General features: G+C 51.5%; 222 protein-coding genes, 2 pseudogenes and 2 riboswitches (1 of these 226 only partly in view). Of the genes and pseudogenes, 168 read left to right on the top strand and 56 right to left on the bottom strand.

Translation table 11 applies throughout. The annotated features are described in order from the left end of the window. Nucleotides 1-286: 286 nt before the first annotated feature. Complete coding sequence (locus tag VE23_RS13180; protein ID WP_049868234.1) at nucleotides 287-1108, top strand: alpha/beta hydrolase; 822 nt, start codon at nucleotides 287-289, stop codon at nucleotides 1106-1108. Nucleotides 1109-1111: 3 nt separating this feature from the next. Here VE23_RS13180 and VE23_RS13175 read toward each other — a convergent pair whose 3' ends face one another. The 3 genes from VE23_RS13175 to VE23_RS13165 are packed head-to-tail and all read right to left on the bottom strand — an operon-like array spanning nucleotide 1112 to nucleotide 4907. Further along, nucleotides 1112-2278, bottom strand: coding sequence for a Ger(x)C family spore germination protein (locus VE23_RS13175; RefSeq protein ID WP_049868233.1), 1167 nt, complete (start codon nucleotides 2276-2278; stop codon nucleotides 1112-1114). Next, nucleotides 2275-3789: a spore germination protein gene (locus tag VE23_RS13170; protein ID WP_049868232.1), complete on the bottom strand. Its 1515-nt coding sequence runs from the start codon at nucleotides 3787-3789 to the stop codon at nucleotides 2275-2277. Before VE23_RS13170 ends, VE23_RS13175 begins: the two co-directional genes overlap by 4 nt. Next, entirely contained in the window at nucleotides 3786-4907 is a 1122-nt protein-coding gene (locus tag VE23_RS13165; protein WP_049868231.1) for a GerAB/ArcD/ProY family transporter, read from the bottom strand. The genes VE23_RS13170 and VE23_RS13165 overlap by 4 nt, the downstream gene beginning before the upstream one ends. Nucleotides 4908-5091: 184 nt before the next feature. Between VE23_RS13165 and VE23_RS13160 the strand changes: the two genes are divergently transcribed. The 3 genes from VE23_RS13160 to VE23_RS13150 all read left to right on the top strand — a co-directional run bounded on the left by VE23_RS13160 (nucleotide 5092) and on the right by VE23_RS13150 (nucleotide 8140). Then, on the top strand, nucleotides 5092-6207 hold the full coding sequence (locus tag VE23_RS13160; RefSeq protein WP_049868230.1) for a DUF3048 domain-containing protein: 1116 nt from the start codon (nucleotides 5092-5094) through the stop codon (nucleotides 6205-6207). Nucleotides 6208-6504: 297 nt separating this feature from the next. Then, a complete protein-coding gene (locus VE23_RS13155) occupies nucleotides 6505-7113 on the top strand; it encodes a DUF47 domain-containing protein (protein ID WP_048748988.1) in 609 nt (202 codons plus the stop codon). Between the two features lie 25 nt (nucleotides 7114-7138). Then, nucleotides 7139-8140, top strand: coding sequence for an inorganic phosphate transporter (locus VE23_RS13150; protein ID WP_049868229.1), 1002 nt, complete (start codon nucleotides 7139-7141; stop codon nucleotides 8138-8140). 93 nt (nucleotides 8141-8233) lie between these two features. On the opposite strand, the gene VE23_RS13145 is transcribed toward VE23_RS13150, so the two are convergent. Next, nucleotides 8234-8821 carry a hypothetical protein gene (locus tag VE23_RS13145; RefSeq protein WP_021881924.1) on the bottom strand — a complete coding sequence of 196 codons (588 nt, stop codon included), beginning with the start codon at nucleotides 8819-8821 and terminating at the stop codon, nucleotides 8234-8236. Nucleotides 8822-9429: 608 nt separating this feature from the next. Here VE23_RS13145 and VE23_RS13135 point away from each other — a divergent pair. From VE23_RS13135 to VE23_RS13040, 21 genes are all read left to right on the top strand, one after another. Then, complete coding sequence (locus VE23_RS13135) at nucleotides 9430-9720, top strand: YerC/YecD family TrpR-related protein (RefSeq protein WP_021881922.1); 291 nt, start codon at nucleotides 9430-9432, stop codon at nucleotides 9718-9720. Nucleotides 9721-9773: 53 nt separating this feature from the next. Next, nucleotides 9774-10607, top strand: coding sequence for a sirohydrochlorin chelatase (locus VE23_RS13130; protein WP_232316926.1), 834 nt, complete (start codon nucleotides 9774-9776; stop codon nucleotides 10605-10607). A gap of 3 nt (nucleotides 10608-10610) precedes the next feature. Continuing rightward, nucleotides 10611-11528 (top strand): diacylglycerol kinase, encoded by a 918-nt coding sequence (locus tag VE23_RS13125; RefSeq protein ID WP_049868227.1) that lies wholly within the window; start codon nucleotides 10611-10613, stop codon nucleotides 11526-11528. A gap of 473 nt (nucleotides 11529-12001) precedes the next feature. Then, nucleotides 12002-13489 carry a 23S rRNA (uracil(1939)-C(5))-methyltransferase RlmD gene (gene rlmD / locus VE23_RS13120; protein WP_049868226.1) on the top strand — a complete coding sequence of 496 codons (1488 nt, stop codon included), beginning with the start codon at nucleotides 12002-12004 and terminating at the stop codon, nucleotides 13487-13489. Between the two features lie 364 nt (nucleotides 13490-13853). Continuing rightward, entirely contained in the window at nucleotides 13854-14414 is a 561-nt protein-coding gene (locus tag VE23_RS13115) for a cupin domain-containing protein (RefSeq protein ID WP_029198517.1), read from the top strand. A gap of 228 nt (nucleotides 14415-14642) precedes the next feature. After that, a complete protein-coding gene (locus VE23_RS13110; RefSeq protein WP_049868225.1) occupies nucleotides 14643-15470 on the top strand; it encodes a ParA family protein in 828 nt (275 codons plus the stop codon). Beyond that, nucleotides 15418-16353 (top strand): ParB/RepB/Spo0J family partition protein, encoded by a 936-nt coding sequence (locus VE23_RS13105; RefSeq protein WP_438861825.1) that lies wholly within the window; start codon nucleotides 15418-15420, stop codon nucleotides 16351-16353. Before VE23_RS13110 ends, VE23_RS13105 begins: the two co-directional genes overlap by 53 nt. A gap of 89 nt (nucleotides 16354-16442) precedes the next feature. Next, nucleotides 16443-16676 carry a hypothetical protein gene (locus VE23_RS27035; RefSeq protein WP_198156165.1) on the top strand — a complete coding sequence of 78 codons (234 nt, stop codon included), beginning with the start codon at nucleotides 16443-16445 and terminating at the stop codon, nucleotides 16674-16676. Next, the gene (locus VE23_RS13100; protein ID WP_069202474.1) at nucleotides 16642-17250 is read left to right on the top strand and encodes a hypothetical protein; all 609 of its coding nucleotides are present in this window, start codon (nucleotides 16642-16644) and stop codon (nucleotides 17248-17250) included. The genes VE23_RS27035 and VE23_RS13100 overlap by 35 nt, the downstream gene beginning before the upstream one ends. 46 nt (nucleotides 17251-17296) lie before the next feature. Then, on the top strand, nucleotides 17297-18403 hold the full coding sequence (locus VE23_RS13095; protein ID WP_049868224.1) for an SAF domain-containing protein: 1107 nt from the start codon (nucleotides 17297-17299) through the stop codon (nucleotides 18401-18403). A gap of 11 nt (nucleotides 18404-18414) precedes the next feature. Next, the gene (locus VE23_RS13090) at nucleotides 18415-19149 is read left to right on the top strand and encodes a hypothetical protein (protein WP_049868223.1); all 735 of its coding nucleotides are present in this window, start codon (nucleotides 18415-18417) and stop codon (nucleotides 19147-19149) included. A gap of 4 nt (nucleotides 19150-19153) precedes the next feature. Further along, on the top strand, nucleotides 19154-19999 hold the full coding sequence (locus tag VE23_RS13085) for a hypothetical protein (RefSeq protein WP_049868222.1): 846 nt from the start codon (nucleotides 19154-19156) through the stop codon (nucleotides 19997-19999). Then, on the top strand, nucleotides 19996-21864 hold the full coding sequence (locus VE23_RS13080; protein ID WP_049868221.1) for an ATPase, T2SS/T4P/T4SS family: 1869 nt from the start codon (nucleotides 19996-19998) through the stop codon (nucleotides 21862-21864). Before VE23_RS13085 ends, VE23_RS13080 begins: the two co-directional genes overlap by 4 nt. Further along, complete coding sequence (locus VE23_RS13075; protein ID WP_049868220.1) at nucleotides 21854-23923, top strand: hypothetical protein; 2070 nt, start codon at nucleotides 21854-21856, stop codon at nucleotides 23921-23923. Before VE23_RS13080 ends, VE23_RS13075 begins: the two co-directional genes overlap by 11 nt. A gap of 76 nt (nucleotides 23924-23999) precedes the next feature. Then, complete coding sequence (locus VE23_RS13070; protein WP_029198508.1) at nucleotides 24000-24479, top strand: hypothetical protein; 480 nt, start codon at nucleotides 24000-24002, stop codon at nucleotides 24477-24479. A gap of 91 nt (nucleotides 24480-24570) precedes the next feature. Then, nucleotides 24571-24960: a hypothetical protein gene (locus tag VE23_RS13065; RefSeq protein WP_049868219.1), complete on the top strand. Its 390-nt coding sequence runs from the start codon at nucleotides 24571-24573 to the stop codon at nucleotides 24958-24960. Nucleotides 24961-24970: 10 nt separating this feature from the next. Continuing rightward, entirely contained in the window at nucleotides 24971-25519 is a 549-nt protein-coding gene (locus VE23_RS13060; protein ID WP_049868218.1) for a hypothetical protein, read from the top strand. Then, nucleotides 25506-26489, top strand: a complete 984-nt coding sequence (locus VE23_RS13055; protein WP_049868217.1) for a hypothetical protein — start codon at nucleotides 25506-25508, stop codon at nucleotides 26487-26489. The genes VE23_RS13060 and VE23_RS13055 overlap by 14 nt, the downstream gene beginning before the upstream one ends. A 117-nt stretch (nucleotides 26490-26606) precedes the next feature. Then, a complete protein-coding gene (locus tag VE23_RS13050; RefSeq protein WP_049868216.1) occupies nucleotides 26607-27719 on the top strand; it encodes a copper amine oxidase N-terminal domain-containing protein in 1113 nt (370 codons plus the stop codon). Beyond that, a complete protein-coding gene (locus VE23_RS13045) occupies nucleotides 27720-31544 on the top strand; it encodes a DUF5704 domain-containing protein (RefSeq protein ID WP_232316925.1) in 3825 nt (1274 codons plus the stop codon). It begins immediately after the preceding gene. Between the two features lie 39 nt (nucleotides 31545-31583). Continuing rightward, nucleotides 31584-32024: a hypothetical protein gene (locus VE23_RS13040; RefSeq protein WP_049868215.1), complete on the top strand. Its 441-nt coding sequence runs from the start codon at nucleotides 31584-31586 to the stop codon at nucleotides 32022-32024. 133 nt (nucleotides 32025-32157) lie between these two features. Here the strand turns inward: VE23_RS13040 and VE23_RS27365 are convergent, their stop codons facing one another. Then, the gene (locus VE23_RS27365; RefSeq protein WP_049868214.1) at nucleotides 32158-32601 is read right to left on the bottom strand and encodes a hypothetical protein; all 444 of its coding nucleotides are present in this window, start codon (nucleotides 32599-32601) and stop codon (nucleotides 32158-32160) included. A gap of 45 nt (nucleotides 32602-32646) precedes the next feature. Next, the gene (locus tag VE23_RS27360) at nucleotides 32647-32883 is read right to left on the bottom strand and encodes a hypothetical protein (RefSeq protein WP_232316923.1); all 237 of its coding nucleotides are present in this window, start codon (nucleotides 32881-32883) and stop codon (nucleotides 32647-32649) included. 199 nt (nucleotides 32884-33082) lie between these two features. Between VE23_RS27360 and VE23_RS27355 the strand changes: the two genes are divergently transcribed. From VE23_RS27355 to VE23_RS12975, 11 genes are all read left to right on the top strand, one after another. Beyond that, nucleotides 33083-33523 (top strand): TnpV protein, encoded by a 441-nt coding sequence (locus VE23_RS27355; RefSeq protein ID WP_332310170.1) that lies wholly within the window; start codon nucleotides 33083-33085, stop codon nucleotides 33521-33523. A 68-nt stretch (nucleotides 33524-33591) separates the two neighbouring features. Beyond that, nucleotides 33592-39615 carry a DEAD/DEAH box helicase family protein gene (locus VE23_RS27745; protein WP_332310187.1) on the top strand — a complete coding sequence of 2008 codons (6024 nt, stop codon included), beginning with the start codon at nucleotides 33592-33594 and terminating at the stop codon, nucleotides 39613-39615. Nucleotides 39616-39695: 80 nt separating this feature from the next. Continuing rightward, nucleotides 39696-39983, top strand: a complete 288-nt coding sequence (locus VE23_RS13010; protein ID WP_049868209.1) for a hypothetical protein — start codon at nucleotides 39696-39698, stop codon at nucleotides 39981-39983. Nucleotides 39984-40084: 101 nt separating this feature from the next. After that, nucleotides 40085-41032: a DUF3991 and TOPRIM domain-containing protein gene (locus VE23_RS13005; RefSeq protein WP_029198835.1), complete on the top strand. Its 948-nt coding sequence runs from the start codon at nucleotides 40085-40087 to the stop codon at nucleotides 41030-41032. 83 nt (nucleotides 41033-41115) lie between these two features. Next, a complete protein-coding gene (locus VE23_RS26505) occupies nucleotides 41116-41262 on the top strand; it encodes a hypothetical protein (protein WP_154669660.1) in 147 nt (48 codons plus the stop codon). 91 nt (nucleotides 41263-41353) lie between these two features. Further along, entirely contained in the window at nucleotides 41354-42217 is an 864-nt protein-coding gene (locus VE23_RS13000) for a ParB/RepB/Spo0J family partition protein (RefSeq protein ID WP_049868208.1), read from the top strand. 471 nt (nucleotides 42218-42688) lie between these two features. Next, the gene (locus VE23_RS12995) at nucleotides 42689-43762 is read left to right on the top strand and encodes an endospore germination permease (RefSeq protein WP_049868207.1); all 1074 of its coding nucleotides are present in this window, start codon (nucleotides 42689-42691) and stop codon (nucleotides 43760-43762) included. Nucleotides 43763-43764: 2 nt separating this feature from the next. Continuing rightward, nucleotides 43765-45291 carry a spore germination protein gene (locus tag VE23_RS12990; RefSeq protein WP_084781451.1) on the top strand — a complete coding sequence of 509 codons (1527 nt, stop codon included), beginning with the start codon at nucleotides 43765-43767 and terminating at the stop codon, nucleotides 45289-45291. Next, nucleotides 45288-46424: a Ger(x)C family spore germination protein gene (locus VE23_RS12985; protein WP_029198831.1), complete on the top strand. Its 1137-nt coding sequence runs from the start codon at nucleotides 45288-45290 to the stop codon at nucleotides 46422-46424. Before VE23_RS12990 ends, VE23_RS12985 begins: the two co-directional genes overlap by 4 nt. A gap of 180 nt (nucleotides 46425-46604) precedes the next feature. Further along, entirely contained in the window at nucleotides 46605-48173 is a 1569-nt protein-coding gene (locus VE23_RS12980) for a helicase C-terminal domain-containing protein (RefSeq protein ID WP_049869728.1), read from the top strand. A gap of 297 nt (nucleotides 48174-48470) precedes the next feature. After that, entirely contained in the window at nucleotides 48471-48749 is a 279-nt protein-coding gene (locus VE23_RS12975) for a hypothetical protein (RefSeq protein WP_029198903.1), read from the top strand. A 141-nt stretch (nucleotides 48750-48890) separates the two neighbouring features. Here VE23_RS12975 and VE23_RS12970 read toward each other — a convergent pair whose 3' ends face one another. Then, nucleotides 48891-49142: a helix-turn-helix domain-containing protein gene (locus VE23_RS12970; protein WP_049868206.1), complete on the bottom strand. Its 252-nt coding sequence runs from the start codon at nucleotides 49140-49142 to the stop codon at nucleotides 48891-48893. Nucleotides 49143-49288: 146 nt separating this feature from the next. Then, nucleotides 49289-49374: riboswitch (cyclic di-GMP riboswitch) on the top strand. 60 nt (nucleotides 49375-49434) lie between these two features. Here VE23_RS12970 and VE23_RS12965 point away from each other — a divergent pair. The 16 genes from VE23_RS12965 to VE23_RS12890 all read left to right on the top strand — a co-directional run bounded on the left by VE23_RS12965 (nucleotide 49435) and on the right by VE23_RS12890 (nucleotide 62045). Further along, entirely contained in the window at nucleotides 49435-49791 is a 357-nt protein-coding gene (locus VE23_RS12965) for a response regulator (RefSeq protein ID WP_049868205.1), read from the top strand. Nucleotides 49792-49821: 30 nt separating this feature from the next. Beyond that, entirely contained in the window at nucleotides 49822-51204 is a 1383-nt protein-coding gene (locus VE23_RS12960) for a DUF342 domain-containing protein (RefSeq protein WP_049868204.1), read from the top strand. Between the two features lie 21 nt (nucleotides 51205-51225). After that, nucleotides 51226-51681, top strand: coding sequence for a hypothetical protein (locus VE23_RS12955; protein ID WP_049868203.1), 456 nt, complete (start codon nucleotides 51226-51228; stop codon nucleotides 51679-51681). Nucleotides 51682-51689: 8 nt separating this feature from the next. After that, nucleotides 51690-52736: an HD-GYP domain-containing protein gene (locus tag VE23_RS12950; protein ID WP_232316918.1), complete on the top strand. Its 1047-nt coding sequence runs from the start codon at nucleotides 51690-51692 to the stop codon at nucleotides 52734-52736. A gap of 216 nt (nucleotides 52737-52952) precedes the next feature. Next, a complete protein-coding gene (locus VE23_RS12945) occupies nucleotides 52953-53240 on the top strand; it encodes a hypothetical protein (protein ID WP_049868202.1) in 288 nt (95 codons plus the stop codon). Nucleotides 53241-53260: 20 nt separating this feature from the next. After that, nucleotides 53261-54211: a DUF3991 and TOPRIM domain-containing protein gene (locus VE23_RS12940; protein WP_049868201.1), complete on the top strand. Its 951-nt coding sequence runs from the start codon at nucleotides 53261-53263 to the stop codon at nucleotides 54209-54211. 160 nt (nucleotides 54212-54371) lie between these two features. Continuing rightward, nucleotides 54372-54662 carry a type II toxin-antitoxin system Phd/YefM family antitoxin gene (locus tag VE23_RS12935; RefSeq protein WP_049868200.1) on the top strand — a complete coding sequence of 97 codons (291 nt, stop codon included), beginning with the start codon at nucleotides 54372-54374 and terminating at the stop codon, nucleotides 54660-54662. Beyond that, nucleotides 54640-54957: a type II toxin-antitoxin system RelE/ParE family toxin gene (locus VE23_RS12930; protein WP_049868199.1), complete on the top strand. Its 318-nt coding sequence runs from the start codon at nucleotides 54640-54642 to the stop codon at nucleotides 54955-54957. The genes VE23_RS12935 and VE23_RS12930 overlap by 23 nt, the downstream gene beginning before the upstream one ends. 278 nt (nucleotides 54958-55235) lie before the next feature. Continuing rightward, entirely contained in the window at nucleotides 55236-55619 is a 384-nt protein-coding gene (locus tag VE23_RS12925) for a plasmid mobilization protein (protein WP_232316916.1), read from the top strand. 14 nt (nucleotides 55620-55633) lie between these two features. Continuing rightward, nucleotides 55634-57025, top strand: coding sequence for a relaxase/mobilization nuclease domain-containing protein (locus tag VE23_RS12920; RefSeq protein ID WP_049868198.1), 1392 nt, complete (start codon nucleotides 55634-55636; stop codon nucleotides 57023-57025). Beyond that, nucleotides 56967-57929 carry a PcfB family protein gene (locus VE23_RS12915; RefSeq protein ID WP_049868197.1) on the top strand — a complete coding sequence of 321 codons (963 nt, stop codon included), beginning with the start codon at nucleotides 56967-56969 and terminating at the stop codon, nucleotides 57927-57929. Before VE23_RS12920 ends, VE23_RS12915 begins: the two co-directional genes overlap by 59 nt. Further along, nucleotides 57926-58840, top strand: a complete 915-nt coding sequence (locus VE23_RS12910; RefSeq protein WP_049868196.1) for a hypothetical protein — start codon at nucleotides 57926-57928, stop codon at nucleotides 58838-58840. The genes VE23_RS12915 and VE23_RS12910 overlap by 4 nt, the downstream gene beginning before the upstream one ends. Nucleotides 58841-58886: 46 nt before the next feature. Continuing rightward, the gene (locus VE23_RS12905) at nucleotides 58887-59078 is read left to right on the top strand and encodes a hypothetical protein (RefSeq protein WP_021877380.1); all 192 of its coding nucleotides are present in this window, start codon (nucleotides 58887-58889) and stop codon (nucleotides 59076-59078) included. Further along, entirely contained in the window at nucleotides 59065-60834 is a 1770-nt protein-coding gene (locus VE23_RS12900; RefSeq protein ID WP_049868195.1) for a VirD4-like conjugal transfer protein, CD1115 family, read from the top strand. The genes VE23_RS12905 and VE23_RS12900 overlap by 14 nt, the downstream gene beginning before the upstream one ends. Before the next feature lie 11 nt (nucleotides 60835-60845). Beyond that, complete coding sequence (locus VE23_RS12895; RefSeq protein ID WP_256715116.1) at nucleotides 60846-61139, top strand: glutamyl-tRNA amidotransferase; 294 nt, start codon at nucleotides 60846-60848, stop codon at nucleotides 61137-61139. Nucleotides 61140-61205: 66 nt separating this feature from the next. Continuing rightward, the gene (locus tag VE23_RS12890) at nucleotides 61206-62045 is read left to right on the top strand and encodes a hypothetical protein (RefSeq protein WP_049868194.1); all 840 of its coding nucleotides are present in this window, start codon (nucleotides 61206-61208) and stop codon (nucleotides 62043-62045) included. A 21-nt stretch (nucleotides 62046-62066) separates the two neighbouring features. Here VE23_RS12890 and VE23_RS12885 read toward each other — a convergent pair whose 3' ends face one another. Further along, on the bottom strand, nucleotides 62067-62402 hold the full coding sequence (locus tag VE23_RS12885) for a helix-turn-helix domain-containing protein (RefSeq protein WP_036684668.1): 336 nt from the start codon (nucleotides 62400-62402) through the stop codon (nucleotides 62067-62069). Between the two features lie 164 nt (nucleotides 62403-62566). On the opposite strand from VE23_RS12885, the gene VE23_RS12880 reads away from it, so the two are divergent. The 8 genes from VE23_RS12880 to VE23_RS12845 all read left to right on the top strand — a co-directional run bounded on the left by VE23_RS12880 (nucleotide 62567) and on the right by VE23_RS12845 (nucleotide 69916). After that, nucleotides 62567-62752, top strand: a complete 186-nt coding sequence (locus VE23_RS12880) for a hypothetical protein (RefSeq protein WP_021877385.1) — start codon at nucleotides 62567-62569, stop codon at nucleotides 62750-62752. A gap of 24 nt (nucleotides 62753-62776) precedes the next feature. Then, nucleotides 62777-63106, top strand: a complete 330-nt coding sequence (locus VE23_RS25465) for a hypothetical protein (protein ID WP_021877386.1) — start codon at nucleotides 62777-62779, stop codon at nucleotides 63104-63106. A gap of 24 nt (nucleotides 63107-63130) precedes the next feature. Continuing rightward, entirely contained in the window at nucleotides 63131-63496 is a 366-nt protein-coding gene (locus VE23_RS12870; protein WP_049868193.1) for a PrgI family protein, read from the top strand. Next, on the top strand, nucleotides 63489-65822 hold the full coding sequence (locus VE23_RS12865) for a VirB4-like conjugal transfer ATPase, CD1110 family (protein WP_049868192.1): 2334 nt from the start codon (nucleotides 63489-63491) through the stop codon (nucleotides 65820-65822). The genes VE23_RS12870 and VE23_RS12865 overlap by 8 nt, the downstream gene beginning before the upstream one ends. 375 nt (nucleotides 65823-66197) lie before the next feature. After that, a complete protein-coding gene (locus VE23_RS12860; RefSeq protein WP_049868191.1) occupies nucleotides 66198-66713 on the top strand; it encodes a C40 family peptidase in 516 nt (171 codons plus the stop codon). Nucleotides 66714-66979: 266 nt separating this feature from the next. Further along, nucleotides 66980-67927 (top strand): prolipoprotein diacylglyceryl transferase, encoded by a 948-nt coding sequence (gene lgt, locus VE23_RS12855; protein WP_049868190.1) that lies wholly within the window; start codon nucleotides 66980-66982, stop codon nucleotides 67925-67927. Between the two features lie 221 nt (nucleotides 67928-68148). Then, a complete protein-coding gene (locus VE23_RS12850; RefSeq protein ID WP_049868189.1) occupies nucleotides 68149-68835 on the top strand; it encodes a response regulator transcription factor in 687 nt (228 codons plus the stop codon). Further along, a complete protein-coding gene (locus tag VE23_RS12845; RefSeq protein WP_049868188.1) occupies nucleotides 68822-69916 on the top strand; it encodes a sensor histidine kinase in 1095 nt (364 codons plus the stop codon). The genes VE23_RS12850 and VE23_RS12845 overlap by 14 nt, the downstream gene beginning before the upstream one ends. Before the next feature lie 42 nt (nucleotides 69917-69958). Here the strand turns inward: VE23_RS12845 and VE23_RS12840 are convergent, their stop codons facing one another. Beyond that, entirely contained in the window at nucleotides 69959-71392 is a 1434-nt protein-coding gene (locus VE23_RS12840) for a bifunctional metallophosphatase/5'-nucleotidase (protein ID WP_049868187.1), read from the bottom strand. Between the two features lie 136 nt (nucleotides 71393-71528). On the opposite strand from VE23_RS12840, the gene VE23_RS12835 reads away from it, so the two are divergent. Continuing rightward, the gene (locus VE23_RS12835) at nucleotides 71529-71765 is read left to right on the top strand and encodes a hypothetical protein (protein ID WP_049868186.1); all 237 of its coding nucleotides are present in this window, start codon (nucleotides 71529-71531) and stop codon (nucleotides 71763-71765) included. A gap of 18 nt (nucleotides 71766-71783) precedes the next feature. Here VE23_RS12835 and VE23_RS12830 read toward each other — a convergent pair whose 3' ends face one another. Continuing rightward, a complete protein-coding gene (locus tag VE23_RS12830; protein ID WP_232316914.1) occupies nucleotides 71784-72545 on the bottom strand; it encodes a C40 family peptidase in 762 nt (253 codons plus the stop codon). A gap of 177 nt (nucleotides 72546-72722) precedes the next feature. Here VE23_RS12830 and VE23_RS12825 point away from each other — a divergent pair, with 177 nt between their 5' ends. The 16 genes from VE23_RS12825 (at nucleotide 72723) to VE23_RS12755 (ending at nucleotide 82234) form a co-directional block, all read left to right on the top strand. Further along, nucleotides 72723-73403 (top strand): hypothetical protein, encoded by a 681-nt coding sequence (locus tag VE23_RS12825; RefSeq protein WP_049868185.1) that lies wholly within the window; start codon nucleotides 72723-72725, stop codon nucleotides 73401-73403. After that, nucleotides 73396-74118, top strand: coding sequence for a cytochrome c biogenesis CcdA family protein (locus tag VE23_RS12820; RefSeq protein WP_049868184.1), 723 nt, complete (start codon nucleotides 73396-73398; stop codon nucleotides 74116-74118). Before VE23_RS12825 ends, VE23_RS12820 begins: the two co-directional genes overlap by 8 nt. Nucleotides 74119-74136: 18 nt before the next feature. After that, nucleotides 74137-74694, top strand: coding sequence for a TlpA disulfide reductase family protein (locus VE23_RS12815; RefSeq protein ID WP_049868183.1), 558 nt, complete (start codon nucleotides 74137-74139; stop codon nucleotides 74692-74694). A gap of 19 nt (nucleotides 74695-74713) precedes the next feature. Continuing rightward, entirely contained in the window at nucleotides 74714-75373 is a 660-nt protein-coding gene (locus tag VE23_RS12810; RefSeq protein ID WP_049868182.1) for a hypothetical protein, read from the top strand. A 155-nt stretch (nucleotides 75374-75528) separates the two neighbouring features. Further along, nucleotides 75529-76110, top strand: a complete 582-nt coding sequence (locus VE23_RS12805) for a sulfurtransferase TusA family protein (protein WP_084781446.1) — start codon at nucleotides 75529-75531, stop codon at nucleotides 76108-76110. 25 nt (nucleotides 76111-76135) lie between these two features. Continuing rightward, nucleotides 76136-76531, top strand: coding sequence for a DsrE/DsrF/DrsH-like family protein (locus VE23_RS12800; protein WP_049868181.1), 396 nt, complete (start codon nucleotides 76136-76138; stop codon nucleotides 76529-76531). 49 nt (nucleotides 76532-76580) lie between these two features. Then, entirely contained in the window at nucleotides 76581-77702 is a 1122-nt protein-coding gene (locus VE23_RS12795) for an MBL fold metallo-hydrolase (protein ID WP_049869724.1), read from the top strand. A 14-nt stretch (nucleotides 77703-77716) separates the two neighbouring features. Next, on the top strand, nucleotides 77717-77944 hold the full coding sequence (locus VE23_RS12790; protein WP_084781444.1) for a sulfurtransferase TusA family protein: 228 nt from the start codon (nucleotides 77717-77719) through the stop codon (nucleotides 77942-77944). A 297-nt stretch (nucleotides 77945-78241) separates the two neighbouring features. After that, a complete protein-coding gene (locus tag VE23_RS12785) occupies nucleotides 78242-79033 on the top strand; it encodes a sulfite exporter TauE/SafE family protein (RefSeq protein ID WP_049868180.1) in 792 nt (263 codons plus the stop codon). Between the two features lie 124 nt (nucleotides 79034-79157). Beyond that, nucleotides 79158-79634 (top strand): DsrE/DsrF/DrsH-like family protein, encoded by a 477-nt coding sequence (locus tag VE23_RS12780; protein ID WP_372490924.1) that lies wholly within the window; start codon nucleotides 79158-79160, stop codon nucleotides 79632-79634. A gap of 69 nt (nucleotides 79635-79703) precedes the next feature. Then, nucleotides 79704-79970, top strand: coding sequence for a metal-sensitive transcriptional regulator (locus tag VE23_RS12775; protein ID WP_049868178.1), 267 nt, complete (start codon nucleotides 79704-79706; stop codon nucleotides 79968-79970). Between the two features lie 33 nt (nucleotides 79971-80003). Next, entirely contained in the window at nucleotides 80004-80315 is a 312-nt protein-coding gene (locus VE23_RS12770) for a rhodanese-like domain-containing protein (RefSeq protein ID WP_049868177.1), read from the top strand. An 80-nt stretch (nucleotides 80316-80395) separates the two neighbouring features. After that, nucleotides 80396-80812, top strand: a complete 417-nt coding sequence (locus VE23_RS25880; RefSeq protein ID WP_084781442.1) for a rhodanese-like domain-containing protein — start codon at nucleotides 80396-80398, stop codon at nucleotides 80810-80812. After that, nucleotides 80781-81179, top strand: a complete 399-nt coding sequence (locus VE23_RS12765) for a rhodanese-like domain-containing protein (RefSeq protein WP_310735628.1) — start codon at nucleotides 80781-80783, stop codon at nucleotides 81177-81179. Before VE23_RS25880 ends, VE23_RS12765 begins: the two co-directional genes overlap by 32 nt. 75 nt (nucleotides 81180-81254) lie before the next feature. Continuing rightward, nucleotides 81255-81830, top strand: a complete 576-nt coding sequence (locus VE23_RS12760; protein WP_049868175.1) for a class I SAM-dependent methyltransferase — start codon at nucleotides 81255-81257, stop codon at nucleotides 81828-81830. 20 nt (nucleotides 81831-81850) lie between these two features. Further along, nucleotides 81851-82234 carry a DUF302 domain-containing protein gene (locus VE23_RS12755; RefSeq protein WP_049868174.1) on the top strand — a complete coding sequence of 128 codons (384 nt, stop codon included), beginning with the start codon at nucleotides 81851-81853 and terminating at the stop codon, nucleotides 82232-82234. An 867-nt stretch (nucleotides 82235-83101) separates the two neighbouring features. Here the strand turns inward: VE23_RS12755 and VE23_RS12750 are convergent. The 4 genes from VE23_RS12750 to VE23_RS25875 all read right to left on the bottom strand — a co-directional run bounded on the left by VE23_RS12750 (nucleotide 83102) and on the right by VE23_RS25875 (nucleotide 87459). Continuing rightward, nucleotides 83102-84118 (bottom strand): cytochrome d ubiquinol oxidase subunit II, encoded by a 1017-nt coding sequence (locus VE23_RS12750; protein ID WP_049868173.1) that lies wholly within the window; start codon nucleotides 84116-84118, stop codon nucleotides 83102-83104. Between the two features lie 12 nt (nucleotides 84119-84130). Continuing rightward, a complete protein-coding gene (locus tag VE23_RS12745; protein WP_049868171.1) occupies nucleotides 84131-85459 on the bottom strand; it encodes a cytochrome ubiquinol oxidase subunit I in 1329 nt (442 codons plus the stop codon). A gap of 163 nt (nucleotides 85460-85622) precedes the next feature. Next, the gene (locus VE23_RS12740; protein ID WP_049868169.1) at nucleotides 85623-86240 is read right to left on the bottom strand and encodes a carbonic anhydrase; all 618 of its coding nucleotides are present in this window, start codon (nucleotides 86238-86240) and stop codon (nucleotides 85623-85625) included. A 208-nt stretch (nucleotides 86241-86448) separates the two neighbouring features. Then, a complete protein-coding gene (locus VE23_RS25875) occupies nucleotides 86449-87459 on the bottom strand; it encodes a ketoacyl-ACP synthase III (protein WP_084781437.1) in 1011 nt (336 codons plus the stop codon). Between the two features lie 853 nt (nucleotides 87460-88312). Here VE23_RS25875 and VE23_RS12730 point away from each other — a divergent pair. From VE23_RS12730 to VE23_RS12715, 4 genes are all read left to right on the top strand, one after another. Beyond that, on the top strand, nucleotides 88313-88642 hold the full coding sequence (locus VE23_RS12730; RefSeq protein WP_036684721.1) for an ArsR/SmtB family transcription factor: 330 nt from the start codon (nucleotides 88313-88315) through the stop codon (nucleotides 88640-88642). Nucleotides 88643-88817: 175 nt separating this feature from the next. Further along, nucleotides 88818-90578, top strand: coding sequence for a SulP family inorganic anion transporter (locus VE23_RS12725; RefSeq protein ID WP_049868166.1), 1761 nt, complete (start codon nucleotides 88818-88820; stop codon nucleotides 90576-90578). Between the two features lie 48 nt (nucleotides 90579-90626). Then, entirely contained in the window at nucleotides 90627-90950 is a 324-nt protein-coding gene (locus tag VE23_RS12720) for an ArsR/SmtB family transcription factor (RefSeq protein WP_049868165.1), read from the top strand. A gap of 30 nt (nucleotides 90951-90980) precedes the next feature. Then, entirely contained in the window at nucleotides 90981-91196 is a 216-nt protein-coding gene (locus VE23_RS12715; protein WP_049868164.1) for a hypothetical protein, read from the top strand. Between the two features lie 1297 nt (nucleotides 91197-92493). On the opposite strand, the gene VE23_RS12710 is transcribed toward VE23_RS12715, so the two are convergent. Next, nucleotides 92494-93831 carry an MFS transporter gene (locus VE23_RS12710; protein ID WP_049868163.1) on the bottom strand — a complete coding sequence of 446 codons (1338 nt, stop codon included), beginning with the start codon at nucleotides 93829-93831 and terminating at the stop codon, nucleotides 92494-92496. Nucleotides 93832-94032: 201 nt separating this feature from the next. Between VE23_RS12710 and VE23_RS12705 the strand changes: the two genes are divergently transcribed. After that, nucleotides 94033-95679, top strand: a complete 1647-nt coding sequence (locus VE23_RS12705) for an IS1634 family transposase (protein ID WP_049868125.1) — start codon at nucleotides 94033-94035, stop codon at nucleotides 95677-95679. A 142-nt stretch (nucleotides 95680-95821) separates the two neighbouring features. On the opposite strand, the gene VE23_RS12700 is transcribed toward VE23_RS12705, so the two are convergent. Continuing rightward, complete coding sequence (locus VE23_RS12700; RefSeq protein ID WP_049868162.1) at nucleotides 95822-96241, bottom strand: universal stress protein; 420 nt, start codon at nucleotides 96239-96241, stop codon at nucleotides 95822-95824. A gap of 18 nt (nucleotides 96242-96259) precedes the next feature. Beyond that, nucleotides 96260-97726: a SulP family inorganic anion transporter gene (locus VE23_RS12695; RefSeq protein ID WP_084781436.1), complete on the bottom strand. Its 1467-nt coding sequence runs from the start codon at nucleotides 97724-97726 to the stop codon at nucleotides 96260-96262. A 169-nt stretch (nucleotides 97727-97895) separates the two neighbouring features. Here VE23_RS12695 and VE23_RS12690 point away from each other — a divergent pair, with 169 nt between their 5' ends. Further along, nucleotides 97896-98438 carry a recombinase family protein gene (locus VE23_RS12690; RefSeq protein WP_049868160.1) on the top strand — a complete coding sequence of 181 codons (543 nt, stop codon included), beginning with the start codon at nucleotides 97896-97898 and terminating at the stop codon, nucleotides 98436-98438. A gap of 201 nt (nucleotides 98439-98639) precedes the next feature. On the opposite strand, the gene VE23_RS25870 is transcribed toward VE23_RS12690, so the two are convergent. Then, a complete protein-coding gene (locus VE23_RS25870; RefSeq protein ID WP_084781435.1) occupies nucleotides 98640-99179 on the bottom strand; it encodes a cupin domain-containing protein in 540 nt (179 codons plus the stop codon). A 494-nt stretch (nucleotides 99180-99673) separates the two neighbouring features. On the opposite strand from VE23_RS25870, the pseudogene merR1 reads away from it, so the two are divergent. The 8 genes and pseudogenes from merR1 (at nucleotide 99674) to VE23_RS12655 (ending at nucleotide 104325) form a co-directional block, all read left to right on the top strand. Continuing rightward, nucleotides 99674-100070: pseudogene (gene merR1 / locus VE23_RS12685) on the top strand (mercury resistance transcriptional regulator MerR1). 24 nt (nucleotides 100071-100094) lie between these two features. After that, entirely contained in the window at nucleotides 100095-100547 is a 453-nt protein-coding gene (locus VE23_RS27030) for a putative iron-sulfur cluster-binding metallochaperone (protein WP_084781433.1), read from the top strand. A gap of 195 nt (nucleotides 100548-100742) precedes the next feature. Then, a complete protein-coding gene (locus VE23_RS12680; protein ID WP_049868159.1) occupies nucleotides 100743-101174 on the top strand; it encodes an arsenate reductase ArsC in 432 nt (143 codons plus the stop codon). Between the two features lie 14 nt (nucleotides 101175-101188). Then, entirely contained in the window at nucleotides 101189-101512 is a 324-nt protein-coding gene (locus tag VE23_RS12675) for an ArsR/SmtB family transcription factor (protein WP_049868158.1), read from the top strand. 17 nt (nucleotides 101513-101529) lie between these two features. After that, the gene (locus VE23_RS12670; RefSeq protein WP_084781432.1) at nucleotides 101530-102942 is read left to right on the top strand and encodes an arsenic transporter; all 1413 of its coding nucleotides are present in this window, start codon (nucleotides 101530-101532) and stop codon (nucleotides 102940-102942) included. A gap of 29 nt (nucleotides 102943-102971) precedes the next feature. After that, on the top strand, nucleotides 102972-103397 hold the full coding sequence (arsC, locus tag VE23_RS12665) for an arsenate reductase (thioredoxin) (protein WP_049868157.1): 426 nt from the start codon (nucleotides 102972-102974) through the stop codon (nucleotides 103395-103397). Nucleotides 103398-103407: 10 nt separating this feature from the next. Then, entirely contained in the window at nucleotides 103408-103878 is a 471-nt protein-coding gene (locus VE23_RS12660; RefSeq protein WP_049869721.1) for an ArsI/CadI family heavy metal resistance metalloenzyme, read from the top strand. A 3-nt stretch (nucleotides 103879-103881) separates the two neighbouring features. Further along, the gene (locus tag VE23_RS12655; RefSeq protein ID WP_049868156.1) at nucleotides 103882-104325 is read left to right on the top strand and encodes a protein-tyrosine phosphatase family protein; all 444 of its coding nucleotides are present in this window, start codon (nucleotides 103882-103884) and stop codon (nucleotides 104323-104325) included. 486 nt (nucleotides 104326-104811) lie between these two features. On the opposite strand, the gene VE23_RS12650 is transcribed toward VE23_RS12655, so the two are convergent. Genes VE23_RS12650 through VE23_RS26500 form a run of 3 tightly spaced genes read right to left on the bottom strand, consistent with a single transcriptional unit; the run spans nucleotide 104812 to nucleotide 105803 of the window. Further along, nucleotides 104812-105195 carry a DoxX family protein gene (locus VE23_RS12650; protein WP_049868155.1) on the bottom strand — a complete coding sequence of 128 codons (384 nt, stop codon included), beginning with the start codon at nucleotides 105193-105195 and terminating at the stop codon, nucleotides 104812-104814. 8 nt (nucleotides 105196-105203) lie between these two features. Further along, the gene (locus VE23_RS12645) at nucleotides 105204-105545 is read right to left on the bottom strand and encodes a hypothetical protein (RefSeq protein ID WP_232316912.1); all 342 of its coding nucleotides are present in this window, start codon (nucleotides 105543-105545) and stop codon (nucleotides 105204-105206) included. 15 nt (nucleotides 105546-105560) lie between these two features. Then, nucleotides 105561-105803, bottom strand: a complete 243-nt coding sequence (locus VE23_RS26500; protein WP_157053953.1) for a hypothetical protein — start codon at nucleotides 105801-105803, stop codon at nucleotides 105561-105563. 74 nt (nucleotides 105804-105877) lie between these two features. On the opposite strand from VE23_RS26500, the gene VE23_RS12640 reads away from it, so the two are divergent. From VE23_RS12640 to VE23_RS12620, 5 genes are all read left to right on the top strand, one after another. After that, nucleotides 105878-106273, top strand: coding sequence for a MerR family transcriptional regulator (locus tag VE23_RS12640; RefSeq protein ID WP_049869719.1), 396 nt, complete (start codon nucleotides 105878-105880; stop codon nucleotides 106271-106273). Between the two features lie 18 nt (nucleotides 106274-106291). After that, nucleotides 106292-107281 (top strand): arsenic resistance protein, encoded by a 990-nt coding sequence (locus tag VE23_RS12635; protein WP_049868154.1) that lies wholly within the window; start codon nucleotides 106292-106294, stop codon nucleotides 107279-107281. Nucleotides 107282-107775: 494 nt separating this feature from the next. Then, entirely contained in the window at nucleotides 107776-108225 is a 450-nt protein-coding gene (locus VE23_RS12630; protein WP_049868153.1) for a MarR family winged helix-turn-helix transcriptional regulator, read from the top strand. 52 nt (nucleotides 108226-108277) lie between these two features. Next, entirely contained in the window at nucleotides 108278-109333 is a 1056-nt protein-coding gene (locus tag VE23_RS12625) for a flavin-containing monooxygenase (RefSeq protein WP_049868151.1), read from the top strand. Nucleotides 109334-109581: 248 nt separating this feature from the next. Continuing rightward, complete coding sequence (locus tag VE23_RS12620; RefSeq protein ID WP_049868150.1) at nucleotides 109582-110382, top strand: arsenite methyltransferase; 801 nt, start codon at nucleotides 109582-109584, stop codon at nucleotides 110380-110382. A 70-nt stretch (nucleotides 110383-110452) separates the two neighbouring features. Here the strand turns inward: VE23_RS12620 and VE23_RS25860 are convergent, their stop codons facing one another. The 7 genes from VE23_RS25860 to VE23_RS12595 form a co-directional block, all read right to left on the bottom strand. Continuing rightward, a complete protein-coding gene (locus VE23_RS25860) occupies nucleotides 110453-111001 on the bottom strand; it encodes a cupin domain-containing protein (RefSeq protein WP_084781430.1) in 549 nt (182 codons plus the stop codon). Between the two features lie 350 nt (nucleotides 111002-111351). Beyond that, nucleotides 111352-111540: a YgaP family membrane protein gene (locus VE23_RS25855; RefSeq protein ID WP_084781429.1), complete on the bottom strand. Its 189-nt coding sequence runs from the start codon at nucleotides 111538-111540 to the stop codon at nucleotides 111352-111354. Between the two features lie 565 nt (nucleotides 111541-112105). Beyond that, nucleotides 112106-113317 carry a chromate transporter gene (locus VE23_RS12615; RefSeq protein WP_049868149.1) on the bottom strand — a complete coding sequence of 404 codons (1212 nt, stop codon included), beginning with the start codon at nucleotides 113315-113317 and terminating at the stop codon, nucleotides 112106-112108. A 6-nt stretch (nucleotides 113318-113323) separates the two neighbouring features. After that, complete coding sequence (locus tag VE23_RS12610; protein WP_084781712.1) at nucleotides 113324-113716, bottom strand: protein-tyrosine phosphatase family protein; 393 nt, start codon at nucleotides 113714-113716, stop codon at nucleotides 113324-113326. A 104-nt stretch (nucleotides 113717-113820) separates the two neighbouring features. Further along, entirely contained in the window at nucleotides 113821-114600 is a 780-nt protein-coding gene (locus VE23_RS12605) for an ABC transporter permease (protein ID WP_049868147.1), read from the bottom strand. Next, the gene (locus tag VE23_RS12600) at nucleotides 114597-115241 is read right to left on the bottom strand and encodes an ABC transporter ATP-binding protein (protein ID WP_049868146.1); all 645 of its coding nucleotides are present in this window, start codon (nucleotides 115239-115241) and stop codon (nucleotides 114597-114599) included. Before VE23_RS12600 ends, VE23_RS12605 begins: the two co-directional genes overlap by 4 nt. 27 nt (nucleotides 115242-115268) lie before the next feature. After that, a complete protein-coding gene (locus VE23_RS12595) occupies nucleotides 115269-115577 on the bottom strand; it encodes a PadR family transcriptional regulator (protein WP_049868145.1) in 309 nt (102 codons plus the stop codon). 187 nt (nucleotides 115578-115764) lie between these two features. Here VE23_RS12595 and VE23_RS12590 point away from each other — a divergent pair, with 187 nt between their 5' ends. Continuing rightward, a complete protein-coding gene (locus VE23_RS12590) occupies nucleotides 115765-116412 on the top strand; it encodes a hemerythrin domain-containing protein (RefSeq protein WP_049868144.1) in 648 nt (215 codons plus the stop codon). Nucleotides 116413-116418: 6 nt separating this feature from the next. On the opposite strand, the gene VE23_RS12585 is transcribed toward VE23_RS12590, so the two are convergent. Continuing rightward, nucleotides 116419-117102 carry a histidine phosphatase family protein gene (locus tag VE23_RS12585; protein ID WP_084781428.1) on the bottom strand — a complete coding sequence of 228 codons (684 nt, stop codon included), beginning with the start codon at nucleotides 117100-117102 and terminating at the stop codon, nucleotides 116419-116421. Between the two features lie 684 nt (nucleotides 117103-117786). Next, nucleotides 117787-117872: riboswitch (cyclic di-GMP riboswitch) on the top strand. 85 nt (nucleotides 117873-117957) lie between these two features. Between VE23_RS12585 and VE23_RS12580 the strand changes: the two genes are divergently transcribed. The 15 genes from VE23_RS12580 to VE23_RS27020 all read left to right on the top strand — a co-directional run bounded on the left by VE23_RS12580 (nucleotide 117958) and on the right by VE23_RS27020 (nucleotide 134722). Then, nucleotides 117958-118662: a response regulator gene (locus tag VE23_RS12580; protein WP_049868143.1), complete on the top strand. Its 705-nt coding sequence runs from the start codon at nucleotides 117958-117960 to the stop codon at nucleotides 118660-118662. A 444-nt stretch (nucleotides 118663-119106) separates the two neighbouring features. Continuing rightward, on the top strand, nucleotides 119107-119568 hold the full coding sequence (locus tag VE23_RS12575; protein ID WP_021877427.1) for a hypothetical protein: 462 nt from the start codon (nucleotides 119107-119109) through the stop codon (nucleotides 119566-119568). Between the two features lie 1013 nt (nucleotides 119569-120581). After that, nucleotides 120582-121001, top strand: a complete 420-nt coding sequence (locus tag VE23_RS12565) for an RNA polymerase sigma factor (RefSeq protein ID WP_049868141.1) — start codon at nucleotides 120582-120584, stop codon at nucleotides 120999-121001. Nucleotides 121002-121120: 119 nt separating this feature from the next. Beyond that, on the top strand, nucleotides 121121-121528 hold the full coding sequence (locus tag VE23_RS25850) for a DUF6075 family protein (RefSeq protein WP_021877429.1): 408 nt from the start codon (nucleotides 121121-121123) through the stop codon (nucleotides 121526-121528). Nucleotides 121529-121556: 28 nt separating this feature from the next. Continuing rightward, nucleotides 121557-123572: a C40 family peptidase gene (locus tag VE23_RS27025; RefSeq protein WP_198156164.1), complete on the top strand. Its 2016-nt coding sequence runs from the start codon at nucleotides 121557-121559 to the stop codon at nucleotides 123570-123572. Nucleotides 123573-123874: 302 nt separating this feature from the next. Continuing rightward, complete coding sequence (locus VE23_RS25840) at nucleotides 123875-124087, top strand: helix-turn-helix domain-containing protein (RefSeq protein WP_084781426.1); 213 nt, start codon at nucleotides 123875-123877, stop codon at nucleotides 124085-124087. A 31-nt stretch (nucleotides 124088-124118) separates the two neighbouring features. Further along, nucleotides 124119-125756: a site-specific DNA-methyltransferase gene (locus tag VE23_RS12555; RefSeq protein WP_049868139.1), complete on the top strand. Its 1638-nt coding sequence runs from the start codon at nucleotides 124119-124121 to the stop codon at nucleotides 125754-125756. 3 nt (nucleotides 125757-125759) lie between these two features. Beyond that, nucleotides 125760-127979, top strand: a complete 2220-nt coding sequence (locus tag VE23_RS12550) for a DEAD/DEAH box helicase family protein (RefSeq protein WP_049868138.1) — start codon at nucleotides 125760-125762, stop codon at nucleotides 127977-127979. 12 nt (nucleotides 127980-127991) lie between these two features. Then, nucleotides 127992-128681 (top strand): hypothetical protein, encoded by a 690-nt coding sequence (locus VE23_RS12545; protein ID WP_049868137.1) that lies wholly within the window; start codon nucleotides 127992-127994, stop codon nucleotides 128679-128681. Further along, nucleotides 128678-130465: a DEAD/DEAH box helicase gene (locus VE23_RS12540; RefSeq protein ID WP_232316905.1), complete on the top strand. Its 1788-nt coding sequence runs from the start codon at nucleotides 128678-128680 to the stop codon at nucleotides 130463-130465. The genes VE23_RS12545 and VE23_RS12540 overlap by 4 nt, the downstream gene beginning before the upstream one ends. A 77-nt stretch (nucleotides 130466-130542) precedes the next feature. Beyond that, nucleotides 130543-132021 (top strand): IS5 family transposase, encoded by a 1479-nt coding sequence (locus VE23_RS12535; protein WP_049868136.1) that lies wholly within the window; start codon nucleotides 130543-130545, stop codon nucleotides 132019-132021. A gap of 58 nt (nucleotides 132022-132079) precedes the next feature. Beyond that, the gene (locus VE23_RS12530; protein ID WP_049868135.1) at nucleotides 132080-132640 is read left to right on the top strand and encodes a hypothetical protein; all 561 of its coding nucleotides are present in this window, start codon (nucleotides 132080-132082) and stop codon (nucleotides 132638-132640) included. A gap of 66 nt (nucleotides 132641-132706) precedes the next feature. Then, on the top strand, nucleotides 132707-132970 hold the full coding sequence (locus tag VE23_RS27845; RefSeq protein WP_411830466.1) for a DUF6946 family protein: 264 nt from the start codon (nucleotides 132707-132709) through the stop codon (nucleotides 132968-132970). 53 nt (nucleotides 132971-133023) lie between these two features. After that, nucleotides 133024-133869: a restriction endonuclease gene (locus VE23_RS12525; protein WP_049868134.1), complete on the top strand. Its 846-nt coding sequence runs from the start codon at nucleotides 133024-133026 to the stop codon at nucleotides 133867-133869. 475 nt (nucleotides 133870-134344) lie between these two features. Further along, the gene (locus VE23_RS27020; RefSeq protein WP_198156163.1) at nucleotides 134345-134722 is read left to right on the top strand and encodes a GIY-YIG nuclease family protein; all 378 of its coding nucleotides are present in this window, start codon (nucleotides 134345-134347) and stop codon (nucleotides 134720-134722) included. A 72-nt stretch (nucleotides 134723-134794) separates the two neighbouring features. Here VE23_RS27020 and VE23_RS12510 read toward each other — a convergent pair whose 3' ends face one another. Continuing rightward, nucleotides 134795-135514 (bottom strand): hypothetical protein, encoded by a 720-nt coding sequence (locus VE23_RS12510; protein WP_232316903.1) that lies wholly within the window; start codon nucleotides 135512-135514, stop codon nucleotides 134795-134797. Between the two features lie 513 nt (nucleotides 135515-136027). Between VE23_RS12510 and istA the strand changes: the two genes are divergently transcribed. From istA to VE23_RS27840, 3 genes are read left to right on the top strand one after another with little or no spacing between them, the layout of a single operon-like run. Next, entirely contained in the window at nucleotides 136028-137251 is a 1224-nt protein-coding gene (istA, locus tag VE23_RS12505) for an IS21 family transposase (protein ID WP_049867149.1), read from the top strand. Beyond that, nucleotides 137251-138066, top strand: coding sequence for an IS21-like element helper ATPase IstB (gene istB / locus VE23_RS12500; RefSeq protein ID WP_049867150.1), 816 nt, complete (start codon nucleotides 137251-137253; stop codon nucleotides 138064-138066). Before istA ends, istB begins: the two co-directional genes overlap by 1 nt. Then, the gene (locus VE23_RS27840) at nucleotides 138053-138181 is read left to right on the top strand and encodes a DUF5348 domain-containing protein (protein ID WP_442950536.1); all 129 of its coding nucleotides are present in this window, start codon (nucleotides 138053-138055) and stop codon (nucleotides 138179-138181) included. The genes istB and VE23_RS27840 overlap by 14 nt, the downstream gene beginning before the upstream one ends. 558 nt (nucleotides 138182-138739) lie before the next feature. Here VE23_RS27840 and VE23_RS26495 read toward each other — a convergent pair. Beyond that, on the bottom strand, nucleotides 138740-139114 hold the full coding sequence (locus VE23_RS26495; RefSeq protein WP_157053951.1) for a hypothetical protein: 375 nt from the start codon (nucleotides 139112-139114) through the stop codon (nucleotides 138740-138742). Between the two features lie 51 nt (nucleotides 139115-139165). On the opposite strand from VE23_RS26495, the gene VE23_RS12495 reads away from it, so the two are divergent. Both VE23_RS12495 and VE23_RS12490 read left to right on the top strand, forming a co-directional pair. Then, nucleotides 139166-139312: an SHOCT domain-containing protein gene (locus VE23_RS12495; RefSeq protein ID WP_049868130.1), complete on the top strand. Its 147-nt coding sequence runs from the start codon at nucleotides 139166-139168 to the stop codon at nucleotides 139310-139312. 70 nt (nucleotides 139313-139382) lie between these two features. After that, entirely contained in the window at nucleotides 139383-141131 is a 1749-nt protein-coding gene (locus VE23_RS12490; RefSeq protein WP_049868129.1) for a recombinase family protein, read from the top strand. A gap of 1539 nt (nucleotides 141132-142670) precedes the next feature. Here VE23_RS12490 and VE23_RS12485 read toward each other — a convergent pair. After that, nucleotides 142671-142925, bottom strand: a complete 255-nt coding sequence (locus tag VE23_RS12485; RefSeq protein ID WP_049868128.1) for a hypothetical protein — start codon at nucleotides 142923-142925, stop codon at nucleotides 142671-142673. Between the two features lie 309 nt (nucleotides 142926-143234). Between VE23_RS12485 and VE23_RS26490 the strand changes: the two genes are divergently transcribed. From VE23_RS26490 to VE23_RS12430, 12 genes and pseudogenes are all read left to right on the top strand, one after another. Next, nucleotides 143235-143417 carry a hypothetical protein gene (locus VE23_RS26490; protein ID WP_157053950.1) on the top strand — a complete coding sequence of 61 codons (183 nt, stop codon included), beginning with the start codon at nucleotides 143235-143237 and terminating at the stop codon, nucleotides 143415-143417. Nucleotides 143418-143679: 262 nt separating this feature from the next. Next, nucleotides 143680-144399 carry a hypothetical protein gene (locus tag VE23_RS12480; RefSeq protein WP_049868127.1) on the top strand — a complete coding sequence of 240 codons (720 nt, stop codon included), beginning with the start codon at nucleotides 143680-143682 and terminating at the stop codon, nucleotides 144397-144399. 106 nt (nucleotides 144400-144505) lie between these two features. Further along, nucleotides 144506-144865, top strand: a complete 360-nt coding sequence (locus tag VE23_RS12475) for a hypothetical protein (protein ID WP_049868126.1) — start codon at nucleotides 144506-144508, stop codon at nucleotides 144863-144865. A gap of 185 nt (nucleotides 144866-145050) precedes the next feature. Then, entirely contained in the window at nucleotides 145051-146697 is a 1647-nt protein-coding gene (locus tag VE23_RS12470; protein WP_049868125.1) for an IS1634 family transposase, read from the top strand. Between the two features lie 128 nt (nucleotides 146698-146825). Further along, nucleotides 146826-147482, top strand: coding sequence for a hypothetical protein (locus VE23_RS12465; RefSeq protein ID WP_049868124.1), 657 nt, complete (start codon nucleotides 146826-146828; stop codon nucleotides 147480-147482). Nucleotides 147483-148111: 629 nt separating this feature from the next. After that, a complete protein-coding gene (locus tag VE23_RS12460; RefSeq protein ID WP_157053949.1) occupies nucleotides 148112-148417 on the top strand; it encodes a hypothetical protein in 306 nt (101 codons plus the stop codon). A gap of 901 nt (nucleotides 148418-149318) precedes the next feature. Next, a pseudogene (locus tag VE23_RS12455) lies at nucleotides 149319-150275 on the top strand (IS30 family transposase). 145 nt (nucleotides 150276-150420) lie between these two features. Then, nucleotides 150421-156432, top strand: coding sequence for a DUF3320 domain-containing protein (locus tag VE23_RS12450; RefSeq protein WP_049868122.1), 6012 nt, complete (start codon nucleotides 150421-150423; stop codon nucleotides 156430-156432). Between the two features lie 266 nt (nucleotides 156433-156698). Continuing rightward, nucleotides 156699-156893, top strand: coding sequence for a hypothetical protein (locus VE23_RS12445; RefSeq protein ID WP_232316901.1), 195 nt, complete (start codon nucleotides 156699-156701; stop codon nucleotides 156891-156893). A gap of 16 nt (nucleotides 156894-156909) precedes the next feature. Then, nucleotides 156910-157146 carry a hypothetical protein gene (locus VE23_RS12440; RefSeq protein WP_049868119.1) on the top strand — a complete coding sequence of 79 codons (237 nt, stop codon included), beginning with the start codon at nucleotides 156910-156912 and terminating at the stop codon, nucleotides 157144-157146. 1350 nt (nucleotides 157147-158496) lie between these two features. Further along, complete coding sequence (locus tag VE23_RS12435; protein ID WP_049868117.1) at nucleotides 158497-159486, top strand: tRNA dihydrouridine synthase; 990 nt, start codon at nucleotides 158497-158499, stop codon at nucleotides 159484-159486. A gap of 176 nt (nucleotides 159487-159662) precedes the next feature. Then, nucleotides 159663-160232 (top strand): SF0329 family protein, encoded by a 570-nt coding sequence (locus VE23_RS12430; RefSeq protein ID WP_049868116.1) that lies wholly within the window; start codon nucleotides 159663-159665, stop codon nucleotides 160230-160232. A 300-nt stretch (nucleotides 160233-160532) separates the two neighbouring features. Here VE23_RS12430 and VE23_RS12425 read toward each other — a convergent pair whose 3' ends face one another. Next, nucleotides 160533-161288, bottom strand: a complete 756-nt coding sequence (locus tag VE23_RS12425; protein ID WP_049868115.1) for an SDR family NAD(P)-dependent oxidoreductase — start codon at nucleotides 161286-161288, stop codon at nucleotides 160533-160535. A gap of 231 nt (nucleotides 161289-161519) precedes the next feature. On the opposite strand from VE23_RS12425, the gene VE23_RS25835 reads away from it, so the two are divergent. The 7 genes from VE23_RS25835 to VE23_RS26485 all read left to right on the top strand — a co-directional run bounded on the left by VE23_RS25835 (nucleotide 161520) and on the right by VE23_RS26485 (nucleotide 166992). Then, on the top strand, nucleotides 161520-162407 hold the full coding sequence (locus VE23_RS25835) for an AraC family transcriptional regulator (RefSeq protein ID WP_084781424.1): 888 nt from the start codon (nucleotides 161520-161522) through the stop codon (nucleotides 162405-162407). Nucleotides 162408-162736: 329 nt separating this feature from the next. Next, entirely contained in the window at nucleotides 162737-163201 is a 465-nt protein-coding gene (locus VE23_RS12420; RefSeq protein WP_048746640.1) for an ASCH domain-containing protein, read from the top strand. 13 nt (nucleotides 163202-163214) lie between these two features. Continuing rightward, the gene (locus VE23_RS12415) at nucleotides 163215-164246 is read left to right on the top strand and encodes an NADH:flavin oxidoreductase/NADH oxidase (protein WP_084781422.1); all 1032 of its coding nucleotides are present in this window, start codon (nucleotides 163215-163217) and stop codon (nucleotides 164244-164246) included. A 24-nt stretch (nucleotides 164247-164270) separates the two neighbouring features. Next, complete coding sequence (locus VE23_RS12410; protein WP_049868114.1) at nucleotides 164271-164987, top strand: SDR family oxidoreductase; 717 nt, start codon at nucleotides 164271-164273, stop codon at nucleotides 164985-164987. Between the two features lie 350 nt (nucleotides 164988-165337). Next, a complete protein-coding gene (locus tag VE23_RS12405) occupies nucleotides 165338-165754 on the top strand; it encodes an Rrf2 family transcriptional regulator (RefSeq protein ID WP_048746644.1) in 417 nt (138 codons plus the stop codon). A 102-nt stretch (nucleotides 165755-165856) separates the two neighbouring features. Further along, nucleotides 165857-166720, top strand: a complete 864-nt coding sequence (locus tag VE23_RS12400) for an SDR family oxidoreductase (protein WP_049868113.1) — start codon at nucleotides 165857-165859, stop codon at nucleotides 166718-166720. Between the two features lie 74 nt (nucleotides 166721-166794). Next, a complete protein-coding gene (locus tag VE23_RS26485) occupies nucleotides 166795-166992 on the top strand; it encodes a hypothetical protein (protein WP_127508804.1) in 198 nt (65 codons plus the stop codon). Nucleotides 166993-167282: 290 nt separating this feature from the next. Here the strand turns inward: VE23_RS26485 and VE23_RS12395 are convergent, their stop codons facing one another. Continuing rightward, entirely contained in the window at nucleotides 167283-168026 is a 744-nt protein-coding gene (locus tag VE23_RS12395) for a hypothetical protein (RefSeq protein ID WP_157053948.1), read from the bottom strand. 427 nt (nucleotides 168027-168453) lie between these two features. On the opposite strand from VE23_RS12395, the gene VE23_RS12390 reads away from it, so the two are divergent. The 3 genes from VE23_RS12390 (at nucleotide 168454) to VE23_RS12380 (ending at nucleotide 176355) form a co-directional block, all read left to right on the top strand. Then, entirely contained in the window at nucleotides 168454-171585 is a 3132-nt protein-coding gene (locus VE23_RS12390) for a hybrid sensor histidine kinase/response regulator (RefSeq protein WP_049868111.1), read from the top strand. Next, a complete protein-coding gene (locus VE23_RS12385; protein WP_049868110.1) occupies nucleotides 171557-172669 on the top strand; it encodes a response regulator in 1113 nt (370 codons plus the stop codon). The genes VE23_RS12390 and VE23_RS12385 overlap by 29 nt, the downstream gene beginning before the upstream one ends. Nucleotides 172670-172818: 149 nt before the next feature. Beyond that, the gene (locus VE23_RS12380) at nucleotides 172819-176355 is read left to right on the top strand and encodes an S-layer homology domain-containing protein (RefSeq protein ID WP_049868109.1); all 3537 of its coding nucleotides are present in this window, start codon (nucleotides 172819-172821) and stop codon (nucleotides 176353-176355) included. Nucleotides 176356-176419: 64 nt separating this feature from the next. On the opposite strand, the gene VE23_RS12375 is transcribed toward VE23_RS12380, so the two are convergent. After that, entirely contained in the window at nucleotides 176420-177517 is a 1098-nt protein-coding gene (locus tag VE23_RS12375) for a PdaC/SigV domain-containing protein (RefSeq protein ID WP_049868108.1), read from the bottom strand. A gap of 136 nt (nucleotides 177518-177653) precedes the next feature. On the opposite strand from VE23_RS12375, the gene VE23_RS12370 reads away from it, so the two are divergent. Continuing rightward, complete coding sequence (locus tag VE23_RS12370) at nucleotides 177654-178001, top strand: hypothetical protein (protein ID WP_021878009.1); 348 nt, start codon at nucleotides 177654-177656, stop codon at nucleotides 177999-178001. A 178-nt stretch (nucleotides 178002-178179) separates the two neighbouring features. Here VE23_RS12370 and VE23_RS12365 read toward each other — a convergent pair whose 3' ends face one another. Both VE23_RS12365 and VE23_RS12360 read right to left on the bottom strand, forming a co-directional pair. Then, nucleotides 178180-179781 (bottom strand): alpha/beta hydrolase, encoded by a 1602-nt coding sequence (locus VE23_RS12365; RefSeq protein ID WP_049869716.1) that lies wholly within the window; start codon nucleotides 179779-179781, stop codon nucleotides 178180-178182. 164 nt (nucleotides 179782-179945) lie between these two features. Next, on the bottom strand, nucleotides 179946-180566 hold the full coding sequence (locus VE23_RS12360) for a TetR/AcrR family transcriptional regulator (protein WP_049868106.1): 621 nt from the start codon (nucleotides 180564-180566) through the stop codon (nucleotides 179946-179948). A gap of 252 nt (nucleotides 180567-180818) precedes the next feature. On the opposite strand from VE23_RS12360, the gene VE23_RS12355 reads away from it, so the two are divergent. Together VE23_RS12355 and VE23_RS12350 are read left to right on the top strand one after the other, a co-directional pair. Continuing rightward, the gene (locus VE23_RS12355; RefSeq protein WP_049868104.1) at nucleotides 180819-181700 is read left to right on the top strand and encodes a GNAT family N-acetyltransferase; all 882 of its coding nucleotides are present in this window, start codon (nucleotides 180819-180821) and stop codon (nucleotides 181698-181700) included. Nucleotides 181701-181861: 161 nt separating this feature from the next. After that, nucleotides 181862-182758 (top strand): SDR family oxidoreductase, encoded by an 897-nt coding sequence (locus VE23_RS12350; RefSeq protein ID WP_049868102.1) that lies wholly within the window; start codon nucleotides 181862-181864, stop codon nucleotides 182756-182758. 69 nt (nucleotides 182759-182827) lie between these two features. Here the strand turns inward: VE23_RS12350 and VE23_RS12345 are convergent, their stop codons facing one another. From VE23_RS12345 to VE23_RS12335, 3 genes are all read right to left on the bottom strand, one after another. Continuing rightward, on the bottom strand, nucleotides 182828-183820 hold the full coding sequence (locus tag VE23_RS12345) for an LLM class flavin-dependent oxidoreductase (protein WP_049868101.1): 993 nt from the start codon (nucleotides 183818-183820) through the stop codon (nucleotides 182828-182830). A gap of 43 nt (nucleotides 183821-183863) precedes the next feature. Then, entirely contained in the window at nucleotides 183864-184337 is a 474-nt protein-coding gene (locus VE23_RS12340; protein ID WP_049869715.1) for an RrF2 family transcriptional regulator, read from the bottom strand. A 208-nt stretch (nucleotides 184338-184545) separates the two neighbouring features. Next, a complete protein-coding gene (locus tag VE23_RS12335; RefSeq protein WP_049868100.1) occupies nucleotides 184546-185463 on the bottom strand; it encodes an AraC family transcriptional regulator in 918 nt (305 codons plus the stop codon). A 205-nt stretch (nucleotides 185464-185668) separates the two neighbouring features. Here VE23_RS12335 and VE23_RS12330 point away from each other — a divergent pair, with 205 nt between their 5' ends. The 3 genes from VE23_RS12330 (at nucleotide 185669) to VE23_RS12320 (ending at nucleotide 189496) form a co-directional block, all read left to right on the top strand. Continuing rightward, nucleotides 185669-187438 carry a glycoside hydrolase family 35 protein gene (locus tag VE23_RS12330; protein ID WP_049868099.1) on the top strand — a complete coding sequence of 590 codons (1770 nt, stop codon included), beginning with the start codon at nucleotides 185669-185671 and terminating at the stop codon, nucleotides 187436-187438. Nucleotides 187439-187615: 177 nt separating this feature from the next. Continuing rightward, nucleotides 187616-188572: a metallophosphoesterase family protein gene (locus tag VE23_RS12325; protein WP_049868097.1), complete on the top strand. Its 957-nt coding sequence runs from the start codon at nucleotides 187616-187618 to the stop codon at nucleotides 188570-188572. Between the two features lie 255 nt (nucleotides 188573-188827). After that, nucleotides 188828-189496 carry a hypothetical protein gene (locus VE23_RS12320; RefSeq protein WP_049868096.1) on the top strand — a complete coding sequence of 223 codons (669 nt, stop codon included), beginning with the start codon at nucleotides 188828-188830 and terminating at the stop codon, nucleotides 189494-189496. 67 nt (nucleotides 189497-189563) lie between these two features. Here the strand turns inward: VE23_RS12320 and VE23_RS27650 are convergent, their stop codons facing one another. After that, nucleotides 189564-189698 carry a hypothetical protein gene (locus tag VE23_RS27650; protein WP_021881241.1) on the bottom strand — a complete coding sequence of 45 codons (135 nt, stop codon included), beginning with the start codon at nucleotides 189696-189698 and terminating at the stop codon, nucleotides 189564-189566. 204 nt (nucleotides 189699-189902) lie between these two features. On the opposite strand from VE23_RS27650, the gene VE23_RS12310 reads away from it, so the two are divergent. From VE23_RS12310 to VE23_RS12295, 4 genes are all read left to right on the top strand, one after another. Continuing rightward, entirely contained in the window at nucleotides 189903-190934 is a 1032-nt protein-coding gene (locus VE23_RS12310) for a zinc-dependent alcohol dehydrogenase (protein ID WP_049868094.1), read from the top strand. Nucleotides 190935-191134: 200 nt separating this feature from the next. After that, the gene (locus VE23_RS12305; RefSeq protein WP_021882082.1) at nucleotides 191135-191479 is read left to right on the top strand and encodes a YojF family protein; all 345 of its coding nucleotides are present in this window, start codon (nucleotides 191135-191137) and stop codon (nucleotides 191477-191479) included. Nucleotides 191480-191505: 26 nt separating this feature from the next. Continuing rightward, nucleotides 191506-192156 (top strand): bacillithiol biosynthesis deacetylase BshB2, encoded by a 651-nt coding sequence (gene bshB2 / locus VE23_RS12300; protein WP_049869714.1) that lies wholly within the window; start codon nucleotides 191506-191508, stop codon nucleotides 192154-192156. Between the two features lie 128 nt (nucleotides 192157-192284). Beyond that, nucleotides 192285-192935 (top strand): hypothetical protein, encoded by a 651-nt coding sequence (locus tag VE23_RS12295; RefSeq protein ID WP_021882084.1) that lies wholly within the window; start codon nucleotides 192285-192287, stop codon nucleotides 192933-192935. Nucleotides 192936-193010: 75 nt separating this feature from the next. On the opposite strand, the gene VE23_RS12290 is transcribed toward VE23_RS12295, so the two are convergent. Beyond that, the gene (locus VE23_RS12290) at nucleotides 193011-193841 is read right to left on the bottom strand and encodes a sugar phosphate isomerase/epimerase family protein (RefSeq protein WP_049868093.1); all 831 of its coding nucleotides are present in this window, start codon (nucleotides 193839-193841) and stop codon (nucleotides 193011-193013) included. Between the two features lie 248 nt (nucleotides 193842-194089). Between VE23_RS12290 and VE23_RS12285 the strand changes: the two genes are divergently transcribed. From VE23_RS12285 to VE23_RS12245, 10 genes are all read left to right on the top strand, one after another. Continuing rightward, the gene (locus tag VE23_RS12285; RefSeq protein ID WP_049869713.1) at nucleotides 194090-195151 is read left to right on the top strand and encodes a LacI family DNA-binding transcriptional regulator; all 1062 of its coding nucleotides are present in this window, start codon (nucleotides 194090-194092) and stop codon (nucleotides 195149-195151) included. A 69-nt stretch (nucleotides 195152-195220) separates the two neighbouring features. After that, nucleotides 195221-195670 carry a VOC family protein gene (locus tag VE23_RS12280; RefSeq protein ID WP_049868092.1) on the top strand — a complete coding sequence of 150 codons (450 nt, stop codon included), beginning with the start codon at nucleotides 195221-195223 and terminating at the stop codon, nucleotides 195668-195670. A gap of 132 nt (nucleotides 195671-195802) precedes the next feature. Continuing rightward, nucleotides 195803-196501 (top strand): SDR family NAD(P)-dependent oxidoreductase, encoded by a 699-nt coding sequence (locus VE23_RS12275; protein WP_049868091.1) that lies wholly within the window; start codon nucleotides 195803-195805, stop codon nucleotides 196499-196501. A gap of 33 nt (nucleotides 196502-196534) precedes the next feature. Further along, nucleotides 196535-197419 (top strand): TolB family protein, encoded by an 885-nt coding sequence (locus VE23_RS12270; RefSeq protein WP_049868090.1) that lies wholly within the window; start codon nucleotides 196535-196537, stop codon nucleotides 197417-197419. A 274-nt stretch (nucleotides 197420-197693) separates the two neighbouring features. Beyond that, nucleotides 197694-198359: a YhbD family protein gene (locus tag VE23_RS12265; RefSeq protein WP_048748802.1), complete on the top strand. Its 666-nt coding sequence runs from the start codon at nucleotides 197694-197696 to the stop codon at nucleotides 198357-198359. Continuing rightward, a complete protein-coding gene (locus VE23_RS12260) occupies nucleotides 198343-199014 on the top strand; it encodes a polymer-forming cytoskeletal protein (RefSeq protein WP_048748801.1) in 672 nt (223 codons plus the stop codon). The genes VE23_RS12265 and VE23_RS12260 overlap by 17 nt, the downstream gene beginning before the upstream one ends. Nucleotides 199015-199035: 21 nt before the next feature. After that, nucleotides 199036-199770 carry a hypothetical protein gene (locus VE23_RS12255; RefSeq protein ID WP_048748799.1) on the top strand — a complete coding sequence of 245 codons (735 nt, stop codon included), beginning with the start codon at nucleotides 199036-199038 and terminating at the stop codon, nucleotides 199768-199770. Between the two features lie 353 nt (nucleotides 199771-200123). Next, nucleotides 200124-200585 carry a hypothetical protein gene (locus VE23_RS25830; protein WP_084781420.1) on the top strand — a complete coding sequence of 154 codons (462 nt, stop codon included), beginning with the start codon at nucleotides 200124-200126 and terminating at the stop codon, nucleotides 200583-200585. A gap of 150 nt (nucleotides 200586-200735) precedes the next feature. After that, the gene (locus tag VE23_RS12250) at nucleotides 200736-201968 is read left to right on the top strand and encodes an acyltransferase family protein (protein WP_049868089.1); all 1233 of its coding nucleotides are present in this window, start codon (nucleotides 200736-200738) and stop codon (nucleotides 201966-201968) included. A 96-nt stretch (nucleotides 201969-202064) separates the two neighbouring features. Then, nucleotides 202065-202886: an arylamine N-acetyltransferase family protein gene (locus VE23_RS12245; RefSeq protein ID WP_332310169.1), complete on the top strand. Its 822-nt coding sequence runs from the start codon at nucleotides 202065-202067 to the stop codon at nucleotides 202884-202886. Nucleotides 202887-203579: 693 nt separating this feature from the next. Here the strand turns inward: VE23_RS12245 and VE23_RS12240 are convergent. The 5 genes from VE23_RS12240 to VE23_RS12220 all read right to left on the bottom strand — a co-directional run bounded on the left by VE23_RS12240 (nucleotide 203580) and on the right by VE23_RS12220 (nucleotide 209321). Beyond that, nucleotides 203580-204221: an HAD family hydrolase gene (locus VE23_RS12240; protein WP_049868088.1), complete on the bottom strand. Its 642-nt coding sequence runs from the start codon at nucleotides 204219-204221 to the stop codon at nucleotides 203580-203582. Between the two features lie 152 nt (nucleotides 204222-204373). Continuing rightward, nucleotides 204374-204706: a chaperone CsaA gene (gene csaA, locus VE23_RS12235; protein WP_049868087.1), complete on the bottom strand. Its 333-nt coding sequence runs from the start codon at nucleotides 204704-204706 to the stop codon at nucleotides 204374-204376. Between the two features lie 88 nt (nucleotides 204707-204794). After that, entirely contained in the window at nucleotides 204795-205346 is a 552-nt protein-coding gene (locus VE23_RS12230) for a GNAT family N-acetyltransferase (protein ID WP_374725883.1), read from the bottom strand. A gap of 437 nt (nucleotides 205347-205783) precedes the next feature. After that, complete coding sequence (locus VE23_RS12225) at nucleotides 205784-207421, bottom strand: response regulator (RefSeq protein WP_049868086.1); 1638 nt, start codon at nucleotides 207419-207421, stop codon at nucleotides 205784-205786. After that, on the bottom strand, nucleotides 207396-209321 hold the full coding sequence (locus VE23_RS12220) for a sensor histidine kinase (protein WP_049868085.1): 1926 nt from the start codon (nucleotides 209319-209321) through the stop codon (nucleotides 207396-207398). The genes VE23_RS12225 and VE23_RS12220 overlap by 26 nt, the downstream gene beginning before the upstream one ends. 216 nt (nucleotides 209322-209537) lie before the next feature. Here VE23_RS12220 and VE23_RS12215 point away from each other — a divergent pair, with 216 nt between their 5' ends. From VE23_RS12215 to VE23_RS12205, 3 genes are all read left to right on the top strand, one after another. Continuing rightward, nucleotides 209538-210479: an ABC transporter permease gene (locus VE23_RS12215; RefSeq protein WP_048746705.1), complete on the top strand. Its 942-nt coding sequence runs from the start codon at nucleotides 209538-209540 to the stop codon at nucleotides 210477-210479. Next, nucleotides 210479-211441 (top strand): carbohydrate ABC transporter permease, encoded by a 963-nt coding sequence (locus VE23_RS12210; RefSeq protein WP_232313054.1) that lies wholly within the window; start codon nucleotides 210479-210481, stop codon nucleotides 211439-211441. Before VE23_RS12215 ends, VE23_RS12210 begins: the two co-directional genes overlap by 1 nt. Nucleotides 211442-212430: 989 nt before the next feature. Continuing rightward, a complete protein-coding gene (locus VE23_RS12205) occupies nucleotides 212431-213927 on the top strand; it encodes an ABC transporter substrate-binding protein (protein WP_048746707.1) in 1497 nt (498 codons plus the stop codon). A gap of 572 nt (nucleotides 213928-214499) precedes the next feature. Here the strand turns inward: VE23_RS12205 and VE23_RS12200 are convergent. The 7 genes from VE23_RS12200 to VE23_RS12170 all read right to left on the bottom strand — a co-directional run bounded on the left by VE23_RS12200 (nucleotide 214500) and on the right by VE23_RS12170 (nucleotide 221299). After that, the gene (locus VE23_RS12200) at nucleotides 214500-214988 is read right to left on the bottom strand and encodes a hypothetical protein (RefSeq protein WP_049868084.1); all 489 of its coding nucleotides are present in this window, start codon (nucleotides 214986-214988) and stop codon (nucleotides 214500-214502) included. 81 nt (nucleotides 214989-215069) lie between these two features. Then, complete coding sequence (locus VE23_RS12195) at nucleotides 215070-216407, bottom strand: MATE family efflux transporter (protein WP_049868083.1); 1338 nt, start codon at nucleotides 216405-216407, stop codon at nucleotides 215070-215072. Then, the gene (locus tag VE23_RS12190; RefSeq protein ID WP_232316889.1) at nucleotides 216404-217189 is read right to left on the bottom strand and encodes an ABC transporter ATP-binding protein; all 786 of its coding nucleotides are present in this window, start codon (nucleotides 217187-217189) and stop codon (nucleotides 216404-216406) included. Before VE23_RS12190 ends, VE23_RS12195 begins: the two co-directional genes overlap by 4 nt. After that, complete coding sequence (locus VE23_RS12185) at nucleotides 217173-218003, bottom strand: ATP-binding cassette domain-containing protein (RefSeq protein WP_049868082.1); 831 nt, start codon at nucleotides 218001-218003, stop codon at nucleotides 217173-217175. The genes VE23_RS12190 and VE23_RS12185 overlap by 17 nt, the downstream gene beginning before the upstream one ends. Continuing rightward, the gene (gene nikC, locus VE23_RS12180; protein WP_049868081.1) at nucleotides 218003-218818 is read right to left on the bottom strand and encodes a nickel transporter permease; all 816 of its coding nucleotides are present in this window, start codon (nucleotides 218816-218818) and stop codon (nucleotides 218003-218005) included. Before nikC ends, VE23_RS12185 begins: the two co-directional genes overlap by 1 nt. Next, entirely contained in the window at nucleotides 218815-219759 is a 945-nt protein-coding gene (nikB, locus tag VE23_RS12175) for a nickel ABC transporter permease (RefSeq protein ID WP_049868079.1), read from the bottom strand. Before nikB ends, nikC begins: the two co-directional genes overlap by 4 nt. Nucleotide 219760: 1 nt before the next feature. Then, nucleotides 219761-221299 (bottom strand): ABC transporter substrate-binding protein, encoded by a 1539-nt coding sequence (locus tag VE23_RS12170; protein ID WP_049868078.1) that lies wholly within the window; start codon nucleotides 221297-221299, stop codon nucleotides 219761-219763. A 277-nt stretch (nucleotides 221300-221576) separates the two neighbouring features. Between VE23_RS12170 and VE23_RS12165 the strand changes: the two genes are divergently transcribed. Then, entirely contained in the window at nucleotides 221577-222905 is a 1329-nt protein-coding gene (locus VE23_RS12165; RefSeq protein WP_069202468.1) for a discoidin domain-containing protein, read from the top strand. 96 nt (nucleotides 222906-223001) lie between these two features. After that, entirely contained in the window at nucleotides 223002-223340 is a 339-nt protein-coding gene (locus VE23_RS12160; RefSeq protein WP_048747231.1) for a hypothetical protein, read from the top strand. Nucleotides 223341-223935: 595 nt separating this feature from the next. Here VE23_RS12160 and VE23_RS12155 read toward each other — a convergent pair. Together VE23_RS12155 and VE23_RS12150 are read right to left on the bottom strand one after the other, a co-directional pair. Beyond that, nucleotides 223936-225084: a DUF4179 domain-containing protein gene (locus VE23_RS12155; RefSeq protein ID WP_049868077.1), complete on the bottom strand. Its 1149-nt coding sequence runs from the start codon at nucleotides 225082-225084 to the stop codon at nucleotides 223936-223938. Next, the gene (locus VE23_RS12150) at nucleotides 225081-225605 is read right to left on the bottom strand and encodes an RNA polymerase sigma factor (RefSeq protein WP_048747229.1); all 525 of its coding nucleotides are present in this window, start codon (nucleotides 225603-225605) and stop codon (nucleotides 225081-225083) included. The genes VE23_RS12155 and VE23_RS12150 overlap by 4 nt, the downstream gene beginning before the upstream one ends. 260 nt (nucleotides 225606-225865) lie before the next feature. Here VE23_RS12150 and VE23_RS12145 point away from each other — a divergent pair, with 260 nt between their 5' ends. The 4 genes from VE23_RS12145 to VE23_RS12130 form a co-directional block, all read left to right on the top strand. Continuing rightward, a complete protein-coding gene (locus tag VE23_RS12145) occupies nucleotides 225866-227473 on the top strand; it encodes a phospholipase D-like domain-containing protein (protein WP_049868076.1) in 1608 nt (535 codons plus the stop codon). A gap of 166 nt (nucleotides 227474-227639) precedes the next feature. Beyond that, the gene (locus tag VE23_RS12140; protein WP_048747226.1) at nucleotides 227640-228248 is read left to right on the top strand and encodes a DUF2087 domain-containing protein; all 609 of its coding nucleotides are present in this window, start codon (nucleotides 227640-227642) and stop codon (nucleotides 228246-228248) included. 152 nt (nucleotides 228249-228400) lie between these two features. Next, nucleotides 228401-230029, top strand: coding sequence for a spore germination protein (locus VE23_RS12135; RefSeq protein WP_069202467.1), 1629 nt, complete (start codon nucleotides 228401-228403; stop codon nucleotides 230027-230029). After that, nucleotides 230022-230686, top strand: the 5' portion of a protein-coding gene (locus VE23_RS12130; RefSeq protein ID WP_048747224.1) for a GerAB/ArcD/ProY family transporter. It continues 427 nt past the right edge of the window; the window shows 665 of its 1092 coding nt (coding positions 1-665); it begins with the start codon at nucleotides 230022-230024; its stop codon lies off the right edge, out of view. The genes VE23_RS12135 and VE23_RS12130 overlap by 8 nt, the downstream gene beginning before the upstream one ends.

Here is a 230686-nt window from a genome sequence, read left to right as displayed (position 1 = left end):
TCCGGCCAGGAATACGGTCAGCCAATGGCGTTCGACCCAATCGATAAGCTGTTCCATGCGGATTCTCTCCTGTCTCAAGAGTAGTCTGTCTGTGCCTCCATCTAGCGTTGCACCGGATGGGCCGTTCCATTCGGAACGGCTTTTTCTATTGTCATTCGGCCGCCGGCCTCCTTCCATTGACAGACGGTCGAGAGAGATGATAAGCTGATTTCAGTTAATACTCACTAATTCGGTCGGAATTATGAGGATGAAATAATCGGACCCCGATAGAGAGGATGAAGCGCAGATGGAAAAACAGCTGACTTTGCGTCATGACGGACTGGAGCTGACAGCTACCTTGCACTACCCTGCCGGAGGAGGAGCGGAGCGGGAGGAGCGCAAGCCCGCCGTCCTGATCTGCCACGGCTTCGTCGGCAGCCGGATCGGCGTCGACCGGCTGTTCGTCAAGACGGCCCGCCGGCTTGCGGCGCAGGGCTCCTATGTGCTGCGCTTCGACTACGGCGGCTGCGGGGAGAGCGGCGGCAGCTACGGCTCGCTCGGCTTCGATTCCATGGTGGAGCAGACGCGCGCCGCGCTCGATTACATCCTATCGATGGACTGCGTCGATCCGCAGCGGATCACCCTGCTCGGCCACAGCCTCGGCGGAGCGGTCGCCCTGCATACCGCCGTCAAGGACAAAAGGGTAACGAGGCTGGTCATGTGGTCCTCCGTCGGCTATCCGTTCAACGACATCGTCCGCATCGTCGGCCGGAGCGGCTACGACGAAGCCGTGCTCAAGGGGGCTACGGATTATGCGGGCTACACGCTCGAGCCGGTGTTCTTCGACTCGCTGCAGCAGCATCAGCCGTTCCAGGCGGCGCCCCGCTTCGGCGGCGACGTGCTGCTCGTGCACGGCACGAGCGACGATGTCATTCCGGCCGACTACAGCTTCCTGTACCAGAAGGTTTTCTGGACCCGCGGCGACGGGCTGTGCGACAAGGAGATCATTTTCCAGGCGGACCATACCTACTCGACCCGCGCCCATCAGGAGGAAGCGATCCGGCTGACGGCCGACTGGCTGGAGAAGCTGGAGGGCCGCCGGCAGGAATGGCAGCACTGGAGCATCTGAGCTTCAAAGCGGCTTGTATTTCCCCGATGTCTGCAAATCCACGGCGACCTCCACATCGAAAGAATCCATCTTCAATATGAATTCCTTGCCATCCCGGGTCAGCTGCCTCCAGCTCCCGGGATGTTTGCGGTAGAGGATCTCCTCCAGGCCGAAAGGATCGGCTCCGATCGTCAGCGAGTTCCGGTACGCAGCCTCGATCTGCTGCTTGATCTGCATGGAAGCATGCTTCTCCATCTCCGCCATCGGTACGGGCTTCATCATCGTCTGCTGAATGCCCTTGAGGCGGACGCGGGCGTGGAACCGAGGCCGGCCCTGCGCGTCCAGCTTGAGGGTAATCTTGACCTTGGGGGCTTTCATATGAGCCGTTCCGAGCTCGATGGAATCCTTTTTTATCAGGAGCAGCTTGTTCTTCGTCTTGGGATTCATCCACGGCCAGCCCTCCAGCTGGTGCTCGGTCAGAACGCCGGCGAATTTCCCTCCGCGGTAGAAGCCGGCGCCGGCGAATTTCATTTTGGGCTTCGGCTTCTCCATCAGCTTCCAGCTCTTCGTGTCCAGAGAGAGCTCCGGCACGTAGGCCGTAAGAGCCGGATGGTTCACTTCCCGCAGGAAGCGGAACAGGTACAGCGGCTCGACCATCGACTGCTGCCTGTAGCTTTCCTCCGGCGTATGCAGCAGCGTCGTCGTATCGGACAGGTTGAAGAAGCCTTTGGCGGTGAATATATTTTCCAGCGGTTCATCCGTGCCGTAGATCCAGATATTGAACCGCACCTCCGGATGGGCTCCAATAATTTCCCGATAATCATAGCGGGTCATATGCGCCTCCGCTTTCCTGGAGAGGAGCAGCGCCGATACATGGGTGAAGCTCATCCGCATCTGGGACGAATCGTACATCTGATTGAACGCTATGTTGATGTCCTTCGCCCTGCCTTTGCCGGTCCAGATCGGGGTCTCGCTCTCCGAGCCCGGCGCGCTCTCCCGCTTGGATTCGTTGCTGAAGTCCAGCATCTGCACATAGACGGTGTAGTCCTTGCTTTCCTCGTCGTAATCGATGCCGACGGCTTTGATGAACATCAGGTTGGCGGACACCTCGCTCTTGAAGCAGCCGGCGGTCAGGACAAGCAGCAGGACCGGCGCGAGGCGGACGGCCGCGATGAGGTTGGAGCGGTTCATTTGAGCGGGTCCTGGACGTCCAGATAGCCCGGCCGTTCAGGCTTGCGCCGGAACGGGACGATGAACAGCCCGTTCAGCAGGTCCTTGGGACGCATCGGGGACAGCGGCGCCAGGAAGGGCACGCCGAACGACTCCAGGCGGGCCAGGTAGACCGCGACGCTGATTACCGCCAGCATGAAGCCGAAGATGCCGAGCATGAAGGAGCAGAAATAGCAGTAGAAGCGAATCAGCGTCACCGCTCCGGAGAGGCTCTGGTTGACCAGCGTAGAGCCTGCGACGAACGTCATGGCGGCGATGACGATCATGACCGGGGAGACGAGGCCGGAGCGGACGGCGGCATCGCCGATGATGAGGCCGCCGACGACGGTCAGCGTCTGCCCGATCGCGCCGGGCAGACGCACGCCGGCTTCGCGGAAGATTTCGATCAGCAGCAGGGCAAGAATCATCTCCTGCTCCACATTGAGCGGAAGGCCGCGTCTGGCGTTCAAGATCGTCGCCAGCAGGCTGAATGGGATCTGGTCCACATGGAACAGCGCCAGGGCGACGTACAATCCCGGCAGGAAAGCCGAAATGAACAGGCAGAGATACCGCAGCAGCCGGGTGAAGTTGACGTACATATAGTTGGATTGGAGATCCTCGGCCGCCTTCATCAGGAGAAACAGATTGGCAGGGGCGACGATGGCCGTCGGATTGCCCTCCAGCATGATGATCACCCGTCCGTTCATGAGGCATTGCACGGCAAAGTCGGGCCGGCCGGTGTATGTGGTCAGCGGCACGAGCGTCCACGACTTCCCGACGAGCAGATCCTGCAGCTGCCGCGTCGAGGCGACGTCGTCGACCTTCAGCTCCTGCAGCTTGCGGCGGATGCCGTCGACCAGCGCCGGGTTGGCGATGGAGCTTTCGTAGAGGAGGGCCACCTTGCTCCGGGAGCGGTCGCCGATCCAGAGATGCTCGCATTTCAGCGCCGGGCAGCGGAGACGGAAGCGGATGAGCGAGGTGTTGACGTCGATCTGCTCGACGAAGCCGTCCTTGGGACCGCGGACCGACACTTCCGTCGCCGCCTCGGAAGGGGTCCGTCCAGGGACGCTGCCCGCAAGCGCGGACCAAGCCCGCCGGGAGACGGGATCGAGGAGAACGGCCTCCGCCTGGAAAAGGACGCTGTTCAGCCGGGTCTGCCAGCTGCTCCCCGGCTTGCCGGGGTCTTCAACATGCTGGAGCGGCCTCCAGCCGTCCGGCATCTCTTCCTGCCCGTCTCCGGCTGCGGCCTGCAGCCGCTGCGGCAAGCCGGCTCTGGCTTGCGGGAGGACGCAGTTCTGCAGCCGGACGTCGGCCATGGAGCTGCAGTAGAGCAGCAGCAGCTGCGGCGGTCCGTCATCCGTGAGGGCTTCCGCTTCCGGCGCGGAATAGCCATCGGGATGAGGAAAGCGCAGCACGGCTACATCGTCGTTTCCGGCATACCATTCCTTGAGGCGGGCATACGTCGGGAACGCTTCTCGCTGTTCCCCGCTCATGATTCGGCCGCCTCCTTTTCCTTGCCGCCTTTGTTGCCGCTGCCCGTCCAGCCGAGAACAGCGGCTAGAAACGAGACGATCAGCACGCCGCCTGCAAGGAAGAAGGGATACTGGACGGAGGTCATGTACCGGATCACCGCCATGTCCGGAATCGGCGCGACAGCGATCGTCAGGACGGAGACGGATACCGCCAGCATGGCCCAGCCTCGGCCCTTGAGAGTGCCGAAGCCCAGGAGCCGGACCATGAGATAGAATTCCAGCGAAATGCGGGCGAAGCCGCTGGAAATCCGCTGCACGATGGCGAACAGATCGATGTGCTCGATCGTTTTCCCCAGCGAGACGACGCGCCAGATCTCCAGCACCGGGTTGCGCAGGCGGATCGCCTCTACCGGGCCGAAAACGGTGATGGCGGAGATGATCGGGATAAGCGACAGCCAGGCCAGGAAGAGCGCGCTGAAGGCGAAGTGATGCCAGCGGAACGTTCCCTTGACCTCCTGCTGCATGCAGATCAGCGTCCAGATCTCCATCATGGAGACGAGCGCCAGGCCGGCTCCGCTGAGCATGGGAGCATATCCGTGCTGCAACACGGGGAACAGCTGGCGGTAATCCTGGTTCGGCCGGTTCAGCATGAGCAGCAGCGCGTCCAGCACGATCGCGATCGGGATCAGGATGACGCTGGTGAGTCCGATGGCGCGCAAGCCGCTCATCGCCGACAGGGCGCAGAGCAGAACCATGGAGCCGGCGATCAGAATGAGGGGCATGTCGGCCATGTAGCTGCGCACGGCGATATGGCCGGTTTCCCACATCGTCGTGGAAGCCTGCAGGAACAGCGCCAGAACGGCCAGAAGCCGGAAGGCCCAGGAGAGAAAGGAGCCCAGCGTCTGCTGCAGCCAGGCTTCCAGAGAGCGCCCGTCGAGGCGCTTCACGACGTACCAGGCGCCTGTCGCCCAGAGGAGCCCGGCGGGAACCGCGGCGAGCACGGACAGCCAGGCATCGTTCTGCGCCAGGCTGAGGATATAGGGGGGAGCGATGATGTTGGCGACGGCTCCGCTGCTGAGCAGGGCGAGAGAGAGGCTTGTCCAGATGCCGATGGTTCGAATATGCGAGCCGGTATTCATGAATCTCACCCGCTTTCCTGTCCGAATTGGCATCCCTTCCGGGATGGGGATCATGATCGCAATTGGTAGTATGATCCACCTCTTCCTTCCCTATCCGCAGGCGGTCCGGGGAGACAAGCGGCGGCAAGTATGCTTAAATGGACATAACTGCCAACTACCGATGATGGAGGGGAACGATCTGGACATGGATTTGAATGTGCGGAGGGCGGGCACCCGGCCCCGCCACGGGCGCGTCAAGGCGGCGGCAGCGCTGCTGCTGGCCGCCGGCCTGCTGCTGGGCGGATGCGGCTCTCCCGCTTCGGTGCAGCCGACGTCGGCGCCGACGTCGGCTCCTGCTCCGGAGAGCCCGTCGCCGGAGCCGAGCCCTTCGGCTCCGCCGGAGCCGGCCGGGCCGGGCGCGCCGCTGACGGGACTGCCGCTGGCGGACGGAGCCGCCCTGACGGAACGGCCGTACGCGGTCATGGTCAACAACTTCTCCGCCGCTCGCCCCCAGAGCGGGCTGACCCATGCCGACATGCTGTGGGAGGTGCTCGCCGAGGGCGGCATCACGAGGCTGATCGCCGTCTTCCAAAGCGATGCCGGCTACAAGGGAGCCGTCGGCCCGGTCCGCAGCATCCGCCCGTACCTGATCGAGATCGGGGAGTCGTTCCATGGCGTCCTCACCCATGCGGGCGCGAGCACGGATGCCTACGACATCCTGCAGCATCAGGGCAAGCCGTATCTCGACGAGATATCCAATGCGGGCGGCTACTACTGGCGGGGCAAGACGCGCAAGGCACCGCACAACCTGTACACCGATCTGGAGAAGATCACGAAGATCGCCGGCCGCAAGGGCTATCTGAAGTCGGCGGGAGGGCCTTCCTACACCTTCTCCTCGAGCCCTGCGGTCGATGCGGCCTCTCCTGCGGCCACCTTCGTGGAGCTGAAGTTCCAGCTGCAGAATTACAAGGTTTCCTATGAGTACGATGCCGGCTCGGCAACGTACAAGCGCTTCATCGACGGCAAGCCGCATGAGGACAGGGAGACCAAGGAGCAGCTCTCCGCCGCCAATCTCGTCGTCATCGGCGCCAAGCACCGGGCGTACGACGATTACGGCCGGCTGGAGGTCGGCCTGAAGGACGGCGGGCCGGCGCTGCTCATCCAGCGCGGCCAAGTCATGGAGGCGCAGTGGAAGCGCGGCGCGGACGGCTCGTTCCGCCTCGAGAAGGACGGGCGGGAGCTGAGCTTCGTGCCGGGCAAGACGTTCTGGCATGTCATGCCGCTGGATCCTTCGCTTGAGGGCCATGTCAGCTACAGCTAGCTTCATTCGATCTTCATCGTCCGGGAGAGAGCATCCTGTCATCGGACCTGCCGAACGCCGGAGCGGATTTCCCCGCCCGGCGTTTTCGTTCTTCCTTTTTCGGCATAGGAGCGGAAGAAAGGGGAAGACTGGGAACAAGCGAAAAAGGTCGAACGTTGTCGAAAAAACGACAATTTCGTGTCCGGCGGCCCGTTTTCGTTTACAAATTCTTTACAAGATGCGGAGCAACTGTGATAAGATTAGTTCGGCCCAAATTGGGCAGGCAGCATCATTTTCCTGAAAGCAAAGGGGACGAACATGGCCAAGAAGAATATTTTCTTCAAGACGCTGGAAGAGATGGCGGACACAATTGTCGAATGCGTGGAGTATTTCGCCCGCGGTGTCGAGGATTTGACGAATGTCGGCGAGTTTGCCAAGGTGATGAAAGATTACGAGAGCCAGTGCGACCGCTATACACATACGATCATTACGGAGCTGAACAAGACGTTCATTACGCCGATCGAGCGCGAGGACATCATGGCGCTGACGACGGCTCTCGACGATGTCGTCGACGAGATCGAGGCTTGCTCCTCCCGCTTCGAGATGTACCAGGTTACCGACCATGACGAATACATCCGCCTGTTCGCAGACAATCTGGTCCGCAACTCGCATCAAGTCAAGAAAGCGATCTACCTGCTGTCCCAGAAAAAGCTGCTTGCCATCCGCGAGCCGAATATCGCCATCAACGAGCTGGAAAATCAGGCCGACGATCTGCTGCGCGTCTGCATCAAGGCGCTGTTCGCCAACGTCAAGGACCCGATCGAGCTCATCAAGCGCAAGGAACTGTATGAAATGCTGGAGCAGACGACCGATTACTTCGAGGACGTCGCCAACACGCTTGAAACCATCATCATGCGTAACAGCTAATAGGATAGGGGACTAACCGCAGCCCATGGATACTACATTTGTCGTCATGATAGCGGTGGTGTTTCTGGCGTTGGCATTCGATTTCATCAACGGATTCCACGACACGGCCAACGCCATCGCCACCTCAGTCTCGACCCGGGCGCTCAAGCCGCGCGTAGCCATCATCATGGCCGCCGTCATGAACTTCGTCGGCGCGCTCAGCTTCACCGGCGTCGCCAAGACGATCGGCGGCAGCGTCGCCGACCCGGCCAAGCTCGCCCACGGCGAGCAGATCGTCATCGCGGCGCTGCTCGGCGCCATCATCTGGAACCTCGTCACCTGGTGGTTCGGCATCCCGTCGTCCTCCTCCCATGCGCTGATCGGCGGCCTGGCCGGCGCAGTCATCGCGGCGGACGGCTTCGGAGCCATCAACGCAGGCGGCTTCACAAACATCATCAAGGGCCTGATCTTTTCTCCGTTCATCGCCTTTGCGATCGGCTTCACGCTCATGTGGATCCTGAAGCTGATCTTCGCCAACGGCAACCCGCATCAGCTCAACAAGGGCTTCCGCACGGGCCAGATCATTACGGCTGCATTCCAGTCGTATACGCACGGCACCAACGACGCGCAGAAGGCGATGGGCATCATCACCTTCGCGCTCGTGGCCGCAGGCATCCAGGACCACCTGGAGGTTCCGCTGTGGGTCAAGCTGTCCGCAGCGACGGCGATGGCGCTCGGCACGTCGGTCGGCGGCTGGAAGATCATCAAGACGATGGGCACCAAGATCTTCAAGATCGAGCCGATCAACGGCTTCGCGGCCGATCTCGGCTCTGCCGCCGTCATCTTCACCGCGACGCTGATCCACTTCCCGGTCAGCACGACGCATGTCATCACGTCGTCCCTGCTCGGCGTCGGCAGCGCCAAGCGCTTCGCCAACGTCAAGTGGAGCATGGCGGGACGCATCGTCATTTCGTGGATCATCACGATTCCGATCGCGATGGGCCTGTCCGCCGTCATATACAAGATCATCGAATGGATCTTCCTGTAGGCGCATTGGACGGCTCCTCTTCATCCTGCAAGGCAAGCAGCCCGTCCGGACCGCTTCAAGCGGCCGGGCGGGCTGTCTTTTGCCCTGAACAAGTTATTCATCAAACTTCTGTCTGCGCCCTTTCCGACGCCGGCGGCTGCGGCTGCGCGGGCCTTTGGCGTAACCGCCCTTGCCTTTGCGGGAGCCGGACGGACGGCGTTTCTTGTTCCTCCTTCTTTTTTTCGATGGTTTCCAGTCGTCGTCGTCCAGGTTCACCAGCTTGGATTTGTCCGAGCCCTTCTTGCCGAACGATCCCATCATGACCTTCACCAGCGGAGCCATCTGCTGGACGCTGCCGATGATCTTCTGGGCTTTGGTCATCGTGCCGAGAATGCCGTCGAGGCCGCCGATCCGGTCTACGAAGCCTTTGAGATCCGACAGCTTGTCGAGCGAGAACAGGCTGCTCTTCTTCTCGACTGCGGGAGCGGCCGCTTCCAGCGTGGCCAGCGGTCCGATCGACGTCGCGGGACCGGACGGCATCGCGGAAGGGAACGAGGACGGCATCGGAGCGAAAAGCGAATGCTGGGGCATATGCTGAAAAGGGAACGAATCGCCGAGGCCTGGGAAAATGCCTCCCTGAGAAGGCGGTCCGGAAGCAGGTGTGTTGCGCTGGCCGGATGGAGGGTAAGAATTCGGGTTCACTTGCAATCACATCCTTGGTATGAGGCGGATTTATTCCGCTTTTGTTACAGTGTATGGAATAGGCGGGCGTAAGGTATGGACGATAGCCCGGTTTTTGCCGAAAAACCCATGGGGGGATGCCTGCAGGAAATTCCCACGGGAAAGGAGAGCTTCTGGTCCTGCGGCATCGAGATGCTCAGGAACAAAACGGGGATTCATTGGCTGGTGCGGGCAGGTTCCGTTGGGACCGCATCTCCAGACTCATTGGAAGGGACTCTTTGCCTTCTCCCGATGACAGCGGCGGCCAGCCGGAAGCATCGGCCGTAATCGAGCGTTACGTTGGAATTGAGCTGCGAACGGAATGTGCCGCGGCGCAGCGCCGTTATGGAGGGCGTGAAAGCAGCCGTTAGGCAGCGTTTAGGCAGCATAAGACAAGGCTTGCCGAGGGAGGGCTCCGCCGCGGAATAAGAGCTGTTTCGACGATTTATTCCGATAGCGTTTTCATTTTTCTATTGTCCTCTAAAGCGTGAACACGGTGACTGGTTGTTTTCTTCGCCGTATCCCTTTAGAATGAAAGGTAGCGACACTAGCCAGAAAGTCAGCGATACTCTTACCGAGGTGAAGGATTAATGCAGCTAAAGAAGCTGAACGATAAAGCAATCGACCAATTATTCGAAGCGGTACTCACGCTCAAGAGCGTGGAAGAATGTTATGTGTTTTTTGACGACCTGTGCACAGTCAACGAAGTCCAGTCTCTCTCGCAGCGCCTGGAAGTCGCTCGCATGCTGGGCAAGGGAAGCACGTATAACCAGATTGAAGCCGAGACGGGAGCGAGCACGGCGACGATCTCGCGCGTCAAGCGCTGCCTGAACTACGGCAATGACGGGTACAAGATGACCCTCGACCGCCTGAACCGCTAATGAGCTCCGCAGGCCGTCATATTCCGCTTGGCAGTCCGGAGGGGGAGCGGTCCTTGCAAGCATCGGCGACGCCATCATCCTCTTTTCCTTCCCCGATTGTCCGTCCCGGCATTCTTGTCATCAGCCACGGCTCCCGCGACGGGGGCTGGGTGGCGCTCGTGGACGAAGCCGTCGAGGCGGCAGCGATACGACTTCAGCAACCGGCCGGCCCTGTGCCGGTCGTTTCGTCGTTTCTGGAGATCGTGGAAGGGCGCCTGATCCAGGACGGGGTCGACGAGCTGCTGGAACGCGGCGTCACGGATATTTTCGTGCTGCCGCTGTTCGTTTCGTCGGGAGCGACGCATGTCGACGACATCATGCAGGCGTTCGGCCAGCCGCCGGCGGGGCTTAGGGAGGGCGAGCTCGAGGTGTTTCATGTCGGCGGCGCCCGCATCCATCCCGGCCGGCCGATCGACGACGAGCCGGAGATTGCGGAGCTGCTGCTCGCGAACATCCGGGAGCTCTCGCGCGATCCGGCGAGCGAGGCGCTGCTGCTGATCGGCCACGGCTCGCGCGAGCCCGTGTTCCACGGCCGCTGGCGCGAAGGGATGACCCGGATGGCGGAGCGGATCCGGGCTGCGGGCGGCTTCGCCCGCGCGGAGACGGCGATGCTGCTGCCGGATCAGGCGGCGTGCAAGCTGTCGGCGATGCGGCGCAAGCGGCCGGACGAGCGCGTCATCGTCGTTCCGCTTTTTCTTAGCCAAGGATATTTCACAACCTCGGTGATTCCCGGACGCCTGAGTGAGTTAGAATATGAATATAATGGTCGGGGGATGCTCCCGGATGAAGCGGTCGTCCGCTGGATGCAGCGGCAGATGCTGCAGTGGCTGGAACAAGCAGGAGGATGAAGCATGAGCAAGACGTACAAGAGAGCCCGTCTGATCTACAATCCGACTTCCGGGCGCGAAGAGATGAAGAAAAGGCTGGGCGATATCCTCACCATGCTGGAGCGCGGGGGCATCGAGACGAGCACCCACGCCACGGCGGGGGAGGGCGACGCCTCCATCGCAGCTGCCGACGCGGCTGACCGCGGCTTCGACATGATCATCGCCGCCGGCGGAGACGGCACGCTCTACGAGGTCATCAACGGCCTCGGGGAGAAGGAGAACCGCCCGCCGCTCGGCATCCTGCCGGTCGGCACGACCAACGACTTCGCCCGGGCGCTCGGCATCCCGCGCAACCTGGAATATGCGTGCGAGCTCATTACACGCCAATATACCCGTCCCATCGACGTCGGCCGCGCGGGCAAGAAGTACTTCATCAATATCGCCGGCGGCGGCTCCATGACGGAGCTCACCTACGAGGTGCCGAGCAAGCTCAAGACGCTGATCGGGCAGCTGGCCTATTATATGAAGGGCCTGGAGAAGATGACGCGCCTGCGCGCCACCGAGGTGTTCATCCAGGCGGAGGGCATCCCGGACATCCATGAGGAGATCATGCTGTTCCTCATCTGCAACAGCAACTCGGTCGGCGGCTTCGAGAAGCTGGCTCCCGACGCGAGGCTGGACGACGGCCTGTTCGAGGTCGTCGTGCTCAAGAAATGCAACCTGGCGGAGTTCATCCGCATCGTCACGCTCGCCCTGCGCGGCGAGCATTTCAACGACCCGCATCTGATCCACTTCAAGACGCCTCGCATGCAGATCACGACGCCGGACTATGTCCAGCTCAATCTCGACGGCGAGTACGGCGGCACGCTGCCCTGCATGTTCACGATGCTTCCTTCGCATTTGAATATCTTTGTGGATCAGGATGGGAAGGCGAGCTACTAGGTAGTTGTGGACGCTGAAGATCAAATGCAGCCTCCGAAGCCGGAAGGTCGTTCGAGAATCCGGAAGGTCATTCGAAATGCCGGAAGGTCGTTCCGATCGCTGTTGAAGCCCGGGTTTCTGGATTTGATTCCCACCTTGCACTTCGGTGGCCGATGTCGCGACAAGTCAATGAAAAGAGCGCCAGACATCATGATGTCTGGCGCTCTTTGTCTTCCTGCTGCTTTGCTTTCAGCAGGTTCAGGATGAGGATCACCGCTTCGGCTCGCCAGTAGACCGACCATCGGGAACGCTCTATGGTTAACATCCCTCTAAAAAGGGCTTGGAGACTTCTGCCACGGAGCGAAAGAGGCGGAAATATGGTATTCTTGACAGACGGACAAGGCCGCGAGCGGAATCGTTCGTTCCGCGACATAAGAGGCATCAAGCCTCTTACTGAGCTTTTAGACTATGAAGAGAACGGATGAAACGAAGAGATGAAACCAGCTTTGCCATTCGGCAAAAACGATACGGTCACGCTCGATATCATCGGGCTGACGCATGAAGGCGAAGGGGTCGGCCGAGTGGACGGCTTTACTCTATTCGTCCAGGGAGCGCTGCCGGGCGAGAAAGTCACCGCCAAGGTGCTCAAGACCAAGAAGACCTATGGATATGCCAAGCAGCTGGAGCTGCTCCAGGCAAGCCCGGACCGGGTCGAGGCTCCGTGCCCGATCTACAAGCAGTGCGGCGGCTGCCAGCTGCAGCATATGAGCTACGAAGGACAGCTGGCCTGGAAAAGGCAGCATGTCATCGACAGCCTGGAGCGCATCGGCAAGCTGACCGTGGCCGGCAGCTCGCGGGCAGTTGAAGGCCGCGAGACCGCTCAGTCCGGCGCTGCTGCGGCCTCCGAAGAGCATGGCTCGCGCATAGGCGTGGTCGTCCATCCGACGATCGGGATGGACGAGCCATGGCGCTACCGCAACAAGGCGCAGGTCCCCATCGGCATGGCGATGGCGGACCTGGACGGAGGCGCGGCCGGCAGCCTGATCGGCGGCTTCTACGCCCGCGGCTCGCACCGCATCGTCGACATGGACGCGTGCTTGATCCAGCACGAGAATAATGACGACGCGGTGCGGCAGGTCAAAGCCATCGGCAACCGCGTCGGCATCTCCGCGTACGACGAAGCCACAGGGCGCGGCATCCTCCGCCATGTCGTCGTCCGGACCGGATTCGTCACCGGCGAGATGATGGTCGTACTCGTCACGAATGGCCCGCGCATTCCGCGCCTGGAGGACTGGATCCAGGGCATTCGCGAAGCTCTGCCCGCAGTGACGAGCATCGTGCAGAACATCAACAAGCGGCAGACCAACGTCATCTTCGGCGACGAGACGCGCACCCTTTGGGGCAGCGATGTCATCTACGACGAGCTCGACGGGATCCGCTTCGCCATCTCTGCACGTTCGTTCTATCAGGTCAATCCGGCACAGACGCTCCGGCTCTACCAGTCCGCCGTCGATTATGCCGGCTTGACCGGCAGCGAGAATGTCATCGACGCCTATTGCGGCATCGGGACGATCTCGCTGTTCCTGGCCCGCCGCGCGGGACATGTGTACGGCGTCGAGATCGTGCCGGAGGCGATCGAGGACGCCAAGCGGAACGCTTCATTAAATGGCATTGAAAATGCATCGTTTGAAGCGGGAGCTGCCGAGGTCGTCATTCCGCGCTGGCGCTCGGAAGGCATCAAGCCGGACGTCATCGTCGTCGATCCGCCTCGCAAAGGTTGCGACGAGCAGCTGCTGGATACGATTCTGGAGATGAAGCCGGAGCGGGTTGTATATGTGTCGTGCAATCCTGCAACACTCGCGAGGGATTTGCAGGTGCTGGAGGCCGGAGGATACCGGACGGTGGAGGTTCAGCCGGTGGATATGTTCCCGCATACGGTGCATGTGGAGTGCGTAATAGGAATACAACGAATCGATACGTAGAAATCCTTTGTTTTCAACATTTTGCGCGATTTATGACTTTTACGAAGGACGGCAGTGACTTCAAAAATAAGGTAATTAAGGACAAAATCGAGGTTTCCGTCGTTTTGGACTTGGATTTGGACGTCGTATGCGTAGATATGTTGAATTCATCAGGTTAAGTTCATTAAAGTAGTCGACCCAAGATGTCATTGGGTTACTTATTGAGAGCCACTTGTTAAAAAACTAACCATGTTGTTAATGGTATATTCAGTTGGGGATTAAGCTAACCAGATTTAGCCCATTATTGAACATTTGTATTCCTTTTTAATAGGCAACCGCATAGGATAAAAGGTAAATAATGAATCATGAGAAGAGAGGAATGAATATGCACCTTAATACATGCTCTCACAATCCATGGCATAATCCTTTGCATAACAAGTGGAATAACAATTATTGGGGCTATAATTGGAACCCACAATATTACAACTGGCACAATAGCAACCGTTATCCTTTATACGGAAACTCTAAATTAATGGATTATGGATCACAACCTTTTGTAGTGAATATTGACCAAGCTGCTAAACAAAACAATACTTACCGCACCGCTTTATGGACAGGGAAACACTTTCAAGTGACTCTGATGAGCATTAATGTTGGAGATGACATTGGTTTAGAAGTCCATCCGACTACTGATCAATTCATACGTATTGAAGAAGGTCAGGGACTTGTTCAAATGGGTGATAGCAAAGATAAATTAGATTTTCAGGAAATGGCCTATGATGACTATGCCATCATGATACCGGCTGGAAAATGGCACAATTTAACCAATACAGGAAATACACCACTTAAAATTTACGTAATCTATGCGCCGCCTGAGCATCCATATGGTACAGTTCATGAGACGAAAGCAATTGCCATGTCTACTAAAGAAAACCAACATTACTAATGAATCGGGTGAAAAATCTCATTCGACTAACACTGTGGCTCTAACTAATTAACCGAATGACTCCGCATTACCGAACACTAAAGCTAGCTACCTATAATATATGAATTTGAATATTCAAGAGGACGCCTTTTCATCGGCGTTCTCTTTTTATATAGATACTATTTAAAAAGCCGGTTGCCCTGAAAAATTCAGCGCAACCGGCTTTTTGCGTGAAAGGAGAAGTGTCGGATGTCCAAGGTGATCGCCCTCGCCAATCAGAAAGGCGGCGTGGGAAAAACCACTACGGCGGTCAATCTGGGAATCGGTTTGGCTGCCGATGGGAAAAAGGTCTTGCTGGTCGATGCGGACGCACAAGGCAACCTGACGGATTCGTTAGGGTTCCACGAACCGGATAGTCTGTCGGTATCCTTAGCCACGTTGCTGGTGAAAACGATGCAGGAAGAACCTTGCGAGGCGCGAGAAGGTATTTTGCATCACCACGAAGGCGTTGACCTGATGCCGGGTAACATCGAACTGTCCGCTGTCGAGGTATCGCTTGTCAACACGATGAGCAGAGAAACAATTTTGCGTTCTTACATCGATTCAGTTAAAGCCGACTACGATTACGTACTGATCGATTGCATGCCGAGTTTAGGCATGTTAACTATCAATGCGCTGGCGGCTGCGGACAGCGTTATTATCCCCGTACAGGCGCATTATTTGCCGGCCAAGGGAATGACTCAACTTTTGCAGACGATCGCCCGAGTACGAAGGCAGATCAATCCAAAGTTGGTTTTGGACGGTGTACTGCTCACGATGGTAGACAGCCGGACGAAATTTGCCAAAGACATTTCGTTCATTCTTCGGCGCGACTATGGCGATAAGCTGCTCGTGTTCAACATTGAAATTCCGCTATCCATACGCGCGGCGGAAACGAGCGCCAAAGGAAAAAGCATTTATGATCATGACCCGGCTGGGAAAGCTGCGGAGGCTTATGCCGCCTTTACGAAGGAGGTGCAAGGCATTGGCATCGAAAGACGACATGCGCGCCAGCATCAAGCTGACCACAGTCGCTGATTTATTCTCCACCGAGGAGAGCCGCGCTGACGAGCAGCGGGAAAAGGTGATGGACATACCTTTGTCGGAAATCAGCGATTTTCCCGGCCATCCGTTTAAGGTGAGGGCGGATGAAGCGATGCTGGAAATGGCGGACAGCGTAAAGCAATACGGCGTCCTTGTTCCCGGCTTGGTTCGTCCTAAGGCGGGCGGCGGCTATGAAATGGTAGCCGGGCATCGGCGGAAAAAAGCGAGCGAACTGGCGGGCAGGGAAACAATTCCTTGTATCGTTCGCGAAATGGATGACGATCAGGCAACCATCATTATGGTGGACAGCAACCTGCAACGGGAAAATATTTCGCCAAGCGAGAAAGCATTCGCCTATAAGATGAAGCTGGAGGCGATGAATCGGCAAGGACAACGAACCGACTTAACTTCCCGACAAGTTGTCGGGAAGTTAGAAAGTGCTGATGTTATTGGTCGAGATGTAGGAGAAAGTGGCAGACAAATCCAGCGCTATATCCGCCTTACGGAACTAACCACGTCCATTCTTGAAATGGTGGACGATAAACAAATCGCCTTCAATCCGGCCGTAGAGCTTTCTTACTTGGCCGAAGAAGAACAGCAAGCCCTGTACGAAACGATGCAGTCTGAGGACTGTACCCCCTCGTTGGCGCAGGCGCAGCGCATGAAAAAGTTGAGCCAGGACGGGCGGCTTAATGTGGATGTCATCTTCTCAATTCTCACGGAGGAAAAGCCGAACCAGAAAGAAAAGATCGCCATTCAGCGCGAGCGGATCGACCGCTTCTTTCCGAGGGAGTTTACCGAAAAGCAGAAGGAAGATCTGATCGTGCAACTACTGGAAAGCTGGTATAAAAAGCGGCAGCGGGAGCAGGAACGTTAATTTGTAGCCGAATCATCCCATCCTGTTCGCTAGCACTCTCCCTATGAAGGAGAGCTTTTTTTATGCCCATATTGGGGAGGCGATACGCGATGTATTTCACAAAAGGGAGGCGTCGTCAATATGAGCGCCTGATGCAAGAAAAGCCGGGCTTCGACCATAACAGACTTTTGGAGGATGAAAACAAGGAGCCGCGCAAGCGAGGAAAAGAATCTCGTGAAGCCGGTCAATCAAAACGGAGCCGGAGAACGAAGGATAAGCCGGCAAATACCAGAGGAAAGGGGACTGACAATGGAAGAAATGAAGCGAATGGTGGACAACTATGAAGTCTATCAGGCCATCTCCATCGGCAAGGTGGAAGTGCTGCTCGGCATTGATGAAACCAACGTCGACAGCCCCTACATGGTATGTTATTGCACCCGAAACAATTCTCTGGGTGTCGAGCAATTCTACGCAACTGCGGTTGGCACGGATTATATTGGGGCCATGAATGATTTTGTTTCTCGAGTGCAGTGGGAACTGGACGATCTTAAAGAAGAACGGGCGAGTGCCGAGATACCCTTGTCTCCTATTACACAAGCACAATGTCAGCCGATTCGAGAAGATATGCGCATTGATAACCAAGTCGTCGTCATCCGACCGGAGCGGTTGCGTCCCGAATATCGCACAGCTGTTAACCAACTTGTGTTGGCGAAAAGCGGTTTTGGTACCTCCGCCTACTCCCGGGGTCGAGCGGTCTTCACGTTGAATTTGTATACCGGAGAGGAGGCTCGCTGGAATCGGGAGGATTTTATGGGGCTTATGAAACCGGAGCATATGCCCGTATGGGCGCAAGAAAAGCTGGGGCAGTTTCAGGCCGAAACCCAGCAAATGTCGAAGCGCCGTGACGAGGCCCGGTAAAACATTCGATAGCATTTTAATCCAAAAGAGAAAGGAGACGTGAGCGATGTCATGGACTTATAGGCACCGTAAGATGCTTATTATCGCTGCAATCGCCATAAGCGTAGGTTTACTTGTAGCAGCGGCCATTTATTCACTGATCCGACAATCGGAACAGCAACAAAATCAGCAACAAATGAAGGAACAATATGAAAGGCAAATTGAGGAACTAAAAACAATAGAGGAACAATCGCGCAGAAGCGTCTGGACCGTGGCACGAACCATTCCGGCCGGCGGCACCGTTAAGGCGGATGATCTCAAGGCGGTCCAGATGTCTGTGAGTCTGGTACCGCAAGGTATGATTACCGATCAGAAAGCGGTCATTGGCAAAAGCGCCAAAATCGAATTGCAGCCAGGGACGCCGCTGATGCTGTCCATGCTGTACGAAAGCGCACCGATCCCAAAGGATTTGCGGGTACAGGAGTTTCATGTGATTCAGCTTCCCTCCAATTTGCAAAAGGGACAGTTCATTGACGTGCGAATCAATTTCCCGACCGGCGAGGATTTTGTCCTACTGGCAAAAAAGAAGGCGCGGGAATTGTCCGGCGCCGTCATCTGGTTGGAAATGAACGAGCGGGATATTTTGCAAACTTCGAGCGCGATTATCGACGCCTACTTGCAAGGCGCGCGGCTGTATGCTCTCCCCTATATCGAGCCGGGCTTGCAAGAAGCAGCGGTGGTCAATTATCCCGCCAACCCGAAGGTGCTCGACTTGATGGCGCATGATCCGAACCTGCTCGAAAAAGCAACAACCGAGCTTGCCCGCCAGCTTCGCCTGACACTCGACGATAATCTCAAGGCGATGAGCGAGTCGGACAAACTGCGCGTAACCAGCGGCAGCGTAACGGTTCAGCAGCAACTGCAAAACGAACGAATTGTCACGAGTCAAGGCAACGCCATGCAGGAAACGACACCAATGCCGCAACCTTCAGGTACAACGGCCACGGTCGATCGCGAACCGTCAGCCGCTCAGCAGATGCCCTCTTCTTCCGTTCCGACAACGACGAATGAAAATCGGCCGGAAGCGTCCGCGGAACCAGCGCCATCAGCGCCAACTTCGCCGTCGGGGGAGCCGCCTAGCACGGATAAATTGGAGCACATTTTTAACCAGTGAAGGAGGCCATCATGAAAAAAGTCGTGTTTTTCGGCGCACCGGACAAAAGCCACCTGCTCCTCGTGCTGGGCAAGCTGCTCACGGCGCTGGAGCGAAAAGTGCTGATTGTGGATTCCACCTTTGCCCAATCAATGCAAGGCTATTTGCCACAATTGGAATTCGGCTGTTCGCTGCGGGAGTTTGAAGGCATCGACGTGGCGACCGGGCTTATTACATCAGCGCAACTGGAGCGTTCTCTCCTTGAGGCTGAAGGCGAAGCGGCATACGATGTCATGCTGCTCGACACTGATCACACCGAATTTGTGAAAGGACGAGAGTTGCCGGGCTATGACAAGCGGGTTTGGTGCAGCAATTTCAATCGGATGGGCATGCAAACAAATGCGAATCTGATGCAGCGGCTGTGCCTTCATGAAGCGGAGGGCCAGCCGCTCACATTTTACAAACTAAACGCTCCCACCCTGCCGACCGCCATACCCGAGTCATATATCGATTCAGTGCTGCCGCAGCAGGCTGTTCGCTGGGAGGACACCGTGTTCCGCTTTCCGCTTGACGAACGGGATATGTCGGTCGAACTGGACAATCAGCATCATGGCCGCATTGACATCAGGCGGCTGTCTGGGGCGTATCGCCGGACCGTGCTCGACATGCTGCAACAGTTATTTGATTGTGACTCTAAAGCGGCTCGGCGGGGATGGGCGCGCTCCCGAAAGGCGTGCGTGTCCGGTAATTTTTGCGAAAGGAGATGAAGCAATGGGTTTTACCGTGGTGTTTTGGAGTCCGATTTCGGGACAGGCCGGTACGACGAGCAACCTGATCGCCGCCGCCACGCTGCTCGGACTCGAATATTCCTCGCGTCTCTTGCTGCTTGGGCATTTACAAAGTGAATACGCTGCCGTCGAACGCAGTTTTTACCCAAGGCGGTCTTGGATGAGCAAAGCGGACGCCTCATCTGATGCGGGCATCGACGCGCTGCTCAGGCTACTTAAAAACCGCAAGCTCGAACCGAACATGCTGCGGGATTATACGCTGCCGCTGCTCGCCGAGCGACTTGACATTCTTCCGGGGTCAAAAAAGCCGGACGTAGCGTTTGTTTCATCCGAGCAGGACTGGCTTTCGCCGCCCTTGGAACTGACAAGGCGCGCTTACGATTTGGTATTGCTGGACGGCGGAAGCGGAAACGTATCGGCGTGGACACAGGTGCTGCTGCGTCAGGCCGATTTATTGGTCGTCTGTCTGCCGCAAAACTTACTCAAATTGGAACAAGTTTTCCCGACGCTGGAAGCACAGCTTCTATCCAACCGGAAACTGTTGCTCGTATTTGGGCAATATGACCCCCGTTCGGCTTCGACCGTCAAGAACGTCATGCGCCAGTTCCATCGGCGGGAGCATGCGTATCCGATTGTCCATAATGCGGGCTGGCTCGATTCCACCCAACAAGGAGACGTTGTTCGCTTTTTATTTCGCAACCGGCAGGTGCCGCGCGATCACGAAAACAGCCTCTTTATACATCAATTGCGGTCATTGGCGCAAGCGATCGTCCAGTGTACCGGATTAAGCAAGCCTCTTTTCGGCGGGAAGGAGGACGATGGCCGATGATGTTCGTGCTGAACGGATTGCTTATCGTGGGCATTCTCATCGCGATCGGCGTCCTGCTCTATTTGCGCATGAGCCGCCGCCTGCCGGAGCAGCCGGAAATGCCGATTTATACGCTAGAAGCAATGACCGCGTTTGTGAAAGAGACGCTACACGAGATGACGAGCAGCAGCCTGATCGATTACGGCTTGTCGGAAGAAGAATATCGCCGCCGCAAAAACAAGCGCGCGGAACTGAAAAAAGCGCTGCGAGGCTGCACCTCCGGAGATTTGCGTGACAAGGCGTATGTGAAACAGGTCATTACGGATTTGCTTGAACAGCGCTACAACCTGGACGACGGGAACCTGAACCGGCTTCTGCCGTTTGACGACCCGCAGATGCTCACGCCGCAAGATCAGTTTGACATCTTACTCTATCTATATAAAAAACAACATCGGTTGAGGGCGCTGGACAAGCTAATCCAAACATACGAGATGGATCGCCCCAAACGGAGCATGGAAGACGAAGAAATCGAATCATACCGGATTACCGCAGACGAAATCCGCGACATTTTCAAGCTGGAAGTACGGAAACTGTCTGCCGAGGACAAAACGCAGATCGTCGTGCAGCGGATATATCAGCAATACAAAGGGTTTAGCGTCATCGACGAAATCCGCGACATGAAAATCGACGGCGTATCGGGTGGCGTGTCCGGCATCCCTCCCTCGATGTGGGAAGGCGAGTGGAGTGTGGAGGAAGAAGCGCAGCTTCGCGAGGTGCCGAGGTCGCATGACAGCGTGTGGCTGTTCTATAAAGGGAAGTCCATTCATTTGAGCTTCCTGTCCTTCGGCTCGGAACAGGAACTAAGGCGCGTGTGCCAGAATGTGTACAAATATAATTTCCCCGGCCAATTGTCCGAAGCGAACGGCTTTAAGGTCAACGAAATGGCCGATGGCTCCCGCGTCGTTGTGCTGCGCCCCCGGTTCAGTGAATCGTGGGCTTTTTTTGTGCGCAAATTCGATGTGCAAAACGCGACTCTGGAACAGTTGATTCAAGACGACAACGCCGAACTGCCCATCGGTCTGATCAGGTATCTGGTCTTGGGCGAGCGCATTACGGCCATCACCGGAGCACAAGGCAGCGGCAAGACAACGCTCTTAATGGCGATGGTGCGCTACATTCCGGCCATCTTGCCGATTCGGGTGCAGGAAATGAACTTTGAGCTCCAGCTTCGGAAAATTTACCGGGACCGCAATATTTTAAGCCTGCGGGAAACCGAAACGATCTCCGGACAGGACGGACTGGATATTCAGAAAAAAACGGACGGCTCGGTCAATATTTTGGGAGAAGTGGCGACCGACCCGGTTGCCGCCTGGATGGTTCAGATGGCGCAGGTCGCTTCGCTGTTCACCCTGTTTACGCATCACGCCAAAACGTTCCGCGATCTCGTCTATTCGCTACGCAATTCGTTGCTGAAAACAAGAGTGTTTACGAACGAAAAAGTGGCCGAGCAGCAAGTTGTCAACGTCATCAACTTCGATATCCATCTGAGGCGGGATGCGGACGGGCATCGCTACATCGAACGCATTACCGAATGCGTGCCAGTGGAGCAGGGAACGACTTATCCGGATTCGTTCCGCCATAAAACGACGGCGGAAGAGAAAATGACGGCGTTTTTGGAAACGATGCTGGAATACTTTCGCCGCACGACGGATCGCCCACTTTATGTCGCGCAGAACGTCATTGAATACCGCGACGGGCGTTATGTCGCCGTTCATCCGTTGTCCGAACGCAGCCGCAAGGAAATCGCCGCATGCCTCGCCGGGCCGGATCAGGCTGTGTTTGAGGCATTTTTGGCAGTTCAATGGGGGGATGACGATGAGACTTGAATGGCTCTCCCTATTGCTCGGCGCGGCAACGGTACTGTTCCTCGCGATGACGGCTGCATTTCAATGGGTTTCCCGACACGGTTCGGACGTAGAGGCGATTCGGCAGTATGAAGCGCTGCGCAAGCCCGGCAAAGCCCGCAAAAAGCAAGCGTTGCATAGCATCATGCAGCAGTTGTATCGCCTCTGCGAACGCGTGCCGATTCTGCGCGCTTACTTGTTTCATATCCGCAAACGAATGACCGTTCTCCATCTTGGCGACGAATGGAAGCTGCGGCTGGAAACGATGAAGACGGCGCTCCTCATTTGGGGCGTGCTGTTCGCGGCGGCTGTTCCGCTGGCGCTCGGCGTGCGCGACCCGGCCACGCTTGGCATGATCGGCATCGGCTTCTGGGTTGGCCACGGGATCTTTTCGGACAACCTGGTTCATCGACTGGAGACTCGTCTGCTTCAGCAGCTCCGGCATTTTTTCTCGGATGTGCGCCACCATTATCATCGTCATGGGATGGTGGAAGAAGCCATTTATGAAGCGGCGGATAGTGCGCCGTATGAGATGGCGCTGCACGGACACGAGATTTATGAAGTACTCACGGCAAGCGACGCCGAGCAGCGGGTTGCACAGTACATCGAAAGCGCACCGAATCGGTATTTGCAGGGCATGGCCGGACTGTCGCATTTGATGAAGGAATACGGCGATAAACGAACCGCAACCGGCTCCGTGTACTTGAAGGCGCTCGGGAAGCTCGCAATCGAACTGAATCTGGAACTGCTGCGCCGCGAGCGCCTTAGTTTCCTGTTGCAGGGACTGACCGCCATCGCGCTGTTGCCGCTGCTGTTTACCCGGCCGATTGAAGCTTGGGCCAGTCACTACTTTCCGGCCATGGACGCTTTTTATGCGAGCACCACCGGATGGGTGGTCAAATTCGGCCTGATGGCGGTCGTATGGCTGTCCTACATCCTTCTGCGCAACATTCAAGAACTCGACGTGATTCCAAAACCAACCGGCCGAAAGAGATGGGAGAAACGGGTATACGATTGGCCATGGATGCGCTGGCTTGTGCATCGTCTCGGCCCCGTCACCGGTTCCCGAGAGGCCGACCGCATGATCAAGCTGCTCAAAGATACCGCATCGCCGCTTCGACTGGAATGGCTCTATGTGCAGCGCATTGTGGCGGGAGGCATGGCGTTTCTGGCTGTGCTTGGCATGTTTATGGCGCTCCATGCCGCAAGCCGGAATCAAATCCTGTATGCGCCGGTAAAACCGGGGATTATGTTCGGCCAACTTTCGCCGGAGGAGGAAATAAAGGCGCGCGAGGCGGCGGCGCTTGACCGCCACATCATCGATCGTGTAAAGGAGGTGAAGCACCGCACCGAAGAAACGGTCATGGCCCTGCTCCGCAGCGAATCGCGAGTGTTAAACAAAGACGATCAGCTTCGTGCCACGGCTCGGCGCATCCTGGGCAAGCTGACGAGGCTGGACAACCAGTATGTGAAGTGGTGGGAGGCGCTCCTCGCCGTTGTTGCGGGATGGGGCGGCTACGCCATGCCGGTCGGCGTCCGGATGTTCCAGCGGCGCATGCGACAGATGGAGATGAAGCATGAAGTGGATCAATTGCATGCCGTCATTGCCATGCTGGCGGACATGGACCGAATGTCGGTCGAGCATCTGCTCATTTGGATGGAGCAGTTCGCCCGCGTGTTTAAGGAACCACTCCAGACCTGCCTGCTCCATTTCGAACAGGGCGCGGATCAGGCGCTGGCGCAGCTCAAAGAGGATGCTCCGTTTGTACCGTTCGTCCGCACGGTCGAAAAGCTGGAGCTGGCGGCGCAAAGTTTGCCGATTCGGGAAGCGTTCGACGATCTGGAGTCTGAGCAGGCATACGCGCAAGAGCAGCGCAAACAGGAGTATGAGCAGTTGATCGAGCAAAAGGCAGGCTGGGGGAAATGGATCGGATTTGCACCGATGATGGCCCTTATTTTCGGCTATCTGGTCATTCCGCTCGTCATCGTCAGCTTGCGCCAAATGTCCGTTTACTACGAGCAGCTTCAGCGCATTCAGTAAGCGGCCTTCTTGCGGTACTTTCCAAACGGGAAGTGCTATTTTTATTTCCTATTTTACTTAAAGGAGAGATCGATTCATGTCCAACGCGCAAAAAGCACTCGTGATGGCGGCTGGCATTTTTCTTGCCATCGCGCTCATTACCCTAGCAGTTGTGCTGTTTATTTCTGCACAAGACTCTACCAAGGCGGCACAAAGTAATTTCAGCAATATCCAGACGGAGCTATCGCAAACGGCATTTACGGTGTATGACAACACGACGTTATCGGGTAGCCAGGTCGTCAACGCGCTGCGCAAGTTCAGCGACCAAGACCAATTCGGCATCCAGATCGTCACCGGCAAAAATCCGATCGGCCAATGGTACGGCAAAGTCATCAATACGGGCGTTCCGATCGACAGCGTGACCTACGGCTCGGTAATTGGTGTAGCGCCTGGGCAACTGAGCCATACCGTCGATGAATCGGATATCAACTACGTCAATCCGAGCGGCAAATTCCGGGCGCAACTGGTGCACGACAGCAGCAACGTCATACGCGGCATCATTTTCCGGCAGCAGTAGGCGCTCCATGCCGTCATGACAACGCTGATGGGGCGTTCCTCTCATGAAAGGGAGTTAGACGGACGCCGCGGCTTTTCAAGGAGGGAAACCGATGGAACATGCCCCCAGAACGATGCTGGAGATGAGCGTGGCCTGCCTTCTGTTTCTGATGGCCGCCGCAAGCGGACTCATGCTCTTTCAAACCGGGGCCGCGCTGAACGCTACCGCCTATGTGTCGGGGAAGTCGCTGGAACGCAACATGCAGATGACGTTTTCGCCGCTCGCCGGTGACGGCACCGTATCCGGCGCAGAGGTGGCGCAGTCCATTGCCCGGCTGGAGACGGGAGACGCGGAAATCGTGGTGGACGGCGTGCGGTACGTACCGCCGCTCGATCGGGACCAGTTCATTCCCGCCGGGATTCGCTTGAATACCCGGTACACGGTGGTTAATGAGCGGGATGTGTCCGGGCGGCTGCTGCGCCTTATTTTCGTCTCACGTTAAGGAGAATGCCATGAACAGTATCTTGAAAATTTTCTCGGTGCTCGTTGCTGTTCTTTTGCTCTACCTCTACCCCATTGCCTCAGCGTTCCACCAACAGGACGACATTTCGGAACTGGTTGTCCTGAAAGCGACGACGACGTTTGTGGATGCGGTACGGGATAAAGGTTATGTGACACCGACCATGTACAACGACTTTATGGAGACGATTGCGGCAACGGGCAACATGTTCGATGTGCAAATGGAACACGGAAGCAAAAAGTATGTGCCGGTGTACGACGATCCGACAAGGCCGGAGACGTTTCGGGGTAGATACGAAGTGCATTACGACAAGTTTTACAACGCGCAGATTCTGCCCGTTCTGTTCCCGAACAGTGCGGTCTCAAAAGACGACCCGATGCGACGTTACAAGATGCGGGTTGGCGATACCTTTGCGGTCACGGTCAAAAATACAAACCGGACTCCCGGCACCATCGTGTTCGATTTTCTGAACCAGGCCATCAGTCCGAACGAAAAAATCTTCATTCCTTACGGCGGGGTGGTGCGTAATGAAGTTGATTGAATGGGCGATTGTCGCGGCGCTCATTTTCCTGCCGTTTGCGACGGTGAACCGGATTGAGGTCGAAACGCAGCGGAAAACGCTGCTCACCGAGCTGCGGTATAACGCCGCGCTGGACACGGCGGTGGATGACGCGGCGCGAATGTTGATCGTCAATGCCAGCCAGCAGTGGGAGACGCAATACGAATCGGACAAACGGGTGGCGCTGAACAAGGACGAGGCGATTGTAGCGTTTTATCGGACGCTGTATACCAACTTCGGCATTGCCGACGATTCCGTGGCGCAAGGCGTACTCAAACGGTATATCCCGGCTGTTGTGGTGATAGGGTACGACGGTTTTTACGTCTATGCCGAGGACGAGTGGACGGGAGCTGATAAACAAACGGAACGAAAACCGGTTTGGGGAGCGAAAAAGCCGTATACCTACGCCGATCCATCGGGCAATAGCCTTTCGTTTACGATGGACGATTTCGTCCTCGCTTACGATGCGGGCAGCCGGAGTTGGCACGAAGGCTTGCGGGCCGACGTCAGGCAGCAGACGAACATTGCGCTACTAAAGGACGCGGAGCGGTTCGAACAGGTGCGCCGAAGCACCATTGTCCGCGCAATCGAGGACGAGCTGGCCTACCGGATTAACAAACACAACGAATCGGTTTCCCGATACGGCTTTTCCTACACGTTCACGCTGCCTACCATTTCGCAGGAGGAATGGCACAATGCCGTGGATGACGTCGGGGTGCTTGCCTTTATCCAAGGCATTCCGATGGGAGGGAAGTTTTATAATAATTACGCACTTGGTGGAAGCCGGGTTCTCAAAAAACCGGAGATTGTCGGGGCCAGGAAAGGAAACATGAAGGTGTATTACCGCAGCACATGCGACTTTTCCTATCCGGTGGAAGAAACGTTTTCCAGCGAAAAAGTGGCTGCGCAAAAAGGGTATATGCCGCTTGGCTGTCCCCTTTCGCCATCTTAGTGAGAGCGGCGGCTATTTCGGAAAGTGGACACGCCGCCAAATCGGCTCTATGATGAACCTAATAGTTGAAATCTTCCAATCTCGTCATGATCAATAATTTTGAGAGGAGTGAATCGCGTGAGAAAATGGGTAATGGCAGGACTTGTCGCCTCGATGATTTGTAGTTTGTTCAGTGTGACGGCAAGCGCGGCGAGCAATCCTCCGTCCTTTGTCAGCGTCATCATGGACGGACAAAAAATCTGGTTTCCCGATGCGCAAGCATTTGTCGATGAAAACAACCGTACGCTCGTGCCGGTTCGATTCATCGCAGAAAAGATGGGCGCGAAAGTAGGCTGGGAGCCTAAAACAATGACCGTTCCAATTGAGCGGGATGACCTTCATATTTTGCTTACGATCGGCGAAAGCAAGGCGCTCGTCAACGGTGTGGAAATGACCTTCGATTCGAAGGCGATCACCAGCGGAGGCCGGACGTTTGTCCCGCTGCGTTTTGTCAGCGAAGCGCTGGGAGCGCAAGTGGTTTGGGACGGTCCAACCGCTACGGTGTTCATCAAGACAATTGAAGATGATCAAGCGAATGTTGACGATTGGGGCCGCCTTATTCGTACAACCAACTTGCCCAAGAACGCGAAAGACTATCCGTACATTCTAGCCGATGTGCCGAATGAGATGTATGAGATGGGTTATCCGCACTCCCACCCTACGGATAGCAAGGTTTCATTCGTTCTCTACTCGACCAAGCCGGAATTCAATAAGAAAAACGTGGATACTTGGATGAATCGGTTGAAATCATTCAGCGCTCTCTGGCTGAACGTGGATTACAAAACAATAGACGATACGTGGGCACAGGCCGTATTTGCCACCAAAATGCAAAACTCCAATGCGGAATTGAAATATATTCGGCGGTATGTGGACTGGGTCAAACAAAACCACATCCAAATCGAAGGCTATCTTGATCCCGAGCCGTCCATGATTTATCGGAACGGATTTGGCGACAATTATGTCCGATCCAAATTTAGGATTAAATTCGTTTCGTATAAGGAAAATAAAGACTTACTTTATGATGAATGGTTCCCCAATAAAGAAACTTTTGAAAAAGGAATTTGGTATGAAGGCTATGCCGATATTTCAATGTCCACCAATGTGGGCGGTGATTGGGGCAGTACGTTGAAGGTTGATCCGGGAGCCAGTTTGTTCCTCAATTATTTGATCAGGAAGGCGGACTCGGAATAGATGAACAAACACAACTTCATCAAAATCACGTTGAGCATGCTGCTGGCATGCTCTTTCTTATTGTCTGGTTTCCCGTTCCTAGCGAATGCAGCGACACCGATTGTTAGAGTGGAGGACGGGAAAATCAGCTTTGTAATCACCAGTACGGCAGCAACCTCGTCCATCAAATACAGGACCGTAGGCTGGACGGTGCGCCGGGATCAATTATGTACGAATACGACGCCCAAGCAGTGCGGCAATCCGAAAAGCGGCCAGCATGCTTCTTTTTTGGACCAGCAAGTACGGCAAGTCGACCAATACCCGAATCCGCCGATTCCCGGCCAGCCTGTCACGACCTACTACGAAGTCAGCGAGGCACTTGTTACGGAAGGCATGTGGAAGGCGGGAATGGGCGACATCAAAGACAACGACGACTTATATCTGTATGCCATCATGGTGTCAATCGATGGGAACGGCAATGTGCGCAAAGGTCCATTTTATACGTTAGATGAGATCAAGAGGGCCGAACCTTGGGCGCATCCCGACGATTTGGACGATTATTTCGGCTTGCATGTTCCTTATCGCAGTGCGGATTTTCCGGTCGATGTGATTGCCAAAACCGTGACCGGAAAAGTAATCAATCAACCTCAAGTCACATTTCAAAAGGGAAAGTACAAAATAGGAGAAACGATCAATCATGAATTTCCTGAAACCATCGAAGATAACGGGAAAACCTACTCGATTGTTCGTTCATACTTGTCGCCCAAGCAGGACCCGGCGAAGAAAGACTGGCTACAGGAAAATCCCGAAACGAATCCGAAGGTCCAAACGCGCAGCTTTACGGTTCATCTTGGCGGAACGGACGCGATAGCCGAATATGCGGAGAACAATCCGGTCAAAGCCATTTATCAGAAGGAAGACGGCACGAAGCTCAAGGAAGTGGATAAAGGCGTTTTCGCAACCGGAGAGGAAGCGAACCATACGTTTGAAGGGCAAATCATTTCTGGTGGACAAACGTATGAAATCATCCGCTCTTACATTACGAACAACAACAAGCCCGATGAGAAGCTGTTCATTCAAGAGAAAGGCGATCCCAAGCTCAAAGAGCGGTCCATTCTGGTTGGAACGGGCGGCTCCAACTTTATCGGCATTTACAAAATTCCCTCCTCTATAACGGTCACGTCCCGGATTGAAGCGCCGGAAACGGTTGACAAAAACGTGACCGAAGTGGACGGGAATTTTGTTTTTGAAGTCAAGTCGTTAAAAAACCTGAAGTCATACGAAATCACTGATATTCGGAATGCCAGGCTTGTTCAAACGGGCGAAAAAACCGGAACGCTCTCCGGAACTTCGGACAGTAAAACGATTCCGATCAAAATCCCGTTCACAACCGGCGACAATGCAAGCGTACAAATCACTGTCGTCGTGAAGGATGTGGACGCCAATACCGGGGATTCGACATCGGACCATACAGTGCGTAAAAGCGACGGCGGCGGAGATACGCAGCCCGACGCTTCCCAGCAGGCCGAAGTGATGGAGCCCACCGTTTCTGCCGTCATTCAGGCGGATTCCCGCGGTGCAGAAAAATTTGATGTATTGCAAGGCATTCCGACATCGGAAAGTTTGTATGTGAACGCCTTGGCTAAATCGTATTTGTACCGCAGCACGTTCACGGAAACGACCGGCACGAAGCAATACCCGATTCAGGTGAGCAAAACGTATACGCTCACCTGGACGGAGACGCATCCAGGTCCGCCCGATGCGAACGGGAATTCGACGACCATTACGGTCCCGCGTTCAGATACACAGACGGTGACCAAAAACTATTCGATTGAGCGCAAGTATAGCTTCTGGACAATTCAAAACCTCGAAGTGTACGGCATTCAAAAGGCGACGGTCTCCAATTATTCGCTTCCTTCGGGAACGGTTACGCTTGTGCCGAGCGGCTACACACCGCCAACCGTTTCCGCATCGCATGATGCATCGCTTGGTGCGCATATGACCGATCCGGTCTATTCGAATGTGACGCTTCCCGGACAAACGATTTCCGGCGGTTCCAGCCGACCTTTCGTACCGAATGAGGACTGGAAAAACGAGGCCGAGAAAGCGATTGGCAAGATCAAAGTGAAAAACGACTCGCTTATCTTTATTGGAAATACAATTATGGACAACCGAATCGTTGAAGAAAAAGCGCCGACGCCGGGCGCGATACCGGCTCCGCCGATGATCGGGCAAGATGTGCTGTACGGCAAAGGCTATCTCATCGACGCTTCCAAAATGAACAAAGCGAATCAGCCAAGCACCGGCACGATATCGTATTCCCTAATTAAAGGCATCGGCGGCGGTGGGGACAAAACCTATCCCATTGGCGGCATCAATCCGGTGACCGTGCATTCGCCGGTGGTGAACTATGCTGCGGTGTCTGACGATCAGGCCCACAACCAGAAGACGCAACCGACTGCCGGACGATCGGCGCTCATTTTAGACCGGCCCTTCACCGTGACGATTCCGACAAACGGCCCGCATAAGGACATCAAGGGCTACGGCAATCGGGACTATGCCAAGTACGTGAGAGACAAACAGGTTTGGTTTCCGTTCGATGTATTTAAGGCGGATCGCACGACGTTCGTCCCGAAAGAAACGTGGGTGTCCATCCCGGTCGGACAGATGCAAACGACCTTCTTTTTGCCCGTTTGGGTGGATGAGGGCAATTACAACGTGTTATTTCGAACGTTTGCCGAGAACAGTCCAGCTTCCTTTACATCCCAGATGAACGCCAATCTTGACTTGTCCAACCATGTGGCTACGCAGGTGGTTCCGGTGGAAGTGATCGGCCGTCTCTATGACTTCCGCATCACCGATATTGCCGATTTTGCATGGGAATCGGTGTTCCGTACCCAAAAGGGCAGCGCGAAACCGACAGGAAACGCCTATTGGGTTGGGACGAAAGGCATTGACGGCGCACCGCGCGGCAATACCCCTCCATACGTGCTGCCGGTGCGGCAAGGCAGTCCCCCGGAGAGCGGCAAGAAAAACGTTGCGGTCAAAACGGGCTATCATTTCAAATTTGAAGTCATGACGAAAGGCAACATGTTCAACGCGGGCGACGGCATCCGCATTACACCGACGTTTTATTTTGTGGACAGCAAGGGGAAGACCCGGCAGGAGGTCGATCTTTATTACCATTCGGGCAATCAGCGGTTTATTCGCATCGGCTCCGGCGACGATGTTGAGAAACGGTATGTGACGCTCGACGCTCGTCTGCGCAATGTGCCGAGGCAGGAATTGACCGATACCGCCGCGACCCTTTGGTCGTTAAACGGTTCGCCGGGAGCCAAACAGACGTTTATCGATCAATATATGAAGGATGCGCAGAAGCCAACGTATGTCGGCGGCTACGACATCATGCTGCTGCCGCCGCAGCTTCGGACGTTTGTCGGCAGTATGAACGTACCTTCCGGCGTCAATGCGGCCCGCGCCAACGCTTCGGTGCAAAAGTGGTATGCCGAGTACAGTTTGCCCGCCGCGCCATATGTGGTGCCGAAAGGTTTTAACTTGGCGGAATATGGACGGAAAAACCGACTGGATGACCATGCGCCCATCTTCCTGAAAGATGGGTATATTATCGTCAATTTCAATCTGGAAACGATCCGCAACCGGGACTTGAACCATCCTCATTTGCAGTATATGTACGGGCCGCTGAACAACCAATGGCAGATGGAAGGGTATCAGCGCAGCTTCATCGATCCGTACGGTGTGACGTTTTCGTTAAAGGATGGCGACGTAATCTTCTATTATGCTAATTTGTCCAGCTACGACGATTATGGCACAGGGGGAACTCATTAAAGGAAAACTCATTTTTATACCAGCCGGGAGGAAAAGAACATGCTGGAAAGATTGCAAGCGGCCGCTTCGGAGGATGCGGTCTATTTTTATTCCGCTTCGATGGACAAGGATACAGCACGTGGATGCATCGGACATTTGCGCGGTTATTTTGGCAGCAGCGGCGAGACGTTCTGGTCAACCTGGTTCGAGGATGAGCCAGCGCTCAAAACGCCGTCTTTCCGGGCAGAACTGGATGAAGTGGTGCAGGCTCTGACGGAACAGGGGCTGCTTGAAAGCCGCAGCCGGATGCACCGTTTTTGCCTGTCGCATCCGGAAGCCCGTTTATCCGGGGCATGGCATTCCGGCGTATACGGCTTTTGTTTTCAAACGGAGCGACATCGGTATTACCTGCGTTGTTTCCCGCATGTAGGAGACTACAATTTCTATCTGTACTGCTACGTCCGGCCGGATCGTTTGTCGGAACGGTCGCCGGAGCGTTAACGTCTGCCGAGGAGGAAGCCTGTGAACGATCTCACCCGGTATAATCTACTAGGCCGGACTGAAAGTCCCTCCTGCCGCGAAGCTGCTGTACAGCTACCTGTTGGACCGCGCGAGCGGGCGGCATGGTTCCGTCTTATTGTCCGGCAAAAAGCTGGCTTGGGAGGTGGGCCTTTCCCCTTCCGCCGTCCGCCGTAATCTGCAACTCTTGCAACATATCGGACTCATTCGGGTTACAGCCCAATATTCGGAAGAAGGCATCCGCCTGACCAATCAAATTACGTTTCTGTAAGGGAGGTGCGACATGACAGCCAAGTTGCAACGCATCGTCGAACTGGCTGCCAGCACGGCTCGCACGGTGACGAATCAGCCTGACCTCTGGGCGGATTTTTTGCGGACGGCGGCCTGGAACTATAAATATCCGTTTCAGGATCAACTGTTGATTTACGCCCAACGTCCTGATGCGACGGCCTGCGCGCCGATTGAAGTTTGGAACAAACGGCTGTATCGCTGGGTCAAACGCGGCGCAAAAGGGATTGCCCTGATCGAAGATCGGGGCAACCACTTGAGTCTGCGCCATGTGTTTGACGTATCGGATACAGAGAGCAGACGCCAGCCGCAGGTGTCACTTTGGCGCTTGCAGGACAGCGACACGGCTCACGTGATCGAGACGCTGGAAAATGCGTTCGGCGCGTCGAATGAAATCAAACCTCAAGCGGATCTGCCTGCTGCGTTCCTCGCCGCTGCGCGGAATGCGGTGGATGACAACAGCGCCGATTACGTGGCGGAGTTGGTGAAAGATCGAGAACACAGTTTGCTGGAAGACCTGGATATTTCGCATGTGGAATTGCTGTTCAGACAAACAGCTGAAACAGCTGTCGCTTACATGACGATGACCCGTTGCGTGTTGAATCCCTCACAATACATCAGCATCGAGGATTTGTCCGGCATTGGTTATTTTAACACGCTGCCTGCGCTGTCCCACTTGGGCGCGGCGATCAGCGATGTGTCCGAGATGATGCTGCGGGAAATTGAATCGACCGTCCAGGCGTTGCGCCGGAATGCACAGCGAACGAATGAGGGGAAATCGTTTCATACCCTTGCAAGACCAGATTCCTTACTGCACAATGAAGCTACTCGACAAGAAAGGAAGGATGAGCATGGAACTGACCTATTCGCCGCAAGGGGATTATCTACTGCCCAACCTGACGCTAAGCGTAGCAGAGACGACCATCGGGAAGTACGGGATGATGCGCAAGACGTTTCTGAAAACCGAGCGGAAGGGCATATACGCCCATCTGATGTTGTCGGAGCAGTTGAACCAGCATCTGGCGGACATCGACCGGACAGCGCGGGAGCGGATCGACCGGACGATCCAGGAACTGCTCATATCTCGCCCGGCACCGGACAAGGCGAGCGATCCGCTGGCTTGGACGGGACACATGAACAACCTGAAGCAACAAGCGGAGGAATTGATTCTCACGGAACTGATTTATCATTAAAATGGTTTGATCGTGAAGCGGAGGACCGAAGTCTTCCGTTTTTTCATGACCAAGCCATCATCAATGACATGCTCCGAGCCGCGCCACTTCGGGAGAGCAAAGCGGATATTGAATCCTTTTTCAATGCCCATGAGAATGGGCGCGAGCGCCTGTTGTATGTGCGCGGTTTGTTTCCGATAGGCATCACCGAACTGACGCTGGATGAAGGCGTGCAGGCTGGGTTTGAACCATATCGCAACGTTTTGCATTTGTGGACGGGTACGGCGGATGAACCCACGGCACAAAGCTTTTACGATTGGGGTGTCATAGCCGGGCATATCGCCAGCATGATACTGTTAAACGATTTTGACTTGCCACGAAAGACGGAACCATCCATCCAGCAACAGACGCTGTGGATGGAACAAGCGGAGGACGCAAAAGCCTCCGCTTTTTTCATGCCGCAAGCGGTCATTGACGCCATTTTGCAAAACGGCAGCGGTTTTGAGAACGGCAAGTATCGAATTGCGCTACATTTCCAGCAGTCGCTGTCCGCACAGGAGAACGCCGATTTCCTGAAACGGGAATACGGGATCGGCGGGCGTCTCCCTGCGCTAATCGGTACGGATATTCACATGAATTACGACAGCAAAGGCATCACGCTGACACGCGGCTCCATCATGAATCCGGATACTCAGGTAGTGCTGCCGTGGGTGAAAGTGCAGAAACGTATCGGCGAACTGCTGGCTGCGGGACGGTACTTGAATCGGCAGGAAACCGAGCGGTTGCCCGGCTTCGCGGAAGAACAGGAGGAAATGCGGCGACAGCAAGGGGCGGAAATGGCCAGGCACGATCTGACGCAACCGGATGCATCGTCATCGGAGGGGCTTCCCCAATCGGACGCGCAAGCGGAACTGGAACGCATGCCGGTGAATCGGGAACGGGCGCGCTACGGTTATGACGTGGGTAGCATCGTCTGGATTGGTGCGGACGAATATGAAGTGGCACAGTTGGAGCCACGAACGGTTGTGTTGCAAGACCGGCAGTTCCCTTTGTTTATCAAAGAATTGAATCGCAGGGATTTTGAGCGTATGCTGCGCGAAAATCCGCTGAACGATCATCTGATTACCGGAGAGCGGGAGCCGGAACTGGCAGACGAGGCGGCATGGGAAGAGGTAGAAGATGCGGATCCTCTGGAAGAGTCGGTGACGGATGGGCTAGTGCCCATATCGCAATCAGACGCTGCCCTTTCACCTGCTCCCGAGGTCAGCCGTTCCGCGCCAGCCCATCCGTCTGTCCCGGCTGTCAACTACCGGATTACGGACGACGAACTGGGGCATGGCGGCGCAAAAACGAAGTTCAAATGGAACACAGAAGCGATTCGTCTGCTGAACAAATTGGATCAGGAGCAGCGGCAAGCGACAGCGGACGAGCAGGCGGTGCTGGCTCGCTACGTCGGATGGGGCGGCATTCCGCAGGCATTTGACGAAGCGAACACGCAGTGGGCAGCCGAATTTGCGGAACTGCAAGATTTGCTGGAGCCGGATGAATATGCGTCCACTCGTGCGTCAACGCTGAACGCCCACTATACATCGCCGACCGTCATTAAGGCGATGTACGACTGTCTGGAAACGATGGGCTTTCGCAGTGGCAATATTTTGGAGCCGTCCTGTGGTGTTGGCAATTTCTTCGGGCTGGTCCCGGAGTCGTTCCAAGACTCGCGGCTGTTTGGCGTGGAGCTGGATAGCATTACGGGCCGCATCGCCAAGCAGCTTTATCCGCAAGCGTCGATTGCGGTCAGCGGCTTTGAACAGACGAATTTGCCGGACAGTTTCTTTGATCTCGCCATTGGGAATGTGCCGTTCGGCGGTTATGGTGTGGCAGATAAACGTTACGACAAGCACAAGTTTCTCATCCACGATTACTTTTTTGCAAAAACACTGGACAAAGTGCGTCCGGGCGGCATTATCGCCTTTATTACGTCCAAAGGGACGATGGACAAGCAAAACCCTGCGGTACGCAAATATATTGCGGAGCGCGCCGAACTGCTCGGTGCGGTGCGTCTGCCGAGCAATGCGTTTCTGGCCAATGCAGGAACCGAAGTGACCGCCGACATTTTATTTCTGCAAAAACGAGATCGCATGGTCACAGTCAGTGAGCAAACCGAAGCATGGCTTTCACTTGCCGAGACAGTGGACGGCGTGCCGGTGAATAGCTACTTCGTCGCCCATCCCGACATGGTGCTTGGCACAATGGCCTTTGACGACCGGATGTACGGCAACCGGCAGGAAACGACCTGCAAGCCCTATCCGGACGCCAATCTGGATGAAGTGCTACGCGAAGCATTGTCCAACATCCATGCTGAATGGGTGGAGCTGGAACGGGAAGACCAGCCGGAGGAGGAAGAACCTTCCCTCCCTGCTGACCCGTCTGTCCGCAATTTCAGCTTTGCGCTGGTGGACGGTCACATCTACTTTCGGGAAAACAGCCGCATGCGGCGCGTGGACACTTCCGCGACGGCAGCAGGCCGCATCAAAGGGATGATTCAGCTACGGGATACCGTGCGCGAGTTGATCGAGTATCAAACCGAAGACTGCAGCGATGAGATGATTCGGGAGCAGCAGCGCAAGCTGAATGCGCAGTATGACCGGTTTACAACGCAATACGGCCTGATAAACAGCCGCGCCAACAGTCTTGCTTTTTCGGATGATAGTTCTTACTTCTTGCTCTGTTCGCTTGAAATCGTAGACGAAGAAGGACGGCTGCTGCGCAAGGCGGATATGTTCACCAAACGCACCATCCGGCAACGCACCAACGTGGAACAGGTGGATACGGCTTCGGAGGCGCTTGCCGTTTCTATCGGCGCTAAAGCCCGTGTCGATCTGCCGTATATGGCGGAATTAACCGGCTCGACGGAAGAGCAACTAATGGAGGAACTACGCGGCGTCATCTTTCCCAATCCCGAAAATCGGGATGAAACCGATCAACCGATCTTTGAAACGGCAGATGCGTATTTATCCGGCAACGTGCGGGAGAAGCTGCGTATGGCCAGACAATTTGCGGCCTATGATGCTGAACGTTACAGCGAAAACGTCAAAGCGCTTGAAGCGGTGCAGCCGAAAGACCTGGATGCTTCTGAAATTGATGTCCGCTTGGGGGCAATCTGGCTGCCGCCGGAAGACGTTCGGCAATTCCTGTTTGAACTTGTGGACACGCCGCCGATGTACCAGACCTACATTAACGTGATGTATTCCGAATATACGGCTGCCTGGAACGTCAAAGGCAAAAGCGATGACCACAGCAACAATATTAAGGCAAACGTTACTTACGGCACAAACCGCGTCAATGCGTACAAGATTCTTGAAAATACGCTGAATTTGCGGGACGTGCGCATATTTGACACTGTGTATGAAGATGGCGTGGAAAAGCGCGTCCTGAACAAGCAGGAAACGGCCATCGCCCAGCAAAAGCAGGAGATGATGAAAGAAGCATTCCGCGACTGGATATGGCGAGATCCTCAGCGGCGCGAACGGCTTACGCGGCTGTATAATGACCGGTTCAACGCCATTCGTCCTCGCGAATACGATGGCAGTCATATTCGATTCACCGGGATGAACCCGGAAATCCGGCTGCGCCAGCATCAGATCAATGCGGTTGCAAGGGCGTTGTATGGCGGTAACTCCCTTTTCGCGCATTGTGTCGGTGCGGGCAAAACGTTCGCGATGACCGCCGCGGCTATGGAAAGTAAGCATTTGGGGCTGTGCAACAAGAGCATGCTGGTTGTACCCAATCACCTGACCGAACAGTGGGCGGCGGAGTTTTTGCAGCTTTATCCGTCGGCGAATATTCTGGTGGCGACCAAAAAGGATTTTGAAACGAAAAACCGTAAAACGTTTTGCGCGCGGATTGCCACCGGCGATTACGATGCGATTATCATCGGCCATTCTCAGTTTGAAAAAATTCCGATTTCGACGGATCGGCAGCGCCAGCAACTGTATGAGCAAATCTCGGAAATTACAAGCGGTATCCGGGAACTCAAGGAAGCCAAAGGCGAGCGGTATGCAATCAAGCAGCTTGAAAAAACGAAAAAGACGCTGCAAATCAAGCTGGAAAAGCTGAACGACACCAGTAGAAAGGATGATGTCGTTACCTTCGAGGAATTGGGCGTAGATCGGCTATTCGTGGACGAAGCCGATTCGTACAAGAACTTGTTTCTTTATACGAAAATGCGCAATGTGGCCGGACTGTCGCAAACCGAAGCGCAAAAGTCGTCGGACATGTTTGCCAAATGCCGCTATCTGGACGAGTTGACCGAAGGCCGGGGCATCATTTTTGCGACGGGTACGCCGATCTCCAACTCCATCACCGAGATGTACACGATGCAGCGCTACTTGCAATACGAGCGGCTCAAGCGGCAAGGCTTGCAGCATTTCGATGCGTGGGCATCCACATTCGGCGAAACCGTCACAGCGATAGAGCTTGCGCCGGAGGGAACGGGCTATCGGGCGAAAACCCGGTTTGCTCGTTTTTACAATTTGCCGGAGCTGATGAACGTCTTTAAGGAAGTGGCAGATATTCAGACGGCGGACATGCTCCAGCTTCCGGTTCCAAAAGCCCACTTCCACAATGTTGCTGTGCCGCCAAGCGAGTTCCAACGCGACATGGTCACCGATCTCGCCCGCCGCGCCGAACGGGTGCGAGCGAAGCAAGTGGAGCCGCACGAGGACAATATGTTGACGATCACCAATGACGGACGCAAATTGGCGCTCGATCAGCGGCTGGCCAATCCGATGCTCCCCGACGACGAAGGAAGCAAGGTCAGCGCTTGCGCGGACAACGTCTACCAGCATTGGACGGACAGTCTGAAAGAGCGGCTCACGCAACTGGTGTTCTGCGATCTATCTATTCCGAAACAGGATGGCACTTTCAGCGTGTACGACGAGCTGCGGCGTAAACTGATGGATAAGGGCATACCGCCTGAAGAAATTGCCTATATTCATGACGCTAATACGGAAGTTAAGAAGAAAGAACTATTCGCCAAAGTACGCAGTGGGCAGGTTCGGGTCCTGCTCGGATCGACATTCAAGATGGGGGCGGGTACGAACGTGCAAACGAAGCTGATTGCCCTTCACGACCTTGATTGCCCTTGGCGTCCGCGCGATTTGGAGCAGCGCAGCGGGCGCATTATCCGGCAGGGGAACCAGAACAGCGAGGTGCATATTTTTCGCTATGTGACCGAGAACACGTTCGACGCTTACCTTTATCAAACGCTGGAAAACAAGCAGCGGTTTATCTCGCAGATCATGACCAGCAAGTCGCCGGTTCGGTCTGCCGAGGACATTGATGAGACGGCTTTGTCCTATGCCGAAGTTAAAGCGCTTGCGACTGGAAATCCGTACATCAAGGAAAAAATGGATCTCGACATCCAGGTATCGAAGCTCAAGCTGCTCAAGGCGAATCATTTAAGTCAGCGTTATGCGCTGGAGGATCGGCTGCTCAAAATGCTGCCGCAGCAAATCAAGTCTACGGAGGAACGCATTGTCGGGTATGAGCAGGACGTGGCCTTGTTCATGCGCGCCCAAGCGTCGGAAAAGGATAGCAGCGACGATTCCCGTTTTCCCGGTATGACCATCAAAGATTACACGTACTCGGAACGTGCTACTGCGGGCGTTGCCCTGCTGGAAGCCTGCAAAGGCATGACCTCTCCCGATCCGCAGGAAGCAGGCAGTTACATGGGCTTTTCCTTATGGCTATCGTTTGATAGCTTTGCAAAGGAATACAAGGTGACGCTGCGCGGCGCATTGGGCCATACGATTACGTTAGGACCGGATGCAGGCGGCAATATCACGCGAATAATCAATACATTGTCGGATTTGCCGAATAAGCTCGCCTATTGCCGTGACCAGCTCGCAACACACAAGCAACAGATGGTAACGGCGAAGGAACAGATCGAGGCACCGTTCAAGCAAGAACAGGAACTGCAAACGAAGTCCGCGCGGCTCGCGGAGTTAAATGTGCTGCTGAACATGGACAAACGGGAAAACGAAGCCGTGGACAGCGTGTCGGATGAGGAACCGGAAGCACCCGAACGGCGGGTTGCGGATCGAGAGCGATAACAGCAATGGAAAGGTATAAATCACATGACGAAATGGACTCCGGCTTTTGGGGTCCTTTTCGCATTTCTGGAGGAACGCACATGTTGTATGCCATCCCAAGCGGCGGCGGATGCTTTTGCCCGATTCTACCGCCTATTTGTTACGGAACCGATCCGACCGAGGAGGGAGAAACCGTGCCGGAATTGGAATTGATATCCAAAGGGAAGAACGGATTTGGAGACACGTATTATTACATCCGTGATTCGAACGGGGTGACCAGTCAAGTCTATGAAAGCGAGTTAGACGCATTCATGAAAAAGAAAGGCGCTTCAGAGTTGAGGGAAAGAAGAGCTTATCTGTATCCCAAAAAGAAGGGTAAGGCACGATGAACAAATGAAGCAGGATGAAAGAAAATCAGCCTTACAATTAAGAGACACGATTTTTAAAGCCCGTTGTGGCTAATTTACTTTTTTCGAGAGGAACTACGGCAATGAGCTATGTAAGCAAGGAACAAATCGAACGTGCAAAGCAATTGGACCTGCTCACCTATTTGCAATGTTTCGAGCCATACGAACTGGTGCGATGCTCGCGCAACGCCTATTCGACCCGCTCCCACGACAGCCTTAAAATCTCCAACGGTAAATGGTTCTGGTGGTCTAGTGGGATCGGCGGTCGTTCTGCGCTGGACTACCTCATTAAAGTAAGAGGCATGTCGTTTCCCGATGCGGTGCTGCAAATTGACGGTAATCCACCCGTTCACATGGATCCAGCTACTCCTGCCATCCAGCAGGATGGTTCAAATGCGCGACTGGAGCTTCCCGAACCGTATGAGAATTCGAATCGCGTCATCGCTTATCTCTCCAAACGCGGCATTTCCCGCGACGTAATTGATTTTTGTCTCAAAACGGGACGACTGTACGAAAGCCGAATGTACCACAACGCGATTTTTGTTGGGTTTGATTTGCAAGGCACTCCGCGCTATGCGGCGATTCGCGGGACAACCAAAACCCGATATATGGGCGAAGCGCCAGGCAGCGATAAACGGTATTCGTTCGCTATACCGGCCGATGATAACGGCACAGAGTTGCACTTGTTTGAAAGCGCGATTGACCTGTTATCGTACTGTACCCTTTCGGAAATCTCCGGGAAAGTCTGGCGACAATCGCATCAACTGTCGTTGGCCGGCATATACAGCCCAAAAGAAAACAAGGATGAGGGCATTGCCCCGGCTGCACTTACCAACTATTTGCAAAGCTATCCTGAAGTGGAGCACATGGTGCTTCACTTGGACAACGACGAACCGGGCCGTTCTGCGGCAGCAATGATTCAGCAATTACTCAGCCAAACCTACGAGATTTCCGATGAACCGCCAGTCAGGAAAGACGTTAACGACGACCTGATGATTTATCGTAAACAGCGCGAGGAGCCAACTCGATAGCACCGCTCGGTACAATGGTAATCAGAGCAGTGTCGGGCGAAAATAGAGGTGGCTTCAAAATTCTAATTCCGAGGAGGTAAGGCATGAGCGAACAGGGGAAAAATGAGCAGGCCGAGGAAATTGAGAAAGCACTTTTGGAGGCAGAGGAAGAAGCGCGAAACGATCCGACACGTTTAGGTTATCAAACGGTGATGGATCGTGTACGCCGGGTAATAGGCAAGGAACGTTGATGGAAGCCAAATACCATTATGTTTCGCACGAAGACGCTGAGCGATCAGCGTCTTTTTGTCGTTTCGATACCCCTCCCCTTTTTCCCGGCAGGTGCCTTCAGGGCGACGCGATCGTTACATCCAACCGGATGTAACGATCAGGACCGACAACCCCTATCATGTTGCGGATAACGACGAGTTGCAGGCCATCGCGGAAAGCATTCGGAAGCATGGCGTGATCTCGCCGCTTGTCGTGCGACCGCGGGATGGAGGAGGTTATGAAATCATATCCGGACACCGACGAAAGGCGGCTTGTGAAAAAGCGGGAATCGCTGCGGTCCCCGCCTTCATTCGTGAAATGGACCGAAACGCCGCGATTATCGCCCTGGTGGACAGCAATCTGCACCGCGAGCATGTGTTGCCGTCCGAAAAAGCATGGGCCTACAAGATGAAGCTGGATGCCATCAAACGGCAAGGGCAGCGCAACGATTTGGCCGATAGCGGAACTCCTGACCAACTCGGACAGAAGTCGCGGGAGCGCGTTGCCGTTGATGTAGGAACGAGCGCGACGCAGGTGCAGCGCTATATCCGGCTGACTGAATTGATTCCGCCGCTTCTGGAAATGGTGGACAGCGGCAAGGTGGCGTTCAGTCCTGCCGTGGAGCTGTCCTATCTGTCCGAAAAAGAACAGGAAGCCTTGCTGGAAACGATGGGTAGCGAGGAACGCACCCCTTCCCTTTCCCAAGCCCAGCGCATGAAAAAACTGAGCGCGAACGGCCTGCTCGACATGGACGCGATTTTCAAAATCATGATCGAGGAAAAACCGAGTCAACGGGAACAAATCAAGCTGCAAAAGGAAAGCATCAAGGACTATTTTCCGAAGGGCTATACGGCCCAGCAGATGGAACAGACCATATTGAAGCTGCTGGAGGAATGGAAGAAAAGGAGGGAACGGGGCCGCGAGAACAGCCGCTGACTTTTTCCCGGCTGGTATTTGGGGTAGTAGTACCAGCGAAGCTGACACCATCCGCAAAGTAGATGTAATTAAATGGGAGCAACAGCTACCGGATGAAAGGGAAGCTGCCACTTCCCCCAAGCGCAGACGGTCAGCGAGTGGGTCATTTTTAAGTTGGCGTTAGTGGGTCAATTTAAATCCGGCCTTGACATACGCAACAGTCTTGAATTTTTTTCCGTAAATCTAAGCTCCCAATTTCGCTTCAAATGATCCCCTCCGAGAAAAGTTACCTAAAATGGTCAAAATCGGTATACCGAAGCATACTTTATGAGACAATATGGGAATAAATGCTGCGAAGTTCTAATTCCCGAATCAAAGCTGGAACTTTATCGAAAGGAATTTCTGAAATGAGTAATTTGGGATGAAGATGAAGAAGGTGGGGAAAGTAATGGTACTGCTTCCATTTAGTGTTTCACAGGGTAAGGTGAGTTGATGCCGAAAATTTCAGTTTTACAGTCATACATGATCATAATACTTTCTGTCGGTTTGCTGAACCACGTCATCATCATACCGTTACTGCTCGGTGCATCAGGGCGAGATGCCTGGCTTGTAGTACTTCTTGTTTTAATCGCTTCGCCAATTTGGATTGGCATTCTGAGCTATATCCTAAAAAACATGAACGGAATGCATGTTAGGGATTGGTTAAAGCAACAATTCGGAATGGTTCTCTCGGCAACCTTGATTGTCCTATACAGTGTACTTGTATGGCTTATGGGACACATTTCCTTTAAGGACACTATAACATGGACAATTGCAACTTATATGCCTCAATCTCCAATGTTTATTCTCGCAGGAACAACGCTTTTCGGATGCTTCTTCGCGGCATTTCAAGGGCTTCGCACCATTGCAATTTTAAGCGGGATATTGTTGCCTTTTGTTGTTATTCTGGGTGACCTTGTCATGACTGCAAACTTTCAGTTTAAAGACTACACCATGCTTTTTCCTCTACTCGAAAATGGGATATCTCCGCTTTGGAAAGGCATTCCCTACGTAGCTGGGGGATTGTTGGAGTTGTCGTTGCTGATTTTGTTTCAGCACAAGTTAACGAAAAAACCAGGTTTCAAAAGTTTAATGCTTATTTGCATCATATTATCCGGGCTAACGATCGGCCCTTTGATGGGCTCGATTACCATGTACGGCCCTGATGAAGCGGCAGACCAACGATACCCCGCTTTCGAACAATGGAGAATGGTTCGACTGGGCGAGTATGTGGAGCATGTTGATTTTTTCTCGATTTACCAGTGGTTATCCGGTATGTACATTCGAGTTTCCCTTTCCCTGTTACTCTTAAGCGAATTGTGGAAATTGCAAAAGTATAAGTGGTTGCCTATGTTTCTGGGCGCTTTATTCATGCTGGTTGCTACATTGTTGCCAATCAGCGATATGCTTTTTCAAGACCTGCTCAGCCGATATTACTTTCCTTCGTTTTGTGTCTTTACCATTGGGGTCATGTTCGTATATTTCGTGCGAATTATTATTTCAACATTGAGTAAAAGGAGCAACTGAAGATGATAAAGCTTTTCAGAAAAAAATGGGCAGGTGTCTCATCGTCCTCGCCACAAAAAAGAGCAACGGTTACACAACCGCTTAATGAGCAAACACTTCTTCAACGGTTTCAAATGTGTCGTGATGTTAAGCATCATGCTTACAAATTAAAGGTTGGCGACGATCAGTCGAGGATCGTTTTACTGTATTGCGATGGGTTATGTGACAATCAACAACCCCTTCAAGAGATGGCGATTCCTCACTTGACCCGGTTTTACGAAAAATATGGCTTTCATAAAAATGAGGAAGTCGTTGAGTCGTCTCAATTACAGTTATTGCGCATTTCCTTCGAGGAATGGGAGCAGAAATCCGAAACGGACATTTTTGAGGGTAAGCTACTTTTGTTTATTCCGACACTAATTTCTTTGTTCTCCCTCGACATATCGAAAAAACCGGCACGCCAGCCCGAAGAATCCAACATTGAACACTCTATTCGCGGCTCAAAGGACGGTTTTGTCGAGGAACTCGGCGTCAATGTCGCGTTAATTCGGAAACGAATCAAGTCAACAAGCATGGTATACGAAACGAAAACCGTAGGTGTCCGAACAAAAACAACCATTGCGATTCTTTATATGCAAGACATTGTTGATCCCAAAATCGTCCAAGATATCAAGACTAAATTGGATCGCCTTCAAATTGACGGAGCGTTTAGCGCCACTCAACTGGAAGAGTTAATGGAACCGACCAAAGCTTTATTTCCTTTGATGGGCTATACGGGAAGACCTGATTTTACCGTTAACTGTATGATGAATGGACGTGTAGCGCTTATTGTGGAGGGTACACCGGCTGCTTTGATCGCTCCGGCCAATTTGTTCCTGCTCCTGAAAACACCCGAAGATATCCACTTTACTGCTTTGTCTGCTACGTTTGGACAATCGCTTCGTTTGCTCGGATTGTTCGTATCACTCATGCTGCCCGGTTTTTGGGTCGCTATTCTTGCGTTTCATCAAGACCAACTGCCCTATTACCTTCTTGCAACACTTGGCGTTAACCGGCTAGGCATTCCTTTGGGCTTGGCTGGAGAAATGTTTCTCGCGCTTGTCTTTTTGGAAATATTGCGGGAAGCCGGTGTTCGATTGCCCTCGGCGGTTGGGTCTACGGTTACGGTAGTAGGAGGGCTCATTCTGGGGGATGCGGCGATTCGTGCAGGATTTTTGTCCCCTAGCACTGTTGTCATAGGCGCGATTACGCAAGTGTTCGGTTCGACGTTATCCAGCCAGTCACTGGCCGGGACAATTAGCATTTTGCGTTTCTTCATATTCGCACTGTCCGCCATCCTTGGGATCTATGGTTTCTTACTTTCTTTATTTATTTTAACAACTCATTTAGCCTCTTTGCGTTCATTCGGATTGCCTTACCTGGCTCCGGTTTCGCCTCCATATAAAGATTTCGCCAATGCCTTGTTCCGATTACCATGGAGATGGCGGAAAACTCGGCCAGACATGCTAAATACTCAAGATTCTACAAGCCAAGGGGATAAGCAGAAATGAACGCATACAAATTTACCGCAGTTCTTCTGCTTCCCTTCTTTCTCACCGGATGTTGGAGCAGATACGAAGTGCAAAACATGAATTATGTAACTGCTGTTGGAATTGACTATGCGGATGGTCAATACATCATTTATGCGCAGTTGCTCGATTTCTCGACAGTGGCAAAACTGGAAGGACAACAGAAAGCGGAACAACCTCCGGTCTGGATCGGTAGAGGAAAAGGTATCTCGTTTACAGAAGCAGCGAATGATTTATACAGCACTTCGCAACAAAGGTTAAACTGGGGACAAATCTCTGCAATCTTGTTTAGCGAAAGGTTATTGAAGGAACGAAAAGTCGGTGAAGTGTTAGAACTGATTAACCGATATCGTGAGATAAGGTACTTAGCTTGGGTGTTCAGTACGCGCGATCCCCTTGACGAGGTCTTAATTGCGACTCCATTTTTCAGATTATCGCCAAAAGCATCGATTCTACATAACCCCGAACAGAGTTATCGGCAGCGTTCTATCCTCGCTCCGATCCGCCTGCAAAAATTTGTAATGGATTCAAACGAAAAGGCGAAGACAAGCTACATACCAGAATTATCTGTTCGAAAGGATCAATGGAAGGAAAATCAAAAACCGCATGAGCTGCTTAGATATTCAGGCATACAAATATACGATAAGGACAAATATTACGCACGCATGAGCCTCGAAGAAATAAAAGGATTGCCATGGCTGAATAAACACACAATCCGACTGCCCGTTGACTTGTTTTCCGATAACAAGCTTGTTGCAGTTCTCGTCGCAGAAAAACCCGAATATGACGTCAAACCAAGGGTTAAATATGACAAAGCATATTTCGATATTTCCGTTAAGGTGAAGGCCGGAGTAAATGAGCTACATGCAGACGTTACGGAGCAAGAACTCACGCAACTGGCTCAAAAAGAAATTGAGCATCAAATTAGGCAGACCTTTCAAACCGCGTTTGAAAAGAGAATAGATATTTATAATCTAGGGGAATCTCTTTTTCGCAGGAATCCGTATGCGTGGAAACGGATTGCATCTGGGACTGTACTAAACAAAGATTCCTTACGAACGATCAACGTTAACGTACAAATCGTGTACCCTGGCAGGTATAAACTTTCACCTTGATATTTGGTTGTGATTTACTTTGCGGGTGGTGTCAGCTTCGCTGGTACTGCCCCTATATGGGGCATTGGGCGACCGGTGCCCGTTTCATTTGAGTTATAACCTCCTTGACAAACTGCACCGGAAGGAACGGGCTATCGGGCGAAAACCCGGTTTGCCCGTTTTTACAATTTGCCGGAACTGATGAACGTCTTTAAGGAAGTGGCCGACATTCAGACGGCGGACATGCTCCAGCTTCCGGTTCCGAAAGCCTACTTCCACAATGTATCCGTACCGCCAAGCGAGTTTCAACGCGATATGGTCGCGGATCTCGCCCGCCGCGCCGAACAGGTACGAGCGAAGCAAGTGGAGCCGCACGAGGACAATATGCTGACGATCACCAATGATGGACGCAAACTGGCGCTCGATCAGCGGCTGGCCAATCCGATGCTCCCTGACGATGAAGGCAGCAAAGTCAGCGCCTGCGCGGACAATGTCTACCGGTATTGGGAGGAACATCAGGAGCAGCGGTTGACTCAGTTGGTGTTTTGCGATTTGTCCATCCCCAAGCAGGATGGTTCCTTCAACGTCTACGACGAGCTGCGACGCAAGCTGATGGAAAAAGGCATACCGCCTGAGGAAATTACCTATATTCACGACGCCAATACGGAGATCAAGAAAAAAGAACTGTTCGCCAAAGTACGCAACGGCCAAGTTCGGATACTGCTCGGATCGACGTTTAAGATGGGGGCGGGCACGAACGTGCAAACGAAGCTGATTGCACTTCACGATCTGGATTGCCCGTGGCGTCCAAGGGACCTGGAGCAACGCAGCGGACGCATTATCCGGCAGGGGAATCAAAACAGCGATGTGCACATTTTTCGCTACGTCACCGAGAACACGTTGGACGCTTATCTTTATCAGACGCTGGAGAACAAGCAACGCTTCATTTCGCAAATCATGACCAGCAAGTCGCCGGTGCGTTCCGCCGAGGACATTGACGAGACGGCCCTCTCTTATGCCGAGGTCAAGGCGCTGGCGACCGGCAATCCGTACATCAAGGAGAAGATGGACTTGGACATTCAAGTGTCGAAACTCAAGCTGCTTAAAGCGAACCACTTGAGCCAACGCTACGCGCTGGAGGATCGGCTGCTCAAAATGTTGCCGCAGCAAATCAAGTCCACGGAGGAACGGATTGTCGGCTATGAGCAGGATGCCGCTTTGTTTTTACGATCCAAAGCGAATGTACAGGAGGAATCGGAGGAATCGAAGTTTCCCGGAATGGTTATCAAGGATTTTACCTATACGGAGCGAACGGCAGCAGGCGCGGCTTTGATGGACGCTTGCAAAGGCATGACTTCGCTCGATCCGCAGGAAATCGGCAGCTACCGCGGATTTTCCTTGTGGCTATCCTTCGACAGCTTCGGCAAGGAGTACAAGGCGACATTGCGCGGTGCGTTGGGTCATATGGTGACGCTCGGAGCGGATGCCAGCGGCAATATAAGCCGCATCAACAACGCTCTGTCGGATTTGCCCGCGAAATTGGCATACTGCCGCGAGCAACTTGTGACCCTGCGTCAGCAAATGGAAACGGCAAAGGAACAGATCGCGGCTCCTTTTGAAAAGGAGCAGGAGTTGCAAACAAAAGCGGCGCGGCTAGCGGAACCGAATACCCTGCTAAATATGGACAAACGGGAAAACGAAGCCGTGGACAGCGTGCCAGACGAAGAACCGGAAGCGCCGGAACGACGGGCTATGGGCCGTGAGCGATAACGGTCTGACACCGTCGTTCCTCCCCTTCCTTCCTGCTATAGTGGAAGCAGGAGGGGACACATATGGAATCGACGTTTTTATCGCGATTGCTCCATCGACTGATGACACAAACAATACACTCTGGAGCTCCATTGGTGAGGATGCCGGATGAAGCTTGGGTCAAGGAACTGTTGGAGATGGAGAGTTAAGAATCTAGAAAGTAAAACCGTAATCTATAAAGATAGTTCCAATAATTTCTTGAGATACCTCTCCTTTCACTGTAACATCGGTACATTCTAGAGGAAGGGAGGGGTAAATATGCATAATATTGGTCCAGAGTGGTTGAGACCAGCTTTCGATCAAAGATTTATTGAAATTGCAAAGGAAGCTGGAAGTCAAATGGAGGTTGAACAATTCCGAATTAGGCAAAACGAAATAGAGAGGCTGCTTAAGGATGAATTAACACAAACCCATGTGGATCTTCTTCTCGAGTTGGAAGACATTCTTAACCATCGGAGTACTATTGAAAAAGAGAGGATCTATTTCGCAGGTCTTAGGGATGGGATGTATCTATTACGGAAACTAAATGACCTTTGAGTTGCTCATTCGGACGTAGTAAGTAGAAATCGCATTGTCGGGGGATTGATTTGTCTCCACTCAATGCGATTTTATTTACTATCACGAATACAGGAAAAGGGGAAGACAATTCATTCGGGCTTCTGGTTGTCCTTATTTCAACTAATTTTTCTGATTCGATTCGATATCATTTTCACAGTCAATTTCTACAAGTTTAATCATCTCGGATGCTTTGATGTTAAGTGCCCTGGACAAGGCAAATATTGTAGAAATGGTCGGCTGATGAATACTTCTTTCCAACATTGAAATGTAAGTTCGATCAAGATCGCTTCTAAAGGCTAGTTCTTCTTGACTCAACTTATTGTTAATCCTCAACGTTTTCAGAATTTTAGCAAAGTCTAGTTCAACTGTCATAGTTACCCCCTTTAGAGCTTTATAATCAGTTAGTATGGAGGTGATAACAACGGAGTATACTCTACAAAATGGGTTTATTTTAAGAAATATATGTAGTAATATTGGACTATATAAGATTTAAATCGACAGGAACTTCATAGTTCTCACAAACGAAACGACAAACCTATTGAAAGTAGGGACTCAAAATTATGGACCTCAGGAAGATAATTTTCACGGCTGCCAAGTTACCGAAGGTAAGGTGAACCTCTATAACATCACTTGATGTTTTTTATTTTCAAATGGAGGGATGCCTATGGCGAGAATTATGATTGTAGACGATAATTTTTCTATTCGCTTATTGATTTCAGCCTTAATCACGGATGCAGGTCATGAAGTCGTTTTACAAGCGACAAACGGTCAAGAGGCATTGAACGCCTATTTCAATACAAAACCCGATTTGTTGATAGTTGATTATCAAATGCCTGTCATGGATGGCATTTCGCTTATAAAAGAAATCAAAAAAGATGATCCTGCAGTCAAAGTCTTGCTATGCACCGGCTCCATTGATGTGTTAGAAAATGACGGATTGACTAAAGATATTGCAGTGCTCTCAAAACCATTCGACAACAATGAATTATTAGGATTAGTTACAGCAGCTCTAGAAAATTAATTCTCAGTTGCTGTCGATGAGGTGATTCGTATGTCAGACTTTATCAGTGAGCAAGAAATATTGAAGCTATTGAAGAAACTTGACCATGATTCCCAAGAGTCGGAAAGTGAACGGATGGGGTCATCTTCAGTAGCGGGAATTAACATAGAGGGTCAAATAAAAGATGGATACATTAAAGTCGAACAGGGTAAAATCATTATCGGGAATCCCTCCAATGGGGGTAAAATTCCGACGATTGAAGCTCAATTACCTGTCATCCTATTTGTCGATGGTCAAGAGATCAATAGAAGAATGAAAATATCATCAGAAAGCGTCATTGAGTGGAAGATTGAAGAAAAGCCATTATTTGAGATTGAAGTTTCGGATGATAAGTTAACAGCGTATTTGATTGTTCATCGTCCACAGAGGTATGCGTGGGTGTTATCTGATAATACCTCAACTTTAGATTTGACCCTTACTGCCAAAGAAGATTCAGCGATTATTTTGGAAACACTAAACTTGCAGGATATTCTCGCGGTTGTTGAAAACATGAATATCAAAATGAATCTTGATGTTGCAGTTATTCAAACCGAGATTATTCAACCTACATATAGACCAGTGACCATCGCCAGAGGAAAAGCTCCGGTGCAGGGTCAAGATGCTCGTTTAGATATTTTCTTTTCAGAAAATATCGAGAACATATTTACAGAGGTAAGAGGTTTTGTGGATTTTAAGAATCATTTGAATATTCCTTCTGTCAAAAGCGGAGATGTAATAGCAAAGAAGACACCCCCCGTAGACGGTCAGGCGGGGTATGATGTCTTTGGAAATATATTACTTCCTGAACCGGTTCACGATATTCGCATTGCTGGGAAAGAAAGTGTTGAAATAACACCAGATGATATCGTGATTGCTCGGAAAGAAGGAAGACCGCGAATAACTGGTAACAAGATAAAGTATTTCGATATTAACACCGCCTTCATTGTACCAGGGAATGTTGATTTGCAAACAGGTAATATCGTTTTTGCTGGAGACGTTATTGTGTATGGCGATGTCATGGACAACATGATTATTGAGTCGCTGGGGAACATTTATATATCTGGAAGTGTTTATAATTCAACCTTAACCGCCACAGGAAGTATTGCAGTGAAGGGTAATGTAATTGGAAGTAATCTTTATTCGGGGTATTTCGGCATGCTCTACAACAGACTTTATAACGGTTCTAAACAGTTAATGGACTACCTCGAGAAGATGGCGGAAAGTGTAAAATTGTTATTGAATGAAATCAGTAAGAAGAAACTACAGTTTAGATATGGACAAGCGTTATTGTTAGTAACCGAGAGCAAGTATCAGCAGGTTTGGGAAGTTGTGAAAGAACTGCTTGGCGTTATTTCAAGCCTTCAGACTTACAATAAGGACGCTATGCAGCAATAAAAAGATTATTTGGAGTTATTTTTGTTACCGACCAAGATCGTTGAAGTGATGACTGCTCCAAGAATGGAAAATTTCATTCGTGTATTGAAAGAAGCGTTCATGAGAGTTGCGTTAAGTCAAGAATCGCAAGTTCAGATCAATATTAACCAAGCTCAAAACTCTACATTAAAGTCAAATGGGGATATTTTGATTCGAAGAGAAGGTGTTATTCAATGTGATCTTTATTCAGCGGGCAATATCGTATTCTTCCTAGATAACTCTGTATGTAGGGGTTCTAAACTGGAGGCTGGAGATACCATTTCTGCAATGTATGTGGGTGGATTCACTGGAGTTGGGACAAGCCTAAAAGCCATAAATAAGGTAATTGTAAAGAAAATGTTTGAAGGCAGAGTAACTGTTGATCGGTATAGTACCGATATCTTTGAACCAGTAGAAGAAATGACTTTTGATCAGAACAGCATCAAGAGACTTGCATAGGGGAGGGAGTGATTCCTATCGACAATACAACATTCATCGGGAGAAGATTAAATAACAATATTTATTCTAGACAAGGCAGTTTGCTTTTACCAAAGAGCACCATATTAAATGATCATAATCTCGGTCTCTTACAACAACATGGTGTTAATCTATGGGATGCGGACACCCAACTTATTACCGAATTTATAATAGATGAAACAATCTCTGAAGTTCAATCTATATATGAAAAGATACACCACAGTACCGAGAAGCCATCAAATCAAATGATCCGTCAAAAGGTAATGCCAAAGATTCAGGAATTGTGTTCCAATTATAATATTTCGAATGTCTTATTGGGTTTAAGAAAGAAAGATCATTATACGTATCGACATTGTATTGGAGTTTCGGTGCTATCCTATTTAATTGGTAAATGGTTGGGTCTGCATGACATAGAATTGAATGACCTTGCTATTGCGGGTCTGTTGCATGATTTGGGCAAACAAAGAATTTCGCATTCAATCCTGAATAAGGCAGACAAATTAAGTTCGGATGAGTATGCTGAAATGAAGCTGCATACGGTGTTCGGGTATGAGATGATTATTAAACTTCCAAACATGACGGATCAACAAGCGCTGGTTGCCCTACAACATCATGAACGAGAAGATGGCAGCGGGTATCCATACGGAAAATCTAGTGAAGAGATTGCATACTTTAGTAAGATTGTGGCTGTTGCCGATGTGTTTCATACGATGGTTTCAGAGCGAGTATATAAGAAAGCAATTCCACTATACAAAGTACTTCAGGAAATATACCAACGAGCATTCGGATTATTTGATCCAGTTATTGTTCAATGTTTCATCATAAACTTAATGAACAGGATGATTGGGGATTCAGTTCTTTTGTCAGATGGTAAAGTGGCTCGGATTGTAATGATCCATCCAGACGACTTGATTAATCCTCTAGTTGAATCAGAGGGACAATATTATGATTTAAGGTGGTCTAAAAACAGAATCATGGACTTTGGGCCCGTAATCAAAAATAATACCGGACTAGCTTACTGTGATAAGTCCATTTAGCGATTTATCTTTCGTGCTTTTCGATTAAAACCGGATACATTATTTTAGAAAGCTTGTTGCGCTTCATCGAGCGGCAGGCTTTTTGTTGTTTGGGAAATTACGACTTCGATGCGCAGCATTTCACAGGTCGAATATAGCCCCACTATTAAATTGATAAATTACAGACGAAATGGACTCCGACTTCGGGGTCCTTTTCGCATTTCCGGAGGAATGAACATGATGTATGCCATCCCAAGCGGCGGCGGATGCTTTTGCCCGATTCTACCGCCTTTTTGTTACGGAACTAGCCCGACCGAGGAGGGAGAAACCGTGCCAACATTGGAGTTGATATCCAAAGAGAAGAACGCATTTGACGACATGTATTATTACATTCGTGATTCGAACGGGGTGACCAGTCAAGTTTATGAAGGCGATTTAGACGCATTCATGAAAAAGAATGGCGCTACGGAGTTGAAGGAAAGCAGAGCTTATCTGTATCCCAAAAAGCGGGGTAAGGCACGATGAACGGGAGAGGAGCTACGGCAATGAGCTATGTAAGCAGGGATCAGATCGAACGTGCGAAAAGTCTGGATTTACTCACGTATTTGCAAATGTGGGAGCCCGCAGAACTGGTACGTTGCTCTCGCAATGTCTATACTACCCGGACACACGACAGTTTGAAAATTTCCAACGGTAAATGGTACTGGTGGTCAAGGGGGATCGGCGGACGCTCGGCGCTGGACTATTTGATCAAAGTGCGGGGTTTGTCTTTTTCCGATGCGGTACTGCAAATCGAAGGAGCTGATTCGGGTAGCGCACCTACATTTACGCAATCTTTGCAACAACGCTTTTCTCCTGCGCGGTTTGAGCTTCCCGAACCGAATCATACATCGCATCGCGTCATGGCCTATCTCAGCAAACGCGGTATCCATCGCACGTTGATAGACTACTGTCTCGAAACGGGGCGATTGTATGAAAGTAGACGCTACCACAATGCGGTATTTGTCGGTTTTGACCAGGAAGGGACGCCGCGCTATGGGGCGATACGAGGTACGACAAGTACCCGTTATATGGGGGAAGCCGCTGGGAGCGACAAGCGGTTTTCGTTTTCTATTCCGGCCTTGGGAAACGGTACGGAACTGCATCTATTTGAGAGCGCCATTGATCTTTTATCCTTCTGTACGCTGGAACATCTCGCCGACCGGGATTGGCGGCAGGCGCATAAGCTGTCGCTGGCCGGAATATATAGGCCCAAGACAGAGGGGGAAGACCCTACTCCCCCGGCTGCCCTAATGCAGTACTTGCAGTGCTTTCCCCAGGTGAATCGACTTGTCCTGCACTTGGACAATGATGATACAGGGCGAATGGCGGCAGCCATGATACAGAGGCTCCTCTCCCCCACCCTTCTTATATCCGATGAGCCGCCTAAGTACGCAAAGGATGTAAACAACGAATTGATGGAATCCCGAAGAAGATATGGGGAACCATCCCGATAGCGGTGGATGTCGATAGGGTCTGATATTGTGCACCAGGAAATGTGATTCTCACTGATGTGGATGGGATGTAGATAAATTGGGGGTAAGCATAGCCCGTTGATTGCATAGCATGTAACAGGTATAATAAAATCAATAAACAGCTATGCAAGGAGTGAGCCAGATGATAATCAAGCCTTCCGCCAGCATCCGGCAAAACTACAATGAAATCGCCGATCTATGCAAATCTTCCGGGGAACCGATTTATCTGACCAAGAACGGTGAAGGAGATCTTGTCGTGATGGACATTGAGACGTTCTCCCGTCGCGAGCGGATGTTAAAGCTGCGCGAAGAACTGCTCGCTGTTCAAGAGGATCGTTTGGCGGGCCGAGTTGGTGTGACGCCGGATGAACTGGACACTTACCTAGAGGGCATTATTGACGAGGTTCAGCATGGAAAAGATGCCCCGTTATAAGATCATCGTTTCCGATCGCGCACGCCAGATGCTGGCGGCTCATGTGCGATTTCATGCGGAGAACAGTCCTGATGCGGCGCGAAAAACGAAGAACGAATTGCTGCATGCGATACGTTCCTTAGCGCAAATGCCAGAACGCTATCCTTTTCTGGAAGCGGAATCTATCTCGTCAAACAAGTATCACAAGATGTTCGTGGAAAAATGGTATCTGGTGTTGTATCAAATTCAGGATGAAATCGTGTATGTCGATTTCATTGTAGACTGCCGCCAGGATTACCGTTGGTTGGTAAGATAACAAAAATGTTCTGTGGGAGACGCTGAGTGGATCAGCGTCTTTTTGTTGTTTCGGGGGTCCCCTCTTTTTCCCGGCAGGTGCTTTGAGGCGACGCGAGACGACTGTCTCGTGTTGCAGCAAGCACTGAATTTGGTCTCCCAAATTCGCTTGTTAGGGGCAAACCCCTAATACCCCTACCTCAACAGCACGCTGTTTTATCAAGAATATAGGTTCAACAATGATCGGTATTTTTCAGAAACAGCAGAAACCATTCAGCTATTTCATGCGGGCCATTTCCTTTGAAGAAAGAAGTGAACATGATGAGAAGACGAGCGATTCGGATTCAGGTATGGGTGAACCATACTGAAAACGCAAAACTCCAAGCGAGTGCGAAGACATCGGGACTTTCACAGGAAGGTTATATTCGCTCCTTGATTAACGGCTATGTCCCGAAGGCGATGCCGCCAACGGACTATTTCGCTATGATGCGCGAACTTCATGCCATCGGCAATAACCTTAACCAACTCGCAGCGAAGGCTCATGCGACAGGTCATTTGGATCGGGCGTCTTTTCAGCAGGAAGCAGACCACTTACGCCGTGCTGTCCAGCAGATTCAACAAGCCGTGACAGCACCTGAGCCAAGAACCGAGCCGCAAGGAAATCCGAACGTACATCCACCGTAAAGGGGACAGCGTACATGGCGACAACCGCAATATGGGACGTTACAGACCGCCTCAAGCGTGTGCTGGATTACGCCACCAATCCTGATAAGACCGATCAAGCGCGTGTAGCGCAGGATGATTTACAGCAGGTGCTCGCTTATACCAGCGCGGATGCCAAAACGGAAAAACAGCTTTACGTGAGCGGAATCAATTGCGATCCTCTTACCGCCTACGAACAAATGCAGCGTACCAAACGACAATATCAAAAGACCGATGGCATTGTAGCTTTTCACGGGTACCAGGCGTTTGCACCGGGCGAAACGACGCCGGAAATGGCACATGCCATTGGCGTCAAACTGGCGCGGGAGCTATGGGGGGAACGCTTTGAAGTCGTGGTATCAACCCATTTGGACAAGGAGCATTTGCACAATCACTTCGTCTTAAACTCGGTGTCGTTTCTGGATGGTAAACGCTATTACGATAACAAAGCCTCTTACGCGCTGATGCGGCAAACATCCGATCGACTTTGCCGGGAGCATACCTTATCGGTCATCGAGCAGCCGGAACCGGGCAAGGCCAAGCATTACGGCGAGTGGCGAGCGGAACAGGAAAACAAACCGACCTGGCGCGGCTTGATTCGCGAGGACATCGCCGCCGCTATCGCCGCTGCCATGACGATGACGCAATTCTTCGCGATCCTTCAGAAGCAGGGTTATGAAATGAAGTCGAACGTCAAGCATTTGGCGGTACGCCCGCCGGGCAAAGAGCGGTTTGTTCGATTGCGCAGTCTTGGCGACGAATACACGGAGTCTGCGATAAAAGAGCGTATTCTGCAAAACCAGTTACCGCAGCGTCAGCCACCGTTGCCGTTGCCGCGGCGCAGGCGAGCCGTCATCGTTCGCAGAACCCTGCACATCGGACGTAGATTTAGCGGTCTGCAAGCCTTGTATCTGCGTTACCTATTCAAGATGGGGATTCTGCCCCATTCCCGCGCGTCCTTCAAACGGACGTCTTTTTTATTGCGCGAAGACTTGCGGCATCTGACGGCCATTACGGAGCAGACCAGGCTGCTGTGTCGTCACGGCATTTCCAGCAAAGCACAATTGTTGGCTTACCACGCTGAGCTGCAAACAGAATTGCGGCAAGGATACGGCTCCCGCAAAATGCTGTACAACCGGCTTCGCCGCTGCCAGCATCCTGAGCAAATCGAATCGTACAAGTCGCAAATTGCCGAACTTTCCCGTCAGCTTGCGAAGCTCCGAAAGGAGGTGAGGCTTTGTACGGGCATTCTTGCCCGATCCAACGAACTGGCAAACAAGCTGCAACGTAACGAGGAAGACCAATCGACACGAAGGGAGGCCAATGTCCATGAGCAGCGGAACCGAAGCGGCCGATCAGGTCGTCAGCATGAGTCTTCGTGGCATTGAGGTCATGGCGAAAATCTCCGGCGAAGGCGCGAAGCATCTGGCCGTTTATTTGTTCGCCGCCCTGCAAGGGCAAAAACGAACAAGAGGCCGCATTCGCCTGGAAAGCTTGCTGCGCAGCGGCAAGGAGCTGAAGGTGTTTGCAGTACGAAATGAAGACTTGCCGACTTTTTGCAAAGAAGCGAAGCGGTACGGTGTCCTCTATTGCGCGCTGCGTGACAAGAAAAATGTGGACGGGCTTTGCGATGTCATGGTGCGGGCCGAGGATGCGTCCAAGATCAACCGAATCGTTGAACGCTTCAAGCTGGCGACCGTAGATACGGCCAGCATCAAGCAGGAGATTGTGAAGTCCCGCAGCGAGAAGCAGTCGGACGAGCGTAAAGGAGCGGCGCAACCACCAGAGCAACATGCCGTAACACCCGAAGAAGGAACCAGCGAGCCTCCAGCTTCAAACGAGGGCGCGGCAGTCAGTGAGGATTTTTTGGACGATCTGTTGGGAAAGCCCGAGCCGGCGGCGGAGGTTCAGCCGGTAAACGTGCAGCAGGGAGCCAATCAACCGGCGGCCGAGGCGTGGGAGGTCGAGCGAACGGAACCGGAGCGTCCGCTTCCCCTCCCGCCGACACAGGAGGAGAGGACAACGGAACCATCCTCTCCGTCCGCGCCTACCTCCGAGCGCAGCGCGGCATACGAAAGGGTTACGATTGACCCTGAAAAGCCGAAGGAAAAAGTGTCCGTCCGCCAATTGCTGCGTGAAATTCGGGAGGAAAACCGGGCGGCAGAGAGCAGACGGCGGAAGCAGGTGCAGGAACCGTCGTTGCCTAAGCGCAGAGATCGCGGGAAGTCGGCGTCCGGCAGTAAAGCATCCGTTCCGATGGCCGGGAGTCGAAAGCGAGGGAAATCGAAATGAGCGAACTGGACGAGTTATTCCAGCCCCAAGTCACGACGGCCTCCGGTCAGCGTGAGCAGCCGTTCGACAAAGAAGCATGGGCGCAAAAAAAGCAAGAACTGCGGCAGTGGACGTATGAGACGATTGATACTGCCACAGCCGACATTGCGCAAAACGGCGAACAATTTCAGCATTATCTGGACGTACAAAGCCGTTTTGATCTCTACAGCGTCGCGAATGCGCTGCTTATTCTCGCGCAGCGCCCGGATGCCACTCGCATTGCTGATTTTGATAGCTGGAAAGAACAAGGCGTCTATATCCGTCGCAAGGAAACCGGCCTCTACATCTTGGAGCCAGGCGAGGAATACAAGCGGGAAGATGGGAGTACCGCAATCAGCTACAACCCCAAGAAGATGTTCGATGTTGCGCAAACAACCGCACCGAAAAAGGAATCGCCGATCTACCCGGATGACCGCACGCGCATCAAGGCATTGATGGACCGGTCACCTATTCCGATTACGATTGGAGATAGCTTGCCTGCGGAGGTTCATGCGCTTTATCAGCCGGATACGCGAAGCATCGTGATACGTCGCGGACTTGGGGCTGGTGACATTTTTCGGGCGCTCGCACAGGAGCTGGCGCATGCGGAGATTGATCGCGGCCATAACGACTACAGCCGTTCACATTACAATTTTCAAGCTTACTGTGCTGCGTATATGCTTTGCAAAAAGTTCGGCGTCGAGACGGCTACTTTCCGCTTCGGCCGGGTTCACGAACGGCTCAAGGAGTTGGAGCCGCAGCATATTCGCGCCGAGCTGACGGTGATGAAGGATGCGGCACACGACATATCCCGTCGAATGCACCGTATGCTGGCCCAGCAGCGACAGCAGCAACAGCAGCAACAGAATCGCAGCGATTCCACCACCCGCTAGTCGTGGCATGAATCTGCTTTTCATTTTTCCGTTGGGAGGAGTGGCGATGAAAGAGGAAGAACGCATCCTGAGAATGGATCATTACGAGCATGGCATTGTCATCAACGCCTTAAATGCGCTCCGCAACGACTTGATCGGCCAGCAGCGGCCGACCGATCCTGTTGACGATTTACTGCTCAAAGCGATTGACGCTCCCTATCAAAAAATAAAGCGCCGGAGTCATCATGCGGCGCGCTGAAACCGCAAGGAGTAATCTTTTACTCTTTGCGGTTTTTTTTATTCCGGTCGTGTGGGCGGCGCTGCTTGCCGCCCCTGCTTTGTCAAAGGGATTACCTGCACTTCTGCTGCATCTCAGCGAAGCGATTAACCATCCCTTCCAGATTCAATGGGTCGAGGATACGCCGCGAAGCTTGTTGCTGTTCACGCTGACTTATGGGATTTCGGTCGGCATCTACTTGGCGTCGCCGCGCAATTATCGGCGGCGCGAAGAACACGGCAGCGCAAGATGGGGCAAGGCCAGACGGATTAATGCCAAGTACCGCGACAAGCAACCTGAACAAAACAAAATTTTGACGCAGCAGGTACGAATCGGCTTGGACGGCCGCAAGCATCGCCGGAACTTGAATGTCCTTGTCGTGGGAGGTTCCGGGTCTGGGAAAACAAGGTTTTACGCCAAGCCGAATGTCATGCAGGCGCATACGTCCTTTGTTGTGCTCGATCCAAAGGGCGAGATTTTGCGCGATACCGGGCATCTGCTCAAGTCCAAAGGCTACGACATCAAGGTGCTGGACCTCATCAATCCGCACCGTTCGCATGGCTACAATCCTTTCGCCTATTTGCAAGACGACAAGGATGTTCTCAAGCTGGTCACCAATCTGATCCGCAATACGACACCGAAGGGCAGCAATACCAACGATCCCTTTTGGGAGCGATCCGAGACCGCCTTGCTGGAAGCGCTCGTGCTATACCTCCTATATGAAGCACCGCCCGAGGAGCAAAACTTCCCAATGGTCATGGAAATGATCGCGGCTGCGGAGGTGCGGGAGGAGGACGAAACGTACCAAAGCCCGCTCGATGAACTATTCGAGCGGCTGGCAATGCGCGATCCGGAACACCTTGCCGTCAAGCAGTACAACATTTTCAAGCTGGCGGCGGGCAAGACGGCCAAGTCCATTTTAATTGGCCTCGGCGTTCGATTGGAGAAGTTCAATTTGCATACGATTGCGGGGATGAGCATGGTCGACGAAATGGAATTGCCCGTTATGGGGGAGAAGAAGACGGCGATGTTTGCCGTCATTCCCGATAACGACAGCAGCTTCAACTTCATTGTCGGCATGCTCTACACGCAGCTTTTTCAATGCTTGATGTACGAGGCGGACTATCGGCATGGCGGACGCCTGCCGGTTCATGTTCACTTTGTCATGGACGAGTTCGCCAATGTAGCGCTTCCCGACGAATTTGACAAGCTGCTCTCCACGATGCGCAGCCGGGAAATTTCCGTTTCTATCATTTTGCAAAATTTAGCGCAACTCAAGGCGCTGTACAAGGATGCGTGGGAATCGATTGTGGGCAACTGCGACGAATTTTTGTACTTGGGCGGCAACGAACAGTCTACCCACAAATACGTCTCGGAGCTGCTTGGCAAGGAAACGATTGATACCAATACCTACGGCCAGAGCAAGGGGAGAAACGGCAGCTACTCGATCAACTACCAGCAATCAGGCCGCGAATTGCTCACACCAGACGAGGTGAGGTTGCTGGATAACCGCTTTTGCTTACTCTTTATCCGTGGCGAACATCCAGTCCAGGACGACAAATATGATTTGCTCAGGCATCCTCATGTCTCGCTCACGACGGATGGTAACGGTCTTCCCTATCAGCATGGCGGCACGGATCACGCTTTGGACTGGCAATCCGTGTTCCTTCATGCAGACGGGGATTATGAGCTTCTTTCGGAAGAAGAAGTAGAGTCGTTATTTTTACGAAGGGAATGATGAACTTGAAAATGAAAACGAAACGGCTACTGGCCCTGTACATCGTGCTAATCTTAACGGGAACTGTATTCGTCTCCACTGCTTATGCAGAGGGCGACCCGATGACGACAGTCAACAATCTGTCTACTTTTATCTTCGGTTTAATCCGTGCGATTGGCATGATTATTCTCGGTTTCGGCATTGTTCAAATTGGATTGTCGCTAAAATCCCATGACCCTTCCCAGCGTGCAAACGGGTTTCTGACGCTCGCCGGAGGGGTCATTATTACGTTTACGAAGGAAATTCTTACCCTGATTGCCGGATGAGCTTGTAGCTTTGCATAGGGGGGGCGGACGATTAGTCTGTCCCCTGTTTACGGAAGGGGTGAGAATATGGCAAAAAACAGTTGGGTGATCGACAACCTCGAAAATGCCTTGGATACCTGGAACGATAAGATGAATGAAATCTGGAGCCTCGTTACGCAATCGCCAGCGGATTTTAAGGGTGGGGGCGTTTGGCGTGTCATCACAGATATTCACGGTGCGTTGCAGGCGACGGGACTGGCGCTTCTGGTCTTGTTTTTTGTGATTGGCGTGGTGAAGTCGACCGGCAGTTTTGCGGAAGTGAAAAGGCCGGAGATGGCCGTCAAGCTGTTTATCCGCTTTGTGCTCGCCAAGGCGGTCGTAACCTATGGTCTGGAGTTGATGATGGCTCTCTTTACGATTGTACAGGGGATCATCTCAACGATGATGGGACGCTCCGGGTTTGGAACGACAGAGGCTATGGCCTTGCCGGATACGGTAGCGCAAGCGATTGAAGACGTTGGCTTCTGGCAAAGCATTCCGCTGTGGATCGTCACCATTCTCGGCAGTTTGTTCATTACGGTGCTATCCTTTGTGATGATCCTTTCGGTGTACGGGCGCTTTTTCCGTATCTATTTGTATACGGCAATAGCCCCCGTTCCGCTGTCCGCATTTGCGGGGGAGCCAAGCCAAAATATCGGCAAGTCGTTCCTGAAAGGATACGCGGCAGCGTGTCTGGAAGGCGCGATTATTGTACTGGCGTGTATCATTTATTCCGCCTTTGCTACCGCTCCTCCAGCCGTCGATTCTAGTGCGGGCGCGGTTACGATGGTGTGGACGTATATCGGGGAACTCATTTTCAACATGCTCGTTCTTGTCGGTACGGTGAAGATGGCAGATCGTATCGTGCGCGAAATGATGGGACTGTAATCACCTTGTGAATGATGGGAGTTATCGGATTGCGGTCAAAAATAGCTTCAATAGCGCCAGAGCATCCTTGCGCTGCTTCTCTGTGCATTGATTGAGCGCAGCCATAATCAATGCCGTTTCATCGTAAGGTGTGGCGCTCTCCTCTTGACCCAGGAGCAATTCATTAGGAGAAAGCTTGAGCAAATTGCAAATACTGAACATCGTTTCAATGGACATCCCGGCTTTACCTCGTTCAATATCGGCGCAAAATCTTGGGACCCGTCCAACTCGTTCAGCCAGTTGTTCACGAGAAATTTCCAATGCCTCTCGTTGCTTCCGAATGCGTTGCCCCACCTTCTTTTTATCGTAACCAATCATCAAGCGTCACCTCTTTACAGGGGTTGAGTTTATAACTCCCATTATGGAGGAGTACACAATTGACATAAATGAGATTAAAACTTACCATCGAAGTAGTCTTCTAACATACACCGTGTTTCATTCAAAAATGTCGGCTCTCACAATAAAAACGGGAGGATGGATAAATGAACGAATTGTTAAGAGAGCTGGAAGAGGAGCGGCGAAAGCTGAATTCGCTTGGTGAACAGTTAATAAAGCAATCCATTTCTTTATCCGGCCATCAAGCATTTCAAGAGCAAAGTCAGAAGGTCGATCAGCTAGTAGCCTGCTATCATCACATGAAAGCCAAGCAGAAGCAGCGGGTAAGGTAAAAGAGTTGTGGGGGGAAGCAGGTAATGGAAATTCCACCGTGGTTTCGAACAGCTATTCAAGGTCGATTGGACTACGTTTCTGCACGATTCGAGCATCATCCTGATCTCAAGCGTGTTCGTGCTGAAGAAAAGAAGGCTTTTCAAGTCTTGTTTGTTGGTATGGATATTGGTCGTATGCCTGAATTTGAAGCTTGGGAGGACAGACATCATTTTAAACAATCGATTATCAATGAGTGGTTATATTTGCAAGGGATGAAGGATGGCTTTCAGCTTGCTGTGGAACTATTGAGCAATCCTGTGCCATTTGATGACGACACACTGTTCAAACCTGAAAGCAACGAGCCTGAGGCGTAGACTGCTCATCCGGGAGGGATAAAAGTGGAAGTGAAAATCAACCGGGAAATCCGGGATTATACGGAAAGCTTGTTCTTCGGACTGTCCTTGCGGCAGTTCTTTTTTTCTGTTCTGGCGGTCGCAGCGGCAATTGGACTGTATTTCGGGCTGCGCAGTCATTTCGGACTGGAAACGCTCAGTTGGATGTGCATATTGGGGGCAGCTCCCTGCGCCGCGCTCGGATTTATCTGCTATCACGGTATGACGGCGGAGCAACTATTGTGGGCGTATGTGAAGTCGGAGTTTCTGATGCCAAGACGACTTGTCTTCCGCTCGACCAACATATACTACGAAGCGCTGAAAGGAAGCCTGCACAAGCGTGAGCAAGAAAGGATGAAGCGCGATGATTAAGACGCTCAGGCGCACCATGAAGCAGGACAAGGAGCGGTCTGTCATTCCCAAAAGCGTACAACAAGCGATCCCGATCCGCGCCATCTGGCCGGACGGGATTTTTGCTGTCGGCAACAAGTTCTCGAAGTCGTTCCGTTTCGCGGACATCAACTACGCTGTCGCATCGAGAGAGGACAAGGAGACGATGTTCCTTTCCTACTCCGAATTGCTTAATTCGTTTGACAGCGGCGCGACGACGAAGATTACGATTCACAATCGGCGGCTTAATCAGGCAGATGTAGAACGTTCCATTCTTATTCCGCTCCAGCACGACGGGCTGGATGTGTATCGGCAGGAGTACAACGACATGTTGCTTGGTAAAGCGACTGATGGCAACACCAATGGGACGATTCAAGAGAAATACATCACCATCTCCGTGGTTAAAAAGAACGTGGATGAAGCTCGACATTACTTCGCGCGGGTCGGCACGGAGTTGACGGCGCATTTCTCTCGTCTCGGCTCGAAATGTACCGAGCTTGATGCGACTGACCGCCTGCGCATTCTGCATGACTTTTTCCGGATTGACGAGGAAGCCGATTTTCGCTTCGACATGAAGGAGATGATGCGCAAGGGACACGATTTCAAGGATTACATTTGCCCGGATACCTTCGAGTTTGCCAAAGATCATTTTCGGATGGGCGAATACTACGGTCGGGTCATCTTTCTGCGTGATTACGCCAGCTATATCAAGGACAGCATGGTAGCCGAACTTTGCGACTTGAACCGCAACTTGCTGCTGTCGCTCGATGTGATCCCGATTCCGACCGATGAAGCTGTCCGCGAAGTGGAGAATCGACTGCTCGGCGTGGAAACGAACATTACGAATTGGCAGCGACGGCAAAATCGCAACAACAACTTTTCTGCTGTCATCCCTTACGACATGGAGCAGCAGCGCAAAGAGAGCAAGGAATTTCTTACCGACCTCACCACACGCGACCAGCGGATGATGTTCGGACTACTTACGATGGTGCATGTTGCGGACAGCAAAGAACAACTTGATAGCGATACGGAGACATTACTCACTACGGCGCGCAAGCATTTGTGCCAGTTTTCCACGCTCTCCTATCAGCAAATGGACGGTTTGAACACGGTGCTGCCGTATGGGCTGCGAAAGGTTCATGCTTTGCGGACGCTCACGACTGAAAGTACGGCTGTCTTTATCCCGTTTCGAGCGCAGGAGATCATGCATCCAGACGGCATTTATTACGGGCAAAACGTCATCAGCAAAAATATGATCGTCGCCAATCGAAAGCAATTGCTGAATGGAAACAGTTTTATCCTTGGCGTATCCGGTTCCGGTAAAAGCTTCGCCGCGAAACGGGAAATCGTCAATCAGATATTGGCGAGCGATGACGACATCATCCTGATTGACCCGGAGCGGGAGTATTCCGCTCTGGTAAATGCGCTGGGTGGCGAGACGATTCACATTTCTGCTACTTCGTCGAACCATATCAATGCGATGGATATGAACCGGGATTATGGCGACGGAGCCAATCCGATCATTCTTAAATCGGAATTCGTCCTGTCGTTGTGCGAGCAGTTGATCGGAGGACATCAGCTCGGAGCCAAGGAGAAGTCGCTCATCGATCGCTGTACCGCCGCTGTGTACCGCAAGTATTTGCGGAGCAACTATAAGGGACAGCCGCCGACATTGCAGGATTTCCGTGCGGAGCTGCTCAAGCAAGCAGAACCGGAGGCGCAGGATATCGCGCTGGCCATTGAATTATTTACTTCCGGCAGTCTGAATACGTTCGCCCAATCGACCAACGTCAACGTCCACAATCGGCTGATTTGCTACGATATTCTCGATTTGGGCAAGCAGCTTCTTCCCATCGGCATGCTGGTCGTACTCGACAATATCTTGAATCGGATTACGCAAAATCGCGCCAGAGGCAAGAATACGTTTATCTTTATTGATGAAATCTACCTTTTGTTCCAGCACGAATACAGCGCCAACTTTCTGTTCACGCTCTGGAAGCGTGTCCGAAAGTATGGCGCTTTTTGCACAGGTATTACGCAAAATGTGGACGATCTGCTACAAAGTCATACAGCCCGCACCATGCTTGCAAACAGTGAATTCATCGTCATGCTGAATCAGGCCAGTACCGACCGGATGGAGCTTGCCGAGTTGCTCAACATTTCGGACCTGCAACTGTCCTATATTACGAATGTTGACGCCGGGAATGGACTGATGAAGGTCGGCAGTTCCCTTGTACCGTTTAACGATAAGTTCCCGCGGCACACGAAACTGTATAACTTGATGACGACGAAGCCCGGCGAGCGGTAATAATCATTATGATCGTCGCGGCGCTGCTTTCCTCACCGTTCGGCATTTTTGTGGCTGACGAAAATACAGGACCCGACACAAAAAAATGATTCAAATCTTAGAGGAAATGGACGCCCAGTTTGCCGCTCGCATAGAGTGGTTACAATAGATCATCAGAGAGAGGAGTTGCTGCAGGCTGTTTTTTGGGATATGAATCCGATCGACTCGCAGCTCGAAACACTAGAACATACAAGGACTGTCGCCGTCGAACAGAGTGATGGAGTTTGTTGAATAGTCGGTGACGGAATACGAACGCGTCCTGCGACTGTCGATTTCTACCCGAACAGCAGAGCAGAAGCGGCGCTCTATGATTTTTCTACGGAATAGGTCGATTTGATGAATGAACTCCTGTCGGCAGAATTTCGTCCCATGATGTTAGCCATTCTTGGAAAGAACGGTGATACCGGATTAACGTCCGAACAGTCTGCGGCGGTTATATCCGATTTGCCCGCTGGTGTGCTTGGAAGCCAGGCTGTCGAACTGGCATTGACTCGGTTGGGCGATCCGTACAGCCAGCTAAAAGCAGGAAAGGATAACTATACCGATTGTAGTTTTCTTGTACAGTGGGTACATCGGCAATTAGGCGTTGAGGTGCCCCGAACGGCGGCAGAACAGGCGCGATTTATCGCGGAAAACGGACTTTCCCTAACCTCCAATGAGCTAATGGCGGGTGATTTGATTTTCTGGAGCTATGAGGCGAACGGGAGATTTATGAATATTACACATGTTGGCATTTATGCCGGTGAAGGCAAGTTTATCGATGCCTCCTCCAGCCGATTACAGGTTGTTTATCGAAATGTATTTGACGCCGATCTTCAAGTGATGTATGGGAGACCATATTTTCAATCCTAATACGGGGATCGATACAGGAAAGCCGCTGTGCGTGCTGCAAAGATGCACACGGCTTTTTTTATGTACAGTAAGAGACTTCCTTGTCACAGATTCGGCAAGTGTCTATGTCATGTGTTATAATGCTTAAGAGGTAAGGCTTAAGAAACTTCCTTCCACTGTAAAATATTCACGAGAGAAATTAGGCTTGAGCCAAGAAGAACAAATTCTATAAAAAAGCACAACACATTTAAGTATAGGAGAAATAAAGATTAGGAGAATGGTTTCTCATGTTAAACCCGATAGCATTTTCAATAGGTCAGCTTTCTGTTCACTGGTATGGAATCATTATTGGATTGGGTGCTTTACTTGGTTTGATACTGATTTCTCATGAGGGAAAGCGATTTGGCATAAAGTCCGACTTTTTTATGGATCTGGTCTTGTATGGTCTTCCCTCTGCATTAATCGGAGCACGAATCTACTATGTAGCCTTTAAATGGGAAAATTATAAGAACAATCCCTTGGAAATGATTAAAATATGGCATGGAGGCATTGCCATATATGGAGCCTTGATCGCTGCCATTGCGGCTGCTGTCATTTACACACGTAAAAAAGGCTATAATTTCTGGCGTATCGCAGATATATGCGCCCCAGGTTTAATCGTCGGTCAAATGATTGGACGTTGGGGAAACTTCATGAATCAAGAGGCTCACGGCGGTCCAGTATCAGAAAGTTTTCTGAGAAACACACTTCATCTTCCGAACTTTATAGTCAACCAGATGTATATCAACGGTCAATATTACCATCCGACATTTTTGTATGAGTCTGTCTGGAGCTTTGCAGGGCTCTTATTCCTTCTTTGGCTGCGCAGACGGCCGTTTTTGCGAGCTGGCGAGTTGTTTATGAGTTACTTCATTTGGTATTCGCTTGGACGTTTTTACATTGAAGGGGTTCGCACGGATAGCTTGGTTTTTGCCGGACCGGAATGGCTGGCCTCATTCCTTAAGACGACTTGGTCGCCAATGAGCTCGTTTGGTTGGGGGATGATGGAAGCAGGAAAGAACATTCGCATATCTCAGCTAATAGCAGTGCTGATAATTATAGCAGCAGTTGTATTCATCATAATTCGTCGAAATTGGTTCAAAGATAAGGTTAGATATTCCGATCCCATTGTTCCACAAAAGTCCATGAAGCATGCACCATTGACGATTGAAGGGAAACCCACGCCAGAAGGTTGACGTCAAGCATATAAACAAACCGGAACCATGGCAACTTTCGTTGCAAGGTTCCGGTTTGTTTTCTTTTAATTTCCTTGAACAAGGATCTTTAGACTCACCGTAGAGCTATGATTGCGACCCCTGTAGGAAACCGATATCCAAATTGTAGTTCTGGAATGAAACTTTAACGTTTCTTTAAACTATCCTTATAAAATGAAAACCTACTCTAGGGAGGGGAACGCATGCTGGGAAAAAACATATTGATCATCGAAGATGATCCGAAAATAAGAAAGCTGCTTAAACTATATCTGGAAAGAGAAGGGTACGAAGTATTAGAGGCTGAAAATGGAGAAGAAGGAAAGGAGGCTTTTCAAAAGCATGATCCTTGTTTCGTCATTACAGACCTGATGATGCCGAAGCTAAGCGGTGAAGAATTGTGCACGTGGATTCGCTGCGAACTCAAAAGTGATATTCCCATTATTATGTTGACGGCCAAAATTACGGAATCAGAGCGGATTGAAGGACTCCAAATGGGTGCTGATGATTATGTAACAAAGCCTTTCAGCCCTCAAGAAGTGGTCACACGGGTGAATACTGTACTTCGACGAACATCAAATCGATGCAGCAAAATTAGTTTTAAAGGATTGACAATAAAACCTTTGCGTGGAGAAGTCAAATATAACGGGAACATTGTCCCTCTTACTCAGCATGAGTTTAAACTGTTGTACTTTTTTATGAGACATCCCAATCAAATCTTATCGCGTGAGCAAATTTTATGCGAGCTTTATCCGAACGAAGAGAAAAATGTGATCGACCGCACGGTAGATGTTCATGTGGGAAAGCTAAGGGAAAAGATCGAGACATCGAGCGATGTCCCGTGTTTTTTTGAAACGATCCGTGGAATGGGGTATCGCTTTGTCGCAAATTAAGCATATTAGCTCATGGAAGCAGCATATAACTTGGAAATTAATTGCGGTTAACGTTCTGGTCATGCTCATTGTCATCTGGCTAGTAGGTGTTTCAGTCAAGGATTTTGCTTGTGTTCTTGTAGAAAAGTATCGACTCGTCGGTGAAGATAAGAACATTTTCTTTAACAGAACCATGCATTTTTATCTGATTCGGGCAAGTTTGCTAGCAATCGTTGTTGCCGCGCTCATCCATTTTGTGTTTATCAAGAAAATACTTTCTCCTTTAAAAAGATTGACCCAATTGACACGGCAGCTAATGGACGGATCATACCCAGAGCCCATTAAAGTATCGTCAGTGGATGAAATTGGCCAATTGACTCAGTATTTTAACGATTTGACTCAGACTTTAAAGCAGACTGAAGAAAATCGCAAAAGGATGCTAAGCAACATATCTCACGATTTACGAACACCTCTTAGCAATCTAAACGGCTACCTGGAGGCATTAAGCAGCGGTGTGATTGTCGGGGATAGAGACTTGTATCTGTCACTGCTGGAAGAGTCTCAGCATATTACCCGGCTTGTGGAGCAGTTGCATCAGCTTTCTGTATGGGAGGACCGACAAGCTGCAAGCATGACCTACAGCAATATACAAATCGATGACCTGATTACTCGGTGCACGCAGTCTTTTCAATGGGAACTTCAAAGCAACAATATGGAGTTGGAGGTATCTGTTTCACAAGACGTTGTCATCGGTGACGAAGGCGGATTAAGACAGGTGTTAAACAATCTGATACAGAATGCGATAAGCTATAATACGGGACGGATGATTTGGGTGATCGGAGTTATCGAACCTCTTCAGTATCGAATCACCGTCAGTAATGTTGGCGAGCCAATACCTGAAGAGGTGCGTGGACTTGTATTTGAACGTTTTTTTCAAGCGGATCCATCAAGACATCGCGGAGAGAAGGCAAAAGGAAGCGGGCTTGGTTTGGCTATTGTAAAAGAAATTGTGAAGAAGCATGGAGGCAGAGTGGGACTGGAGTCGGAGAATAATAAACATTCGTTTTGGGTAACACTGCCTCGCAACTCGAAAAAAATTTGAAATAACAAAACAGACCGGCATGGATGGCACCGGTTTGTTTTGCTATATGCAAAAGATTTTGGGCGTATCGCTGATTTCAATTTTCTTGTATGTCTTAAAATAGTGTGTGATCACATCATGAGCATGGATCCCTAGCTTCTTCTTAAGTGGATCATAGTGGTATAGAATTTGTTCGCCTGCGCTCACAATTCGATAGGTGGTGTCTAGCTTCAATGGTTTTCCTTGCACAAGAAAATGTTCAATTCGATGGCCAGGCGGATTATAAGGTTTGTAAGCCATGGTGATGCCGCTTGCCCGCATGACATATCCCCCTTTTTGATGGAAAGGATCAGGGGAGAAGACCTGTTCCAGATTAGATTCAAAAGCCTCCAGAATCTGTTTGCCATCCAGTTCTACGGTAAAAAGCTCTGGATTTGTCGGAATGATTTGATACAAGTCCCGCAAGGTTACGAGACCTGGCAGAATAGGGGCTCCGTATCTCCAACCATGTGATAAAGCAATATCGGCTTCGACAGAATGGAGATAAGCATCGGTAATTAGTCGATCCATTGGCGTTTCATTGAGGAACATGCGATGCAGCGGTGTCTGTAGTTCCCCAATGATCTCACTTAAATGCGTTTCATGCCTTTCGTTAATTACTGCAATTAATTTGGAGATTTCCGGATCTTCTTCGAATTCATGTGCAAAAAGCGGAATAAGACGATGTTGAACCTTCGTTATCATGCCGGATTCAAAATTCAGATCAAGCTGCCCAAGAAACGAAGAACTGGCTCCGGATTGAATAATCCATGTTCCGTTTTGTCTAATGGGATGGGTAAGTCGATCATGACTGTGACCGCTTAAAATAATATCGATTCCTTCGATATTGGAAGCGGCTTTCACGTCCAGGGGCAGTCCCATATGGCTCAATACGATGACGAGATCACACTTATCTTCCACCCGTAATTTTCGTATGTTCCGGCTCATCTCAGCTAGATCAAGTGAGAAAGACAATCCCTCGGAAAAAGCAGGTGGCATCGTTTGATCTACAAATGAGTAGGTCCATCCCGTCATACCTATACGAATTCCGCCCATTTCTTTAATCCACTGCGTCTTAAGAGGGGCGGCAGCGGATGAAGATTTCATATTCATTGCCAGGGACGGAAAAGAAACCTGATCCAAGAGAGCAAACAACTGTGATGGGCCATACGCATAATCCCAATTTCCTGGAACGAATGCGTCAAGCGGCATCTTTTTCAATAGTGGGATAATGGCTTCTCCTTTGGACAATACAAGCGGAGCTGTGCCATGAAACAAATCGCCTCCGTCGACAAAAAGGACATAGGGACGTCTTTTTTTTAGTTCTGTTACATATCGATGTATGCGCGAAAACCCTCCACATGTCATATATGAAGGTTGTGTATCATGCCAAAAAAATTCAGGATGGGCATCCAAACAACCATGCGTATCGTTTTGCTGAATTATGGTAAGTTCCATCTTCTCTCCTCTTCTCTGCAAGTGATTCATACCTACATAGTAGTATAGGCAAACCAATCATTGCCAAACCTAGCTTTATTAAAACTTAACACCCCTCCGATAGTATTGAATCACCGTGCTTAGGAGGTCGTTTAAGATGAATGAAGGAGTTCGGACTCTGATCTGTGAAATATTGATATTAACCTATTTAGATATATCCCCCAGACCAAAGAAAGGAGGGAAGAATTTTCAAAACCGACAAGAAGCGCTCGCCTTTTTGAATACGGCTTGGTTTGAGGTGCTTTGTGCAGGTATAGAACTGGAACCTGAAATCGTGAGAAGGAAGATGCTTCAAATTTCCAATTCTAGTCGTTTGAAAAGGAAGGGACAATAGCGTCCCTTCCTTACACATCTATTTTATAGCGCTTCCGCCAAATACAAATCGGTACTCCCAATGCTTCCCTTCAATTTGATCGATTCGAACCCCGCCCGATTTCTCGGAATACGTATGCAGAATTTTCCCATTTCCGAGATAGATTCCATTATGGGTAATTCGCTGCGAGGATTTATTGATTCCGGAGTAGTCACTGCTTTTACTCCCCTCGTAGGACATAAAGAACATAATATCTCCGGGATGCAACTCCCTCCAGTTTGTCGTAGTAGCTCCTATTTTCTTTACATAAGCAGCCTGGGTTCTTGAATTCCCTGGAAGAATAACTCCGGCTCCATCTTTAAAGGCTTGTCTGACGAAATCAGAACAATCGAAGGTTTGGGTATTGGAACGGCTTGAACCGAATACATAAGGCGTTCCCAAGTACTTCATACCCGCGTCAATAATGCTCTTGGGCGTCCCAGATACCGGTTCAGCAGGCTTGTCCGTAATGGAACCATTCGTTTTTATGAACTGACTTTGAGTGGTTACGTACCCAGTTTGACCACGCAGGTCCTTGATTTTAAACCAATACTGATTTACTTGTTCCAATATGTCGACATGTTCACCGGCTTTTAGATAACGAATGCGGTCACCGCTTAGGGAAGGCTTCTCACGAAAGTTAACACTTTTTTCGATGATTCCTTCTTGACCCGCGGCCGAAACCGTAGGTTGTCCCGCTATAATTGAGCCACAAATTAGAGCGGAAGCGAGTAAAGACAAGGTCATTTTTTTCTTCAGCATTGTAATACCTCCTGTAGTTTTGTAATTTACCGTAGCGAAAAGGATGCGCTAACGGTTTAAGCAAAGCCTATCACAGGAGGTTAGTTGGACTTGGAGGTAATTTCCCCCAATGGAGAGCTTTATCATTTCTTTAAAGAAGAAGATTAGGCTTTACGTGAGAAGGAGGGGTGAAGAGAATTGCAAAATATACAGATCGGATCTTTCGTTCTAAATGGGCAACTGATTCTTTATCTGAGTTATGGAGCGGGAGGCTGGTTGATGCTGCAGTATCGGCTTAGAGGCAGCTTGGAGCGTCGGATATACTTGTCCGATGCAGCGAATGCATTCTGGCTGTGGTTGCTCGTTTGGAAAGGAAGCTTTCTGATCTTTTATCCCATAGATGTGATCACACAACCCATGTCTTTACTTTATTTTGATGGTGGGGAACGCGGAAGATGGATAGCAAGTCTGGTTACGGCTTCCTATATCTGGTACAGAACTTCGAAACAAAATTTAAGCGTCAAAATGTGGATCGATATGGGGATTTGGTTTACTTTATCGGGCTGGTTGGTCTATCACTTGTTGTTGCTTATTACAGGCGAGGAGTCTTCCTTGTATCATACAGCAAACGCTGGAATGACTGTTCTTCTCCTGATCTCATTATTGGTTTCTCAAAAAGGATCCGATTCGGGAAGTGGATTAAACCATGCCGTTTGGTTTTCGATCGGAAATGTGTTGCTTTCGTTTCTGGTTGCCGATCGTCCGGTATGGTTGTTGTCCTTCAGTAAACAGCAGATCATTTTTCTATTGGCTGCCGCGTGTTTAACAGGATGGTCCTGGTTGGATGAAAAGCAACAGAAAGGAGGTCCTCATGGATAATCTTACAATCCTGGTAGCCTTTGCAGCGGGGATGCTTTCTTTTTTATCCCCTTGCGTATTTCCGCTTATCCCCGCTTATATTTCCCATTTAACAGGCTCTACCTTTCAAGATGGCAAACTTGTCGTGAATCGGTGGAATCTGAGCCTTCAGGCGTTTAGTTTTATCGTGGGGTTTAGTCTGATTTTTATTACGATGGGTGCGTCTGCAAGCTTCATTGGACGCTTCTTCGCGCAAGAACGCGAGCTGGTACAAAGAATAAGCGGTCTGTTGATTGTTGTGTTTGGTCTGCAAATGGCCGGATTTCTAAATTTTCGTCTGCTGATGTCCGGTAGAACGTGGCAAACCAAACCAACTGCGAGCCGCGGCATAATCCGTTCGCTTCTTACTGGTGTGGCGTTTGGAGCAGGTTGGAGTCCATGCGTTGGGTTGGCGTTATCGTCTATTTTGCTTCTGGCCGGATCTACGGAGACACTGTGGAACGGAATAGGGATGCTGGCCGTGTATTCGTTTGGGTTGGGAGTTCCTTTTCTATTGATTTCGTGGTTGTTGACGTATTCGATGAGCATGATGAAAAAAATGAATCGATGGATGCCTCTTCTGTCGAAAATTAACGGTTGGCTTCTTATTGGAATGGGACTGCTGCTATTTACCGGCCAATTGCAAAAGATCAGTGCTTGGCTTTCTCAATATACATTTTGGGACATTACATTCTAACAAGGGGGATCAATAGAGATGAAGAAAAGTGTGATTGCCATCATTGCCCTCGTTATGCTTGTTGCTTATGGGGCTTATGATTATTATGAAAAAAAATCGTCTGAAGGGACTTCTGTCAGGGAATCCGCAGGCCAGAATATTAAAGTGGGCATTCAAAAGGGACAACAGGCGCCGGATTTTACCTTGAATGATTTGCAAGGCAATCCTGTCAAGCTATCCGATTATAAAGGAAAAACAGTACTTATTAATTTCTGGGCAACCTGGTGTCCGCCTTGCAGAGTAGAGATGCCCCATATGCAGCGGTTTTATGAGGACTATAAGCAACAAGACGTCGTTATTTTAGGGGTTAATTTAACACCGACGGAGGAGAAAACGAACAACGTTATGTCATTTGTTAAGGATTATGGTTTGACATTTCCTATCTTATTAGATTCGGAAGGGACGGTCATGCAGACGTATCAGGTCGTCGCGTATCCAACTACGTATCTGTTAGACTCCAGCGGAGTTATTCGCGAGAAATATCAAGGAGCTATCAATTATGACACCATGAAAGAAGCTGTTTCCAAAATCAAATAATGGAAAAGAGGTGTTCAACATGAATTTGCCCGTTAAAAAAATGATGTTGTTTACGTTGTCGGCGTGCCCATTAGGCAGATCTATGAACAATGTGCTTCGCGAAGTTCAAATATGTCAGGATGAACTTTCTTATGAAGTCGTACATGTGGATGTTCATCCCGACCTCGCGAACCATTACCGGATCAAGACAAATCCGACTACGCTTCTTGTAGACGCAAGCAACCAAGAGTTATATCGGTTCGAGGGCTTCAAAGAGACAGAGGAAACGCTCCGAATCATCGGACAAGTCAATAACAAATCGTTGCGGTCATCAGACGATCTTCCTGAGAACCAGGAAATTACAGAAACCTATGTTATTTATTTATATCAGAACGGTATGGCAGTGCCAGTCGAGACTTTCTATGTGAATAAAACGTCCATTAAGGCACCTCGAATTACAGCTATTGGGCAACTGTTAAATACTCGTATTGATAAATATGATAACCCGTTTCCGCCGTCTTCTGCTCTGGAAGGGGTGCATTTTGAACAAGGGATTGGCGAGGTGACGATTCTAGTTCATCCTTCGGAAGCAGAATTGGATCAGGAAAAGATGAAGATTGTATTGGAACATACCTTAGCGCCATATGGGATCAAGAGTGTAAATATAAAGTGGATAGTCAGCGGGGACTCACAGTCATAACCCTGAAGTTAACTATTCTCCCCTGTTGACAATGCCTTTCTTTAGGATGTAATATACCTATAGGGGTATGAGTAATTATATTATGTGAATCCGTAGGGTAAACTCGTACAGGATATGTAAGCCCCGGCAAAACACCAATATAGGAGGGTTACGATTTGACTGCACATTCAGAAATCAAAGCAGATCAGACGCTCGATTGCAAAGGTTTGGCCTGTCCCATGCCTATCGTCAAAACCAAGAAAGCGATGGATCAGTTGCATTCCGGGCAGGTCATCGAGGTTCAGGCAACCGATAAAGGTTCACTGGCGGACATTCAGGGCTGGGCCAAGAATACCGGCCATCACTATTTGGGCACGATTCAGAATGGCGATGTGCTTAAGCACTTTATCCGTAAATCGAGCGCGGATGAGATCAAGGAAGAGAAAAAATATCCTCACACCGTGACCAATGATGAGCTGGAGAAAAAGCTGGGCAGCGTAACCGTTCTCGATGTTCGCGAGCCTGCCGAATATGCGTTTAACCGGATTCCTGGCGCCGTCTCCATTCCGCTTGGGGAACTGGAAGAGCGCCTAGGCGAGCTGAATACCGAAGATGATATTCATGTTGTATGCCGTACCGGCACACGCAGTGATCTGGCTTGCCAGCTGCTGTCCGAGAAGGGTTTCAAGAACGTAAAAAACGTGGAGCCCGGCATGTCTGGGTGGTCCGGACCGATAGAAAAGAACTTTCAAATCTAATCATGGACCAAGGAGGTCGTTTAAAATGAGCACGAAAGTAGCGATTATCGCAAGCAATGGTGGAATGTTCGATGCCTATAAGGTTTTCAACATCGCGACGGCATCTGCAGCAACCGACGCGGAGGTAGCCATCTTTTTCACCTTCGAAGGACTGAACCTGATTCACAAGCAGGTCCATCACCAGCTTCCGCTGCCGGCAGGCAAAGAATATTTTGCGGAAGGCTTCAAGAACGCCAACATTCCTTCCATCCCGGAACTGGTGAATATGGCGCAGGAAATGGGCGTGAAAATCATCGCCTGCCAAATGACGATGGACGTCATGAACTTAAAGAAAGAGGATTTCATTGAAGGAATCGAAGTCGGCGGCGCCGTCACATTCCTGGATTTCGCGAAGGACGCAAACGTGTCCTTGACGTTCTAATTCATCAAAGGGGGAATCAACATTGACTACTGCAACCGGACTCCGCCCGATGACAGCGGGAGAACTGACGAAAATCGTTCTGAACAAAAAAGAACTCTTCATTCTCGACGTGCGCAATCAAAGTGACTTCGACGATTGGAAAGTGGAAGGAGAGAGCGTCGAGATTATCAACATTCCGTATTTTGATTTGCTTGACGGCGTGGATCCAGTGCTAGACCAAATTCCAAGCGACAAACCTTTGCTTGTGGTATGCGCCAAGGAAGGTTCGTCCAAATTCGTGGCAGAACAATTGGTTGGAGCAGGAAGAACTAACGTCTCTTATCTGGAAGGCGGCATGAAATCTTGGAGCGAGCATTTGGAGCCGGTGAAAATCGGAGATTTGAAAGACGGGGGCTCCCTGTACCAGTTCGTGCGGATCGGAAAAGGCTGTCTTTCCTACATGGTCATTTCCAGCGGTGAAGCAGCTGTAATCGATACGCTCCGAATGACGGATGTATTCGAACGCTTCGCTGAGGAACAGGGAGCGGCCATTAAACATACGCTGGACACGCACTTGCACGCGGACCACATTTCCGGCGGGCGCAAATTGGCGGAGCAAACAGGTGCAACGTACTGGCTGCCGCCCAAGGACGCGACAGAAGTAACGTTCCAATATGAGAAACTGGAAGAAGGTCGTGAGATCTCGGTAGGGAATATCAAGATCAAAATTCAACCTATATACTCGCCGGGTCACACCATCGGAAGCACGTCGTTTATCGTGGATGATCAATATCTGCTTACGGGCGACATCCTGTTCATCGAATCGATCGGCCGCCCGGACTTGGCCGGCAAAGCAGAGGACTGGGTCGGCGATCTTCGCAACACCTTGTACAACCGTTACAAAGGCTTGGCTCAGGATTTGATCGTACTGCCTGCCCACTTCGGCAAAGTGACGGAGCTTGGAGATGGCGGCCGCGTCATGGCCCGATTGTCAGATCTCTACCGCGACAATCCGGGCTTGAACATTAAAGACGAGGAGACGTTCCGGCGGACGGTAACCGTGAATTTGCCGCCTCAACCGAACGCCTATCAGGAGATTCGACAAACGAATATGGGTAAGATTACACCGAACGAAGACGAGCAACGCGAGATGGAAATTGGTCCGAACCGCTGTGCGGTTCATGATAAATAAAGGAGGACATCAAAGTGAATACAGATATCACGGTAGATACGAAAGGTATGGCCTGCCCGATGCCGATCGTTAAGGCGAAGAAAGCCTTGGATAGTCTGCAACAAGGTCAAGTTATGGAGGTCCTGTCTACAGACAAAGGCTCCGTCAATGATTTTCAAGCCTGGGTTAAACAGACGAAACACGAACTCATTCAGCACGTCGAAGAAGACGGCGTTTATAAATTTTACGTTCGCAAAGTATAAAAAAAGCGGGACCCGGAAGGGCCCGCTTATTTCGCCTCGTCATATACGATAGTGATGCCAAGGGAACAGTAACTTTCTTCGGTATAATGGCCATGGGGGCAAGTTTTCGTGCTGCAAGCCATATCGATTTTCGCTTGCAGTCTTTGATTGCACACCGGGCATTTATCTTCGAAAAAGCTTTTTAAATGTTGAAGCAATCGGATCACCTTATTTCTTATAAGTTTACTTGGTTTTAATTATAACCTGTATTCAACTTGATGTCACGCATTAGAGAAAACTTTACGACAGGAGGGTGTCATGGATTTCTTACTGCTCATTGTCATGGTGCTCATCGGTCTGGTCGGCTCTTTCTTTTCAGGGTTGCTTGGTATTGGTGGCGCAATTATTAATTATCCCCTCCTACTGTATATTCCATCCCTTTTCGGTGCGGCACACTTTACAGCCCACGAAGTTTCCTCCATCAGCATGTTTCAGGTCTTTTTCGCTTCACTTGCTGGTGTTATCGCGTTCCGGAAAAAAAGCAAAAAGGGCGGAACGGGCGTCGTCAATAAACAGTTGGTCCTTTATATGGGGAGCAGCATCCTCGTCGGCAGCCTGGTCGGCGGCTTTGTTTCGGGTATGTTGAACGGAGATGTCATCAACCTGATTTACGGCATCCTTGCGGTACTGGCGGTCGTGCTAATGCTAATACCCAACAGGGGGACACAACAAGATACGGATGACCTCCGTTTCAACAAAATCATCGCCATTACTGCGGCATTTGTAGTAGGTATCGTTTCTGGAATCGTAGGGGCCGGCGGCGCGTTTATCTTAATTCCCATTATGCTCACCGTGCTCAAAATTCCCACGCGCACAACGATTGCATCCTCGCTCGCGATCGTTTTTATTTCGGCCGTTGGAGGCGTCATCGGAAAAATCACGGGCGGGGATATCCCTCTGTGGGCGACGGTATATACCGTCATCGGCAGTTTGATCGGAGCACCGATCGGCACGATGATCAGTTCGAAAATCAATGTAAAGGTGCTTCGATATGGTTTGGTCGTCCTGATCGCACTTACGGCCATTAAAGTGTGGTCGTCCATTTTGTGAATGCATTAATCGTATCTGCAAACATTTGCCGCGGCAGAAGGGTTGCATTCTTTATTATTGTCCGTTAATATACCTATAGGGGTATGAGTAAATATTATGAGAGAGAAGGTATGTGACGTTGGAATTGGAAAAAGATAAAACGACAATCGTGCTCTTCAGCGGCGATTTGGATAAAGCAATCGCGGCGTTTATTATTGCGAATGGAGCGGCGGCTTATGATCACGAGGTGACAATCTTCTTCACGTTCTGGGGATTAAACGCGCTTCGCCGGGACGAACCGATAAAGACAAACAAAGGCCTTCTTGAAAAAGCTTTCGGATGGATGATGCCGCGCGGCGCGAAGAAGCTGGGTTTGTCAAAAATGAACTTCGGCGGCCTCGGGCCCCAGATGATCAAGCATGTGATGAAAAAGCACAAAGCATTGTCGTTGCCCGAGCTGGTTGAACTGGCTCAAGAACAAGGCGTTAAGTTAGTCGCTTGTACGATGACGATGGACTTGCTCGGTCTGAAACAGGAAGAATTGATCGATGGTCTGGAGTATGCAGGAGTAGCCGCATATCTGGGTGACGCCGCGAACGGAAAGGTAAACTTATTCATTTGAACAAGCGTATATGAACTTATAATTTTTTCCTTTATACTATACCCATACTCGTATAAGGAGTTGTTGGACATGAACTACGAATACACGGACGAAATCAAAACCCGGCTGCGCAGAATCGAAGGACAAGTCCGCGGGGTGCTGCGTTTGATGGAGGAAGGAAAGAGCTGCAAGGAAGTTGTGGCACAGTTGTCCGCCGTTCGCAACGCATCGGACAAGGCTATCGCGCAGATCGTTGCAGAAAATTTGCAGCAATGCATCATGGCGGAACATGCTGCCGGTAACGATACAGGAAAGATGGTCAAAGAAGCTGTGGAGCTTCTGGTTAAGAGCCGCTAATACAACAACTAACAATCTGAGGGAGTGAAAAACATGGCATTCAAAATTCCGAAAGCAACAACGCCGCAAGAAGTGGCCGCAAGGTTAAAGAATGGCGAGAAGCTGAACCTGCTTGATGTCCGGGAGCCCGACGAATGGGCATCCGGCCATGTCGCAGGCGCCAAGCACATTCCACTTGGACAGCTCACCGAGCGGCTAAAAGAACTTGATCCGTCGAAAGAGACGATCGTCATCTGCCGTAGCGGCAATCGCAGCGGTCTTGCGTGTGAATTGCTAAGCGAGAAGGGCTTCGACGTCGTAAATATGACCGGCGGATTGAACGCCTGGACAGAAAAGCTTGTATGAGGTTTTGCCTCTCTAATAACCATGGTCTGCGGCAGCTGTGTCATTATTCAGCTGTCGCAGTACTGTAGAAAGGACTTCATATGATAACACTCTTGTATATTCTTGCCGGAGCCGTGATCCTGTGGGTCCTGCGCGGCTTTTGGCCCGTTCCTTCTTTCCAATATGTGCCCTGTCATGAATTGGAGAAAGCACGAAATCAGTCAAGTGTGAAAATACTCGATGTCAGGGATGCATCGGACTATCTGCATGGGCATGTTCCCGGCTCGATCAATATATCGCTCGGACGTCTGCCTTATGTGTGGCATAAAGAGCTCTCTAACGACGACTCCGTCATTATTTTGTCCTCAAGTTGCTATCAGAGTAATAAAGCAGCCCGCATCCTGCATAAGCGCGGCTTCCGGCAGTTGTGTGCCGCGCAGGGGGATTTTTTTCAGCCGACAGGCAAACAAGTGAATACGAAAGGATGTGGAATCTTTGGACACAGGTACAATCATTAATATCGGAATCCTTGTGCTAGTCGTGTGGTTTGCATATTCGCGCTTTAAACCGGCCAAAGGACTCCGAAACCTTAACGCAGAGGAATTTAAGAGCCATATGGGCAAACCCGGCAAACCGCTGGTGATCGATGTCCGAGAACCGAATGAATATAAAGGCGGATATATTGCCGATGCGAAGAATATTCCTCTTTCGCAATTGTCCCGAAGGCTTTCCGAGATTCCCCAGGATCGTGACGTGCTGCTCTATTGCCGCAGCGGTATGCGTAGTAAAAGTGCGGCAAAAATATTGTTGAAGAACGGCCATAAGGAGATCGCCCATCTGCAAGGTGGCATCGGGGCTTGGAAAGGTAAACTGGCAAGCAAGTAAACGAGTGGTGAGCGTGGTTTAGGGCAAGGATAAAAACGGTTAAAGTATTTTAGTGAATGAATGGAGGACAATCCCATGCACGAGCGTCGCTTTAATCCTGAAAATATGGCTAAACTCGACAGTCCCGAACGTAAGGCTGTTCTTCCCCCGGAATCTTTGCTAGAGAAGCTGGCCCTGAATGAGAACGAGTCAGCAACTATTCTGGATCTTGGAGCTGGCACGGGGTATTTTTCCATCCCTGTTTCAGAGCGAACAAGTGGGACCATACTTGCCTTGGATATCGAGCCCATGATGCTGGAGGTTATTCGCAGCAAGGCGAAACAGAAGCAGATAAAAAATATTCAGACCATCGAAGGCCGGCTTGAGCAGATTCCTCTGGAGGAAGAGTCGGTGGATCGTGTCATCGCGTCCCTGGTCCTGCATGAAGCGGAGCCGCTTCAACAGGCTTTGTCTGAGATTCACCGGGTCCTTCGCAGAGGCGGCCGATGTGCATGCCTAGAGTGGGAAAAGCAGGAGACGGATCAAGGGCCGCCGCTGCACCATCGAATAGGCTCCGAGGAGTTGACACACTCGTTTGAGCAAGCCGGTTTTACCATACTGGAAACGGATCACCCCACCGGCGCACATTACGTTCTGGTCGTACAGAAATGATGTAAAGGGAGTTGTAAACGATGTTCCATTATACAGTTGAAACTACCAAAACACCTGAGCAGGCGGTTGAAGCACTGACGGAAAATTTGAAGGCGGAGAAGTTCGGCGTCCTATGGCAACTGGATATGAAGGCGAAGCTGAACGAGAAAGGCGTCGAATTCGACATGCCGTATCAGATTCTCGAGGTCTGCAACCCAGTGGAGGCCAGGCGGGTTTTGTCCGAAAATGCGTTGGTCGGATACTTCCTTCCCTGCAAACTGGCTGTGTATGTGGAGAATGAAAGGACCAAGATCGGCATGCCGAAGCCAACGGCTCTCATTGGACTTGTGGAGAATGAGGCCTTGATGAACATTGCTTCCGACATCGAGAAGCGTTTGACTGCTTGTGTTGATAAGAGCATCTGAACCACATCCATACAACTGCTACTGAACGCTTGAGTTAGATGAACAGAAAAGGCTGGGACGGCGGGCCTTCGCCTTGTTGGATCGGTATACGTCTTCGAAGTGAAAGCTGCCGTTAGCCAATTACAAAGCGCTAAACGGGGTAAAGTAAGTATGAATGAACTTCAAAGCAGGAAGGCTAGTCTGGTCAATTGATTGAAAAATGAGCTTCCCCGATCGACGGAGGAAGCTCATTTTTCTCTACACACAATGGATACGGGCAGGGGGGCAGCAAGTCACTGCCTTCGAGCTCCATTGTAAACAGCTCAGGGTTGGTGGGAATGATGCAATACAAATCCTTAATTGTCAGCTTCCATGGCAGCATAGGAGTGCTGTATCCAGTACGGGCACCAGCCGATGCTCGAAGGTGATGAGTCGACCCGATTCGATCGATTCGGCCGACGAATGAAACGCTGGCCCTGATTGAATAATGAAGGCCTGTTCTTGCGAATTGGCCGCTTGATTCAGTCATGGCTGTGCGCACTGAGCAAAATATAGATGCTTGAAACCAGGGAAGCCAGCTTGATGTCTAGCGGCAGTCCCATATGACTATGGATGACAATCAAAGCGAAATTTCTTGCTTATAAAGGAGTATTTCGATGGTTACAGGGAAAACCCGGTGCTCTTGTCTTTAAGATGAGAGTGGCATCGCTGAGCGGACGTATCGCCCCATGACGTGCAGGGAACTGAGCTCTATGCACAATGCACAAAAAAAGTGCCAAACCTATATATTTGCCGGTTAAAATAAATATCGAACCGACGATAAGAAAAGCAAAAAGGCAATTCCAAAACATAACCACATGAGCCATTTGTCTTGTCGATCAAAAAGATTCATCTTATTTTCCCCTTTACATAGTCTGCATTGAATAAAAACAAGCGTAACAGCAATATCAATGCCGGTATCAACAACAGCAGCCCCGCCGTGAATGCTGCAACCAGTGCACGCCCCATCACTGGATTGGTCACGCCGCCGGTTAATGTCAAGATGGGATAGAGAAGATACGGGAGATGTGACTGTCCGTAACCGAAAAAGGCAAAGGCGAACTGGGCCATAACCAAGATAAACGCCCATCCATATCGATGCCTGCGCCAGATGAACCACACCGCAATCGCAAAACAAATAAAAGACAAGCCAAACATCCACCACACATCCAATGTGTTTAGGAAATGGTCTCGGTTATGATTTCGCAACGCCATAAACGTAAATAAGCTGGAGATGATGGTCGGAATGCCTCCCCAGAGTGCAAACCGGCGAAGCCATTCCAGCGCCTTTCGATCTTCAGCACGCGCCGCGTAATAAGTAAGGAAAGAAGAACTTATAAATAGAACGCTTGAAATGGCTAGCAGAACCACCGCCCAGGAATAGGTACTAAAAAACAACTCCTCCATCAACAAGTGGACGGAGTGGCCTTCAAAAGACAAAAAACCTCCTTCCGATATGGTGAAAACTGTTGACAGCGCAGCCGGAATCAGTAATCCCGTGGATCCGTAAGCAAGTAAGTAAAGATTGTTTTTTCTTGCCCCGTAATTCGTAAATGCGTAGAAGGATCCTCGGACCGCAAGCAAGATTAGCGCAATACTTCCGGGGATTAACAAAGCGGTACCATAGTAGTAAGCAGTGTCCGGAAAAAAACCGACAATACCTACGAAGAAAAAGACCAGAAACACATTCGTTACTTCCCAGACGGGAGACAAATATCGGGAAATCAGCGGCCCAATAACGGACTCGATTCCGATGACTCTGCCGTAATAAGCATAAAAACCAGCGCCGAAATCAATCGAAGCAACGATCAAATACCCGTACAAAAACACCCAAAGCACCGTAATTCCAAGCTGCTCCAACGACATCTCCATGCTCCTCTACAAAATAATACGCCTTTCCTCTAGTTCCATTTCCGCAGGCTTGTTTCGGAACAATCGACCAAGGACGAATAAGCAAATGACGCCGAGAAGCGCATACAGTGCGGCAAAAAGCCAAAACGTAACACCAACGTTGGGATTTGTTGTGACCGCATCTGAAACTTTCATATATCCTCTGATAATCCAGGGTTGTCTTCCCACCTCGGCATAAAACCATCCCAGTTCAATGGCAAGAAGGGATAATGGCCCTCCTGCAACAATCCCGGTCAGGAGCCATCGATTATAGGCATTCCAGCGCTTTATTTTGTTGATAGTCAGGAACAGAACAGGAATAGCAAGTAAATAAAAGCCGATGCCGACCATCGAATCGAACAAATAATGGACATATAGCGGCGGCCATTCCGATCTTGGAAAATCGTTCAACCCCACTACGGTTCCATTCGGATCGCCTGTGGCGAGAAAGCTGAGCCCCCATGGGATTTCAATTGCACCGGTTACTTCCAACGTGTCCGGGTTCAAATGACCTCCTACAATCAAAGAAACCCGATTTCCGGTTTCGAAATGCCATTCAGCGGCAGCCAACTTTTCGGGCTGTACCTTAGCCAGAAATTTGGCGGACCCATCTCCGATCCAAATGGTCGCGACAGCCAGAATGAGACCTGTTATCATATTTAGACGGATCGATTTTTTATAATAGACATTTTTTCGTCCCCTTAGCATGGAAAAGGCCGCAAGCATCGCAAGCAAGAAAGCGGCAGTCAAATAAGCGGAAGACAAAACATGAGCAACTTTGGAGGGCATGGCCGGATTGAACATCGCCTCCATCGGATCGATATGCAAAAAGTTTCCGTTGTCAACTGTAAAACCCTGTGGTGTATTCATAAACGCATTCACCATTGTAATAAATAACGCTGAGGCGGAAGAGCCAATGACAATGGGAATAGTCAATAGCCAATGCAGATACGGATTTTTGAATCGGTTCCATGTGTACAAATAGATGCCGAGAAATATTGCCTCGAAAAAAAAGGCAAATGTCTCCAAAAAGAGAGGCAAGCTGATCACGTTCCCTGCCAGTCTCATAAATTCGGGCCATAGTAAACTAAGTTGAAGCCCGATGCATGTGCCTGTTACGACACCTACGGCAACCGTAATGACAAACCCTCTTGTCCATCGCCTTGCCATTAGTGTATAATGAGGGTCTTTCTTGCGTATCCCCATCAACTCCGCAATCGAAATGAAAATGGGAATCCCAACACCTACTGTAGCGAATAATATATGAAAAGCCAGGGTCATTTCAGTTAACCCCCGACTCCACTCCAATGTATTCATCGTATGGTTCCCCCCCTGTTTTTACAATTCACAGCTGTTTTCATATTGGATTACTATTCCACAGTTTCCGATAACTATGCTTGAGGCTCAGGTGTTCTTTAGAAATATGTTATAATCTATGTCCACTGTTTTTCGTTTTATTTAGTGAATATGTATCACCTTTTTATCTAAGCCAAGTTACCTTCCCGGACTCCATATGGTACTCGCCACCGACTATTTTTAAACCGCCATTTACCAACTTCTCGTTTAATGCCGGGTATTCAAGTAGTTCATCCTCAACCATTTTGACATTTTCAATTACAGCCCGGTCAATGATGTCTTTTTCGGATATGCCAGCGGATATCGCCTTTTCAGCAGCCGGTTCAATCTTATTAACAATGGATTGTAAATAAGCTGGATGCCTCCTTCTTTGTAATGCCTCAATAACCGCGCCGCAGTTCTCATGCCCTAAAACTAACACAATCGGAACGTGTAAATGATCCACTGCATATTGGACACTTCCTATGACATCATCATTCACGATATTTCCAGCAACGCGAATCACAAAGAGATCCCCCAGTGATTGATCGAACACAATTTCCGGTGCTACTCGTGAATCGGAGCAGCTTATGATGACAGCGACCGGTTTTTGTTCGGAGATAAGCTGCCTCCGATTTCGAATGACATGTTTTTCTGCTAAATGCCCCGTAACAAATCGTTGATTTCCTTCTTCCAACAGACGAATCGCTTGCACAGGATTCATTTCCTGCTTTATCTTTTCGCTGAAAGCAGGCTGGTTCAATGAACGACATCCTGTGCTGGACAGCAAACACATCCATACAACCAAACAGAGCAGGCTGCGGGACTTCTTTAATGACACAACAACGGCCTCCAATAAATATTTGAATTTTTGAATATTTAACTTATCTGTTCCCTCCCTTCGCAAGATTTATTCCCACTAAAACAAAGAGGCACCTTCATAAGGTGCCACCGCTACATATAATCGTTATTTATAATGGAAGAGGTTCGTTAACGACAGGATCAAGCTGTAACCTTACGAGGACGCCCGCATGCACGAGCCCAGCCCCAAACCCATACAGTAAGGCTTTATCTCCCGCACGGATTTTCCCACTCCGAATCCCTAAATCGAGTGAAAGGGGGATCGTTGAAGACGATGTATTACCGAAGTGAGTTAGACTATGCAACGTACTTTCTATAGGGAACTCCAGTTTCTCACAAAGCGGCTCAATCAGTCGCAAATTCGCGCTATGGGGAATAAACCAGTCCACATCGTTTATTGTCTGACTGCTTTTGTTCATCAATTGATGAATCGAATTGGGTATTGTTCGCATCACCCAACGGAATACTTCCCTTCCGTTTTGGACAATGCAATTGTTGTCGCACAACTTTTGCTCGCCGAGTCTATTGGCAAGCCCTGTCCGATAAATATGGACCCCACCTGTGCCATCGGAGCCAACATGATGACTGACGAATCCCTCAAACTGGTCATCTCTTTCCACGAGAACGGCACCGGCGGCATCGCCAAACAAGACGCAGGTTGTACGATCCGAATAATCTGTAATTTTGGACAGCGTTTCACCGGCAATGACCAGAACCTTCCTATGCAATCCAGAAGCAATCAAGCCATGAGCCATGATAAGTCCATAAGTAAATCCAGCACAAGCGGCACTAATATCAATCGCACCAGCGTTTTGAATTTGAAAATGGGCTTCAATTAAGCAGGATACTGTAGGAAAAGGAAAATCTGGTGTAGTGGTGCAAACAATAATAAAATCCACATCCTCGATTGTCTTGTTATACCGAGAGACGAGATTCCTGACTGCACTTATACAGAGATCGCTGGTAAATTCGTCTCGCTCAGCAATACGTCGTTCATGAATGCCTGTCCGCTGTACGATCCATTCATGACTGGTATCCACCATCTTTTCCAAATCATCATTTGTCAGTTTTCGTTGGGGTACATACGTTCCAATGGCTGTAATACGCGAATGAAACACCAATATTCCCACCCTTCATCCTTATTGAAATTGCTACGAAATCGGAAATTTTTGTCGATATTCATGAAGTTCTTTTTGAAAACGGTGGAAAGGACTGGATAACATTTTTATATTCCGTTTTATTTTGGTTTTCCTTTTCCGATTATGCTGACACTTGTGGAGTTGATCAATCTGTTTATCGATTTTTTCCCGTAGGGTTAGGATAAACCCGATCGCAATGTGAGATTTAGCCAGTTCATGAAGATCAGTAGCAAGAGCCTCACTCAAATTGCGAAGATCCGGAAGGTATAACGACTTTGTCACATAAAAGACCTCTGGCGTAAAGTCCTCACGGTAATCTTGTCCCGGGACTTGCTCCCAAAAGTCATTCCATTCTCGTAGTAGACCAGTTTCATACAAAAAGAACTTTAAAAACCCGCATAACCATGCCGTACAACTTGTATTTCGTTTTTGGCATCCAATACCTTTGACAAGATGTCGACACCCTTGACAACAGGAACCTCCATTGGCGATACAAACGTTACAAATGGAATTGGACCCAATCTCATGTAACGCATGAATCCCCATTGTTATGACGGTTTGTCTGCTTACCTGCATGAAAGGTGTAGTCAATTCGTGAGAGGATGACGAATCTTGATGTGATGAGTTATTACTCGTAGAGTCCGGCATTCGTACCCACTCCTTATGTTCTTTTAATCAAATAATCAGATATTTGAATATAGTGTGTATTATATAGGAGTTGCAACCAAATCACAATCCATGCTCCGGTATGCCCTTCTTTCCAGAATGTTTTTGGGTGAAGTTGTGTTATGATATTCATATATTCAAAAGTATAGTGATTAAGGAGGCGTTAGCCATGAATCAAAATATCCAACAGTTTAAAGCCGATTTTTTTAAGGCGCTGGCGCATCCCATGCGGATTCGAATCCTGGAGGTTCTGAGTGAAGGAGATAAAAACGTAAATGAGATACAGAGTATTTTAGGCTCAGAAGGTTCAGCCGTTTCTCAGCAGTTGGCAGTATTGCGAAATAAAAATGTGGTGACGGGCTTAAAAGATGGTACTTCTGTCATTTATTCGTTACGTGACCCGCTGATTAAAGACCTGCTCGCAGTCACAAAGCAGATCTTTGATAATCATCTCGTTGATGCCATTTCATTACTTGAGGTCATTCGAAATGAATCTTAAACTGAAAAACAAGGGTATCCATGAGCAACATCAAGGATCACCTTGTTTTTTCGTTTTGCAGCCGGAAACATGCGAAGCGACACGAGATTATTACGATTGACATTATTCGATGACAGGAGTAACATTTCACATATATTCAAATAATCAAATATATGAAGAAGAGAAGGTAGTTCAGATGAAATGGATGGGAAGATTTGAAGGATACCATGCAGCCGCATTCCGCAAGGATCTCATTTCAGGCCTCATTGTTGGCATTATCGCCATTCCATTAGGGATGGCGTTTGCTATTGCGGCTGGTGTAAAACCGGAATATGGAATTTATACCACCATCGTTGCCGGTATCTGTATTTCCTTGTTCGGAGGTTCTAAATTTCAAATTGGCGGACCGACCGGTGCATTTATTCCGATCCTTTTCGCAATTGTCATGGAATATGGATACGAAAATTTATTGCTTGCGGGATTTTTGGCGGGAATTATTCTCGTTCTCATGGGGCTATTTAAACTCGGTGCATTGATAAAATTTATTCCTCGCCCTGTAACCATCGGATTTACCGCTGGAATTGCCGTCATAATCTTCAGCGGACAAATTGCCAACTTTTTAGGTTTGAGCGGTATCGAGAAGCATGAGAATTTTCTACCAAATATGAAGGAAATTGTAATGCGTCTCACAACTACAAATCTCTACAGTGTTATCACAGCGGTGGTTTGCTTGGCTGTCATCCTCCTAACGCCGAAGTTTCTACCGAAGGTCCCTGGTTCCTTGGTAGGGCTCGTCGTATCCACTATAGTGGCGACCGTATTTTTTAAAGGGGAAGTTGCAACGATTGGATCGTCATTTGGAGCTATTCCAAGCACCCTACCCCATTTTCATTTCCCTGATCTAACCTGGGATCGCATTGAAAACTTGATTCGCCCCGCCTTTATTATTGCCATGTTGGGCGGCATCGAATCTTTATTATCGGCGGTTGTTGCCGACGGCATGACCGGCAGTCGTCATAACAGCAATCGTGAGCTGATTGGGCAAGGTGTCGCCAATATGGTAACCCCTCTCTTTGGAGGCATTCCAGCGACAGGAGCCATTGCACGAACAGCAACCAATATCAAAAACGGTGCGGTCTCACCTCTGTCGGGTATTATACATGGCATTGTTGTATTGCTGGTGCTCATTTTGTTTGCACCTTATGCATCGGAGATCCCACTTGCTAGTATGGCACCGATTCTGATGCTGGTTGCTTGGAACATGAGCGAACGAAAAGAATTCGCTCACGTCTTAAAAACCAAAACGAGCGATTCCGTTGTCCTTCTCATTACCTTTTTGCTTACGGTCTTTACAAATTTAACGACTGCCGTTGAAGTCGGATTAATCTTGGCCGTAATTCTGTTTGTGAAACGAATGAGTGATGGCTTACTGGTTTCCAAGGTATTGCCTGACCCAACAGCTAAACATGAAAAAGTGAAAGCCCACATGGTAACCGAAGGCCACGATTGTCCACAAATCGGGATCTATACCATCGAAGGCCCTCTCTTTTTCGGCGCCGCGAACATGTTTGAAAAGTCCATTATGGATACGATTCATCTTAGGCCGAAAGTATTGCTGCTGCGCATGGGAAAAGTACCTTTTATGGATACGACAGGTGAATCGAATCTGTCCAGTTTGGTGAAACATTTCGAGAAGTTTGGCGGGATTATTCTTGTATCCGGAATTCAAGCTCAGCCTTTGGATGTATTGAAGAGAACAGGGTTGTATACGCTGATTGGGGCTGAACATTTTTTTGGACATACCGGTGAGGCACTTAACTTCGCGCTATTGCAACTGGATTTGAATAAATGTCTAGGTTGTAAACATTTCGCTTTCCGTGAATGCGCGGCGTTATCAAACAAGGAGTCTCAAAAAGAAGTAATCACCAGCTTGAAGCCAGATCCATCAAGGACCTAACCTATTCTCACTCGGAGTCGCCCCAAAGACGAAATGAGGTGAATGGGAATGCAACTTGCACTTCAGCAGTACAGAGTAGATGTTTTTAAGGTCATGGCTCATCCGCTGCGATTGCAGATTTTGGAGTTATTATGTGAAGGACCGAAAGGTGTCAATGAGCTTCAAACGCGTTTACAAAGTCAAGGTTCTGCGGTTTCCCAACATTTAGGTATTTTAAAAGCGAAGCATCTCGTAATAGGAATGAAGGTTGGAACTCGCGTCGTCTATTCGGTGCAAGATCCTCTTATATGTGATCTGCTCTTCATGACCAAAAACATGTTTAACAACCAATTAATGAGCGTGATTGACATACTTGATACCAGGACTCATTGAACAGCAAGGGTCAGATCGGAAGTGTATGAAATGAGTCAAATTCATATTCAGCAAAAGGGAGAGGGGTTCTCGATCATTCTTTTGAAGCAAACGACCGGCATTCGTCAAGAATTTGGATACTGTACGGGTTATTGCGAGAGCGTCGTATTTGCTTTGGAAAAGGCGAAACAACTACACATTCCAGAACAAAACATTTTATATCAGGGGAGAAAAATTGGTTTTTTTGCTTATAGAGATCCTCTTTAAGATGAAACAATGAGCTGCTTGATATGGTTACCCGTTCGTTTCGACTACAGGAGTATATGGAAGTTTCGACCTTGCTTGAAACAACCTTTCGGCTATCTTCTTGGAAAAAACGATAACGGTTTTCGCTAAACAACTTAAGCGAGAGGAGAAGATTATGAACGATTTAAAAAATAAAGTTTTTTGTTTGACTTGTCAGAAGGTCACGTGTATCTCAAAGGCTATTCATATTCTTTCGACAACAACGGTTTCTGGACAATATCGGAAATCAAAAGGTTGCCATGATTGTCGGGCGGATAATAGAAAAGTGTTCCAACAATCGTATCCTCTATTTAAGCAAACAAGCTTGTGATGTCTTTTTGATCTTCAACTTTATTATTACCTTTATTGCACTGGGAATTATAGTGTATTTATTTATCAAGTCGTAGTCAAACCGATGGTATTAATCTGGAGGTGTCAGTATGTTGCTTGTTTATATCGCGGTTTTTGGAGTAGCCGCCTTTATTATATGGATTACCATATGGGCAACTAGTAAAGCGTATTCTAAAAAATGGGATCGACCAGATGAATAGTTAGCTATTCATGTGAAGGATGTAATGTAAGCGGTTGGGTGTGATTGCCTTGTCCAGTAGCATAAGGAGTTCGAATGACTACCCTGAGAAAAGTGGTGGGACGCTGACCTTCGAATCATTTATTCAATATAGAAAGGAGGTCGATTTTGAGCTCCAATGGATTTGGAATTTTGATGGTTAGTGTTGTTTATTTTGGTTTAATCATCTGTTCTTTTGTTATCTTGAAGACAAACAAGACTCATTCTAAGAAGCGAAAAGAAGAGGAACATTCTGATAAATGAAAGTTTTGTATCTAATTATGAACTCCGATCGCGCGATTTACGAATTATGCGTATTGCGTTCACTTAAACAACAGGTAGTTGAGTTTGGTCCGGGTTCCACCGTCCGGGCAACTTTATCTCACGTAAGGAAAGCGCCGATACAATGTTGACACTTGCCCCAGTATGGCTCTTATAGGCATAACCCCGTGAATATTTTCTTTAAGTTTCCGAATCTGTTTTTTGGTATTAGAACTTAGAGTTCTATTTTAATTTTACCGGTAAATAATAAGGGGAATAAGCATTAATTGAACACCATTGTTCCGGTTCTGCCCATTTTAGGAACCAACGATTACGTCTTACATTAAATACATGTAAACAAAGTGGAAGCCCTTATTTAACAAGGGATTCCACTTTTGGAGTTTGGATAACTGACACTTCGCTGGTACTACCCCTAGAAATAAGAAGGGCTTATATCTTTCCTTCGGGTACAGTGTCCGCGGTACGATCTTTGATAAAAAATGTAGTAAGTAGGGCAATCATACTTCCGATCAATCCGTACAAAAATATGTGATGGATTCCGCTCATAAAATCTTCTGATCTCGTCAGAATTGCCCCCATGATCGTTACGCCTATTGCTGTTCCTATGTTACGAGCAAACATCATAAATGAAGTTGAAATTCCTTTTTCATGCGGTTCAACAAGCTGCTGGGCTCCGATAACGCCTGTTGTCGATAATAAACCGAAAGCGAAACCTTGAATCATCAAAACAAAAAATACATACCAAAATCCATTTCCATCGTGCAAAAAAGCTAGGAAGACTCCGGAAGTCACGAGCAGAATACTTCCAATAATAAACAGACGGCGATAACCAAATTTCAAAATCCATTTTCCCGCCGGAACAGATGCAGAAATCCAACCAAGGGCAGTTCCTAGTAATGCGATGCCACTTTGGAAAACGGAGAGTTTGGTTATGTCCTGTAGAAACAATGGGATATAGCTTGCGGTTCCAAATAAGGCCGCCCAACCAAGGAAACCGTTAATGTTCATCCAGCGAATCGTTTTATCTTTAACAATGGAAAGGGGAACGAGTGGTGATGCTTGCTTTTTTTCAAAGAAGTAAAAGGCAATGATGAATATTGCGCCAACACTGACATAGAGGATTTGATTGCTTTCAACGACAGTTGCCAGAAGCAATACACTGACTCCAATAATAAACAAAAGTGCACCAATATAATCGATACGTGCTTTTTTGGGTGTATACTCCTCATTATATGGTAATAAAGTGAGCAACGTTAGAATGCAAATCGGGATATTTATAAAGAAAATCCATCTCCATGTCATATACTCCACGAAAAATGCGCCTAACAGCGGTGCGATGACTGCGGACAGTCCCCACATTGACGTCCCCAAGGCTTGAATTTTTCCGCGCTGTTGAATGGAAAATAGATCGCCTGCAATAATAGCTGGAAAAGGCATCATGAAGCCAGCACCGATACCTTGAATTCCACGGAAAATAACAAGCTGTACCATCGTTTGCGACACACCGCACAGTATAGAACCAATTAAAAATAAAACAATGCCAAAGGCAAAGACTCGTTTCCGGCCAAACAAGTCTGATAATCGACCTGCGACTGGAGCGAACACGGTGGTCGCGATCATATAAGAGGCAAACGGCCACGCAAAAAATTCAAACCCACCAAGACTCTTTGCTATGATTGGCATTGTTGTATTCATAATCGTTGTATCCATTGATGCAACTAATAGGGCGAGTACAATACTTATCAATACTGTTGTTCTGCTTTTCACCCGGCTTCGACAGTAACCCTCTAAAAGTAGGCACCTTTATAGGTGCTGTGGATATCTAAAATCCTTTAGTGGCGCTGTTTTTCGGACTTGCCCACAGGCACTAACCGAGCGAAAAAACCGAAAACCTGTAGGCACTACATTTCTGTGGATAACTGATGTTTTTCGTTGCCCTTCCTGTAGTATACAGTGTATTATGTAGTTATGTACATACGACAGATTTCTCGAAAAAACAAAGACGGCACCGTTACCCGATACGTTCAGCTCGCACACAATGAACGCCATCCTGTTACAGGAACGCCACAGGCCAAGATCCTGTATCATTTCGGCCGCGCGGACGAGCTGGATACCGTGGGACTCAAACGTTTGGCGGCCAGCATTCACCGCTTCATCGGCGAACCTCTTCCTTCTGGGTCCCCGCCGCCACGCTCCGCAACCGTGACCCTGCTGAAATCGAAGGCGCTGGGCGGCGCATGGTTGCTGGATCAGCTTTGGAAGAAGCTCGGCATCGGAGAAGCGATCACCCGGCGACTGGCAGATCGGGAATTCCGGATGCCGGTGGAACGCGCTATCTTCGCCATGGTGGCAAACCGTGTGCTTGACCCCGGCAGCAAACTCGCCATCGAGGACTGGGTCGATCGGGAGGTCGTCATTCCCGACCTGCCAGCCTTTGAAGTGCAGCACGGCTATCGGGCGATGGACTTCCTCCTGGAGTCGGACGAAAGCATTCAACGCGAAGTGTTCCATACCGTAGCCGATTTGCTGAATTTGGAGGTCGACCTGTTGTTCTTCGACACGACCTCGACGTACTTTGAAACGGAAGAGTCGGAAGAAGACGCGTTTCGCCGAACCGGCTACTCCAAGGATCACCGTCCCGACCTGCCGCAGGCCGTCATCGGCTTTGCCGTGACCCGCGATGGGATCCCGATCCGCTGCTGGGTCTGGCCCGGCAACACTTCGGACATGAGTGTCGTACCGGAAGTGAAGAAGGATCTGATCGGGTGGAAGCTCGGGCGCGTCATCACCGTTGTCGACCGCGGCTTCTGCTCCGAAGACAACTTGCGCGTCTTGCAGCAGACGGGCGGCCACTACATCGCCGGCGAGAAGATGACCTCCGGCAAACCGACGGTCGAAGCAGCCTTGGCCCATCCTGGGCGCTTCAAAACCGTCCGCGACAATCTGGAAGTGAAAGAAATCGTCGTTGGCGATGGAGAAGCGCGCACACGGTACGTGCTGGTCCGAAATCCGGATGAGGCCAAGCGGGATGCGGCTCGGCGCGAGAAGCACCTCGAAGCATTGCGTGCAGAACTGGCCCGACTGAAGGAGTTGGACGGTGATACGCATACCAAGGCGCACTGCCGCCTGCATAGTCATGTGACCTATAAGCGTTACCTGAAAATCGATAAGCGCGGCAACCTGCGGATCGATCTCCAGGCCGTCAAAGCCATGGAGCACCTTGATGGCAAGTACTTACTGCGTACGTCTGACGACACCTTATCCACGGAGGATGTGGCGCTCGGCTACAAGCAGCTTCTCAAAGTCGAATCGGCTTTTCGCACGCTGAAGCAATCCCTGGAGCTGCGGCCGGTGTATCATCGGAAAGAAGAGCGAATCCGCGCTCACGTGTTGCTCTGCTGGCTCGGATTGATGCTGATCCGGATTATCGAAAACCAAACCGGTCAAACGTGGCGGGAGGTACGCTCGCTCATGCAAATGCTACATTTGGTGGAGTACCGACTGGACGCTGGAACCCTCTGTCAACGCACGCAATTAACGCCCGAACAACAAGCAATTGTTTCGGCGCTTGGATTGAAAGAACCCCAGCAAATATGGGATATTTCACTGCTTTGAGCACCACAATTCGTAGGCACCACACGTAGTTATCCACAATCGCCCAGATCCCTTACTCCGCAGGGGATTTCGGCGATTTGTGCATCTACTGACTGTCGAAACCGGGTTTCAATCAAACACCCTCCCAACATCTTGGGATCAATTATTTTACAACAATAACTGGACACTGTACTCTCTTAACCACTTTATGACTTACGCTACCCAAAACAAATTCCTGTAAGGCATTTAACCCGCGGCTTCCTATAATGACCAAGTCCACTTTTTCATTATTTGCATATTCCACAATAGCTGGACCAGGATCTCCAGTAATAATCTTTGTTTCATGATTAACATTTTTAGCAGAAAGTTGTTCTGCAATAGGAAGCAATTTTTGATGTCGTTTCAACTCTATTTCCTCATGATTTTGAGAATGCAAGACTTCACTTTTAATTTTGGATAAGTCTGCTACAAATAAGATTTCAATGGTGGAATCTGGAATCAAGGATGCAATTTTTGCAGCCTCCTGGGCTGCCCGAATCGAGTTTTTTGACCCATCAGCAGCGAGTAAAATACGTTGATACATATTCATCTCTCCCCTACATTAGTGTGCTTTTAATTGAGCATTTGCATCTTGGTATACGGCTAACTTATCTATAATTTTTTTACTAGATGCATTTAGTCCTTTAATCGTGACATGATTATTGTTTTCACGATATTTGATGACTACTTTATCTACTGCGCCTACGCCAGAATCGTCCCAAATGTGTGCATGAGAGAAATCAATAACAATATTTACATCCTCAGCGATATTAAAGTCAAAGGCTTTTATGAAGCCTTCCACAGAAGCAAAGAACAATTGCCCCGTTACATCAAATATGATTTCTTTGCTGGTCTGTCGTCTTCTAACCTCTAGTTTTGAAATCTTGGCCACAAAGAAGATCGCGCTAAGAATAACACCGGCTATAACGCCTTTGGAGAGGTCATGAGTTGCCACAACGATAATGACCGTAGTCAACATTACAAGAGCATCCGTCTTTGGAGCTTTACGCAGATACGAAAATGATGTCCAATCAAATGTGCCAATCGATACCATAATCATAATCCCAACCAAAACAGGCATCGGTATTTGTACAACCAATCCGCCTAATACAAGAATCAGAAATATTAAGAACAGACCTGCAACTAACGTGGACAACCTGCCGCGGCCCCCTGATTTGACGTTGATTACAGATTGACCGATCATGGCACATCCAGCCATACCGCCAAAGAAACCTGTAATAATATTTGCGATACCCTGTCCTCTGGATTCTCTGTTCTTGTTGCTTTCTGTTCCTGTCATATCATCAACGATAGAGGATGTAAGCAACGATTCCAGTAATCCGACAATGGCTAAAGCGACAGAGTAAGGAAAGATGATTTGAAGTGTTTCAAAATTAAATGGAATGTCCGGGATAAAGAAAGAAGGCAGGGTTTGAGTGATTCTTCCTAAATCCCCAACCGTTCCTAAATCTAAATGTCCCCAGATGGCAACCGATGTAAGGATGATAATAGCGATTAATGGGGCTGGTATGGCTTTGAAAAAACGAGGCAATACATATACAATAATCAAAGTAATAGCAACAAACACATAAGTCAGAGTTGATATGCCAACAAAATGAGGGACCTGCGCCATAAATATCAGGATTGCGAGTGCGTTAACAAAACCGATCATGACGGCTCTAGGAATAAATTTCATTAGCTTTGCAATCTTGAATAATCCAAAAATAAGTTGTATGATCCCGGTGAGTATAGTGGCGGCTAATAAATATTGTAATCCGTAATCTTTAACTAGAGGTACCATCAGCAAAGCCATCGCGCCAGTAGCGGCGGAAATCATACCTGGACGACCGCCTACAAAGGCTATAATGACTGCGATACAAAAAGAGGCATATAAACCAACCATAGGATCGACACCGGCAATAATGGAAAAGGCAATCGCTTCTGGAATGAGAGCCAAAGCGACAACAATTCCAGCAAGTATGTCGCCCCTTATGTTTGAAAACCACTCTCTTTTTATTCTTTCAACCACGTTTACTTCCACTCCTTATTTATTTTTAGTGTGACTTTTAACTCTCATAAAAGTCAGGTTCCGTATTAGGCTCATTCATTTTATCACCAAAAGGACCAAAATGGAACCTTTTAGGTCCCTTTTTTGTGGTATGCTTTCAAAAGGGCTTCTGCAGTAAGGAGGGCACGTTATGTTAATTGGTTATATGAGACCCTATCAAGATGATTTAAATTGTAAAATCCAAATAGAGACTTTGAAAGAACTGAATTGTGACCAATTCTTCACTGAGGAGCATTCATCCCCTAAAAAAAGAGTAATGTTAATAAAAATGATGAATGAACTTCAACCAGGGGATACAGTTGTTGTTGCAAGGCTATTTTCATTTGCGGATTCTACCCGGCATCTAGCAGAGCTATTAAATCAATTAAATGAAAAAAGGTCATATCTCTATACTGTTGGCGAAGGGATAAATACGAATCAATCATCAGGATACTCATTTCATGACAGCGTAAATTATTTATTGAATTTTCAAAGTGATGTCATTAGTGAGAATACTAAAAAGGGATTGTATGAGGCGAAACAAAAAGGAATGAGTCCTGGCCGTCCGCGAAAGCCTGATGAGAATGTGAAACGAGCCATTCATATGTATCAGAGTCAAAAGTATAGTCTTGCACAGATAAAGGAAGAGACGGGAATTAGTAAAACTACACTATATCGCTATTTGGAGAGTTGATCTAGTCCAATATAGACTGCCTTAGGGGGAGTACCAGCGAAGCTGATACCACCCGGCCTTCTTGGAAATTTATGAGTCATATTCAACAAACTATTTTGTTCCATACTTTTGGACTTCGTGACAGTGACGCTGGTAATACCCCAATTAACCCGGCCTGGGTTCCGGACCGGGACGAAATAAAGTTGGAATAATTGGATTTAACTAACCTTCAGCAGACAGTGCAATTGCTTTTGTTTCATGAACTGTACCATATGGATGCTCAGGAGGCGCATAGATAACGTAAACTTTAAGGGGGGTATTGCCTGTGTTGGTTACATTGTGCCATTTTCCAGCAGGTATCATAATTGCATAGTCATCATAGGCCATTACTTGAAAATCCAATTTGTCCTTCCTATCACCCATTTGAACAAGTCCCTGACCTTCTTCAATACGTATGAATTGATCAGTTGTCGGATGGACTTCTAAACCAATATCATCGCCAACATTAATACTCATCAGAGTTACTTGAAAATGTTTTCCTGTCCATAAAGCGGTACGGTAAGTTTTGTTTTGCTTTGCTGCCTGGTCAATATTCACTACAAGTGGACTTTGTCCATAATCTCTTAATTTCATTTTTCCGTAGGGATTACTATCAGTATTATACCAATTGTAATAGTGAGGATTATAATCCCGATAGTTGTTATTCCAGCTGTTATGCATCGGATTATGCCATTGATAGTGATGGCATGATTTATGGAACATACTCATTCTCCTCTTATGATTCAGTGTTTACTTTTTTATCATATGCAACTGCCTATATAAAGGAGTGCAAAACCTGCAGTAATGGGCAAGAGCCTAAATAATCACAAGACAAATACAAACTATTTACAAATGGTCCTCGATGCCCAACTCCTGGAACTTGACGAACTGTCGTTCCGGTTTTTGATCTTTAGCCGACACACGGCCATATCCCAGCTTCATGTGTACTTTCTCCCCCATATTAGTTCCACCCGCAAAGTCAATGTAATAAAATATAATTGAAAGTGCTTACGTCCTTGAAGCGAAAGGCGAAGCGTATATATGGTAACGCCAACATTTCGGAAATTCTGTACGCTAAGGACTTCCCAAAAAGCGATGTAAAAAAATGTGGGTGCACAAACATTCTCGGTAATGAATTCTTTTTAATTAAAGAGGAAGAATATCTATTTGACCCTGTACTTAAGTACAGGGTTTATACTACGTGTGAGGTGAAGCAAATGCAGTTTCGTATCGGAGAACTTGCTGATAAATGTAACGTTAACAAAGAAACTATCCGGTATTATGAACGAATCGGTTTAATTACAGAACCTTCTCGTACCGATTCAGGCTACCGAATATATCCAGAACAAACAGCCGATCGTATAACATTTATTAAACGCATGCAGGAATTGGGATTCGTATTAAATGAAATTGACAAATTGTTAGGTGTTGTTGATCGGGATGAAGTAAAGTGCCGCGATATGTATGATTTCACTGTTCAAAAAATAGAGGACATCCAGCGTAAAATTGAAGGCCTCCGAAGAATTGAACGGATGTTGGTAGACCTTAAAGAAAGATGCCCCGAAAACAAAGATATTTAGTGAATGCCCCATTATTAAAACAGTGATGAATTAAAGACTGCACAAGGAGTGATACAAAATGCATAGCTGCTGTCAAACTTCCACTGATAATCCAACAAAATCAATTCAATGCCCTGTTTGTTACCAAAAGGGCAAAACTATTCAATTGATTACGCTCAAATCATTGCTTCAACCAACCGCGTTAGAAACAATATACCCTGAATTAACTTACACTTTTTGCGCGAATTCATCTTGCGAAGTTGTCTATTTTAGTGATGAGCAGACATTTGGCAAAGATATGCTCAAAGTTTCGGTGTTCCAAAAAGACGCTGCATTGGAAGTACCCGTTTGTTACTGCTTCGGATGGACAAGAGAACGCTTAATACAAGCCGTTCAGGAAAATCAGAATCCAATTGACCATATAAGAGAACAAATTCAAGCTGGTCGCTGTGGGTGTGAGGTTAATAACCCACAAGGAGCCTGCTGTTTGGGCAATGTCACGTCATTCATCCGGAGCCTTGACAAGATCTAATTTCTTGTCAATCTTACGAACCTCTATATCGTTTCACCCGGTGAAAATTAATCGAAAACATCGCAGTTCCTTCCCCGGCGGCTGCTTTTTTCTTTTTCAACGTTAATACTGCGATAACAATTGGCATGTAAAATCATATTTGAAATAAGCAAATAATTATATGGCTATTTACAAGGGGTAGGGGAGTGTGGGAGAATGAAACGGGATGTTACGCGGATTTATTTCCTTTGCGGGCAAAATCGGTGCCGAAGTCAGATGGCCGAAGCCTTTGCTAAGTTTTATGGCGGGGATCATGTGGTGGTGGAGAGTGCCGGATTAGAACCATCGAAAGAAGTGCATCCTTACACCGTTGAAGCTATGCGCGAGGTAGGCATCGATCTTTCCCAGCATGTTTGCAAAAAAATCGATATGAAATTTTTTCTAGCGTCGAATGCCATCGTCAAGTTGTGCGAACAAATTGTAGAACGCTGTCCTATCGTACCGTTTAAGATCATGAACGTCGAGTGGAACATCCCCGACCCGTTGGCTGTAGACGGCGGCAACCTGGAAGACGTGAAGAGAGCGCGTGACGAGATTCGGGAGAAAGTAATCGGGTTGTTAAAAGGGATGGACATTCCCGTCGCTTAAAAGGAGTGAAGCAGTTGAGCAAACTAGAAGAAGTAGCGGATGCCTTGAAGCTATTGGGGGACCGGAACAGACTCACTATCGTAGCCTTGTTGCAGGTGAAGGAACTGTGCGTGTGCGAGATCGTGGACATTTTGAAAACGAGCCAGCCCAATATCAGTCAGCATATGCGCAAGCTGCGGGACGGGGGCCTGGTCAAAGAGTCTCGCAGGGGACAGTGGGTTTATTATTCGCTCTGCCTGGAAGACAAGCCTTATATTTTGGATATTCTAAAAGAAATTCCTTCGCAAGCGGCGCTGATTGAGCCTGCCGTTTGCGAAACCAATGATTGCTGTACGTAGTTCAGGAGGAAGCATAAATGGTTTATGTGGCGATTTTCATTTTCTTGGTAACGTTGCTTTTTGTCATTTGGCAACCGAAAGGATTAAATATCGGCTGGTCGGCAAGTGCCGGAGCGATCCTAGCTTTGCTCTTTGGTGTGGTCAGCTTCGCGGACGTCGGCACCGTAACCGGTATCGTGTGGAACGCTACCTTGGCGTTTGTGGCCATTATTTTAATCTCACTGGTGCTGGATGAAATCGGATTTTTTGAGTGGGCTGCATTGCATATGGCGCGGCTGGCACGCGGAAACGGCCTGCTCATGTTTGTATTTATCATCCTGCTGGGATCGGCGGTTGCCGCCCTGTTTGCCAATGATGGCGGGGCCTTGATTATTACCCCGATTGTACTCGCCATGGTCCGGGCACTTAAGTTTGATGAAAAGATGATCCTGCCGTTTATTATGGCCAGTGGGTTCATTGCGGATACGGCATCTTTACCGCTTGTCGTCAGCAACTTGGTTAACATCGTATCTGCGGATTATTTCAACATCGGTTTTGCGGAATACGCGAGCCGCATGATTGTTCCGAATTTCTTTTCCGTCATTGCGAGCCTCATTGTGTTGTATCTGTATTTCCGGAAGAGTATCCCGAACACTTACAATCTTAAGCAACTGAAAAAGCCGAAGGAAGCCATCAAGGATATGCGGCTGTTTAAGTTATCTTGGGTCATTTTAGCCGCGCTGCTCGTTGCGTATTTCATTAGCGAATTTTTCTCGATCCCTGTATCCATTATTGCCGGGGTTGCAGCGATTGCCTTTTTGTTCGCGGCGAGAAAAAGCCCTGCGATTCATACCTGGAAACTGGTCAAAGGCGCTCCCTGGGCTGTCGTCATCTTCTCTATCGGCATGTATGTGGTCGTTTATGGCTTGCGCAATGCCGGACTTACGGATGCACTAGGCAGCGTCATTCAAGCGGTCGCAGACCAAGGGTTATTTGTGGCTACCGTAGGTATGGGCTTTATTGCAGCCATCCTGTCATCCATTATGAACAACATGCCCACGGTCATGATCGATGCGCTGGCCATCCAAGGTACGCAAACCGATGGGTTCATTCGTGAGGCGCTGATCTATGCGAATGTGATCGGTTCGGACTTAGGGCCGAAAATTACGCCAATCGGCTCCTTGGCCACGCTGCTTTGGCTGCATGTCCTATCCACGAAAAACGTGAAAATTAGATGGGGCTATTATTTTAAAGTCGGTATCCTGTTAACCATTCCCACGTTGTTCATTACGCTCACCGGTCTTTATGTATGGCTTTATGTTCTCCAGACGCTACAGGTGAATGTATGGTTATGTATCGCGGTGATCGTGATCGTCCTAGTGGTAGTTGCAATGATCATGAAGACTTTTATGAGAAGTAAACAAGCGAAAAGAGTTCATCAAGGCGATTAATGAATTGAAATCAAAGGAGATTGTTCACCATGGAGAAAAAACCGTTAATTTATTTTTTGTGCACCGGAAATTCTTGCAGAAGCCAAATCGCAGACGGGTTTTTAAACGCGCTAGGCGGCGACAAATATGAAGTCAAAAGCGCGGGTCTTGAAGCACATGGACTGAATCCGCGTGCGGTGCAGGTCATGCAAGAAGCTGGCGTGGATATTAGCAAAAATACCTCCGATGTGATCGACCCGGAACTTTTGAATCGCGCCGATTATGTCATTACCCTGTGCGGCCACGCCGACGAGCATTGCCCTGTGATCTCCAACAAGAATGTAACGAAATGGCATTGGGGTTTTGATGATCCGGCAAAAGCAACCGGAACGGAAGACGAAATTATGAACCAGTTCCGCACCGTTCGCGATTCGATTAAGAGCCGGATTGAACAATTTGTCAAAGAAGGGAAATGAGGTGGCGACGATGATCAAACGAATGCATGTTGCTTTAAACTGCACGGAGCTGAACAAGTCTCTTGAGTTCTATCGCGCTTTTTTTGGAGCCGAACCGAGTAAGGTTAAAGATAACTACGCCAAATTCGAGTTAGAAGAACCGGCGCTTCATTTTTCGCTCAATGTACGTCCCTTCGAACAAAAGGGTGTACTGAACCACTTGGGATTTCAAGTGAATAATACGGAAGAAGTGCTGGCCATGGGGGAGAGGCTTCGTCAAAGCGGACTGCTACTGATTGACGAGATGAATACCACATGCTGCTATGCGGTGCAGGATAAAGTTTGGGTGTATGATCCGGACGGCAACGCTTGGGAGATTTTCTACACAAAAGAAGATTCAGAATTCGAATCCGCCGGAGAAGCCAGGGATTTGTCCCTGTGCTGCGCGCCGCCAGCGGCCCCGGTTCCGATTGAGTTTGGATCGTTTAAAAAAGGAGTATAGTCCATGGCGTCTGAAAAAACCTACCATGCTTTGATTCCTGATAAAATTTTTATGGGCGCGGCAGCCGATGTTGAATCGATGGTAAAAAATGAAGGTATCGACGTGATCGTGGATCTGCGCGGCGAAGCGACGGATTGCGCCTATCCAGCGGCGAGTGCGGAATGGATTCAAATTCCGTTAGCAGATCATGCTGCTATGCCGCAAGAAAAAGCCTTCGAGCAAGCGATCCAGGCCGTCATCGAAGCTTATCACCAAAACAAGAAAGTGGCTTTTCATTGTGGCGGTGGAAAGGGACGGACCGGTACGGTAGCCGCTGGCACCTTACTTGCCTTGGGATTAAGCGACACGCTTGACGAAGCCGAGGCCAAGGCGAAGAGCATTCGCAACATCATTGATATTAAACCCTCCCAGAGAGAATCGTTGCACAAATTATATCCCGGCAAATAAGCAATCAGGAGACCACTCAGCCGAGTGGTTTTCTTTTGTGATTAAAACATAAACGGCATGAATCGTGATGGCACGCATTTTCTTTGTCTCAAGCAACGACGAAAGGCGTTATTCCAATTCAGCTGAAAGAACTTGATGAAGGTGAATCCAATCGAAGCTATCCCCATTCTTGCTAACCAGGCTGATCCGATGCATGTGCTGATCGATCCGTACACCGGAAATGAACCGGCTCTCGAACTCACCGAAACATGCAATAAAATTTCGCGTCGTTCCTGGTGCGAAAGCCGTACCGCCCGATCTATCGCCCACACTTTCTGTTCATCGAGAACCGACATTCTTTGTTTGCGGTTCTCTTTGTGCTGCCACGATGTTGCCTCCCGATGCTCCCACCGATTTGTTCCCGACTTGATGCATTCGTTTATCCAAATTGTGCCTTGAATAAAATAAGAAAGCACTTCGCGTTAGAAGTGCTGAATATCTTCAGATTCATTGAACCTTGAGTTTACGGCTCGCTGGGCGCAATGCCCAAGATGTTATAACCAATGCAAGAAAAATTAATGGTGACGCGATTTGAACAGGGCCGTCGCTAGCCAAAGTGTGTGATGCTGATGCACCGATAAGATCGAAGACAAAGCCCGCGTATGCCCATTCTTTCAGACGCGGAAAGCGCGGTATTACGATAGTGATTGCACCCAAGATTCTCCCTACCCCCAAAAATATTAAGAAGTATACAGGGTAGCCAAGATGTTTCATTTCCGCTACTTGTTGCTCCCCGTGGGTGATAAAGAGTAATCCACCGATGAATAAAAGTCCAGCACCTAATATGGTAGTTATCCAGTATGCAGATGTTATCGTTTTTTCGGCTATCATTGCTTCTCCTATACTTGCTTAGTTATCGTGTCTATATTCGATTGAATGTCAGTTCGCAAGAATTCTTTTGCTTGTTCGTCACCGGTTAGTTGTAGTAAAATCGGCTCCATTTCATTTCTTGTAATGACGGTAAATGTTAAAAACGGACAGCATTTTCTCTCCATACTTACCCATTCATTGACGAGCCGCAGTGTTTCCGCGTCTCCTGGAAAATGATACTGGTACCCGTTTTCAAGCTCCATAATGCCGAGCCTTCTAGTTTCGAGTTCCCCCCAAATGCTTTTGTACTCCATCCGCTGTTCTTTCGTAAAAACCGTGTGGCAGCAAGCAACCGGTATTTCTTTGCTCATATTCTCTATCCCCTTTCACTTTGTGCACGAATTGCAACTGCAGCCTGTTTTTATATAAGGTGAACCGGTTGCTTTACGTCTACGATAAATAACGATTCCTGCTATCACAAACATAAAAGCCATAGCAGCGACAACAAACGGATTCAAAAAGAAGGATGAAACCCCGAGGACTGCCGCACCCCCAAGCAGCGGCAAAGCGCAACATAAGGCGCAAGCACCTAATAGTCCAAGACCAGCAAGCCAATCACCTTTTTTCATTTACATCACCTCTCCAAATGATCTATACTCTAATCATAAAACTTAAAGTTAACTTTAAGTCAAGGGGTGTTACTATGACAGGTCTTAGTATTGGGCAACTCGCGGCAAAAGCAGAAGTAAACGCATCGACGTTACGGTATTATGAATCTGTTGGTCTGCTTCCTGCTCCGGAGCGAAAGAATGGTCAGCGCCGGTATGACGAGGGACTGCTAGACCGTATCAACTTTATTAAAGTTGCGCAGCAAACGGGATTTAGCATTCAGGAAATTACCGTTTTACTAGAAGGTTTTGAAACCCGTGATTCGCTCTCTGAGCAGTGGGAGCAGATGGCAAATCAAAAACGATCCGAACTTGAGGAGCGGAAGAAACAGTTTGATTCGATGATACAGATCCTAGACAGCGGTCTAAGCTGCAAATGCCTTACATGGTCGGAATGCTTAGAGAAGATAGAAAATGCAGGTTCGTGTTAGGAAAGGACAGGGCGCGAAATGATTTCAAGAGAACAATTAGAAAAGAATCAAGTATGGCTCTATGCTATAGCCCTAATTATTGCCGCTGGATTTGGATTGTTATGGCCAGAAGTCAGTGAAAATTTAGATCGCATGATTTCATTCGTACTTGCCATCTTAATGTATGGTATGTTTGCCCAAATTCCGTTTTTTCGTTTAAAAGAGGCGCTAACGAATCGAAAGTTCATCTATGCGTTGCTTATTATGAATTACCTAGCTGTACCCATCCTTGTTTGGGGGTTAACTCAGTTCCTTCCAACCGATCCAGCACTACTATTAGGTGTACTTCTTGTTTTGCTAACCCCCTGCATTGACTATGTTATCGTCTTTACGCATCTTGGGCGTGGGAACGAGAAGCTTGTCTTGGTTTCAACCCCTATACTCTTTGTAACCCAAATGCTTCTATTGCCTATTTATCTATGGCTTTTTATGGGCAAGAAAGCGGCAGATATTGTGAGTGTCGGGCCATTTCTCGAAGCATTTTTAGGTCTTATTGTTGTTCCGCTGGTACTTGCTCTACTTACTCAATGGTGGTCGAGACGACAATCATACGGAGAACGTTTTCTTGATACTACAGCATGGCTTCCTGTGCCTTTTATGGCAATAACCCTATTTGTTGTCGTTGCATCACAAATCTCTAAACTGTATACCTCTTTTGATTTTATAAGCCAGGTCATTCCAGTCTATGTAGCATACATGGTCATTACACCGATTATTGCTCGCTTAGTTTCTCGTGTATTCCGTTTAGATATTGGAGCAGGACGGGCACTTATCTTTAGTGCTGGAACACGTAACTCTCTTGTCGTTCTTCCTTTTGCACTGGCGCTACCTGAACCTCTAAACGGGGTAGTGTCTGCAGTAATCGTAACGCAGACAATTGTAGAACTTATTGGGGAACTATTATATATTCGTCTTGTTCCAAAGGTACTTTTACGAGGAACGGACGGAAGTATTGAAAATCAAAAGTGAATAGTCTTGTTAAATCCATAAGTAGGAAAACTTTTGTTGAAGAGGTTATTTAAAAATATCCGTCTACTTTGTGGGTTGTTTCAGCTTCACTGGTACTACCCCAACAAGGCATGAGTCATGACGGGCCGAACTGTTACAGCTCGAGTTGAGTTGAACATGTTCGGAAAAAAATAATAAGGCGCTGCCGATTAGCTGGTAGCGCCTTCGCCTTTGCACGTATTGCTGCGCTCTGCGGTGTTATACACTATTTTATTTCTGCAATCGAAGTTACCTTGCTTGCCCTAGGATTAAGTAATACGCTTGACGAGGCCAAGGCAAAGAGCATTCGAAACATCATTGATATTAAGCCATCACAGAGAGAATCATTGCATAAGTTATATCCCGGTAAATAAGCAAGCAGGAGACCACTCAGCCGAGTGGTTTTCTTTTTGTGATTAAAAACATTTGCAATTTGCAAATAAACATTGTATAACTAGAACATGAGGTGAATAACAGTGGAAAATGTTCGCGAACTATTTCAGATCATGACACGCCGTTTTGGGTTTCTCAATAAAAATTGCTGCTCCGCCGGTGGCTGCGATATTTCCTTAGTGCAAAGCCATATTCTTTACGAGATCGATCGTCAGCATCAACCGTCCATTCAGCAGGTAGCCGAGGCGTTAGGAACCGATATAACGACCTTTAGCCGACAAATCCAATCGTTAATCAAAATGAACTTAGTGAAAAAATCGCCCGATCCCAACGACCGAAGGGTATTTGTGCTTTCTCTCACGACAGAAGGCAAATATGTAGCCACAACGATTGACCAGCAATGTAACGCTTATTTAGCAGAGATTTTCTCTCACATGAACGATTTTGAAAAAGAAACGGTCATTCGCTCCATTAAGCTTTTGAACGAAACAATGTCGAAATCCAGCCTATGCTGTTCCACCCCCATCGGGTGATTTTCTTTTCTCATATACTTGTAAATTGCAAATAAATTGGAGGGTAATGGGTATGAATGAGAAATTGGATACGATTGTCATTGGAGGGGGGCAGGCGGGTCTTGCATCCGGCTATCATCTTCAGAAGAAAGGACTTCAATTTCTGATTTTGGACGCGAGTGACGAGGCGGGGGGCTCGTGGCCACGTTATTACGATAGTCTCAAACTGTTCTCTCCAGCACGTTTCTCGTCGATGCCGGGCATGAAGTTCCCTGGCGATCCGGATGGCTATCCCAAGCGTGATGAAGTCATTCGTTATTTACAGGATTACCGGGCAAAGTTTCAATTACCGGTCCGAACCAATCAACGCGTAGTATCGGTCGAAAGGGATGGAGAAGGGTTTACGGTCCGTACGATGGCAGGGGATACGTATCGGGCGCGCACCATCATTAATGCGACCGGCTCCTTTCACAATCCCTATACGCCAGTTGTGCCGGGGAAGGAGGCGTTTCAAGGCTGCACACTTCATTCCTCCGAATACCGGAATCCGGAGCCATTTCGCAATCAACGCGTAGTGGTGGTCGGGCGTGGCAATTCTGCCGTGCAGATCGGTGTTGAACTGGCCGATGCGAGCAAGACGTCTTTAGCGGTACTCCGGCCGGTCCAATTCATGAAATCGAGGCTGTTAGGTCAGGATGTGCATTTTTGGATCAAACTGATTGGGTTTGACACCTTTCCATTTTGGCGGTTCGGGAAAACCGCGCCGAGTTCAAGTGCGGTGAACGATTCGGGCGGGTACAAAGAAAAAGTAGCAGCAGGAAAACCGGATCAACAACCGATGTTCACATCCTTTTATGAGGATGGCGTCATTTGGCCGAACGGTACAAAAGAGCCGGTGGATACGGTGTTCTTTGCGACAGGCTACCGGCCGCAACTTCCCTACCTTCAAGCGATTGGCGCGCTGGATGCGGAAGGAAGGCCGTTACATCAAGCAGGCATAAGCGATGTTCCGGGGCTTTATTATGTGGGGTTGGAAGGGCAGCGTTCCTTTGCTTCTGCTACCTTAAGGGGGGTGGGGCCGGACGCGCAGTTTGTTGTTAAAAAGCTTTTGCATCATCTTAAACACTGAATGCTTACATTTTTTGATAAAAGGATGGGACCGACTTGAGCCTCAATTGGTTTGCTGCGGAAATGCTTATGAAACAACGCCAAAGGGAAATCGAACGATCTGCTAGAGAAGCGTGGAAATGGTCAGACGCTATGCAAAAGCAATCGGTCCGATTCTTTAGTAGGGTGCCAATCATTCGTGCAACACCAACGGCTTGCTGCGCTGCGAGCTGCTGTTGATTGTATAAAAAAACTAAGGAGTGATCTTTCATGAATCAAGTGAGTAATGATCAAATTCGTCAAAACGTTCGGAATCGGTATAAAGAAATCGCCTTACAGGACGTAGGGGCAGGGTCCTGTTGTACGCCAGCGCCAGCTAATGCTTGCTGCGAGTCGCCCGCGGACGTTTCCGCTAAAATGGGCTACTCGTCAGAAGAACTGACAGCCATTCCGGATGGGGCGAACCTGGGCCTCGGCTGTGGCAATCCGCAAGCCATTGCCGCTTTGCAGCCGGGAGAAGTCGTGCTGGACCTGGGCAGCGGCGGCGGGTTTGATTGCTTTCTTGCCTCCCGTCAGGTGGGCGCTTCCGGCCGCGTCATTGGTGTAGATATGACACCGGAAATGGTCAGCCGCGCCCGCGAAAATGCCAGTAAAAGCGGATTTACCAATACGGAATTTCGGCTGGGAGAGATCGAGCATCTGCCGGTTCAGGACCATTCGGTTGACGTAATTATTTCAAACTGTGTCATTAATCTGTCCCCGTCGAAGCAGCAGGTTTTTGACGAGGCGTTCCGTGTGCTGCGTAACGGCGGGAGACTGGCCATATCGGATGTCGTGGCAACAGCCGATTTTCCGGATGAAATCAAGCAGGATATCGACCGTATCTATTCAGGGTGCATTTCAGGAGCTTCTTCCATCGGCGAACTGGAAGCCATGCTTGCGCAAAGCGGTTTTACCCAAATTGAGATCGAACCTAAAGACGAATCCCGGACGTTCATCAAGGATTGGATTCCTGGCGCAAATGTCGAACAATACCTGGTGTCCGCCGCAATACGTGCCATCAAGCCTTGAGCCAAGACGGGCCGAACTGTTGGAGCTCGAGTTGAGTTGAACATGTAACACATTTTTCATTCGATTAATTTCAGTAGTTTCTTTCAGCAGTCATTGCCATTGCCTTTGTTTCGTGAACTGTACCGTATGGATGCTGAGGAGGTGCATAGATAACGTAAACTTTAAGTGGTGTATTACCCGTATTGGTTACATTATGCCATTTTCCAGCAGGTATCATAATTGCATAGTCTTCATTTGCCATTGCTTGAAAATCTAAGTTATCTCTACTATCACCCATTTGAACAAGTCCTTGACCTTGTTCAATCCGTATGAATTGGTCAGTTGTCGGATGGACTTCTAAACCAATGTCATCCCCAACATTAATACTCATCAAAGTGACTTGAATATGTTTCCCTGTCCATAAAGCGGTTCGGTAATTATTGTTTTGCTTACTTGCTTGGGCGATGTTCACTACAAAAGGTCTTGCTCCATAATCCTGTAATTTAATGCTTCCATAATCAGAATTCCTGTTGTTATTTTGCCAATTGTAATAGTGAGGATTCCAGTTATAACTCCGATTGGTATTCCAGTAGCTATGCATAGGATTCCACTGATAGTGAAAATAAGAATTACGGTACATATGCATTCCCCCTCTTCATAATTGTTCGCTGCTCTTTATCCTATGCAGTTGCCTACGTAAAGGATTAAACTTGGGCAAGGCTGTGTCCTAAACAACGATAAGGGACAGCTAATAGGACACCGCGTCTGTTGCTGCCGATAGCTCATTTTGAAGAGAAAGGGGGACCGCCAACATTTTAACTAAAATATACGCTAAGGTTCAACATGAGCGGTTGTCGTTTTTTATTACGCTAAAACCGAATAGTCCGGGCAGTACGACCCGGACCAACGAAGTTCAACTTCCTGTTGTTTAAGCAGGCAAACAAATATCGCCAACTTCCCAATATACATTTGGTATCTTATGCTTATTTTTCACCGTGCCTTTTTGCAATTGTTAATTCCTAACACGGTGTTAGCAGGACAATATCGGGTGGCCCCAGTTAGGATTGGAGCCAATCCTAAGAGTCCCCACCAATTTCTGTAGGCCAGACCCAAAAGAATAATACCTGTTCCAATGGAAATTCTAATAATTTGTTCCTTTTTTCCGACATTACAATTCATCACAAAACACCTCCTACTCAAATAATGTCCAAAATATCGAAACAATTTTTAGGGAATGAGTGGAAATGACTCATCGAAGCAGCAGGTTTTTGACGAGGTGTTCTGTGCTACGTGACGGCGGCCGACTGGCCATACCGGATGTCGTGGCAACGGCTGAATCAAGCAGGATATCGACCATATCTATTCAGGGTGCATTTCAGGGCGTCCTTTATCGGCAAATTGGAGGCCAGCTTGCGCAAAGCGGTTTTTCCCGTATTAAGATCGAACCAAAAGACGAATCCCGGACGTTCATCAAGGATTAGATTCCCGGCGCAAATGTCGAACAATACCTGGTAATGATGGGCCGAGCTATTACAGCTTGTGTTGAGCCGAACATGTTACGGCATTAAATAGGAGTAGTACCAGCGAAGCTGACACCACCCGCAAAGTAGATGCTTAAATACATGGAAAATTTTTCTTAATTGATTGAAAAAAAACGGAACATGATTATAGGCCGGTTTCACTTTATAACGGGCAAATAGATTCCGCTTATTCCATTAGCGCGATTTATGTTGGCAAATTAGTGCTAGAGTAAGCTAATTATCGTACCGCCTGCAGCACCGGCAACAACAACGATCCATGGCGGTACTTTCCAAAAAACGAGCATCAGAAACAGAATCGAAGCCAATGCAAAATCGATAGGAGCCAGAATCCCCGTAGTCCATAGCGGATTATACAGCGCCGCCAACAAGATGCCGACAACTGCTGCGTTGATCCCGATTAATGCTCCTTGAACTTTAGAACTTTTCCGCAAGGAATTCCAGAAGGGCAGCGCTCCTACGATCAAAAGAAAAGCAGGCAGAAAAATAGCCATAGTGGCGATAATAGCGCCTGTAACTCCGTTTATCATCGCTCCCAAGTACCCGGCGAAGGTGAATAACGGCCCCGGTACAGCTTGCGCCGCGCCATATCCCGCTAAAAAGTCGGCTTTGCTGATCCACCCTGTCGGTACGACTTCCCGTTCGAGCAACGGAAGAACGACGTGCCCTCCGCCAAAAACAAGCGACCCAGACCGATAAAAGCTATCCAATAATGATAGCCAATCCGCTACAACAAATTGTCTGAGGAGCGGCAGCAGAATCAGGAGCCCAAAGAAGACGGACAAACAGAGGACCGCAAAGCTTCGGCTAATGGGCACGGATAGGTTCGCTGTTTCAGGAATAGTCGTTTTTCTATACAACATCATGCCAACAATGCCCGCAATAACAATAAGCAGGACCTGGCTAAAAGCAGTCTGCCACAAGAGGGTCGTGGACGCAGCAATAATGGCGATTGTTGCCCTATTTCGGTCAGGAGTCAGTTTTTGTCCCATACCAAGTACGGCCTGAGCAACAATGGCTACTGCGACGATTTTAAGACCGTGAATCCAACCCGCGCTGCTAATATCAAATCCCTGCAGCAGGAAGGCGAACAGGACCAAAGCGATGACCGATGGAAGCGTAAAACCAAGCCAAGCCGTCAGTCCGCCGAGCAATCCGGCGCGGATGACGCCGATTCCAATACCGACCTGACTGCTGGCTGGGCCAGGCAAAAACTGGCACAGCGCGACCAGATCCGCATAGCTTCGTTCGTCCATCCATTTGCGGCGACGTATGTATTCTTCGTGAAAATAACCGAGATGAGCGATCGGTCCTCCGAATGAAGTAAGACCAAGTTTAGTTGATACAGCTAATACTTCCAAAAGCGCCCGCAATTTGCTTTTAGGCTCATGCTGGCTTACAACATTATTGTTCTCCACGTGTTGTTATTCCTCCTTGGCAGATGGTTTCGGAGATGAAAACAAATGATTTAACGCTTCCTTTTGGGCCGGATTCAATTGAATGATTTCACGGATGTTCTTAGCTCCCTGCTCGGCTTCGTATACAGTGTTGAATAAACCGAGCTTAAGGAGCACACCGGTAGCTATTGTGCCTGTACGTCCTTTCCCCGCAGCGCAATGCAAGCCAACTTTATGACCGTTTTGATACGCGTTTACAACTTCCTCAATGGCTTGTTGGATGACCTGTTCCTGGCCCGGCTCTTGAGAGTTGTCCTGCAGCGGTACTTTGATCCAGCGTGCATTAGCCTCCGGATAAGGGCACTCCGTCGCTTCAGCGCGCAGATCAATGATGACGTCGCATTTTTCGTCGTTCACCATAAATTCCACATCGGCTGCTCCACCAATAAAAATTCGATCCTCATGCAGAACATGGTAGTTTTTTTACTTTTGCCATGGTTTCTTTTCTCCTCTCGTCATAATATTTATAAATCAAGCTGGCTGCGGTGGTTAAAGAACGTCCGATACCCGAGTTGCACGAAGAGGATCGCGGATAACGAGACACTTCCGACAATACCCAGCATGATGGCAATTTGGTATTCCACAGCTACGATCGGGGATGTCCCGGACAAAATTTGTCCCGTCATCATGCCTGGCAAAAACACGATCCCCATACCGACCATCGAATTAATGGTAGGCAGCATAGCCGAATCGAACGCTTGATTGACAATCGTCCGCGCTGCCACTTTCGGTGTTGCTCCGAGCATAAGCGTCGCCTCCACTTTATCCTTCTGAGTGTGCATCCCTTCAATTAGGGAATTTACGCCTAAGGCAATTCCTGTCATCGAATTGCCGACAATCATCCCGGCTATCGGGATCACGTACCTTGGTTCGTACCAAGGTACCAACTGCAGGACTATGCCTATAAAATAGATAAGACTGACCAGGATACCGGATGTCATCGAAAGAACAATGATTCGCTTCATGGCGGCGGGCATATTCCCTTTTGCCCGTTTAATAATCGTCCGGATAGCGAACGCAAGCATCACAGCCACAAGCAGCAACGTATAAACCGGATGGGCGTGACCAAATACGTATGAAAGCAAGTACCCCACAAGAATCAGTTGAAGCGTCATCCGAATTGTCGCGATCAATATGTCCTTTTCACGCGGGATGCCCTTGATTCGAACGATCACTATCAGAAGAAGCACGAATAAGTATGCTGCGGCCAGTTGCCAAAATAATAAATCAATTGTTGCGTTCACTGCACATTCCTCCCGTTCACATGTGGCATTCCCCTTTTCATTTCAATGACCAAATCAGCGTATGTATCTGCAATGTGACGGGAGTGTGTAATCATAACTAGCGTTTTGTTCTTTTCACGACTGAATGCGGTCAGTCTCTGCATCACCTTATTTGCGGTGTCCTCATCCAGCGCCGATGTCGGTTCGTCCAGAAGCAGGGCTATCGGATTCATCAAGATAGCCCTTGCAAGAGCCAAACGCTGCTTTTCTCCGCCGGACAGATTCTCCGCATCCTGAGCCAAATTTTTCTCCAGACAGACGAGATGAAGTGCCTGCTTCATCTGTTCATCAGTTGCGGTAGGTTTGTCAGCAAAGGATAATCCGATTTGTAAATTATCTTCTACCGTTCCCTTGAACATAATTGGAGCTTGCGGCACCATTACTGCGTTACGCCTCCACTCAATGGGATCCGTTACGTTGAAAGAATGCTCATCAAACCAAATCTCGCCTTCATCCGGGCTATCCAGTTGATTTAACAATCGAAGCAAAGTCGTCTTTCCGCTGCCGCTCTCACCTACAATGCAGGTAATCGTTTCCGCAGGTATCGTTAACTCCGGAATAGACAAAATCCCTTTGGCTTTCACCCCTTTTAACCGGAACACCGTCACTCACTCCTTTCGTTCGGCTGGTCATTCTTTGATCTCATTGAACAATTCATAAGCTTTGCTACGCGCTTCAGCAAGCACTTGTGTTCCTTTTTCGGTTGTCCGGTAATACTTGCGAATTTTTCCGCCGACATTTCGTTCCTCTCGTGCCAACAGGCCGCTGAGTTCCATAGTTCGCAGTAGCGGATAGAGTGTTCCTGCGCTCATTTTATATCCGTGTTCTTTCAACTCGTCCAGCATCCACGAACCGAAAATCGGTTCCTCTGCAGCGTGATGCAGGATATGTATTTGAATAAAACCGAGAAATAGCTTTCTGTAAATTTGTTCCTCCATGTTCGAAGTACACCACCATTGATTATCTATTCCGATATCGGAAACCGATTTTATCATACCTTAATTTGCAAGACAGTTCAAACAGAATATCCAATCGGGAAGTTTATTCGTGATATTCGCACATTCATTTATAACTCGAATAAAATGTGTGTGTACATTCGTCAAAGGAAACGGAGGAATCGAAATCATGGAAACTAATACGGAAGAGAACCGGCAGCAAGACGAAGCAGAAAAGGAAATGCCGCCAACAGAAGACCTCATGCGGGAACATGGAGTGCTGAAGCGCATCCTGCTGATATACGAAGATGTAGAAAAACGTTTGAAAGGCGAAAAAGGGTATGATCCATATCTGATTAACCCCGTCATTCTGCATACTGCTTCTATTGCTCGTAATTTTATCGAAAATTATCACCAACGACTGGAAGAAAACTATGTATTTCCTAAATTTATACACGAAACGCAATATGTCGATTTGGTTCGAGTTCTTCAAGAACAGCATGAAGCTGCACGGCGCTTGACCGACATGATCAGGCAGTCCGCCATCTCTCCAACCAGTTATCACTGGCGTGAACGTGCTCAGTTTGCCCATACGTTGAATCAATACATTCATATGTATGAACCACACGAGGCGCGAGAAGATACTGTATTGTTTCCAGCCTTTCGCGAAATGGTCGGCGGCGATGAATTCAAGCGTCTCGGTGAGCAATTTGAGGAGATTGAAGAAAAAATGTTCGGAAAGAATGGCTTTAAGCGAATCGTCAATCAGGTGGCACAGTTGGAGAAATCACTGGGCATTTATGAGCTTGCTCAGTTTACACCTCTTTTCATCAAGTAGGAGATATTACGAGTCCCAACTTTTATAAGGCTTTGAACTAAACAGAGACGGATGTGACCATTCGATAAACTCTTGAAGAGTGAGCTTACTTACAATTTCATATCCTTTACCTATTCCTTTTGGTTTAATAACGATGGTACCCATACTTGGGATTTCACCGAGAGCTAGACCTCTAGGAAATGCATGGCCGACAATAACTGTATTGGAGCCTCGAGCCGGCGGAATTTCTAACATTTCCGACAAATTGACTAAAATTCGTTGCTTCTCTTCCTCAGGAACTCCTTCTGCCGATAACTGTACAATGGAAGCCAGGAAGGGATTCACCGAAACGTTTTGTGTTCCAAATGCGATTTCGGCTGTTTGCTGTGCTCGGCAATACGGACTCGATATCACCGGATATTGAATGGGTATCATTTTTTCTTTGAAAATGGTTCCTATCATTCTAGCTTGATCTCTTCCAGTTTGGCTTAAGTTCCTTTGGGTTGCACAATCATGAAAAGTCAGTCCCGGTTGGTCCTGGCCGATTGTTGCCTCACCGTGTCTTAGAAACAGAATATAACCGCCCTTCTGGATTTCTTCGAATAACGTAGAGTCCCTTCCATTTAAGCTTTCTCTTGCTTCGACTATGTTTATTTCGAGCAAAAGGACAATGGCACTGATGACAAGAGCAGAAAATAACTTATTGAACATATTGATTCAGTTTCCTTTCTTGATGAGTATTCACATACCAATTTATCTCAGGATTTACGCAATTACACATGGCCTTGTTGAGCAATCACCGTTTCAAGAAAGGTGATATTCGCAATATTTGAATCAACATCCAGTACAACAGAGTGGCGCGAACGAATCCCACAGCGGCAAGGTTTTTCCGCCAAACCATAACACCTTCCATAAGTCGCCTTCCTTTTCAAAACCAGGAGGCATTATTTATATATTCGTCCAATAGCTTTCCTTTTTCAAAAAAAGATATGCACGGAGGCTTGGATACAGCGATAGCGACACTGAAGTTCCGATTTCATTTTTTGGAAAATGAACGAACATACTGCTTTTTAAGCAGGATTGATCGCGCCTTCGCCTTTGCGTGTATTTGTTGCTATACACTGTTTTATTTCGCATCCCGTTTAATGGAAACAATGCTAACGCTAGCTGCTCATCAATATGTTTGGTTTCATACAGTGGCGGTAAGGAAAAACGCTAAGCCGGTCACGTCCGAAGGCTTTGCGTATATTTTGGTTAAAATGTTGGCGAGACCCCCAGAGAAGAAGAGGGTTGCGGTATGTTCAAACATACGTTACTAAGGTGTGACACCAAGCAAACTTTTTGGCATCTATTGAAATATGGTAAAATAAATCAATACAAATATGTCGAATAGACTAGGAAAAAAGGCAAACCTGATCGAAAGACAGGGACGCAAAGCCACGGGTCTTCTGCACTAGTGCAATGATCGCCGGGTTACCCTCTCAAACCACACCAAGATGACAAGTAGGCACGCCAGTGAGGGGGCGTGTCTTTTTGTCATTTGAAAATAAAAAGAGGTGATCGATTATGAACAAACAAACAAGCTTTTCTGTAGAGATAAAAGATATGATCCGTAGGAACGGGAGTATCAAAGTATTACTGGCGGATGGTGACCTAGCTTGGCAACAGCGACTCGCTATGTTGCTTGAATCCGAGCCAGATATTTATTTATCTAACATCGTTTCGACAAAAGAGGAAGCGATTCGAGCGAGTGTACAATTAGACGTAGACGTAATGATCTTGGAAATGATTTTGAATTCGCCCAAACGAGACGGGCTGGACGCCGTAGCGGAGATTCTCAGAAATAAAGAGTTACCGATTATTGTCCTTTCTTCGATACATGATCCGGAAGTCATGGTCGATGCAGTTGTTGCCGGAGCGGTCAATTATATTACAAAGTCCAACTATATGGACATACCGGTTGCGATCAGAGAAGCTCACCGACGTCAGTCCTCTCTCCATGCGGATGTCGCGACGATAATCCGTAGTGAGATCGAGCTTATAAAGCGAAAAGAATTGCATTGCATGCTCACACCTACGGAAAAAGAAATTTTGCAGCTCATAGGCTTGGGCTATCGACAGGCAATTATCAGAGAATTACTTGGCATTACTTCGAACACCCTAAAATCGCACGTTCGGCATATCACTCGTAAATTCGACACCCGATCCATTCGAGAAGCTGCTGAGAAGGCGAAACGAAGAGGTCTGTATGATCAGCACTATGCTACGTGATTTAATGGGACTGAAATTGAAACAAGCTTTGGGAAAATTCGAGGATTTTCGACAGAAATATCATGGCAGAGGGTGACAAAAAGATCACCCTCCCCATTCGAACTAATAATAGGTAAAATGAAGGGGAATCTGAGGAAAAATAGGAATATTATCCCGTACCAAAGGAGGTGGAGAGAAAAAAAGATGAATGCTGGAGATTGTTGTCGTGAATCGGAGTCTGAAGTAAATCAAAATGGGACAGGCTCTCGTAAAATGAAGAGGATGGTGCCTTTAACTTACGTAATTATGCGGCTGTCCCCAATATAACAATGAAGGGATGATCGTCATGGATCAATTAGAAACGGAGCGTGAATTATGTTTATTAACATGGATTGATTTGCACTTCATTCAGCAGTTTTGCGGAAGGAGAGTTGTAGTATTTCTTGGAATTGGGGAGGGTGTCTGATGAATCTTACTCAACAGTCCATCCCCTATGAAAAAGTGGAAGCATGGCTTATGTCCTATAGTGATTGGAAAGCAAGGTTGGAATATGCGCAGGCAGAGCTTAAGCATATTCCGGGATTAACGAGGGCTTTGCATGAGTGGGTGAATCATGGCAATGGAAGAAAACAAGAACCATTGTTGCGTACGGTCATTCATCGGATAGAGATCACTGAACATGAAATCCCGTTGCTATTATCGAGAATCGGATTGATCGATTACGCTTTCTCGGCTCTCACCACAGAGGAAATTTTGTTCGTTCGTCTACGATATTTGGATAAACTGGCGCTTTCGGTCATTATAGATCGCATTGCACTTTCCCGCCGCGCGTTCTTTTATCATCGGAAGCGAATTCTGCATAAAGTATATCGAAAAATCAAAGATCGGGCGGTCCTGTTGGAACTGGATTCCTTTGGAGAAGACTGATCATATCATTACTTCAGAAGATGCACATATGCATCTTCTATTTTTATGGTTCGTGAATTGAAGAATATCACCTAAATCCCCCATCTTTTCAAACAGGCTCTAGGGTCTACGGTCTGCCCCCATTTTTAGCAATCAGTTCAATCTTTCCGAGTACGATTAACTCCTCACTTGGGATGCCGTGAATCTTTCTTGCACCGAACATGCACCGAACGCTGCACTAGATTTGCTCTTGTTTTGCACGAATTATGCACCCAATATGCACGGTTTTCCTGATACGATGATAGTATAGCAAGCTTAAGGGCAGCCTACAAGATCATCGGCTGTCCTTTATGTTTGTGAAGCGGGGATTGACGAAACGGGCATAACTTGTTCGATGGTTTCGTCAGGTTCCCCATTAAGTCGTACAATCATACCGATGAAAGGAGGGCGATGATGCGGTTCCTATTAATCTATAATTTAGAAATAGGTAGACATGCCATCCTGAACTGGATACATCTGAATTCATTCTATTCGCATTACTTTGCATTCCAGTCATTGAGCGCCGCTTCATTTTTTGCTGTGATCAGCAAAAAGAAGCGAAGCGCTTTTTTTTATTTTCTGATTGAAACCCAAAAGAAGGTAGCTATTACAGTGACGAGTGCTGAAGGCATGTGATACGGGACAGTCAAAAAGGAGCGTTTGAACTAAAACGTAGGACAACACCATCATAAAACAGACTGGTTATTCCTCTCGCAATGGTGTTGCCATGTGAGGAGGTAAATCGATATTATGTGCCCCCGTTGCATGCAATGTCAAACAACGATCCTTTTATGTGTTTTTACTATTCGTATGGCTCATAACGCCTCAACGATGGATATTACTATCAGACTTGGCTGCAAATCAGCATTGGATTGCTGAGCGGCAAGGTCTTTTTTATTTTTGTAACAAAATCAACAATCGTTTTAAAGGGAGCGTTGGCTGTCGCTCTCCCCCTCCATTTTGGTTTGCCCACAAACCAAAATGGAGGGACGAATATGAAAAGGATTAATTTGCGGGACATGTATTCCTTTATCAAAACGGATGTATGGATCGACTTAGATGATGAAGTGGCACAAGAAATCCGCCGTTTCGACTTAAACGAAAACGCATACAAATTGCGCACCTATCGTCATCGCGCTTATTACTCGCTTGATCGGAACGACGGTATAGAACAAGATGTTCTTTTCCTTTCGATTTCCCCGGAGGAATATTACGAGCGTAAGCTTTCCAATGAGCAGCTTTATGCGGCTTTGTGTCGATTGCCGGAAAAATCGTTCAGACGAATTTATGCTCACTTCTTCTTAGGCATGAGCAAAGTAGCGATTGCCCAAGCTGAACAAGTTGATGAACGTGCAGTACGAAAATCTATTGAACGCGGCTTAAAACAAATGGCGCAGTTTCTCAAAAAAATGTGAGTGCGGTAGGTCAAAGGGTCCGATTTGCTTGCCAAAATGAACAGATAGGTAAAGAGCTTTATGTAGGCGGCGGCTGGTTATAACCAGCCGCTCATTTTCTATGAGAGGGGCAGGTAACAATGAATCCGATTCGATTTCGAGATGCTGAACACGAAAGTTTCTACTATCGGATGCTGGATGAAAGGAAATGCAGCGACGGCTATCATCGGGCGCTTTTCTACACATTAGGTATTTCCCGCGATACTCGGAGTCATATCCGCGATTTGTTTGATTTTTCTAATGGGGGCATTAAGCCCGGAGGTCTCGCAGCCTCGTGGCAAACCGGTAGTTCTATCCGCGTGTGCAGGCTTGCTTTTAATCTTTGGAATGGCTGGACGGAAAAAGGTGGGGAACGCTACTCTACTCCCCACGAATTATTCGATTGCAGCTACGCTCCCTATTTTTTTGAAGCGATTCAACTTCGTTATCCGGATTATTGCCGAAGCCAGGAGAAGAATTTCAAGCGGCTGAACGAACAAGTTCGCTAAATGGCAGCCAGCTAAGGGAGTGGAATAGATGAAGGATATTAAAACGAGGACTGTTGTGAAAGACATTAAACGTTTGGACAGACTGCCAAACTTGATGGATCGTGTAAAACATTCGAGCGCCCGCACAAAACAGCATATAAACAATGACAAGACGACTTCACAATCCCCAAATGAATATGCGCAGCACCATTCTGCATCTGCCATAGATAAAACGGTACGTTTTCAAGTTGGAATGAGCGTGGTTGCTAGCAAAAGATTGATAAGGCTCATACAAAAAAGGCGGGCAAAGTCAGAAGGGGATACGGTATCGATACAGAACTCCGCTGCTATAATTAATAAGCCTTCAGGTACACTTCAATTGCGACTTGCCCGTAGGTTGCATCTCCGCAAGCCGGTAGATGGGAAATATCTCTTGTCAGCTAACCATCAATCAAAAAAACAACGCTTTATACGGAGCCGGGTCAATGCCCGGCTTTTGCATCCTCTTCGCAAAAATAGCTTTACTAACCGAATTCTAAATCGGGAAGTGAGAGATCAAGAACCGGCCGGAAAAAAAGGAGCATTTGCCGCCGCGGCATCTCGTTCAGCAAATGTACGCGTGAATCGTCCAAAAGCGCTAACGTCCGTAAGCATGAGGAAGCAGCATTTCAGGCCTCCGTCATCCCGAATCCCCTTCGCTATATCCAAGCAAGCAAGCCATACGATCAAACGTAAAGAAAGGAACTTTAAGACATTATCGCCATTTATAAAAACGGGACAACGGCTAGGACAGGCTAAAAGCCCCTCTGATTATCAAGCGGAAGGAAAAATGAATAGCGCCAGGACAACACAGCGGACTGCACAGATGGCGATGACTGCCCGCCGCTCCATTCAAAGGGCACAAGCTGCAGCGCGAATAAATCTTCGGATCATTAAAATGGTAGTAAAAGCAGCCGCTTTGCTTGTCAAAGGGGTAGCCGCGCTTTTGGGGATTAGTAGCACCGTTATTGTATTGCTGTGCATTGTTATGGCTATAGCTGCTGTCATTTCCTCTCCGTTCAGCATCTTTGTTTCCGGTGAAAACACGGATGCCGATGTAAAGCCGCTTTCCCGAATCGTTCAAGAGCTGGACATTGAGTATGCCGACCGACTGGCAGAAATACAGCAGTCCGCTGGCCGTGTAGACCGAGTGGAGTTTCATTACCCCGGTAGCGCGGACAACACGCGAATAGATAATTGGATGGATATTATAGCCGTTTTTGCCGTGAAGACTGTTATGGATTCAGAAAACGGAATGGATGTAGCGACACTTGATGCAACAAGGATCGGGATCATCCAATCGGTGTTTTGGGACATGAATCAACTGGAATCCCGTATCGAAACGATCGAACATACGGAAAGCGTTACGGTAGAGCATGAAGATGGGACTACCAGCGAAGAGACGACTACCAGCTATGAACACATTTTGCATATAACCGTTTCGAGCAAAACTGCGGAGCAACAGGCTGAATCTTATCACTTTACAAATGAACAGATGGACATCATGAAGGAAATGATGTCTGGAGAGTTTCGGCCACTCATGTTTGCGATGCTGGGTAAAGAAACGGATATTGGCTTGACGCCGGGGCAGCTTGCGGATATTGGTCAGCATTTGCCCGAGGGAGAAATAGGCAGCGAAGTCGTCAAATTGGCGCTAACTCGTTTAGGCGATCCGTACAGTCAACCGAAGGCCGGACAGGATGACTTTACAGATTGTAGCTATCTCGTTCAGTGGGTTTATCGACAGCTTGGTATTAACTTACCGCGTACCGCTGCGGAACAGGCCCGATTTAGCGTAGAAAATGGCCTGACAGTAAGCGCGGCAGAACTGGTCCCTGGCGATCTTGTATTTTGGAGCTACGAGCATAATGGTAGGTTTATGGATATTACCCACGTTGGAATTTATGCGGGGGATGGCAAAGTTGTAGATGCTTCCTCAAGTCGGGGACAAGTAGTGTACCGCAATCTGTTTGATTCGGACAAGCAAGTGTTGTTTGGCCGACCTCATCTTTCGAGTGCTAATTGATCTTCTGAAGAGATAAGGCTCAGATTCTGAGCCTTATTCTCGTTGTATGATTTATCTGTTGGAAACGCCATTCATTAGTGTCCCCCTCGCTTTTTTGCGTTGCTTCTGAGTGTTCCATTATGACCGCAATAATAACGCATCAACGCGGTTCCCCCATAGCCTGAATATATATCTGGAGTGCCTGACGGCACCGCGTCTCAGCTTTTGGAGAATGGTGTCGATATTTCCATCTAAAATCCAATTAATCCGTTGATATCTGCTATAGCGGATGCTATGATTTATCGTGTGGGGGTGGCACCAAATTGACCATCGACGAAATAATAAAAACCGTTCGTAAAGAACTGAACATCTCACAAGAGCAGCTTGCCCGTGATTTGAATATCAGTTTTACGACTATTAACCGCTGGGAAAACGGTCGAAGTGTTCCGAGCCGACTAGCCCGAATGCGGCTTTCGGAGTATTGCACCACAAAGGGTATTCCCGAAGAAATAATGGCACGGTTGGAACGCGCTTGAATATGAGAGTAACACAAAAGGAGTAAGCTTAATGAGTATTAACATTTCAAAGCAAAAACGTGACGAGTTGACCACTAAGATAGAGGCAATTCGTTCATTTATATTGAAGGCCTCGCAAGACGAGAATAGTGAGAGTCTTTTGACATTCCTTGGGCAGATAGAAAAAGAGGTCAAGGGCAAAAAATATGGTTTAGTATTTGAAGAACATCGGGAAACGATTGATGAAGTGCTAGATTCCCATATTCCAGTACTATCTGAAGAACCAAGTCTGTTTATTGACAATGGCGGGGATATTAATTTTCTGTTGGAAGGAGATAATCTAGCGGGGCTGCGGTTGCTGGAAAAGACCTACCGCAGAAAGATTGATTTAATTTATATTGATCCGCCATATAACACCGGAAATAAGGATTTTATCTATGATGATTCTTTCGTGGATAAGACAGATAGCTATATTCATAGCAAGTGGCTTTCATTTATGGAACGTCGTTTGAGAATTGCAAAGAACTTACTTTCTGAGAATGGCTCGATTTTTATTTCAATTGACGAGCATGAATATGCCAACCTCAGACTCTTGTGCAATCAAATTATGGGGGAAGAAAGACATGTCGCTACTATAGCATGGCAAAAAAGATATTCGCGCGAAAACCGTGAAGCGATTGGTGATTCACATGAATATATTTTGATTTACGCATATGATGTTGATAAATTCAAAAAGTTTCGGAATAGATTACCATTAGCAGATAAACAAAAGAAACTATATAAAAATCCAGACAAGGATCCACGTGGCCCATGGCAGTCAATTTCCTTACTAGCTCAAGGGTATAGGACGAATCAAATGTATAAAATAATCGCTCCTAATGGTACTGAACATTATCCACCTCAAGGTCGGTGTTGGAGCACAATTGAAAGTGAATTTGTAAAGGCTTTTAACGACGGTCGTATATATTTTGGACCAGATGGAAACGGTGTGCCTCGCAGAAAGCAGTTTTTATACGAAGCGAAGGGGCTCGTCCCGTGGAGTTGGTGGCCACATGAAGAAGTAGGACATACAGATGAAGCAAAAAAGGAAACAGGTGCAATCCTTGAAAATATGATAGCATTTTCAACCCCTAAACCTATTCGCTTAATTGACCGTATTATTACCATTGCTTCTGGCCCAAGTAGTACCATATTGGACTTTTTTGCAGGCAGCGGAACTACTGGTCAAGCTGTGTTGGCATTTAATGCCGTGCGTGAAAAGAGCAAACGCAAATTTATCCTCTGTACTAACAATGAGAATGGAATTTGCCGCAAGGTCGCATATGAACGAATAAAGCGTGTGATCGCCAATGAAGGATACAGTGCCAGTTTGAAATACTATAAGATTGATTATGTATCAATTAGCGAACGAATGTACTACGAGTATGCAGATGAACTTTTGCTTCATATTCGAGAATTGGTGGAACTGGAGAACGGCGTTAACTTCACGCGTAATGCCGATCTTGCCATTGTGCTGACGGATGATGAAATGGATGAGTTTGTCGAAAACGCCGACGCATTTGAAAAATGCGTTCGACTCTATAAAGGTCATGATGTTCTGCTCTCCGGCGAACAAGAAGAGTTACTCAAAGAACGGGGCGTGGAGATTATCACGATCCCCAATTATTTCTACAAGGAACTGGAGGGCTAAAAGATGAGTATACCAGCAGAATTTCAACTGAAGACAATCGCTGACCTTATGGATGCTATGAAGGGTGACAAACGTGAGATCATATTAAAAAGCTGCACAGGTAGCGGCAAGACTATCATTCTCACTTTTTTTATGGATGAGTATTTAAAGTGTTTTGATAAGACTGTCTTCATCTGGCTTACTCCAGGAAAAGGGGAACTTGAAGTTCAGAGCAAGGGGAAGATGGACAAATATATTCATGGAGCGCAGACGAAGACTCTTGCCGATATCATGACGACAGGTTTTGAAGCAAACGATGTTTGCTTTATCAATTGGGAAACACTCAATAAGAAAAGCAACAACGCCCTGAAAGAAGGCGAACGTACAAACTTTCTTGAGCATATCGAGAAGGCATTTAATAACGACTTGTCGTTCAAAATCATTGTCGATGAAAGCCATGAGGGGGATACGATTAAAGGCAAGGAAATTATTGAGTATTTTCAGACAGATAAAATTATCCGTGCCTCTGCAACCCCCAAAAATTATACCGACGCGACATGGATTATTGTCCCGGAAGCCGAGGTTATCGCTGCTGGATTGATAAAGAAAGTCCTTATCATAAATGAGGGTGTGAAGCAGGGAGACGAAGTTGTAGACCAGATTGATTATCTGCTAACTAAGGCTCTTGGAAAGCAGCGGAAGCTATATGCTTCGTTTGATTCCCATGGCGCAGACGTTAATCCTCTAATTGTCGTTCAATTGCCTAATAAAAACGATGTTCTTTTGGATGGTGTGGAGAGATGGTTCGCCTCCAAAGAGATAACCTACGAAAACGGGCTTCTTGCTGTTCGCCTTGCCGAACGTCATGAGAATATCTCAGGCATCGAAGAACCGACAGCTAAGCCCGTGGCTATCATTATCAAACAGGCAATCGCTACTGGCTGGGATTGCCCGAGGGCGCATATTCTTGTCAAGCTCCGCGACCATATGAGCGAGACTTTCGAGATTCAGACGATTGGGCGAATCCGCCGTATGCCGGAGGGGAAGCATTATGATGAACCGCTTCTCGACAGTTGTTATCTGTATACCTTGGACGAAAAATTTACCGAAAGCGTTAAGTTGAGTCTTGGAAAAGGTGCATTGGAGGCAGCTAACTTGCATCTGAAGGAATCGCTTAAGTCAGTTAAACTGGTCAGCGAACAGGTGTCTGGGATTGCGTTTTCACGTGATCAGCGTCAAATACTCCAGACAATATATGTGTACTTCAAAAAACACTATAATATCGATACAAGAACCGTCGAGAACAAAAAGCGTCTTGAAGCTAATGGCTTTCTCATTTCAAATTATGTCCGCCAATATGTGACCGAAGAAAACGAGATTATCACGGCTGGTGATAGAAACAGCTACAAAGACCTTAAAATGACGTATATTCAGGCTCCTATCAATACAACCATTCATGGTAGGGAATATCATCATATTGTAGGGGAAATTTCCCTGCGCGTCGGCTTGAAGTATGAACATCTAAACGCCATCTTCCGTCGTTTGTTCGTTAGGACTGCTGGGAAGAAGCCAAATAACAATCAAATTCTCCTGCTAGAGAACCGAGAGCTTTACGCATTTGTGCTTAATAACCGCGAACATCTCAAAAACGCTGTAAGAAATGCGGCATCTGAACTAGCTGGTCAACTACACCTTGAATTTAATGCATTGTCAGATAAAACAACGAAAAAAGACTTCTGGTTACCTCGCGAATGTCTGTTCACCTATGATGCAACTGAAAAATCACAGAGGGTGTTATTAAAAAGCGTGTATGAAGGCTATTTGTCATCCGCCGCACCACGGTCGTCCTCTGAAAAGAAATTTGAGAAATACTGTGAATCGGCGGCAAGCGTCCAGTGGCTGTATAAGAACGGCGATAAGGGAGCGGAATATTTATCCATTGTTTATGAAGACGCCTACGGCAAAGCTCGGGTGTTTTTTCCTGATTACGTTGTCTGCGTCAATGGAGAGATTTGGATTATCGAAACGAAGGGCGGATTTGATAAGTATGGCAACAGCGAAGATATCGACAAGTTCTCACCGCGCAAATTCGCTGTTCTCAAATCATACATCGATAAGTACAACCTAAAAGGGGGATTCGTTCGCGAGGATAAAAAAAGTGATGAGCTTTGCATCTGCTTGGAGGAATACAGCGATGATGTGTCAAGTGCGTCCTGGTCGCTTCTGAGAGATAGTTTAATTTAGGGGGGCATGGCGGTGAAGGTTATTGAATGCAAACCAATACAACATACAGGTGCCTGCAGTATTACCTTCATACGTATTGATCCTGAAAATCTGCAGGATACGCTTTCCGCAATCATTACGGCTTTGATGGATCTATCGTGGCTTAGCCGTTTCGATCAGGACTATATGAAAGGCAGTTTTAGACTGCGTGCTAATGAAACAATTGCCGACATACAGAAAAAAATTACTGATTCTTCAGATGACAAAGTAACCAAAGAAGCAGGAGAATACGTGGTATCTGAGTTAGCTAGAGAATCCCTTATAAGCAATATGAACTATCTAGATATTCCCCTTGCCGAATTGCTAGGTATGAAAGTCTCGGGCAATCCCGGATTTGATTTTCATAGTCAGAACAATGGCACGCACACAGTCATATTCGGCGAAGCAAAATTTAATTCTCGGCAAAGTGCATACGACTCAGCAATTAAGCAGATATATCAGTTTATAGCGGATAAAAAAGACATTAAGCAAATTGCAGACCTACACCCTTTCTGTACCCCAGAAGCTCTGACTAGAGCGAACAGCGGACTTAAAGGCTTCGCAATTGCTTTTTCAGCAAAATCCACATCAAGCGATTTGTTGATAGCCAACATTATGGAGCATACCAATTTCAGCGAGCTATCAAAGCATGTGGAGATAGTAATAGTGGCGGTGAATCTATGATGGCTACAAAGTCGAGAAACCGGATAGCTGAGATTCGAGAAGGAAGAAATCTGGATGAACATTTTGTTTATGCAAGGGAACGTCTCTTCACAGAAGGTTCCATCAATATTTCCGTGCTCGAGATCCTCTCGTACTTGAAGCTGTTTCAACCAGGTTTCTTTGCAGAGCATGAGAATGATGTTGTTGAGATGATGGGCTTGTTTTACAAGAAGCCCAAGGTAGAATCATTTATAAGTCTCATTTTTGCTGACTATGGAAAATACATACAAGCAGAATTTGGTGAAGAATACACTCCCGTACAGGCGGATATCCTCAAGAAGATTCGAAAAATGCAGACGTTCAGTTTCTCTGCTCCAACAAGTACAGGGAAATCATTCGTATTCCGAAATTTGATAAAAGATGCCGATTATGACGTTGTTGTCATTGTGCCTTCACGAGCATTGATAAATGAGTATTATGACAGAGTTCATGAAATAATCGATGACAAGGCAGTTAACATACTTACCTTCGTCGACATCATTAACATAAAACGCGCCAAGAGAAATGTCTTTATTCTCACACCCGAACGCGCAAGAGAGTTATTCAAGTTAAAAGATAAGCTCAACATAGGGCTTGTTTTGTTTGACGAAGCCCAACTGAGTGACGAAGGATCTGTGCGTGGGCTTTATTTCGACAGTATCGTGAGACGTGTTCAGAAAGCGTTCCCAACTGCAAAATGTATTTTTGCTCATCCGTTTATAGCCAATCCCGAAGCCCAGCTAAAGAAAAATCATGTTGATATTGATGAAAATGCCGGAGCCTTGCAGTACGAGCAGAAAAATGTTGGACAGATATTTTACACTCATGATACCTCTTCTGGCGTGTTCCATCACTTTGGCATCGATAAGAGCGTGATGGGAGAAAGGAAAATCAAGGCCAGGTTTGACCCAATGGAGAAAGCAATTAAGGGTGGCGGAAGTATACTTATTTATGTTCCAAAACAGCATATTTATAACGAACAGGTGTACTCTGGATTTAAAAAGTACATCGACCTATGTCAGCCAATCTCTGATCCAGAGGCACTTGAGTTAGTTGAAAAAATGCGGGATTATGTTGGAGCATCAAATGGCAAGAACGAAAATTATATTTCAAAAACGCTCGAATACCTGAAACGTGGCATCGTCTTGCATCATGGCTCCATCCCTCTCCGCGCTAGACTCATATTAGAACATTTCACTCAACAAGGGTTTTGCCGCATTTGCTTTGCGACATCAACGTTGGAGCAAGGGATTAACATGCCTTTCGATGTTGTATATCTCGACAGGTTTGAAAGAAGCAAGCCACTTTCCGTTAAGAATCTGATCGGAAGAGCCGGTCGTTCAACGTTGAATGATATATTTGACTTTGGAGCTGCTATAGTCAAAAAGGATAATATAAGCCCTTTTCGCTCCGTGATAAAGAAGCCAGAGAATATTTCTGAAAAATCACATTTGGATAAAGAAAATGAGGGATTAGATCCAAAATATGAGGAGTTCAAGGAAGCAATAAAAACTGACCAATTCAATGATGAGTATAACTTGACGAACAATGATGTGGAAAAACTGGCAAGCGATGATATTACAGAAATAATTCCAACCTTACTTGACATCATGTTTAACGAGGATGGCTCTTTAATCTACCCAAGGTGGGACAACAACGAAGAAGTCAACGACAGAAAGGCTATGTACCAGGACTTCTACTCGTTATACCAAATGTATTTAGGGCTTGCTGAACAATCAAAAAATCCAGTAACGACAAGGGTTTGAGGCACATTTCGTCGAACTCATATGCAAGGGAATTGTTGTGAAACGATGAAAACCCGTGCACATGGAGGATGACGATCATGTACCAGCCGTACGCCCATGAGGAAAACCAGTTGTTGCTGCCGAGCGAGTTTTTCTTGCCATTCGGCGGCTGTCTGAATCCGAACAATCGCTGGATCAAGCTCGCGCAGATGATCCCGTGGGCGCGGGTGGATCGCAAGTATGCAAAGTCATTCAAGAAATCGTTTCGCGGCCAAAAGGCGATCTCGGTTCGGATGGCGCTGGGTGCCTTGATCATCCAGGAAAGACTGCAACAGTCCGATCGAGAGACGGTCGAGACGATCATCGAGAACCCGTATCTCCAATACTTCCTCGGCTTGGCGGGCTATCAGGACCGGCCGCCGTTTCATCATTCGCTGATGACTCATTTCCGCAAGCGCCTCGGCGAGAAGGTGATCGCGGAAGTCAACGAATGGATCGCTGTAGAAGCTGCGAAGGCGGAGCAACAACGGGATGATGACGACGATGCGACGCCCTCGTCTCCCGTCGGTCGGAAAGCGAAACACAAGCGTTCGGAGCCGGACCCGAACCAAGGGACGCTGTTGCTGGATGCGACCTGCGCCCCCGCCGACATCGCGTACCCGACGGATATCACGCTTTTGAACGAAGCCCGCGAGAAGCTGGAGACGATCATCGACGCGTTACATGAGCCGCACGTGGGGCAACGTGCGAAACCGCGCACGTATCGGGAAAAGGCACGCCGCTCGTATCTCTCTCTAGCCAAGCAGCGCCGAATCGGCTACCGGGCGCTGCGCCGGGGAATCAGCAAGCAACTCGCCTTTATCAAACGCGACCTTCACATCATCGAAGGACTGGCGTCGATCACGCCGCTCACAGAGCTCAGCAGACGGCAATACAAGCAACTGCTTGTCATTCAGGAGTTGTATCGCCAGCAGCGACTGATGTATACGAAGCGAGTCCATCATGTGGAGGATCGCATCGTCAGCATTCATCAACCGCATATTCGTCCGATCGTTCGCGGGAAAGCAAAAGCGAAAGTCGAATTCGGGGCGAAGGTATCCGTTAGCATGGTGCAGGGGTTCGCCTTCTTGGAGCGCTGGCAATGGGACAACTTCAACGAAGGCGTCACCTTGATCGAATCGGTAGAGACGTACAAAGCTCGGTTCGGCGTGTACCCGAAAGAAGTGATGGCCGATCAGATCTACCGAAACCGGGAGAACCGTGCGTACTGCAAAGAGCGCGGCATACGGCTCAGCGGACCTCCACTCGGCCGACCTTCGAAGCAGGCGGACACGGCGGTGATGAAACGAATGGCCAAGCTGGATGCAGGCGAACGCAATGCGATCGAGGGCAAGTTTGGCGAAGGAAAACGAAAATATGGGTTGAATCGAATCCGGGCGCGACTCGAGCAAACGAGCGGGGCCGTCATCGCCCTGCAGTTCCTCGTGATGAACCTGGAGCGCCGCTTGCGGCTTCTTTTCGTCTTCATATTCAACATTCTGCTGAATCGTACCAGCTACAGAAGATTTGCTCTGTAATGTTTCGTTCAGCAAGCCCTATTTAGGTAGGGAGTTAACTGCCGCAGAAAAAAGCATTTTGAACCAAGCAATAAAAATCATGCTCTGGAGGGTTTATAAGAAAACGTTTAGTCTTATCTGCCAATATCGCTTTGACTATGCTTCAAGGAAGAAAGACAGAGACGCGCTGGATAGGCAAGGCAACGAAGAGGAGAAAAGCAAACTAAAGGCCCAGTTTCTTCGCGAATATGACGACATACCTGACATGAAACTTCATAACTACTCATTATTTGGTGATATGCCCGCAGAAAAAGTGGATTACGACCGTATAATTTATGATACCTATGATTATTTGGATAAACTGATTGGTTTTAAGCTAGCAGATATATTTTATGCTATTTTCCATCAATATTATGAATTTTCGAAAGATCTCCGAGCTTTACGTTTGTCAAAATATATCCGTTTTGGCACGGATGTCGAGCGTGAAATCTGGATGCTTAGATATGGTTTAACATTTGAGGATATTGAATGGGCCGCACCTTGTATAGAATCGATTGATGAACAAGAAATTGTCTTCAATGAAAAATATGACGAATTAACCAAAGAACAACGAGCTGTGCTGGAAAGGTTTCATTACTAAACAGATAATAAAGGCCAGCCTGAATCCTTATCATGTCATGGTGAAACTGTTTTTTTTCTTGGTCACATCAAGTATCAACTTCTGCATGCTACCGCAGGGACAGTGATTGAAGCGGCGGCACAAAATGCTTCCCAGGCAATTCTCATCATTCATGAGTTCGTGCCAGTGGCGGGAAAGTCGCATAAGGCGAAGCAAAACGATTCCGATTGGCATGACTTCAACCGTTTGCTTTTGGCGACTAGGTTAAAGCAGGATGTTTATACGGCCCGATCTCTGTGCCTGGTGGCGGAAAGGTTCCTAATGACATTCCATTATATCTCGGTAAGCTAGAGTCAGATATATTGGAGAAGAGTATGGGAAGCATCTAGGGATGGAGTGATACTATGGCACAAACATATTATGCCGAGGGTCGGCAGCTCGCTTACTTCTTGCGTGGAATATCAGTGATGTCATCACTTAGCCTTTTCTATTTTTTCCCAGGCTTACACTGGGGCGTTTTCATAGGTTTTCTATTCACTGGGTTGATTGTAGCGGAGGTTTTGGGTACGCTATGGACTAAGAAGAGACGTAACCAGAAGAAACAGAGAAAAGCATCATCGAGTAAGGCTATGTCAAGGCACAGCTCTAAAGAGTGTAGAACGGACGAAGTGATTCTGTCCAGTAGACTTGATGACATGTCTGGAGCAGAGTTTGAACGTCTTCTAGCCCTTTATTTTCGAGATACAGGATACACAGTCAAGGAAGTTGGCATAGGCGGTAATGACGGTGGCGTAGACCTCGTTATCACAGATAAACGTGGAGAAAAGATCGCAGTTCAAGCTAAATGCTACGCAGAACGAAATACGGTGTCGGTTCAGACTGTTCGTGAACTTGTGGCGGCTAAGAGAAACCATGATTGTATCCTGTCCTTGCTCGTAACGACCTCGGATTTAACGGGACCAGCCAAGAAGGAAGCTGAACAATTCAAGGTTGACTACTGGCACGGGAGCGTGATTGAGCAGAAGCTTAAGGCATGGGGAAAGTGGCACCCAGGCAAGAAGGTGCAGACAACTCGGAATACTGTAGCGGCAAAGACGGAAATTGCAAAGGCTCGTAAGGAAGTTGCCGCCGCTGGAGTGATTGTAACTTGTATATGTGGTGCACAGATGTTAAGAAGAAAAAGTAGACAAGGAACTGAGTTTTGGGGATGTTCTAAGTACCCAAGCTGTCGGCATACAAAACCTATGTAGGGAAGGCGTGCTTTCAGCTTCTCCCTACGATACGATGCCTAGGGGGATAAAGGATATGAGGACTCTCACGCTACATCAAGCTATGATATCAATTTTACGTAACCAGCCTGACTATACGGCTCATGCGGATGTGCTTAGCGAAGAAATCTACAAACAGGGTTTATATAGCAGAAAAGACGGTAATAAGGCAGACACAGTACAAATCAGAGCACGAGCCAAACGTTATGAACACCTTTTCGAACTTGTTGAAGGGAATGTACGATTGGTTAGTGCAACCGCTGGCAACTAAGGTTCTTTCCGAGAGCCTGGCTTGCTCAAGATATATTCATGGAGGAATTACGTTAGTGATTGATAATGTAAGTATACTTTCGATGAACTGGAAAAGAATGTATTGCCTAGTTACATGCAAAAGCTACAATTAGCGGAACTATACAGGGTTACTGAATTCGCTGAACTAGGCGTAGGACTACGTACATTGGTAAAGAAATTCAGTCCAAACAAGACGAGCGACTTCATGGGACTATATGTAATTCATGACGAAGGGAACCCAATCTATGTAGGGATTTCAAGAAAGGTTATAAATCGGATAAGGCAGCATGTTTCAGGAATAAACGATAATGATGCAAGTCTTGCATTCAAGATGGCCAACCACTTGCACGGTGTAAAGGGTAAAAGAAAAAGCTTAATGGCAGATGACCATTTCAGAACAAAGTTTGAACAGATGAAGACAAGAATCAGAACAATGTCGGTTCGGTTTGTTCAAGTCGATAACGATACTGAACTCTACCTTTTAGAAGTATTCGCTGCAATGAAGTTGGATACGTCGAAATGGAATACTTTTAGAACGCATTAGGAGAAGGGAGAAGTCCGAAAACCCACATTCAATAGGCTTTCAGACTTCTCATGTAGTGCCTAAACTCTTATCTTAGATTTGTTCTACTGCCGTAACCGTAATTGAATCAATATTACCATCTTCACTTGTCGTTCCTGCAAGGTGAAGTTCAAAATCCAATGTCACAATGTCGGCAATTTCCTCTGAACCAAAGAAGTCTTTAATTTCAACCAATACTGATAATGATGCAGTCGCTGTAAATCGATTGGGTTCATCTGACTCAATATCGTCCAAGCTTACTACACTATCAAGCGAATCAACCGAAGCTACCATGACTTCCTGCACCTCAGTATCGGTTCGAGATATAGTAATATTAGAGGTATCATCCAAGTGGTCGTTAAGAGCATTAATCACGGAGTCAACAAAATCGTTCAACAAAGCGTCTTCGATTGTGTTTATATCTGGTAAGCATTCCTGTTTTTGTTCCTCGGCAAGAAAATCAGGAAGAGAGTGCTCAATTGAAAGTGCTGATAAGGGTTCCTCGAAATCCAAGTATCCCCATTCCTCAAGCAAGTTATGTACAAAGCTCCGAATGTATTCGTCAATGTTAATCTGCTTTCCGTATTCACTCTTCCATATTGAACTCATTTGTTTAAAGTCACTTCTGGTAGGGATGCAACCAAGTATCTCGTCGGTTTGTATCCCATGTTCAGGGGCATTCCCTATAGAAAAACCGATTTGTTGAGGCTGGCGATTATTATCGACTAATGAATCATCAAGCAAAAGGCGAAGAGTCTTTGTTAACCGAATCATAATCCACATTAAAGATATTTGGTCGGAATCGCCACGCCACTTGATAGTAACAAGACCGTCATTATGGTAATGAAAGATGAAATCCTGAGGAGGAGCGCTCGGCGAATAAACGTGAACTAACCCCTTGCCTACTCTCTTTGATGGTTCTCTTTCATAGACAGTTTCTTCACATAGTCGTTCTGCCCATGAAATAACATGGCGCTTTTCCTTGGACTGGAAGCTAGTGTATCCACCTCTGTAGTCACAGACAACACTTAGCCAAAACCCATTGGCATTGGATAGTGAGGCAATCTTGAGGGCACTAGAGAAGTCTTCCCTTTCTTGTGCGGTTTCAGTATTTGATTGGTCAACTGCTACGGGCTCTTCGGTATGGGATTGTAACCTTTCCTGAGTGTGTGTTAGGAATGTTACCGCCGGATTATAATTGACCCACCGGCGCCGGAATGAAAATGACCCACCTTTAGCGAATATCTCTCAGGATTGACGACCAAATCAACCTGGGAGAGATACTCGATGCTGAAAGGCGGATCTGTCTTGAGATTACACGAAATGAAGCTCAATGGAAAGAAGATTCGAGAGATTGTCAGGGAAACCGGCCATGCTCGGAACACTGTCCGAAAATATGTACGGGATGGGCAGATCCCGGAGTCCAAGGAGCGTGAGAAACGAGGGTCGAAGCTCGATCCGTTTAAAGAGACGATCGACCGCTGGATGAAAGAAGACGGATTGTTCAACTGTCAGGCGATGCTCATGCGCCTCAAGGAGAAAGGCTATACCGGTGGTGCGACGATCATCAAAGACTATGTACAGCAAAAGCGTCCGCCGTGGCAGTCAAAGGCAACCGTCCGGTACGAGACGTTGCCGGGAGATCAAGCGCAGGTAGACTGGGGATTTTGCGAAACCGTAGATGCCAATGGACGAGCCCATAAGCTGCCAGTCTTTGTCATGGTGCTGGGCTACTCACGCGCCACGTATGTTGAGTACACCCGTCGCTGTGACATTCATAGTTTCCTACGCTGTTTCGTTCATGCCATCGAGCACTTCGGCGGCGTACCCAAAATCATGCTCACCGATCACATGAAAACCGTTGTTACCGGCATGAACGACGACCGTACTCCTCAGTGGAACCGGATGTTCGAGGACTTCGCGCTGTCGGTCGGTCTGACGCCGAAACTGTGCAAGGTACGACGTCCGGAAACCAAGGGTAAGGTCGAGCGCGGCGTCCAGTTCGTCAAGGATAACTTCTGGCCGGGGCGCACCTACACGGACATTGCCGATTTGAATCGGCAAGCGATTCAGTGGTGCCATCAAGTCGACCAGCGGATTCATGGTACGACCGGCGAGCGCCCGTGTGATCGGTTGAAGGATGAGAACCTACTGCCGCTGCCATCTCCGGATCGCCTGACGAAGTTTTTGCGCGTCGAGCGTACGGTCAGTTTGGATGGGTTCGTCAGCTTCGACGGCGTTAGGTATGGTGTTCATTGGCGGTACAGCGGCCAAGTTGTTCTCGTTCGCCAAGTGGGTATGCATGTAGAAATTTGGCATCAGGGCGAGCGTATCGCGACGCACGAGAAATCCAATCTGTGGACCGGCATGGTGAGGCTGCCCGGACAATACGAGGGGCTCAAAGCTGCGGAAGGCGCTCTGAAACCGAAGCCGCTGGCCCGAGAGGTTTCTACGCCGGTAGTCGAAGAGCGGCCGCTTGAACAGTATGAAGCATTGGCGGTGATGAGCTGATGCTGGAGCTGGATCAAGTGCGAGGTCAACTGGAGTCACTCAAATTGCTCGCCGCCGCCGATGTGCTGGAAAGCAGGCTGCAGCAAGCGACGGACAAGCAGTGGACGTATGTCGCGTTTCTGATCGACTTGCTGGGTGAGGAGCTGGCGCAGCGGCTCAGACGAACGATTCAGACCAAGATGCGTATGGCGCGCCTGCCGTATCAGAAAACGTTGACGGAGTTCGACTTCTCGTTCCAGCCGAGCGTGGACAAAAAGCTCATCGACGAGCTGGCGACGATGAATTTCGTTCGCCAGACGGCGAATGTCGTATTCCTCGGACCGCCCGGCGTCGGAAAGAGCCACCTTACGATTGCGCTTGCGCTGGAGGCGCTCGCGAAGAGTATCTCGGTGTATTTCACCACCGTCACACAGCTAGTAGAAGAGTTGCGGCGCGCCCATAACGCGAACCGGCTGGATGCGAAGATGAGACAGTATCTACGCCCGCGAATTCTGATCATTGACGAAGTCGGGTATCTGCCGCTCGACCCGCTGGCAGCCAACCTGTTCTTCCAACTCATTAGCACCCGCTACGAGCGCGGCAGCCTGATCCTGACCAGCAACAAGAGTTTTGGCGATTGGGGCGAGTTGTTTGGGGACTCGGTGCTGGCTTCGGCGATTCTGGACCGTCTGCTTCATCATTCGCACATTATTAACATCCGTGGTCCAAGTTACCGGCTCAAGGACAAGATGAGAGCCGGCGTGTATGGCACGCCGCTCGACAAACCGGCCACGGATTCTGGCAGTATAACCGTCAAGGAGAATGCCCATGCGTAGGCGCGCCCGAATATGCTATGAACCGGACCGCGACGAGTGGTGTGTCGATTTGGGGCGACGGCGATACGGCCTACATTGCGGGGAATGTTTCACCATTCATTTATGGTTTCCCTGACTAGCTTTCGCTCCTCAGTCAAATCACCTGGCGAAGCGATAACAACATTATATATTTTTGATGTGGCTCCCATCTCAATCTCCACCTGTTCGATCTTTTTGTTAAATCATATCAAAGAGGCTACCTGCTGCATAGATCCACTGAAAAAGTCCGAAGTACCTCTGATGAAGGCTTTGGACGTTTTAACGTTTAGTCAGATGTCGTTGATCATATTGTTATCGATTAGGCAACGTTCCTGAAATACACATCTTGCCGCCCAGCCGACTTCTTTTATACTTTTACCTAATAAGCAGCTTTTTTTAAGCAGCAAAGCCAATGCGGTTCCCCCTGCCAGATAGTTATCTGATACAGGATCGGATTCAATTCAAGGATCTGCTTTAGAACAGATTGTCTGGTCTGGTCAATGACGTTCCAAATCAACGCATCTCCTCCCACTCTCGTCTCTCCCCTCGCTTTTCGTCTTGAAAAATTTCTTCTGACCTAATTCGACAGATTGGCAACTCAGGGTCCGATTTTGCATTGAAAATGAAATGAATAGTAGAGGAACATGTTCGTTCCTCACAGCGGCTCTTTGATAATCAAATACAATCTTATCCGGTCCGTTCCCCGCATGGCCCAGAAGGATAGCCACTTTGCAGGCGCGCCACGACCATTTTGCCGGTTCTTGTTTTTGCATGCCTTGTTAACAGAACCAGTGGAATGCGAGCGATTTTGCTCATGCAATAAATAAATGGCGGTGCCATTTAAGGCGAAGACCCATGCGTAGGGATAATGATACTTCCGTCCAGCCACAGTTATCGCAATGGGGGCGGCCTGCAGCGATCCTGGAGGAGGCGTAGAGCCTATGAGGGCAGTTAACCACTGTCCGCCGGATAAGGTTTCCAGATATGCAACCAAAACAGAGGCGGAAACAGAGATGCGTACTTCGTTCATTCTTTACGCATCTCTGATTTTCGGCATTTCATAACGAGCGGGAGGTTAGTTATGAACCAAAAGCTGATCCGATATAGCATGCAAATTGCCATGATGAGACAGTTGCTGGAGCTTTCCTTGATTACTGAACATGAATTTCATTTGATAAAGAACAAAACCCTGCGGGATTATGGCATCATTTCGGACCTGACTTCTTGATTCGCACATTTGTCGGTCTCTCCCGCTCTTATTATACTGATGACGAGTTAATAAGAATGGAGGCGAAACAATGGCACTCGAAGTAGAAGTTATCAAAGCAAGCCGGAAGATATCTGATCGAAATGCCGGAAAGTTATCGGATGTTCTTCGCGTAGCCCCTTATGCCCGAGTAAGTACGGACACCGAGGAACAATTGAACAGCTACAAATCACAAGTCGCCTATTATACTGATCTCGTAAGCAAGCGTAGCGATTGGGTTCTCGTTGACATTTATGCTGACGAGGCTGTAACCGGAACACAGGTAACGAAACGCGAAGACTTTCAACGCATGATTAACGATTGTATGGATGGGAAAATTGATATGATTATCACGAAGTCCATATCGCGGTTTGCAAGGAACACGCTCGATACGTTGAAATTTGTCCGTATGTTGAAGGAAAAGAACATTGCCGTATTTTTCGAGGATGAGAACATCAATACGCTAACGATGGATGGTGAACTGTTGCTTGTCATCTTAAGCTCCGTAGCGCAGCAGGAAGTCGAGAATATCTCCGCCAACGTCAAAAAGGGTTTGAAGATGAAAATGAAACGCGGTGAGCTTGTCGGCTTTCAAAGCTGCTTAGGATACGATTACGATCCGGCTACGAAAAAGATTTCCATTAACGAAGCAGAATCGGAGATCATACGTTATATTTTCCAGCGTTACGTTGATGGAATGGGTGCTTACGTTATCGCCAAGGAATTGACTGAGGCGGGGCATAAAACCAAGAACGGAAGAATCGAATGGCAAGACACGAGCATCCTTGGTGTCATTAAGAATGAAAAGTACAAGGGCGACCTATTGCAGGGGAAGACCTTTACCGTCGATCCGATATCCAAGCGGAGGCTGGAGAACTGCGGCGAGGAAGATCAGTTTTATGTAAAAAATCATCACGAGCCGATTGTCAGTGAAGAAGTATTTGATAAGGCACAGGCTATTCTGCATCGAAGGGGCGAGAACCGCCGCCGCGGCGAAAAAGGCAAACGAGACAAGTATAGCAGAAAATTTGCTTTCAGTAGTATGTTGGAATGCGCGTTTTGTCATACGAGCTTCTCGCGGCGGTGCTGGCATAGCGGAACCCCGCACGAAAAGGCTGTTTGGCAGTGCATCACCTCAACAAAAAAAGGAAAGAAGTATTGCCCTCACAGCAAGGGCTTGGACGAAAAGCTTATTGAGGATGCTTTTGTCGAATCGTACAAATTGGTATGCCGCAATCATACGGACATTATTGATGAGCTAATTAAACGCATGGAATCCGTATTCAGCGACCAGAACAGTCAAAGAAGGCTGAACAAACTGAACAGTGAAATTCAGGCGTTGGAACAGAAGCGCTGTAAGTTGATCGACTTGTGCCTGGACGAAAAAATCGACCGACCGACTTACGAGCAGAAGTATGCGGAACTGGATGCCTCTTTGACGGGATTACTTGAAGAGAAGACTCAGTTGGAGCAATCTGCACAAGAAGAAATCGATACGAGTAAGAGGCTGGAGCATTTTCGCAAAGTGCTTCGCACGAACGAACTCCTGCCGTCGTTTGATCGCACCGTATTTGAAAGCATTGTTGATAAGATCATTATCGGTACGGACGCCGATCCAGAGCAACTTAATCCGTACAAGCTGACATTTGTTTATAAAACGGGCTTCCAGAACAGTATTCAAGGCAAAAAGCGCGGGCAATCGTCAAAAAAGCCGTTGAAAAATGAAGGGGGTGAATTGTGTTCCTATTCCCAGCACAACACATGTAGAATCCGTTGCATTGTTGGTAAAACAGTAATGTAAATAGCAATCAAAGTTTTAACAAAGCCTAAAGAGTCGTACTAAAGCCTAAAAAGTCATGTTACGAGCCGAGCGAAATTCAGGGATCCACTCCTGTTTTTCTTCGGCTTTTCATTGATTGATGGGGGAGGAATTAGGTATAAGGGGAAGCAGGGAACGTCCTTGAGGGACAAGGGATTCAGGCGGTTTACTCCTGTTTTACTCGATCGTTTACTTCGATTTTTCCTACAATCAAACCTAATCCCTAATCCCTAATCCCTAATATCCCCTTGCCATAACACGACTTTAATTGCTTTTTTGACTCCGATGTTTTCGGTCATAGCCCTTGTTTTTTCCCTATTTGTAGTGCGACTTTAATTGCTCGAAGGTATTGGGGATAGGTAAGAGGGAGGGCGGGAAAAGGCTTGTGGCTGTAAGGCGGAGCGGCGGTTGGGCAAAGGTGACATGCGTAATACGACTATTTAGGACTTTGACAAGTAAAATGCCCTTATAATAAGGGATTTTTGGGTGCTCGGATTATTGTGTTTTCTGTCTAACACTAAGTTTGTTTACCAACTGCTTACCATTCATTTTTGCTTGAAAGCATATGCTTACGTTATGTATAGGAGTTGATCAACTCAGTATGAATTCAAATTGCTGTAGCTGTAAACAAATGGCGATCCGCTAAAGACGCCCATTATCACGGCTTGTTTTACGAATTGCCAGGCTATATTGATTACTCTGTCTCCAACTGCAGACCGGACCTCTAGCCTTCAAGATGCCTCAATGTAACCAGTTAATTAATTTGCCGATGAGCTGGGCGAAAATCAGGAACAACCCTGATTTTCGTCCGGTATTTTTCTCTACCCTTTTTCTTGGTAGCTGATGGTAGCGGAATGAGAAAAAAATTCAGTTTTGGCTGTGAGGTTGTAAATAGCAATCAAAGTTTACCCAAAGCCTAAATAGTCTGCCTAAAGCATAAAAAGTTTGCCAAAAAAGCCGAACGATAATCAGGTATCCACTTCTGGTTTTTCTCGGCTTTTTCTTATTTTAGGATAGAGGGATTAGGGGGAAGGGGAGATCCTAAACCAATTAAAATGTATCAATGGATTTCTATTTGGCGATGATCCTGAGCATGACGATAACGTTTCTGAAATACTGAAATGTCCTGAATTCATTGCGGATATCGGAAGATGCGTTATTTTTAACCGAATCTTGGAAGAAGAGTGGATTACACGATCAACTCCGTCTGTCATTTCCTTCAGAGTCCTGTTCGAAGAAATTGACGGAAGCACTTTTCCATTCAGCATAGAAGATAGAACGGAAAACCAGTGCTATCTAATAGTTAAAACATTTGATCGTCTTATTTTCCAAGAGACGCAAATCGATATTGCTAATCCGATGATTTACCTAAAAGAAGAGTGGAGAAACTTGTATTCTTGAAAGTAATTCATTGAAAGCAATTCAACTGCTGAATTGTTTCGTATAAGACTGAACGCAAACCGTTAAGTAAAAACAAGACCTCCAGAAAGGTTGGTAAGACCTTTACCCTGGAGGTCTTTCTTACAGGCTATTTCGGAACTGAATTCCTTTAGGAGTAGGTTCAAAGGCAGTTGCGTCTACGATTTCTATTGGCGATACGTTATCTCCGCCATAAACCAAGTTTCCGCGATAAGTTCGAACATACCCTATTTGGCATAGACGGTGGACTTCCTTGACGAAAGCTTCTCCATCGGAGCTGTACATGGCTTGCAGTGTTTCGGGTTGGTGTTTGCAAACAGCAGAAAAGAGTTGCTTAGTGTACAGGTTTTTCATCATAACAGTTCAACCTCCTGATAGGTTTTGAAGCGGAATGAACGCTCCTTATACAGTATAGGCGGATTTGAATCTGTTCTATCAAAACGATGGCAGAGGAGATAGATCCCAGAATGTATCACACATCAAAGGATCAAATATTATAGTGCTCGATCCGTTGCCACAGCAGGTTAATATTAGCTTATATTTTGCTCGGACATCCTGATGCACTAATTTAGAACACTTGAATATCAGATATACTGACCTTTCTTGACCTTTAGACTCCTTATTGGGTATAATTAGTAATTATAGTGTGGCAAAGGATGATGATATATGGAAAGGCACATGATTCATGTTGATGAAATTGCAGAAACGGAAAACGGGATATCGATTCGTATTCATGGTTATGACGCAGAACAAGAACGCGATTTCACTTCCATTCTTACTTATGAAGATGGGTTTCTTAGAGGCGATTGCTTAGATCCAAAAAAAGACCAGTATCAAAAGGTTGTATGACCTTCGTAAAAACTAAAGTGCTTGAAGCAATAGGATATTATAAGCAAAAGTAAATTTTTAAACACAAGCAACCGTTGTTTTCCTTTACTTGAATAAAATAAAGAGCGTAAATAATTAGTCCGAGCGAGATACAGTCACGACTTCTGTTTTCGCTCGGTTTTTTGTTGGTTGGTGGATATATAAAGCCAAGTAGGACGGACGACGGAGAGGACACGGAAGTAAGTAGCTACGAAGTATACTTTTTTAGAAAGTGGGAAGCGGCATGAGTTCTAAGTTTCAAGCTTACTTATTGGATCTCGTTGTAGCGGTATATCAAACATATATAGAAAGAAAGGGAGACAAGGAGATCATTAAGGAAGCCCCTGGTAGGGTTGTAAGGGGGACGATACCTGCTGTTGCGAGCAAGTTTGAAGATGAATTCGGCATCTTCCTTTACAAACTTCTTGGAGACGAAAATGATTATTCAATCCTCATTGATTATCCTATTCGTTTAAAAGGTGATGGAAGAATAACCCCCGATGTAGTAGTTATAAAGGATGGAACCATTCAGCTTATATTGGAGCTGAAAAATGATCTCGGATATGAAAAAGGAGATTGGAGGGAGAAGCTGAAAAATCGTATTGAACGTCTAAAAAAGGTGAATATTGTTACGTACTCCGAATATAACTCAGATTCAAGAACAAAAACCGACAAAACTTTGTATGTGCCAAACGATGTCCCTTATGGTACGGTGATCCTTTGTCAAAAGAACGGACGTAAACGAGTGTTGGACATAATCAATGATTGCAAGGAAGCAAATTGTCAGGGTGACAAGGTCCCTTATTTCATCTTAATGAAGGATAAAGACACACATGCAAATGACATATTGTTTGAAGAGGAAATGAATGACTATATGGAACGGGTCGTGTCAACAGATGTCACGAGCGATTGGATTCGGTTGGAGTTTTTCTTGTCAAAGCACTTGAAATATTCTTTAGAGTAATGAAATAGTTACTTTTATTTCAACAAAGCTGTTCAACTCTCAAAAAATTATCTATGCATAAAATAACTGGCCTCAAATTGGCCAAATCGCTTAAGGAGCTTAATCAATGGAATCAACATCTATGGAAAAAATAAAGGCATTTCATAGTATAAAAAGCTTTTTAAATGAAGAACAACAAAAACAAGTTATTAGTATGCTTGGTTTGACCTCAACGGACCTTACTAAAAGAATTTGGGGTAAAGATAACGAAGTAGAATTCATACTAATGATTTTTTTATTACAATGGTGTAAAAGTATTGTGGGCTTTGAGGAAGGTGTGGCTAAACTTACAAATACTGTTGCATCCGATTTGTATATAGAATTGAAAAACGGTGAGAAAATTGTAGTGGAAATTAAATCAACGGATAAAAAGAGCTTCAGTATATCAGAGAGTATTTTTGTGAGTAAAACCCGGCTTCGACAGTAACCCTCTAAAAGTAGGCACCTTTATAGGTGCTGTGGATATCTAAAATCCTTTAGTGGCGCTGTTTTTCGGACTTGCCCACAGGCACTAACCGAGCGAAAAAACCGAAAACCTGTAGGCACTACATTTCTGTGGATAACTGATGTTTTTCGTTGCCCTTCCTGTAGTATACAGTGTATTATGTAGTTATGTACATACGACAGATTTCTCGAAAAAACAAAGACGGCACCGTTACCCGATACGTTCAGCTCGCACACAATGAACGCCATCCTGTTACAGGAACGCCACAGGCCAAGATCCTGTATCATTTCGGCCGCGCGGACGAGCTGGATACCGTGGGACTCAAACGTTTGGCGGCCAGCATTCACCGCTTCATCGGCGAACCTCTTCCTTCTGGGTCCCCGCCGCCACGCTCCGCAACCGTGACCCTGCTGAAATCGAAGGCGCTGGGCGGCGCATGGTTGCTGGATCAGCTTTGGAAGAAGCTCGGCATCGGAGAAGCGATCACCCGGCGACTGGCAGATCGGGAATTCCGGATGCCGGTGGAACGCGCTATCTTCGCCATGGTGGCAAACCGTGTGCTTGACCCCGGCAGCAAACTCGCCATCGAGGACTGGGTCGATCGGGAGGTCGTCATTCCCGACCTGCCAGCCTTTGAAGTGCAGCACGGCTATCGGGCGATGGACTTCCTCCTGGAGTCGGACGAAAGCATTCAACGCGAAGTGTTCCATACCGTAGCCGATTTGCTGAATTTGGAGGTCGACCTGTTGTTCTTCGACACGACCTCGACGTACTTTGAAACGGAAGAGTCGGAAGAAGACGCGTTTCGCCGAACCGGCTACTCCAAGGATCACCGTCCCGACCTGCCGCAGGCCGTCATCGGCTTTGCCGTGACCCGCGATGGGATCCCGATCCGCTGCTGGGTCTGGCCCGGCAACACTTCGGACATGAGTGTCGTACCGGAAGTGAAGAAGGATCTGATCGGGTGGAAGCTCGGGCGCGTCATCACCGTTGTCGACCGCGGCTTCTGCTCCGAAGACAACTTGCGCGTCTTGCAGCAGACGGGCGGCCACTACATCGCCGGCGAGAAGATGACCTCCGGCAAACCGACGGTCGAAGCAGCCTTGGCCCATCCTGGGCGCTTCAAAACCGTCCGCGACAATCTGGAAGTGAAAGAAATCGTCGTTGGCGATGGAGAAGCGCGCACACGGTACGTGCTGGTCCGAAATCCGGATGAGGCCAAGCGGGATGCGGCTCGGCGCGAGAAGCACCTCGAAGCATTGCGTGCAGAACTGGCCCGACTGAAGGAGTTGGACGGTGATACGCATACCAAGGCGCACTGCCGCCTGCATAGTCATGTGACCTATAAGCGTTACCTGAAAATCGATAAGCGCGGCAACCTGCGGATCGATCTCCAGGCCGTCAAAGCCATGGAGCACCTTGATGGCAAGTACTTACTGCGTACGTCTGACGACACCTTATCCACGGAGGATGTGGCGCTCGGCTACAAGCAGCTTCTCAAAGTCGAATCGGCTTTTCGCACGCTGAAGCAATCCCTGGAGCTGCGGCCGGTGTATCATCGGAAAGAAGAGCGAATCCGCGCTCACGTGTTGCTCTGCTGGCTCGGATTGATGCTGATCCGGATTATCGAAAACCAAACCGGTCAAACGTGGCGGGAGGTACGCTCGCTCATGCAAATGCTACATTTGGTGGAGTACCGACTGGACGCTGGAACCCTCTGTCAACGCACGCAATTAACGCCCGAACAACAAGCAATTGTTTCGGCGCTTGGATTGAAAGAACCCCAGCAAATATGGGATATTTCACTGCTTTGAGCACCACAATTCGTAGGCACCACACGTAGTTATCCACAATCGCCCAGATCCCTTACTCCGCAGGGGATTTCGGCGATTTGTGCATCTACTGACTGTCGAAACCGGGTAAAAAAGAGTTTGCAAATAAAATGAATGCTAAATTGTATTTTGCAATTAAAATGAAAGGTTATTGGACTTTGTATAGTAGTGATTTTATGGAGGAAAATAGCAGAAAAATCTCTCTCGACAAGGATTTTTTAAAATCAGAATTGAATGAAGTTTTTGGGGATAGGAGCTTTCTCTTTCCAAAAGGGCTTAGAATAACCTCTATTTATTCAAAACGATCAGAAAAACATATGGGATTAAAGAATCATGAATATGGATTTTTAGTAAAATACAAGATTGAATATAATAAAAGAAAATTAGTTACTATTAACAGTGATAAGCACGATAAGTTTTTTCTCACATTCTTGCTTGAAAATTTACAAGATGTTATGTCAGTGCAAAGTCAAACAGTAAAAGAAATCGATTCGGATAGAACAATTATTACGGAAGAACTAACTAACGAAATGAGTGCTCTTAATTTATCAGCTTTTATTTTGTCTCCGATAAGACACTTGATGAATGATTTCGGCTATGTCTATGATTTTAATCAATATCTTACGAATCTTATTGATGGTTCAAAACATTTAATCACTCGCCAGCATATTCTATATGCAATTTCTTTTTTGGCTGAAAAGGGGTGCCCAATATTGGAGAATCGCGGAGACAATCTATATTTGTTTAAAGATATGATACGAAACTAAAATTTTTACACTTATATTCTTGTCGAAGACAAGACCCCTAAGGAATACAGGAAAAGTGTACCTTTTCAAACAACAATAATTTCTGTCCACACACCTAAATAACTGTCGTTCCTCCTAAATAACTGTCCTGCAAACCACCAAAGACTGGATACTTGTCGGCTATTTCTCCGATCAATCTCCAGTCTTTTTCGTGCTGTTCAAGGCGAAGAGAAGAAGAGCGGCAGTGGAGGGAAAGGCATGGATATGGATAATGTATACAGAAAATTCAAAAATAACAAGGGATCAAGTGGGATATTCGCCGGATCATTGTGCCGCGGCGGAAAGCATTACAGGAACCAGGGATGAGGTAAACGGGAAGAGACCATCTCCAATCCCTCAACCCTTCCCCCTGCATTCTGGACACTAATTTTTATCTCGTTTCGTTCACAATTAGCCCGATTCTGCCCCTGATTTTTATCCGATTTTTCCTCCAAAAATGGACACGAATATTTATCTCGGAAATGCAGGAGAGGGCTTGTGGGAGTACGGCAGAAGGGCTGTTGGAGAAGTGGACACGAATTTTTTATAGGTTTTAAGGGGATTGGGAAAGGGGAATCGCCTTTAAAACTTCAATTTTGGTAGGTGAGTTCATGATAACGCTTGAAGCTTACATAGCGAAAAGGAAAAAAGAAGACCAATTGAATGAGTTCAGCTTGAATGACCGGATGGAGAACATGAAGACATGTGTAAAATATTTCAATCAATATTTAGATGCTACCAAGATGGATGAAAAGACAATTTTGAATGATGAGCGACTCGAAAAATACAAGAATAGCATTTCTCAGTACGATTCGGATCTTCAAGAATGGCTGGTTGGTATATATGACACTCATAATAAAAAAACGGATCGTTCTATTGTTAACGCAATTAAACGGGATGAGCTTTTCTATTTATAGAAAAATTGAATTATGAACTAAAATGTTCAGTTGAGTGTGTGGAATGCCATAAAGTATTTCACGACAAAAAGTATGATTAATCCTTTAAGGAAGAGGATCTTTTATTCTTGGACTTTTTTAGAGACATCGACCATTCAAAAGCAAAAGCAACGGATGTAGGCTAAGTTTCGGGTATTATACAGTGCATTATTTTGTCCAGGGACAGAAACTCTATGTCCCTTTTTTGCTGACCACTTGCTTACCAACCACAACAAAAACGAGCAAACTATAACAACAAATAGACAAGTTGGTCTTGGGAAAACCCTTATAAATCAAGGCTTTTCTAACTTTCAATAAACAGGAACAAAGTTGCTAACGTACCCGCATACGGTTCATGTGGAGTCGGTGGCTTTGTTGGTTTTGGATGGAAAAGTGCAGTAAAACCCTTATAATTACTTGATTTTTAAATATGGTACAGATTAAAAATAGCGGTGGTACAGAGGTCGAAAAACAGGCTTGATGTAAAATTGATGTAAAAGTTGCCGGATTTCAACCTAAATGAACAGAAAACGCGAGCAAGACAGATATAGAGACATTCATTCTTTCCGATGTGTCTTGTCAAAGTACAGGGCATAGTCCTAGTATATCGTGAAAGATTACAAGCTAAATTGATTCGAATTCCAAAGACTGTGGAGCACGACGGGGTGACTGTAACAGACTTTATCCGCTCTGCTCCGTTAGGCACAGAGAAGCTTCTCCCAGTCATTCAACAGGCTATCGAATGATGATATACGTGCCATTGTTACTTTTTGTTTTGACGGATTGTTATACGAAGTGCGACAGCAAAATACAAAGAAGCCCATGAATGGATTCGTGTAAAATGGAAGTCACCACAACAGACCATTTTTCAGGAGAACCTAACATGAGCTACTCCCATCTTAGCATAATAGAACGCGGTCAACTAGAGACGTTACATTCGCTAGGCTGGTCGACCAGAGACATTGCTCAGCAACTCAACCGTCATCACTCTACCATTGCCCGTGAAATCCAACGAGGTCAATCAACGCAGAGATATGAGGCTGTACCTGCACAGGAAACGTAACAACAACGGAGAGCTTCTTGTGTGCCTACCGGCAAACTCACGCCGAAGCTGGCTAGAGAACTGACAGAGAAGCTGGAGCAAACCTGGTCGCCCGAGCAGATCGCTGAGAAGCGACGAAACGAAAGGAAGCCTTTCGTCTGCTTGAAGACGATCTACCGCTGGCTTTATGACGGTAGGCTGACGGTCTCCGAGTCGCAGGTGCTGCCTCACAAAGGAAAGCGCCGCAAGCCAATAGAAACTCGAGGACGCTTCCTTATCGGCACACCGATCCATCAGCGTCCCAAGGAAGTCCGCAAACGGACGAGGTTTGGTCATTTGGAGCTTGATACGGTCGTGTCCAGCAGAGGGCAGAGCAAGGCTTGTACAGCCACTTTCATGGAACGAAAAACACGGCTCTACTTCGCTGTAAAGATGCCGGACCGTACCGCCCATTCGATGGAAATCGCTTTTGGAGTAGCCTCTAGCCAGTACCCACAAGGAAGCTTTAAGACCGCGACAACCGACCGTGGCCAAGAATTTGCCTGCTACACGGCACTAGAGAACCATCATGACATCAAGGTGTATTTTGCAGATTCCTACTCTTCTTGGCAACGTGGATCCAACGAGAATGCCAATGGTCTGTTACGGGAGTTCTTCCCTAAATGGCATGACTTCGCCATGGTGTCGGATGTGGGGTAAGCTGCTGCTGTTCGCCTCATTAACCATCGCCCCCGTAAATGTCTAAACCGGAAATCAGCTTACGAAGCCTTCATGGATGAACTGTCACACTTGGCTTGACAATCCGTCATAACCTATTTCTTTGATGTGTTGATAGGCTCCAGCCCTACCCGGCTGGAGCCTTTTCTCATCCAACCCGTAGGAACTCCGGCTTATTCAAGATATAATTATTCCATATCGTGGTAACAGAGAGAGGAAGAAACTCATGTTGGAACTCAGCGATGATCAAATCAAGCTCGAATGTGAATGGATACGCTACGATGCCGTCAACTACGCCATGCAGCAGAACGACGTACCGATTGTCCGAAGCATCCGGATCCGCTCCCTGGGTCCAGTCGAGCTGAGGCTGGTCAAGCTTACCATCAAGACAGAGCCGGAGTTTGCCGAGGAATGGTCTCGGACCATCGACCTCATTCCTGCAGAAGGATTGCTGGATCTGGGCGCAGCCCCGATTCGTCTGTCTGGCTCTTACCTCGCCAGTCTCACGGAACGCGTAAGAGGAACGCTGAAACTTGAAATCTCTCAGGACGGCCGCATCCTGCATGAGGAGTCTTCTCCGATCGTGGTGTTGGCCTACGACGAGTGGGCGGGATTGGCCGCCATGCCAGACATGATCGGCGGCTTTGTGCTGCCCAACCACCCTGTAGTCGCGGGCATCATTCGAGAAGCGGCGCCGCTGCTGGAGAAATGGACGGGCAGTCCGTCGTTCGATGCTTATCAGAGCCGCAACCCGAACCGGGTCCGGCATCAGGCTGCCGCGATCTTCGCCGCCATCCAGGCGCGCGGCATCACGTATGCGGTCGCTCCCGCCAGCTTTGAGGCCATTGGCCAGAGGGTACGACTGCCCGATGCGGTCACGCAGCAAGGGCTGGGCAACTGCCTGGACCTGACGGTGCTGTACGCGGCTTGCCTAGAGGCGGTCGGCCTTCATCCGCTCGCGGTATTCACGGAGGGACATGCCTTTCCTGGTGTCTGGCTCGTGGAGGAGACGTTCGCTGAGAGCATCCAGGATGATCTTTCGCTGCTGACCAAGCGGATGGCCGCTGGCGTGCATGAGATCAGCGTGGCGGAAGCGACACTGATGACGGCCGGCGGTTGCGCATCATTTGAGGAAGCTGAGGCCGCGGCTTTGACCCATCTGGGCAAGCCGGATGCCTTCGAGCTGTTCGTAGACATCCGTCGCACCAGGTTCAGCGGCATCCGTCCGCTGCCTGTCCGGGTCCATGGTCCTACGGGATGGGAGATTGTCGAGGAACCGCAGGGACGTACAGCCACTGCACATGCAGAGGCTCCTACTGAGATGGCCATCCAAGTCGCACCGGGAGAGGCCACTTTCATTTCAGTCACCAAGCAGAAGCAGTGGGAACGAAAGCTGCTGGACCTGACGCTGCGGAACACGCTGCTGAATTTCCGCATGACGAAGTCCGCTCTGCCGCTACTCCATGACCGGCTCGGAGAACTCGAAGACTCGCTGGCGGAAGGCAAGGAGTTCCAGCTGCTGCCTCGCCCGTTGGACTGGGAGGGAACCGCCCGCAGCGCGGAGCTGTTCCAGAGCGTGCGGCAGGACGATCCTTTGGCGGCTCTCATCCGCCAGGAATTCCAGCAGAAGCGCCTGCGCGCGGATGCGGGCGACCGGGAGCTCGCCGACAAGGCGGTTCACCTCTACCGCTCCGCTCGGCTGTCGCTGGAAGAGAACGGCGCGAATACGCTCTATCTTGCCTTGGGACTGCTGAAATGGTACGAATCCTCGGCAAGCGACCAGCCGCGCTATGCGCCGATCGTGCTCGTGCCGGTGGAGCTGGTGCGCAAGACCTCGGCCGCCGGCATCGTGCTGAGAAGCCGCGACGAGGAGACGCAGATCAACATCACACTGCTGGAGATGATGAGGCAGGACTTCGGCATTGAAATCAGCGGCCTGGATCCGCTGCCTCGAGATGAGCGGGGCATCGATCTCGCCGGCGTGTTCGCCGCAATTCGCCGCGTGATTCTCAACCTGTCCCGCTGGGACGTAGAGGAGTCGGCGATGGTCGGCCTGTTTTCCTTCAGCCGCTTTGTCATGTGGAACGATATCCGCAGCCGCGCCGAGGATTTGGCCCGCAGCCCGGTCGTCGCGAGCCTGATGGCTGGAAGGCTTCAGTGGGAGCCCGGCGTGACGTTCCCGGCGAGCAACCGGCTCGACGAGCTCCAGGCGCCGGACCAGCTGCTGCTGCCAATCAGCTCCGACTCGACGCAGCTGACGGCGATCGCAGCGGCACAGGGCGGGAAAAGCTTCGTCCTGCACGGCCCGCCGGGCACAGGCAAGTCGCAGACGATCACCAATATGATTGCTTCGTCCCTGGCGGAGGGCCGAACGGTGCTGTTTGTCGCGGAGAAGATGGCCGCCCTGAGCGTCGTCCAGAGCCGCCTCGAGGCGATCGGCCTCGGGCCTTACGCATTGGAGCTGCATTCCAACAAGAGTACGAAGAAAGCGGTGCTGGATCAGCTGCGCCAGACGCTGGAGAGAGCCCGCGCCGCGTCGCCGGAAGACTGGCAGCGCCAAGCGGATCGCCTGGCCGCCTCCCGCAGCGAGCTGGGCGGTTATGTGGCCTCGCTGCATCGGAAATACGGATTCGGAGCCTCGCTCAGCGAAGCCATCTCCCGCTTCGGAGAGCTGCGCGGCGCGTCAGAGTCAGTGAGGCTGGAGCCATCCGTCGTCGGCGGAATGACGCAGGACGGCTACGAGGACTGGCAGGATCTCGCCCGTCAGCTCGTAGCGGCCGGTAGGGCAGCGGGACACCCCCATGGCCATGTCTGGCGGGATGCCACCGGTACGGCTTACAGCCCGGCGCTTCGCGCAGAGGCTGGCCATCTCGTCGCAGCCATCAGGCAGACTCTCGCCTCGCTGCCCGACTCTTGGGCGGCCTTGACGGAACTGGCCGGCCTCGACGCCAGTGATTTGGAACCCGGCAAGCTTGCTCGGGCAGCGGCTGTTCTAGAGCTGCTGAAGGATATGCCGATAGAGCTGCCGCAAGGCCTGCTCGGCGTGCCCGAGCTCGATGCCGCCCGCGCCGAAGTCGAGCGGGCGATCCGGCATGGCCGGGCACGGGATGAGATCCGCGCTCGTCTGGCGGCACGCTTTTCGCTGGAGCTGCTGGCCTCTGACGCTGCCGGGACTCTGGCGGAGTGGAGGCAGGCAGAGCGGAAGTGGTTTCTTCCGCGTTTACTCCAGCAGAACCGTCTACTCAAGGCCGTTCGGCGGTACAGCTTGCCGGGCACGGTTCTGGGCAAGCCGGACGTGGAGGCGGTGCTCTCCGATACCGTCCGCTGCCAGACCGAGTCCGAGGCGCTGAAGCAGTCAGAGCCGGCGGCATCCGCGCTTCTTGGACGTCAGTGGAACGGCGGAGAAGCCGCATGGGACTCCGTGGAGGCGACCCTAACCTGGGTCGTACGTCTGCAGGAAACGTTGTCCCAACTGCATCTCGAACTTGATCGCGCCTATCATGCACGCCGGAGTCTAGCCGGTACACTGGCATCCGGCCGTGAGGCGTTCCTGCAATCGCGCGGCCCCGCCATCTCGGATCTCCTCCAGCTCGTAAAGGAGCTCGGTCGTCTGGAAGGGCAGCTATCGGAGCGGCTCGGCATCGACTTCGCTGCTATGGATGGAGCGAGGGGAGACGGGGACTGGACGCGTTTCCGCATGGACCGAGCCGAAGCTTGGCAGCAGCATCTCGACAACCTGCGGGAGTGGTGCAGCTGGCGGCAGGTGCGAGGCCGTGCAATTGAGTCCGGACTGGAGGCGCTGGCGACGGCCTACGAAACGGGACGGCTGCGGCATGAGGAGGTCATTCCTGCGTTCGAGCGAGCTTGGTGGACGGCTGCCATCGCCCACATTCTCGAGTCGGACCCACAGCTGGGCTCCTTTTCCGGACAACTGTTCGAGGAGAAGATCAAGACGTTTCAAGCGACGATGGACACCTATGAAAGCCTCACCCGACAGGAAATCGCCGCGCGTCTCGCCTCACGAATTCCTCCGATGGAAGCGCAGGCGGCATCGAGCTCGGAGGCCGGCATCCTGCTGCGCGCCATCCGCAGCGGCGGACGCGGACTCTCGCTGCGCAGCTTGTTCGAGCGGATCCCGAATCTGCTCAGCCGGATCTGTCCATGCATGTTGATGAGTCCAATGTCTGTGGCCCAGTATCTGGATCCCGGCCATGCGCCGTTTGACCTCGTCCTCTTCGACGAGGCGTCCCAGCTGCCCACGAGCGAGGCGGTGGGAGCCATGGCCCGCGGACGCAGCGTCATCGTCGTGGGCGATCCCAAGCAGTTGCCTCCGACGAGCTTCTTCACCAGCACAGCATCGGGAGAGGAGACGGATGAGGCCGCCGTGCCGGACGATCTGGAGAGCATTCTCGACGACTGCCTGGCCCTCGGCATGCCGCAAGAGCATTTGCTCTGGCATTACCGCAGCCGGCACGAGAGTCTGATTGCCTTCAGCAACCGACATTTTTACGAGAGCAAGCTGCTGACTTTCCCTTCACCTTATGAGCGGAAGTCGAGCGTCGTGTGGCATCCCGTGGAGGGAATGTACGATCGCGGCCGGACCAAGCAGAACCGCGCCGAGGCGGAGCAGGTCATCGCCGAGATCGCCCGCCGGCTGCGGGATCCGCAATTGTGCCGTCACAGCATCGGCGTCGTGACATTCAGCTCAATCCAGCAGACGCTGATCGAGGATCGGCTGGACGAGATGTTCCGCCTGGACAGCAGTCTGGAGCTGGCGGCATCGAGGCTGCATGAACCTATTTTCATCAAGAACCTGGAGAACGTTCAGGGAGACGAGCGTGACGTCATCCTCTTTTCCATCGGCTATGGGCCGGATGCGTCCGGCAAGGTCGCTCTCAACTTCGGTCCGCTCAATCGGGATGGAGGCTGGCGCCGCCTCAATGTTGCCGTCTCCCGGGCCAGGCGGGAGATGCATGTCTTCTCCTCCCTGCGGGCGGACCAGCTGGATGCTTCCCGTACCCGCGCTCAGGGCGTGAGCGCTCTGCGGGCCTTCTTAGACTACGCGGAAAAAGGGGCGTCGGCGCTCGGAATGCAGAGCGATCTGCTGGCGGGAGGAGAGCTCGGCATCGAGTCGCAGATAGCTGCGGGCCTTGAGAGGAAGGGGTACCGTGTCGACCTTCGGGTCGGGACTTCCGGCTACCGGATCGATCTCGCCATCGTCCATCCGGACGATCCGGACCGATATCTGCTCGCCGTCCTGTGCGACGGAGAAACGTATCGGACGGGCAAGACCGCGCGGGATCGCGAGGTTCTCCGCACGGAGATGCTCCGCCAACTCGGCTGGAGTCTCCACCGGGTGTGGGCGATGGACTGGCTGCATAGCCCTGAAAGGGAAGTGGAACGGATCATCCAGACCGCCGAGGCAGCCTTGGAGTCTGAGCGGCGAGCACATTCAGCCAAAGTCGCTAGCGCGTCAGAGGAGGACGCCGCACGAAGGGAGCTAGAGGAAGCCCGGGACCAGTCGGCAGCAGCTATTGAGCTGGCAGCTGGGGGAAAAGGCATTAAAAGTCAGGGCTCGATTCCAGGAAATGGCGCATCTCTTGAATCTGCGTTCGATGGGGAACTAACCTCTCCTCCTGTTCTGTCCGCAGACAGTGCGGCCAGCCGCAGCCCGAAATCCACGTACCGCGCGGTTGTCCTGGAACCGGTCTCCCTGCCTTCGGAGGGTGTCTTCCAGGCAGCAAACAGCGAGCTGGTCAAAGCCCAGCTAACTGCTGTCATCCAGGGCGAAGGGCCGGTCAGCCGCTCCCTGCTCGGCAGGAGGGTTATGCAGGCGTGGGGCATCTCCCGTGCGGGAGCCCGCATCGAGCGGCATCTGGATTCGATGCTGGCCGAGCTGGATATCCGCTCGACGGAGCATGACGGGGTCCGCTTTTACTGGCCCGACCATGCGGATCCAGATGTCTACGAGGATTGCCGTTTGCCCGCCGCGGATTCGGACCGTCGCGGTTCGGAGGATCTTCCTCCGCAGGAGATAGCTGGCGCTATCCGGGAAGTTCTCTTCGCCCAAGGCAGCCTGCCGGTGGAGGATCTGATCCGGGAGACGGTCAAGCGGCTGGGCTACGCCAGAACCGGTACAGCGCTGGACCGAGCCGTGCGAAGCGGCCTGCAGCTGGCGGTGGAACGAGAGACGGCCGTCGTGAGGGATGGAAGGGCCGCGTTTCGGTCGAAGACGTGAGCCGTGAGTGTGGACGTTGCCGAAGAGTATCGGTTTTATAAAAACCACTTAGCGGAGGAAAGGAAGTACGTTCATGAAAGAAGGACTATCCGCTTTTCGCAAGATCATCCGTTCCGCCATTCGAGAGCACTCGGATCGCAGCGGCTTCGTCGCTTACCGAAGCGTCTCTCTGGCGGTAGAAGGCGCGGATCAGGTGCCTGGATCAGGCGGAGAAATCGCTGGAGGATGGTTTTCATCTGACGGCAGCGCAAGTGTCGCTCCTCGTATTGCGCGAGATGCTGGACCTGCTGCAGCGCTGCGACGACTCGGACGGCATCATTGGAGGTCTGATCCACCACAGCCTCGGCTTACTGAAAAAGGTGGGAGAGAATCATCTGGACTTGGGAATGAAAGACAGGGCGAAGCTGTTCAAGCTTTTTCTCAAGGAGGCGGCTCAGACCAGCCCTCGAGGGCTGGTCTGAATGGCAGCTGTCGCTGATGTCCAGCGCGGCGCCGCTCATCGATAGCCTTGCGGAGCGGCAAGCATGGCAGGAGCAGCTGGATCAGCTGGCTGTTGATCTGATCGGCTTCAGCAGGAACTTTTTCGCGGAACAAGCCGCCATGCTGCAGCTCGGCGTTATCCGTCGAATGGACGGTAGCGTGGCTGCGGAATCATTCCTGGAGTCGGCGCTCCGTTATCGCGGCGTGCGCATCCTGGCGACTGGCCGGAGCTGAAATTAGCTGTGACGCATCACCGGCCGGAACAACTTCTCCTTGTTAGAGCCCTTGAAGCGGGGTGGTTCGGTGGGTTCGGAAATTTGGGAGCTGACGATTTCCTTGCAAAGGATATGCCTTCTTAGCCACTTGAATGGGACTTTGACGGTCAGCATATGACGGACTTCCGTAAAGAGCAGTCTCAACTACGGAACCGGTTATTAGGCGGCCGGCAAGAGGGTTCTTGTGCCATATGCGGCGAAACGTACCCCGCTGATCTGCTATGGGCCGCTCATATCAAAAAGCGGTCGGAGTGTAGTGATGAAGATAAAGGTGACTTTGACAACATCGCAACGCTAATGTGCAAGCTCGGGTGTGACGATCTTTTTGAAAGGGGCTATATTGGTGTTCTCCAGGGGAAGGTAGTGACCTTGCGGTCGGCATCCTCTTTGGCAGTCAGATCCCTACTGGAACGTCTGCAAGGCAGCTCGTGCATCGCTTGGAATGATTCGACAGCCAAATATTTAGGGGAATTGAGAATTTGCCGAATAAACCCAAACGGAGTCCTTTTCTTGGCCGTCAGTTGTTCCCGATTTATTTCGCCGCTGCCTGATCGCGGATTCAGTATACAGTACATCTTGATGTCCCGAAATTCGGCCTAATATATTGCAACTTGAAGGAACCGTTACATATTTGAGCGAAGTCGAACCTATAATGCCGCATTAATCGCGGCTTTTTTGTTTTATGGGATCTTGCTCTTGTCAAGAACGTGATCCTATTCAAGACTGGTAATTTGGAATTAGCGAATGACAAAGTGGAACTATCATGAGCCTGAGCTGATGTGCTAGAACCCGAAAGCTAAATAATGTAACATCACAAAGGTGGGGATGTGGTAAAATAAGGGTTAGGCTAACGAGCAGTTTAACGAAATAAATGTACAATATGAGTTAAGAGTTGAGATTAATGGATTTCACGCCTATTCTAATGAAACTGATTTTACAGATTTCTTGGGGATAAATTGGTGATAAACTTTATCTCCAACCACCCTAAGCGATCCAAATAGAACAATATGCGAACGACTAAAACCCAGTGAAATCAAGGCTCCAGCCGACTGTAACAGATTCAGACTAAGACGCGGCAGAACCCGCATACGGTGCATGTGGAATCGGTGACGCTGTTAGTACACAAGGACAAGTAAAACGGAGATCTATTGGAGGAAATAGTAAAGAGGGGGCACCCTCTTTTTTTTGAATCTTTTATTTGACTATGATTCTCTCGGGGTTATAATATACTTTGCTTTAACATGCCGTAAGTGAGTTTTACCTCTTCGGAATAAGGATTTCTCCTAGTATTGATAGAGAGGTTTTTGATATGACAGATAATTTCTGGCGTGATTTACCACGGCCTTTTTTTATATTGGCGCCCATGGAAGATGTGACGGATGTTGTTTTTCGCCATGTCGTTAGTGAAGCTGCCAGACCGGATGTGTTTTTTACAGAGTTTGCGAATACAGAGAGTTACTGTCACCCGGAGGGAAACCATAGTGTGCGCGGGCGCTTGACTTTTACAGAGGATGAACAGCCCATTGTAGCCCATATCTGGGGAGATAAGCCGGACTACTTTCGTCAGATGAGCATCGGTATGGCGAAAGAAGGATTCAGAGGCATCGATATTAATATGGGTTGTCCCGTAGCGAATGTGGCAGAGAACGGGAAGGGAAGCGGCCTGATCTGCCGTCCAGAAACCGCAGCGGATATCATCCAGGCCGCAAAAGCCGGGGGATTGCCCGTCAGTGTAAAAACAAGGCTCGGTTTTAGTGCCTTAGACGAATGGCGGGGCTGGTTAAGCCATATTTTGCGACAAGACATCGTCAATCTGTCTATTCATCTGCGGACAAGAGAGGAAATGAGCAAAGTAGATGCTCATTGGGAACTGATTCCGGAGATTAAGAAACTTCGTGATGAGGTGGCCCCAAATACACTTCTGACCATTAACGGGGATATCCCTGACCGTCAGACCGGCTTGCAGCTCGTTGAGCAATACGGTGTGGATGGTATTATGATTGGGCGCGGTATTTTTCATAATCCATTTGCTTTTGAGAAGGAGCCGAAGGATCACAGCAGTGAGGAATTGCTTAATTTGCTAAGGCTGCATCTAGATCTCCATGATCAATATTCAGAACTGGAACCACGCTCGTTCAGACCGCTTTCCCGATTCTTTAAAATATATGTCCGTGGATTTCGAGGGGCAAGCGAATTAAGAAATAGCTTAATGAACACAAAATCAACAACTGAAGTGCGTACGCTGCTCAATGAATATGCAAATAAGGAGCATGATGGGGCGGAGGAAAAAGGAAATTAAGTGGCCAAGTCAGGTGAGGCAACGGACGATTGCGGTATAGATTGGTTAGTTCGATAGGGAGAATTCGGCATAGAAAGTAGAAAAAACACTTGAAGATGTTGAGGATCGGATGAATGGAGACGGGGCAAACCCAGAGCCAACAATCCTTTCCTCTGTTTTTATATGGAGGGGATTACATGTCCTGGAGCAAATTGAAGCAGCAACTGGAGAGCTTTCTCTGTCCTGCGTTAGAAGGAAGGGTAGAATACCGCGCACCTGGTTACCGTTATTCACCTGATAAACCAGGTATTTGTTATATCTCTGTAGATAAAAAGAATGTACTCAATATGATGGATAAAACCAGCTTCATCAGATGGTATCAGACGGAGCTGGAAATCAAGAATGATCCACATATTCAAATTCCTATCAGCAATGACGATATTGAAGCGGTTAGAAAAGCTGCCAAAGGGACCGTGCCGGAAGATCGTCTAAAAGTAATGGCCAGAAGCAGAATAAGTTCAGAATATGCAAAGGAGCTTTTGTCAGCGCAGGCTTCATTAAGTAAATCAAATTTTATCGTTGTGGCTACTAAGTTTTTATCTACTTCTATAGAGGAAAGCTTAGAGAGCAATGATATCTTATTGAATATCCTAGCCTTGGTGGACAGAAGGATTGGAAAAAAGCGGATCTTGACCATGTCCGAGAAGATGAAGTTAAAGCATCCGAGTGTGCAGTATTTCTATGAACTAAGGCGTAACACATTGTGAAGATAAGTTTTGTTCACACTGTCTTCTCCACACATGTGGAGTCGGTCAGATTGAGGGTTCGAACATGAGATGTGACAGATTCGATTGTCTCCGGCTTTCGCGGTGCATTTCGCACAATGACGGCCGGTTGGGGGAACAGGATGCAGTACCGAGAGGGGAAGCTGCTAGAGATAAACGGTGCGAGCAATTGATAGGCGATCCCGAGAATGTCGCAAAATGAAGGGGTGTCCCATAAGTCATGAAAATGACGATGGGACACCCTTTTATACAGGCTATTTATTGATTTTTTCACCTGGGGAACTAAAGCAAATGTCCGCCAGACACTTCAATGTCCTGGGCTGTAACCCAGCCGAAATCATCGGACAATAATTTCACAATGACCTTCGAAATATCTTCGGGTTGGCCGATTCTGCCAAATACAGATTGCTCAGCCAGCGGCTGAATGAATTCAGGATGTTTGTCGAATACACCATCGCCAAAGTTGCTGTGCGTAGGACCGGGCGAAACTGCGTTGACCCGAATTTGGCGAGGTCCAAGTTCTTTGGCGATGTAGCGAGTCCAGTTTGAGAATGCTGCTTTTAACGAGCCGTAGATGGAGTAGCCTGGGAATGACTGGTTTTTGGATGAGCTCGTAGTATTTACAATAGCTCCAGCATCCTCCATGAATTCGACAAGTTGCTTTGTTAAAAAAACCGATCCTTTGAAGTTCGTATTAAGAATCTTGTCGAAGTATTCTTCGCTCATATCAGCGAGCATCATTGGCCCACCGACACCGCCATTATTGACTAAGTAATCAAAAGTCGTTCTGTTCCAGATGTCTTGGAGGCTCTTTTTCACTTCAAGAGCAAAACCTTCGAATGTTGATATTTGAGTCAGATCCAGCTTCAGTGCGAGTGCCCGAACGCCTTCATTCTGCTCTATTTCCTTAACGACAGCTTCTGCCCGTTCCTTATAGGAATTGTAGGTGAGAATGACGCTAATTCCACGTTTGCCAAGCTCGAGCGCCGTCGCTTTTCCAATGCCATTACTTCCACCTGTTACAATCGCAATTTTCATAAGATCTTCCTCCTAATTTTGTGTTCGTTTATGTTCGATCTGGTTTCAATTTTAGTCGCATCTGATGAAATAACATAGATCTAATAATGCCATCTTATTGCCTAAAACCACCACGTTACCTTTCGTTCAACCCCAATTATCCTTTATATATGTCCTATGGTGAGTCTAAAAATGCCGAAGCATTTCAGAGCTGTGTTGAGTGACAATGAAGTCGTGTGATAAAATAAGGGCATGAATAACGTCCTTGATGAAATTATTGATCTCATGAGCGGCGCAAGTACTCGACAAATGGAAACCGGAGTACCGGGGCTAAGTATGATTAAGGGAGACATCCCCGCTCATCAACTCGCATCGCTCTACGAGCCGATGATTGGTTTTACGGTTCAAGGAACAAAGGTTCTTTCCATCGGGGAGCGCAGCACTGACCTGAAAGGGCCATCATATTACGTGTTGCCGGTGCATGTTCCTGCAAAAGCGAGTGTACATCCAGACCGCGAGGGCCGTCCTTACATGTCCCTTGGTCTTATGTTGAACCAGAATGTTCTTCAGAGTTTATTGAGAGATCTTCCTGAAAATCAATTACCGACTGCTTCAGAGCATTTCGCAGCTTGTGAAATGGACATTGAATTTATGGAGGCATGGCTGCGCTTATTGCGTTTATCCAAAACATCAAGAGACATTCCTGGTCTTGCACCAGCTTATGAGCGCGAAATCCTATATCGCGTTCTAATGGGACCGCAAGGATGGTATCTGAGGCAATTTGGTCTACGGGAAAGTAATCTATCTAAGATTCCCCAGTGTATAAAATGGTTTCGCAATAATTTTATGAAGCCAATAGACATTGGCGAGATGGCATCAAAATCTGGCATGGCTATAAATACCTTTCACCGTCAGTTTAAAAGGGCAACGGGTTTAAGTCCTATTCAATTTCAAAAGCAATTAAGGCTTTTGGAGGCTAGAAGCCTCATTGCATTTGAGGGCTATCCAGTAGCCAGTGCCGCATATCAAGTTGGCTATCAAAGTCCCTCGCAGTTTAATCGAGAATACTCTCGTTTCTTCGGTTCATCTCCAGCTCGGGACACTGAGAATCTAAGACGTATCGAAAGCACAAGGGATTAAAATACCGGGCTTCTTTTTTGTGTACTCCACACATGTGGAGTGCTGTTCGCTGCTGGTAAGAAACGTTTGAATACAAGGCGCATCGGCGATCAGCCCTTCCTTAAATATGGAAGGGCTTTTATCCCGTTCAACAAGTGGATGACGCTCGAAGAGGGTCTACGTCAATTCGTAAACGAAGTTCAGGCTTAATGGAGCGTTGTGAAACAGAGGTTGATCCCGAAGGTCTTATGCGACCGGAGGGATTGCGTCTTTTTTATGCGGGGTAAGGAAAGTTTGGAGAATGTTTGGGGAATAGTACTTCATTATGAACCGTAATGGAGCGTAGAGGAATGAAAGTATTATCCATGATTCAACCGTGGGCGGCTCTGCTTGTCCAAGGCGAGACACTCTATGAAACAAGATCCTGGAAGACCCGGTATCGCGGACCGTTGGCCATTCATGCAAGCCGGAAAGTCGACAAGCAGGCCTGCAAATATGAACCCATCCGTTCTTTGCTCGCCAAGAATGGCTATACGGAACAAAACCTCCCTACGGGGGTTATCCTTGCAACCTGCGAGCTTACGAATTGTTATCAAGTCATCGACGCTGATGATACGTCAGCCATTCTGGATTGCGGGGAGGTCGTGACGGGGGATGACTTCCTGTTGGGCGATTACAGTCCAGGTTATTTTGCGTGGGAAATAGCGGGTTTTCGTCTGCTTAAGCCCTATATTCCCGTGAAGGGAAAGCTGGGACTATGGGAATATCCGATAGGCGAAGAGTTGATGGTAGGATCGACGGAAATAATCCATTAATGGAGGTTCTGACTTGACCAATCACTTATTTTCTCCTTATGAAATTAAAGGGCTGCAATTGAAAAACCGGGTAGTCATGGCGCCCATGTGCCAATATTCCGTAACCGCCAGGGATGGCAAACCCAACGAATGGCATTACGTTCACTATCTTAGCCGCGCAATTGGCGGTGCAGCGTTGATCATCATGGAAATGACGGATGTTGAGCCGGATGGCCGAATAACCGACTTTGATTTAGGGATTTGGTCCAATGACCATATTCCGGCATTTGCCCGAATTATTGATGGGGTTCATGCTCACGGGGCCAAGATCGGGATTCAGATTGCTCATGCCGGCCGAAAAGCGGAAGATGCTGAAGAGCCAGTGGCCCCTTCCGCTATCCCATATCCGGGATCCCGCTATAAGATGCCCCGCGCACTTACAGTCGATGAGATCAATCAGATGGTACAGCTCTACGCCGATGCAGCCCGCCGGGCTGTACAGGCAGGCGTAGATATGATTGAGCTTCATGGGGCGCACGGATATTTAATTCATCAGTTTCAATCCCCTTTTACGAACAAACGCGAAGATGCGTATGGACAAGACCTGACCAAATTTGGGGTGGAGGTCATACAGGCGGTCAAAAAGGAAATGCCTGCAGATATGCCGTTATTTTTCCGAATCACTGCCGTAGAGTACGCGGATGGAGGTTATGGCATGGAACATGCCATAATGTTATCTAAAGCTTACCATGCAGCAGGTGCAGATGTTTTTCATGTAAGTTCTGGCGGGGAAGGACCCGTAGGGGAAAGAAAGCCCGGCAACTACCCAGGCTATCAAGTTCCTTTCGCACGCAAAATTCGGGAGGCTCTTGGGGTGCCCGTCGTCGCTGTAGGCATGCTTGAGGACCCGGCACTTGCCCAATCCGTCGTCTGCAGCGAAGAAGCGGATTTAGTGGCGATCGCCCGTGGCATGCTTCGAGATCCTTACTGGACTATCCATGCTGCTCAATCGCTTAGAAGTGAATATGCCCCCATTCCAAAGCAATATGAGCGGGCTTATCATTAAGGGGAAAATAGGGAGGCTATCGTAATGTCATTGAAAGAGAAGCGAGTCATCGTTGTAGGAGGCACATCAGGCATTGGATTATCGACTGCCAAGGCATTTCTGGATGAAGGGGCCAAGGTAGTGATCGCAAGCCGTTCTGCTGCCAAGCTCTCGGAAGCCAAACAAACGCTTGGCGGGAATGTGGAAGCTTACGAGCTGGATTTTCGGAGTGAAGAGAAAGCCGCGGAATTTTTCGAAAAGGTTGGCAAGTTTGATCACTTGGTCATCACCGCTGGCGAAGGCGCGATGGGTGAGTTCCGCGAATTGCCGGTTGAACAGGCGCAAACGGCCTTCGACAGCAAGTTCTGGGGGCAGTACATCACCGTTAAAGCGGCTATCCCCTATTTGAACCAAGAAGGTTCCATCTCCTTGACTTCCGGCGTTTACGGCAAACGGCCTCCGAAGGGGGCATCCACGCTGGCTGCGATCAACTCGGCGTTGGAGGGGTTGATGCGGGGATTGACGGTGGATCTTGCCCCGATTCGGGTCAATGTGGTTTCTCCCGGAATCGTAGATACGCCTGTCTACGCAGGCATGCCGGAGGAAGACCGGAAATCCATGTTCAACGCCATTGCGCGCCAATTGCCTGTCGGACGGATCGCGCAGCCGGAAGATATTGCCGAAGCTTATGTTTACCTTGCGAAAAACGGATTCACCACTGGCTCCGTTATCCTGATTGAGGGCGGGGCGCTCCTGTCCTAAACTCAGTACGTAAAACCTAGTAAAGATGCACGGAGAAGGTCATGAATATCTACGCGAGTAGAGTTCATGGCCTATTTTTCAAACAAGCTTTAACGAAAGGGCGTAGGATTGATTTTTAGGATAATTCATTCGATTAGAGGATAGGAGAATAAAGCGGTGGACGATGCCATTATTCTCAAGTGATTAAAAAAAACGGATTCCCGACTCCTGTCGCAAAAGGTGATGAAATCCTGCGAATGAGGGAGTGAACGTGAGATAAACCCTTAAAACCGAGGGACGGGCAGTTTTAGGCACGGATATTGACTTTACTTTAGGTAGTAACTATAATGGTTACAACGGTGGTGATGCACTTGAAACAAATAAGCACTCGCTTTTCTATTGCTGTTCACATCCTTTCCCTGATTGCGGTCAGTCCAAACGAATGTACGGGGGACTTCATTGCGGGCAGCGTAAATACAAACCCCGTTATAATCCGGAGAATTATGGGGATGTTAAAAAAAATGGGGTTAGTGGAAGTACGGCCTGGGGTTGGAGGTGCTTCTCTACTCAAGGCACCTGAGGAAATTACGCTTCTCGATGTTTATCGGGCTGTAAATGTGATTGAAGACAACCAATTATTCCGTTTTCACGCAGATCCGAATGAGCGATGTCCAGTCGGGGCGAACATTGAGTCGGTTCTCCAATCCGAGTTGAATGAGGCTCAATCCGCTATGGAACACAGGTTGGCGCAAACGACTTTGAGCCAACTCACACCAAGGTTCAAATAAATGAGAGCTCCTTATAAGAGAGCTTTTATTTTATAGACTTGTTGTAACTAATGCTGTTATAACAATGGGTATTACAACAAAATATAAGTGGAGGAATAGAAGATGAAAATGTTGGTCACAGGTGCGACAGGGAAATTGGGAACTATAGTTGTAGAGACGCTATTGAAATCTGTACCGGCGAGTGATTTGGCTGTCAGTGTCCGCGATCCAGAGAAAGCAGAAGGATTGCGAGTTCGTGGAGTAGAAGTTCGTCAAGGAGATTTTGACCGTCCAGAAACATTGGATGCTGCTTTTGCAGGTATCGATCGTCTATTGATTATTTCTGCGGATGGAGACAATGAAACAAGAATTCGGCAGCACACAAATGCTGTTGCTGCTGCAGAGCGTGCTGGAGTTAAATTCATTGCATATACAAGTGCAACGAATGCAAACGAAAGCAAGTTATTCCTTGCTGAAGTACACCGTGTCACAGAACAAGCCATCGTCAAAACGGGCATTCCTTACTCCTTCTTACGCAACAACTGGTACTTGGAGAATGAAATTGCGAGCATTCAAGGCGTGATGGCAGGAGCTCCTTGGGTGACCTCCGCTGGATCTGGCAAAGTGGGTTGGGCACTGCGGCAAGATTACGCGGCGGCGGTTGCAGCCGTATTGGCGGGGAACGGACACGACAATACCATTTATGAACTTTCGGGTAAGCTGATGACTCAAGAAGAACTGGCATCTGCTCTTGGCACGGTATTAGGCAAGGAAGTGCCTTTCCAACAGGTCGATGACGCCGCTTATGCCGACATCATGAAAGGCGCAGGTGTACCCGACTTCGTTATCCCTATTCTCGTAAGTATCCAGCAAGCCATTCGAGAAGGCGCACTGGAGCTCGAAAGCAATGATTTCGAAAAGCTGCTCGGTCGTCCAGCTACGCCAATTAGCGAGGCCCTGACTCAACTAGTGAACGAAATCTCTTAAACAAAATAACTGAACTTTATTGAAAACCGACCTTTCGTAATGTGAGGTCGGTTTTCGATTTATAGGTTCAAATCTTGACGGCCAGCACGGGCGACGGACAAGCTGTCCTGACCTGGAATGCCGCGCAGGGAGCTGTGGCTTACAGTGTCTATCAAGGGACGGAAGCGGTCAGCGTGGACTGCGAGGTAGACAGCCTGACGATCGCGCCGAGCGTGGCGGACACGGGATATGGAATCGTTGCAGTCAGCTGTATGACAGCGTGGGCTTGCTGATCAACGGTCCCCAGTGAAAAAATGATCGTTGGCAGACTCTATTTACCCAGCACAAGCTCCGAATTTTGCATGATTAGTGTAAATCTGAACACTCTGGATATTTGCAAAGTGACGCTAGGAGCAAGGCATTATCCTGGCGTCTTTATTTTTCACTTTATTTGATAGGAAGGATACAGATTCTCAAAGTCGTGACAGTTAAAGTCGAGTCGAAAATCGGGGTAATCATCGATATGTAGCAAGAGTTTATTTATACGAATAAAGGTGCTCTCGCAGAAGAAGCCCGAAGGCTTTTAATGAATGAGCTGAAGCTGATTATCCTTCATTTTCCAATTAGAAAGCTGACTATTGGCAACTTCCGCTTGGAAGATGTTGGTCTCCGAATCGTATATGACTATACTGGCATTCATGGTCTCATTAAGATTTACGCTTGCCAGCGAACCGTTCACTGTTTTGTAGAGTGTTGTTTCCGCTGCTGTGCCTACGGTAGCGACGACTTCTTTGATCCCGTCTTGGTCCACATCAGCCTCGACGGTATTTGCTTCGATATGCAACAGGGCTGGCGGGGAAGTGGTGAGCGATACATAATCTGATATCGGGGCATTGGCTCCAACTGTACCGGTCACTTTAATATAGGATTGACCCAAAGCTTCAACAGTATTTATGGAGTAGTCAATGGCCCCTTCGTACCCAATCTGTCCAACTTCATAGCTTCCCTCTTTGGTTTGGAGAACTGCATACACTGACTTTCCATCGTCATTTTTTTCATAAACCACAACCGTGGAATCATCGAACGCTTTACTTGTCAATTGCAGGGGTTTTTCTAAATCGTCGATTTTGGTTAGCGGCGCGGCAACCGTGGACGGTGTATATTTCACCTGAATCTGCTTGGCGTCAGGTGTCGCAGCTGTGGCCGCAGGCTTTGCCATCGAACGGGCATTATTCATTGCTGAAGGGGGAGAATCTTTCTCTGAAGCCGGGGTGCTGCATCCTGCTAGAACACCTAGGACAATTGATGCTGCTACTGCTTTCTTCATAAAAACCAACCACTCCCTCATGAACTTTTCTTTTTATTTCAAACGACGATTTCTTACTCCATGCTTCACTCTTATAGACGTATCCTTTGAGTATTTGTTAGTTGAAAAACCATTTTTTCAAAATACCATGTCCAGATTGATTCATGCTTCCTCCTCTAAATATGTAAAAATCCTGTATGGACCGGTAGTAAATGAATAAATGAATATTTACAAGCATTGCCTGGTCCCCAAAAGAGGGGTGTTGAATTCCTCTTTTTTGTCGTGGACTAAAAATAGAATTCAGGATAAAACGGACAATTGAGATATAATAGGGCGTGTATGGAATCATAAGCGCTTATCGGGAGCCATTCGGCAGGCTGCCTCTAATCCATTCATCGTTCAAATCGGTTTGAATCTTCTTTTTCGCAACGGGAAGGAACGCATCTCCATGAAGAAACAATTGTTCGTGCTGATCGGCATGGTCCTGATCTTTGCCGCCGCCACCTCTGCGCTCATCTACAACTGGCTCCATCCCGTCGAGGATTACCCTGAGGCGCGAGGGGGGATTCTGGATGCCAGGGATTGGGATTTTGCGCAGCAAGGAATCATTCCACTGCGGGGCGAATGGGAGTTTTATAAGGATGAACTGCTGACTCCCGGTGATTTTGCCGTCCATGGAGAGGAGCTGCAAAGCAAGCGGAGCCTGTTGAGCGTCCCCGGCAACTGGAAGGGAAGCGTCTCGGCCGACGGCTTCGGCGCGGGAACGTACCGGCTGCTGGTGGAGGTGGGCGATGCCGATTTTTACAGCCTGAGGGCCAAGAAAATCCGCATGTCCAGCCGCATCTATATGGCAGGCGACGATCTTGGAGGCAGCGGACGGCCGGACATCGCTCCGGGAGACTTTGTTCCCAGCAACCTGCCGTTCTTCGGGACGGTCAAGGCCGAGAGCCGCAACATCGAAATCATCGTGCAGGTGGCAAGCTACCGCTATCTGCAAGGCGGACTCGTGCAGCCGCCGGAGTTCGGGCTGAGCGGTGAGGTGCTGAACCGGCGAGACAATTCCCGGATGGCCGACATGATTCTCGTCGCCACCCTGCTCGTCTTCGGCATTTATTTCGCAGGCATGTTCAGGCAGTGGGGCCGGGAGCCGTACCTGATCTTCTTCAGCCTGTTCTGTCTGTCGCTGGGCCTGTTTTTCAGCATCGACAACGAGATTGTGCTTGCTTCGCTGCTGCCGTCGATCTCTTTTCTGCCGCTGCAAAAGCTGCTCTTCATCCTGCCGGCGATGTCGATTTTATTTTTCATCTATTACGTCCGGCTTTATCTGGAGGACAAGCCCGGCAAGCGGATGAAGGCGTTCCTGTGGGTCAGTTATCTGTTTCTGGCCGTCCTGCTGGCGATTCCGAATGAGTTTCTGGTTCCGATCATGTGGCCGGGCATTGCGATGCAGCTTCTGGCTTTCGGCTTTATTTTCACGTCGATATTCCGCAATCGGCATCATGGGGTGAGGATCTACTCTATTCTGCTCGGAGCGTTCTTTCTCATTATCAGCTGGGTGTTCGCCCAGACGCGCTATCAGCTGGCTCTGGACAGTCCGTATTATATGATCGTCACGCTGCTGCTCGTCGTATTGTCTCAGTCTTTTCTCATGACGGACCGGATGCGCGAGGCCTATCTGCAGAGCGAACGGCTCGCTCAGCAGCTGCTTGTCTACGATCGGCAGAAGGATGAGTTCCTGGCCAAAACGTCGCATGAGCTCCGGACGCCTCTGCACGGCATCGTCAATCTGTCGCAATCGCTGCTCGACAACACCGACGCCCCGCTCGACTTCAAGCACCGCGACAACATCCGGCTGCTGAATCTGATCGGACGGCGGCTGGCCGGACTGGTCAACGATATTCTCGACATGAACCGGATCCGATACGGGGAGCTGCGGGTGCAGCTCAGGCCCGTCGATCTGTACATCTCGACCGGCTTCGTCATGGAGACGCTGTCGATTGCTCCGGTCCATCCCGATATTCAGCTCATCAACGAATTGCCGCCGGGGCTGCCCCTGGTTCTGGCGGACGAGAACCGGCTCCGGCAAATCCTGCACAATTTGCTGGAAAACGGGCTTAACTATACGGATCACGGAACGGTATCCATATCGGCCGAGCGGCAAGGGAAGATGCTCGCCGTCACGGTCAGCGATACCGGCAGAGGCATTCCGCCGGAGATGCTGGACCGGCTGTTCCAGCCCTTTTTCCAGTACGACGAGGAAGGCGCCCGCTCGCGCAACGGCATCGGGCTTGGACTCGGCATCGCCAGGCAGCTTGTCGAGCTGCAAGGCGGCGTCATGTCTCTGGAATCCGAAGTCGGCCGCGGCTCGCGGTTCATGTTCACGCTGCCTGTTGCCGGGAGCGCGGAACTGGAGGCGGCGGCTTCTGAGGAATATGCTGCTGCGGGAGACGCCGATACGCAGCTTGCCGGCACTCAATATGCAGGTGTGGAATATGGCGGCGTCGACAATATGGACGACCATCATCATTCCATCCATGACTCCGGCCCCCGGAAGGAAGGCGACGGGGAGGAGACGTTCCACATTCTGATCGTCGACGACGAGCCTTCCAATCTGAAGGTGGCGATGGATGCGATCTCTTCCATGAAGCATTCCTTCACGGCGGCGAGGGGAGGCCGGGAGGCGCTCGAGGCGCTGCGGAGCCGCAAGCCGGATCTCGTGCTGCTGGACTTGATGATGCCCGGCGTGTCCGGCCTGGACATCTGCCGGGAGATCCGGTCGCTGCAAGGTCTGGCCGAGCTCCCGGTGCTCATGCTTACTGCGTCGGGGCAGGCGGGAGAGATCCTCGCCGCCTTTGCCGCCGGAGCCAACGATATTTTGCAGAAGCCGTTCGAGCTTGCGGAGCTGAAGGCCCGCGTCCAGTCGCTGCTGGCGATGAAAAGCTCCTCGGAGCAGGCGGTGCGCCGGGAGATGGATTTCCTGCAGACGCAGATTACGCCGCATTTCCTGTACAACACTTTGAATGCGCTGGTCGGACTCAGCTATAAGGATGTGGACAAGCTGCGGGAGACGATCCAGCATCTGACCACCTATCTTCGCGCCAAGTTCACCTTCGTCCTGCAGGGTGAGGCGGTTCCGCTGGAGCGGGAATTGGAGCTGGTGCGGGCCTATCTGGCGATCGAGCAGCTGCGCTTCGGCCGGCGCCTCCAGGTCCGGTATTCGATTGACGAAGGCGTTCAGTGCCTGCTGCCGCCGCTGACGCTGCAGCCGATCGTGGAAAATGCCGTCCGGCACGGCATCGGGCCGAAGCCCGAGGGGGGGACGGTGGATATCCTTGTCCGCAAGGTCGGGGATATCGTGGAGATTGTCGTCGAGGATGACGGCGTCGGCATGGACAAGGATATGCTGGCTCGTCTGGAGGAAGGGCGCGGCGGGGGCGTCGGCATCGGCAATGTCAATCGCCGGCTGCAAATGAGATACGGGCGGAGGCTGGAGATGGCCAGCCATCCGGGATCCGGAACCCGAATGACGATTTTTTTGACGGAGGGGCGACATGCGCAGAGCGATTCTGATCGACGATGAAGAAATGGCGCTCGATGTGCTGGAGATCAAGCTGAACGAGGTCGGCGGAGTGGCTGTCGTCGGCAAATTTCAACTCGTCGGCGAAGCGCTTCGTCTGTGCGAGTCGCTGCGTCCCGAGCTCATTTTCCTGGATATCGAGATGCCGGGCATGAACGGTCTGGAGGCTGCCGGGGAGCTTCGCCAACGATGTCCGGATGCCGAAGTGATTTTTGTGACGGCCTATCACCACTATGCGGTGGATGCCTTCGGCACGGAAGCGATCGGCTATCTGCTCAAGCCGGTCGCCAAGGACAAGCTGCTCCAGGCGCTGTCCCGCTACGAGAGCCAGCAAGCCCGGCTTCGGAGGCGCGGCAGCGCAGCGGAGTCGGCCGGCAGCGGCGCGCCGGAGGAGGACAAGCAAGCAAGCGGGCCGAGCAGCCTTGAACGTTCGCAGGCCGACAAGCAGGCGCTGTCGCTGAAGGTGCTGGGAAGCATGGAGCTGTACAGCCCGGACGGCCGCCTGCTCACCTGGCGCACCCGCAAGACCAAGGAGCTGTTCGCCTATCTCTGGCATCATCGGGGACAGCCGGTCTACAAATACGCCATTCTGGAGCATTTATGGCCGGAAGATCCGGCAGAGCGGGCGCAGAAGCTGCTGCATACGTCGCTCTATTACTTGCGGAGCCTGTTGAAGTCGGAGGGCTGCGGGGAGATCGTCCGATACGGCGACGAACGGTATTGGATCGACTCGGCGGCCATCCGCAGCGACCTGGAGGAGCTGCTGGACGGATTGAAGGCAGGCTTTGGCGGAGAAGGCGGACCGCATGTGCTGGCGCTGTATCGAGGCGATTATCTGGAAACGGAACATTATCAATGGGCGGACGCTTATCGGCTCGAGCTGCGCTCCGCCTTCACCGCCGGTCTTCTGGAATGCCTTGATAGAGCGGGCAAGGAGTCCCGTGCGATGCTTCTGAGCAAGCTCGTCGAGCTTGGCCATGGGGAGTACGACGATCTGCTGGCGGACGCCTATGATGGCGGCGGCGACAGGAGCGGCGCGCGCCAAGCGCTGGCCATCAAAGAAAGACATAGGCTGGAAGAGGGCTAGCGCGGAAAAGCCGACATTCCGAAGAAAAAGGCTGTCGAATGTTCATTCGACAGCCTTTTTTGTCGTTTTTTGGAAGAGATGTTGTGAAAATGTTGAGAATGGATCTGCTACAGTAGGCAAAACGCATTCTAGCATAAGGTGGGAGACAGATGAAAAAATGGGGATCTCTGCTGCTTATCCTCTCGATCCTGTTCACATCCGTGCCGACGGCATTCGCAGCCGTCCGAACGGACTGGGATCTGAGAGCTCCGCGCGGCATCGCGACGGACAGCAGCGGAAAATTATATGTGGCGGATCTCAGCAACCATCGCATTCAGATCTACAACCGGGATGAGAGCTTGTACATGACGCTCGGGGTCAAGGGCGTCCTCGGCTCGGACAACGATCATTTCAATACGCCGAAAGCAGTGGCCGTCGACCAGACGACAGGAGATATCTATGTCCTGGATTATTCCAATGCCCGCATTCAGGTGTTCGGGAGCCAGGGAGCCTATATCCGGTCCATCGCCCTTCCCAGCGGGAATCCCGTGCCGGAGGCGATAGCGCTTGACGGCAGAGGCCATATATTCGTCACGGACCAGAACTATCTGGTCTATCGCTTCAATACGAATGGCACCGGCTACAAGCTCATCGCCAATTCGCCGCAGCTCGCCGACAGGCCGATGGGAATCGCGGCCGATTCCAAGGGCAATCTGTACATCACGCAATATTGGACCAGCACCGTGGTCGTGTATGCGTACAACAGCGCTGCGGACACGTACGCCCCTCAGAAGACGATCGGGGAAAAGAATGTGTCCGGAACCGACAACGCTCATTTCAACAAGCCTTGGGGAGTGTCCATCGACCGCAACGACCGCATGTACGTCTCCGACGGCGGCAACAAGCGGGTGCAGGTGTACAACAGCAACGGCAGCTACGCCATGACTCTTGCCGACGCGAACCTGGTCGAGCCCTCCCAGGCGACCTCGGACAGCGACGGCAACGTGTATGTGGTTGACGGCAATAAGTCCCAGCTTCTATTGTTCAATGCACAGGGGAATTTCGTGAAAATTCTCGGTCAGAATACCGCTCCGACCTTCGAGGGAAGCCAAGCAGCACTGACGGTAGCCCAGAATGCTTCCCCTGCCGATATCAAAACCCTGCTGCGCGTCAATGACAGCGACACGGGGCAGACTCTGACCTGGGCGCTGACGGCAGCTCCGGCGCATGGTACGGTGAGCTTCGGGCAGACAACGGCCGCAAGCGGAGGCTCGGGGCTTGCGCCGACCGGCGCGATGACGTATCAGCCGGCTGAAAACTATTTCGGCTCCGACAGATTCACCGTGACAGTAAGCGATGGAGCAGGGGGCACGGCAGCCCGGACGATCACTGTAACCGTGAAGCAGCAGGCGTCAACTCCGACAGCTGATCTGGCCAGCGGCACTGTCGTGCCGGACAACAGCTATGTTGTCCTGAGCACGGCAACGGCTGGCGCGACGATCTATTACACGCTCGACGGAACGGCGCCGACAACGGGAAGCCCTGCCGGCACAAGAGTGGGCATCAGCGGCGCTCCCGGAGATATCGTGACGGTCAAGGCGATGGCTGCGGGACCGAACCTTGTCTCCAGCGATACGGCCACCTTCACGTACATCATCGAAACGCCGGCGCCGACGGATCTGACGGCGAGCGCAGGCGACGGACAAGCTGTGCTGGCCTGGAATGCGGCGCGGGGAGCGGTGGCCTACAGCGTCTATCAAAGGACGGAAGCGGGCAGCTACGGGCCGGCTCCAGTCGCGACTGTCGAGGGCACCTCTTATACCGCAGCGGGCTTGAATAACGGAACGACCTATTCTTTCAAAATCAAGGCTGTCCTTCCGAGCGGCGGCGGCGGTTATTCCAATGAAGCCACCGCGACGCCGATGTCCGGCAATACAGATCTGACTGGCCTTTCCTTGTCGGCGGGCGAGCTGAGCCCGGCCTTCTCGACCGGAACGAGACACTACACGGTCAGCGTGGGCAGCGGGGTGGACAGCCTGACCATCGCGCCGAGCGTGGCGGATACAGTATACGGAACCGTTACGGTCAGCGTGTATGACGGCGCGGGCTTGCTGGTCGACGGTCCCCATGTCCTGCACGGCGGCTTGGAATCGCCGGCATTGCCTCTGGCCGAAGGGGACAATAGAATCGACCTCTTGGTGAGCGCGCAGGACGGCAGCACCATGACCTATACGCTGACGGTGTCGCGAGCGGCACCGGCAACACCGACACCGGCGCCTTCGGAAGAACCGACAGAACCGCCGACCGAAAAACCGACTGAATCATCAACGCCGACTCCAACACCGACTCCAACACCGACACCGACTCCATCCCCGGACTCGGATGGAGATCAGAGCGGCAAGGCTTCTGCCCGGCCTTCCCCGACACCTGCCGCTTCGCCCGGCTTGAGCGTGACGGTGAACGGGCAGCCGAAGGATCAGCTTGTGACCGTATCGACTGAAAGTGTGAACGGACAGACGATGCTCAACGCGACAATGGACTCCGCCAAATTGCTGGCTCAGCTTGCGGCCTCAGGGAGCGAGCCTCGGATTGTCATTCCGGCCGCAGGCGAGAAGGTCGATGGAGTATCCGTCGTTCTGGCCGGCGACCTCGTCAAGGCGATGGGCGGCCGCAACGCCGTGCTTGAAGTGCAGTCCCCGAGCGGCAGCTACACGCTGCCGGCGGCACGATTGGATATGGATCGCCTGTCGGCTCAGCTTGGCGCCGCGGACCGGCTCTCAGAGATAACGGTTCGAATAAATGTCGTCAAGGGCGATGCGGCGATGGCAGCGCGGGCGGAAAAGGCAGGCGTCAACAATGGCTTCAGCGTGGTCGCGGCACCTGTGGAATTCATGGCGACGGCATCCTACAACGGAAAAAGCATCGATGTCGACCGCTTCGGCTCCTATGTGAAACGTGAAATCCCAGTGCCTGCAGAAGCGGATCCGGCCCGAATAACGACCGCGATCGTTCTGGACAAAGACGGAACGGCAAGGCATGTGCCGACCTTCATCCAGAAGAGGGATGGAAGCTACTATGCCATCGTCAACAGCTTGACGAACAGCGCCTATGCGCTCATCTATCATCCGGTCGCATTTGCCGATGTTGCGGGGCACTGGTCCGAGTCGGCTGTGAACGACCTTGCCTCCCGAATGGTGGTCAACGGCGTCGACGCCGCGCATTACAAGCCTGATGCGCCTGTCACCCGTGCCGAAATCGCCGCTATCATCGTGCGGGCGCTCGGCCTTGCTCCGAGCTCCGCAGCCTCCGCGTTCACCGATGTCGGCTCCGGCGACTGGTACGCAGGCGCGCTAGCGGCTGCACAGGAGTACAGCCTTGTCAAAGGCGAAGGGGATGGCACCTTCGGCCCGAGCCGCAACGTAACCCGCGAGGAAGCTCTGACCATGCTGGCCAGAGCGATGACGCTGGCCGGTCTTGACGTCAAGAGCGGAAATGATATCGGCGATGTCCTGGCTCCGTTCGCCGACGGCGGCAAGGTCAGCGTATGGGCGCAGCAATCCGTCGCTGCCGCTCTGAAGCTCGGACTGGCGCAAGGCTCCGGCAAGGGGCTGGAGCCGAAGCGGCCGATCACCAGAGCGGAGACGGCAGCCCTCGTGCAGCGGCTGCTCGTCAAAGCCCAATTGATCGACACGATTCAATCACGATAAGGCAATGAAAGGCCCCGGGCGGTTGCCCGGGGCCTTTCATTGGTTTTATTCCAGATGGAGCGGCCTATTTGAAGGCCGAATAAGGAATGACAAACTCCGGCATGCCTTCCGCATAGGAGGTGTACTCGTACTGGGTGAAGTAAATGACGATTCCGTTGCGGTTGAGGAAATAGTCCCGGTCCGCCTCGATGGTCTGGAACGGTACCATCAAGTCCATGTGCCGATTTTTAATCTGGTCCTTGATTTCCTTGTTGATCGCCGACACATAGTTTTCCTTGCCGCCGGCAGCCTCTTTCAAGGAAAGCACGTCGCCCGTCGCGAGATCGAAGGTGTAAGGCTGGCGGACCGTCATGCCATGCGCTCCCCCGGTATAGACGTAGTAGTCCACGTAGAGGCTCAATTTTCCCTTTTCGTTATAGGAGACCGTGTATTGGCCATCCAGGCTCGGCGTGCGGACATCGGCTTTCGGGTTGCCGGCCAGAATCTTCATGTTCTCTTTGGCTTGAGGGTCCATCTCCTTGGAGCCTTCCGCCACGTTCCGGTCCGCTTCTTTCTTCAAGAAGGCATTGATCTTGTTTTGCACGGCCGTGTCGCTATAACCCGACAAGACGGGATAGTACACATGGATCGACTTGCCGCCTTCCTCCGAGGCGATAGCTTCCGTGCCGATCTTCAGCTTGTTTTCCTGAACGGCATGAATGCCGATCATTTTGCTGGCTTGCTCATAGGAGACGGCATAGCCCATCTGCTCCAGCAGGACTCGGAGCGGCAGATACGTCGTATTATTCTGCACGATCGCTTCCGATCCGTTGTAAATAGGCTGCCCGTTGAGCTTGAAGCTGCTGTCCTTCAAGCCGATCTGCAGGACACGGTCTCTTCCCGTTATTTTCACCGTATCGGCTGCCTTCTCGTACATCGTGCTCAGGCCGAGGCTGGCGTTCAGGCTGCGCAGCGCGATGTACGTCGTATTGTCTTTATGGATCGTAGCGATGCTCGTTCGTTTTCCTTCGATGCTGAATGGCGTCGCAGTGGTCTTGAGAATTGGGCTGGCTTTTGCCGCGGCTGCTTGCCCGGCAGGCAAGGACAGCGCCATCGGCGCCGTCAGAAGAGCGGCTGTCAGCGTGGCCGCGAGCAGATTTCTTTTCCGGTTTTTTTTATTCATGTCCAACATTCCTTTCTCATGCTAGTCAACTGCCTATCGGGTTGATTACCCTCCATTAACGAAGGCTATTCGGCAAATGTTGCAAGTCCTAAAAAACCAGCCCCGGCATAAATATGCTGATGAGGAGTGTGAGGGTATGGACAAGATGGCGCAGCGTTTTTACCAGTTGAAGCAGAAGCAGAAAGAGATCGAGCAGGAGCTGTCCGAGCTCCGCAGCGGAATCATCCAGCATTGTCTGGAGCTGGCGGCGCCCGAGCTTGAAGCGGGAAGCTATAGGATCAAGCTGGTTTCACAGGAGCGCAAGGAATACGACGATAAGAAGCTGTACGAGGCATTGCCCGACCCCGAGCTGTGGCGGCTGCTTTCCAAGGCCGATTCGGCCAAGATCGCGAGCCTGGTCAAGCTGAACGTTCTAACGGAAGAGAGCCTGAAGGACACGTATTCGGTTAAAAAAGTGACGCTGCTGCAAGTGGACAGGAAATAGGGGGAAGTCGATTTCTCCCGGCGGAGATTTGGAAGGACGGATGCATTGCAGGCAGCCTGATGATCCGAAGCAGTAGGGAACCGCAGCAAACGGCAGCCTTTCCTGGTTCCCGGAAAGGCCCAACAAAAGAAAAAGACAGGGGGAGCACATTCCCGCCTGTCTTTCCTATTGTCTTGGGTTATTTGACGATGCCTTGGTCATCCGCAACCGCAAAGTTGTAGTTCACCGAGCGGACGATCCTCTCGCCTTTGTCGGTCACGCCCTCCACGTCGAAGGAGATGTTGTAGATGCCGGGCTCGGCTGGCGCTGTCAGAGGCATGTTCAGGCTGCCGTCGACGGCCAGGTCCGGAAGCTGGCGGGTAGAGGAGAAGGATGCCGGGCGGCCGGGGACCGATTTGGTCAGCTTGGGACGTTTGACGCTGCCTTTGATCGGCTTGCCGAAGTCGACGGAGAGCTGGACCGCTTCGCCTTTGCGGACCACTTTTCGGCTCGCCTTCAGCTTCGCGGGGGCCGAGCCCTCGATCTGCGCCATCGCGAAGAAGGCGTCGTTTTTGCCGTCCAGCTTCAGGCTCCATTCCCCCGCCTCGGGCCGCATGACCTGGAATGCCCGGCGGACCGCCTTGCCGAAGATGCCGTCGGGATCGCTGTCCGCCGGAGCGGCCACGGAAGGATAGACTTGCCCCGACGGGGAAACGAGAGTCAGCGATGTGTCCTCCCGGCTCGTCATGACTTCCAGAGCGACGCTGCCGATTCCGCTCTCGAGCGGGAATGAGACGGCCGATGAGCCGTCCACGGGGCCGCCGCGCAGGATCAGGTCGGCATCCTGCCCTTCTGCGTTCGCCGCCAGAGACGGCGAACCGAGTGTTGCTTGCAGCTGCCCGGAAGCAGCTGCTTCCGGCGCTGCTTGCGGCTGTCCGCTCGGCATTGCGGCTCCGGATGGGGCAAGAGCGGCCGTGGCCAGCTTCAGCTTCGGCTGCACGAGGCTCCACGTCTGGGAGGCTCGCGCCATGGCGCTGTGCGAGATGTTCTTGGTAAAGCTCTGAATGCCGTAGGGCAGACCCATGGCGGAATATACGGATACTGCGCCGTCATCCTCGCCCGGAAGAACGGCATGGGCGAACCAGTAGCTGGTGAAGATGCCGTCGTCTCCCTCGCCCCCGGACATATAGGTCTTGGTCGCGTTCACTTCCGGCTTGACGTCGGTCTGGGCGCGGAAGCCCGCCATATAGGACGTCTGCAGGGAATAGACGGCGTCATCCTGCTGTCCCATGATCGCGCCGAGCCAGGAAGTCCAATTGCTGTAGGCCATGTCCGCCAGCTCCGAGCCCCGGTTCGGTGTCGAGAGCTGATGGACCACGTTCACGTAAGGGGAAGCCCCGTAATAGACGAGCGCCGTCTGCGTGTCGATGCCGCCTTTGGAGTGGGCGATGATGTTGAGCTTGGGCACGTTGTAATAAGCAGCGACCTTGCGGATCAGGGAGGCGAGAATGGGGCCGTTCTTCCACATGTCTCCGCCCGGACCGTCGGCATCGGGAAGCTGCACGAACGCCGTCCGGTACCCGGCATTATAGGCGGCGTCATAGTAGCTGTCGGTCCCGATCCAGCGCTCGTACGTAGAATGAAGCCCCTGGACGAACAGCAGGACGGGCTTGTCGGACGAGGCTTGGGACGGCACCGCGCCGGTGTACCAGTTGCCGGATTGGCCGGCGGCGTTTTCTTTGTGCAGCAGCGGGGCCGGAGCGGCGTGGATCGCTTGGGGAAAAGCCAAGGCTGCCCCCATGACCAGCGCAAGCGCGGCTTTTTTTGTTCTCAACGTAAATCTCTCTCCCTTCGGCTGATGGAATCGTTTTCCATATCCAAAGTAAATGAGAAAGATTTACGGAGTATTCGAACGAAATGAAGGTTCTACGAAGACGGCCCGGTCCACAGGCGGCTGGAGCCGCGTCAACGGAGCGGATCCTTCCGGAGGTGCCTCAGCACCATCTCTTCCATCTGATCCAGAATCCGCTGATATTCGCCTTCATCGCCGTCCACCATGAAGTTGACGGCGAGGCCGTCTCGGACGGACCAGAATATATACGACGCCGCGGATTCATCCAGATCGGGGCGGAATTCCCCGCTTGCCTTGCCTTCGGCCAGCAGCCGCCCGACAATGCCGAGTCCCTTGTCCCGGTAGTTGTTATGCATGCCGACCAGCTCGGGATTGCGGGAAATATAGACCATGAATTCGAGGTGGAAGGTCAGCCATTTCCGCAGGTCGGCCAGCGACTGGTTCCGGAAGCGGGTGAACAAGCTCTGTATTTTAGCCGTGGCTCCGTTCAGCCGGTTGAACGGGCCGTGCACGATTTCGGCCATTTCATCCATGCGGCTGTGGGCCAGCTCGATGTACATTTCTTCCTTGCTGGAGAAATATCCGTACAGGGCGCCCTTGCTCATGCCCGAGCGGCGGACGATATCGTCCACGGATGTCGCCTGGAAGCCCTTTTCGACAAAACAGTCCAGGGCCGCTTCCAAAATGGAAGTCCGTTTTTCTTTTCGGTACTGCTCGGTAACCTTTGGTGCCATCGTCGATCTCCTTTTGCCTTATGTTTGCTTCCCACGGGATAAGGTTCCTAAGCCATGGAACGATGAAGGATCCATCCGCTAGGGAAATCATAGCATAGATAGGCTCCAATGCAGGCTGGATGCGAGGAAGAAGTTGAATCGGGAAAGGTTGTTCTTGATGTCCAGATCCTTCCTCTTTTATAATAAAGACTGACCAGTCGGTTTTAATTGTTATGGCTCTTATTCTACCACTCATTGCGGAGGGATCAAGCCTTGATTACATTCAAACGTTTGAGCGAATGCACGCTGGAGGAAGCCGTCCACGTATGGAACGAAGGTTTTGCCGGGTATTTTGTTCCGATTGTCATGTCTGTCGAATCGTTTGTGAACCGGCTTGTGCTGGAAGAGCTTTCGCCGGCGCTTTCCTTCATCGCTTGCCGCGACAGCCGCGCTGTCGGCATCGTCCTGAACGGAATCCGCGAGGTGCAGGGCCGCAAGGTCGCCTGGAACGGGGGGACAGGAGTCGCTCAGAAGGAGAGGGGAACCGGAGTCGGCCAGGCGATGATCGACCACGCGCTTGAGCTTTACCGGGAGCAGGGCGTGCACATCGCGACGCTGGAGGCGATCAGCGAGAATCAAAGGGCGATTTCCCTGTACAAAAGCAGGGGATACGAGGTTGTCGACGACATGCTCTACCTGGCCTGCGACTCCAAGCTGCCCGATCTTGCGGCGGACGTGGACGGCTTGACGGCTGTGCCTGGCACCGCGCTGGACTTGAAGCCTTATGAGAGGATGCTTCCGTGGCAGTTCCAGTGGCCGAACTATCGGCGCGACGGACAGTCTCTGCTTGTGCTTGAGCAGGGAAAGCCGGTCGCCTGCGCTCTATATCGGCGGAGCTTCGATCCGGCGGGCGCGGACATCGGCGTTACGATCAGCCAGCTGCGGGTGCTGGACGGCAGAGAGGATCGCGAAGCTCTGCTTCGTTTCCTGCTGGCCCGCATTGCCGAGCCCGGGCGGAGCTCGTACAAGCGGACTGTGCCTATGCTTCGTTCCGACGATGCTCTGCTCCGGCTGCTGACGGAGCTTGGGTTCAAGCCGTCCAATCTGGAGCAAGTGTTCATGATGCAGGAGCTGGAGAGGGAGCGGCTGGATTGAACAGGATCAGGAAGCAGTGAAATCAGCAGCCTCCGTTCGGCGTTATTCCGGATGGGGGCTGATTTTATTTGGCGCCAAAGAGGGGAGAATGAAGGTGAACCCTTTAAAAGGCTTCAAAGCGGGTATATACACATAGACAAGAATCTGAAGGAGGATATGCCATGAGCGATCAATACAAAATGCAGGATCCGACGTCCCAATACCAGAAGGCGGGTCCGGAGTTTCAACAGAAGCAGAATCCGCCGGGCCTGGAAAAGGAAATGACGCCGAAGCCGGATGCAGGGGAGAAGACGTATCGCGGCACCGGCCGCCTCACCGGCCGAAAAGCGGTCGTCACCGGCGCCGACAGCGGCATCGGCCGCGCGGTTGCCATCGCCTTCGCCCGGGAAGGGGCGGATGTCGTGCTCTCCTATTTGCCGGAGGAGGAACCGGACGCCAAGGAAGTCGTGCAGCTGATCGAGGAGGCCGGCCGCAAGGCGGTCGCCATGCCCGGAGACGTGAAGGACGAGGCCTACTGCGAGTCGCTCATCGCTGCCGCGGTGGAGCAGCTTGGAGGCATCGACATCCTTGCCAACGTGGCGGGCATGCAGCAATTCGTGGAGGATATCGCGGATCTGACGACGGAGCAGTTCGACGCCACGTTCAAGACGAACGTCTACTCGCTCTTCTGGCTGTGCAAGGCGGCGGTCAAGCATATGCCTCCGGGCAGCGCGATCATCAACACGAGCTCCATTCAGGCGTACAAGCCCTCGCCTATCCTGCTCGACTACGCTACGACCAAGAGCGCGAACAACACGTTCACCAAGGCGCTTGCCCAGCAGGTCGCTCCCAAAGGCATCCGCGTGAACGCCGTTGCGCCGGGTCCGGTATGGACTCCGCTGCAGATCAGCGGCGGCCAGCCTCAGTCCAAGCTGGCGAAGTTCGGCGAGAATACGCCGCTCGGCCGTCCCGGTCAGCCGGCGGAGATGGCTCCGGCGTATGTGTTCCTGGCGAGCCCGGAATCAAGCTACGTCATCGGCGAGACGCTGAATGCCAATGGCGGAGAGCCGACTCCTTAAGCCGTGCTGCAACCGAATTTCAACAAGCCGACTCCCTGGAGGAGCCGGCTTGTTTTTTTTGATAGCGGTCTACAGAAGAGCCTTCGCCAGGAGCCGGTATCCGTTCAGACGCGATTCGAAGCCGTGAGGGGTGCTGTTGATCATGACCTCGTCGAAGCCGTACAGCTCGCGTTCCCGGTATAACCGCTCGGCAATTTGCGGCCCCGTCCCGACGAAATGGATGCTGCGGTTCTCGGCGATCTGCATGCGGTCCATCTCGGTGAGCGGATAGTCGCGGGCTTCCTCCGGCGACATGATCGGCTGAAGCATGCCTTTGGTCAGGAACAGCCGCATCAGGTCGACCGGCTTGGCGAGAAACTCCGCTTCCTCCTCCGTCTCTGCGGCTGTGGCGGCGTAGGTGACGCTGACGACCGGCTCCGGCATGAAGGAGGTGGGCTCGAAGTTCAAGCGGTAGGCGTCGAGAATTTCCTTGGACAGCTGGCCGTTGAAAAACTGGGCGAACGAGTAGCCGACTCCCAGCCGGCCGGCTCGTACGGCGCTGTTGCCGCTGGAGCCGAGCAGCCAGGCTTCGGGCAGGGCGATGCCGGCAGGCGAGGCGACGACGTTCTTGTACAGCGGATCGGTCGGCACGCCGCCGGCGATGAGCTGAAGCGAGGCGGCGAGCTTGTCGTACAGGTCGCTCGGCAAGTAGGGCCGGCCTTCGGCCAGCGCCTGGGTCGCAAAGTGGTCTCCTCCGGGAGCGCGGCCGACGCCGAAGTCGATCCGGCCCGGCGAAAGGGCGCTCAGCGTGTTGAACACCTCCGCGAGCTTGAGCGGGGAGTAATGCATCATCATGACGCCGCCGGTTCCGAGGCGCAGGCGTTTGGTTTTGGCGGCGAGATGGGCGATGATGACCTCGGGAGCCGCGCTCGCGAAATGGCGGGTATTGTGATGCTCCGCCATCCACATCCGGTGGTAGCCGAGCTCGTCGGCGAGAACGGCGATCTTCTCGGCATTCTGGAGGGCGTCCGGGGCCGCATGGCCTTTCGTGACCGGAGCCTGGTCCAGGAGGCTGATTTTCATGGCTTTCAACATCCTCTCTTCAAGCTTCTAATGGAACAGCCCGCTACAGCACGAGCTTTTGCTTCACCCAAGCGTCCAGGCCGTCTACTTCCGTCTCCGAGCACATATGCGCATACAGGGACGCGATCGTCTCGCGCTGCAGCACGGATTTCCAGGACTGCTCGGCCTCGAGCATGAGCTCCGACAGCAGACAGCCGGATGTCGGCTCCGGCCGATCCAGCACGTCGTGCAGGATGCCGCAGGAGGAGTATAGAGACTGCTGCCCCTCGACGGCCAGGTAAATATCATAGACGGTAATGTCCTGCGGCTGCCGCTTGAGCCTGAAGCCGCCCTTCACTCCCGCCGTCGAGGCGATGAGATCGGCGCTGACGAGCCTGCGCAGCAGCTTCTGGAAATAGGTCGGGGAAGCCCCGATGCGGGCGCTGATCGCTTCGCCGGGCAGGACGGCTTTGTCCGGCAGCATGCCGAGCAGCAGCACGGCATAGACCGCCTGCTCCACGCCGGTTTTCATTTGCATCTCGATGAGTCCTCCTTTCTCGATCTCCTGCATGAGGAGAGAGGTCAATTCTTGCGAATACAGCTCGTTAAGAACTATGTATAACGTGGATATTTATTGTCCTTATTTGAACCTACTATACCGAACTTGGCGGAGGAAGTAAAACTCCCCTGCGGCACAAGGCGCTTGCGCAAGCAGAAAAGGGCTTTCCCGCGAAGGAAAGCCTTGCCTAGCCGCCCGCTCCTTCCTGCTCCTGCTTCCGGTATTGGCTCGGAGTCAGGCCGGTCCAGCGGCGGAACTGGCGGGAGAAATGATGGACCGAACGGAAGCCGAGCTGCTCGGAGACGGTGTAGACGTTGAGATTGGAGATGGCGAGCAGCTCCTTGGCTTTGCTCCATTTGCGCCGGGTCAAATATTGGCGGGGGGAGAGGCCGTAGACATGGACAAAAATCCGGCACAGCTGGCTGCGGCTGATTCCCATCTCCGCCGCGATCGCCGACACGGACGGGGTCTCCGACCCGTCGGCCGTCAGCCGCTTCTCCGCGGCATGGGCGATGTCGAGCGCATAGGCCGATGCCGTCAGGCCGTGATTGCCTTCCGGCTGCGGAATCTCTTCCAGCAGGCGGATGACCTCGCCCAGTATCGCCAGGATCGCGGACTGGAAGGCAAGCTGCTGATGCAGCCCGAGCGGGATGGCTTGGCTGCGGGGGCCGCTGTCCGGGAGGGCCGAATCTCGATCGCCGATGAGCTGCTGCCCGAGCAGGCTCTCCAGTCCGGCCACGCAGCCGGGCAGTCCGCTGTCGGAGGCATGGCTTCCGGGAATGAGCCGGAACGGTGCGGCTCCCAGCCGGCCGCGCACTTCCAGATCGTCGAGGTCGAAGTGGAAGTTGAAGAAGGCGAGCGGACCCGTGCCGGCATTGGCCAGAGTATGGCTGACGCCGGGACGCAGCAGGAACCAGTCGCCCGGAGCGAGCGGAACGGAGCCGCCCTGCATTTCCTGCACCGCCGAGCCGTCCATGCAGCAGAACAGCTCATAGAGATGATGATGATGCTTGTCATAGGACCAGCCGGCCGGCTTGAGGCCGAAATGGCAGCCATACAGCTGCAAGGTGTCGGATCGGTTTTGGAAGGCGAACAAGCGCTCCATGCTGCATAGGCTCCTCTCGGGGGATGGATCTACGGTCGTTCATCTACAACCAGTATAAGGGTCTCTTGCGACAAATGGTTAAGAAATTGCGGACTTTGTGCATTGTTGAAGTCGCTCCCAGCCCGATACGATAAGGGAAAGAACCGGACATGGCGCGGGCTGCCGAAGCATCGCCAGAAGTCCATCCCAAGGAGGAGCTGTCCGTATGACCCGTCTGACCATTCAAGGTCCCAAGCTGATGCTGGGAAATCAGGAGATCCGCATCCTTTCCGGCGCGATCCATTACTTCCGCGTGGTGCCGGAGTATTGGAGGGACCGGCTGCTGAAGCTGAAGGCGGCAGGCTTCAACACGGTGGAAACGTATGTGCCGTGGAATCTGCATGAGGCCGTAGAGGGCCGGTTCAACTTCGACGGTCTGGCGGACATCGAGCGCTATATCCGGACGGCGGGAGAGCTCGGATTGCATGTCATTGTCAGGCCGAGTCCTTATATTTGCGCGGAATGGGAGTTCGGGGGCATGCCCGCCTGGCTGCTGAAGGACGGGAACATGCGGCTGCGCTGCGCCTACAAGCCTTTTCTGGACAAGGTAGACGCCTATTACGACGAGCTGATCCCCAGGCTGGTGCCTCTGCTGACGACGAACGGCGGGCCGGTCATCGCGATGCAGATTGAAAATGAATACGGAAGCTACGGCAACGACAAGGAATACTTGGCTCATCTGCGGGATGGCTTGATCAACCGCGGGGTGGACGTGCTGCTGTTCACCTCCGACGGTCCCTGCGACTTCATGCTGCAGGGCGGCATGGTCGACGGGGTATGGGAGACGGTCAACTTCGGCTCGCGCCCGGACGAGGCGTTCGGAGATCTGCTGAAGGCGCAGCCGGATCAGCCGCTCATGTGCATGGAGTATTGGAACGGCTGGTTCGACCACTGGGGCGAGGAGCATCATACCCGCGACGCCGCCGACACGGCACAGGTGCTGGATGAAATGCTGGCCGCCGGCGCTTCGGTCAACTTCTACATGTTCCACGGCGGCACGAACTTCGGCTTCTACAGCGGGGCCAACCACGGCGAGAAGTTCGAGCCGACGATCACGAGCTACGACTACGATGTCCTCGTGAGCGAATCGGGAGAGATCACGGATAAGTTCCATGCGGTGCGCGAGGTGATCGGCAAGTACGCGGAGCTTGGTCCGCTGGAGCTGCCGGAGCCTATCCCGAGCAAGGGCTACGGCAAGGTGAGCCTGACGGAGCGGGCGCCGCTGTTCTCCGTCCTGGACAGCCTTTCCTTCCCGGTGACACGCGCCTGCCCCGAGACGATGGAGCAGCTTGGGCAGAATTACGGTTTCGTTTTGTACACGACGCATCTGTCCGGACCGCGGGGAGAGAGCCGCCTGACGGCGCAGGAGGTGCGGGACCGCGCGATGGTGTTCGTGGACGGCGAGTACAAGGGGACGCTGGAGCGCTGGAATCCGGAGCGGGAGGTGAGCTTCTCCGTGCCCGAGGGAGGCGTGACCGTAAGCCTGCTCGTGGAAAATATGGGCCGCATCAACTACGGTCCGCTGCTCAAGGATCCGAAAGGCGTCACCGAGGGCATCCGCTTCGGCCAGCAGTTTCTGTACGGATGGACGATCCGTTCGCTGCCGCTGGAGGATCTGTCCGGAATCAGTTACGGGCCGTCCGGCGCGGATGCCGCCGTTGAAGCCTCTGCGAACGAGCCGGCCTTCTACCGCGGTGAGTTCGAGGTGGAGGGAGAGCCGGCGGATACGTTCCTGAACGTGAAAGGCTGGACCAAAGGCGTCGCCTGCATCAACGGCTTCAATCTGGGCCGCTACTGGGAGATCGGTCCGCAGGGGACGCTGTATATCCCGGCTCCGCTGCTGAAGTCCGGCCGCAACGAGCTGGTGCTTTTCGAGCTGCATGGCGCCGCCGCCGCGGAGGTCGAGCTCCAGGATCGTCCCGTACTGCAGATCTAGGCCGGACAAGCAGGGCCGATCGTGCAGGGCAAGCAAGGCATGCCATCTCGTTCATCGTACTGCCGGTCAAGACGGCGGGAGGAAAAGGCGCCATGGCCGCCGAAAGCCATACGGTAGGAATCATGCGCTCGGAGCGCATTGAAGCTTGTGGGAATGAAATGAAGGAGGTTGGCGGAGATGGGCAGCAGCTTGCGGTTCCGCAAGGACGGCACGTTCAAGATCGTTCAATTCACGGATACTCATTGGCAAAATGGAGAGGCTGAGGATCAGCTGACCCGTTCCTTGATGGAAAGGGTGCTCAAGGCGGAGCGGCCGGATCTCATCGTCTTCACGGGCGATCTGATCTTCAGCCTGCATTGCCGAGACCCGCTGAGCTCGGTGCGCGAAGTCGTCTCCGCTGCGGCGGAGAGCGGCATTCCCTGGGCTGCGGTGCTCGGCAACCATGACGCCGAGGAAGGCTGCGGCGTCAGCCGCGAGGCGGTGCTGCGGGAGCTGATGGCTGCCGGCGGCAGCGTCACGGGTCATGAGCCGGGCATCGGCGGCTGGGGCAATTACGACCATGCCGTGTTAGGCGTTGACGGCAAGCCCGCCGCGTCGCTGTACTTCCTGGACAGCGGCGATTACTCCCGTGTCGATCGGATTCCCGGCTACGGCTGGATCGGCCGGGACCAGACGGAATGGTACCTGTCCCGCTCGGCGGAGCATAGGAAGCTCGGCGGGGGCGAGCCTTTGCCGTCGCTGGCCTTCTTCCACATTCCTCTGCCGGAGTACAACGCGGCCTGGGAGTCCGGCTCCTGCTCGGGCAACAAGCATGAGCGGGTATGCTGCGCCGAGGTGAACGGCGGCTTTTTCGCCGCGATGGCGGAGGCCGGCGACGTGATCGGAACCTTTTGCGGCCATGACCACATCAATGACTACTCGGGCGAATGGCTCGGCATCCGCCTCTCCTACGGACGGGCGTCGGGTTATGCCACCTATGGCCGGGAGGGCTTCCAGCGCGGAGCCCGCGTCATTCGGCTGACGGAGGGAAGCCGGGAGTTCGAGTCCTGGCTGCGGCTGGAGGATGGGACAGTCGAACGGCAGTGGGCGAGCGAGGCCCTGGATGACGCCAGCCCGCAGCATTTGAATTTATAAGGGCTTCAACCGCTTGAACTCCTTTTAGGGCCTCTTCAGAGCAACGATTCTTTTAGGTTTCTGTCATGCGGCTATAGAGGGGTATTCCCGGGTAATACGGCCCTTTTATCATTGAAACGGCGATGTCCTAGACTAAAAGTCCCCATTTCGGGACTTTTTTTCTCCTTTCGAACATTTGTTCGCATACCAACTCTCTATAAGCGGCGTTTTTATCTTGCAGGGATTCGTACATACTCGAGGAGGACATCATTTTTTATGATTCCAACCGTAACCTTTACATACGCATGGAGCCGTCCATACTTGCCGGCGGACGGAGCAGAGAAAGTTCAACTGATCCTAGAAGCTCAAGGAGCCGCAAGCGGTCAGCCGGCCTCGGAGAAGGTGAAAGATCCCGTCGCCCATGACATGCAGGCTTCCGACCTGTTCCGGGAGGAGCTCCAAAGCCGGCTTGCGATTGCCGCACGCAAAGTGAAGCTGACGCTCCAGCCCTCGGATTACATCCGGTTTGACGGCATTACAGGCTTTGCCGCGGAGGATATTTTCGGCGAAAAAATTATCCATGCCGGAGATATTTACCACAAAGAATATAAAAGCATTTTGGTAGAGCTGGAAATCATGCCGCATCGGACGGGGACCCACCCGGTCATGCTCATGGAAATGGAGTACAAGAACGGAACCTGCGGCTCCTGCACCAGCTCGTTTACGTTGGAGGTTACCGCGGAATTCACCCGGGATCCGGAGCTGCTGAAGCTGCCTCCCCATGCCGATTTGAATCGACGGATCCGATCCCTCCAGCAGGCTGGAGAGGCCGAACGCCGAATAGCGGAAGCCGGAAACGCGGAAGGCATGGAGGCCTTCCGGCCGGTTCTGCTTCCGTCCGGATGGGGCCGGGTGTCAGCAGCGGGCACGATGATTCGGTTTTGACCTTCCTGCAACGCGCTTTATCCATGTCCAGACCGCCCCCAGGCGGTCTATTTTCAATTCGGGCTCTCTACGTATCCTCCTTGCTGCGCCTTTGCTCCTTCTGCCAGCGATCCCACTTGCTGTTCAGCAGTCTTAACTGGGAATCGATGCTTATGACACCGAGGATGAGCACGATGAGAGCAGCGAAAATAAACACATTCAATCGAATCGCCTCCCTATATATGGAAATAGTTGGATTCATTTTATCATCTCGGAAGAGGAGAGAATAGGGGACTAACGGTTTCTTGAGTAATCGAAGCCGGACCGGACGGACTTTCGCCAGCGCCATTTTCCCCAAGCCGCCTAGTTGTGGTAGGGTAGAAGGAGAGGTTTTGCAGCCAGAGCAGGGATCGGAGGATTCGGCACGATGAAACAAGTACAAGCATTCGGCCCGCAGGATCTGCGGGTCGTGGATGTGCCTGAACCGGCCGCTGGAGCCGGCGAGGTCATCGTCGAGGTGCGGGCATGCGGCATCTGCGGCTCGGATAAATGGTTCTGGAATGTCGAGAGGCATTCCGAATACGTCCCCGGCCATGAGGTTGCCGGTCTCGTGACGGCAGTCGGCCCTGGCGTCCGCTCGCTGCAGCCGGGAGACCGCGTCGCGGTCAACAATGTGAAAGGCTGCGGGGAATGCCCGGCATGCCTGGAGGGAGCCTTCATCCGCTGTCCGAATACAGTGGAGCATATGGGTTTCGGCTTCTCCGAGCGCATCGCCGTGCCGGAGCGCAACTGCCTGCTGCTGGACCCGTCGCTCAGCTACGAGCAAGGAGCGCTCCTCTTCGACAACTGGGGAACGCCTTATTCGGCTCTGGCGAGAACATCGATGGGACCGGGCGACTGGGCGGCCGTCACCGGCTGCGGCCCGATCGGGCTGGCGGCCATCGGCCTCGCTGTCCAGCGCGGCGCGCGGGTGGCGGCGGTGGATCCCATCGCGGAGAGGCGCCAGTATGCCATCGCGATGGGCGCCGAGCTCGCTCTTGATCCGGCCGCCGGCGATCACGGCCTGGATGCGGAGCTGCGGGACTTTACCGGGGGCCATGGGCTCGACTATGTCGTGGAATGCTCGGGCAGAAGCTCCAGCTATGAGCTTGCTTTCCGGGCGCTCGCCATGCGCGGCACGATCGTGGCGATAGGCGAGCATGCGCGGGTAACGTTTGATTCCAGCGACCTTATCCACAGGCATTATACGATCGTCGGCTCGCTGTATTCCGGCATGACGGACGGCGAGGAATTGCAGAAGCTGATGGTGCGCGGCGAGATCGACCCGATCCGAATCGTGACGCATCGATTTGGCCTGGAAGACATTCCGCAGCGATTCGGCCAGGTGTTCGAGGCGTCCGGAGGACTCATGAAATCGGTCGTCGTGAACGGCGGCGGCGGCGGAGCTGGCAGGATCTAGTTTCCATAGAGGGGACGAAGGGATGCCAAGACGGACGCTTTCGGAATAGCATTCATATAAATACGGATAATCCAAGGAGATTACTTGCATTTTCCTCTGGATGGGCGTATCTTTCTTTCTACAGAACAATGAACAGCAGACCTTGGCCGTCCTGCCTCCTAGCGGGACGCCAGCTTGATTAGGAATAAGGAGGGACCAGGATGCAGCTCATCAACGCGCTTGAAGTTCAGCGCCGCATCGACCAGTTGAAGGATCAGGACATTTATCTTCACCTTGAAATGACGACGGGCGCTTACGCGTCCCATAACGATAGCTCGAAACACCCGGCGGCGACCTTCATCAGCAATGCCTCCATTCAATATTCGCAGGGCTCGATTTCGGGTGTCGGGCCCTTCCGGGTCGGCCTGAAGATGGAGCGGGGATGGGTGTACTCCGAAGGATTGACCCATTACGAAGAGACCGAGCCGGAGCGGCTGATCATGGCCGGCCATGACAGCGCGGGCAAGCTGGTCGTGGCGCTGCAGCTGAGCCGGGAGCCGTTCTGATGACGGCGGAGAAAGGAGAGTCCGGTATGAACAAACGTATACTAGTCGTGCTCCCTCACCCCGATGACGAATGCTTCGGTCTGTCGGGCACGCTGGCCAAAATGATCCGGGAAGGCGCCGAGGTCACCTACGCCTGCCTGACGCTCGGTGAAATGGCGCGTACAATGGGCATTCCGCCATTTGCGAACCGGGTTACGCTGCCTCAGGTGCGCAAGCTGGAGCTGGAGGCTTCGTGCCGCATCATCGGCATCCAGGATCTGCGCCTGCTCGGCTTCCACGACAAGACGATCGAGTTCGAGGAGCGGGAGCTGCTGGACGGCAGCATCGGCGCCATTCTGCAGGAGCTGAAGCCGGATATCGTATTCACCTTCTACCCGGGCTACAGCGTGCATCCGGATCACGACGCGACCGGCGCAGCCGTAGTGCGCGTCATCGGAGGCCTTCCGGAGAAGGATCGGCCCGTCGTGTACTGCATGGCTTTCGCGAGAGATCATCAGCTGGCCATCGGCATGCCGGACACCCAATTCGATGTGGGCGACTATTTGAAGCAGAAGATCGGCTCCATTCAGGCGCATCGCTCCCAGTTCCAGGTTCCGGGGCTGGATGACAAGAAGCCGTCCCGCGAAGTCCGGGAACGCTTTGGCACGGAGAGGTTCTGGACGTACCGATTTGAATAACGGCAGCAGAGACCGTCCTTTTCAGGGCGGTCTCTATTCTTTTGCTCTCGGCCAGCCGATAAGTGGAAGGAGGAAGGAATTTCAATCCTTTCCAGAAGAAGCTCGAACTCAGGGGGTAAAAAGAAAGCATGAACAAACAACTCTTCATCGGCGCCGTGGTTGCGCTTAGCTTGACGCTCTCCGCCTGCGGCGGCAAAAATGATCCGGCTGCGTCCACTGGGCCGCAAGCATCCGCGCCGGCGGCTTCGGTGACACCGGCTGCGGACGGCGATGCCGGGAAGGACGCAGGCAAGGTCGAGGTCGACAAGGGACTTTTCCATAATGAAATCACGATTCCGGCCTCCATGCTGGAGGGGCAGGATCTGGACGCCGTCATTGCGAAGGCGAAGGAAGACGGCGTCAAGGAAGCGACAAAGAACGAAGACGGCTCCGTGACCTACAAAATGACCAAGGATGTCTACGGCAAGATGATCGGCAGCATGAAGGACAACCTGCTGGAGGGCATCGAGGAGCTGAAGAGCGGCAAGGACTTCGCCTCGGTCAAGGATATCGAGCATAACGATTCCTTCACGGAGTACACGCTCGTCGTGGACAAGGCCGCCTACGAAGGGAGCTTCGACGCATTCGCCGCTCTTGGCGTCGCTTTGCCGTCCATGCTTTATCAAGTGTACAGCGGAACGGCTGCGGACAAGACGAAGGTCACCGTCCATATTCAGGACCAGGCATCGGGCGAAGTGTTCAACACGGTCGTATATCCCGACGCGATGAAAAACGGCTGATCGGCTGCAATGCGATGGCCGTCCAGATACGTCAAAAACCCGCCCCATCGAACGGGGCGGGTTTTTTCGCGCTGCTCAGAGCCGGATCCCGAGCTCCGCGGCCACGCCGCGGATATAGGCGGCTGCCTGCCGATAATCCTCGTTGGTCGACAGATGCTCGATGATCAGCGTCGTATCGGGATGAAGCTTGTTCAGCTCCGTCAGGAAGATCCGGTAGTCCAGCGCTCCCGTGCCCGGGATGACCTCGTCCAGATGCACGGTCAGCTTGCTGCCGAGCCGGATATCCTTGGCATGGCAATTGCGGATATGAGGTCCCAGCTTGCGGAAGAAGTCCTCGATCAGCTCCCCGTTCCGGTAATAGGCGCGAGGGCTGGAAATGATGTTGACCGGATCGAAATGCACGCCGAATCCGGGGCGGTCGATCGCCCGGATCAGATCGAGATAGGAATCCGCGGAGTCCGGGAATACCCAGGGCATCATCTCCAGGGCGAATACGGTCCGCTCCGGCTTCACGGCGTCGATGATGCGGCGGGTCGTCTCGACGATCAGCTCGAACGTCTCGCTGCTGAAGTTGTCCGGATCGGGGCCGTCCCATTGCCCGCCCCGCGATCCGGCGATGTTGACGCAGCAGCCCGCGCCGATATGCTCCGCAAGCTTCAGCCGCTCGATGCAATAAGCGACCGCCCGGCTCCGCGTCTCCTCATCCCGGCTGATCGGATTGCTCCAGGCGCCCACCTCGGAGATGAGAATGTCGCGCCTGCCCGCAGCCTTCACATAATCGTCTACCTCGGCAAGGTCTTTGCCGTCCACCGGGCAGGGGGCGGCTCGGAATCCCGCTTCCGCCATCGCCTCCGACCAGCTCTCCGGGTTCATCTGCTCCAGAAACACTTGTCCGCCTAATCTCATTCGCGATCCCTTCCTTTGCTTGCATCGTTTGTCGAGTCGGTCTGACATTCCGGCCGTCATCGTTTTCCGCGCACTAGTGCTAGCGTTTTCATCCTACAGTATACCATAGTGTGAACGCGTGTTCATACGGATTTTGATTATGATCAATCTTCTTTATTTGCTCTGTTCCCGAAGTTGACAGCGCTTTCCATCCTGCGTATAGTGATAGGTGTAAACGCGTGTTCATGCTGAAGGGAGCTGACAGCCGGATGAAAAAGACCGATATCAACAGCGTGGAAATTGCGCGGCTGGCCGGGGTGTCCCGCAGTACCGTGAGCAGGGTCATCAACAATTACTCCAACGTCCCCGCCCATACGCGGGAGAAGGTCATGGAGGTCATTCGGGAGCATAACTATTTCCCGAACGCTTCCGCCCAGATGCTGGCCGGCAAGAGCTCCCGCACGATCGGGCTGTTCCTGATCGAGCCCGGCACGGTCGCGAGCGACACGCTGACCAATATGCTCATCGTGAGCGTCATCGAGCATGCTTCGTCCCTCGGGTACTTCGTGCTGACCCATATTATCCGGGATCCCGCCGATACGGTCACGCTCCGCAGGGTCAAGGAAATATTCTTTCAGCGCCGGATCGACGGCGGCATCTTCATCGGAGCGGCGATCCGGGAGCCATTCCTGGACGAGCTGGCGGCGGAGGGCTTCACGATCGGAATCGTGGATCAGGTGCAGGACGGCCGGCAGCAGCCGGGCCGGCTGACGGCGGAGTTCAACAACGCGCTCGGCATGGAGCAGGCGGTCTCGTATTTGCAGAAGCTCGGCCACCGGAATATCGCTCTCATCAACGGCGATATGAACCGGCTGTCCGGTCCGCAGAAGAACGAAGGCTACCGGGACGCCATGCGGAACAACGGCCTGACCGTCCGTCCCGAGTGGGTGCTGCCCGGAAGCTTCAGCGAAAGCGGCGGATATGCGGCCGCGCAGCATCTGCTCCAGGCGGGCGGACCGCTGCCCACCGCCCTGATTGCGGCCAATGACAGCGCAGCGTTCGGAGCTGTCCGGGCGCTGCGGGAGCACGGGCTGGCCGTGCCGGAGGGGATGTCCGTCATCGGCTTCGACGACCATCCGCTCAGCAGCCGGCATCAGCCTGCGCTCACGACGATCCGCTTCGACATGGGGGAGATGCTGCAGAGGCTGACCTCGGCGCTGATCGGAGAGATCGAGCAAGGACAGGAGGGTGCGGACGAGGACGCCGTCCTCATCCGTTCGATCAGGCAGGACTGCAGTCTCGTCATCCGGGATTCCTGCCGGAGGATTTGACCGCTAGGCATCGACAAGGACATTTTCATGAGAGACCACACTCCCAAACCGGAAAGGAAGCTGCTCCCTATGACAGGATTGCTTGGAAACAACGTCATTACGCAGATTGGAATTCTCGTCCACGATATCGACAAGGTCAGCCAGGCTTACGCGGATTTCTTCGGCATTCCGAAGCCGGAGGCGATGCTGACCGACGCGGCCGACACCGCGCAGACCGAATTCATGGGAGCGCCCAGTCCCGCCCGGGCCAAGCTGGCGTTCATCGACATGGGCTCGCTGCAGCTGGAGCTGATCGAGCCGGACGAGCATCCCAGCACATGGAGGAACTACCTCGATGAGCATGGGGAAGGCCCCCATCATATCGCTTTTGTCATTGAAGGGATGAAGGAGAAGATCATGCTGCTGGAGGGCAAGGGCTTCCCGCTGCAGCAGAAGGGCGAGTATACCGGAGGCCGGTACGCCTACATCGATACGATTCCGCAGCTGAAGGTGCTCGTGGAGCTGTTGGAGAACGACTAGAAGCAAGGCCGCATGGACTTGCCCGCAACCGAAGCGGACGATGGATAGACGGTATTTAGCCCGATGGGACTGCACCTGAATCCGCCAATAGGATGGACAGGAGCCAGCCCGATCCAAGGAGGGAACACGGACATGAACATTCTCATTACGGGAGCCGGGAGGGGACTCGGCTTGGAGCTCGCTGCCGAAGCTCTGGAGCGCGGCCATTACGTCCTCGCAGGCATGCGCGAGCCGCAGGACAAGAGCGCGGCTATGCAAGCTCTCGAGACGGATTTTCCCGGCAAGCTGGCAAGCGTGCGTCTCGATGTGAGAGACGAAGATGGAATCGCGGAGCTGGCCGCCTCCCTCAAGCGGGAGGGCATGCAGCTCGGCGCCATCGTCAACAACGCAGCGGTGCTGAAGGCTCGCGACACGGCTATCGAGGAGCTCGACATGAAGGATGTCGAGCATTCCTTCGACATCAACCTGTACGGGCCGATGCGCGTCGTGAAGCATATGCTGCCGCTGCTGCTCCAGCCTAGAGCTTCCATCGTCAACATTTCCTCCGAGGCCGGCAGCTTGACCCATGCTTATCCCGGCGACTACCCGTACGGCATCACGAAGGCGGCGCTGAACATGTTTACCGAGCAGCTGCACAGCCTGCTCGGCGCGGGCGGCGTGCAGGTGCTTAGCGTGCATCCGGGCTGGATACGGACGGATATGGGCGGCGAGAGCGCTCCGACGGATCCTCGCCGCAGCGCGGCGGGCATTCTGGACTTGATCGAGCGCAAGGCGGAATTGCACCCGAAGTTCCATTTCGTCGATTACGAAGGCAAGGAAATGCCGATCTGATCCATCCACTTTGCAGAGCGGAGGCGCAAAGCCATGAAAACTAGAAGAAGGCAGGGAGTGCGCCTGAAGGAAGACCGCGGCGTCGTCAGCATCCTCGAGACGCTGGATATCGGGACGGGCGAGCGTACCGTGCTGGCCGAATTCGAGGAGCTCATCGAAGCGCCGAACTGGACGGCCGACGGCAAAAGGCTGATCTACAACAGCTGCGGCCTGCTGCATTCGTTCGATCTGGCAGGCCGGACAAGCGCTCCGATCGACTCCGGCTTCGCCGATTGGTGCAACAACGACCATGTGCTTTCTCCGGACAACTCGCAGGTCGCCGTCAGCCATCATGCCGAGGAGGACGGGCAATCCCGGATCTACGTCCTTCCGCTGGCGGGCGGACAGCCGGTGCTCGTGACGCCGATGGCGCCGAGTTACCTGCACGGCTGGTCGCCGGACGGCCGCACGCTGGCCTACTGCGCCGAGCGGGACGATGCGTATGACATCTACACGATTCCTGTCCTCGGCGGGGTAGAGACCAGGCTGACGGATACGCCCGGACTGGACGACGGGCCGGAATATTCGCCGGACGGCAGGCACATCTGGTTCAACTCCACCCGCAGCGGCCTGATGCAGATCTGGCGGATGGACGCGGACGGCGGGGGGCAGACGAGAATGACGGATGAGGAAAGCAACAACTGGTTTCCCCATGTCTCGCCGGACGGTCGATCCGTTGCCTATATCGCCTACCGCAAGGGCGATGTCGCCCCAGCCGACCATCCTCCGAACAAGCAGGTGGAGCTTCGCCTCATGCCGATTGCAGGCGGTCCTTCCCGGGTGCTGGCCGAGCTGTTCGGCGGACAGGGAACGATGAACGTCAACTCCTGGTCGCCGGACAGCCGGCAGCTGGCTTTTGTGAGCTACCGGCCGCGCTGAGAAAGCTCATGCTGGAAACAGATCCTCATGATTCAGCCGGATCCAATCCGATTTAGATCCAAACGTTCCGTTTCAATTTAGATTCAACCGTTCTGTCTGTCCCTGTCAAGCCGGGTTCCGCTAATCTCTCCGCCCGAGAGATCGCGGAGCTTTTTTGCTTTTCCGTCGAGATCCCGCCCGCCTCCTTCTGTAGAAGGAGATCCGCTCCGGCTAGAAACGGATTTACAACGTAACAATGTTATGTTACGTTATTAGCAGCAAGGGAGGCTGCCTCATGGAGGAAGACTTGATTTCCAAGAAAGAACTGCTGGAGATGACCGGCATCTCCTATGGACAGCTGTACCGGTGGAAGCGCAAGCAGCTGCTGCCGGAGGATTGGTTTATCCGCAGATCCGCGTTTACAGGGCAGGAAACCTTTTTCCCCCGCCAGCAAGTGCTGGGACGCATCCGTCAGATCATGAACATGAAGGAAGGCCTGTCGCTGGACGAGATGGCGGATCTGTTCTCGCCGGCTCCGGCAGAGGTGGATTTGAGCCGTGGAGATCTTCTTTCGCGCAACATTGTTTCGCGAACGGCGCTGGAGTACAGCGAGCCCTACCTGGGGACGCCGCATACGTACAGCTTCCAGCAGATGCTGATTTTGTACGTGTTCGACTGCAGCCTACAGACAGGACAGATTCATTTGGAAGAGGGCAAGGCCATGCTGGCCGTGCTGCTGGATAATCTTGGCCGGCTGGAGGAGTATGAAGGCGAGCTGGTGCTGCTGCGCAAAATGGGCATGTCTTTTGCCTTGCTTCTGTCCGGGGACCGGGAATTCTATGCGGAGAAGGATGCCAAGATCGCGCTGCGCATCCCGATCGCGAAGAAGACCGAAGAGCTGAAGCTGAAACTATCGGCCCAGGAAGGGCGAATGGAGGATTCAAATGGGAACGAGGAATGATTTGATCATCACCGGAATCGGCGTATCCTCCGGCGGAGACGTTGGAGCGGTTCAGATCGACGGGGTGGGCACGATAAACGGAGCTCTGTCCTGCGAAGAGGAATTCGTCGTGAACGGCAAGGCGACGGTGAAGGGCGGCGTGGAGGCGCGGAAGACCGTCATCAATGGAATGGTGACGATTGAAGGGCCGCTTCGGACGGAAGGATGCACGGTTGAAGGCAAGCTCAAGCTGGAGGGGAACTTGGCGGCGGAGTCGATCGGGATCAACGGCAGCGTCACCGTCCACGGGAGCGTCGAGGCGGAGAGGCTGGCCTCGAACGGCAAGCTGCAGATGGACTCGCTCAATGCGGACGAGATCAAGCTTATGCTGCAAGGAAGCAGCAGCATCCGCGAGATCGGAGGCGGCACGATCGAGGTCATCGAGCTGGAGAAATCGTCTTCAAGGTGGCTGAAGCTGCTGCCGATGTCGTTGGAGAACAGTCTCACCGCGCAAGTCATCGAAGGCGATCATATCTACCTGGAGAACACGGCGGCCGGAGTGGTGCGCGGCGCAGTCGTCCGCATCGGACCGGGCTGCGAGATCGGCCTGGTGGAATACAAGGAGAGCTTCGAGCTGTCGGATGGCTCCGTTGTGAAAAGTAATGCCCGGCTGTAGCGCCGAAAGGAGGGATTGGCCGTGAATAAGGATTCTGCAAGCCCTTACCAGGGAAATCTGAAGCTGACGGGAACCTCCTCTACGTTGGGAGGCAGCTACGATAAGGTCCGGATCGTCGGCGATGCCGTCGTGAGCGGCGGCATCGCATGCAGCGAGATGAGATGCATCGGCACGTACGACATCAAGGGCAGTCTCGGCGCGGGGAGCATCCGGCTCGTAGGCGACGGGGTCTCGGAAGCTCTGCGCGCCGGAACGGTGAAGCTGACCGGGAAGGCGATCGTCGGACGGGATGCCGAGATCGGCGAGCTGGCGGGAGCGGGGGATGTCGAGGTGGGCGGCGCTCTCAAGGCCGGGGACATCAGCCTGCGCGGCAGCTTGAGAGTCGAGGGAGATTGCGGAGCGGAGCGGTTCCGGCCTAAAGGGATGTTCGCGATCGGCGGCCTGCTGAACGCCGGGGACATCGACATCAAGCTGTACCAGAACTCCTCGGCCAAGGAAATCGGAGGCGGAAGGATCGAGGTCGCTCGCGGAAGCGTCATTAGTCCGCTCAGCCTCGTTTTCCGTCCTTCGTCGGATGCGGTCCTTGAGGCTTCCATCATCGAAGGCGACGATATTCATCTTGAGCATACCCGCGCAGGGATCGTGCGGGGCAGCCGAATCACGATCGGGGAAGGCTGCGACATCGGCCAGGTGGAATATAAGGAACGGCTCGATGTGAAGCGCGGCGCTACGGTGGGGGAGCAGCGGAAGGTCTGACCTTTTTCGCTGGAAGCAAGCGAGAGACGTGTGAACAAGGAGTCGTTATAGGCGATGCCTAACCGTACAGGAATGGAAAGGCCGCTCCAAGGCGAGCGTATTTGAACCCCAAGAAGAGACGCAAAAAGAACATACGAATCCCGTATGTTCTTTTTGCGTCTCTTTGATTAATAACTGTCATGCAGCGATAAATGCGCTTCTTAATACTATATGACTAAATAATGAAAATTTTATTTTTTAAAAATAAACCATTAGAACCAAATCAAATAGTTCTAGAAGATCATTCCATTATCCAGTATATAACATATAATAAAATTGTAATTAAATCCCAAATTAAAAAGGGAAGTAAACTAATGAAAAACAAATTTTTGAAGATTGTGGGTACGACTACTTTGGCTATTTCACTTATTACTGGAGCCTCCAGCGCTGTTTTGGCAAATGCAGATACAGCATCCAAAGAAGGAAATAAGGCTATTGAAATTACTCCCTATGCAATAAAGGATACACTTACTTGGGATTTACTAGGAAATAAAACCGACCCAACAAATAGCTTTAGTGTGACAATTGGAGCTCCAAATATTAAGCTATATGCAAAAAATACAGGAACTGCATCATTTAGAGTCGAAGTAAAACACAATAGCAAGAATACGGTTATCTTTAATGAAACCATTTCTGCAGATGGAACAGGAAAAGAATTTATTAATAATGATAGTAATCCACTTGTTCCTTCTGGCACTTATACAGTGACTATATACGGTGGATCAGGTCTACCAAAAGGGCAAATTGTACTTAAAAGTTCTGACACTAAGTGGTGAAATAGAAGTAAGAAAATAGCGTTATGATCTTGCAATACAGATACAACACGTGTTGTATCTGTATTGTTTTTTAATTTGTGCACAAAAGTATCAAAGGACTCACGCAGTTAGCATGTTATAATAGTTTGATTCGTGAAAGAAGGGAGAAAAATGAACAAAAAGACATCGGGAACAAAGCGATTGTATTTAGACGGAATCAGGGGACTTGCGGCATTTGCCGTGGTTGTTTCGCACTACATCCAAGTGTTTTATCCGGCTGCGTTAAATGGAAAACCGCAGCAGGCTCATTTCAAGTGGGATGTCTGGTACGGCCATTCTCCCGTCAATTTATTTTTTAACGGTCAATTTGCCGTTTGTCTGTTTTTTGTGCTGAGCGGTTATGTGCTCAGCGTTAAAATGGTTGAAAAAGAAATGGATAGCGATACCTATCTAAAGATGCTGCAATCCAGCGCCGTACGAAGGTACATTCGGCTAGCTGTGCCGGCGGCTGTTTCAGTATTGCTTGTGTATGTAGCCCTTATTATGAATGCCTTTCATCTCCAAGAAATAGGGGGAACAACATGGACGGATATGAAAAAGAATTATTACGCTTTGGATACCAATCCATATACCGTTATGAAGGCCGCTATTTTTGATCCGTTTTTCCGGTTTGAAGCCCATCCTTACAATCCAGTCCTTTGGACCATGAGCTATGAGCTGGCAGGTTCTTTTTTGATTTTCGGTTTTCTTGCTTTATTTGGACGACTAAGAAAAAGATGGATCGTATATGCGGTCTTATCCATTGCTTTGATTCAAACCTATTTTGTCGCTTTTTTGTGGGGAATGCTGCTTGCCGATCTGCTCAAGCACAAATGGGTCCAAACTAAAATAGCGCCGGTACTTGGGCTTTTATTGGGAATTTACTTAGGTTCGGCGCCTTATACTCCATTAATGGGCACGATGTACGAACCGATAGAAATAGGAATTAAATATATCAATGAATGGATTCAATTCAATATCGATCCGCGACTTCTTGCACGAACACTAGGTTCTGTCCTTATTTTGTTTGCACTGCTTCGTCTAAAAGTGCTGCAGCATCTGTTTGGGTGGGGAAAGCTTGCTTATTTAGGGAAGGTTTCATTTTCTCTTTATCTCATTCATTTCACTTTCCTGAATACGTTCTCCGCGTTTATGTTCAGTAAAGTGATTCATCATTTCAGCTATAATCTTGCCTATGCCATTACGTTTACTGTTTCGATGGTTCCCTTATTTATTTTGTCTCACTATTATATGAAATATATCGATCAAGGCGCATTGAAACTAGCTCGCCTGGTTGAAAAAAAGATGGCCGCATCGAAGGATAAACGCAAAGCGAAAGCCGACGACTCTGTGTTTTTTGGATAGATTATAGCGGCTTTGTGTGCTGCATAAAGGGGTTCAACTTGCGCGCCAGGTGTGGTACAACTAGGAAAACGCCGAATCGAGGTGCTATCGTTGAACGTGCAGCCTTTGCCTTTGCCGGATGCCGAACCCCTGTCCGAGCCGATGATCGATGCCTATCTGGATCGCATCGGGTATTCGGGCTCGCGCGAGGCGAACGCCGAGACGCTTTTTGCCCTTCAGAAATGCCATGTCCATACGGTTCCTTACGAAACCTTGGATGTCGTGGGCCGCATCCCGATCTCTCTGTCGATCCAAGATCTGTACGACAAGATCGTCAGGCGCCGCCGGGGCGGCTACTGCTTCGAGCAGAACGCGTTGTTCGGGGCTCTGCTGCAAGCGCTGGGCTTCCGGGTGACGAGCTACTTTGGCCGCTTCTGGAGGGACGAGAGAGCGCTGCCTCCGAAGCGGCGCCATCATATCCTGCAGGTCGCAGTGGAAGGGCAGCGGTACATGTGCGATGTCGGCGCAGGCGCCGGGTCGCCGATCTACCCCTTGATCATCCAGGAAGGAACCGTGCAGGAGCAGGACGCGGAAGCCTACCGCTTCACTCGGGACGAGGTCTACGGCTGGATGCTCTGGGAGCGGAAGCGGGGCGAGTGGGACTGGGTGTACAGCTTTGCGGAGGAACCGCATCTTCCGATGGATTTCGCCGCCGCATCGTTCTGGTGCGAGCACGCCCCCGACTCGCCGTTCCGGCAGGAGAACAAGGCTTCGATTCGGACTCCGCATGGCCGCAACACGCTGCTCGGAGGTGAATTCCGCATCTTCGAGCTCGATTCGGTTCGGATAGAGACGCCAGCCGATGAGGAGAAGTATGCGGAGGCGCTGGAGAGATGCTTCGGCATTACGCTCGCCCGGCGGGACCCGAGCGGTGGTTGAGCGGGTCGTTCCGCAAGCGGAGAAATAGGGATGTTGAGCAAGCCTCGACAGATGTCGGCTTAAGGCGATGACGCCGCTTCTTCGCCGCATCAAGATCTTGTTGCAGCCGGCCAGCTGAAAAACCACTATCCGAATGGGCTTCGTCGAACCGGCTTGGCCGGTACTTGGAACAAGAGCCGCTAGAGATCAAAAAAAAGGACGTCCCTTCTGCTGGCACCAGCTTGGAACATCCGATAACGGACAACTACTAATAACCGTAGATGGAAGTGTTCACATGAGTGAGCGAATTTTTCCGTCCTATTTCTTGAGTTTAGGGTAAATAGGAACGAATAAGACGAATTTTCCGTCTTATTCCTTGAGTTTAAGGTAACTTTGCAGCTGGAATAAAAAGTGGACACTACTTTTAAGCAGATTTCCTAAAGGTGTCCGTTACCGATTGTCTACTTTCTTGACGTAGGTCCATCCGAATCGTTAAATGGCCGCTAGAACAGTTTTTTTCGAATTATCGGACATATGATCCATTATTCGCGCGTTCGACCTGCAATCAGGGTTAAATCGGGAAAAAGCGGAACCAATGTCCGATAAATCTTTTTTCAGGTCATTCTGACTGAAATAGCGGAACCAATGTCCGATAAATCTGTATTTCTGCCCTTTTGGCCAAAATAGCGGAACCAATGTCCGGAACATCTTCCTTTAAAGCTCCGCGAGCTTGATATCGCCGATCCGGTCGACCGTCATGTCGGCCTCCGACAGATCCTGATTGCCGGAGTTGGGGTTGATGAAGCCGATCGCCCGCATGCCGGCAGCCTTGGCGGCCCTCACGCCGTTGCGCGAGTCTTCCAGCACGACGCAGTCGGCAGGCTGGATGCCTAGCACGGACGCCGCTTCCAGGTAGACGTCGGGAGCCGGCTTGCCCTGTGGGACTTCCTCGCCGCTGACGATGCAGCCGAAATAATCGGCCAGGCCGAATTTTCCCAGCACCGCTTCGATGAAGACGCGCGGGGAGGAAGAGGCCAGGCCGATTGCGACTCCACAGGATCTGAGCTCATCCAGCAGCTCCCGGATGCCTTCGATGGGCTCTATATCCAGCTTGTCCAGCTCCTGAAGCTTGTCCTTGAGCTGGTAGTCGATGATCTCCTCGGTCGAATGGGGGAAGCCGTACTGTTCCTTAATTGCCTTCCACATGGCGGGATTGGTCATGCCCACATAAGGCTCGAGCTCGGTCTGCGTAATCTCCGCTCCAAGATAGGCCATCACTCTGATGTCCACGTCGAAGTGAAGCGGCTCGCTGTCGATGATGACCCCGTCCATGTCGAACAAAAATGCTTTTATCATGCGGCTTCGCCTCCGGATAGGGATATATTTGATGCTGGAAATCAGGCCTGTCTTCCGCCGTTAGGCGGCTTCTCTGATTCTCATTTTGGCATTGCTTGGTGAGGTCTCTCTGATAGGCTTCATAGCTTCCATATAACGGGCCTTGGCGCCCGCTAAGCGACCGGAGTGCCGCAAGGCACATCGCTGTCGGGACGAAGCAGCACGACGTCGCCTTCCTCCGGACAGCCGCCCAGCACGAGCACCTCGGACCGGAAGCCGGCGATGCGCCGCGGCGGGAAGTTCACGACAGCGGCGACTTGCCGCCCGATCAGCTCCTCTGGAGCATAACGCTTTGTGATCTGCGCCGAGGACTGCTTGAGGCCGAGCTCCCCGAAATCAATGGTCAGCTTGATCGCCGGCTTGCGCGCCTCGGGAAAAGGTTCGGCCGTCCGGATCGTGCCGATGCGGATGTCCAATTTTAAAAAGTCCTCCAAACCAGCTTCCATTCCTTCGGCCTCCTTACAATCGATTGAATGCCAACAACTTTCCGCCGGGAAGCGTCGGCTGTGGGAATCGACGGCTCCTGGCGGCCTTTCAAGTCCGCGCTGCCGCCGCGGCTTCCATGGCTTCCCACTCTTCCCGCAGGATGCCCATCCGAATGGAGTCGTAATACTCGCCGTTCCAGTACCGGCATTTGCGCAACCGTGCCTCCATCGTCATGCCGAGCTTTTCGCCGACACGGATCATCCGCTTGTTGCCGGACCAGGTCGTATAACCGACACGCACTAGCGGCATCGAAGAGAACATTTCCCTCATGAGCAGGCGGATGGCCTCGGTGCCGTAGCCTCCGCTCCAGTATTGCGGTTCATAGATGACAATGCCCATTTCCGACCACAAGGAAGGCTCATGCTCCCAGTAAAAGCCGGCTGTGCCGATGACCGATCCGGCCGTTTCGATGACCCACCGGTTCTGCGCGAAAGCGTCCTTGTCGCTCAGGAATTCTTCGTAAGGAACCGGATTATGCTCATAATAAGGGGCATCCCATTTTTTCCATTCCGGATCCTCGTCCTTGTAAGCAAGCTCCCAGATGCGAAATAGATCCCTGTCTTCGATTTTTCGCAAAATGACCTCTGAATGCATGACCAAACCGCCATCCCCCGTTTTATATACTGTAATTGGAACCGGCATCCGGTTGGACCTGCCTGCCGCGGCCGCTGCAAGCGGCCGTTCCTTCCTAGACGGGACACACTCGGCTAGAGTTGCAACCCTTTAAATTGCATCGCGCATTGACTGCACCCCGCATAGGATCGCACCAAACATTAATTGCATTCCGCATTGAGTGCACCCCGCATTGATCGCACCAAACATTAATTGCACTCCGCATTGACTGCACTCCGGATTTGACTGCACTCCGCATTGACTGCGCCCTGCATTGACTGCATTCCGCTTAAGCATCCCGCTTAGATTTCATCCAGACTTCGAGTGAGCCCCGTGCTTTCTTGCATTCGGCACTCTTTTGCTTCGAGCTCCGCCCGCATGCAGCATCCAGTCCATATGATTTTCGGCCCCAAGCGGCGGAAGTTCTACACCAGCCTGCGAAATTGGGACGGAGGAACGCCGACGAGCTTTTTGAAATGCTTGTAGAAATGCGCCGTATCCCAGTAACCGACCGCTTTGGCGATGTCATGGGTTTTCATCCCCGTGCCGCGAAGCAGCTCCATCGCCTTGTCGATCCGCACCCGGTGCAGGCAGTCGGAGAAGCTGTGGCCGGTCTCTTTGTGGATGAGCTGGCCGAGATAGACCGGATTGACATGGTAGGCGGCGCCGAGCGTTTTGAGCGAATAGTCGTGCATGTAAGAAGTCTGGATTTCAGCCAGAATCTGGCGCACGACCGGGCTTTGCTCCTGCCTGGCGCCAAGCGCCTGCAAGGCGGTCCGGGCGGTGCGCCGCACCTGCTCCTTCAGCTCAGCGAGGGAATTGCAGCGGTACAGATCGGCGGCGGCTCCCTGAAAGGGAGGAAGATCCCCCTGCTGAAGCGCATCCCCTGCCTGCCGCTTCAATTCCAGCACCATCTCCGCTGCACCCAGCCGGACATCCTCGGGCCGAACATGGGAGCTGCCGGCCAATTCATCCAGGTCTCGGCTGATTTTCTCCAGCAAAGCCTCCTCGTCCAGCGCAAGCAGCAGCCTGCCGTACGTTTCGATCTGAATGGAGGGGCGTGCCGGACCGCAAGACGGATCCTCGGAAACGGCTGCAACCTCCTCATAAGCGAGAAGCATCTTCTCCGGATGAAGGAGAGCGTACTCCAGAGAGGTCTGCGCCTTGCGGTAAGAAAGCGGGGCTTGGCCGAAGCCTATCTCCGCCGTACCCGCTCCGATGCGCAGAGGACGGCGGATCGGCGACCCCAACTCCCGCCTAAGCGCCAGCAGCAGAGAATGGGCCTGCCTCAGCGTTCCGGCCTCTGCGTCCGGAAGTCCGAGCAGGATGACAAGGCGGTCGTTGTCGTCGAGGAACAGCAGATGAGGCCTGCCGGTCTGCCCCAGCCAGGCCGAGGCGGCGGAGCGGATATTCTCCGGGGAACAGGCTTCGGGCATCGAGCCGCCGGCAGGTCTGCTTGAGGAGGATGCTGCCGAGGCATCTCCAGCCGCAGCGTCACAGGCCTCTCCTGCAGCGTCCCATGCTGCAACGGCAGCAAGAACGCACGGGCTGTCCAGCTTGAGTCCCAGGAATTCCGCCCGCGCCTCCCATTGCTCGGCGCTGATGCGGCCGTTCATCCAGCGGTACATGATGTTGTCGCGGACAAGCTCCACCTGCTCGCCGGTGAGCGCTTCGATTCGGGCGCGGTTCAGCTTCTCCACCGTGGCGCGCAGCGTTTCGGCCAGCTCCTCCATGTCGATCGGCTTGAGCAGATAGTTTTCGATGCCCAGGCGCATGCCTTCCCTTACGTAGTCGAATTCGCTGTACCCGCTCAAAATGATGCATTTCAGAGCCGGATTCCGGCTGCGGCAGGCGCGGATGAGCTCAATCCCGTTCATCTCCGGCATGGAGATATCCGTGATCAGAATATCGACTGCCGCCTCGGAAGCTTCCATGTCCTGCAGCGCCAGAAGGCCGTCCTCGGATTCGCCGGCCAGCCTCAGCTGCAGGGAAGTCCAGTCGACGAGGCGGGCGAGGCCTTCCAGGATGAACGGCTCGTCATCTACGATCCAGACGTTGTACATGATCTTCCTCCTTTGCATAGAGGGGCAGGCGGAGCGTGATCCGCGTGCCTTTGCCCTTTTGGCTGGCCAGGCTGAGGCCGTAGCCGTCGCCGAATTGAAGCCGGATGCGCTCGTTCACGTTGCGCAGACCGATGGAAGACCCGGCAGCCGGACCGCTGACTGCTGGCGGCGGCGCTATGGACGCCCCGTCGGCGGGAGACGAGTCCACGGCTCCGCCATGCGAGCGTCCCGCGAGCTGCTTCTGGATGGCGAGCAGACGGTCGATCTCCATGCCTTTGCCGTTATCCTCCACCTCGATGATCAGGCAGAACTCGCCGTTCGCCTCTTCCTTCCGGGCGGAGATGTCGATCCGGTTATCCGGCGACTTCGGGTTGAACCCGTGCACGACGGCGTTCTCCGCCAGCGGCTGCAGGCAGAGCTTCAGCAGCGGAGCTTCGCGGAGGCTATCCTCGATCTTGATGGAATAGTGGAGCTTGTCACGATGACGAATGCGATGCAGCTCCAGGTATTGGCGGCAGTAAGCCATCTCGTCCTCCAGCCTGACAATCGTCTCGGGCCGCACGGAATAACGGAAGAGGGAGGCGAGCACGAACGTCATTTCGCCGACGTCGTCGGCTCCCTGGATCATGGCGCGCATCCGGATCGCCTCCAGCGTGTTGTAGAGAAAATGCGGGTTGATCTGCGCCTGCAGCGCCATCAGCTCGGCCTGCTTTTGCCTGGCATCCGACACATAGACCTGATCGATATAGGCGCGCAGCTCCTCCAGCATGCCGTTGAAGGTCGAGGAAATCTCGCCGAGCTCGTCCTGGCTCCCCACCGGCACCCGAATCGAGAGATTGCCCTGCTTGGCCTGCTTCATCGCCCGGATGAGAATCCTTGTTCTGCGCGCGTGCCGGTAGACGGCGCCGTAAGCGAGACCGATCATGATGAGGATGCCCAGAGCGGTCAGCGTGAACAGCTTGAGCTTGAGCCCCTTGTACTGCCGCTCCATCTCGGCGGCCGGCACGATCGCGCCGACGAACAGATTGCTTCGCGGCGTCCAAAGGGCGGACGTATAGGAAGCCCGGTCGAGCTTGGCGTACCCTTGGGAAGCGAGCAGCGGCTGCATGTGCGGATAGCTGCCATGCCACTTGCCGGAGGAGTCGAACAGCACCTGCCCGTTCGGATAGAGGACGAGCTGGGAGCCCATCGCGGTGCCGGGATCGCTGCGCAGCAGGTTTCGAATGCCCTCGGCGCTGTAAGTGACGAGCAGGGCGCCTTCATTTTGCAGCGTATCCGGATCGTTGATATCGAAAGTGAAGGTATAATCGCCGCTGCCAAGACCGAGGATCGAGTTCAGCCCGGCCGTTCGGGAGCTTGCCGTCCGGCTGCCGCGCATGGCGTCGATCGCACGCTGAACGTCGTCTCCGTCGCGGCTGATCCAGCTGATTCCCTGCGTGTTGCTGCTGTTGAACACGAAGAAGAAGCGCTGGCTGCGGCTGTACAAGGCGATCTGGCGGATGTCGTCCTTCTTCTTCATCTGGGCCCGGACATAGGTCTCGATGTTCCGGTCCTCCGAGCCGCCGGAGGCGATATATTGGTTCAGCCGGTTCTGGATATAAGAAGGAAAGTCGTAGCGGAGGCAGTAGAGCAGATCGCTCAGCACCGGCTGGTTCTGATAGAGAGTCAGCATGATGTCCTGCGCCTGGTCGAGCCGCTGGTCCAGGTAGCGGCTGACGCTGCCCGCCGTCTCGGCCTGCAGCCCGCGCTCCTTGCCCAGCACGGAGTCCCGCGAATAGCTGTACACAAGCGCTCCCAGCGAGCAGAAGGTGACGATCGTGACGAGGGAAAAAACGAGGATGATGCCGTTGAACAGCTTGGAACGGAAATAGATATGGTAGATTTCGGTCAGTTTGGCCAAGTCCGGTTCCCTCCAGCGTCAGTATGCAGCCAGCCTTACCATAGCATGAAGGGGATAGGCGGGCAATGGAATCGGAGGCGCCGGGAAGCGGCTTGGCGGGATTACCTTTAATCTGTACATCAAAGCTAAAGTATCGTCTCTACTTGGGCGCAAATCCGCCGTGCTACAGTTGAAGGGCCGGTAATACCGAGGCAAACTTCGGAAGGGGGACAACACATGAATAGGCTTGCAACCGCATTCCGGGATCTACGGCGGAACGGCGCGTTCCTCCTGATGGTGCTGCCGGGAGCCGCCTGGTTCATCCTGTTCTGCTATCTGCCGATGCCGGGGGCGATCTTCGCTTTCAAGGAGTTCCGCGTCGATCTTGGCGGCGGATTTTTCGGAGCGATCTTCCGCTCGGAATGGGTCGGATTCAAAAACTTCGAATTCCTGTTCAAAGCCCATGACGCTTATATCATTACGAGAAACACGGTTCTCTACAATCTCGTGTTCATCGTCCTCGGTCTCGTCTGCTCGGTCGCGATGGCGCTGCTGCTCTTCCAGCTGACGCAGAAGCGGCTCGCCAAGCTGTACCAGACGGCGATGTTCATGCCTTATTTCCTTTCTTGGGTCATCGTCAGCTACTTCACGTTCAGCTTCCTGAGCGTGGACAAGGGCGTCGTCAACCAGCTGCTCGGCACGCTCGGCGTCCAGCCGATCGACTGGTATTCCGATCCCAAGTATTGGCCGTACATCCTCGTGTTCATGAACCTGTGGAAGGGAGTCGGCTACTCCAGCGTCATCTATCTGGCGGCCATCGCAGGCATCGACAAAACCTATTACGAGGCGGCGATGATCGATGGAGCGAGCAAATGGCAGCAGACCTTGCGCATTACGCTGCCGCTCATCCGGCCGATGATGATCATCCTCACGATCCTGGCGGTCGGCGGCATTTTCAGGGCGGACTTCGGCTTGTTCTTCCAGATTCCGCGAGATTCCGGAGCGCTCTTCCCGGTCACCAACGTCATCGATACGTATGTCTACCGCTCGCTCAAGGTGCTGGGAGACTTCGGCATGAGCACCGCAGCCGGCCTGTATCAGTCCGTCGTCGGCCTGATCCTCGTGCTGACCACGAACAAGATCGTTAAAAAAATCAATGAAGAGCAGGCGTTGTTCTGATGAGCATGATCCCGAAAACCGCAGGCGCCGCCGCTGTGCCGGCCGGAACGAGCCGCCGCAGCCGCGACTTCCACCGCCTCTCGCCGTTCTGGAACACCATTTTCCATCTCGTATCCGGGGGTTTCGCTCTGGCCTGCGTGTTCCCGTTCCTTTTCGTCGTCATCATTTCCCTGACGAGGGAGCAGTCGCTGCTCGAGGTCGGCTACCGGATCATTCCGGATGCCTTGAGCCTTAGCGCTTACCGCTATATTTTCCAAACGGGCGACCAGCTGCTGCAATCCTATCTCGTCACGATTACCATCACGGTGCTGGGAACGCTGCTTACGGTCGTGATGACGACTCTGTATGCGTACGCATTATCCCGAAAAAGCTTCAAGTACCGCGGTTTCTTCTCGTTTCTGGCCTTCTTCACGATGCTGTTCAGCGGCGGCCTCGTGCCGACGTACATCGTCGTGACGCAGTTCCTGCACCTCAAGGATACGCTGTGGGCGCTCATCCTGCCGATGGCGATGAACGCCTTCAACATTCTCGTGCTGCGCACGTTTTTCCAGACGATGGTGCCCGATCCGATCATCGAGTCCGGCAAAATCGACGGAGCGGGGGAGTTCCGCGCGCTGTTCAGCCTCGTGCTGCCGATCTCGCTGCCCGGACTCGCCACGATCGCCCTGTTCAGCACGCTGGGCTACTGGAACGACTGGTTCAACGCGCTGCTCTACATCGACTCCAACCAGCTCGTTCCGCTGCAGGCGCTGCTGATGCGGATTCAGAACAGCATGCAGTTCATCATCCAGAACTCGTCGCTGCTGAGCAGCGGCCAGAGCAAGGAGATGATCCGCTCGCTGCCGCAGGAGACGTCGCGGATGGCGATGGTCGTGCTGGCCACCGGCCCGATCGTGCTGGCGTATCCGTTCTTCCAGCGGTATTTCATCCAGGGGCTGACGATCGGGGCTGTGAAGGACTGAGCGGCTGCTTCAGGCTGCTCGGATCAAAGGCTGAAGAGCGTTGGATGCCGCTCGCGCCGGTGCTGAAGACCGAGTGCCGCTCGGCGCCGGTGCTGAAGACCGAGTGATGCCGCTCCGCGCCGGGGCTGATGACAACGTGCTGCCGCTCCGCGCCAGGGCTGGTCGGAGTGATGCCGCTCCGCAGGCGGATGGCCGTTCCGATCGCTGTTGAAGTCCGGATTTCCTCGATTAGATGAAGTTCAAGGTGGAAATCCGGCCTTCAAAGGCGAACGCTGACGCTTCTCCACGGCCATCTCGCCTGCTCCGGGCATCCGCTTCAGCCCAATAGGCATCGGCCGTCGCCGCGCAGCCCGCTCCGGCTTTATGGATTCGTGCCGCAGCCGTTCCGCGCAGCCGCGCTCCGGCTTTATGGATTCATGCCGCAGCCGTCGCCACGCAGCCACGCTCCGGCTTTATGGATTCGTGTCGCAGCCGTTGCCGCGCAGCCACGCTCCGGCTTTATGGATTCATGCCGCAGCCGTCGCCGCGCAGCCCGCTCCGGCTTTACGGATTCGTGCCGCAGCCGTCGTCGCGCAGCCACGCTCCGGCAATAGGAAGCCGAAGCTTATGGCACTCCTCCGACACTTGCACTCTGCCGACCGGAACACAAGGGGCCTTCGCCGAGCCTGTTCCCGGCCGCTATCGGACATACGATCCGCTATTTGGCCGATTCGCACGGAAATGGACTTTTATCGGACATGAGATCCGTTATTTGCCCGGAAAAGGGCGATTTAGGTGCTGGAAGAAGGAAATAGCGGAACGTATGTCCGATAATTCCGAAAATCGCTCCAAAACTTCGAAATAGCGGAACGTATGTCCGATAGATTCGGCGCCAAGGGTGGAGAAGCGCCCGAGATCTCGGAAAGCAGCCGATTCAACGAATATTTGCGGCCGCCCTCTGTACCGGGTGTCCCTGAATAGATAATCTTATACTTACGGGGGATGAGAACATGAAGAAACGGATGGGAATCATGGCCCTGCTCCTGCTGGCGGGAGCTGTAGCCGGCTGCTCCGGCGGCAATAGCAATAATAGCGGCGGCAATGCCGCAGCGGGCAATACCGGAGCGGCGGCCAACGCCGGAACGCCGAAGGCGGACGAGAAGCCGGTCAATCTGGTCTGGTACACAATCGGCACGCCGCCGAAGGATCTGGCCGCCGTCAACGATGAAATCAACAAGTATATCAAAGACAAGATCAACGCCACCGTCGAGATGAAGATGCTGGACTGGGGCGATTATTCCCAAAAGATGCAGATTACGATCAACTCCGGCGAAAATTATGACATCGCTTTCACCAGCTCATGGGCCAACGATTATTTCGCCAACGCCAAAAAAGGCGCCTTCTACGAGCTGGACGGCCTGCTCGACAAGCAGGGCGCAGGCATCAAGCAGGCGCTGAACCCGGCCTTCCTCGAAGGCACCAAGGTGAACGGCCACAACTACGGCGTGCCGACGAACAAGGAGCTGCCGCAGCAGCGCGTATTCCGCTTCAACAAGACGTATGTCGACAAGCTGGGACTGGACATCAGCAGCGTGCGCACGATCGACGACCTGGAGCCGCTGCTCAAAACGTTCAAGGAAAAAGAACCGGGCATCGCTCCGATTCCGGCCAAAATCGCGGAGTTCCTGCCTTTCGACCTTCCCGTCAACGATCTGCCGTTCATCGGCGTGCCGCTGAAAACGACGGATTACAAGCTGATCAACGTCTGGGATACGCCGGAAGCGATGAGCTATCTCAAAACGATGCACAAATACTATGAAGCCGGCTACCTGCCGCGCGACGTAGCGACGCAGAAGGATGCAGGCGATTACTTCAAGACGGGCAAATGGCTCGTGGACGTCGCCGACGCCCAGCCATACGCCGACAACCTGTGGTCCGCCGACGCCGGCTACGAAGTCGTTTCGAAGCCGATGCAGGACCCGATTACGTTCAACTGGTCGGTAGCAGGTTCCCTGCAGGCCATCAATGCCAAGTCCAAGCATCCCGAGAAAGCGATGGAGTTCCTGAACCTGCTGTATACGGATGCGAATCTGATCAACCTCGTCGACTTCGGCATCGAAGGCAAGCACTACAAGAAAACGGGCGAAAAGGTGAAGGAGACGATTCCGGACAGCGGCTACGGCTTCCCGGCGTTCTCCGTCGGCAACATGATGCTGACGTACCTGAATCCGACCGATCCGGCCGACAAATGGGAAAAGTTCAAGGAATTCAACGAGTCCGCGACGAACGCTCCGCTGCTCGGCTTCCAGCTCGATACGAGCAGCATCACGACCGAGCTTGCGAACTTGAAGAACACGAAGGAAGCCGTCTACAACGGCCTGTTCTCGGGGACGCTTGATCCGGAGAAGAATATCGCCCAGATCAACCAGAAGCTGAAAGACAACGGCCTCGATAAAGTGATGGCCGAGGTCCAGAAGCAGATCGACGCCTGGAAAGCGTCCAAGTAAGTCCCCTTTATATTCGAAGAGGCGCCACGAAGCTCAAAGGCAGCCATCTCGTAAATGCCAGGAAAGCGTCCAAATAACCTTGCGTAATAAATAAACAGGCGTCCTGAAGCCAAGCTGGCTCGGGGACGCCTGTTTTTTGTCTTCCCAATATTCGCGGCAGAGGTTATAGGGGAGTTACTAGAGAATTCGAGCGGCCGTCGAGGCCGGGTCCGAGGAGCAGGCTGAGCAGCAGGAACCCGAGATTTAAGAGAAAAGGCTGAGCAGCAGCAAGCTTAGCAAGGTTGGGGGCACAGCAGCCTGCCCAAGTCGGGAAGCCAACTTTTTATTTTTTGCGAGCCTCCGGGAAACCGGAAAAAGACAGCTCCCGAAGATGCTAGAGGCTGTCTTTTTTTTGTATGAATCCCTCAAATCCTTAACTCCTCAATTCCTGTTCTTGGTCCTCAGTCTTACCGTCCTTGACTCTCATTCCTACTGTCATTGACTCTCATTCCTGCCATTTTTGACTCTCATTCCTACTGTCATTGACTCTCAGTCCTGCCATTCTTGACTCTCATTCCTACTGTCATTGACTCTCAGTCCTGCCGTCCTCCACTCTCAGTCCTGCCGTCCTTGAACTCCTCCGTCTCCCCGCTCTGAACCCGCCAGTCCACGAGAACCAGAGCGTTAACGATCAGCACATAGACGGGGTATGCGAACATCGCCCCCAGAAGCATCAGCCCGATGGCGGGGTTGGGCTTGTCTCCCGGATCCGCAATCGGGAAGAAAGAGGCGAACACATAGAAAAACAACGCCGAATAGGGAAGCCACAAAAGCGCGGATATATAGCGGCTGCGCTTTTTCCCGAATTTCCTCCTCGTCCAGACATAAGCGAGCACGGTCACGGCAAGCCAGAGGGCCGCAGGAAAGCCTTCTGTGATAAGACTCATCTGCGACCGGCTCCAGCCGGTGAGCCGTTCGATCCGATAGTAGTTGGCGCCAAGCTCGAAATAGATCGTGAACGGCAGCGCATAAAGCGCGCTGGCCAGGTTGAGCCTCAGGAAGCCCAGAGTGAATTTCTTCATGGCGTTCTCTTCTTTCTCCCTTATATTCCCTGTCAGCATTGACGATTGGGGGGGGGGGGGAAGACGATCGGCCAAGCTTTCTCAAAAACGAGAGGCTTCTGCTGCAGGACGCTTTTGCAGTCCGGGCAGATACAGGAGCAGAAAGACCGATCGCGCGGCGGCGAAGACGGTGAAGGCCGCCCATAAGCCGTCATTTCCCCAGGCAGGCAAGAAGAGAAGGGCGCCGGCTGCAAATGCGGCCAAGGAGAGCAGCATGGAGTTTCGGATCGGACCCGTCTCCGTCAAGCCGGTAAAGACGCCGTAGAAGGTAATTCCCGCTCCCGCTGCGGCGGGAAACAGCGTCAGCCAGCCGCTATAGGCGAGCGCGCTGCGGATTACCTCGGGGCTGCTGGCGAAGAGAGGAATGAGCGCATCCTTGAAAGCCTGGTAGAGCAGCGTCATCAGCAGCGCCGCCGCAGCTGTCCAGAACCAGGTGAGCCGAATCGTGCGGCGCAGCAGCGCGGCGTTGCCGGACCCTTTGGCTTGGCCGGCATACAGGCTCCCGGCGTTCCCGATTCCGTCATAGAGATAGGCCATGAAATAATGGATCTGAAGCAGGATGGCGTTCGCGGCCAGAAATGTCGTGCCTAGAGATGCGCTCGCCGCCGTGAAGCCGTTGATCATTCCGAGCAGGCACAAGGTTCGGATGAACAGATCGGCGTTGGCCCGGAACATCCCCGCCCATCCGCCTGCTCCAAGGGCCGCCGCCGCGCCCGGCAGGCTAAGCCGGAAATGGGGAGAACGCAGCACAAAGGCCAGGCCGAGCAGCAGGGAGCCGCTCTCCGCGATCAGGAGGGCCCAGGCCGCGCCGGCCGCTCCCCAGGACAGCGTCTGCACGAACAGCAGGGCCAGCACGAGATTGAGCATGTTGGCGCCGATTTGGAGGATCAGCGTTTGGCGGATATGAGCCATTCCGAGCAGCCAGCCCAGAATCGCGTAATTGGCGAGCGTCACGGGAGCGCCCCAGACGCGGATGCCGTAGTATTGCCAGGCGAAGCGGGCGACGTCGGGATCGGGCTTGTACAGTGCGATAAAGCCGGAGAAGATCGGCTTTTGCAGCAGGATGAAAGCGAGGCCGAGCAGCAGGGAGACCGCCAGCGGGCGGATGAGCTGGGCGGAAGCCTGCTCCATGTCGCTGCTTCCCCGGGCTTGCGCCGCAAACCCCGAGGTGCTGACCCTCAGGAAGCCGAACAGCCAGTAGAGGGTGTTGAACAAAACGACCACCAGAGCTGTGCCCCCAAGCACGGCGGGATCCCCGAGGTTCCCGACGACCGCGGTGTCGACCATGCCCAGAAGAGGCGTTGACAGCGTTGCGGCCGTGAGCGGGAGGACGAGCCGCAAGTAAGCGCGGTGTCCGGGAAGGGAAGAAGGGTCGTTCATTCCTGAAAGACCTCCAGCAGCAGCTTCGTGTAGTCGTGGCGGACGTCGTCGAACAGCTCCTTGTTGCGGAACCGGTCGACGATATGCCCGTTTCGCATGACCATCGTCTCGTCGCTCATGAAGTGGACGGCCGCCAGATCATGGGAGATGAACAGGCAGGACAGCGACAGCTCCTTCCGCAAGTCCTTGAGCAGATCCAGAACGGCCGCCTGGGTGGTCATGTCGAGGCTGGCCGTCGGCTCGTCCAGCACGAGGAAGGCCGGAGCCGAGCTGATCGCTCTGGCGATGGCGATCCGCTGCTTCTGCCCGCCGCTCAGCTCATGGGGATAGCTGCCCATGGTCGAGGCAGGCAGGCGCACCAGCTCAAGAAGCGCTGCGGCGGCTGCCTCCCTTCCCGGCGGTACGCCGTCCAGGATTGCAGGGCGGAACCCTCTCCGCTGGTCAAGCGGCTCCAGGAGGGAGTCGATGATGCGCAGGCGCGGATTGAGAGAAGCGGCGGGATTCTGGAAGACGGCTCCCATCTGCGGCCGGACTTGCCTGAGCTTGGCTCTGGAGGCTTTGGCAAGCGGCTCGCCCCGAAACGCAATTTCGCCTTCATCCCAACCGCTCAAGGTGAGCAGGCAGCGTGCCAGCGTGCTTTTGCCGCTGCCGCTTTCGCCGACGATGCCGAGGCATTCGCCTTTCTTCAGCTCGAAGCTGACGTCATGCAGCACCGCTTTGCCGCCGTAATTTTTGCGGACGTTCCGGACGGTCAACAGGGGGGCATTATCGTGGATGGTCAAGAGGATCTTCTCCTTCCAGGCCGGCGGAGGCGGCCAGCCGCTCCGGCATCTCGCGCCGCAGCGGGGGAATGGAAGCGATCAGCCGCCGGGAATAAGGATGGGCGGGATGCTCCAGCACCTGGCGGGCGGACCCGGTCTCCACGATGCTTCCCGTCCTCATGACCGCGATCCGGTCCGCATGCCTTCGGGCATGCCTCAAGTCATGGGTGATCCAAATAATCGAGATGCCGAAGCGGGATTTGGCGGCGTCGAGCAGTCCCAGCACTTTGCGCGAGGAGAGGCTGTCCAGCGCTGTTGTAGGCTCATCTGCAATCAGCAGCTTAGGACGCAGCAGCAGGGCGGCGGCGATGGCGGCGCGCTGGAGCTGGCCGCCGCTCAGCTGGTAAGGATAGCTGCCGAACACCCGCTCTGCAGGGAGGCCCGCCTGCTCCAGCTCCTCCAGGCATCGCTGCCTGCGGTCGCGGGCAGCAAGGGATAAATGGGCTTCGAGCAGCTCCGTCAGCTGGGACCCGATCGTCAGGAACGGGGTGAATGTATTCCGGTAATCCTGGAACACGTAGCTGATTTCGCTGCCGAGCAGCCGGCGCCGAGACTTGGCGTCCAGGCCGAGCAGCTCAAGCCCGTTCCAGAGAATCGATCCGCTGCATGACAGCGGCCGGGGCAGCAAGCCTCCGATGGCGGCTGCGGTCAGCGACTTGCCGCTGCCGCTTTCCCCGGCGAGCCCGAGCCATTCCCCGTCCTGCAGCTCGAGGCTCAGCGAGCGGACCAGCTCCTGGCTTCCGCTGCGGATGGAAAGCTTCGATATCGCGAGCATTATTCCGCTCCTCCTTTGAGCTTGACGTCGTACCGGTCGCGCAGCCGGTTGCCCGCGAAGCCGGCGAGCAGCACGGCGGCCATGACGGCCAGGCCGGGTGCGAGCATCAGATGGGGCGCCGCATGGAAATAGGCGCGCCCTTCGCTCAGCATGGAGCCCCATTCCGGCGCCGGCGGCTGGGAGCCGAGGCCGAGGTAGGACAAGGAGGCCATCAGCAGGATGATTTTGCCGAGATCCGCGGCCGCGAGCGCAGCGACATGGCCCATTGCATGCGGAAGGATATGCTTGAGAACCAAACGGACCGGCGAGAGGCCGCTGAGCAGAGCCATGGCGGCGTAGTCCTTTTCTTTTTCTGCCAGCGCCACGCTGCGTGCGAGACGGGCATAGCGTACCCATTTCACAGCGATGACGGCTATGAGCATGGACATGAGCCCGGGTCCCAGAAGCGCGCTCAGAATGATGGCGGACAGGTAATCGGGAAACGTCATGAAGCCGTCGATGATCGGCTTGAAGATGCTGTCCGTACGGCCGCCCTTCATCCCGGACAGCAGTCCGAGGGGCACGCCTATGGCGATGGAGACGAGCAGGACGGCCAGGCCGATCCCGATGGTGGGACGGGCCCCGGCGATGATTCTCGCCAGCAGGTCGCGTCCCAGATGGTCCGTGCCGAGCCAGTGCTCCGTTCCCGGCGGCAGCAGGCGTTCTCCCATGGAGATCTCATACGGATTCCAGGGAGTGGGAGAAGGAATCGAGAATAGGGCGACAGCCGCTGCGGCAGCAATCAGCATGCCGGCGTTTCGCATGGTTGTGTTCATGAATGGCGAAGCTCCTTTCGTGCCAGTTCGGGATTGGCAAGCCGGCAAGCCGCCTCCGTCGAACGGTTGACGAGAAGGATGAACAAGGCGGCGAACAGCACATAGCCCATGATGACGGGATAGTCGCGGGCAGACACCGCATCGACGATCCATTTGCCGATGCCCGGGTAATTGAACAAGGTTTCAATGACGACCGTTCCTCCGAGCAGGCTGGCCAGGCTTTCGCCGAGCAGCGTCAGCAGAGGGACGAGGCTGTGCCGCAGCTGATGCCGGACAAAGATGCGGAAAGGATGAATGCCGCGAGCCCGCGCCGACAGGATGAACTCCTGGCTCCCGCTTTCGATCAGGCTGGAGCGGATCAGGCCGACGTAGAGGGCTGCCATGGACAGGCCCAGCGTTGTGGAAGGCAGGATGAGAGAGGCGATTCCCTCGCTGCCCATCGGGGGAAGCAGCTGAAGGCGAACCGCGAACAGATCGATCAGCAGCAGTCCGAGCCAGAAGCTGGGCATGGAAGAAACGGCTGCCGACATGTAGCGGCTCATCCGATCCGGCCATCGGTTCCGATGCCTGGCGGCGAGCGCTCCAAGCGGCAGGGAGACGAGCAGCATGACGAGCAGCGAACCGGCTGCAAGCGCCAGCGTGTTCGGGAGCTTCTCGGCGAATTCGGCCGCGACCGGCCGTCCGCTCAAGTAGGAGGAGCCTAAGTCCAGCTTAAGAAGCTGGGACAGCCAAATGCCGTACTGGCGGTACAGCGGCAGATCGAGTCCGAGCTCCTTACGGATTCCTCCCATCTGGTCCTGGGTCGCCGCCATCTCGTCCACCCGCAGGATGCCCCGGACGGGATCTCCCGGCACAAGCTTCAGCAGGCAAAAGCTCAGGAAGGTGAGGCCGAGCAGGAATACAAGCAGGCGCAAAACTTTTCTGGCGATGGACGCAGCCATGTCAGCTCGCGACGTCCAGGTCTTTGGTGAGCAGATAATACTCGCTCATCGTCGTTTTCCAGCCTAGGACCTTGCCGCTGTAGACGACAACGATATTGGGATGGACGATGAACGAGTTCAACGTCTCGCTGTCCGCGATAGCCATCGCCTGGCGGCTGCGCTCGAGCCGCTCCGCGGCGTCTACGGTCTCATTGAGGGTGCCGATCGCTGCCTGCAGGCCGGGATGATCGATATGGCTGTAATTCAGAGCGCCTTCCGGCAAATACCCGCTGTTCAGGAAGTAGGAGGCTTCGCCTCGCGGCGCCGTGACGAGGCTGTAGGTAGCCAGGTCCCAGTCGTCGTTGGCGGAGAGATATTCATCCATGTTCTCCGCCTGGCGTATTTCCAGCTTGATGCCGAGCTCGCCTGCATGGGCTTGGACAAGCTGGGCGATCAGCGGCAGCTCGGCTCGGGAGGAGTAGGTGAGAAGGCGGAAGGAGAGAGGTTTGCCTTGATCGGACACCTTGCCCCCCCCGACGGTAAAACCTGCTTCCCGGAATGCCTCGCGAGCCAGATCGAGGCTAAACGCCTTGGGCCTGTAAGCGGGAGAGAATGGCGCTTCGGCCGGGAAGGCGCCGGCAGCCGGCGTAGCCTGGCCGGCCATGATGTCCTTGGTGATCGTCTCGCGGTCGATGAGATGATCGAACGCTCTGCGCACCTGCTCCTGCGCCAGATGTCGGTTGCGCATGTTGTACATCAGGAGGTGGGTTCTCAAGCCGGACCGGGATTCCACCGTGAGGGAAGGGTCGCTTTGAAGCTGGGCGAAGCTCTCCAGCGGCGGACGGAAGACGATATCGGCGCTCCCGGCCTTGATCGCCATCAGCCTCGCGTTGGCGTCCGAATTGAAGAGAATCTCGGCATGCTCAAGCTTGACCGGACCGCCCCAATAGCCGGTGTTCCGGTCGACCTTGAGGCTGCTGCCGGAACGGAAGTCGGCAAGCTTGAAGGGACCGGTTCCGACCGGGTTCGAATCCGTGGAGGAGGGAGCGACGATGGCGGTGTTGGGGTGCACAAAGCTGGAGGGAAGCTCCAGGTTGGGGGTTTCCGTCACCAGCTTCAGCAGCTGGCCGTCGGCATGGATTTCGCGAAGGCTAAGCGTGTTCCGGACAGCCGGATTCAGCTCCTGGGCCCGCAGAAGGGAAAGCTTGACCGCTTCCGCGTCGAGCGGCTGTCCATCGTGGAAGGCCGCTCCCTCCCGGATATGGAATGTCCAGTGCCGGCCGTCCTTGCTGCTCCAGTCATCCGCCAGGCCGGGCTGCAGGCCGAGCTCGTCGCTGATGACGACCAGCGTTTCGGCGATGCCGGCTCTCACGGCGATGTAAGTCGTATCGGTATGAGGGTCGATAGCATGGCTCTGGATATTAAAGAGAAGGCGGAGGCTCTTGCCGAGGGCTTGTACCCGTTCGGAGCCGCCTGTCCCGGCTTCCTTGGCATCGGAGCAGGCGGCAAGCAGCAGGAGGAAAAGGATAAGAGACGGAAAGAGAAAAATCTTTTTGAGCATAAAACAGGCATCCCCTTGCAGATAATCGTATTTTTTACTATTAAGAATCGCGATGGTTCTCATTATAGGGAGAGCGGCACCCGCTGTAAACCTTTTTTTAGCGATATCAACTATCCTTTATACATCGGAGATTTAATTTGGCAACTGGCCGCGCGGAAGATCGGCGGTTACGGTAGAAGAGGAAGGGCAGAGCTCTTCCGCCGCGCTTCAAGCATCTGTAAGCGGTATCACGAATTGATGAAGATCAGCGGCAAATCCATTCAAAGGAGGAAGATTGATGATGAACAAGCGCATGTTGAACTGGCTGGTGATGGCGGCGCTGCTGCTGAGCCTGACGGCTGCAGCGGCAAGCGTGCCGGCGAGGGCTGCCGCCGCCGCGGGCGGCGAGTCTGTCATCTATGGCGGAGGACCGTTCTACAGCGGCGGAACCGCGACGATGAACGACCTCAAGGCATCCGGCTTCACGACCGTCATGCTGTGGACGATCCACGTCAACGCGAACGGCGACCTCGTCTACAACGATCAGCTGGTGGCATCCGGCGGATCGTACGTAGGCAAGGCTTCCTGGCCGTCCGAGCTGGCCTCGCTCAAGCGGGGGACGACGGGAGTGAAGCGGATCGAGCTGAGCGTCGGCTCCGCGGCTGTGAACGACTTCCACAACATCCAGAGCCTCATCGCCTCCCAGGGAACAGGAAGCGGCAGCATTCTGTACCGCAACTTCGCCGCGCTGATGCAAGCGACGGGCGCGGATGCGGTCAGCTTCGACGACGAGGATCTGTACGATTCGGGCACGACCGTTTCCTTCGGCAAGATGCTGACCGGATTGGGCGTCGGCATCACGCTCTGTCCCTACAACAACCAGACCTACTGGAAGAACGTCAAAACCGGAATCGGCGCCAAGGTCGACCGCATCTATCTGCAGGTATACGACGGGGGAGCCGGCAACAGCCCCGCTGCCTGGAGCAGCGCGCTCGGATTGACCGTCATGCCCGGCCTCGACAGCAAGACGCCTTCCTATGGCAATACGCCGGCGCAGGTGCAGAGCCGAATGGCGGGCTGGAAGAGCAGCGCCGGCATTGCGGGCGGATTCATGTGGCTCTACGACGATATTCTCAAATACTCGCAGTACGGCTCCGCGGCGGATTATGCGGGCGCGATCAACAGCGCCGTAGGCGGCTCCGCTGGCAACGGCTCGCTGACGGCCGGCGGCACCGCTTCGGCCAGCCAAGGCGGCAGCCCGTCCGGCGAGGACGTGTCCAAGGCGTTCGACGGGGCGAGCGGCACCAAGTGGCTGATCTTCGCCGGCAGCGGCTGGCTCCAGTATCAATTCGGCGGAGGCAATGCCTATGCCGCCCGCCAGTACAGCCTCACCTCGGCCAACGATTTTCCGGCCCGGGATCCGAAGAGCTGGAGTCTCCAAGGCTCGAACGACGGCAGCAGCTGGACGACGCTCGATACGCGCAGCGGGGAGACGTTCGCCTCCCGCTTCCAGACGAAAACCTATGCAATCTCCAATACGTCCGCCTTCAAGTATTACCGGCTGAACGTGACCGCCAACAACGGCGGCGCGGAGCTGCAGCTGGCGGAGCTCGGATTGTACGCCTGATTGTACCTGAACGGGGATGAGAGCGGCGGATGATGGTAGTATTTTGTAAATTCTCCTGATATAGTGGTTCTATCAGACTATAGGGGGAATACCTTCATGCCTGCATCCCGCACCATGAAATGGCTGACGGGGGCCATGGAACTGGTCCTCGGCATTCCGCTTGTCGGAGCCTTCATCGTGATCGGCTTCGGTTATGTGCCTTTATTCGTCATGCTTATTCTGCATATCATTACCTTCGCCTTGTCCAAGAGCAATGGCGAATCGAGCAGCAGCTCCATTCTCGGCATCATCACTTCGCTGATCGCCTGGATTCCGTTTGTCGGCATGTTCATGCATCTGGCGACCGCCATAACGCTGTTCGTCAGCGCGTCCAGGACATTCGTTCCGAATCCGCCCTCGCATCCTCCCGTACCGCCGCCGCCGAGCAGCTTCTAGGCGGAGCGGCTCGGCAAGAAACTCCCTTCGGCCGAAGGGAGTTTCTTTTGTTTAAAGCAGCGTCTTTAGAAGCCGGATGGCGGCATCCGTTGATTAGGATGCATGCCTGGAAATCGGAGTTAACGCGGCGGCGGCTTAGCATTTCAGCCTCCCGGAACTACCATCGCTACCATAGAGGGGGGGATGAACGATGAAGCCGATCAGCAGCCGGTTTTCCATAGTAGAGGCAGCCGCCGACGAGGGCCTCTTCAGCTTCCACGACCACGAATCCGGCCTGCGAGATCGGCTGTGGCATCGAGGACGCGCTGTAGGCCGAGCTGCGGGCGGCGGCCCAGGCTGCCTTGAAGGGTCGCCTTGCGGCGGTGACCATCGAGGGTTTGCAGGCCAGCATTCTGGACGGGTCTGGTTGACGGCTGTTTCAGCGTATAGAGGATAAAAAGAAAAACGGTTCCCAAGCTGCGGAAGGCAAAAGGTACGGTCAGTGGAATGATAATGGGCGCATGCTAGATGATGAAGATGCGCTAGAATATTGGCTCTGGGCGCGCTGTTTACAAAAAAAACCGGCAGAGCGGCTTCGCTCGTGCCGGACGCATCCCTATTTAAGGTTGATTACTCTACCTGTAATAACGCCTTTTTCGTCTCTGGCAAATTGAAGCGCCATGTAATTGCCGTTCGCCTCGCTGAATTGTACGGCGTCCGAATAGCCCGTTTGGCCTTCAGTAAACAGCATGTCCACAGATAATGCAGACTTCCAGCCGTCATATTCATAGATCGCTCTGCCTAAGTCGTCATAAGTCACTTCTTTGACGGATTCGGGTATGATCTCGCCATCGGGTATTTTATTCTTCAACTCATCCATTTTTTTGACCATATCCGCTTCAGCGTCATTGGATGCGGTCTCCGGATTCGCTCCGGTTTTTGGGGATGGTTCGTTCCGCATTTTCTTCAGATAGGCCTCGGCCTTGGCGTGATCGGCCTTGGCTTTGTCCAGAGGCAGGTCAAACAAAATGGAAGTCCCTTTATAATCCGCATTAGGCTTCACTTCGCCTGTGCTTTCGTTATACGCGAACGCTTCGCTGTTATAGAAGCTTTCGCCGCTGCTGACAGCCAAATAGACACCTCTGTCGGCGAACATCTCCAATCCGTCGCATTCAATCAATCTGTACATAATCCCGTCTATAACAGTCTCGCTGTAACCGCCATGCATCGTCATGATATTAACCTGCCATGGCTTCTGGCCTTTAATCAAAGGGGATACGAAGAATGGCACTTTGCCGTATTCCGCGTCGCTTGTAGCCGGCATAGGCTTGCCATCCTGTCTGGTGATGGACAAAACCGCATAGGTTCTGGCCGGATTGACGGTTTGTGCAGAGCTGTTCATCTCTTCGAGCCCCGCTCCCGAGACGATCCCGTGCAAGGTGTAGCTGTAGTCGCCGGAAGCGACCGTTTGATTGATTTCGATGGCATCTTTGCTCTCAAACGCTTTGGCCAAAATATCTTTTCCCAAGTGTTCCGCAACCTGCTTGGGGTTGAAAAATTGAGTAGCGGCAACAGCCGTTATCGACATGACCAGCGTGCATACGGCAACCAGCACGGCTATGGAAATCCTTTTTCTGAATACAGGCATTCTTCTGCTTCTCTCCTTTATCCGGTTCAACATTCTTTCATTCAATTCCTCATCGGGCTCCGCTGTCGAAGCCAAAGCTTCCTTGAACAACCGGTCCCACTTCTCGGACTCATTCAAAGGGACTCAACCTCCAACATTTTTTTTACAGCCTCCCGGGCTCTAGACAGCCTGCTTTTTACCGTACCGGACGGAATTCTGAGCGCCGATGCGACCTCATCAATGGACATTTCCGCTGTATAATGCATATAGAGCGGAATTCTCAACCGATCGTCCAGCCTGTCCGCCGCCGCTTGTATCATCCCGCGAAGCTCCTGCGACAGGACAGCATCTTCAGGCGTCTCATTGCTGTAGGGCCAAGAGTGCTTGTCCACAGCCTCATTGAGCTCCGCTATAGGCGCAATTCTCTGCCTTCGAGCCCATTTCCGCCGGTTGTTTTTACGCAATCCAACCGCAATAGAAATCAGAAATCCCTTTGGATTTTGGCTTGCGTCCAATTTGTGGCGCACTTCAATCGCCTTCAGGAACGTTTCCTGATAGAGATCATCCGTGTCTGCCTTATTTCCCGCAAGCTTGTAGCAAAATCCGTATATCGCTTTGCCATGCAGCTGTACAAGATTACCCAGTGCTTCAATATCCAAGTAGCTGCTCCCTTCTGAATGGCCATTCACATCTATATGGTCCTAACAATGAGGCGGGTTCATTATTTATTGCCGACTCATTGAATTTCCACTTTAATCCATGATCATGCACGGGAGAAGCGCCTCCCGCTATCCTTCTGAAAAGTGCTTGCAGGCAAGAAATAATTTCCAAGCCTCTCCGAGCTGGGACAGGTCCCCGATTTCCGTTTAATATTCTTTATCGGCATCCAGGCTCGGCCACTATCGGAGGCGAATAAACGATGGAACAGAAACGAATCGCGGAAAAGGCATGGGACGAAAGACTGCGGCGCGGGATGGTGGATTTCTTCAACTGCCTGCTGTCCGGCAGCTTCGACAACGGCGCCGTGGAGGACGCTGAGGATGCGGCGCGCCTCGCACGGGAACTGCTCGACAGGACCGGGGCCGTGCGCTGGCGGCAGGCGATTCTGGGAGGCTTTCTGACCGAATGCAGCCAGCTGATCCTGCTGCCCGGCGCCACGGAGGATGGGCTGGAGAGAATCGCTTATGAGGTGAGCGGGATGCGGCTTGAGAATCTCAGCCTGCTTGCTCCCCATACGACACAGGGAAACCGCGCCGAGGCGTTCGTGAACGGGCCGGACAGCCTGGAGATGATTCTGGAGGAAATCGCGGGAGCGAAGCGCTACATCCATTTCTCCGTCATGCTCTTCTTCAACGACAAGTCCGGCAATCGGGTAGCTGCCGCTCTGGAGGCGGCTTTGAAACGCGGCGTTCAGGTGCGTCTCATGGTCGATGCGACGCTGAGCGCGTTGGGCTACGACCATAACCTGGAATATGGCCGCTTCCCGCTCCTCAAGGAAAGGCTGGAGGCGGCTGGCGCGCAAGTCGTCAACACATTTGAGAGCTGCTGTCCCAAGGAGGCGTGGCCGGCGAAGCGCAGGGAGCTGGCGGAGAGGGGCGTGCCGGACAGCAGCCTGTATGTCCATGATTTCGCCCAAGCCCAGGCAGAGACGGGGCTCAACATCATCAACCACCGGAAATTCATCGTGCTGGACGGTCATACGCTTATACTCGGCAGCCTCAACGTAGGCGACCAGTACTTGGGCGACACGCCGATCATCGCAGAGGGGAATGTCATTGCCGGCGGCCGTCGGATGGGAATTCCGGGCAGCCCGAAGGAATGGCATGACGGCTGCTTCCGGATCCGGGGAGAGGCGGCATATTCCGCGAACCGGATTTTCGCCGCTCAATGGGGCGTAGCGACAGGGGATTCGTTCGATCCCGGGGATGAATTCTATTGCCCCTCCTCGGCGAACAGACGATATGGAGACGAGGAATGCACGCTGGTCGCCAGCTTTGCCGGCAATCCCGCGAACCTGATCCAACGGTATCATCTTGACCTGCTGAAGCATGCCGGGGACGAGACGGTCATCGTGAATCCTTACCTCATCGACGACGAGTTCTGGAAGGCGCTGCAGAGTCTGGATGAGGAGAGGGCGGCGCATATAGCCATCTGCAACCCGCTCCATGTCAACGATCATCCCACCAATCTCGCTGCCGTCCGAGGCCATATGCGCCTCCCTTTCGAGAAGGGCGTTTCCTTTTACGATTACAGCGGAACGGAACGGTTTTCCCATTGGAAAGTCGCTTACGACCGCAGGTCGGATGCGGTGTTTCACGGCTCCTACAACTTGAACGAGCGCAGCGCCTGCCATGACTTCGAGCTTGGCGTCCTGGTGAGAGGCGGCGCCTTCGCAAAGACGGTCAGAGAGATGATCGGCTACGATCTCGGCGTATCCCGCAAGGTCGAGGATGCCGGGGAGTTTTTCAAGCACCCGGCTCTCCATCCCAGCACCTACCTCAACAAACTCACGAGCAAGTTCGCTTGAACAGTTCATCCGTATTGAAGCCTCCGCTTCGGGCCACATCCTGAAGGAGGCTTTTTTATCGTTCCTGTCCTCGTGGGGAGCTCACCATCAGCTCTTGACGAAGGTAATAAATTCGACTACTATCTAATTAGATTATGATTAAATTACAGGAAAGGAGCTGGTCTTCATGCAGCTGGAGAAAGTGGTCGCTTACCACAAGGCTCTGGCCGATCCGACGCGCATCCGGATGCTGATCCTGCTGGCCGAGGGCGAGCTGAACGGGCAGGCGCTCGCCGAGAAGCTGTCGCTGACGCCGGCGACGATCACCCATCATGCGGCCAAGCTGCGCGAGGCAAGCCTGATCAACGAGCGGCGCGACAAGAACACGATTTATTTTACGCTCAACGACTACTTCATCCGCAGCGGAGCGCAGGGAGCCGCGAGCTTGATTTACCGCCGGACGGCGGACAGCCGGGAGGAGAATCCGATGATGGACGAACGAGCGGAGAAATTCCGCAGCGGGGTGCTGAAGAACTTCTTTGACAAGGACGGCAGGCTGAAGAGCATCCCGGCCCAATTGAAGAAGAAGCTGATCGTGCTGGAGCATCTGGCGGACCGGCTGGAGGCGGGGCGCAGCTACGAGGAGAAGGAGATCAATGCCTTCATCAAGGAGGTTCACGACGACTTCGCCACGATCCGGCGGGAGTTCATCATGCATCAATTCCTGTTCAGGGAAAAGGAAATCTACGAGCGGAATCCGGTCGAGATGTGGCCCAGGTGGGAGGCCTTGTCCTGAGCTTTTCCCCGTTCCATCCTTCCTTCAAGGCTTCGGACAAAACGTCCGAAGCCTTTTTCGGTTCTCCTTCCTTGGCTGGAAAAGGGTACATACCCCGGAATCGGCTGGATATACTACCGGTACTTGCACATTCGGGGAAGGGGAGAAGGGCGATGGGAAGCTGGCAGGGCAAATCCAATCTGTTCAAGCGTACCGCTTCCGTTCCCGTCAAAGACCTGACGCTGAGGAAGTATGAGGGCATGCAGGCATCCGCGAGACTCGACGAGATGCTCCGCATGCTCAAAGAGGTTTTCGGGGATACGGACGATATCGCGATCCGGCAGTTCCGCATTTTCGGAAGCTTCAACGCCGCTGCCGTCTTCCTGGAGCCGATGGTCGACCAGGACCGGATCAACCGGGACATCCTGCAGCCTTTGATGACGGCATTGAAGGATGGGCAAGCGGAACAGCTGCATGCGAGCCGGATCGCCGATTACGCGCTCCATGATTGTCTGCATGCGGCGGATGCAAGCGCCGAGATTTCGATCGTCCCGATGCTTCTCGCGGTCACCTCGGGAGAAACGCTCATCTGTATCGACGGGAGCCACAAGGCGCTGATCGTCAACACCCGCGACATCAAGAAACGGGCGATCGAGCAGCCCCAGACCGAGCAGGTCATACGCGGTCCGCGCGAAGGCTTCATCGAGTCGCTCGATACGAACATCGCGCTCGTGCGATCCCGCCTCTCGACGACCGACCTCAAGGTGAAGATGGCTCCGATCGGCAGGCGCGGGAATACGAATGTCGCCGTCTGTTATTTGTCGAGCATCGCGGATCCCGCTATCGTCGAGCGCGTGCTGGGCCGGCTGGCCAAAATCGATACGGACGCCATCCTGGACGCCGGTTATATCGAGCAGTTCATCGAGGATCAGCCGTTCTCCCCGTTTCCGCAAATCCAGAACACGGAAAGGCCGGACAAAACCGCGGCGGCGCTGCTGGAAGGGCGGATCGCCATCCTGAGCAACGGCTCTCCGTTCGCGCTCATCGTGCCTTGCTTTTTCAGCCAGTTCTATCAGACGCTGGACGATTATACGGAGCGGTTCCTCATCGGCAGCCTCATCCGGATGATCCGGCTGGTGGCGCTTGTCACCTCCCTCATTTTCCCGGCTCTTTATGTATCGCTGATCTCCTTCAACCCGGAGCTGATTCCGACCGACTTCGCCGTGGCGGTGGCGGGAGGCAGAGCCGGCGTTCCTTTCCCGACGGTGATTGAGGTGCTCATGATCGAAATATCGATGGAGATTCTCCGGGAAGCGACCATCCGCCTTCCCCAGGTGATCGGCGGCGCGCTCAGCATCGTCGGCGTGCTCATCATCGGACAGGCGGCCGTCTCGGCCGGCTTCTCCAGCCCGATCACCGTCGTCATCGTCGCCTTTACGACGATCGGCTCGTTCGCAACGCCCGCTTACAATGCGGCGATCGCCTTGCGGATGCTGAGGTTTCCGCTCATTATTCTGGCCGGCTCGTTCGGCTTGTTCGGCGTGCTGATCGGACTGCTCTTCATCGCGAACCATCTGCTCGCCATGGAATCGTTCGGCGTCCCCTATATGGCACCGTTCGTGCCTGGCAATTGGCAGGGCTTCAAGGATCTGCTCCTGCGCGGCCCTATCTGGTGGATGAGGAAGCGTCCTTCGCATCTGCACACGCTCGATGCCAACCGGCTGCCGCCCGATGCTGCGGACGCGCCGATGCGGAGAACGCTGCAGTATGCCGGCGAGGAGGATACCCGGGCCCATGAGTGATACGCTGTCGATCTCTTCCATTCGAATGGCCGCGCTCGTGACGAGCGCCAATGTCGGCATCGGCGTCCTGACCTTGCCGCGATTCGCCGCCGTAGGGGCCGAAAGCGGAGCTCCGCTGTTGACCGCAGCAGGAATTCTCTGCGGCACCATGTCTCTGCTGCTGCTGGCCTATCTCTGCAGCCGGCATCCCGGAGAGAACCTGATCTTTTTCAGCGAGAAGCTGGTCGGCGCTCCGGTCGCGCGAGTCATGAACGGGCTGCTGATCCTGTATTTCCTGCTCGTGTCCGGCATATCGCTGCGGCAGTTCGGGGAAGTCGTCGTGCTTGTCCTGCTCCAGAAGACGCCCATGCAGATCGTCGAATGCATGCTTTTGCTCGTCGTGGCCTTGTCGGCCCGGCGGGACCTGATCAAGTTTTCGTTCGTCCATTCCTTCTACCTGCCGTTCATTCTGCTGCCGGGCCTCTTCATCGTGCTGATCGCGACCCGCAGCATCGATCCGAACAATCTGCTGCCGCTGATCGGCAACCATCGCGGAGACTGGCCGAACGAATCGGTGAAGATCGCCTCCTTGTCGCAAATGTCCTTTGTGTTCTGCCTGCTCGTGCCGCTCATGAAATTCCCCAAGCGGGCGGCATCGTCCGTCGCGATCGGCGCCGC

Origin of the sequence: Paenibacillus sp. D9 (genome assembly GCF_001188365.1) — a bacterium.
In the GTDB taxonomy this organism is placed as follows: domain Bacteria; phylum Bacillota; class Bacilli; order Paenibacillales; family Paenibacillaceae; genus Paenibacillus_O; species Paenibacillus_O humicus.
Note: the sequence above shows the minus strand (reverse complement) of the source record. Positions and strands in the feature narration are given on the sequence as shown.

What these genes read in the sequence shown, in the direction of transcription:
- VE23_RS12480 (WP_049868127.1), top strand. Translation starts at nt 143,680, where the DNA reads ATGAGTTCTAAGTTTCAAGCTTACTTATTGGATCTCGTTGTAGCGGTA.
- VE23_RS13005 (WP_029198835.1), top strand. Translation starts at nt 40,085, where the DNA reads ATGAGCTATGTAAGCAAGGAACAAATCGAACGTGCAAAGCAATTGGAC.
- VE23_RS12655 (WP_049868156.1), top strand. Translation starts at nt 103,882, where the DNA reads ATGGCGTCTGAAAAAACCTACCATGCTTTGATTCCTGATAAAATTTTT.
- VE23_RS13040 (WP_049868215.1), top strand. Translation starts at nt 31,584, where the DNA reads ATGCTGGAAAGATTGCAAGCGGCCGCTTCGGAGGATGCGGTCTATTTT.
- VE23_RS12385 (WP_049868110.1), top strand. Translation starts at nt 171,557, where the DNA reads ATGCGCAGAGCGATTCTGATCGACGATGAAGAAATGGCGCTCGATGTG.
- VE23_RS12920 (WP_049868198.1), top strand. Translation starts at nt 55,634, where the DNA reads ATGGCGACAACCGCAATATGGGACGTTACAGACCGCCTCAAGCGTGTG.
- VE23_RS12240 (WP_049868088.1), bottom strand. Translation starts at nt 204,221, where the DNA reads ATGATAAAAGCATTTTTGTTCGACATGGACGGGGTCATCATCGACAGC.
- VE23_RS12440 (WP_049868119.1), top strand. Translation starts at nt 156,910, where the DNA reads ATGTCCAGCGCGGCGCCGCTCATCGATAGCCTTGCGGAGCGGCAAGCA.
- VE23_RS12205 (WP_048746707.1), top strand. Translation starts at nt 212,431, where the DNA reads ATGAAGAAACGGATGGGAATCATGGCCCTGCTCCTGCTGGCGGGAGCT.
- VE23_RS12850 (WP_049868189.1), top strand. Translation starts at nt 68,149, where the DNA reads ATGCTGGGAAAAAACATATTGATCATCGAAGATGATCCGAAAATAAGA.
- VE23_RS12755 (WP_049868174.1), top strand. Translation starts at nt 81,851, where the DNA reads ATGTTCCATTATACAGTTGAAACTACCAAAACACCTGAGCAGGCGGTT.
- VE23_RS12835 (WP_049868186.1), top strand. Translation starts at nt 71,529, where the DNA reads ATGAATGAAGGAGTTCGGACTCTGATCTGTGAAATATTGATATTAACC.
- VE23_RS12410 (WP_049868114.1), top strand. Translation starts at nt 164,271, where the DNA reads ATGTCATTGAAAGAGAAGCGAGTCATCGTTGTAGGAGGCACATCAGGC.
- VE23_RS12330 (WP_049868099.1), top strand. Translation starts at nt 185,669, where the DNA reads ATGACCCGTCTGACCATTCAAGGTCCCAAGCTGATGCTGGGAAATCAG.
- VE23_RS12720 (WP_049868165.1), top strand. Translation starts at nt 90,627, where the DNA reads ATGCAACTTGCACTTCAGCAGTACAGAGTAGATGTTTTTAAGGTCATG.
- VE23_RS27030 (WP_084781433.1), top strand. Translation starts at nt 100,095, where the DNA reads ATGCATAGCTGCTGTCAAACTTCCACTGATAATCCAACAAAATCAATT.
- VE23_RS27355 (WP_332310170.1), top strand. Translation starts at nt 33,083, where the DNA reads ATGCACAGCGAACGAATGAGGGGAAATCGTTTCATACCCTTGCAAGAC.
- VE23_RS12910 (WP_049868196.1), top strand. Translation starts at nt 57,926, where the DNA reads ATGAGCGAACTGGACGAGTTATTCCAGCCCCAAGTCACGACGGCCTCC.
- VE23_RS12770 (WP_049868177.1), top strand. Translation starts at nt 80,004, where the DNA reads ATGGCATTCAAAATTCCGAAAGCAACAACGCCGCAAGAAGTGGCCGCA.
- VE23_RS13125 (WP_049868227.1), top strand. Translation starts at nt 10,611, where the DNA reads ATGAGCAAGACGTACAAGAGAGCCCGTCTGATCTACAATCCGACTTCC.
- VE23_RS13095 (WP_049868224.1), top strand. Translation starts at nt 17,297, where the DNA reads ATGTCATGGACTTATAGGCACCGTAAGATGCTTATTATCGCTGCAATC.
- VE23_RS12485 (WP_049868128.1), bottom strand. Translation starts at nt 142,925, where the DNA reads ATGATGAAAAACCTGTACACTAAGCAACTCTTTTCTGCTGTTTGCAAA.
- VE23_RS27745 (WP_332310187.1), top strand. Translation starts at nt 33,592, where the DNA reads ATGCTCCGAGCCGCGCCACTTCGGGAGAGCAAAGCGGATATTGAATCC.
- VE23_RS12370 (WP_021878009.1), top strand. Translation starts at nt 177,654, where the DNA reads ATGGACAAGATGGCGCAGCGTTTTTACCAGTTGAAGCAGAAGCAGAAA.
- VE23_RS12275 (WP_049868091.1), top strand. Translation starts at nt 195,803, where the DNA reads ATGAACATTCTCATTACGGGAGCCGGGAGGGGACTCGGCTTGGAGCTC.
- VE23_RS12345 (WP_049868101.1), bottom strand. Translation starts at nt 183,820, where the DNA reads ATGAAAATCAGCCTCCTGGACCAGGCTCCGGTCACGAAAGGCCATGCG.
- VE23_RS13150 (WP_049868229.1), top strand. Translation starts at nt 7,139, where the DNA reads ATGGATACTACATTTGTCGTCATGATAGCGGTGGTGTTTCTGGCGTTG.
- VE23_RS12510 (WP_232316903.1), bottom strand. Translation starts at nt 135,514, where the DNA reads ATGATTCGGTTAACAAAGACTCTTCGCCTTTTGCTTGATGATTCATTA.
- VE23_RS12475 (WP_049868126.1), top strand. Translation starts at nt 144,506, where the DNA reads ATGGAATCAACATCTATGGAAAAAATAAAGGCATTTCATAGTATAAAA.
- VE23_RS13070 (WP_029198508.1), top strand. Translation starts at nt 24,000, where the DNA reads ATGTCCAACGCGCAAAAAGCACTCGTGATGGCGGCTGGCATTTTTCTT.
- VE23_RS27025 (WP_198156164.1), top strand. Translation starts at nt 121,557, where the DNA reads ATGAAGGATATTAAAACGAGGACTGTTGTGAAAGACATTAAACGTTTG.
- VE23_RS12800 (WP_049868181.1), top strand. Translation starts at nt 76,136, where the DNA reads ATGAGCACGAAAGTAGCGATTATCGCAAGCAATGGTGGAATGTTCGAT.
- VE23_RS25835 (WP_084781424.1), top strand. Translation starts at nt 161,520, where the DNA reads ATGAATAACGTCCTTGATGAAATTATTGATCTCATGAGCGGCGCAAGT.
- VE23_RS12705 (WP_049868125.1), top strand. Translation starts at nt 94,033, where the DNA reads ATGTACATACGACAGATTTCTCGAAAAAACAAAGACGGCACCGTTACC.
- VE23_RS12760 (WP_049868175.1), top strand. Translation starts at nt 81,255, where the DNA reads ATGCACGAGCGTCGCTTTAATCCTGAAAATATGGCTAAACTCGACAGT.
- VE23_RS12390 (WP_049868111.1), top strand. Translation starts at nt 168,454, where the DNA reads ATGAAGAAACAATTGTTCGTGCTGATCGGCATGGTCCTGATCTTTGCC.
- VE23_RS12395 (WP_157053948.1), bottom strand. Translation starts at nt 168,026, where the DNA reads ATGAAGAAAGCAGTAGCAGCATCAATTGTCCTAGGTGTTCTAGCAGGA.
- VE23_RS12215 (WP_048746705.1), top strand. Translation starts at nt 209,538, where the DNA reads ATGAATAGGCTTGCAACCGCATTCCGGGATCTACGGCGGAACGGCGCG.
- VE23_RS12365 (WP_049869716.1), bottom strand. Translation starts at nt 179,781, where the DNA reads ATGGGGGCAGCCTTGGCTTTTCCCCAAGCGATCCACGCCGCTCCGGCC.
- VE23_RS12935 (WP_049868200.1), top strand. Translation starts at nt 54,372, where the DNA reads ATGATAATCAAGCCTTCCGCCAGCATCCGGCAAAACTACAATGAAATC.
- VE23_RS12645 (WP_232316912.1), bottom strand. Translation starts at nt 105,545, where the DNA reads ATGAGCAAAGAAATACCGGTTGCTTGCTGCCACACGGTTTTTACGAAA.
- VE23_RS12380 (WP_049868109.1), top strand. Translation starts at nt 172,819, where the DNA reads ATGAAAAAATGGGGATCTCTGCTGCTTATCCTCTCGATCCTGTTCACA.
- VE23_RS12905 (WP_021877380.1), top strand. Translation starts at nt 58,887, where the DNA reads ATGAAAGAGGAAGAACGCATCCTGAGAATGGATCATTACGAGCATGGC.
- VE23_RS12585 (WP_084781428.1), bottom strand. Translation starts at nt 117,102, where the DNA reads ATGTTCAATAAGTTATTTTCTGCTCTTGTCATCAGTGCCATTGTCCTT.
- VE23_RS12985 (WP_029198831.1), top strand. Translation starts at nt 45,288, where the DNA reads ATGAACGCATACAAATTTACCGCAGTTCTTCTGCTTCCCTTCTTTCTC.
- VE23_RS12430 (WP_049868116.1), top strand. Translation starts at nt 159,663, where the DNA reads ATGTCCTGGAGCAAATTGAAGCAGCAACTGGAGAGCTTTCTCTGTCCT.
- VE23_RS12635 (WP_049868154.1), top strand. Translation starts at nt 106,292, where the DNA reads ATGATTTCAAGAGAACAATTAGAAAAGAATCAAGTATGGCTCTATGCT.
- VE23_RS12915 (WP_049868197.1), top strand. Translation starts at nt 56,967, where the DNA reads ATGAGCAGCGGAACCGAAGCGGCCGATCAGGTCGTCAGCATGAGTCTT.
- VE23_RS12295 (WP_021882084.1), top strand. Translation starts at nt 192,285, where the DNA reads ATGAACAAACAACTCTTCATCGGCGCCGTGGTTGCGCTTAGCTTGACG.
- VE23_RS13180 (WP_049868234.1), top strand. Translation starts at nt 287, where the DNA reads ATGGAAAAACAGCTGACTTTGCGTCATGACGGACTGGAGCTGACAGCT.
- VE23_RS13115 (WP_029198517.1), top strand. Translation starts at nt 13,854, where the DNA reads ATGCACCTTAATACATGCTCTCACAATCCATGGCATAATCCTTTGCAT.
- VE23_RS26500 (WP_157053953.1), bottom strand. Translation starts at nt 105,803, where the DNA reads ATGAAAAAAGGTGATTGGCTTGCTGGTCTTGGACTATTAGGTGCTTGC.
- VE23_RS12250 (WP_049868089.1), top strand. Translation starts at nt 200,736, where the DNA reads ATGAACAAAAAGACATCGGGAACAAAGCGATTGTATTTAGACGGAATC.
- VE23_RS13085 (WP_049868222.1), top strand. Translation starts at nt 19,154, where the DNA reads ATGGGTTTTACCGTGGTGTTTTGGAGTCCGATTTCGGGACAGGCCGGT.
- VE23_RS12930 (WP_049868199.1), top strand. Translation starts at nt 54,640, where the DNA reads ATGGAAAAGATGCCCCGTTATAAGATCATCGTTTCCGATCGCGCACGC.
- VE23_RS25465 (WP_021877386.1), top strand. Translation starts at nt 62,777, where the DNA reads ATGGAAATTCCACCGTGGTTTCGAACAGCTATTCAAGGTCGATTGGAC.
- VE23_RS12470 (WP_049868125.1), top strand. Translation starts at nt 145,051, where the DNA reads ATGTACATACGACAGATTTCTCGAAAAAACAAAGACGGCACCGTTACC.
- VE23_RS12465 (WP_049868124.1), top strand. Translation starts at nt 146,826, where the DNA reads ATGAATGCTAAATTGTATTTTGCAATTAAAATGAAAGGTTATTGGACT.
- VE23_RS13165 (WP_049868231.1), bottom strand. Translation starts at nt 4,907, where the DNA reads ATGAATACCGGCTCGCATATTCGAACCATCGGCATCTGGACAAGCCTC.
- VE23_RS12540 (WP_232316905.1), top strand. Translation starts at nt 128,678, where the DNA reads ATGATGGCTACAAAGTCGAGAAACCGGATAGCTGAGATTCGAGAAGGA.
- VE23_RS25870 (WP_084781435.1), bottom strand. Translation starts at nt 99,179, where the DNA reads ATGTTCCATAAATCATGCCATCACTATCAATGGCATAATCCGATGCAT.
- VE23_RS12580 (WP_049868143.1), top strand. Translation starts at nt 117,958, where the DNA reads ATGAACAAACAAACAAGCTTTTCTGTAGAGATAAAAGATATGATCCGT.
- VE23_RS12575 (WP_021877427.1), top strand. Translation starts at nt 119,107, where the DNA reads ATGAATCTTACTCAACAGTCCATCCCCTATGAAAAAGTGGAAGCATGG.
- VE23_RS27035 (WP_198156165.1), top strand. Translation starts at nt 16,443, where the DNA reads ATGTATTTCACAAAAGGGAGGCGTCGTCAATATGAGCGCCTGATGCAA.
- VE23_RS12140 (WP_048747226.1), top strand. Translation starts at nt 227,640, where the DNA reads ATGCAGCTGGAGAAAGTGGTCGCTTACCACAAGGCTCTGGCCGATCCG.
- VE23_RS27365 (WP_049868214.1), bottom strand. Translation starts at nt 32,601, where the DNA reads ATGGCGCAGACTCAAGTGGTTGCCCCGATCTTCGATCAGGGCAATCCC.
- VE23_RS13075 (WP_049868220.1), top strand. Translation starts at nt 21,854, where the DNA reads ATGAGACTTGAATGGCTCTCCCTATTGCTCGGCGCGGCAACGGTACTG.
- VE23_RS12785 (WP_049868180.1), top strand. Translation starts at nt 78,242, where the DNA reads ATGGATTTCTTACTGCTCATTGTCATGGTGCTCATCGGTCTGGTCGGC.
- VE23_RS12210 (WP_232313054.1), top strand. Translation starts at nt 210,479, where the DNA reads ATGAGCATGATCCCGAAAACCGCAGGCGCCGCCGCTGTGCCGGCCGGA.
- bshB2 (WP_049869714.1), top strand. Translation starts at nt 191,506, where the DNA reads ATGAACAAACGTATACTAGTCGTGCTCCCTCACCCCGATGACGAATGC.
- VE23_RS12135 (WP_069202467.1), top strand. Translation starts at nt 228,401, where the DNA reads ATGGGAAGCTGGCAGGGCAAATCCAATCTGTTCAAGCGTACCGCTTCC.
- VE23_RS26505 (WP_154669660.1), top strand. Translation starts at nt 41,116, where the DNA reads ATGAGCGAACAGGGGAAAAATGAGCAGGCCGAGGAAATTGAGAAAGCA.
- VE23_RS13010 (WP_049868209.1), top strand. Translation starts at nt 39,696, where the DNA reads ATGTTGTATGCCATCCCAAGCGGCGGCGGATGCTTTTGCCCGATTCTA.
- VE23_RS12305 (WP_021882082.1), top strand. Translation starts at nt 191,135, where the DNA reads ATGCAGCTCATCAACGCGCTTGAAGTTCAGCGCCGCATCGACCAGTTG.
- VE23_RS12165 (WP_069202468.1), top strand. Translation starts at nt 221,577, where the DNA reads ATGATGAACAAGCGCATGTTGAACTGGCTGGTGATGGCGGCGCTGCTG.
- VE23_RS13175 (WP_049868233.1), bottom strand. Translation starts at nt 2,278, where the DNA reads ATGAACCGCTCCAACCTCATCGCGGCCGTCCGCCTCGCGCCGGTCCTG.
- VE23_RS12320 (WP_049868096.1), top strand. Translation starts at nt 188,828, where the DNA reads ATGATTCCAACCGTAACCTTTACATACGCATGGAGCCGTCCATACTTG.
- VE23_RS12225 (WP_049868086.1), bottom strand. Translation starts at nt 207,421, where the DNA reads ATGTACAACGTCTGGATCGTAGATGACGAGCCGTTCATCCTGGAAGGC.
- VE23_RS12680 (WP_049868159.1), top strand. Translation starts at nt 100,743, where the DNA reads ATGAAACGGGATGTTACGCGGATTTATTTCCTTTGCGGGCAAAATCGG.
- VE23_RS12285 (WP_049869713.1), top strand. Translation starts at nt 194,090, where the DNA reads ATGAAAAAGACCGATATCAACAGCGTGGAAATTGCGCGGCTGGCCGGG.
- VE23_RS12270 (WP_049868090.1), top strand. Translation starts at nt 196,535, where the DNA reads ATGAAAACTAGAAGAAGGCAGGGAGTGCGCCTGAAGGAAGACCGCGGC.
- VE23_RS12425 (WP_049868115.1), bottom strand. Translation starts at nt 161,288, where the DNA reads ATGAAAATTGCGATTGTAACAGGTGGAAGTAATGGCATTGGAAAAGCG.
- VE23_RS12660 (WP_049869721.1), top strand. Translation starts at nt 103,408, where the DNA reads ATGATCAAACGAATGCATGTTGCTTTAAACTGCACGGAGCTGAACAAG.
- VE23_RS12375 (WP_049868108.1), bottom strand. Translation starts at nt 177,517, where the DNA reads ATGAATAAAAAAAACCGGAAAAGAAATCTGCTCGCGGCCACGCTGACA.
- VE23_RS12995 (WP_049868207.1), top strand. Translation starts at nt 42,689, where the DNA reads ATGCCGAAAATTTCAGTTTTACAGTCATACATGATCATAATACTTTCT.
- VE23_RS12965 (WP_049868205.1), top strand. Translation starts at nt 49,435, where the DNA reads ATGGCGAGAATTATGATTGTAGACGATAATTTTTCTATTCGCTTATTG.
- VE23_RS12595 (WP_049868145.1), bottom strand. Translation starts at nt 115,577, where the DNA reads ATGGAGGAACAAATTTACAGAAAGCTATTTCTCGGTTTTATTCAAATA.
- VE23_RS12775 (WP_049868178.1), top strand. Translation starts at nt 79,704, where the DNA reads ATGAACTACGAATACACGGACGAAATCAAAACCCGGCTGCGCAGAATC.
- VE23_RS12335 (WP_049868100.1), bottom strand. Translation starts at nt 185,463, where the DNA reads ATGGAGCGCTTGTTCGCCTTCCAAAACCGATCCGACACCTTGCAGCTG.
- VE23_RS25880 (WP_084781442.1), top strand. Translation starts at nt 80,396, where the DNA reads ATGATAACACTCTTGTATATTCTTGCCGGAGCCGTGATCCTGTGGGTC.
- VE23_RS12535 (WP_049868136.1), top strand. Translation starts at nt 130,543, where the DNA reads ATGTACCAGCCGTACGCCCATGAGGAAAACCAGTTGTTGCTGCCGAGC.
- VE23_RS26490 (WP_157053950.1), top strand. Translation starts at nt 143,235, where the DNA reads ATGGAAAGGCACATGATTCATGTTGATGAAATTGCAGAAACGGAAAAC.
- VE23_RS12460 (WP_157053949.1), top strand. Translation starts at nt 148,112, where the DNA reads ATGATAACGCTTGAAGCTTACATAGCGAAAAGGAAAAAAGAAGACCAA.
- VE23_RS12730 (WP_036684721.1), top strand. Translation starts at nt 88,313, where the DNA reads ATGAATCAAAATATCCAACAGTTTAAAGCCGATTTTTTTAAGGCGCTG.
- VE23_RS13155 (WP_048748988.1), top strand. Translation starts at nt 6,505, where the DNA reads ATGGCCAAGAAGAATATTTTCTTCAAGACGCTGGAAGAGATGGCGGAC.
- VE23_RS13045 (WP_232316925.1), top strand. Translation starts at nt 27,720, where the DNA reads ATGAACAAACACAACTTCATCAAAATCACGTTGAGCATGCTGCTGGCA.
- istA (WP_049867149.1), top strand. Translation starts at nt 136,028, where the DNA reads ATGCTGAAAGGCGGATCTGTCTTGAGATTACACGAAATGAAGCTCAAT.
- VE23_RS12840 (WP_049868187.1), bottom strand. Translation starts at nt 71,392, where the DNA reads ATGGAACTTACCATAATTCAGCAAAACGATACGCATGGTTGTTTGGAT.
- VE23_RS12525 (WP_049868134.1), top strand. Translation starts at nt 133,024, where the DNA reads ATGGCACAAACATATTATGCCGAGGGTCGGCAGCTCGCTTACTTCTTG.
- VE23_RS12495 (WP_049868130.1), top strand. Translation starts at nt 139,166, where the DNA reads ATGAACCAAAAGCTGATCCGATATAGCATGCAAATTGCCATGATGAGA.
- VE23_RS12185 (WP_049868082.1), bottom strand. Translation starts at nt 218,003, where the DNA reads ATGCTCGCGATATCGAAGCTTTCCATCCGCAGCGGAAGCCAGGAGCTG.
- VE23_RS12960 (WP_049868204.1), top strand. Translation starts at nt 49,822, where the DNA reads ATGTCAGACTTTATCAGTGAGCAAGAAATATTGAAGCTATTGAAGAAA.
- VE23_RS12280 (WP_049868092.1), top strand. Translation starts at nt 195,221, where the DNA reads ATGACAGGATTGCTTGGAAACAACGTCATTACGCAGATTGGAATTCTC.
- VE23_RS12885 (WP_036684668.1), bottom strand. Translation starts at nt 62,402, where the DNA reads ATGATTGGTTACGATAAAAAGAAGGTGGGGCAACGCATTCGGAAGCAA.
- VE23_RS12145 (WP_049868076.1), top strand. Translation starts at nt 225,866, where the DNA reads ATGGAACAGAAACGAATCGCGGAAAAGGCATGGGACGAAAGACTGCGG.
- VE23_RS12325 (WP_049868097.1), top strand. Translation starts at nt 187,616, where the DNA reads ATGGGCAGCAGCTTGCGGTTCCGCAAGGACGGCACGTTCAAGATCGTT.
- VE23_RS12795 (WP_049869724.1), top strand. Translation starts at nt 76,581, where the DNA reads ATGACAGCGGGAGAACTGACGAAAATCGTTCTGAACAAAAAAGAACTC.
- VE23_RS25860 (WP_084781430.1), bottom strand. Translation starts at nt 111,001, where the DNA reads ATGTACCGTAATTCTTATTTTCACTATCAGTGGAATCCTATGCATAGC.
- VE23_RS12610 (WP_084781712.1), bottom strand. Translation starts at nt 113,716, where the DNA reads ATGGTGAACGACGAAAAATGCGACGTCATCATTGATCTGCGCGCTGAA.
- VE23_RS12990 (WP_084781451.1), top strand. Translation starts at nt 43,765, where the DNA reads ATGATAAAGCTTTTCAGAAAAAAATGGGCAGGTGTCTCATCGTCCTCG.
- VE23_RS12715 (WP_049868164.1), top strand. Translation starts at nt 90,981, where the DNA reads ATGAGTCAAATTCATATTCAGCAAAAGGGAGAGGGGTTCTCGATCATT.
- istB (WP_049867150.1), top strand. Translation starts at nt 137,251, where the DNA reads ATGCTGGAGCTGGATCAAGTGCGAGGTCAACTGGAGTCACTCAAATTG.
- VE23_RS12400 (WP_049868113.1), top strand. Translation starts at nt 165,857, where the DNA reads ATGAAAATGTTGGTCACAGGTGCGACAGGGAAATTGGGAACTATAGTT.
- VE23_RS12200 (WP_049868084.1), bottom strand. Translation starts at nt 214,988, where the DNA reads ATGAAGAAATTCACTCTGGGCTTCCTGAGGCTCAACCTGGCCAGCGCG.
- VE23_RS12745 (WP_049868171.1), bottom strand. Translation starts at nt 85,459, where the DNA reads ATGAATACATTGGAGTGGAGTCGGGGGTTAACTGAAATGACCCTGGCT.
- VE23_RS12290 (WP_049868093.1), bottom strand. Translation starts at nt 193,841, where the DNA reads ATGAGATTAGGCGGACAAGTGTTTCTGGAGCAGATGAACCCGGAGAGC.
- VE23_RS12420 (WP_048746640.1), top strand. Translation starts at nt 162,737, where the DNA reads ATGAAAGTATTATCCATGATTCAACCGTGGGCGGCTCTGCTTGTCCAA.
- VE23_RS12555 (WP_049868139.1), top strand. Translation starts at nt 124,119, where the DNA reads ATGAGTATTAACATTTCAAAGCAAAAACGTGACGAGTTGACCACTAAG.
- VE23_RS12350 (WP_049868102.1), top strand. Translation starts at nt 181,862, where the DNA reads ATGAGCGATCAATACAAAATGCAGGATCCGACGTCCCAATACCAGAAG.
- VE23_RS12865 (WP_049868192.1), top strand. Translation starts at nt 63,489, where the DNA reads ATGATTAAGACGCTCAGGCGCACCATGAAGCAGGACAAGGAGCGGTCT.
- VE23_RS12970 (WP_049868206.1), bottom strand. Translation starts at nt 49,142, where the DNA reads ATGACAGTTGAACTAGACTTTGCTAAAATTCTGAAAACGTTGAGGATT.
- VE23_RS12170 (WP_049868078.1), bottom strand. Translation starts at nt 221,299, where the DNA reads ATGCTCAAAAAGATTTTTCTCTTTCCGTCTCTTATCCTTTTCCTCCTG.
- VE23_RS12565 (WP_049868141.1), top strand. Translation starts at nt 120,582, where the DNA reads ATGAAAAGGATTAATTTGCGGGACATGTATTCCTTTATCAAAACGGAT.
- VE23_RS12550 (WP_049868138.1), top strand. Translation starts at nt 125,760, where the DNA reads ATGAGTATACCAGCAGAATTTCAACTGAAGACAATCGCTGACCTTATG.
- VE23_RS12890 (WP_049868194.1), top strand. Translation starts at nt 61,206, where the DNA reads ATGGCAAAAAACAGTTGGGTGATCGACAACCTCGAAAATGCCTTGGAT.
- VE23_RS12650 (WP_049868155.1), bottom strand. Translation starts at nt 105,195, where the DNA reads ATGATAGCCGAAAAAACGATAACATCTGCATACTGGATAACTACCATA.
- VE23_RS25850 (WP_021877429.1), top strand. Translation starts at nt 121,121, where the DNA reads ATGAATCCGATTCGATTTCGAGATGCTGAACACGAAAGTTTCTACTAT.
- VE23_RS12830 (WP_232316914.1), bottom strand. Translation starts at nt 72,545, where the DNA reads ATGCTGAAGAAAAAAATGACCTTGTCTTTACTCGCTTCCGCTCTAATT.
- nikB (WP_049868079.1), bottom strand. Translation starts at nt 219,759, where the DNA reads ATGGCTGCGTCCATCGCCAGAAAAGTTTTGCGCCTGCTTGTATTCCTG.
- VE23_RS12360 (WP_049868106.1), bottom strand. Translation starts at nt 180,566, where the DNA reads ATGGCACCAAAGGTTACCGAGCAGTACCGAAAAGAAAAACGGACTTCC.
- VE23_RS12820 (WP_049868184.1), top strand. Translation starts at nt 73,396, where the DNA reads ATGGATAATCTTACAATCCTGGTAGCCTTTGCAGCGGGGATGCTTTCT.
- VE23_RS13090 (WP_049868223.1), top strand. Translation starts at nt 18,415, where the DNA reads ATGAAAAAAGTCGTGTTTTTCGGCGCACCGGACAAAAGCCACCTGCTC.
- nikC (WP_049868081.1), bottom strand. Translation starts at nt 218,818, where the DNA reads ATGAACACAACCATGCGAAACGCCGGCATGCTGATTGCTGCCGCAGCG.
- VE23_RS12640 (WP_049869719.1), top strand. Translation starts at nt 105,878, where the DNA reads ATGACAGGTCTTAGTATTGGGCAACTCGCGGCAAAAGCAGAAGTAAAC.
- VE23_RS26495 (WP_157053951.1), bottom strand. Translation starts at nt 139,114, where the DNA reads ATGAACGAAGTACGCATCTCTGTTTCCGCCTCTGTTTTGGTTGCATAT.
- VE23_RS12725 (WP_049868166.1), top strand. Translation starts at nt 88,818, where the DNA reads ATGAAATGGATGGGAAGATTTGAAGGATACCATGCAGCCGCATTCCGC.
- VE23_RS12160 (WP_048747231.1), top strand. Translation starts at nt 223,002, where the DNA reads ATGCCTGCATCCCGCACCATGAAATGGCTGACGGGGGCCATGGAACTG.
- VE23_RS12435 (WP_049868117.1), top strand. Translation starts at nt 158,497, where the DNA reads ATGACAGATAATTTCTGGCGTGATTTACCACGGCCTTTTTTTATATTG.
- VE23_RS12750 (WP_049868173.1), bottom strand. Translation starts at nt 84,118, where the DNA reads ATGTCGTTGGAGCAGCTTGGAATTACGGTGCTTTGGGTGTTTTTGTAC.
- lgt (WP_049868190.1), top strand. Translation starts at nt 66,980, where the DNA reads ATGTTAAACCCGATAGCATTTTCAATAGGTCAGCTTTCTGTTCACTGG.
- VE23_RS12590 (WP_049868144.1), top strand. Translation starts at nt 115,765, where the DNA reads ATGGAAACTAATACGGAAGAGAACCGGCAGCAAGACGAAGCAGAAAAG.
- VE23_RS13135 (WP_021881922.1), top strand. Translation starts at nt 9,430, where the DNA reads ATGCAGCTAAAGAAGCTGAACGATAAAGCAATCGACCAATTATTCGAA.
- VE23_RS12260 (WP_048748801.1), top strand. Translation starts at nt 198,343, where the DNA reads ATGGGAACGAGGAATGATTTGATCATCACCGGAATCGGCGTATCCTCC.
- csaA (WP_049868087.1), bottom strand. Translation starts at nt 204,706, where the DNA reads ATGGAAGCTGGTTTGGAGGACTTTTTAAAATTGGACATCCGCATCGGC.
- VE23_RS13160 (WP_049868230.1), top strand. Translation starts at nt 5,092, where the DNA reads ATGGATTTGAATGTGCGGAGGGCGGGCACCCGGCCCCGCCACGGGCGC.
- VE23_RS12690 (WP_049868160.1), top strand. Translation starts at nt 97,896, where the DNA reads ATGTTAATTGGTTATATGAGACCCTATCAAGATGATTTAAATTGTAAA.
- VE23_RS12900 (WP_049868195.1), top strand. Translation starts at nt 59,065, where the DNA reads ATGCGGCGCGCTGAAACCGCAAGGAGTAATCTTTTACTCTTTGCGGTT.
- VE23_RS12975 (WP_029198903.1), top strand. Translation starts at nt 48,471, where the DNA reads ATGCATAATATTGGTCCAGAGTGGTTGAGACCAGCTTTCGATCAAAGA.
- VE23_RS12490 (WP_049868129.1), top strand. Translation starts at nt 139,383, where the DNA reads ATGGCACTCGAAGTAGAAGTTATCAAAGCAAGCCGGAAGATATCTGAT.
- VE23_RS13065 (WP_049868219.1), top strand. Translation starts at nt 24,571, where the DNA reads ATGGAACATGCCCCCAGAACGATGCTGGAGATGAGCGTGGCCTGCCTT.
- VE23_RS12945 (WP_049868202.1), top strand. Translation starts at nt 52,953, where the DNA reads ATGATGTATGCCATCCCAAGCGGCGGCGGATGCTTTTGCCCGATTCTA.
- VE23_RS27840 (WP_442950536.1), top strand. Translation starts at nt 138,053, where the DNA reads ATGCCCATGCGTAGGCGCGCCCGAATATGCTATGAACCGGACCGCGAC.
- VE23_RS13110 (WP_049868225.1), top strand. Translation starts at nt 14,643, where the DNA reads ATGTCCAAGGTGATCGCCCTCGCCAATCAGAAAGGCGGCGTGGGAAAA.
- VE23_RS12860 (WP_049868191.1), top strand. Translation starts at nt 66,198, where the DNA reads ATGAATGAACTCCTGTCGGCAGAATTTCGTCCCATGATGTTAGCCATT.
- VE23_RS12195 (WP_049868083.1), bottom strand. Translation starts at nt 216,407, where the DNA reads ATGAACGACCCTTCTTCCCTTCCCGGACACCGCGCTTACTTGCGGCTC.
- VE23_RS12450 (WP_049868122.1), top strand. Translation starts at nt 150,421, where the DNA reads ATGTTGGAACTCAGCGATGATCAAATCAAGCTCGAATGTGAATGGATA.
- VE23_RS12880 (WP_021877385.1), top strand. Translation starts at nt 62,567, where the DNA reads ATGAACGAATTGTTAAGAGAGCTGGAAGAGGAGCGGCGAAAGCTGAAT.
- VE23_RS12895 (WP_256715116.1), top strand. Translation starts at nt 60,846, where the DNA reads ATGAAAACGAAACGGCTACTGGCCCTGTACATCGTGCTAATCTTAACG.
- VE23_RS12670 (WP_084781432.1), top strand. Translation starts at nt 101,530, where the DNA reads ATGGTTTATGTGGCGATTTTCATTTTCTTGGTAACGTTGCTTTTTGTC.
- VE23_RS25830 (WP_084781420.1), top strand. Translation starts at nt 200,124, where the DNA reads ATGAAAAACAAATTTTTGAAGATTGTGGGTACGACTACTTTGGCTATT.
- VE23_RS25855 (WP_084781429.1), bottom strand. Translation starts at nt 111,540, where the DNA reads ATGAATTGTAATGTCGGAAAAAAGGAACAAATTATTAGAATTTCCATT.
- VE23_RS12265 (WP_048748802.1), top strand. Translation starts at nt 197,694, where the DNA reads ATGGAGGAAGACTTGATTTCCAAGAAAGAACTGCTGGAGATGACCGGC.
- VE23_RS12700 (WP_049868162.1), bottom strand. Translation starts at nt 96,241, where the DNA reads ATGTATCAACGTATTTTACTCGCTGCTGATGGGTCAAAAAACTCGATT.
- VE23_RS13060 (WP_049868218.1), top strand. Translation starts at nt 24,971, where the DNA reads ATGAACAGTATCTTGAAAATTTTCTCGGTGCTCGTTGCTGTTCTTTTG.
- VE23_RS12815 (WP_049868183.1), top strand. Translation starts at nt 74,137, where the DNA reads ATGAAGAAAAGTGTGATTGCCATCATTGCCCTCGTTATGCTTGTTGCT.
- rlmD (WP_049868226.1), top strand. Translation starts at nt 12,002, where the DNA reads ATGAAACCAGCTTTGCCATTCGGCAAAAACGATACGGTCACGCTCGAT.
- VE23_RS13080 (WP_049868221.1), top strand. Translation starts at nt 19,996, where the DNA reads ATGATGTTCGTGCTGAACGGATTGCTTATCGTGGGCATTCTCATCGCG.
- VE23_RS12310 (WP_049868094.1), top strand. Translation starts at nt 189,903, where the DNA reads ATGAAACAAGTACAAGCATTCGGCCCGCAGGATCTGCGGGTCGTGGAT.
- VE23_RS13170 (WP_049868232.1), bottom strand. Translation starts at nt 3,789, where the DNA reads ATGAGCGGGGAACAGCGAGAAGCGTTCCCGACGTATGCCCGCCTCAAG.
- VE23_RS12625 (WP_049868151.1), top strand. Translation starts at nt 108,278, where the DNA reads ATGAATGAGAAATTGGATACGATTGTCATTGGAGGGGGGCAGGCGGGT.
- VE23_RS12940 (WP_049868201.1), top strand. Translation starts at nt 53,261, where the DNA reads ATGAGCTATGTAAGCAGGGATCAGATCGAACGTGCGAAAAGTCTGGAT.
- VE23_RS12620 (WP_049868150.1), top strand. Translation starts at nt 109,582, where the DNA reads ATGAATCAAGTGAGTAATGATCAAATTCGTCAAAACGTTCGGAATCGG.
- VE23_RS12340 (WP_049869715.1), bottom strand. Translation starts at nt 184,337, where the DNA reads ATGCAAATGAAAACCGGCGTGGAGCAGGCGGTCTATGCCGTGCTGCTG.
- VE23_RS12980 (WP_049869728.1), top strand. Translation starts at nt 46,605, where the DNA reads ATGAACGTCTTTAAGGAAGTGGCCGACATTCAGACGGCGGACATGCTC.
- VE23_RS13055 (WP_049868217.1), top strand. Translation starts at nt 25,506, where the DNA reads ATGAAGTTGATTGAATGGGCGATTGTCGCGGCGCTCATTTTCCTGCCG.
- VE23_RS13100 (WP_069202474.1), top strand. Translation starts at nt 16,642, where the DNA reads ATGGAAGAAATGAAGCGAATGGTGGACAACTATGAAGTCTATCAGGCC.
- arsC (WP_049868157.1), top strand. Translation starts at nt 102,972, where the DNA reads ATGGAGAAAAAACCGTTAATTTATTTTTTGTGCACCGGAAATTCTTGC.
- VE23_RS12810 (WP_049868182.1), top strand. Translation starts at nt 74,714, where the DNA reads ATGAATTTGCCCGTTAAAAAAATGATGTTGTTTACGTTGTCGGCGTGC.